General features: G+C 43.4%; 178 protein-coding genes, 1 tRNA gene and 2 pseudogenes (1 of these 181 cut by a window edge). 71 read left to right on the forward strand and 110 right to left on the reverse strand.

The window, feature by feature from the left end; translation table 11 throughout:
- Positions 1-153: 153 nt before the first annotated feature.
- From L1271_RS14055 to L1271_RS14060, 3 genes and pseudogenes are all read right to left on the reverse strand, one after another.
- Complete coding sequence (locus tag L1271_RS14055; RefSeq protein ID WP_206472969.1) at positions 154-888, reverse strand: hypothetical protein; 735 nt, start codon at positions 886-888, stop codon at positions 154-156.
- Positions 889-1,205: 317 nt separating this feature from the next.
- Positions 1,206-1,437, reverse strand: a pseudogene (locus L1271_RS24935) (IS91 family transposase); the annotation flags it as partial.
- Between the two features lie 262 nt (positions 1,438-1,699).
- Positions 1,700-2,134, reverse strand: coding sequence for an AAA family ATPase (locus L1271_RS14060; RefSeq protein ID WP_026000942.1), 435 nt, complete (start codon positions 2,132-2,134; stop codon positions 1,700-1,702).
- A gap of 228 nt (positions 2,135-2,362) precedes the next feature.
- Between L1271_RS14060 and asnS the strand changes: the two genes are divergently transcribed.
- From asnS to L1271_RS14085, 5 genes are all read left to right on the forward strand, one after another.
- Positions 2,363-3,760 (forward strand): asparagine--tRNA ligase, encoded by a 1,398-nt coding sequence (gene asnS / locus L1271_RS14065; RefSeq protein ID WP_235368091.1) that lies wholly within the window; start codon positions 2,363-2,365, stop codon positions 3,758-3,760.
- Positions 3,761-4,039: 279 nt separating this feature from the next.
- Positions 4,040-5,050: a heme-binding protein gene (locus tag L1271_RS14070; protein WP_010604792.1), complete on the forward strand. Its 1,011-nt coding sequence runs from the start codon at positions 4,040-4,042 to the stop codon at positions 5,048-5,050.
- 552 nt (positions 5,051-5,602) lie between these two features.
- A complete protein-coding gene (locus tag L1271_RS14075) occupies positions 5,603-5,968 on the forward strand; it encodes a hypothetical protein (RefSeq protein ID WP_235368092.1) in 366 nt (121 codons plus the stop codon).
- A gap of 70 nt (positions 5,969-6,038) precedes the next feature.
- Complete coding sequence (locus L1271_RS14080) at positions 6,039-8,432, forward strand: TOMM precursor leader peptide-binding protein (RefSeq protein WP_235368093.1); 2,394 nt, start codon at positions 6,039-6,041, stop codon at positions 8,430-8,432.
- A 10-nt stretch (positions 8,433-8,442) separates the two neighbouring features.
- Positions 8,443-9,405: a Gfo/Idh/MocA family oxidoreductase gene (locus L1271_RS14085; RefSeq protein WP_102056825.1), complete on the forward strand. Its 963-nt coding sequence runs from the start codon at positions 8,443-8,445 to the stop codon at positions 9,403-9,405.
- A gap of 198 nt (positions 9,406-9,603) precedes the next feature.
- Here L1271_RS14085 and L1271_RS14090 read toward each other — a convergent pair whose 3' ends face one another.
- The 9 genes from L1271_RS14090 to trhO form a co-directional block, all read right to left on the reverse strand.
- Positions 9,604-10,218, reverse strand: coding sequence for an FKBP-type peptidyl-prolyl cis-trans isomerase (locus L1271_RS14090; protein WP_010604796.1), 615 nt, complete (start codon positions 10,216-10,218; stop codon positions 9,604-9,606).
- Positions 10,219-10,337: 119 nt separating this feature from the next.
- Entirely contained in the window at positions 10,338-10,721 is a 384-nt protein-coding gene (locus tag L1271_RS14095; RefSeq protein WP_102056827.1) for a hypothetical protein, read from the reverse strand.
- Between the two features lie 53 nt (positions 10,722-10,774).
- Positions 10,775-10,865, reverse strand: a tRNA-Ser gene (locus L1271_RS14100).
- Between the two features lie 90 nt (positions 10,866-10,955).
- Positions 10,956-11,327, reverse strand: a complete 372-nt coding sequence (locus tag L1271_RS14105) for a hypothetical protein (protein ID WP_010379077.1) — start codon at positions 11,325-11,327, stop codon at positions 10,956-10,958.
- A gap of 234 nt (positions 11,328-11,561) precedes the next feature.
- Positions 11,562-14,612, reverse strand: coding sequence for an efflux RND transporter permease subunit (locus tag L1271_RS14110; protein WP_172439979.1), 3,051 nt, complete (start codon positions 14,610-14,612; stop codon positions 11,562-11,564).
- Positions 14,613-14,657: 45 nt separating this feature from the next.
- Positions 14,658-15,695, reverse strand: coding sequence for an efflux RND transporter periplasmic adaptor subunit (locus L1271_RS14115; RefSeq protein WP_235368094.1), 1,038 nt, complete (start codon positions 15,693-15,695; stop codon positions 14,658-14,660).
- 198 nt (positions 15,696-15,893) lie between these two features.
- A complete protein-coding gene (locus L1271_RS14120; RefSeq protein ID WP_235368095.1) occupies positions 15,894-16,904 on the reverse strand; it encodes an L-threonylcarbamoyladenylate synthase in 1,011 nt (336 codons plus the stop codon).
- Between the two features lie 101 nt (positions 16,905-17,005).
- Complete coding sequence (locus L1271_RS14125; protein ID WP_235368171.1) at positions 17,006-18,388, reverse strand: NAD-dependent succinate-semialdehyde dehydrogenase; 1,383 nt, start codon at positions 18,386-18,388, stop codon at positions 17,006-17,008.
- Positions 18,389-18,690: 302 nt separating this feature from the next.
- Positions 18,691-19,674: an oxygen-dependent tRNA uridine(34) hydroxylase TrhO gene (trhO, locus tag L1271_RS14130; RefSeq protein ID WP_095729392.1), complete on the reverse strand. Its 984-nt coding sequence runs from the start codon at positions 19,672-19,674 to the stop codon at positions 18,691-18,693.
- A gap of 208 nt (positions 19,675-19,882) precedes the next feature.
- On the opposite strand from trhO, the gene L1271_RS14135 reads away from it, so the two are divergent.
- Entirely contained in the window at positions 19,883-21,214 is a 1,332-nt protein-coding gene (locus tag L1271_RS14135) for a DEAD/DEAH box helicase (RefSeq protein ID WP_095729391.1), read from the forward strand.
- Positions 21,215-21,216: 2 nt separating this feature from the next.
- Positions 21,217-22,047, forward strand: coding sequence for a CvfB family protein (locus L1271_RS14140; RefSeq protein ID WP_010604803.1), 831 nt, complete (start codon positions 21,217-21,219; stop codon positions 22,045-22,047).
- A 288-nt stretch (positions 22,048-22,335) separates the two neighbouring features.
- On the opposite strand, the gene L1271_RS14145 is transcribed toward L1271_RS14140, so the two are convergent.
- The 32 genes from L1271_RS14145 to tssJ all read right to left on the reverse strand — a co-directional run bounded on the left by L1271_RS14145 (position 22,336) and on the right by tssJ (position 68,423).
- Positions 22,336-23,217, reverse strand: a complete 882-nt coding sequence (locus L1271_RS14145) for a patatin-like phospholipase family protein (protein WP_235368096.1) — start codon at positions 23,215-23,217, stop codon at positions 22,336-22,338.
- Positions 23,218-23,377: 160 nt separating this feature from the next.
- Complete coding sequence (locus L1271_RS14150; protein ID WP_235368097.1) at positions 23,378-26,494, reverse strand: efflux RND transporter permease subunit; 3,117 nt, start codon at positions 26,492-26,494, stop codon at positions 23,378-23,380.
- A 9-nt stretch (positions 26,495-26,503) separates the two neighbouring features.
- A complete protein-coding gene (locus tag L1271_RS14155; protein ID WP_235368098.1) occupies positions 26,504-27,544 on the reverse strand; it encodes an efflux RND transporter periplasmic adaptor subunit in 1,041 nt (346 codons plus the stop codon).
- A gap of 277 nt (positions 27,545-27,821) precedes the next feature.
- On the reverse strand, positions 27,822-29,990 hold the full coding sequence (locus L1271_RS14160) for a DUF6359 domain-containing protein (protein WP_235368099.1): 2,169 nt from the start codon (positions 29,988-29,990) through the stop codon (positions 27,822-27,824).
- A gap of 70 nt (positions 29,991-30,060) precedes the next feature.
- On the reverse strand, positions 30,061-32,100 hold the full coding sequence (locus L1271_RS14165; RefSeq protein WP_102056837.1) for a bifunctional 2',3'-cyclic-nucleotide 2'-phosphodiesterase/3'-nucleotidase: 2,040 nt from the start codon (positions 32,098-32,100) through the stop codon (positions 30,061-30,063).
- Between the two features lie 319 nt (positions 32,101-32,419).
- Positions 32,420-35,134 carry a DUF5666 domain-containing protein gene (locus L1271_RS14170; RefSeq protein ID WP_235368100.1) on the reverse strand — a complete coding sequence of 905 codons (2,715 nt, stop codon included), beginning with the start codon at positions 35,132-35,134 and terminating at the stop codon, positions 32,420-32,422.
- A gap of 136 nt (positions 35,135-35,270) precedes the next feature.
- Positions 35,271-36,227, reverse strand: coding sequence for a hypothetical protein (locus tag L1271_RS14175; RefSeq protein WP_235368101.1), 957 nt, complete (start codon positions 36,225-36,227; stop codon positions 35,271-35,273).
- Positions 36,228-36,278: 51 nt separating this feature from the next.
- Positions 36,279-37,235 carry a hypothetical protein gene (locus L1271_RS14180; RefSeq protein WP_235368102.1) on the reverse strand — a complete coding sequence of 319 codons (957 nt, stop codon included), beginning with the start codon at positions 37,233-37,235 and terminating at the stop codon, positions 36,279-36,281.
- A gap of 51 nt (positions 37,236-37,286) precedes the next feature.
- The gene (locus L1271_RS14185) at positions 37,287-38,243 is read right to left on the reverse strand and encodes a hypothetical protein (protein ID WP_235368103.1); all 957 of its coding nucleotides are present in this window, start codon (positions 38,241-38,243) and stop codon (positions 37,287-37,289) included.
- A 51-nt stretch (positions 38,244-38,294) separates the two neighbouring features.
- The gene (locus tag L1271_RS14190; protein WP_235368104.1) at positions 38,295-39,251 is read right to left on the reverse strand and encodes a hypothetical protein; all 957 of its coding nucleotides are present in this window, start codon (positions 39,249-39,251) and stop codon (positions 38,295-38,297) included.
- Positions 39,252-39,264: 13 nt separating this feature from the next.
- Positions 39,265-43,074: a toxin VasX gene (locus L1271_RS14195; protein ID WP_235368105.1), complete on the reverse strand. Its 3,810-nt coding sequence runs from the start codon at positions 43,072-43,074 to the stop codon at positions 39,265-39,267.
- Positions 43,071-44,093, reverse strand: coding sequence for a DUF4150 domain-containing protein (locus tag L1271_RS14200; RefSeq protein ID WP_235368106.1), 1,023 nt, complete (start codon positions 44,091-44,093; stop codon positions 43,071-43,073). Before L1271_RS14200 ends, L1271_RS14195 begins: the two co-directional genes overlap by 4 nt.
- Entirely contained in the window at positions 44,090-44,992 is a 903-nt protein-coding gene (locus L1271_RS14205) for a hypothetical protein (protein WP_235368107.1), read from the reverse strand. Before L1271_RS14205 ends, L1271_RS14200 begins: the two co-directional genes overlap by 4 nt.
- Complete coding sequence (locus L1271_RS14210; protein ID WP_010604816.1) at positions 44,982-46,022, reverse strand: DUF2169 domain-containing protein; 1,041 nt, start codon at positions 46,020-46,022, stop codon at positions 44,982-44,984. The genes L1271_RS14205 and L1271_RS14210 overlap by 11 nt, the downstream gene beginning before the upstream one ends.
- Positions 46,009-47,160, reverse strand: coding sequence for a hypothetical protein (locus L1271_RS14215; protein WP_235368108.1), 1,152 nt, complete (start codon positions 47,158-47,160; stop codon positions 46,009-46,011). The genes L1271_RS14210 and L1271_RS14215 overlap by 14 nt, the downstream gene beginning before the upstream one ends.
- 17 nt (positions 47,161-47,177) lie before the next feature.
- On the reverse strand, positions 47,178-47,600 hold the full coding sequence (locus L1271_RS14220; protein ID WP_045963381.1) for a hypothetical protein: 423 nt from the start codon (positions 47,598-47,600) through the stop codon (positions 47,178-47,180).
- Positions 47,601-47,616: 16 nt separating this feature from the next.
- Positions 47,617-49,656: a type VI secretion system Vgr family protein gene (locus tag L1271_RS14225; protein ID WP_235368109.1), complete on the reverse strand. Its 2,040-nt coding sequence runs from the start codon at positions 49,654-49,656 to the stop codon at positions 47,617-47,619.
- 26 nt (positions 49,657-49,682) lie between these two features.
- Positions 49,683-52,370, reverse strand: coding sequence for a type VI secretion system ATPase TssH (gene tssH, locus L1271_RS14230; protein WP_235368110.1), 2,688 nt, complete (start codon positions 52,368-52,370; stop codon positions 49,683-49,685).
- A 28-nt stretch (positions 52,371-52,398) separates the two neighbouring features.
- The gene (tssG, locus tag L1271_RS14235; protein WP_233525153.1) at positions 52,399-53,364 is read right to left on the reverse strand and encodes a type VI secretion system baseplate subunit TssG; all 966 of its coding nucleotides are present in this window, start codon (positions 53,362-53,364) and stop codon (positions 52,399-52,401) included.
- On the reverse strand, positions 53,365-55,089 hold the full coding sequence (tssF, locus tag L1271_RS14240; RefSeq protein ID WP_010604822.1) for a type VI secretion system baseplate subunit TssF: 1,725 nt from the start codon (positions 55,087-55,089) through the stop codon (positions 53,365-53,367). It abuts the gene before it with no gap.
- Complete coding sequence (gene tssE, locus L1271_RS14245; RefSeq protein WP_010604823.1) at positions 55,089-55,490, reverse strand: type VI secretion system baseplate subunit TssE; 402 nt, start codon at positions 55,488-55,490, stop codon at positions 55,089-55,091. Before tssE ends, tssF begins: the two co-directional genes overlap by 1 nt.
- A gap of 78 nt (positions 55,491-55,568) precedes the next feature.
- Complete coding sequence (locus L1271_RS14250) at positions 55,569-56,054, reverse strand: Hcp family type VI secretion system effector (RefSeq protein WP_010377064.1); 486 nt, start codon at positions 56,052-56,054, stop codon at positions 55,569-55,571.
- A 165-nt stretch (positions 56,055-56,219) separates the two neighbouring features.
- Positions 56,220-56,726 carry a hypothetical protein gene (locus L1271_RS14255; protein ID WP_235368111.1) on the reverse strand — a complete coding sequence of 169 codons (507 nt, stop codon included), beginning with the start codon at positions 56,724-56,726 and terminating at the stop codon, positions 56,220-56,222.
- A 91-nt stretch (positions 56,727-56,817) separates the two neighbouring features.
- On the reverse strand, positions 56,818-57,225 hold the full coding sequence (locus L1271_RS14260; RefSeq protein ID WP_235368112.1) for a hypothetical protein: 408 nt from the start codon (positions 57,223-57,225) through the stop codon (positions 56,818-56,820).
- 253 nt (positions 57,226-57,478) lie between these two features.
- On the reverse strand, positions 57,479-59,005 hold the full coding sequence (tssC, locus tag L1271_RS14265; protein WP_010604826.1) for a type VI secretion system contractile sheath large subunit: 1,527 nt from the start codon (positions 59,003-59,005) through the stop codon (positions 57,479-57,481).
- 11 nt (positions 59,006-59,016) lie between these two features.
- Positions 59,017-59,535 (reverse strand): type VI secretion system contractile sheath small subunit, encoded by a 519-nt coding sequence (gene tssB, locus L1271_RS14270; RefSeq protein ID WP_010604827.1) that lies wholly within the window; start codon positions 59,533-59,535, stop codon positions 59,017-59,019.
- 58 nt (positions 59,536-59,593) lie between these two features.
- On the reverse strand, positions 59,594-61,177 hold the full coding sequence (locus L1271_RS14275) for a TssA family type VI secretion system protein (RefSeq protein ID WP_235368113.1): 1,584 nt from the start codon (positions 61,175-61,177) through the stop codon (positions 59,594-59,596).
- Positions 61,174-62,166 carry a type VI secretion system-associated protein TagF gene (tagF, locus tag L1271_RS14280; protein WP_235368114.1) on the reverse strand — a complete coding sequence of 331 codons (993 nt, stop codon included), beginning with the start codon at positions 62,164-62,166 and terminating at the stop codon, positions 61,174-61,176. Before tagF ends, L1271_RS14275 begins: the two co-directional genes overlap by 4 nt.
- Before the next feature lie 7 nt (positions 62,167-62,173).
- Positions 62,174-65,884, reverse strand: a complete 3,711-nt coding sequence (tssM, locus tag L1271_RS14285; protein ID WP_235368115.1) for a type VI secretion system membrane subunit TssM — start codon at positions 65,882-65,884, stop codon at positions 62,174-62,176.
- 4 nt (positions 65,885-65,888) lie between these two features.
- The gene (gene icmH / locus L1271_RS14290; protein ID WP_010604831.1) at positions 65,889-66,611 is read right to left on the reverse strand and encodes a type IVB secretion system protein IcmH/DotU; all 723 of its coding nucleotides are present in this window, start codon (positions 66,609-66,611) and stop codon (positions 65,889-65,891) included.
- A 16-nt stretch (positions 66,612-66,627) separates the two neighbouring features.
- Positions 66,628-67,968, reverse strand: coding sequence for a type VI secretion system baseplate subunit TssK (gene tssK, locus L1271_RS14295; RefSeq protein WP_235368116.1), 1,341 nt, complete (start codon positions 67,966-67,968; stop codon positions 66,628-66,630).
- Positions 67,968-68,423, reverse strand: a complete 456-nt coding sequence (gene tssJ, locus L1271_RS14300; protein ID WP_096040868.1) for a type VI secretion system lipoprotein TssJ — start codon at positions 68,421-68,423, stop codon at positions 67,968-67,970. Before tssJ ends, tssK begins: the two co-directional genes overlap by 1 nt.
- Before the next feature lie 1,151 nt (positions 68,424-69,574).
- On the opposite strand from tssJ, the pseudogene L1271_RS14305 reads away from it, so the two are divergent.
- The 3 genes and pseudogenes from L1271_RS14305 (at position 69,575) to L1271_RS14315 (ending at position 71,516) form a co-directional block, all read left to right on the forward strand.
- Positions 69,575-70,601: pseudogene (locus L1271_RS14305) on the forward strand (IS3 family transposase).
- Between the two features lie 264 nt (positions 70,602-70,865).
- Complete coding sequence (locus tag L1271_RS14310; protein ID WP_010604837.1) at positions 70,866-71,153, forward strand: hypothetical protein; 288 nt, start codon at positions 70,866-70,868, stop codon at positions 71,151-71,153.
- Positions 71,154-71,195: 42 nt separating this feature from the next.
- The gene (locus L1271_RS14315; protein ID WP_010604838.1) at positions 71,196-71,516 is read left to right on the forward strand and encodes a hypothetical protein; all 321 of its coding nucleotides are present in this window, start codon (positions 71,196-71,198) and stop codon (positions 71,514-71,516) included.
- Between the two features lie 74 nt (positions 71,517-71,590).
- Here the strand turns inward: L1271_RS14315 and pyrF are convergent, their stop codons facing one another.
- From pyrF to gyrA, 9 genes are all read right to left on the reverse strand, one after another.
- Positions 71,591-72,301, reverse strand: coding sequence for an orotidine-5'-phosphate decarboxylase (pyrF, locus tag L1271_RS14320; RefSeq protein ID WP_010604839.1), 711 nt, complete (start codon positions 72,299-72,301; stop codon positions 71,591-71,593).
- Between the two features lie 28 nt (positions 72,302-72,329).
- The gene (locus tag L1271_RS14325; RefSeq protein ID WP_010604840.1) at positions 72,330-73,466 is read right to left on the reverse strand and encodes a lipopolysaccharide assembly protein LapB; all 1,137 of its coding nucleotides are present in this window, start codon (positions 73,464-73,466) and stop codon (positions 72,330-72,332) included.
- A gap of 2 nt (positions 73,467-73,468) precedes the next feature.
- On the reverse strand, positions 73,469-73,732 hold the full coding sequence (locus L1271_RS14330; protein WP_010377035.1) for a lipopolysaccharide assembly protein LapA domain-containing protein: 264 nt from the start codon (positions 73,730-73,732) through the stop codon (positions 73,469-73,471).
- 17 nt (positions 73,733-73,749) lie between these two features.
- Positions 73,750-74,040, reverse strand: a complete 291-nt coding sequence (gene ihfB / locus L1271_RS14335) for an integration host factor subunit beta (protein ID WP_010377033.1) — start codon at positions 74,038-74,040, stop codon at positions 73,750-73,752.
- Positions 74,041-74,101: 61 nt separating this feature from the next.
- Positions 74,102-75,769 (reverse strand): 30S ribosomal protein S1, encoded by a 1,668-nt coding sequence (rpsA, locus tag L1271_RS14340; RefSeq protein WP_010604841.1) that lies wholly within the window; start codon positions 75,767-75,769, stop codon positions 74,102-74,104.
- Positions 75,770-75,865: 96 nt separating this feature from the next.
- Positions 75,866-76,582 carry a (d)CMP kinase gene (cmk, locus tag L1271_RS14345; protein WP_235368117.1) on the reverse strand — a complete coding sequence of 239 codons (717 nt, stop codon included), beginning with the start codon at positions 76,580-76,582 and terminating at the stop codon, positions 75,866-75,868.
- A 254-nt stretch (positions 76,583-76,836) separates the two neighbouring features.
- Positions 76,837-78,117 carry a 3-phosphoshikimate 1-carboxyvinyltransferase gene (gene aroA / locus L1271_RS14350; RefSeq protein WP_235368118.1) on the reverse strand — a complete coding sequence of 427 codons (1,281 nt, stop codon included), beginning with the start codon at positions 78,115-78,117 and terminating at the stop codon, positions 76,837-76,839.
- Positions 78,117-79,199, reverse strand: coding sequence for a 3-phosphoserine/phosphohydroxythreonine transaminase (gene serC / locus L1271_RS14355; protein WP_039495791.1), 1,083 nt, complete (start codon positions 79,197-79,199; stop codon positions 78,117-78,119). The genes aroA and serC overlap by 1 nt, the downstream gene beginning before the upstream one ends.
- A 211-nt stretch (positions 79,200-79,410) precedes the next feature.
- The gene (gene gyrA / locus L1271_RS14360; RefSeq protein ID WP_235368119.1) at positions 79,411-82,083 is read right to left on the reverse strand and encodes a DNA gyrase subunit A; all 2,673 of its coding nucleotides are present in this window, start codon (positions 82,081-82,083) and stop codon (positions 79,411-79,413) included.
- A gap of 265 nt (positions 82,084-82,348) precedes the next feature.
- On the opposite strand from gyrA, the gene ubiG reads away from it, so the two are divergent.
- From ubiG to yfaE, 5 genes are all read left to right on the forward strand, one after another.
- The gene (gene ubiG / locus L1271_RS14365) at positions 82,349-83,059 is read left to right on the forward strand and encodes a bifunctional 2-polyprenyl-6-hydroxyphenol methylase/3-demethylubiquinol 3-O-methyltransferase UbiG (RefSeq protein WP_235368120.1); all 711 of its coding nucleotides are present in this window, start codon (positions 82,349-82,351) and stop codon (positions 83,057-83,059) included.
- Positions 83,056-83,703 carry an HAD family hydrolase gene (locus L1271_RS14370; protein ID WP_174168817.1) on the forward strand — a complete coding sequence of 216 codons (648 nt, stop codon included), beginning with the start codon at positions 83,056-83,058 and terminating at the stop codon, positions 83,701-83,703. The genes ubiG and L1271_RS14370 overlap by 4 nt, the downstream gene beginning before the upstream one ends.
- Positions 83,704-84,058: 355 nt before the next feature.
- On the forward strand, positions 84,059-86,344 hold the full coding sequence (gene nrdA, locus L1271_RS14375) for a class 1a ribonucleoside-diphosphate reductase subunit alpha (protein WP_174168816.1): 2,286 nt from the start codon (positions 84,059-84,061) through the stop codon (positions 86,342-86,344).
- Between the two features lie 53 nt (positions 86,345-86,397).
- Entirely contained in the window at positions 86,398-87,528 is a 1,131-nt protein-coding gene (nrdB, locus tag L1271_RS14380; RefSeq protein ID WP_102056861.1) for a class Ia ribonucleoside-diphosphate reductase subunit beta, read from the forward strand.
- Positions 87,528-87,800 (forward strand): class I ribonucleotide reductase maintenance protein YfaE, encoded by a 273-nt coding sequence (yfaE, locus tag L1271_RS14385; protein WP_010604851.1) that lies wholly within the window; start codon positions 87,528-87,530, stop codon positions 87,798-87,800. Before nrdB ends, yfaE begins: the two co-directional genes overlap by 1 nt.
- Before the next feature lie 59 nt (positions 87,801-87,859).
- On the opposite strand, the gene L1271_RS14390 is transcribed toward yfaE, so the two are convergent.
- Positions 87,860-88,384, reverse strand: coding sequence for a YaeQ family protein (locus L1271_RS14390; protein ID WP_235368121.1), 525 nt, complete (start codon positions 88,382-88,384; stop codon positions 87,860-87,862).
- A gap of 174 nt (positions 88,385-88,558) precedes the next feature.
- On the opposite strand from L1271_RS14390, the gene L1271_RS14395 reads away from it, so the two are divergent.
- Positions 88,559-91,012 (forward strand): TonB-dependent receptor, encoded by a 2,454-nt coding sequence (locus L1271_RS14395; protein WP_235368122.1) that lies wholly within the window; start codon positions 88,559-88,561, stop codon positions 91,010-91,012.
- A 68-nt stretch (positions 91,013-91,080) separates the two neighbouring features.
- Here the strand turns inward: L1271_RS14395 and L1271_RS14400 are convergent, their stop codons facing one another.
- From L1271_RS14400 to L1271_RS14420, 5 genes are all read right to left on the reverse strand, one after another.
- On the reverse strand, positions 91,081-92,508 hold the full coding sequence (locus L1271_RS14400) for a M1 family aminopeptidase (RefSeq protein WP_235368123.1): 1,428 nt from the start codon (positions 92,506-92,508) through the stop codon (positions 91,081-91,083).
- Positions 92,509-92,632: 124 nt separating this feature from the next.
- Entirely contained in the window at positions 92,633-93,265 is a 633-nt protein-coding gene (upp, locus tag L1271_RS14405; protein WP_235368124.1) for a uracil phosphoribosyltransferase, read from the reverse strand.
- Positions 93,266-93,277: 12 nt separating this feature from the next.
- Positions 93,278-93,826, reverse strand: a complete 549-nt coding sequence (locus L1271_RS14410; protein ID WP_010604857.1) for an NAD(P)H nitroreductase — start codon at positions 93,824-93,826, stop codon at positions 93,278-93,280.
- A 185-nt stretch (positions 93,827-94,011) separates the two neighbouring features.
- A complete protein-coding gene (locus L1271_RS14415) occupies positions 94,012-94,719 on the reverse strand; it encodes an HvfX family Cu-binding RiPP maturation protein (protein WP_102056865.1) in 708 nt (235 codons plus the stop codon).
- A 63-nt stretch (positions 94,720-94,782) separates the two neighbouring features.
- On the reverse strand, positions 94,783-96,744 hold the full coding sequence (locus L1271_RS14420) for an FAD-dependent oxidoreductase (RefSeq protein ID WP_235368125.1): 1,962 nt from the start codon (positions 96,742-96,744) through the stop codon (positions 94,783-94,785).
- Positions 96,745-96,956: 212 nt separating this feature from the next.
- Here L1271_RS14420 and sppA point away from each other — a divergent pair, with 212 nt between their 5' ends.
- Together sppA and ansA are read left to right on the forward strand one after the other, a co-directional pair.
- Positions 96,957-98,837 carry a signal peptide peptidase SppA gene (gene sppA, locus L1271_RS14425; RefSeq protein WP_235368126.1) on the forward strand — a complete coding sequence of 627 codons (1,881 nt, stop codon included), beginning with the start codon at positions 96,957-96,959 and terminating at the stop codon, positions 98,835-98,837.
- 71 nt (positions 98,838-98,908) lie between these two features.
- Entirely contained in the window at positions 98,909-99,919 is a 1,011-nt protein-coding gene (ansA, locus tag L1271_RS14430) for an asparaginase (protein ID WP_102056868.1), read from the forward strand.
- 98 nt (positions 99,920-100,017) lie between these two features.
- Here ansA and gndA read toward each other — a convergent pair whose 3' ends face one another.
- Positions 100,018-101,391: an NADP-dependent phosphogluconate dehydrogenase gene (gndA, locus tag L1271_RS14435; RefSeq protein ID WP_010604861.1), complete on the reverse strand. Its 1,374-nt coding sequence runs from the start codon at positions 101,389-101,391 to the stop codon at positions 100,018-100,020.
- Between the two features lie 442 nt (positions 101,392-101,833).
- Between gndA and pyk the strand changes: the two genes are divergently transcribed.
- Positions 101,834-103,267, forward strand: a complete 1,434-nt coding sequence (pyk, locus tag L1271_RS14440) for a pyruvate kinase (protein WP_102056869.1) — start codon at positions 101,834-101,836, stop codon at positions 103,265-103,267.
- A 131-nt stretch (positions 103,268-103,398) separates the two neighbouring features.
- Here the strand turns inward: pyk and L1271_RS14445 are convergent, their stop codons facing one another.
- The 6 genes from L1271_RS14445 to L1271_RS14470 all read right to left on the reverse strand — a co-directional run bounded on the left by L1271_RS14445 (position 103,399) and on the right by L1271_RS14470 (position 110,232).
- Complete coding sequence (locus tag L1271_RS14445) at positions 103,399-104,223, reverse strand: LytR/AlgR family response regulator transcription factor (RefSeq protein ID WP_010376983.1); 825 nt, start codon at positions 104,221-104,223, stop codon at positions 103,399-103,401.
- Entirely contained in the window at positions 104,223-105,293 is a 1,071-nt protein-coding gene (locus tag L1271_RS14450; RefSeq protein WP_010604863.1) for a sensor histidine kinase, read from the reverse strand. Before L1271_RS14450 ends, L1271_RS14445 begins: the two co-directional genes overlap by 1 nt.
- A gap of 173 nt (positions 105,294-105,466) precedes the next feature.
- Entirely contained in the window at positions 105,467-107,023 is a 1,557-nt protein-coding gene (locus tag L1271_RS14455; protein ID WP_102056870.1) for a SulP family inorganic anion transporter, read from the reverse strand.
- A gap of 204 nt (positions 107,024-107,227) precedes the next feature.
- A complete protein-coding gene (locus L1271_RS14460) occupies positions 107,228-107,686 on the reverse strand; it encodes an Lrp/AsnC family transcriptional regulator (protein WP_010376979.1) in 459 nt (152 codons plus the stop codon).
- Between the two features lie 111 nt (positions 107,687-107,797).
- Entirely contained in the window at positions 107,798-108,439 is a 642-nt protein-coding gene (locus L1271_RS14465; RefSeq protein WP_010604865.1) for an MBL fold metallo-hydrolase, read from the reverse strand.
- Between the two features lie 2 nt (positions 108,440-108,441).
- The gene (locus tag L1271_RS14470; protein ID WP_442960393.1) at positions 108,442-110,232 is read right to left on the reverse strand and encodes a M14 family metallopeptidase; all 1,791 of its coding nucleotides are present in this window, start codon (positions 110,230-110,232) and stop codon (positions 108,442-108,444) included.
- Between the two features lie 123 nt (positions 110,233-110,355).
- Between L1271_RS14470 and L1271_RS14475 the strand changes: the two genes are divergently transcribed.
- Positions 110,356-111,189 (forward strand): SDR family oxidoreductase, encoded by an 834-nt coding sequence (locus L1271_RS14475; RefSeq protein ID WP_235368127.1) that lies wholly within the window; start codon positions 110,356-110,358, stop codon positions 111,187-111,189.
- Between the two features lie 95 nt (positions 111,190-111,284).
- Here the strand turns inward: L1271_RS14475 and rplT are convergent, their stop codons facing one another.
- The 4 genes from rplT to thrS form a co-directional block, all read right to left on the reverse strand.
- Entirely contained in the window at positions 111,285-111,644 is a 360-nt protein-coding gene (gene rplT / locus L1271_RS14480; RefSeq protein ID WP_010376973.1) for a 50S ribosomal protein L20, read from the reverse strand.
- Positions 111,645-111,659: 15 nt separating this feature from the next.
- Positions 111,660-111,860, reverse strand: coding sequence for a 50S ribosomal protein L35 (gene rpmI, locus L1271_RS14485; RefSeq protein ID WP_010604868.1), 201 nt, complete (start codon positions 111,858-111,860; stop codon positions 111,660-111,662).
- A 181-nt stretch (positions 111,861-112,041) separates the two neighbouring features.
- Complete coding sequence (gene infC, locus L1271_RS14490; protein WP_095729294.1) at positions 112,042-112,605, reverse strand: translation initiation factor IF-3; 564 nt, start codon at positions 112,603-112,605, stop codon at positions 112,042-112,044.
- A 56-nt stretch (positions 112,606-112,661) separates the two neighbouring features.
- Positions 112,662-114,572 (reverse strand): threonine--tRNA ligase, encoded by a 1,911-nt coding sequence (gene thrS, locus L1271_RS14495; protein WP_095729293.1) that lies wholly within the window; start codon positions 114,570-114,572, stop codon positions 112,662-112,664.
- A 229-nt stretch (positions 114,573-114,801) separates the two neighbouring features.
- Here thrS and L1271_RS14500 point away from each other — a divergent pair, with 229 nt between their 5' ends.
- The 4 genes from L1271_RS14500 to L1271_RS14515 all read left to right on the forward strand — a co-directional run bounded on the left by L1271_RS14500 (position 114,802) and on the right by L1271_RS14515 (position 119,575).
- Positions 114,802-115,794 carry an endonuclease/exonuclease/phosphatase family protein gene (locus tag L1271_RS14500; protein WP_235368128.1) on the forward strand — a complete coding sequence of 331 codons (993 nt, stop codon included), beginning with the start codon at positions 114,802-114,804 and terminating at the stop codon, positions 115,792-115,794.
- 34 nt (positions 115,795-115,828) lie between these two features.
- Positions 115,829-116,275 carry a DUF3010 family protein gene (locus L1271_RS14505; protein ID WP_010604871.1) on the forward strand — a complete coding sequence of 149 codons (447 nt, stop codon included), beginning with the start codon at positions 115,829-115,831 and terminating at the stop codon, positions 116,273-116,275.
- Between the two features lie 178 nt (positions 116,276-116,453).
- Complete coding sequence (locus L1271_RS14510; RefSeq protein WP_235368129.1) at positions 116,454-117,641, forward strand: hypothetical protein; 1,188 nt, start codon at positions 116,454-116,456, stop codon at positions 117,639-117,641.
- Between the two features lie 89 nt (positions 117,642-117,730).
- On the forward strand, positions 117,731-119,575 hold the full coding sequence (locus L1271_RS14515; protein ID WP_235368130.1) for an ABC transporter ATP-binding protein: 1,845 nt from the start codon (positions 117,731-117,733) through the stop codon (positions 119,573-119,575).
- Here L1271_RS14515 and L1271_RS14520 read toward each other — a convergent pair.
- Positions 119,559-120,161, reverse strand: a complete 603-nt coding sequence (locus L1271_RS14520) for a TetR/AcrR family transcriptional regulator (protein WP_010604874.1) — start codon at positions 120,159-120,161, stop codon at positions 119,559-119,561. The genes L1271_RS14515 and L1271_RS14520 overlap by 17 nt on opposite strands.
- 418 nt (positions 120,162-120,579) lie before the next feature.
- Between L1271_RS14520 and L1271_RS14525 the strand changes: the two genes are divergently transcribed.
- The 4 genes from L1271_RS14525 (at position 120,580) to L1271_RS14540 (ending at position 128,515) form a co-directional block, all read left to right on the forward strand.
- The gene (locus L1271_RS14525) at positions 120,580-121,752 is read left to right on the forward strand and encodes an efflux RND transporter periplasmic adaptor subunit (protein ID WP_235368131.1); all 1,173 of its coding nucleotides are present in this window, start codon (positions 120,580-120,582) and stop codon (positions 121,750-121,752) included.
- Between the two features lie 4 nt (positions 121,753-121,756).
- A complete protein-coding gene (locus tag L1271_RS14530; protein WP_010604876.1) occupies positions 121,757-124,930 on the forward strand; it encodes an efflux RND transporter permease subunit in 3,174 nt (1,057 codons plus the stop codon).
- A gap of 227 nt (positions 124,931-125,157) precedes the next feature.
- Positions 125,158-126,876 carry an AMP-binding protein gene (locus L1271_RS14535; protein WP_235368132.1) on the forward strand — a complete coding sequence of 573 codons (1,719 nt, stop codon included), beginning with the start codon at positions 125,158-125,160 and terminating at the stop codon, positions 126,874-126,876.
- Positions 126,877-127,066: 190 nt separating this feature from the next.
- The gene (locus tag L1271_RS14540; protein WP_102056878.1) at positions 127,067-128,515 is read left to right on the forward strand and encodes a catalase; all 1,449 of its coding nucleotides are present in this window, start codon (positions 127,067-127,069) and stop codon (positions 128,513-128,515) included.
- A gap of 52 nt (positions 128,516-128,567) precedes the next feature.
- Here the strand turns inward: L1271_RS14540 and L1271_RS14545 are convergent, their stop codons facing one another.
- From L1271_RS14545 to L1271_RS14595, 11 genes are all read right to left on the reverse strand, one after another.
- Positions 128,568-129,014 (reverse strand): hypothetical protein, encoded by a 447-nt coding sequence (locus L1271_RS14545; RefSeq protein WP_235368173.1) that lies wholly within the window; start codon positions 129,012-129,014, stop codon positions 128,568-128,570.
- 346 nt (positions 129,015-129,360) lie between these two features.
- Positions 129,361-130,698 (reverse strand): sensor histidine kinase, encoded by a 1,338-nt coding sequence (locus tag L1271_RS14550; RefSeq protein ID WP_235368133.1) that lies wholly within the window; start codon positions 130,696-130,698, stop codon positions 129,361-129,363.
- Positions 130,695-132,014, reverse strand: a complete 1,320-nt coding sequence (locus L1271_RS14555) for a sigma-54-dependent transcriptional regulator (RefSeq protein WP_235368134.1) — start codon at positions 132,012-132,014, stop codon at positions 130,695-130,697. Before L1271_RS14555 ends, L1271_RS14550 begins: the two co-directional genes overlap by 4 nt.
- Before the next feature lie 60 nt (positions 132,015-132,074).
- Positions 132,075-133,295, reverse strand: a complete 1,221-nt coding sequence (locus L1271_RS14560) for an ABC transporter permease (RefSeq protein WP_174168802.1) — start codon at positions 133,293-133,295, stop codon at positions 132,075-132,077.
- 2 nt (positions 133,296-133,297) lie between these two features.
- Positions 133,298-134,659: an ABC transporter permease gene (locus tag L1271_RS14565; protein ID WP_235368135.1), complete on the reverse strand. Its 1,362-nt coding sequence runs from the start codon at positions 134,657-134,659 to the stop codon at positions 133,298-133,300.
- A 9-nt stretch (positions 134,660-134,668) separates the two neighbouring features.
- Positions 134,669-135,364: an ABC transporter ATP-binding protein gene (locus tag L1271_RS14570; RefSeq protein ID WP_010604884.1), complete on the reverse strand. Its 696-nt coding sequence runs from the start codon at positions 135,362-135,364 to the stop codon at positions 134,669-134,671.
- 40 nt (positions 135,365-135,404) lie between these two features.
- Positions 135,405-136,673: an efflux RND transporter periplasmic adaptor subunit gene (locus tag L1271_RS14575; protein WP_235368136.1), complete on the reverse strand. Its 1,269-nt coding sequence runs from the start codon at positions 136,671-136,673 to the stop codon at positions 135,405-135,407.
- A 569-nt stretch (positions 136,674-137,242) separates the two neighbouring features.
- Complete coding sequence (locus L1271_RS14580; protein WP_010604886.1) at positions 137,243-138,472, reverse strand: lipoprotein-releasing ABC transporter permease subunit; 1,230 nt, start codon at positions 138,470-138,472, stop codon at positions 137,243-137,245.
- Complete coding sequence (gene lolD, locus L1271_RS14585; RefSeq protein WP_045990679.1) at positions 138,465-139,154, reverse strand: lipoprotein-releasing ABC transporter ATP-binding protein LolD; 690 nt, start codon at positions 139,152-139,154, stop codon at positions 138,465-138,467. The genes L1271_RS14580 and lolD overlap by 8 nt, the downstream gene beginning before the upstream one ends.
- Positions 139,147-140,346: a lipoprotein-releasing ABC transporter permease subunit gene (locus L1271_RS14590; protein ID WP_010604888.1), complete on the reverse strand. Its 1,200-nt coding sequence runs from the start codon at positions 140,344-140,346 to the stop codon at positions 139,147-139,149. The genes lolD and L1271_RS14590 overlap by 8 nt, the downstream gene beginning before the upstream one ends.
- 158 nt (positions 140,347-140,504) lie before the next feature.
- Positions 140,505-140,984: an Lrp/AsnC family transcriptional regulator gene (locus L1271_RS14595; protein WP_235368137.1), complete on the reverse strand. Its 480-nt coding sequence runs from the start codon at positions 140,982-140,984 to the stop codon at positions 140,505-140,507.
- Positions 140,985-141,098: 114 nt separating this feature from the next.
- Here L1271_RS14595 and L1271_RS14600 point away from each other — a divergent pair, with 114 nt between their 5' ends.
- Positions 141,099-142,016 carry a DMT family transporter gene (locus L1271_RS14600; RefSeq protein ID WP_235368138.1) on the forward strand — a complete coding sequence of 306 codons (918 nt, stop codon included), beginning with the start codon at positions 141,099-141,101 and terminating at the stop codon, positions 142,014-142,016.
- Positions 142,017-142,355: 339 nt separating this feature from the next.
- Here L1271_RS14600 and L1271_RS14605 read toward each other — a convergent pair whose 3' ends face one another.
- Positions 142,356-142,670: a hypothetical protein gene (locus L1271_RS14605; RefSeq protein ID WP_235368139.1), complete on the reverse strand. Its 315-nt coding sequence runs from the start codon at positions 142,668-142,670 to the stop codon at positions 142,356-142,358.
- A gap of 727 nt (positions 142,671-143,397) precedes the next feature.
- Here L1271_RS14605 and dapE point away from each other — a divergent pair.
- From dapE to L1271_RS14645, 8 genes are all read left to right on the forward strand, one after another.
- The gene (gene dapE / locus L1271_RS14610; protein WP_102056891.1) at positions 143,398-144,702 is read left to right on the forward strand and encodes a succinyl-diaminopimelate desuccinylase; all 1,305 of its coding nucleotides are present in this window, start codon (positions 143,398-143,400) and stop codon (positions 144,700-144,702) included.
- A 34-nt stretch (positions 144,703-144,736) separates the two neighbouring features.
- Entirely contained in the window at positions 144,737-154,078 is a 9,342-nt protein-coding gene (locus L1271_RS14615) for a hybrid non-ribosomal peptide synthetase/type I polyketide synthase (RefSeq protein ID WP_235368140.1), read from the forward strand.
- Between the two features lie 56 nt (positions 154,079-154,134).
- Positions 154,135-155,790 carry a phytoene desaturase family protein gene (locus L1271_RS14620; RefSeq protein WP_235368141.1) on the forward strand — a complete coding sequence of 552 codons (1,656 nt, stop codon included), beginning with the start codon at positions 154,135-154,137 and terminating at the stop codon, positions 155,788-155,790.
- Positions 155,791-155,814: 24 nt separating this feature from the next.
- Entirely contained in the window at positions 155,815-156,351 is a 537-nt protein-coding gene (gene fldB, locus L1271_RS14625; RefSeq protein WP_102056894.1) for a flavodoxin FldB, read from the forward strand.
- A gap of 79 nt (positions 156,352-156,430) precedes the next feature.
- Entirely contained in the window at positions 156,431-158,095 is a 1,665-nt protein-coding gene (locus L1271_RS14630; RefSeq protein ID WP_235368142.1) for a phytoene desaturase family protein, read from the forward strand.
- Positions 158,088-159,053, forward strand: coding sequence for a sterol desaturase family protein (locus tag L1271_RS14635; RefSeq protein ID WP_235368143.1), 966 nt, complete (start codon positions 158,088-158,090; stop codon positions 159,051-159,053). The genes L1271_RS14630 and L1271_RS14635 overlap by 8 nt, the downstream gene beginning before the upstream one ends.
- A gap of 4 nt (positions 159,054-159,057) precedes the next feature.
- Complete coding sequence (locus tag L1271_RS14640; protein WP_235368144.1) at positions 159,058-160,437, forward strand: MATE family efflux transporter; 1,380 nt, start codon at positions 159,058-159,060, stop codon at positions 160,435-160,437.
- A 2-nt stretch (positions 160,438-160,439) separates the two neighbouring features.
- Positions 160,440-161,225 (forward strand): thioesterase II family protein, encoded by a 786-nt coding sequence (locus L1271_RS14645; RefSeq protein ID WP_235368145.1) that lies wholly within the window; start codon positions 160,440-160,442, stop codon positions 161,223-161,225.
- On the opposite strand, the gene L1271_RS14650 is transcribed toward L1271_RS14645, so the two are convergent.
- The 3 genes from L1271_RS14650 to msrA all read right to left on the reverse strand — a co-directional run bounded on the left by L1271_RS14650 (position 161,220) and on the right by msrA (position 165,231).
- Positions 161,220-162,524: a hemolysin family protein gene (locus L1271_RS14650; RefSeq protein WP_069022505.1), complete on the reverse strand. Its 1,305-nt coding sequence runs from the start codon at positions 162,522-162,524 to the stop codon at positions 161,220-161,222. The two genes, L1271_RS14645 and L1271_RS14650, sit on opposite strands and share 6 nt — an antisense overlap.
- Before the next feature lie 583 nt (positions 162,525-163,107).
- Entirely contained in the window at positions 163,108-163,599 is a 492-nt protein-coding gene (locus L1271_RS14655; protein ID WP_235368146.1) for a GNAT family N-acetyltransferase, read from the reverse strand.
- A gap of 339 nt (positions 163,600-163,938) precedes the next feature.
- Positions 163,939-165,231: a peptide-methionine (S)-S-oxide reductase MsrA gene (gene msrA / locus L1271_RS14660; RefSeq protein WP_416348715.1), complete on the reverse strand. Its 1,293-nt coding sequence runs from the start codon at positions 165,229-165,231 to the stop codon at positions 163,939-163,941.
- 180 nt (positions 165,232-165,411) lie between these two features.
- Between msrA and L1271_RS14665 the strand changes: the two genes are divergently transcribed.
- From L1271_RS14665 to asnB, 8 genes are all read left to right on the forward strand, one after another.
- Positions 165,412-166,722: an MFS transporter gene (locus L1271_RS14665; protein ID WP_235368147.1), complete on the forward strand. Its 1,311-nt coding sequence runs from the start codon at positions 165,412-165,414 to the stop codon at positions 166,720-166,722.
- Positions 166,723-166,808: 86 nt separating this feature from the next.
- Positions 166,809-168,323, forward strand: coding sequence for a leucyl aminopeptidase (locus L1271_RS14670; protein ID WP_235368148.1), 1,515 nt, complete (start codon positions 166,809-166,811; stop codon positions 168,321-168,323).
- A gap of 142 nt (positions 168,324-168,465) precedes the next feature.
- Entirely contained in the window at positions 168,466-169,116 is a 651-nt protein-coding gene (pxpB, locus tag L1271_RS14675) for a 5-oxoprolinase subunit PxpB (protein WP_266068018.1), read from the forward strand.
- On the forward strand, positions 169,110-170,048 hold the full coding sequence (locus tag L1271_RS14680; protein ID WP_235368150.1) for a biotin-dependent carboxyltransferase family protein: 939 nt from the start codon (positions 169,110-169,112) through the stop codon (positions 170,046-170,048). Before pxpB ends, L1271_RS14680 begins: the two co-directional genes overlap by 7 nt.
- Positions 170,041-170,799 carry a DUF969 domain-containing protein gene (locus tag L1271_RS14685; protein WP_010372454.1) on the forward strand — a complete coding sequence of 253 codons (759 nt, stop codon included), beginning with the start codon at positions 170,041-170,043 and terminating at the stop codon, positions 170,797-170,799. The genes L1271_RS14680 and L1271_RS14685 overlap by 8 nt, the downstream gene beginning before the upstream one ends.
- A complete protein-coding gene (locus L1271_RS14690) occupies positions 170,796-171,806 on the forward strand; it encodes a DUF979 domain-containing protein (protein WP_235368151.1) in 1,011 nt (336 codons plus the stop codon). Before L1271_RS14685 ends, L1271_RS14690 begins: the two co-directional genes overlap by 4 nt.
- Positions 171,806-172,468 carry a pyroglutamyl-peptidase I gene (gene pcp / locus L1271_RS14695; RefSeq protein ID WP_010604909.1) on the forward strand — a complete coding sequence of 221 codons (663 nt, stop codon included), beginning with the start codon at positions 171,806-171,808 and terminating at the stop codon, positions 172,466-172,468. Before L1271_RS14690 ends, pcp begins: the two co-directional genes overlap by 1 nt.
- Positions 172,469-172,656: 188 nt before the next feature.
- The gene (gene asnB, locus L1271_RS14700; RefSeq protein ID WP_235368152.1) at positions 172,657-174,327 is read left to right on the forward strand and encodes an asparagine synthase B; all 1,671 of its coding nucleotides are present in this window, start codon (positions 172,657-172,659) and stop codon (positions 174,325-174,327) included.
- Between the two features lie 52 nt (positions 174,328-174,379).
- Here the strand turns inward: asnB and pssA are convergent, their stop codons facing one another.
- Positions 174,380-175,705 (reverse strand): CDP-diacylglycerol--serine O-phosphatidyltransferase, encoded by a 1,326-nt coding sequence (pssA, locus tag L1271_RS14705; protein WP_235368153.1) that lies wholly within the window; start codon positions 175,703-175,705, stop codon positions 174,380-174,382.
- A gap of 286 nt (positions 175,706-175,991) precedes the next feature.
- On the opposite strand from pssA, the gene trxB reads away from it, so the two are divergent.
- The 4 genes from trxB (at position 175,992) to infA (ending at position 178,998) form a co-directional block, all read left to right on the forward strand.
- Positions 175,992-176,945, forward strand: a complete 954-nt coding sequence (gene trxB / locus L1271_RS14710; protein WP_174168783.1) for a thioredoxin-disulfide reductase — start codon at positions 175,992-175,994, stop codon at positions 176,943-176,945.
- A gap of 89 nt (positions 176,946-177,034) precedes the next feature.
- The gene (gene aat, locus L1271_RS14715) at positions 177,035-177,751 is read left to right on the forward strand and encodes a leucyl/phenylalanyl-tRNA--protein transferase (RefSeq protein ID WP_010604913.1); all 717 of its coding nucleotides are present in this window, start codon (positions 177,035-177,037) and stop codon (positions 177,749-177,751) included.
- Positions 177,744-178,475 carry an arginyltransferase gene (locus L1271_RS14720; protein WP_235368154.1) on the forward strand — a complete coding sequence of 244 codons (732 nt, stop codon included), beginning with the start codon at positions 177,744-177,746 and terminating at the stop codon, positions 178,473-178,475. Before aat ends, L1271_RS14720 begins: the two co-directional genes overlap by 8 nt.
- A gap of 304 nt (positions 178,476-178,779) precedes the next feature.
- Complete coding sequence (gene infA, locus L1271_RS14725) at positions 178,780-178,998, forward strand: translation initiation factor IF-1 (protein ID WP_002962494.1); 219 nt, start codon at positions 178,780-178,782, stop codon at positions 178,996-178,998.
- Between the two features lie 756 nt (positions 178,999-179,754).
- Here the strand turns inward: infA and clpA are convergent.
- On the reverse strand, positions 179,755-182,019 hold the full coding sequence (clpA, locus tag L1271_RS14730; RefSeq protein WP_010604915.1) for an ATP-dependent Clp protease ATP-binding subunit ClpA: 2,265 nt from the start codon (positions 182,017-182,019) through the stop codon (positions 179,755-179,757).
- 28 nt (positions 182,020-182,047) lie between these two features.
- Positions 182,048-182,365 (reverse strand): ATP-dependent Clp protease adapter ClpS, encoded by a 318-nt coding sequence (gene clpS / locus L1271_RS14735; protein ID WP_010379297.1) that lies wholly within the window; start codon positions 182,363-182,365, stop codon positions 182,048-182,050.
- Positions 182,366-182,564: 199 nt separating this feature from the next.
- On the opposite strand from clpS, the gene cspD reads away from it, so the two are divergent.
- The 8 genes from cspD (at position 182,565) to L1271_RS14775 (ending at position 191,604) form a co-directional block, all read left to right on the forward strand.
- On the forward strand, positions 182,565-182,783 hold the full coding sequence (gene cspD, locus L1271_RS14740) for a cold shock domain-containing protein CspD (RefSeq protein WP_010379294.1): 219 nt from the start codon (positions 182,565-182,567) through the stop codon (positions 182,781-182,783).
- 491 nt (positions 182,784-183,274) lie between these two features.
- Positions 183,275-185,494, forward strand: a complete 2,220-nt coding sequence (locus L1271_RS14745) for an NADP-dependent isocitrate dehydrogenase (RefSeq protein WP_211866193.1) — start codon at positions 183,275-183,277, stop codon at positions 185,492-185,494.
- 111 nt (positions 185,495-185,605) lie between these two features.
- A complete protein-coding gene (locus L1271_RS14750; RefSeq protein WP_010604917.1) occupies positions 185,606-186,274 on the forward strand; it encodes a pseudouridine synthase in 669 nt (222 codons plus the stop codon).
- 114 nt (positions 186,275-186,388) lie between these two features.
- Positions 186,389-187,489 (forward strand): tRNA 2-thiouridine(34) synthase MnmA, encoded by a 1,101-nt coding sequence (gene mnmA / locus L1271_RS14755; protein WP_010604918.1) that lies wholly within the window; start codon positions 186,389-186,391, stop codon positions 187,487-187,489.
- A complete protein-coding gene (hflD, locus tag L1271_RS14760; RefSeq protein WP_010604919.1) occupies positions 187,489-188,091 on the forward strand; it encodes a high frequency lysogenization protein HflD in 603 nt (200 codons plus the stop codon). The genes mnmA and hflD overlap by 1 nt, the downstream gene beginning before the upstream one ends.
- Positions 188,092-188,366: 275 nt before the next feature.
- Positions 188,367-189,737: an adenylosuccinate lyase gene (purB, locus tag L1271_RS14765; protein WP_102056909.1), complete on the forward strand. Its 1,371-nt coding sequence runs from the start codon at positions 188,367-188,369 to the stop codon at positions 189,735-189,737.
- 87 nt (positions 189,738-189,824) lie between these two features.
- Positions 189,825-191,012, forward strand: a complete 1,188-nt coding sequence (locus L1271_RS14770; protein ID WP_235368155.1) for a ribosomal protein uL16 3-hydroxylase — start codon at positions 189,825-189,827, stop codon at positions 191,010-191,012.
- Between the two features lie 133 nt (positions 191,013-191,145).
- The gene (locus L1271_RS14775; protein WP_029215775.1) at positions 191,146-191,604 is read left to right on the forward strand and encodes a GNAT family N-acetyltransferase; all 459 of its coding nucleotides are present in this window, start codon (positions 191,146-191,148) and stop codon (positions 191,602-191,604) included.
- Here the strand turns inward: L1271_RS14775 and L1271_RS14780 are convergent.
- From L1271_RS14780 to L1271_RS14850, 15 genes are all read right to left on the reverse strand, one after another.
- On the reverse strand, positions 191,588-192,037 hold the full coding sequence (locus L1271_RS14780) for a DUF4826 family protein (RefSeq protein ID WP_010604923.1): 450 nt from the start codon (positions 192,035-192,037) through the stop codon (positions 191,588-191,590). The two genes, L1271_RS14775 and L1271_RS14780, sit on opposite strands and share 17 nt — an antisense overlap.
- Before the next feature lie 400 nt (positions 192,038-192,437).
- Positions 192,438-192,953, reverse strand: a complete 516-nt coding sequence (locus tag L1271_RS14785) for a DUF7691 family protein (RefSeq protein ID WP_235368156.1) — start codon at positions 192,951-192,953, stop codon at positions 192,438-192,440.
- Positions 192,954-193,016: 63 nt separating this feature from the next.
- Positions 193,017-194,039 carry a biotin/lipoyl-containing protein gene (locus L1271_RS14790; RefSeq protein WP_235368157.1) on the reverse strand — a complete coding sequence of 341 codons (1,023 nt, stop codon included), beginning with the start codon at positions 194,037-194,039 and terminating at the stop codon, positions 193,017-193,019.
- Between the two features lie 125 nt (positions 194,040-194,164).
- Positions 194,165-195,115, reverse strand: a complete 951-nt coding sequence (locus tag L1271_RS14795; RefSeq protein ID WP_235368158.1) for a sensor histidine kinase — start codon at positions 195,113-195,115, stop codon at positions 194,165-194,167.
- A gap of 4 nt (positions 195,116-195,119) precedes the next feature.
- Positions 195,120-195,659, reverse strand: a complete 540-nt coding sequence (locus tag L1271_RS14800; RefSeq protein WP_039497675.1) for a heme NO-binding domain-containing protein — start codon at positions 195,657-195,659, stop codon at positions 195,120-195,122.
- A 130-nt stretch (positions 195,660-195,789) separates the two neighbouring features.
- Positions 195,790-197,187, reverse strand: coding sequence for a hypothetical protein (locus L1271_RS14805; protein WP_211857675.1), 1,398 nt, complete (start codon positions 197,185-197,187; stop codon positions 195,790-195,792).
- Positions 197,188-197,287: 100 nt separating this feature from the next.
- Positions 197,288-197,584 (reverse strand): DUF1330 domain-containing protein, encoded by a 297-nt coding sequence (locus L1271_RS14810; protein ID WP_235368159.1) that lies wholly within the window; start codon positions 197,582-197,584, stop codon positions 197,288-197,290.
- Between the two features lie 29 nt (positions 197,585-197,613).
- Complete coding sequence (gene gloA2, locus L1271_RS14815) at positions 197,614-198,003, reverse strand: SMU1112c/YaeR family gloxylase I-like metalloprotein (protein ID WP_235368160.1); 390 nt, start codon at positions 198,001-198,003, stop codon at positions 197,614-197,616.
- Between the two features lie 118 nt (positions 198,004-198,121).
- On the reverse strand, positions 198,122-198,883 hold the full coding sequence (locus L1271_RS14820; protein ID WP_010604931.1) for an SDR family oxidoreductase: 762 nt from the start codon (positions 198,881-198,883) through the stop codon (positions 198,122-198,124).
- Positions 198,884-198,889: 6 nt separating this feature from the next.
- The gene (gene mmsB / locus L1271_RS14825; RefSeq protein WP_235368161.1) at positions 198,890-199,777 is read right to left on the reverse strand and encodes a 3-hydroxyisobutyrate dehydrogenase; all 888 of its coding nucleotides are present in this window, start codon (positions 199,775-199,777) and stop codon (positions 198,890-198,892) included.
- Between the two features lie 12 nt (positions 199,778-199,789).
- Entirely contained in the window at positions 199,790-200,929 is a 1,140-nt protein-coding gene (locus L1271_RS14830; RefSeq protein WP_235368162.1) for an enoyl-CoA hydratase/isomerase family protein, read from the reverse strand.
- Positions 200,929-201,705, reverse strand: coding sequence for an enoyl-CoA hydratase (locus L1271_RS14835; protein WP_039497662.1), 777 nt, complete (start codon positions 201,703-201,705; stop codon positions 200,929-200,931). Before L1271_RS14835 ends, L1271_RS14830 begins: the two co-directional genes overlap by 1 nt.
- A gap of 10 nt (positions 201,706-201,715) precedes the next feature.
- Positions 201,716-202,873: an acyl-CoA dehydrogenase family protein gene (locus L1271_RS14840; protein ID WP_010604935.1), complete on the reverse strand. Its 1,158-nt coding sequence runs from the start codon at positions 202,871-202,873 to the stop codon at positions 201,716-201,718.
- 107 nt (positions 202,874-202,980) lie between these two features.
- Positions 202,981-204,471 carry a CoA-acylating methylmalonate-semialdehyde dehydrogenase gene (locus L1271_RS14845; RefSeq protein WP_045988107.1) on the reverse strand — a complete coding sequence of 497 codons (1,491 nt, stop codon included), beginning with the start codon at positions 204,469-204,471 and terminating at the stop codon, positions 202,981-202,983.
- 96 nt (positions 204,472-204,567) lie between these two features.
- Positions 204,568-205,746 carry a thiolase family protein gene (locus L1271_RS14850; protein ID WP_010378626.1) on the reverse strand — a complete coding sequence of 393 codons (1,179 nt, stop codon included), beginning with the start codon at positions 205,744-205,746 and terminating at the stop codon, positions 204,568-204,570.
- A gap of 314 nt (positions 205,747-206,060) precedes the next feature.
- On the opposite strand from L1271_RS14850, the gene L1271_RS14855 reads away from it, so the two are divergent.
- From L1271_RS14855 to L1271_RS14895, 9 genes are all read left to right on the forward strand, one after another.
- Entirely contained in the window at positions 206,061-206,453 is a 393-nt protein-coding gene (locus L1271_RS14855) for a MerR family transcriptional regulator (RefSeq protein WP_010378624.1), read from the forward strand.
- A 24-nt stretch (positions 206,454-206,477) separates the two neighbouring features.
- Positions 206,478-207,653 (forward strand): isovaleryl-CoA dehydrogenase, encoded by a 1,176-nt coding sequence (locus tag L1271_RS14860; protein WP_010378622.1) that lies wholly within the window; start codon positions 206,478-206,480, stop codon positions 207,651-207,653.
- 9 nt (positions 207,654-207,662) lie between these two features.
- Positions 207,663-209,270 carry a carboxyl transferase domain-containing protein gene (locus L1271_RS14865; protein WP_235368163.1) on the forward strand — a complete coding sequence of 536 codons (1,608 nt, stop codon included), beginning with the start codon at positions 207,663-207,665 and terminating at the stop codon, positions 209,268-209,270.
- A gap of 9 nt (positions 209,271-209,279) precedes the next feature.
- The gene (locus L1271_RS14870; protein WP_235368164.1) at positions 209,280-210,062 is read left to right on the forward strand and encodes an enoyl-CoA hydratase-related protein; all 783 of its coding nucleotides are present in this window, start codon (positions 209,280-209,282) and stop codon (positions 210,060-210,062) included.
- Between the two features lie 8 nt (positions 210,063-210,070).
- Entirely contained in the window at positions 210,071-212,014 is a 1,944-nt protein-coding gene (locus L1271_RS14875) for an acetyl/propionyl/methylcrotonyl-CoA carboxylase subunit alpha (protein WP_102056922.1), read from the forward strand.
- Entirely contained in the window at positions 212,014-212,922 is a 909-nt protein-coding gene (locus L1271_RS14880; RefSeq protein ID WP_102056923.1) for a hydroxymethylglutaryl-CoA lyase, read from the forward strand. Before L1271_RS14875 ends, L1271_RS14880 begins: the two co-directional genes overlap by 1 nt.
- 27 nt (positions 212,923-212,949) lie before the next feature.
- Complete coding sequence (locus L1271_RS14885; RefSeq protein ID WP_010378612.1) at positions 212,950-213,648, forward strand: CoA transferase subunit A; 699 nt, start codon at positions 212,950-212,952, stop codon at positions 213,646-213,648.
- 9 nt (positions 213,649-213,657) lie between these two features.
- Positions 213,658-214,323: a CoA transferase subunit B gene (locus tag L1271_RS14890; protein ID WP_010604942.1), complete on the forward strand. Its 666-nt coding sequence runs from the start codon at positions 213,658-213,660 to the stop codon at positions 214,321-214,323.
- A gap of 696 nt (positions 214,324-215,019) precedes the next feature.
- A complete protein-coding gene (locus tag L1271_RS14895) occupies positions 215,020-216,594 on the forward strand; it encodes a BCCT family transporter (RefSeq protein WP_010604943.1) in 1,575 nt (524 codons plus the stop codon).
- 61 nt (positions 216,595-216,655) lie between these two features.
- Here L1271_RS14895 and L1271_RS14900 read toward each other — a convergent pair whose 3' ends face one another.
- Complete coding sequence (locus L1271_RS14900) at positions 216,656-217,357, reverse strand: 3'-5' exonuclease (protein ID WP_010604944.1); 702 nt, start codon at positions 217,355-217,357, stop codon at positions 216,656-216,658.
- A 9-nt stretch (positions 217,358-217,366) separates the two neighbouring features.
- Positions 217,367-219,262, reverse strand: coding sequence for a DUF294 nucleotidyltransferase-like domain-containing protein (locus tag L1271_RS14905; protein ID WP_235368165.1), 1,896 nt, complete (start codon positions 219,260-219,262; stop codon positions 217,367-217,369).
- A gap of 344 nt (positions 219,263-219,606) precedes the next feature.
- Here L1271_RS14905 and astB point away from each other — a divergent pair, with 344 nt between their 5' ends.
- The gene (astB, locus tag L1271_RS14910) at positions 219,607-220,947 is read left to right on the forward strand and encodes an N-succinylarginine dihydrolase (protein WP_235368166.1); all 1,341 of its coding nucleotides are present in this window, start codon (positions 219,607-219,609) and stop codon (positions 220,945-220,947) included.
- A gap of 62 nt (positions 220,948-221,009) precedes the next feature.
- On the opposite strand, the gene L1271_RS14915 is transcribed toward astB, so the two are convergent.
- The gene (locus L1271_RS14915; protein ID WP_235368167.1) at positions 221,010-221,996 is read right to left on the reverse strand and encodes a WD40 repeat domain-containing protein; all 987 of its coding nucleotides are present in this window, start codon (positions 221,994-221,996) and stop codon (positions 221,010-221,012) included.
- Positions 221,997-222,112: 116 nt separating this feature from the next.
- Here L1271_RS14915 and L1271_RS14920 point away from each other — a divergent pair, with 116 nt between their 5' ends.
- Positions 222,113-222,562 carry a hypothetical protein gene (locus tag L1271_RS14920; RefSeq protein WP_039497631.1) on the forward strand — a complete coding sequence of 150 codons (450 nt, stop codon included), beginning with the start codon at positions 222,113-222,115 and terminating at the stop codon, positions 222,560-222,562.
- 75 nt (positions 222,563-222,637) lie between these two features.
- Here L1271_RS14920 and L1271_RS14925 read toward each other — a convergent pair whose 3' ends face one another.
- A complete protein-coding gene (locus tag L1271_RS14925; RefSeq protein WP_235368168.1) occupies positions 222,638-224,908 on the reverse strand; it encodes an acyl-CoA dehydrogenase in 2,271 nt (756 codons plus the stop codon).
- A gap of 349 nt (positions 224,909-225,257) precedes the next feature.
- On the opposite strand from L1271_RS14925, the gene L1271_RS14930 reads away from it, so the two are divergent.
- The 3 genes from L1271_RS14930 to L1271_RS14940 all read left to right on the forward strand — a co-directional run bounded on the left by L1271_RS14930 (position 225,258) and on the right by L1271_RS14940 (position 228,949).
- Positions 225,258-227,078, forward strand: a complete 1,821-nt coding sequence (locus tag L1271_RS14930) for a M2 family metallopeptidase (protein ID WP_102056927.1) — start codon at positions 225,258-225,260, stop codon at positions 227,076-227,078.
- Between the two features lie 174 nt (positions 227,079-227,252).
- Entirely contained in the window at positions 227,253-228,059 is an 807-nt protein-coding gene (locus tag L1271_RS14935; protein WP_102056928.1) for an ABC transporter permease subunit, read from the forward strand.
- A complete protein-coding gene (locus L1271_RS14940; RefSeq protein WP_102056929.1) occupies positions 228,056-228,949 on the forward strand; it encodes an ABC transporter ATP-binding protein in 894 nt (297 codons plus the stop codon). The genes L1271_RS14935 and L1271_RS14940 overlap by 4 nt, the downstream gene beginning before the upstream one ends.
- Before the next feature lie 58 nt (positions 228,950-229,007).
- On the opposite strand, the gene L1271_RS14945 is transcribed toward L1271_RS14940, so the two are convergent.
- Positions 229,008-230,621, reverse strand: a complete 1,614-nt coding sequence (locus tag L1271_RS14945; RefSeq protein ID WP_102056930.1) for a M56 family metallopeptidase — start codon at positions 230,619-230,621, stop codon at positions 229,008-229,010.
- A protein-coding gene (locus L1271_RS14950) for a BlaI/MecI/CopY family transcriptional regulator (protein ID WP_010604953.1) crosses the window boundary here: on the reverse strand, positions 230,621-230,686 show its 3' end. It continues 327 nt past the right edge of the window; the window shows 66 of its 393 coding nt (coding positions 328-393); its start codon lies beyond the right edge, outside the window; it ends in the stop codon at positions 230,621-230,623. Before L1271_RS14950 ends, L1271_RS14945 begins: the two co-directional genes overlap by 1 nt.

The following is a 230,686-nucleotide window of genomic DNA, read 5'->3' on the forward strand; positions in this document are numbered from 1 at the left end:
TCAAAGTGACTGTTTATCAATACATACAAATAGTAAATGAGAGATAAATAAAAGAAGCAACAAGGCTGTTAACACAACCTTGTTGGATGAGTATTACTTGACAGCAGCTGAGCGTCCATATATGTCATCAATGATAATCATCATCAATGATAATCAATCAGCAGATACGTTTGCGGTCTGCTGGGTTGATTTGTTATCTTCACGTTCTGCCTCTCCAATAAGTTTTCCCAACTCAATCATATTTCTCAAATAGGCCTGCATTTTTTCTTCAACGAATAACTTTCTGAATAATTCGTAATTAGGCTGCCGAGTCAAAGAATCACCACATCCAGCAGCAAGTAACCCTCCGAATGAACCAGATTGCCGCATATCCTCAATTAGTTGCACGACATCTCTAGAGATAATCTCGCTATTCTGAAGCGATGCCTTCTCCATAATACTCATTCCCTTCGATGTAAATTGGCAAGTAAGTGTGGCGAGGTTTTTATCCCCATATTGTGGGATTTTTGACAATTTAGAAAAGTCTACTTCAGCAAACTTTGAAAGTAGGCCGACATTTAATATTCTTTGTAACTCAACAACATTTCTTTGCCGTTTTTCACCACTGACCTCCCAATCTAGTAGCATGAATGGGGTTGCAACCATGCCCCAGCCTATCCTTACATCTTTCAATGCAATGGACTGGTAAACTTCTTTAGTCAAATGATCGTCAACGGATTTATATATATTGATAGATATACCCAGCGTTGCGACAGTTGCCGCGACCCACCCGACCTTAGTGATCTTCTTCAAGCCTTGTCGTTCACTATGATAGGTGTCTCCAAGAACAGCGGTAATCGCACCGATAAAGGTAAATACATGACCTAGTGTTGTGAGTAAAATATCCATCTTTAACTCCTTGGAGAAGATAACATTTTAGTATTTATGCGACACGCAGTTTGTGTTGCATAATCGCTTGTTGGACTGAGCAGCTCCCCGTTCGATGTGTCATAGGAATTTGCTTTCTATAGACATTAGCCAAATCATTTAGTTTGAACAGCTAATCTATTATTAATGAAGCTTTCCCTGCATTGCTCAGCGCTTATTATGTATTCATTACACCTAAATTTGCCTTAATAAGCAATTATATTTTTTACGCGTACAAAGGCCGCTAGCCTGAGCAATTAAGTAGGTTAACTAATTGATTTTAATTAGCTATCTAGCTGCTAACTCTTTCGGTCTACTTTGCTCGGTGTTGCATCTAACTTAATTACGCCAATTAGCCGCAAGATACCTGTTCGACAATGTAGACAAGGCCAATGCGGTATCAGTGTCACGTTTTCTGTCTTTGGCCTCTTTGCTCTGCGTGTGTACGATGCCAGCAACCTTATCAGCCTAACTTTCGCTTACGACATGCATTGGCTAAAAACCGTAATGCCGAATACGCATTCGGCCCTTTAGACAAAGTATCTACACTCATGTTTTACAGCAAGACGCAAAACGCTGTTATTAACCCTTTGAGCAAAATTTTCTAGCTTATTTTGGGCAGGAATGAGCTGACTAAACGGCCGCTATGTAGAATAAGGCTAACATTGACGACCGTCTCTTGTTTGCTCTAAGGTGAAGTCTAAACCCGCTCTTTTTAACTGTAAGATCGGATATGATACTACCCTGTTTAACATACACGAGCGTTGTTAGGGCTACTCTACCCTAAGCTTGATCACCATTCGAAAAGGTGGGCCATTTTTGAAATTGTTTTCAAGCCAATGCCATGGCTATTACGCTTGGCATATAAGTGCTGTAGGGATTTATCTTTAATTTCACCGACAATGACTTCTTTCACTTGATAACCCATTGCCACAGCAGCTGACGCATAAGCAACAAACTCCCATTTCTTGATATTGGTGTTATCAACAACGACCAAAGGGATACCTTCAGCTAAGGCGTTAATAAACCGGGCTAAGTTTAAGTTGTGATATTCTGAAAGGCGTTGTTTTTCAAAATGATACTCGCCGTTTTCATTAAGAAAATAATCATCGGTTGAACAGATAAAATACTGTGTTTCATCGCCGGAGACTAGGTCGTCGGCTAGCGTTTGCGCATAATGCGATTTTCCAGAGCCAGGTAGACCCCTCAAAATAAAAACTTGTTTCATCGAGTTTTGAACGTCACTGTTAGTATTAATAAAGCTATTTTTATCATCGAACATTCATAATGCCACAGTCCGACTGTTTTTTCATGGCTTTTACTCATTCTTTTCAGCCCAGTTTTTTGCATTTCAGTGTTTTTTTATTTGTCCATCGCAGGTAAGATACGGCTTACATGACGATAAGACACTCTGTCTTTTAATTTACAAATAAAAAATAAATCATTTGGAGTAAAGATGAGCCACACAGCGATAACGGAGCTACTAGCAGGCACCGTTGCGGTTGACAGCCAAGTAACAGTAAAGGGCTGGATCCGTACACGACGTGATTCAAAAGCAGGTATTTCATTTCTAGCCGTTCATGACGGTTCTTGTTTTGACCCTATTCAAGCCGTAGTCCCTAATTCGCTGAATAATTATGACGAAGTGACTCGTCTTACTGCTGGGTGTTCAGTAGCGGTGACTGGTGTGCTTGTACAATCACAAGGTCAAGGTCAATCTTTTGAGATCCAAGCGAACAGCGTTGAGGTATTAGGCTGGGTTGAGAATCCAGATTCATACCCAATGGCTGCAAAACGCCACAGTATTGAATACTTACGCGAACATGCGCACCTTCGCCCTCGCACTAATGTTATGGGCGCGGTTACGCGTGTACGTAACTGTCTTGCACAAGCTATTCACCGTTTTTATCATGAGCGTGGCTACCAGTGGATCAGCACGCCTATCATTACCGCAAGTGACTGTGAAGGCGCAGGCGAGATGTTCCGTGTATCTACACTTGATATGAACAACCTACCACGCACAGACAAAGGCGATGTAGACTATTCAGAAGACTTTTTTGGTAGAGAAGCATTTTTGACCGTATCTGGTCAGCTTAACGGTGAAACATACGCGAGTGCCCTTTCAAAAATCTATACTTTTGGTCCAACATTCCGTGCTGAAAACTCAAACACTTCTCGTCACTTAGCAGAATTTTGGATGGTTGAGCCTGAAGTGGCATTCGCCGACCTTAACGACATCGCAGCACTTGCAGAAGACATGTTGAAGTATGTGTTTAAAGCAGTACTTGATGAACGTCGTGATGATATGGAGTTTTTCGCACAGCGCATCGAAAAAGATGCCATTACTCGCCTAGAATCATTCATCGATAAAGACTTTGCTCAGGTAGATTACACAGATGCTATCGAAATTCTAAAAGCATGTGATAAAGAGTTTGAATTCGCTGTTGAGTGGGGTGTCGACTTACAATCAGAGCACGAACGTTACCTTGCTGAAGTACACTTTAACGCACCAGTAGTTATCAAAAACTACCCTCGTGATATCAAAGCATTCTACATGCGCCAAAACGAAGACGGTAAAACCGTTGCTGCTATGGACGTCGTTGCGCCTGGTATTGGTGAAATCATTGGTGGCTCACAGCGTGAAGAGCGTTTAGATGTGCTAGATGCGCGTCTTGAAGAGATGGGCTTAAACAAAGAAGATTACAGCTGGTACCGCGACCTACGTAAGTATGGAACAGTGCCTCACTCAGGCTTTGGTCTTGGCTTTGAGCGCTTGGTTGCTTATGTTACTGGCATGGGCAACGTACGTGACGTTATTGCCTTCCCTCGTACTAAAGGCAGCGCGACTTACTAAAACGTCACAAACTCAGCTTTGCTAAAAACGCTCCCTTTTATGGGAGCGTTTTGCATTGTGCGTTTAGAGAGCTCTCATGATAACGTCAGCACTTTACTATAGTTGTACCAACATAGCGCTCACCCGAGTTCAAAGAACCCTACCAATTCAAACGCCTAAGCATTCGAATGCACAACACAGCCCTTAATGTAATGTGATGTAATCGATTAATTTGCATAACCATACTTAAATTAAACACCGAAAACACTTTATTAACAAACCTTTTAAAGGGAGTTTTTTATGTTTAATACTGTCACCAATCAGCAAGCAAAAGCCACAGCAGATCACCTACAAGCTGCACTGCAACCTAACAAGCAAGGTTTTGTCCCAGATTACAATATACCTTTACTCGCAACAGGAGGAGGAAATAGCCAGCCAGAAACCCTCAGCGCACTTGGGCCATTGGCAGATCTCATCGGCACTTGGGCAAGCGCTCGTTTTGCGGGATTTAACGTCATGCCGCTGCCGCAAGAAACTGCTCCAGAAGGGGTTATACTATTTAATTTCCCTTACTACGAGGTGATCACCTTTAGCGCCACACAAGGAAAAGTAGTAAATCGAGGTGGCGATTATCAACAAAATAGTTATACGATCTTTTATGAGCAACGTGTATTTTTTGCCGACGGTGACAAGAAAGACCAACTTGTGCATGCTGAAAATGGCACTTGGCTCAATTTAGCCACCACCAATCAAGGTTCAGGTAAATACAACCGCCCTCCTTATATCCCCGCTCCTTCAGGTGGAGCAAACGTGCCAATACAAAATCCAGAGCATGCGATAGTCAAACAGGTTTCAATTCCACACGGTAACTCAATTTTAGCACTTGGAAATCATCACTTTGTCGATGGTCGTCCAGAAATTCCCATTGCCAACACGCTGCCGCAACCAGAAACTAAGGCAGGTACTGCCATTGCGGGTTTGTATGGAGAAAACTCACCGAGTAATCCAAATATCAATCCGAATATCGTGTTAGAACAACAATTGCTAGTTAACCAAGCATATAACCCTATCACTAAAACGGATATTTTGACCGTTAACAGTGACAATGATGGATTAGTTTCAAGTATCCCATTTTGTAAAAACCATGTAGACGTTCCAAACTTTTCTACCACTTACTGGATAGAAAGGTTATCCAGTGGCGCGTTGCAACTGCAATACACACAGAATATTTCGCTACAGTTTAACAACACCAAAAACAGCAAACTACTGTTTCCCCACATTACTGCAAACACCCTGTTTAAGGTGGGATAGCGATACTAGGATTTCGCTTAGGTTCAAAATATAAGTTGATATCTACAGTGTAGTTAGTCAGGTCTCAACCTTGTTGTTATTTGCCATGGCGAATTTAGCGGTGTCTATCGCCCGGCACCAAACATCAATCTAAAGCCATGACTTTGGTCATAAAGGATTTGAAAATGAGTAATGACGTTAAAGATCTTCAGGTTCAGCTCACAGAGCTAAGTTCAAAAGTTAAAGAATTAGAAAAGCAATATTCTGAGCAGCAAGCAGAGGGAGTACGTAAATGCGACGCTTGCGCCCTTACGTGCAGTCCTTGCTATTTATGTACTCCTTGCACTCCTTGCACTCCATGTACTCCATGCTCGCCTTGTACAAACTGCCTCCCTTGTGTTGTCAATTTCTGTAACTGCTGCTTTCACTGTCAGCCAACAGCTACGCCAGAATCTGCATCACTGCAATGTCTACAGTGTCAACCTTCAGGGGGCGCTAGCGCTCAATGCGCACAAAGCATACAGTGTGTTCCTTGCATCGTTTCGTTCTGTGTAACCTGTCAGCCTGCGCAGTGTGTTACTTGCCAGACAACACAATGTGTTTTATGTCAACCGCAGTGCGTTACTTGTCAACCGACACAATGTGTTTTATGTCAACCGCAGTGTGTTACTTGCCAGCCAACACAATGTGTTTTATGTCAACCGCAGTGCGTTCCTTGCCAACCAACACAATGTGTTTTATGTCAGCCGCAGTGTGTTACTTGCCAACCAACACAATGTGTTTTATGTCAACCGCAGTGTGTTACTTGCCAGCCGACACAGTGTGTGTTGTGTCAACCCTCAGTTAATCACTTTCAAGGTGCACAATTGTGTGCCGGAAGTAACCCAACATACCAATGTTATACCTGTACACCAGGTCCAATCTATTGCTGTATGTTGAGTGCAGTTCAAGGATAAAGACATTAGCGAAGCCTCTTTATCGGGGCTTCCATAACTTACAGAGGATGCATATGAATAAAGATAAAATAAGGCTATCACCTGCCGCAAGTATCTTACCTAACGATGAGGGAGTATTGTTACGCTCTGACCTTGGAGACTTTCAACTCCACGGAAAAGACATAAGTACTTTTGTTGACGACATTATTCCTTTATTAAATGGTGACTTTGGCCTCGATGAGATTGCATCACAAATAACGCAATACTCTAGCGCTAGTGTTGAGCAATTATTGCGCCTATTGGAGCAAAAAGGCCTCATTGAACGCGTTATTATCGACTCAACTTCAGCTCCTTGGCCTGAACAATACCGCTTTAATAACGCGTGGCAAAATGAGGCAAAGCGTGACCCTCGAACACTCAAAAATAACCGAATTCTGTGCATAGGGTTAACGCCTTGGGCAATGCCTATGCTAGAAGAGCTGTTGAATGCTGGCGTGGGGTATATTCATATTCTTGATAATAATAATTGTACTAACCAAAGTGGCTATTATCATCATGCAGTTAATCACCTACCAAGTAATACTACAACGATCGACGCATTCACAGACTACCTAAAGCAACGCTTTGTTCACTCAGAAGTTAGTGCACAAACTGCCGAACTGAACTCCTCATTAGATGAAGTTATTCTTCAAAACTGGGATCTGGTTGTTATTTCTCTACCATCGGACTCGCTCAGTGCGCATACCAACATCGCCACGCATTTAGCTACGCTTGCACTACCTACTTTTTACGTCTCCATTGATGGACTAACCGGGCATGTAGGTCCATATGTTACCAATCAAGGTGGTGGATGCTGGAACTGTTTACGGCTGCGAAAACTTGGCACCGCAATAAATCCGCAAACTGCACACAAGATTGATGAGATCACGAATAAAGCACATTCCGGCGCTCGAGCCCATTCAATTTTAAGTAGTATGTCAGCATCAATCGCAATGCAGGCTGCAACTGATATACAAACCATTTTGTTACAGTACACGCAATCTGTGCTGCAAAATACTACCAGAACAACCAATTTGGTTAGTGGAGAAAGCTCGCTCCACCCTATTATTTCAGTGCCTGAATGCCCAGTATGCTCTGGCCCTAGCGAACAAGATATCTCTGCTAGCAATAACACCTTACCAGCCATTTCTGAATTACAGACAGTTGAACAATTTAAAACAATGATGCGAGGTTGGGTTGACCCTGAATTTGGCGTGATAAAACAACTAACGGGCCATGCCCCCCACTTGCCTGAACTCCCTGTCACCGCATCTGCAAGCCTAAGTAGTTTTACAAGTGGTCAGTTTGATCCGAGAACACAAGGCCAAGTTGGTTCAGGCAAAGGATTAGACTCGCTTTCAGCTCATATTAGTGCCGTGGGTGAAGCGCTTGAACGTTATTCAGCAGCGAGATACGATATTCGTAACTGTCGTTATGCCACGGTAAATCAACTTCAAGGAGACTATGTAAACCCAGCAGATCTGGTCCTCTATTCTCCCGAGCAGTATGCAACACCTGAGTTTCCCTTTAGCAAATGGCGAAGCAAACAAAAAATTCATTGGGTTGAAGGCAATTGGATTGGCACAAGTCGCGCTACTTGGGTACCCGCATTAGTGAGCTACTTTAATTTTAGTTGCCCTTATGAAGAGCAATTCAGTCAAGTTTCTTCCAATGGCTTAGCGGCAGGTAAAGATAACGAAGATGCCGCTATCAGAGCTTGCTTCGAACTCATTGAAAGAGATGCGATGATGCTTACTTGGTACGCCCAACTCCCTTGCACTAGATTAGATGCCGACTCTTTGCTAACTGGTAAGTTGAAGCTCATGGTCGAATCGATAACGCAGCGAGGCATAGCACTAGAATTATACCTTCTTGACGTCGGCATCCATATCCCAACGGTGGTTTGCCTTGGTCTAGGCGATGGCATCACCACGCCTGCGGTATCAGTTTCATTAGCAACCCATGACAACATCAATGTGGCTGTCACCAAAGCATTATTAGAGCAAGGTCATGTTATGCCCTATCTTTGCAGCCTAATGCAGAGTGGGCATAAAGCTCCACAAACCGTAGAACAGGTCAGGACGTTAGAAGATCATGCCGCGTTTTATTTCTCTAACGCGCACTTATCCACCTTTAACTTTATGAGACAGCCTGCATCTGAATCTAAACCGCTATCATGTTGGCCTTATCCTACACTTGAGGGAGCCGCAGATCTAAGACAGCGCATTACCAAAGCAGGGGTTGATATTGCCATTGTTGATGTCACTGCCTCCGACGTTGCATTAAGTCCATTTAGAGTGGCTCGAGCCGTTGGCGTTAATATGCAGCCTATTCATTTTGGTGAACAATTCAAGCGCACTGACAACCCAAGATTGCATAAACTCTTGGCTGGCCGTGCGGTTAACTTGTATCCACACCCCATTGCATAAGGACTCAGCTATGAAAGTTTTAGTATGCGGAACAAATTACGGTGCTACTTATATTCGGGCATTACAATTTCAAAATACGGGATTGATGCTCAGTGGCATATTGTCAACAGGTAGCCTTCGCTCAACTCATTACGCTCAGTCCTTTGCGGTGCCACATTACACCGATGTAGAACAGATAACAAACCAACAAGTGGATATTGCTTGTGTGGCTATCGCTGGCGATGCCGGTATTGAGATTGCCACCGCCCTATTAAAAAAGCATATTCATGTAATTTGTGAGCACCCAATTGGGCAGGCCTCGATGACAGAGGTACTAGCAGTAGCCAAAGCTAATGGCGTTAGATTCTGGGTAAACGCCCATTTCGCCGATCTGTACCCTATTCGTTCTTTCTATGACAGCTACTTCAGTGCCGCAGCACAAGGCCAATGTATGCATCTAGACATCGCCGTTAACCTCAGGACACTGTATTCGGGACTGGATTTAATTTGTCGTCTGTTTACCGACGAAGTTGATGTGACAGTAGCCATTCAACCGAAGGCTACTTCGAGCGCGTTTGTTAGTATTTTGCTACAACGCGGGGAGATGTCCATTTCGCTGCTTTGTCAAAACTTTGCGTCTGAGTTTGATGATGGTTCAGCAACATTTATCAATCATAGAGTCTCAGCCATATTTAACCATGGCACATTACTGCTAAGCGATACTTATGGTCCGTTAACTTGGTTACCATCACCTATCACTATGTCTAGTAAAGAGTGGCGAAGCCACTACCTGCTGGAGCAACATGCGTTTACGGTGAATGAAATAATGACATTGCGCGATAAAGCCAACTTAGCCGTACTTGAACAACTTAAAGCCGTTATCTATGGCGACAGCGACTGTCCCCATTTTCAAACGCCTGACTACCTAATTGCATTATCAAAGCTTTGGGAGAATGTGTATTTAGTATTGAATGGAAGCAATGAGGCGGGTTAAAGAAAATATGTCGAAAAAGTAATAACAGCTAGCGTAGCTCAGTGACCCATTTTGAGGCGATAGCACAGCTGTGGGCAAGGTAGCGACGTCTGTGTCGGCAAGGTAAAAGTTTTTGTTATTTAGTCGCTCAATTTGAGGGAGTATTAACGCTAAATGGAATAATAGAGTGGATCGAACAGATCCACTCAAAGCATAGACTTAAAGTACGTCTAGTAGTTCAACGTCAAAGATCAACGTTGAGAAAGGTGCGATTGCAGCACCTGCACCACGCTCGCCGTATGCAAGCTCATGCGGCACGTATAGACGCCATTTAGAACCTGCTGGCATCATTTGAAGTGCTTCAGTCCAACCTTTGATCACGCCATTTACTGGGAATTCAGCTGGTTGACCGCGCTCGTAAGAGCTGTCAAATGTCGTACCGTTGATTAGAGTACCGTGGTAATGAACACGTACTTTTGAATCTTCAACAGGCTTATCACCTTCGCCAGTTTCAACTACTTCATACTGAAGACCAGACTCAGTTACTGTTACTTCAGCACGCTTTGCATTTTCTTCTAGAAATGCAACACCTTCAGCTGCTAATACTTTCGCTTCTTCTTCACGACGCTGTTGGATTTCAGCATTGATCTTCTCAAATGCTGCTTGAATTTCAGGGATCTCAACGCGGAAGCTGTCACCAGCATAAGCGTCTTTCATACCTTCGAATACAGAGTTAAGGTTTAGACCTTCAAAAGGGTTTGCTTTAAGTTGCTCACCCATTTGTAAACCAATACCGTAGCTCGCTTTATCTGCGTCTGTGTTGAATTGAGACATAGTCTTTCCATATTTTTTATTAACAAGAACCTTAGATTGTATCACAGCCAAAATAGGCAAGATACCGGAGCTGCTTGATTATCAAGCAGTCGAGCTATTCGTCGGACACAAAAAAACCGCTAGCTAGCGGCTTTCTCTTCGGCATATTGTTTGAGTTTTTTCATTACAAAGGTTGCAAATGGCAGCAATAATACAAGGCCTATATTAAGCTCATCACTGTACTCTCCCAAGCTACCAACAAAGTAGTGTCCAAATCCAACCACACCAAATAATGCAATAACCACACTGGCGATTTCTGGCCAGGATTTTTCATATTTAGTGATCAGATGACCAACGAGGCAATTGAATAAAAAAACATGCAGCAGCGTCATCGAAATATCAGGGTCTTGTTGCGAATCAATCGACAACGTTAGCGCCATGTTTAGGCCGCTAAGATAAAAATAACTAAATACAATCCAAATAGAACTATGTTTTATTATTGCCATGTTACTAGCCGCAGACATACACGCCTCCAAACGAAAAAAACCGCCATTTGGAGGCGGTTTTGGGAATGAGGTGGCGGAGAGATAGGGATTTGAACCCTAGATACGCTATTAACGTATGCCGGTTTTCAAGACCGGTGCTTTCAACCACTCAGCCATCTCTCCGTTGTTGGCGCGCATTTTATGGAGTTATCCATCGGTTGTAAAGCACTATTTCGATTTTTGCATTCAAAAGCGCAAATAATAGCCGAATAATCAATAATATTGCTTTGGCCTTTTGGCAATGTAAGCAAAAATACAACTGGCGATAACCATTGCAATCACGATGATCCCCGAATCAATCATACCGATGACTGCGTTTTTTGCAGGCAGCACTTTTTCAATGATAACCGGAATAGATGAAAACAACACAACGGTACTAAGCACTTTGAATGCTCTGGAAAAATCAAATCGCTTGGTGTAACTCATCCATGTTGTTAGTAATCCTAATACCAAAATAGGCGCTAATAGCCCCATCCATATCTCACTGGTATAACTCGATAATGCAACGGTTGCCGTGCATCCTATCAAGCTCCAAATAATCCAGGCGGTCCAATTTTCCCGTTCTTTTAAAAATAAATTACCCATGACACATCTTCTTTCAATTAGCTTGTTATTTTTATTATTGTTATAGAAAACAGGATTTACTGTCTTAGAGTAGCAAACATACTGGCTATAAAACAACCACATCGGTTGTGACAGTTTAAATAATGAAAAGTTCAACAAAAAGTATCAAAGAATGTGTTACCACAACATTAATCGCTGTATAAAAAAAGCGCAGCTATTGCTGCGCTCACCTTACTTTATTTTTACCCGTGGAATTTAACTTTCAGCTTTATCAAGTTCATCCACTAATAATTTGGTTTCATCCGCCCTCGGTTTTGTAAATCTCGCTAAACCGAGATAAACGACAGGTGTGAGGTAAAGCGTAAAGAATACTGCCAAGCCTAAACCGCCAAATACGACCCAGCCGATCGCATTTCTCGACTCAGCACCTGCGCCTACCGATAAAATCAACGGTAAAGCACCAAGCAATGTGGACACCAAAGTCATCATGATAGGACGCAAACGGATCACTGCCGCTTCTTCAACGGCTTGTCTTACTGACCGTCCTTTGTCACGTAACTGATCAGCGAACTCAACTAACAAGATGGCATTTTTAGCAATTAAACCAATCAACATCACTAAGCCGATTTGCGAATATATGTTTAGCGAAGTACCAGTAAGATACAGCGCCAATATGGCGGAAGTGATCCCAAACGGAACTGTGATCATAACTACAACGGCACTATTCACGCTTTCAAATTGTGCAGCAAGTACGAGCAATACAATTAAGAATGCCAGCACGTAGGTAAGTAACACTTCGTTGGCCGTTTCTTCAAACGTTAACGCTTCCCCTTTAAACGCCAGCGTCACGCTGTCGGGTAAACTCTGATCTGCTAGCGTTCGTAATTTTTCAACCACTTCTGCCATAGGCATGTCTTCTGGCTGTTTCATATCCAGCTCGATACTACGACGCTGCGCATGGCGTTCAAGCTCGGCAGCTACGCCCTCTTCTACAATAACGGCAAGGCTACTTAGCGGAACTAATGCACCAGAGCGGCTGCCAACATAAAGGTTAGCCAAATCACTTGGGTCTCTGATGGTATGGTTTTGAGCTTGCAGCATAATTGGTATGGATTGATCGCCAACATTCAAATCAGCAACATCATCGCCATTAATGGCCGCCCTAAGTGTCGTTGAGATATCACTCAAACTAACGCCAAGCTCTTCTGCTCTTCGACGGTCAATGTTTACGCGCAGCTGAGGTTGTGAGGGTTGATAAGAGATTTGCACTGGAGCCACGTCTGGCATTTCTTTTTCAACCAAAGCCGCAAATTGTTGCGCTGCTTTAAAAATCTCTAAATAGTCGTTACCAAGTAGCGCAAGCTCGATACCACCACCTTGGCCTCTTAGGTTTAAGCTATTTGCACCAAAGGCACGAGCAGGTGCACCTGGTATATTACCAAGCGGTCCTCTGATCTTATCGATAATTTCCTGTTGCGAGAAATGACGCTCATCCCAATGCTTTAATGGCACAGTGATAAATACAATATTTGGATCCCACTGACCAACAACCGTATAGATAGACTCTATTTCTCCACTTTCCACAAAAGGTAATAAAATGTCCTCCATTTGTTTGGCTTGTCGGTCCATAAAGTTAAGGCCAACACCGTCAGGCCCTCTTGCGAAAATCCGAATTTTACCTCTGTCTTCAGATGGCAAAAGCTCATTATCCAATTGCGAATAGAGCGCACCTGATAGGCTCGCAATAACCACAAATACACCAAAGGTTAGCCATGCATGGTCAAGTACCCAGTGGATCGTACCGCGATACATTTCTGCGAGTTTCACACCAATACTCGAAAACAGGTGCTTTTTGCTATCTTGCTTTACTTTTAACTTAGATGTTAATGCTGGCACCAATGACAGTGCCACAAATGAAGAAATAATCACGGCACCAGCTAACACGCCACCAAACTCCCTGAACAATCGGCCCGCAGTCGAGGGTAAAAAGGCAATCGGTACGAATACCGCAGCAAGTACTGCGGTTGTCGCGACTACAGCAAAGAAGACTTCTCTTGTCCCAAGTACCGCCGCGGCGCGACGACCTATCCCTTCGCCACGACGACGCTGAATATTCTCACTAACAACAATCGCATCATCGACGATAAGTCCAGTGGCCAACACCAGTGCTAGCAAGGTTAAAATATTAACAGAGAAGCCAAGCGCCCAGATCAGCGCCAAAGAGCCGATAAGCGCGACCGGGATTGCAAAAGCTGGAATAAGCGTCGCACGCCACGAGCCGATAAATACCCAAAGCGTGAATACCACCAGCAATATGGTTATCACTAACGAGCTCAAGACTTCGTCTACGGATGAGCGAATAAACTGTGCATCATCGGAGGTGACGAATAGCTCCAGATCTGGAAAGCGTACTTTTATCTTATCGACGAGCTGTAGTACTTCATCTGAGATTTCAATGGTATTAGACTGTGCTTGGCGAATGATCTCAAGCCCAATTACAGGCTCTCCGTCGAGTCTAACCATCGAGCGAGGATCAGCCGGTCCAAAATACACAGAGGCGATATCCCCCACCCGAGTCTCACCACGAATGATGATATCACTCACCTGCTCAGCGGTTACTGAAGTGGCATCAGCACGGACAATCAGCTGTTGATCGTCCGACTTTAAACTGCCTGCAGGTACATCAAACGGGGCTTGTCTAAGCGCCGCAGCAACATCCGGAACGGTTAAATTAAAGCTTGTCAGTTTTAACGGATCAAGTCTTACGCGCAGCACCCGCTCTCTATCGCCGTTCAGGCGCACATCGGCTACGCCAGGAATAGTTAAAAACTGCGGCGCTAAGTCTTTTTCTACTCGCTCGGTCAATCCTTCAAGTGTTAAAGAGGCACTACTTACAGTTAAAGACACCACGGCTTCTGCATCATTATCCGCTTTTATAATGGACACCCGTTCAACTTCTTCAGGTAACTCTCTTTGTACTCGAGAAACGGATTCGCGTGTTTCATTTGCCGCATCGTCTAGGTTAATGCCCGGACGAAATTCAACAACAATCCGTGCATTATTCTCTTCACTTTGTGCACGAATGCTTTTTACACCACTGACACGCGCGACTGCCCCCTCTAACTTACTCGTTACTTCGGTGTCGACGGTCTCAGGCGAGCCCCCAGGAAACGATGCGGACACCGTTAAACGCGGCCTATCTACATCAGGCAATTCACGAACTTCAACGCCGGCAAGAGCAGCAATACCTGCAATAATAATCAATAAATTTAATACAACGATTAACACCGGACGGCGAATGGCCATCGACGGTAAATCTTGTAACTGTGGTAACTCCGGTTTAGTCACGATTTATTCCTTCGCCAGTGCATTCGTCACCGCAATTTCTTGCTCAGGACGAAGACGTTGCACCCCTTCTACAACTAATAACTCTCTTGCAGCCAAATCGCCTGATACCAGCAATTTACCCGGCAGCCGCTGTTGTATTTTGACATCAATACGCTTAGCTTTGCCATCTACTTCTTTCCATACATAAGGACCTGTTGCGCCCCAAAGCAGTGCGGCTTCAGGAATAACGGCAAACTCTTCACCCAATACCGTTAGCGATACTCTAAAGCTCATTCCAGGCAAAAAACGGTCATTGCGGTTTTCAAAGATGGCTTTGATTTTTAGTGTGCGGGCTGTTGGGTCTATTCTAGAGTCCATTTGCGCTATCTTTGCGTCGATCCGTGTTGAATTATCATTCCAAGGTGTCAGCAGCACGCTATCGGTCGATTTAAGCATGCCATACGCCGATTCCGGTGCCGCAAATTGAACATACAACTTATCAAAGTTATCGATACTCGCAATCGCGGTTTGGGTGGTAATGCGATCTCCAACCTCAACGTCGGTGAGTCCCATTACGCCAGAAAAAGGGGCGATCACTTGGCGGTCTTCTAATTCATTCTTAGCTTGGATCAAGGCGACCTTTGCTAAGTCTCTGTCCGTTACCGCTTTATCTAATTCATTAATTGGAACAGCGCCGCGCTTTTGGCTATCGGTTAGACGGTCGACGGTGCGCTGCGCATCTGCAAGACGAATTTTAGCTTCTTCAAGCGCCGCTTTTTGGCGGCGTGAGTCTAGCTCCAATAGCAAAGTACCCGCTTTAACCTGATCGCCCGGTTTAAAATGTACCGCAGTCACCCTATCACCAATTGCGGGATATAAAATAACCGATTGAATAGCTTCAGCATTACCTACTGCTTGAATTTGCTGGCTACTGCTTTCGAATTGAATAGGCTCTGCAATCACTTGCGAAGGTTTGGCCAAAGCGGCATTAGTTATCAGCATAGTGGCCGTAAAAACCACCAAGCGCGTTACTTTACACATATTAACCTTAATAATTTCCATTGTTCTTAGCTATATTTGAGTGTAACAGTTAATCACTCACATCAAGATAAACTATTCGATAACACACAGGATAAGTGCGATAAGATGCAGTATGCCTTGCAGCGTTTCAAAGGCAAGATAAGCCCATGTAAAGTAAGGTAAAGTTATGTAAAGATTGAGGGAGAGTGAGGCGCAATAGACTACCGCGCCAAATCATGACTATTGTGCGGCCGCGCGCATCAGTCTATCGTTAACATCACGCCACTCGGGCGCCGTTGGTGGTGCTTCCAACAAAATCTCGGTTGCACTTGATTGGTCCAATTGATGTAACCCGTGATAAAGGCCCTGCGCATACTTGGCTTTGTCAGCACCAAGTTTCAGATCCACCAGCTCGTTGTTTGCTGAATTCTCAGAGATCATTCGCTCTATTTGTGATGAATAATACAACACACCGGTATTCACTTCGCACTGGCCGCTTAGGCGAGCAACTAACTCTTCCGTTGACAACAGGGTAAGCGGTTTGCTTGGTTGATAATGGGCTTTTACGTTACCAGGGACGGCTACAGTGTGCACATCAGGCTCATCCACTTCAATATTGAGCACCGCTTCAAGTGCAGCTTTAGTAATAGGGCCTGCTCGCAAAATCCTCGGTGTGTCTGAAGATACATCGAGGATCGTTGACTCAAGTCCTACTTCACATGAACCGCCGTCTAACACAGCCGCTATCTTGCCAGACAATCCAAACAACACTTGCTCGGCGGTGGTTGGACTAATTTTTTTGTAAGGATTGGCAGAGGGCGCAGCAAGTCCGGAGTTAATGTGCTGCAATAATGCTAGCAATGCAGGATGATTTGGCACACGTATACCCACGGTTGGGTGGCCGCCTGTGACTATATCGCTCACATGTGCTTGCTTTTTGGCAACGATCGTCAGTGGCCCTGGCCAAAACGCATCAGCTAAGGCATCAAAATAGTCTGGCAATGTTTCCACCCACTCAGTGACCAAAGACTTGTCAGCGAGGTGTACGATTAGCGGGTGATCAGCTGGGCGTCCTTTTGCTACAAAGATTTTTTTTACCGCATCGGGTTGCCTTGCATCTGCTGCTAAGCCATAAACGGTTTCTGTAGGAACCGCAACAAGATGACCGTCACCTGCAAGTTCAGCCGCTTGTGCTACTGCGCTTGGATCAGTTGCTAATAAATGTAAGGTTGTTAAGCTCGCTTCGCCCACGTGTCTTTCTCAGTGTAAAAAATGGACGCGAATTATAACCAATTTAAAATGCAAAGAGCCAGTATTACTGGCTCCAGCATAAAAACTAGGATCGGTTTGCGTTATTCAGCGCTTGCGACCATTACGGTTTTCACGTTAACAAACTCTTTTATCCCAAAACCACCATGCTCTCTACCATAGCCACTGTCTTTAACACCACCAAACGGCAAATTTGGTTGGGCCAGCGAATAGCCATTAATATTCACCATGCCAGTGTCAAACTCCTTAATAGCAAGTCCTGTGGCACGTTGGGTGTCTTCAGAAAAAATGCCGCCACCTAAACCATAGCGTGAATCATTGGCTACCATCATTGCCTCAGCCTCATCATTCACACGAATTAGCGACGCCACAGGGCCAAAGAGTTCATCATCATAAGCCGGCATACCGGGTTTGACGTCTTCCAAAATGGTGACAGGATAATAAAACCCCTGTTGCTTTGGAATTTCTCCACCAAGTGGACAAGTCGCTCCCGCCTTAACGGACGCTTCAACTTGTTGGTGTAATTCATCACGTAAATCTTTACGCGCCATAGGACCTAAGTCGGTGTCTGCTGCGGTTGGATCTCCCACCTTAAGCTGCTTAAACCCAGCCACAAAAGCCTCTCTAAATTGGTCATAAATTTCATCAACGATAATAAAGCGCTTCGCGGCAACGCAGGTTTCACCATTGTTGACAATACGACCTTGAATACACGCGGACACCGCTTTATTAATATCAGCATCTGCCAGCACCACAAAGGCATCGTTACTACCTAGCTCTAGGACGGTTTTTTTAGAAAGCTCAGCAGCTTGTTTGGCAACTTGTTTACCTACTTTATCGCTTCCGGTAAACGTAACACCACGAATATATGGATTCTTTATCAACTCGCTTGCTGTCTCACCATCAATTAACAGTGATTGATAGCAACCTTTTGGAAAACCGGCTTCTAAATACAGCTCTTCAATTAATTTAGCCATACCAAATACATTTGAGGCATGTTTCATTACCGTGGTATTACCCGCCATCACGTTCGAAACACTGTATCTGATAACCTGATAAAGCGGAAAGTTCCAAGGTTGTATTCCTAAGATCACGCCTATTGGTTGATAAGTGATAATGGCATGTCCCTGCTCAAATACCCGATGCTCGTCCTGTAATTCTTTTTCGCCATGCTCAGCGGTATATCGGCAAATTTCAGCACACAAGGAAACTTCCTGTTCACCCTGCTCCGTCACTTTGCCCATTTCCTCGGTCATCAGTGAGACTAACTTGGATTTATTTTGCTCAATTAAATCAGCAAGCCTGTTTAGCTTTTGTGCTCTTTGTGTAAATGTGGTTTTCTTCCAAAATGAATAACAGTCATTGGCTAAGTCCACCGACTTTTGCGCCTCGTCCAAGCTCATTAACGTATATTCATTAACGGGTTGCTCTGTCGCAGGATTAATTGTGGTTACCGTATTTGACATCATAAAGCTCCTTCAAAAATTTAACGGCGTAAATCAATTTTTAGATTTACAGCGATAGCCTTTGAATAAGCAAGGAAGGCACCAATCTGAGAACAATGAATATCCCATTGATTATTATGAATTAATTTAATTTCAGAATTAGATTTAAAAGAATTTGAATACGTGAATTAGAAAAGGCTACACACCTAATATGAAAAGTTTGCAGAGCGAATGGCGCTTGCGCAAATAGCTTGCAATGAAAGTTTAGCTGAGAAAAGGGACCATCCGGTCCCCTTGTTATGTATTCTTAATACAATGCACCTTTAGCGCTTTTGACGTTGCGCTTCTTTTTGCGCTAGCTTTTCTTCTTTACGCTTACGAATAGCATCCTGTGCTTCATGACCGATATGACCTTCGCCGCGTAGCTTCGCCAGTTCAATTTGCTTTTGGCGCTCAGCAAATCGTGCAACTTGCTCTTCTGTTAAGTCTTTGTGGCAGTGGTGACAAGACACCCCTTCCATATATTCTTCGAGTTGTTTCTCTGCTTCCGTGATTGGCATACGACAAGCATGACATTGATCATAAGACCCTTTGTTTAAATCATGATCGACAGCAACACGGTTATCAAACACAAAACACTCGCCTTCCCACATGGTTTCTTCTTTTGGCACGTCTTCTAAGTATTTTAGAATGCCGCCTTCCAAGTGATAAACCTCTTCGAAGCCTTGCTCTTTCATATACGCTGTCGATTTTTCACAGCGGATCCCGCCAGTACAGAACATCGCCACTTTTTTGTGTTTTTCTGGGTTTAAGTTATTTTGCGCCCACTCAGGGAATTCACGGAAAGTCTTGGTTTTAGGATCGATGGCATTTTTGAACGTACCGATCTCGATTTCATAGTCGTTACGCGTATCAACGAGTACAACGTCAGGGTCTGAAATCAATGCATTCCAATCTTGTGGTTTTACGTACGTACCAACCACTTCTTTTGGGTCTATACCTTGTACACCCATGGTCACGATTTCTTTCTTAAGCTTTACTTTAGTGCGGTAGAAAGGGCAAGTTTCATCGAACGACTCTTTATAAACGATGTTATCAAGGCCCGGTTGTTTGTCTAACCATGCAAGTAGCGCGTCAATGCCTTCACGTTTACCGGCAACGGTACCATTGATACCTTCTTCGGCAAGTAATAACGTACCGCGAACTTCATTCGCTTCCATCACATCGTGAAGTGGCTGTCTTATCTCTTGATAGTTAGGTAAAGAGACAAACTTGTACATAGCACAAACAACGTATTGTTCTGACATTGTATTTTCCTAGATTTAAGCTTTGATTAGCTTACACATTAAGCATGACAATGTGTAAAGCACGAAAACCGAGTCGCAAACCCGGCGCTGAGGCGCGTATTTTACGGATTTTTGATTAAAATGCAAAAAACACAAATTCTATATCCGATAGCGTCTATGCTTTGGTATAATCTCGTGTTTTTAAAATTCAAGACTTGGAGAAATTGACTTGAGATTCACTGAACTTGGGATAGATACGCGCCTAGAACAACAACTGGCTCACCAAGGGATCACGGAACCGACCGAGATCCAAGCGCATGCCATCCCAACGGCTCTAGCTGGCCACGATGTTTTTGCGCAGTCTAAAACAGGCTCTGGCAAAACCCTAGCCTTCTTGCTGCCTGCTGTACAGCGTGTAATGAAACAAAAAGCGCTGAGTAAACGCGATCCTCGCGTTGTTATCGTAGCTCCAACTCGTGAACTCGCGACTCAAGTATTCTCTGAGTGTCGTGCACTGTGTGCTGGCACTAATATTCAAGTCTGTAAGATTTTGGGTGGTGAAAACTACAATGATCAGGTAAAAGCGCTACGCCGCGACCCGCATTTTGTGGTGGGTACTCCTGGTCGTATTGCCGATCACGTTGAAAATCGTTCATTATTTTTAGGCGGTCTTGAACTGCTTATTTTTGATGAAGCAGATCGTATGTTTGACCTTGGCTTTGAAAAACAGTTGGACGTCATTAATGATTCTGCGGATCACCGCCAAAGACAAACGCTGTTATTTTCAGCCACACTAGACCATACTCAAGTTGAAGCATCGTCACGTCAATTACTTAAATCGCCAAAGCGCATTATGTTGAGCAATGCCCACCAGCAGCATGAAGACATTAAGCAAGCGCTCTACTTTGCCGATCATTTAGATCATAAAGAAGCGCTGCTTAAGCACTTCATCACACAAGATGACGTAGGACAGTGCATTATCTTTACCGCAACTCGTGGCGACACAGACCGATTAAGCAAACTGTTAAATGAGATGTCGATTAAAGCGGTATCGTTGTCGGGCGATATGCCGCAAAATAAGCGGTTAGACATTATGGAAAGCTTCAGCCGTGGGATTTATAAAGTGCTGGTTACCACAGACGTTGCCTCTCGTGGTCTCGATTTGCTCTCTGTTACCCATGTTATGAATTTTGACTTGCCTAAGCAGGCAGAAGAATATGTCCACCGTATCGGTCGTACAGGACGTGCCGGGTTTAAAGGCACTGCGATTTCATTTGTTGGTCCTAAAGATTGGGATAGCTATGTGGCAATCAAAAACTATCTTGATGAGCCACTACGTTTTGAAGAAGTCCCCGGTCTTGTTGGTAAATTCAAAGGACTTAAGCAAAAACCGCAGCAGAGTAAAAATCGCCCTGCAGAGTCTGCGCCAAAGCAAACGAATAAACCTAAGAAAAAGCCGGTGAAAAAGTCACAACCGAGAAAAGTGGTCCCGCCACCGATTGATATTGACGGTACTATGCCGATGCGTCGTAAACCAAAACCACAAACTGACGAGGAATAATCATGTTAGGTCAAATCAAAATGTTAACCATTGAAGAGCTTACCGCTGAAGGGGCTTATTTAAACGGTGGTGAGCTTGGCGATGTGTTTCTTCCTCGAGCAGAAGTGCCAAAGCACACCGAAGAAGGTGACTCTGTTGAAGTATTTATCTATTTAGATAACTTGGGACACGCAACGGCAACAACCAAAAAGCCACTTGCACAAGTCGGTGAGTTTGCTCTGCTTCGCGTAAAAGAGATCAATAAGGTTGGTGCTTTTATGGATTTGGGTATTGAAAAAGACGTGTTAGCGCCTTTCAATGAACAAAAACCGAAAATGCGCGACGGCTATAGCTATTTGGTTAGGCTTTACCTAGACAACGCGAGTAAGCGTATTTGTGCGTCTAGTGCGCTGGGTAAATTTTTGAGTAAATCAAAAGCCGAGTACGAAAAATTCGAAGAAGTAGACCTAATCGTCGCGGCAAAAACCGATCTTGGCTATAAAGTGATCGTCAATGAAAAACACTTTGGATTGGTCTTTTTCAATGATGTGTTTAAGCGCATGTATATTGGTCAGCGCATGAAGGGCTTTGTAAAAGCGGTTCATGACGAAGATAAGATTGATATCGTGTTAGAAAAGCCAGGTATAGGTAAGGTTAAAGACCTTGCGGAAATCATTTATAGCAAACTCGAAGAAAGCGGCGGCTATTTACCGCTAGGCGATAAATCAGATCCTGACGCCATCAAGCGTACTTTCTCTACCTCTAAAGCTAACTTTAAAAAAGCCATCGGTGGTTTATTCAAAGATGGCCGAATTGATATCGAAGCGAATTCTATTTCAATTCGCAAGTCTTAAACGCACATAATACTTAACCTGAGGTTTGGATAAGGAATGTTCCAACTCATTGTTTCTAAAGAACAACTTAGTTTTTCCTTTTCTAGCCAGAGAGTTTTAGGGAAAACACCGCTTCCGCGTCCTGCTCTCGCTAAGGTACCTACATCCTGTAGGCAAGGAGAATTTACGCACCAATAGCTGGCTATTGGAAGTGAATTCAACGCGGTTAGCGCTAAAACTGGCTGCTAGAAAGGCATTAATTATCCGCAGCTCAGGTTACTTAGCAAGTCTCAACCTGAGACTTGCTTGTTACATTACACTGACTTCAAGCATATCACGCCATTTATCTACCGCTTTTAATCCCAGCTCAAACCCCAATTTATAATCAGACTTTAAGGTCTCAGGGCTTGAGCCTAAAATCATAGATTCCAGTGGTCTATTGGGCGCTATTTGAATGATGTTAACATCTTCTGGTGGTGAATTCATAAAGTTCACCGCATCGGCATAGCGACTTTGATAGTGATGATACATTTCAAACATTCGAGGAGATTGATTAACGCGCCGCATGATTGGCTTTAAGCGCTCAAGCACTGGCATTTTGCCATCGTCATGTGCCTCAATGGTTCTGATCACCCAAATCGTCTTTGCCCCTTGACTGTGTGCCCAGCGCACGGGTAAAGGATCGGCCACGCCGCCATCCATCATTCCGTGACCCGCAACTTTAACGCCTGGACGATATAAAAAAGGGATCGCACTAGAAGCCTTTAAATGGGTAAACATGTTATCGTGCCACGTATGCAAATAATGTGGCTCAAGCGAGTCTAAGTGACTTGCAACCGCATAAAAGTTACTTTCCGGCGTGAGGTGGTTAGGCTCAGTTGGAAACCGTACTTTGCCGCAGTGCTCTACTTGTTGAAAATACCAATCCAAGTCAATGACATTACCACCGGTAAAAAATCGCGCGGGACGGAAAAACTGCTGCTCCGTCGTCAGAGATTCGATAGCAGTTTGCGCATATTGACTTGCGCGAGCACAATAGGCTGCGAGGTTTTGTGCACCCGCTGAGACACCCACTTTTAAATCAAAAGGCGTAAATTTTTTCTCAAGAAAAGCATCAAGCACGCCCGCTGTAAAAATGCCTTTTTGACCTCCACCCTCAGCGATAATTGCAGAGCGTATGTTAGTTGTCATGTTGTGCTCTTTTTATTATATAAACCTGTACGCATCTTATTTTACTGTGGGCAAAAACCCGAAATTCAAGCTTTCATACCACTTAGCAATAAAAATGCCCTGCAGAACAGCGTTGTTCAAGCAAGGCATTCATAATATCCACAGCGTGATTAATATGTGGTTAAAATTTGCTTACTGAGCTTTCTACTGGTCGTTTTAAAAAGCTGACTAATAGCGCGGGTAAAATGGTGAGTGTGACGATAGTTGCCATAGCAATACCACAAAGCACTATCATGCCAACGCCTCGATAAAGTTCAGATCCTTCTCCTGGAATGAACACTAATGGCGCAAGACCGCATAGGGTTGTCATCGTTGACATCACAATCGGTTTTAATCGCGTTTGTAGTGCTGAGATCACCGCCTCGTAAACACTCATCGCGGTACTCTCAAGGTTTCTGCGGCTTTGATCCACAATCAGAATAGGGTTATTAACCACGGTCCCTAACAAGATTAAAAAGCCAAGCATGGTGATCATGTCAAAAGGCTGGTGGAAAGTGCCTGTTATGCTACCAATGCCATTAATAGCAATTAGTCCAAGTAAGCCCCCTGCCATGCCAAGCGGCACTGTTGCCATGATAAATAGCGGGTAGCCCCAATGCTTGAAGATAGCGACAAGTAATAAGTAACACAGCGCTAATGCAACGATAAAATTACTGCCCAGCGCTTCTTTGGTTTTGTCTAGTTGATCGGCAGCACCACCTATACTCACATTGACACTAGGAAGCAGATCGCCCTGCATCTGAAGCTGCGGTAGTAATTCCGTTCTTACTAATTCCTGCGCTTCCTCTAGGGCAACATTTCTTGGAGGAATAATATATACAGTCACGGTTCTACGACCATCAACTCGGCGCAAACTATCACTGTCTGCTTTTTCTCGTAGATCGGCCAAAGCGCTCAACGGGATCAGTCCAGCTTTGGTTACAACTGGAGATTGCGCTAATTGCGAAAGACTTTGCTGATTACCCGACTCAGAAAATAAAAAGACGTCGACTTTGTCATCGTCTAAAATCAACTCATCAACATAAGCGCCGTCACTCAGGGCTGCGACCGTATAGCCGAGTTCGTCAGCACTCATACCCACTTCAGCCAGCCGTTGCCATCTTGGTTGAATCTCTATTAACGGTTGGTCGAGTGTCAGAGAAGATGGTGCAGAATCCACTTGTGGATTATCAAAGACCTCCCCCGCTAACCGGTACACTGCATCTGCCGCCCGGTAGAGCGCCGTTTGATCTGTACCGCTAATATCTAAAGCGACCGCTCTTGAACCGCCATCATTACTTGAGATAATCGAGCCTCGTGAAGAAAATGCACGCATTCCTGGGTAGCTTCTAAACTTGGTCGTGATTGCCTCCATCATTTCATCGATGTATTCACGGTTGTATGGTTCACTCAATAGCCAAATGCTACCAACACCAACAGACATCGAATAATACTTTAAAGGTGGCAACGACGTGTTACCCGATACAAAATCGCTGTCATCGTTTTCCAAATGCTTATTTAAATAAGGAAGTAGTTCATCACCAATTTTTCGCATATGGCTGAGGTTATAGCCCGGAGGCGCTATCATCATAGAGAACGCTTTTGGCTCCTCTCCCTCTGGCAAATATTCGGCTTTAGGCATAAATAACCACGCACCACCGAGTAACAACACACTACCGAATACAATACACACTATGCGAGCACGTGAACTTGATAACATCGCCGGAATAAACGTTGGCAGTTTAGGCGTAGACAACATGCCACTGGAGATCTCCTTACAGGCAAAATTTGCATTTGCCGCAGGCACCACAAACAAGGCTACCAACATAGAAGCGATGATTGCTCCAGAAATCGCAATTGCAACATCGGAATAAAGCTGTCCGGCTTCTTGCTGAATAAACAAAATGGGGGCGAATACCAACACTGTGGTCAGGGTTGAAGCGAGCACCGCAGGCCATACCTCTTGAACACCGGTAATAGCTGCTTGAAGTTTGTCGAGACCTCGGCGTCTTGCTTGCTCTATGTTTTCAAGTACAACAATGGTGTTATCAACCGTCATGCCAATGGCAAACGCGACACCGGCTAGGGAGATAACGTTGATCGTTCTGTCAAATAGCAACAGACCCAAAAATGCCGCGATGGTACAAATTGGAACGCCCATCACACCAATAAAGGTCGAGCGTGGGCTCTTTAAAAACCAAAACATCACCAGAGTCGCAAGCACCGCACCTAGCGCTAAATTAGTCCAAACATTTTCAACAGCTCCTTTAACGTAACGAACATCATCGCTCAATAGCGTCAGTTGTAGTCCATTGCTTGCAAGCATGTCACGGTTGATGCGAGCCACTACCTCCATCATTTCTTCTTTAATCGCCATCACGTTAGAGCCGCTTTCTCGTCTCACCGAGAGCATTAAAGCTCGCTCGCCATTGTTATAGGCAATATCGCGCACTTCATAATGATCAAGCTTTACCTGAGCGATGTCTTTAAGCTTAATTGTGGTGCCCGCACGGTGACTGACTACCAGCTCTTCTAGCGCTTTAGCTGACTCAAAGCGGCCGACCATACGCAGTAAATAACGACGTTTACCACTATCTATATCGCCCGCTGAGGCATCTTGGTTACGGCTGCGTATTGCATTTCTAACGTCAACTAAGCTAATTCCACGGCTCGCCAATTGTTCTTGATCTACCAAAATTTGTACTTGATAGAGTGCACCACCGCGCACACCAACCTGAGATACCCCACTGACTCTTTCCATTTCTGGACGAATAAAGTCTTCGGCATAATCACGAAGCATATCGATATCAAGATTGAGTGGATTTCCCGGTTGTGGCTTTAGATTAAAAAACATAAAGGCATTGCTCGAAAACGCGCTGCTGTATAACACCGGCTGGTCAACGTTTTCAGGATAATTTGGCACTTGAGATAACGCATTACTCACGTTTATGAGCGCTTCGTTGACGTCGACACCAAATGGAAACTCAAGCTCTATCTCTGCCTCACCGGTATTTGCATAACTGGACATGCGAGTTAGATTCGCAAGTGAGCGAAGATACCTTTCTTGCTCTATAAGTATTTCTTTTTCAACATCCTGTGGCGTGGCACCGGGCCAATTGGTCACCACAGTGATGGTTCTTACTTCAAGATCTGGGATCATTTGCACCGGAATTTTAAACGCCGCAACAATACCCAATATCGAACAGATCAATACCGTGACAGCAACTAAAATGGCGTGATTTACACTGGCTCTTAACATCACCCGCTCCTATAAACCAGGTACAATGTTTAATGCCTGGCCTTCTTGCAATAACTCATTGCCTTCAACCACCACTTGTTGCCCTATCTCTAAGCCAGATAGAACTTCAATATGACCATGAATTCGCTCACCAATTTGAACGTTTAACCGCTTTGCTTGACCGTCAACGGCCACAAAGACACTGAACCCACCGTCGGGATGACGCAAAATCGCATCGCTAGGAATAATCACGCTGTGGTCTTGTGCTCGAATTAGCGGCAGTTTTGCCGTAGCCGATGCGCCGACACGCAACTGCGCATCTTTTGGGATTGCCAATCTTAATAGAAACGAGCGACTGGTTTTGTCAACGACAGGAAGTTTTGCTAATACATGAGCTTGATGCTGCACGCTTGGTGTGCTTGCAACACTAAAATTTACGACACGGCCGAGATTAATAAGCTGAAAGTACTCTTGTGGTACTTGCAAATCGAGCCACAAAATATCACTACTTACTAGCTCAAACACCGTTTGTCCACGCGTCACCCACTCACCTAAATTAACCGTGCGCCTTGCTATCACCCCCGTAAAAGGCGCTTTTAATTGATGGCGGTTAACGAGCTCTCGCTGATAAGCTATCTTAGCTTGTGCTTCTAAAAGAGTGGCTTCTGATGCTTGTAACTTAGCCTCTCTGTCAGCAAGCTCAGTTTGCGCAAATAATTTTTGCTGCGACAGAGACTGTGCTTCTTTTACCAATCTTATCGCATTATTGCGATCGACCTTGGCGCGCTCAAGTGCTGCTTCTACGCTTTTCAGCTCAGCTTTTACTAAAGCGGCATCGAGACTCAGCAGTACAGCATTTTCTTCAACAATATCTCCGGCTTCAGCTGAGATCTTAGTGATTACACCATCGGTTAAACTTGACACTTGTGCGTGTTGTGCTGCACTAATTGAGCCCGTTAAAGACAGTGTTCGTTCAAGCTGTTGTTGCTTTACATCAGTGACCACAACGTTGACCGCTGCAGCATAAAGGTTAAAGGATAAAAGAGAGAATATTAAGCAAACGCATTTCATGTAGTTTGTTCCAAAGTTAAAAGCACTATTCCTTTTCGTAAGCACTTGGCAATAGCACCTACTGATCTCGACTAAGCATTGCAGCTGGCGAGTGTATGTCACTATAACGCGACACACTAACACAAATAAAAATCATTACCATCCAAACTGGATGAATGACCTCAAAAGTGTAGTTTGTGAAATAATGAATGAACAAAGAATATACAGGAATAACGCTTAGAATAAAGTAGACATAAACGTCGCTATGCCTACTTTAAGGAGGGTCAATTACAATGATTTAATTTAACAATACAAGTGAAGTAACATTGCGAACACCGGGATGACTCATATAGTCATTTTTAATCCCTTCAACTCTCAGTGATTTACCAATCAAACTCGGGTTAAGCTTGGGACTAAATGCATCACGCTGAGCTGCTTCCAACTTAATATATAGCTTGTTGCCAACAACTGTTGGGTCGCTTAATTCAAGCGCATAGATATCGTTTACAGCAGCTGTGATTTTGCCACTGACTACCACTGCTGAGCCATTATTTAGCGCTAATACGTCAGCAACACTCATATCACTAGATGGCTCTGTCGTTGTACCAACGGTTTGTATTTCACTGACTTCTCGTATCCCCGGTGCACTCATGTACGATGAGCGAACACCTTTGATAACTAAAGTAGAATCAAGAATGGATGGATTAAGCTGCGGACTAAATGCAGCACGCTGGTGACTTTCAAGTTTAACATTTATCGTATGAGTTGAATTTTGGCTGTCCTCAAGTACTAAAGCATAGATATCATTAAGTGCAGATTTAACACGCCCAACAAGCTCAATTTCATTGCCCTCGGCGGTTGCAAGCGCCTGCTCAACCGACAATGCCACTGGTGCAATCTGAATATCGCTTACATAACGAATACCAGCCTCACCCATATAACTGTCTCGAGTACCAGTCACTATGATTGATTGACCAAGGATCTCTGGATTGAGTTGCGGGTTAAAGTCACTGCGCTGAGCAGATTCAAGCTTTACGTTGATACTTAGCGATGCGTTGGCAGTATCTGTGAGTAATAGGCCATAGATACCGTTTACTTCGGCTGTCACTTTACCTAACACTGCAAATTTAGACCCAGCTGAAGCAGCAAGTGCCTGTGCTACAGAAATCGTGCCATCAGGAGTTGGCTCTGGATCGGGATTAGGATCTGGATTGGTTTGCCCTGAACCATAAGGCGCATTGAAAGAGTCATTTTTATAGCTATCTGTATTCCACGCATCAAAACCCGATGCAGGCGTCCCCCATGGCTGACCATTGTTTGGATCAGACATTTCTTGCAGCGCCATTGGCACAGGTGTTACTTCGCCGCTTGCATGACCGTTAGTACCATCAAAGTACTGATACGACTCGGGCGTTGCTAGCCAATTGATGATGTTGACCGAAAGTACAGCTGCATTACCTCTGTCCGTCCAGCCGGGGTACGTCTTTTTACTATTGCCATTATCCTGACGCTTGTATTTAGGTGTAGCGTCTTCAATTGGAGAAGAATCACCAATAAACGCAGCTTTACCTAATCCGGCTTTTGAGATAGCAACATACGGGCCTTCATTTCTACCACCAAAGTAAAGCCCATCATCTTTAGCATGACGCCACTTAGCTGGTGTATCTGAAGGTGAAAAATAAACCAAGCCCTTCGCTTTTTGTTCATCTACAATCGCAAGCGTCGCGCCCGCGGCCATCAATACAGGAGTAACTCCGAGTGTGATCCCTTCTGTTTTGCTCGCAGACTCAATACCACTTACGCCTTGCTTGTAGTCAGCGGCATTAAAGCGAAAGCGGATCCCAAAATTTTCTGCAAGCCATCCCATGTCTGCTGATTTTGGATTACGCCAGTCACCGTACTCACCACCTAGATTATACTTGGCCAGATCTGAGCGGTTGTAGCCGTTAAAGACTTCAGTGGCATCCCACGTATTTAGATTACGATCCGCGTCATAATGATCTGCGATAAAAAATATCCCTTTTCCATCCGCTACAAACTGCAATAACGCTGCTTGCTCTGATTGAGTGAAAGGACGGTTAGTTTCTGCCAATACAAAGACATCTGCATCTTTAATCGCATCGTAGCTGATAACCGCTTCATTTTGATTGCTTTGAGAGGTACGGTCGTCAAAGAATCTAATCTTGCCGTCATTGTTTAAATCAACACCGCGATATTCTTTTACGGTATATCCTTCATTAACCAATGCATCCGCAAAGTCTGAAAACGCACCGTCAATAACCCAATCGGCATTTCCCTCCACGCCGCCGTGTGACACATCAAATAATACTGTCTTACCATTGCTGTTTGTGGTTGGTGTTTTAACTGGAATATGGTTATTCCAGTCATACGGCTGTGCTGCAAACACAGATGTGGATATAGCCGCAGCCAAAACTACGCTGCTAAGCTTGAAGTTTACTTGTTTCATTCGTCAAATCCCGTTGAAAATTATAAAAAGAAGCGATAAAAAAGCCGCCAAAATATGGCGGCGTAGTGTATTAGTTCAGCGGTTGTGTTAAATCCAGCTGATAAAGTGCAAAACCTCGTTCGTCGGTTTTGCCAGTAGGTAGAATATGATTAAATTGCTGACTGTAGGTTTCAGCATCCGCACTAGTTGAACTAAAGAACTCAATATTAGCGCCAACTACAGGTGCAAATGACCAGTTCATATCTGCCGATGGATCAAGTCCTGCGGCACCATTTTGGTCGCTAACAAAAGTAATATAGTCAGCAACGACCTGACGGTTCTCATTTGGCGAGTCGACAACGATTTTATCTCCCTTAATATTTGGGAAATTACCGCCACCAGATGCACGATAGTTATTCGTTGCAACCAAGAATACTTGGTCGTCCTTCACCAACTCACCTTGATACTTCAATGCCTTAATGCGGTTACCGTTTGACACCTTTTCACCGTTTGCCGCGTAGCGTGCAGGCTCAGTGACATCAATTTGATACGTCACACCATCTAGCACATCATAGTTATATGAAGGAAAGTCTGGATTGATCAGCGCTTGAACGCCTTCAGTATTCGGTGTGATTTGATTGAACTGGCCTGCAGACATTTCAAGCCATTCGCGCACTTCGCTGCCCTTGAGCTTCAACACCTTAAGTACGTTAGGATAAATGTACATATCTGCAACGTTACGATAGGCGATATCACCTGCAGGAATTGCGGTAAAGTCATCTGGCCCGCCACGCCCAGCTCTAAAGGGTGCACCCGCAGACAGAATAGGTAATCCATCAAGCTCAGTACCTTGCACTATTTTTGCTGTATACCATGCTTGTGCGTCAGTCACGATTTGGATTGAGGGGTCGTCATTCACTAACGCAAAATAGCTGTTCACAGTGTTGGTGATTTTAGCAAAAGGCTCATTCACCCATGCGCGCGTTTCAGCATGCTCACTATGCACTACCGCTTCAATTGCTGCATCGCTTTCAACCAATGATATCGTGTTTCGATTTTCATCCGTTTCATAGATTGGTTTAAGCGTTGACTGTGAGTCAACCACCGTCCATTTACCTGACTTAAACTGGATATCTAAGTCAATTACACCAAGGTGATTTCCCCAAAAACCAGGCATTACAGCCGCAACGCCATTGATTGTGCCTTTATCGTTATCAACACCATGTGCCGCTAAGTCTGCATAGCCCGAACCTGGGAAGTTTGCATGCGCATGACCAAACATAATGGCGTCTATATCATCCACCTTAGATAAGGCATAAGATGCGTTTTCAGCCATTGGCTTATCGGCAGATACATCAAGACCTGAGTGCGGAATAGCAACGACAATATCCGCGCCTTCAGCTTTCATTTTAGGCACGTAGTGTTTTGCCATTTTTACGATGTCTTTGGCTATCACTTTGCCTTCAAGATTCGCCTTATCCCATTGCATGATTTGTGGTGGAACAAACCCGATAAAGCCAACTTTAATCACCTGAAGTTTGTCATTCTCGTCAAAGAATTGCTTTTCTTGAATTAGGTAAGGCTTAAATAACGGCACATCATTTGTTTCATCTTCGTCGCCATCAACCTTAAATACGTTTGCACTGATGTAGGGAAAATTCGCATCGTCGATTGCTTCGTCTAAAAACGCCAAGCCAAAGTTAAACTCATGATTACCAATATTTGCGACATCGTACTCTAGTGTGTTCATGGCCTTATAAACCGGGTGAACTTCTCCCTCTTTGAGGTTTTTGATTTTCGCCATATAGTCGCCAAGCGGACTACCTTGGATCAAGTCGCCGTTATCTACTAGCATGGAATTTTTAACTTGGCTTCTCGCTTGATGGATTAACGCCGCGGTTTTCACTAGACCCACTTTGTCGTCTTGCTTGTCTGAAAAGTAGTTGTAGTTCAATACATTTGCATGCAAATCTGTGGTTTCTAGTAAACGCAAAGACACCGCAGTGCCCTCTTTTGGAATATCAGGTCCTTTCGGCACGTTTATATCAACATTGTTATCTGAATCTGAGCAACCAGTAATAATGCTTGTGGCACCGCACAATAGTGCGATTGGAAGTAGTTTTGTTTTCATAAGTCCTTTCTTTACTTTGTTTGCATACCCGTGTGCATGCTTTTAGTTATTTCAGCAATACCAAGTCACGTCTCTTCTTACTCCACTTCATAGAAGCTGAACCTAGAAGCACAGCGAGTCAGTATAAACCGTTGCGTTTTGCGTGGCGGGTGTCACTATACGAGGGAAAAAAGTCAGGAAAGCTAAGCTTTTATGGCAGTTCAGTGGGATAAATATGACGTTACTAAGTCAGGAGAAGCGAATTAATTTTAAAGTGAAATATAAACAAAAAAGCCTCCACATTGGAGGCTTTAATTGTGACTTTTACATTTACCAATAGTTAATCTTCAAAATCGACTTCTAGCGCGATGATCGTGCCTTCGACCATTTGAGCGGTAACTTCAACCTTAACATCATTACTAAGGTCACTTTTTTGGCCATCTTTGAATACGGTGTCATTGGTTACATGAACCGTCATTCCAAATAATGTAAATTGGTCGCCAGACAAGTTTGCAACTTTACCTTCGAGCTCAAAATAGGCGTAGTCTTCGAACTCTACCTTTTCAGCTTGAATATAAGTTTCACCATTTTCAGTTACTAAATAGCCTTCAACTTCAACGTTTTTGCCTGTTGCAATATCAGATTGACTGCCACCTTTCAACTGAGTTTGCTCAGATACTTTGACTTTTTGGCCAAGGACGTAAAACGCCTCATCTGTCTCAACTTGTGTGATTGGACCTTCAACCTCCACATATTTTACGGCTTCAAATTTGAGCTCTTTAGCAATAACAGTGACACCGTCGGTTGTGTAACCTTCAACCTCAACTGCCAAGCCATTTGAAAGCTTTTCAAAATTACCATTCTTAAGCTTTGTATCTGCCGTAATTTGAACGCGCTGCGCACCAAGGTTGAACTCGTAATCAAACGCAGAGTTTTTGACTAGGTCCTCAATTAAGCCTGCAATTTCGACTTCGTCAACGTCATCTTCCTCAAACTCGACCTTTTTAGCCAACAATACATTGTCGTCAGTTAACACGCCTTCTACTTCAACCGTTACACCGTTTCCAAGGTTACTGCTACTGCCATCTTTAAATTCCGTGTTGCCATCAGTTGCAATAGAGACACCATTCACCATGAACTCAGACGCTGAGACAAAGTTTGTGATTTTGCCTTCGACTTCAAGTTCAATACCATCATCAGACTCGATTTCAATTTTGAGTGCCAAGATTGAACCATCAGCACGCTGAATAGCGGTAACTTCAACTTCATCGCCAATCACAAATAAGCCGTTTTTAAACTCAGTATTTCCATCAAAAAATACTGTCTTACCATCAACACTAAAAGTTGCGTCGACCGGATTAAAACTAACCACTTTACCTTCTAGCTCAAATCTACGGTCATCGAAGTCATCGTCTTTGTCATCAACTTCAACTTTAGTTGCGATCAATGAGTCTCCTTGGATCACATAATCAACTTCCGCGATATCACCTGCTGCCACTTGTTCAAAAAATGTCGTGAGGTTTACATCATCTTCAAGTTCCAGCTCTGTCGCACCATTGATGGCAAAGACAAGTTTGCCTACTGTGATTGTTTGCTCGCCAGCATTAACAGCCGTGATTTTACCCTCAACCTCATGTTCTTGTTGATCGTCAAAATCGCTTGCAGAGATACGCTCTAAATCTCTCACAACATAGGCACCTTCAAAACCAAATGCCTCAATTTCTACGACATCACCTACACTAAGCTTCTCAAGTTTAAGTTCGATGTCTTCTGCATCCGAGTCATCTTCAAACTGGGTATAGCTATCCACAAAATAGGTGCTACCAAATACTGTTAGTGTCTGTGCTTCAAGGTCAATATCTTCCACTACGCCAGTTAATTCGATTTCAGAGTGCTTATCAAAGCGTACTTTTTTTGCGATTAAACCTTCTTCGGTTGCAACTGCAAGCACAAATACGCGCATACCGATTTGCAGGTCATCATCATCCCCTTTTTTGAAATCAGTGTCGTCATTTAATGTGAAGCTGTGCCCGCCGATTGCGAAGGTGTCGTCACTGACTTGAGTTACAATACCTTCAAATTTGGCGACCGCACCTGTTGATACTGGCTCGTTGCTATCAACCTCTACACTGTCTGCAAGTAATACACCGTCAATAGGTAAACTTGATGCTTCCACCTCCACTATTGCATTGTTTTCAAGCGTCCCTTCAACTTCTGTTGCTTGGCTATAGTCTATAGTCAACATACCTAATTTGAATGTTTTCGCATCAAGATCTAGCTCAGCAACCTTACCTTCAATTTCAAATTCGCCATTTTGCTCTTCCACATCAATGCGGGTAGCAACATACTGACCCTGCCCTTGATGCAACGCACTGATCTCTACGAAATCACCTGTCGTTATTTCTGTGAAAGCTACCTCTAATTTCGTACGTTTATCAACACTAAATTCTTGACCCAAAACAGTGATTGTTTGTTTGGCGTAGTCGACTGCCGTCACCACACCTTTAGCAGTTGCGTCATAGATAATAGAGTCAGCTACTGCAAAATTGCCATCTGCGCCTTGCTTACCTTGCAGATTTATCAGCATGCCCACTTTAAGATTTGCTTGTTGATCTGGCGTCGTCTCATAACGCACACCGTTTACGTATACACTGCCAAACCCAGTTACCGTTCCCTGTGCACTTACTGATGTACGGTAGGTAATGGTGATTGTTTCTTCTTCATTACCACTCAAATCGACAGTAACCGAGTTTTCATTTGGCTGATAGAGTGCTTGATCCACAGAACGAGAAGTAGCCGTTAATTTATACTCCCCGTTTGCTAAGGCATTTAGAGTAGTCGTGCTTGTAATGTCTTCGCTATAGCTAGAAGGGCCTGTGAGCGTTAAGCCCGCATCTGCACCAGCAGGTAAGCCTTGTACAATGACTTTTATTGAACCTTTGGTTCCTGTGTTATCACCAGGTTGCGGATCGGTATCACTTCCACTTCCGCCCCCACAAGCAACCAAAAGGCTACTCGATGCCAATAACGATGGTAACAACCATTTTTTATCCATTATATAATCTCCTAAATTTTGGCTCATTTAGTACATGCAGCTGCTAGCCACAAAAACTTAACATGCACTCTAGACGGCCGAAAATGAATGCGCGCTTTACTAACGCCTGGCTTGTACCTACTTTGACTTTTCGTCGTTACCACACTTCCATGCGATTTACTTGGCAGTCGTCGGCATCAAAGTACTTTTTCATCACCTCTGGAAATGGGCTATTGCCGTGAGCATTCCTATTCTTCTTAAACGTATACTCCATAGCTTTATAATAATAGCGGTTGATTGGTTGAGTAGTATCCATAAATCTATTCATTTGTGACCAATCGTGAGCATCGCCACCTCCTGCAATACCTATACGATTTCCAAACCAATAGTGCTCGGGGTATTTTCTACAACTTAAGTAACCCGTTTGCATCGATGCGCTGCCTCGCATATTTTTTACTTCTGGACCGACAACATACTCTAGGTCTTCTATGGGGATATAAAATGGCTTTCTGAATAAGGTGTACGGCGTTCTTACCAATCCGGTATGCCGGTTAAACTCGATTGCATCCACAATACGAATTGCATTCCCTATTTTGTACATTATTAAAGGGAATGCAGTCAGTAAAAACAGCCCCAACCATGAATGCCAAGCTGGCATACTGTCGTCTGTCATACTTACCCCTAGCAGACAAATACCAATAATAGGGCCTAATACCAACCCATGCAGCCTAAGAGACCATAATCCCGGTGAGCGCGGTACGGAAACAACCCGACCATCGCATTGGCTAGGGTAACTTACGCCACTAAAGTCGTCTCTCGGTGCAAATGCGTCTTTACAAGGTTTTGCGTCTTTAAACTTACAACCATTTAGTTCTTCAGCCTTGGCTAGTCGTTCCTTATAGCTTTGATTATGGAGATGATCTTTTGATAATTCCTCAAAATAGATACCACTAATAAGGTATTTGCTTTCTCTATCAACATATTCACGTATTTCTTCTCTTACTTTTTTCTCTTCTTCTGTGGCTTCTTCTCGATAATACCGTTCTCTTTCCTTAGCTCTTTCCTTTAGATATTTATCTAACTCCTCTTGAGTCATATCTTCAATCTTTTTCATCAACAACTCCTTTTAGCTGACTACTAGAAAGCACTTGTAATGATTAACGCCCTACCACACTTCCATGCGATTTACTTGGCAGTCGTCGGCATCAAAGTACTTTTTCATCACCTCTGGAAATGGGCCATTGCCGTGAGCATTCCTATTCTTTTTAAACGTATACTCCATAGCACTGTGATAGTACTCGTCAATTGGTTGAGTAATATCCATAAACCTATTCATTTGTGACCAATCGTGAGCATCGCCACCTCCTGCAATACCTATACGATTTCCAAACCAATAGTGCTCGGGGTATTTTCTACAACTTAAGTAACCCGTTTGCATCGATGCGCTGCCTCGCATATTTTTTACTTCTGGACCGACAACATACTCTAGGTCTTCTATGGGGATATAAAATGGCCTTCTGAATAAGGTGTACGGCGTTCTTACCAGTCCGGTATGACGGTTAAACTCAATTGCATCCACAATACGAATTGCATTCCCTAATTTGTACATTATTAAAGGGAATGCAGTCAGTAAAAACAGCCCCAACCATGAATGCCAAGCTGGCATACTGTCGTCTGTCATACTTACCCCTAACAGACAAATCCCAATAATAGGGCCTAATACCAACCCATGCAGCCTAAGGGACCATAATCCCGGTGAGCGCGGTACGGAAACAACCCGACCATCGCATTGGCTAGGGTAACTTACGCCACTAAAGTCGTCTCTCGGTGCAAATGCGTCTTTACAGGGTTTTGCGTCTTTAAACTTACAGCCATTTAGTTCTTCAGCCTTGGCTAAGCGTTCCTTATAGCTTAAGTTATGAAGATGATCTTTTGGTAGTTCTTCATAAAAAACACCACTTCGGCGATAACCTGTTTCTCTATCTATATACGCATCAATTTTTGCGAAGTCTTCTTTTTCTTCTTCGGTAGCTTCTTCACGGTACTTTCTGTTTCTTTCTTTAGCCCTCTCAATTAAATAAATATTCCGCTCTTCCTGAGTCATCTCTTCAATCTTTTTCATCACCAATTCCTTTTAGCTGACTACTAGAAAGCACTTGTAATGATTAACGCCCTACCACACTTTCCAGCGGTTTACTTGGCAGTTATCTGCATCAAAGTACTTTTTCATCACCTCTGGAAATGGACCATTGCCGTGAGCATTCCTATTCTTTTTAAACGTATACTCCATAGCTTTATAATAATAGCGGTTGATTGGTTGAGTAGTATCCATAAACCTATTCATTTGTGACCAATCGTGAGTATCGCCACCTCCCGCAATACCTATACGATTTCCAAACCAATAGTGCTCGGGGTATTTTCTACAACTTAAGTAACCCGTTTGCATCGATGCGCTGCCTCGCATATTTTTTACTTCTGGACCAACGACATACTCTAGGTCTTCTATGGGGATATAAAATGGCTTTCTGAATAAGGTGTACGGCGTTCTTACCAATCCGGTATGGCGGTTAAACTCGATTGCATCCACAATACGAATTGCATTCCCTATTTTGTACATTATTAAAGGGAATGCAGTCAGTAAAAACAGCCCCAACCATGAATGCCAAGCTGGCATACTGTCGTCTGTCATACTTACCCCTAGCAGACAAATACCAATAATAGGGCCTAATACCAACCCATGTAGCCTAAGAGACCATAATCCCGGTGAACGCGGTACGGAAACAACCCGACCATCGCATTGGCTAGGGTAACTTACACCGCTAAAGTCGTCTCTCGGCGCAAATCTGTCTATACAGGGTTTTGCTTCTTTAAACTTACAGCCGTTTAGTTCTTCAGCCTTGGCTAGTCGTTCCTTATAGTTTAAGTTATGGAGGTAGTCTTTTGTTTGTTCTTCATAATAAATACCACTTCGACGATAACTTGTCTCTCTAGCCAAGTATGCATCTCTTTGTGCTTTCTTTTCTTTTTCTTCTTCAGTTGCTTCTTCTCGATAATATCGCTCTCTTTCCTTCGCTTTATTTGCCAAATAGCTATCTAGCTCCTCTTCAGTCATCTCTTCAATCTTTTTCATCACCAATTCCTTTTAGTCAACCACTAGAAAGCACTTGTAATGATTAACGCCCTACCACACTTCCATGCGATTAATTTGGCAGTCATCAGCATCAAAGTACTTTTTCATCACCTCTGGAAATGGGCCATTGCCGTGAGCATTCCTGTTATTCTTAAACTGGATCTCCATAGATTTGTGATAGTACTCGTCAATCGGTTGAGTAATATCCATAAACCTATTCATTTGTGACCAATCGTGAACATCACCTCCCCCTGCAATACCAATACGATTTCCCAACCAATAATGTTCTGGGTATTTTCTACAACTTAAGTAACCCGTTTGCATCGATGCGCTACCTCGTGCGTTCTTTACTTCTGGACCAACAACATACTCAAGATCTTCTATGGGGATATAAAATGGCTTTCTGAATAAGGTGTAAGGCGTTTTTACCAGACCGGTATGGCGATTAAACTCTATTGCATCAATAAAACGAATTGCATTCCCTAATTTGTACATTATTAAAGGGAATGCAGTCAGTAAAAACAGCCCCAACCATGAATGCCCAGCTGGCATACTGTCGTCTGTCATACTAACTACTAATAAACTTATTCCAGCCAAAGGACCCCATACCAATGAAAGCAATCTAAGTGACCATAGCCCTGGAGAGCGCGGTACAGAAACAATCTGGCCATCACATTTACTCGAGTAACTTACACCACTAAAGTCGTCTCTCGGCGCAAATCTGTCTTTACAGGGTTTTGCTTCTTTAAACTTACAACCGTTTAGTTCTTCAGCCTTGGCTAAGCGTTCCTCATAGCTTAAGTTATGAAGATGATCTTTTGGTAGTTCTTCATAAAAAATACCGCTAAGACGGTAACCTGTTTCTCTATCTATATATGCGTCAGTTTTTGCAAAGTCTTCTTTTTCTTCTTCGGTAGCTTCTTCACGGTATTTTCTGTTTCTTTCTTTAGCCCTTTCTATTAAATAAATATCCCGTTCTTCTTGAGTCATCTCTTCAATCTTTTTCATTCTTCGTTTCCTTCTATCTTATTGGCGGCCTTTCAGGAAATCTGAACTTTTGATTTAATCTTGAAAGTTCTTTAATGTATCTAACCCCTTTAGTGATCAAATAACCATCGTCTTTTTTAGTCACCACCGTCGGCAAGGAGTACAACTCTGTAGCGCTCTCGATCACTTTTTTACCTTTGCCATTGGGATAACTTTCTACTTCTATGATTAACTCAATAGAGCTACCAACTTCTAGGTTTAGCAGTTCACAGAGTTTTCCTTCAGTGAACTCAAAGTAATAACCGGTTCGATTAGGATATAGCTTCCAACCACTGCTAAGCTTGGCCAACTGATGATGATTTAGCTCCTGTATTTTATCATCACCTTCTTTTGACCAGTAGAAACGAGCAGAAAACCCTTCTAATTCATTGGTTAGTGGCGCGCTTACCTGCACTTTAAACACACTTAAAAATCTTTGAATATTTATCGCAGGCGAGTACAACATACTATAAAAATCGGTTAATGCATTTTCCATTTTATGTTGCCATGTTGACGCCCTTACAGCAGAAGACTTATTGCTATCGTCTATATATTTTTGTTGTTGCTTTTTACTCCAAGGACAGGCATTTAGCCAAGCCTCAATTTCAGACTCATGAAAAACAAGTAGTAAACCAGCACCAATTAAGATAATCAACAAACCCAATAACCCTAACGCACTTGCAATAGCGCCAAATGTTGCGACTGCGCCAACACTTAAGGCGGAAATTAAATGTGTTGCAGCGACTAAGCTTGCTGAAGCGGTTAGTGACAAAAAACCCACCATCATCGTCATATTGGCGTAATATAACGCAGTATCTCCGCTTTTCTTTTCTAACATCGCATCCTTAAACGCAACATAAGCACTAACGGCTGCAGCTATTAACGTTACCGCATTTGCTGTAAAAACCAGTACCCCTCTTAACATTCCCATTGGAGATATGTGTTCTGCTGAGTTCTTTAAAATAGCGTTAACTTGTTTCGCAGTGGGCAACCCAGCCTTTTTTTCTACCACATTTGCACCGATATTGATCATAATATCGGCAAAGTCGAATACTGCCGACACTTTCGCAAGACCACTTGCGTTAACATTTTTCATAGTGTCGAATAAATTAACTGCCTCTAATGCAGCAACAAAAGACAGTGCTCCGTTTAAGGCTATATTATAAACTTGAGGTTTTACACTAAACTTTGAGAGCCGCTTCAAGGAGTCAGCTTCTTTATTGAGGCTCTCAAGCTTCCAGTTATTTCTATTTATTCTTTTTGTATAATCTTGAACTTCTTTTCTTATATCCCCAACTTCGAAATTAAGTTTGGCAATCTTACTCGCATCCAACACCAATACTTTTTGCTGTAAGCGTTTTTGTGCAAATTCGGCTTTTATTTTTTGTCGCTGCAGTGTTTTTTCAATTTCACCTAACGTACCGTCTAGAGACAAAATATGACCTAACTGTTGCTGAACAATCTGTCCTCCACCCAACTCAGTTCTGACATAAGGGTGTGCTACAGGGGTCTTCTGATGACTATCAGCAAACGCCTCTGCCGCTTTTTCCAGCTCATTCAGGCGCTTAGATGCTCGTTCAGCTTTTGACTGAAAGTCCAGTGGTAAAAATCCATCAGGTAAATTGCCATCTAAATAGTCTGCAATTGATAGGTTAATCTCTTTTATCAAACCATTTGTCGAAACATCTACTAATTGCTTAAATCGACCAAAGAGATCCCCTCTGACACTGTTTTCAAATCTAGCTGATTTTGCATACTCTATAGAGCTTGACAATGCACTAAGCTCTCTCTTTGCATTCGTTAGTTGGTATTGCACATTGGAGGCAGTTTTTTTGATATCACGTAATGCTTGCTCTTGGCGTTTTATTTGTAAGTCTAGCTGTGCCACTACTGAGTCAGGATTCATGCCTCCTGCAACAGCCGCATTTAAAATTTGGTTACGCGCTTTAATGTAAGCATTAATTTCCGCTTGTTTAGCTTCAATAGAGCGCTCTAGTGCCACTTTTTCATCTTTTAGTGCATTTGTATCAAGCGCTAGCGTTTCTGCTTTGGCTTTACGGTCTCCGTATACCGATTTAATATCCTGCCCTTGCGCTGCATTTAATCCAGTTGGCACCTCGAGACCAATCACCAAGAATCCCCACATCGCCTGTGAGGCTCTTCGGAGTACTTGTATTACCGCATCTGTAAATGATGAGTCTTGGTCATGCATGGGCTGCAAGTTATCTTGCATAAGCGTAAGATCAAAGCGCGTGTCAAATTCGTCGTTTGAACCTTTAAGACGGCACTCATACGCTGTCATCTCATCCTTTATCTTTTTAGGATAGAGCAGCTCAATTAATCTTAGCCTTTCAGTCGGATGCGTCCCCATCACTTTTAGCCAACACTCTTGCCCTACGTCATTCGCATCCAATTCATCTAACTTTTTGAAATCATCGTCTGACACCGCAAAATGACTGATCAGGGTAATGGTTAAGTCCTTTATTGGGCCGAGTACATCGGAGCATACTGCGTATAGTAAGCACCGGCGTATATCATCGTAGTAGGCATAGTCTTCAATGGAGTAATAAAAAGAATTGTTTTTTTGCTCGTCGCTCATAATCTCAAAGAGCTTCGCTTTTGATTGATTAATTTGCAGACCGAGTTCAAAGGCGCGGTCAGTGTGAAGATATTTTCTAAATTCAGTGGTGCTGAAGCTATCTTCTATATATTCCCGATACTGCTGTGCAAGATCCTCAGCGTCTTCATCAACTTCCACTCCGAGCGCCTTCTTCTTTTCTATTCCTTTTGGATAGTGAAAGAATGTGCTCTGAATTGCAGTTGCTAACGAACGCTTTGCCAATTGGTTTGGACTAGGTTCGAAACGTTCAGTCTTAGACTCTGATTTAAATTCAGGATCTTGTTGTATTGACGTTACGGGAAGGCTTAACAACTCCTTGCGATATATCGCAACCCTGGCGCTGGTGTCACGGGCTAACCCTATACTGTCGGCTAGTACCGGTACATACACACCTGACATATCTGGAACAGGTAAAACTAGGTGATCGGGTAATGTCGAATTATCGTAACCCTGCTTAAAACTTGCCAGTTTATCAAGTTTTTGCATTCTGTTGGCACGTCTGTTGGTCGCTTGGTCTCCGTTAAGACCGGGCTTTACACTTGGTCCATAATTTAAACGCGGATCCGTTTCAGCCATACCGCCAAATGCTTCAATTTGCTTCCAGCTCCATTGAGTTTCTGAATAAGCAATTTCTACACTACACTGTTGACCATACAACTTGTTTGGGACGATGATGGTACTGAGCTCTTCTGTAGTGGCTTTTCGCTCACCTTTGTCAACCATCTCAAGTGCTAATTCCGTATTGTCTACACTACACTCTTTGCCATAGTTATCTTTTTTATAAGAATATTCAGCAACACGAATAACTCTATGACCCTTTTGAAAGGCTAAATTGACATCTTTAAACGCGACACCTTCACCATTTTCCCTTGGAAGTACTTCCAGCTCTCGCCATAAGTGTCCGTCAACGTAAATATAGATAAATCCTTCTCTTAGCTGATCTTCTCCGTCTATCCCCATTCTCAACGGATAAATATGGACCAACTCCACTTCTGCATCTTGTGCAGTGTCATTCGCCGAAGAAGTACCAAGTGGTATTTTGTAGTATCCCGAGGTGCCAAGATCTGGGTTAGTATCAGCAACCATCAAAGACACTTTCTCTTGGTCGTTTGCTAGCCCTTCAAAAACCAGCTCTCTGTGAGCGGTTTCAAGATTCGTTAAGTCTGGTACTGTAAAATCACTCATCCTAGTTTCACTCCATCCTTGTAATACTCTTTACCTGATACGCTTACTTTTAACTTTTTACTTCCTGATTTATCGGGGGTTGCATCTCTTTTTGCCACTGACAGTGAGCTAGGGGTTGCACCGCCAGGTTGGTTAAGAGGAGCAGGTGGCGTGTTTTTACTGTTAGAGATCATAAGATCTCCTTGGCGCACGGCGGGTTTTCCTTCGATATACACATCAAAAGAGCTAGTAATAAACTCTGCTTTGCCTTTGATAGTGCCGCTGGCAATGCCTTTCTTTTTACCGGGTTGGTCACCTGTGCTTTTTGAAAAGTTACTTTTTATATTGGCTGCAGGGTTGCCGTTAATTTTTACCGAGCTTGCGGTGCTCGCTGCATCACCTGATTTGGCGAGATTGCTATAAGGAATTGGCACAACAACCTTACCAATCTTAGTCCAGCACACATCTATGGTATTTAGCATGCCACCACTGTCTTTATGGACTGCGGTGCGACCATTAATTAATACGTTTTGGCCGCTCACGATGCCTACCTGCTGTGCTTCGCTATCTACATCTTTTTCAATTTGTTCCTCAGTGCCAGCTTGCCATCCTATTTTGCGTTCAACCAAACCTAAAAATGCCCGAGCGTTGTCAATGGGCTTATGCATATCCATGCCAGTTTCTGGTTCTTCATGAGGTAAAATCGGCTCGTTTTTTTCATCGTTCCACTTAGGCGGTGGGACAATATAGTCATTGGCAAATTCGGTTATCATTTCACCTAGCATCATATCGCCATATTTAGCGCGCGCAATCTCATCTATAAACGCGTTTTCACCGCTTGCTTTATCAGGAAATACGGCAATCCCATTTACACAGCCAATAGCACCATTATTTTTCGCTGCGATAGTAAGCTTTAGCAATGCGGGATTATTATGTCGCCACGACACACTCCCGCCTACTCGAAGCATTGCAGACATGGCATCTTGATCGTACTGAATTGAATCAGGCTCTTTTCCTTTTACTGCCGCGATAAAGCTCATAACACACTCCTTGTTACTGAGATTAATTGTGGTTTTTCTTGCTCTGTGATCAGCCACACTCTGTCAATATGGCGATTTAACGGGTTATGTAGATAACTACTAGCAACCGCAAGTCCTATTGCATTATGGCCAGCGCCAATATAACCAATGGTATTTGCCGTGTTGTTGAGTTCAATTAACGCGTCATGCTCTTGGTACAAGGCGCGGCTGGCATTAAGCCATTCTCTTTGCCACTGTTCACTGAGTAAGCGGGTTGAAATATAGGGCTCACTTACCTCTGCGTGCAGCTCTTTTAATAGCTCACCTAAGTCGCCCTGGTATGCTTTGGTTTGGCATGCATTTTTACTAGCGCTTGTACCAAGCAGTACGCAACCGCCTTCACTTAATACAACACCTTCGGGGCCGCCAACAACTTGTAGCTTGCCTACCCAGTTTGGTTTTGACGCTTCATCATAACCAACGCAACTATCTACAAATACATAGAGACTATTTGGCGAGAGCGAATCAATATCAAGCACTTGATACAACTGAATATAGTCAACGTTCAGATCAAGATGGTCACAAAGCGCCCTAACATCGGACAGTTCTATATATGGCTCTTCTGCTTTTGTGTTGGCAGTAACTAGATTAATGGTGCCATCCCACGCGTTGGCACTGCCATCAAACCGTTGCTTAGTCTGGCTTAATAAAGATTCTAGAATGGCTAAACAGCGGTCTTTACGCAGTGTGACCGAGATTTCTTCAATTTGTGCGCGCAAGTATGGTGCATCGAGGCTTCTATCGTATCTAACAATGGCTTTGCTTGGCGTGCAAAAGCGCATGTTGTTTGCGACCGCGGTATATAAAGCACTGGGGTGGTTACCGGCGGGGGTTTCTAGCGCGATTAATTCAAACTGCATGTGCCACTCCTTGCGCTTGCGCCTCTTCGACTAAGAACACACTGTTACTGCCTGTTTGGCTCTTTTTTACCCTTCCTCGCCAAATTAATGAAAACTGCTGTGTTTGCGAGTCAATTACCAGCGTATCACACTGCATATCAATAGGCGTGGCGTCTGGGCCATTAACTAAACGACAACGTGGCACAGCTCTTGGTAACGTCAGCTTCAGGCTTTGTCCATAAGGCAAATCTGGCGTCAAGCCCATCATATCAATCCACCAGCCATCACTAAATAGGTTTTGAGTTTGTTGGTCTTGCGGTGCGACTTGATAATGCGCAGCGGGGACTGCTGCTTTAAATGGAAACTTGCCCGCTAAAGCTTGGGCTTCGTCAACCTCAGGAAGTTTATCCATCCTTGGCGACCAAAATGGCGGGATCGCTGCAAAGCTTGCAACCGCAGTGTCGTGGCTCGGCTTTTTTAATACCTGATTAGCATACTCCACTTGTGGCAATGGCTGGCCTTTCGCTTCTTTATTTTTGAGCTTATAACCACGACCAAGGGGATTTTGGGTAGAAACTTGTTCTTCATCCGACGGACTTGTGCCGCCATAGGCAAGTTGGTAATTTAATACACAGGACGATAATACTTGTGGATCGCTCGCCACAGGCCCGAATAGCGATCGCTTCCACACACGCTCACCAGTAACTCGAAGTAATTTATCAACAAATACACTGTCGTTACAGCCGAGTTTTAGTCCAACTTCAATCACTCGCGCTTGCTTATCGGTTGGTGGAAAACAGGTCAATTCACCGTATACTTCAAAACCGGTTTTATAGGGCTGAACTTCGCTAACGGCGGTTAGGCAGGCTTCAAGCCCCTCACCGTCAAAGTCATCAGCAAGCACAACTGGCGCTCCAGTTGGATCGGGATACACATTACCCTTTACGTCGTATTCAAAGTTCTGCTTCACAGCGATGACTACGATGGGATCTTTTTCCTCATCCCAAGCCTCAACCGTGCTACTTTGCCACTCGGATTCATTCACTAGCATGGTTCAACTCCTGCTTTACTGATTGCCATTGAAGATAAGCCATCGGCATGTAAAAAAGCGCAGCGCCAAGTGCATACGAGGAAATTTTGGAAAGCTTGCGCTGTATAGCAAGGCCAGCCAATCCCTGTTGTAACCAAGCCGCTGGCTCAGAGACTTTACGCCCTGCGAGTTGATGTTGGATATTTGCTGTAATTAGGGCTTGGCGTTCGTATTCTGCTTGCTTAAAACTGGGTAATTTTTGCGATTTTTGAGACTTAACGCCAGTTTGTGCATCACTTATTGCAAATTCTTCAGGCAAGTCGAGAGCGGTGATTTGTTTCCACGCCTCGTAAGCTGGACGAGCGGTACTGGGGGCTTCGAGTAACTTAACTAGATTTTGTAACGAACGGGTATGAGAAAAGTACGGAAATACTTCTGCAATGTAGCTTGGATTATGCTGACAATAAAGTAAGCATGGTTCATCCCATTTTGGCTCATCGAGTAAACCTGCCAGCTGCAATAGTTTTGCTTTTAGCGCGGCATCATCGGTCATCGCAAACCGCTTAACTAAGTGCTCTGAAAGTTGCTCTGTATTACACAGCCACATATTCACCAATGCCGTGTAGGCAATTTCAGGGTTGCTATGTTCAAGTGCGGCCATGAGTTGGTGGCGCGACAAGTTAGCCGTACTAAATGCTAAATAGATAAGGCTCGTAGGCCAATTTTCATCTGTTGATAAAATTCGCTGCCTGAGTGCATCACCAAAATCAATGCGCCATGCTGACAAGTTATGAATGAGCAGCTCAGCAAGCGCAGGCTCGCTGTTAATCGCCGTGATGATCTCACTAGCTTGGGCTTCAAGCGCTCTTGTCCCAAAAAGATGGTTAATAAGTAACAACAGCTGTGGTGAATCAATCTCTTGGGTTAACGTAAATACATCGTCAATCGACCCATGCGCGATACAATCTAGTTGGGAGCGATTTATCCAGTGTTCTTCGTCCGTCGCAGCTAAGGTATACACATGATTTAATAGTTGTTTTTCAAGAGCATGTAAACGCCCAGTCTCAACTACTTGGCGTGCATTAAACTTTTGATAATGACGCCAAAGCGACTTGAGTTGCTGACGGTGAACGGCCAATTTGGTTGCAGCTAAAAACATAGTCACACCGTATCAGCTTAATTTAATCGAATTGGCCAGCCTTGGAGGCTGAGATCTTGCTCAATATCGGCGTTTAACAGTTTACCTTCAAGCTGTATCTCACCATTGCCGTTGATCGCAATGCTGCCATTTTTGGTTTTGACACAGACTTTTTGCTCGCCATTTAACACCACAGTGCCGTTGTTATTTGTCACCGACGCTGCCGGAAAGTCTTGCGGTGCAGCTAAGCGACCAATAACGATAGGCATTGCCACGCTATGTAGCAACACTTCGTCGTCAATACTTACGCGTGTCACACTGTCTAATTGACCTTTAACCTTCATTTCTACATTAGATTCGTCACACTTCACTCGTAACACTTTGCCTAATTTATCAATGGCAGATACACGCCATACGATGTTACTCAACGATGGTGGAAATTGTACGACATTAGTTTTCATAGACTTTGCTCCCTGCTTAGTTATGGCTAATTGCAGAGCCAGACACTGAAATGTTGCTGGCGCTTAAGTTCAAGTTGTTCGCATCAATGGTAATATTACCTGCCGCATCAATTTCTATTTTACCGCCGCCTTGAGAAAGCTGAATTGAGCCGCTACCTTGGCCAACGATAGAAATGTTTCTATCGGCATTGATGGTCAAGTTACCATTTTGCGCCGCAAGCTCGACGTTACCGTCAACACTGAAGTAACTGATGTCTTGCGCGGCCTCTAGATTAATGGATTGCTGCGCTTCGAATTGAATATTGCTATCAGCAGACTGAATTTTAATGTCGGTATCTGCGGTGAGTTGAATAGCCTCTTTGGCATTGATCTCAATATTGGACTCAATACTTTGGATATAAACAGCATCTTCTGCGCGAATGCTTATTTCTTTGTCGGCTTGTGCCACAATATTCGCTTGTGATTGCAGCGTCATCGCTTCTTTCGATTTAATATCGATGTAACCTTTTTTGGTTTCAAGCTTGATAAATTCGCTACCTTCGGTGGCATTAAATTCGAGTATATTTTCTTGCGATTTGGTGAACAATTGAATTTTCTCTTCGCCTTCTTTGTCATCCATCAACAAAGTGTTTGACGCTCTTGTCACCAATTTGTTTTCGCTGGAATTCTCAAAAGTTACAGGGCTTAGTGCCTCCTCGTTAAATAGCGCACCGAGAATAATTGGCCTGTCTAAATCACCATTTTCACCCGCCACCATGACCTCAGTTCCTTTGTTTAAAGGAAAATGCATGCCGTATCCACCCGGTCCACCATAGTGCTGCATAAGTCGAGTCGGTTTACTCTCTTCCCCTTCACCATCTTGGTTAAATGGCAACTTGACTTTATACCGTCCTTTGTTATCCACTTCTTGTTCGATCGTGGCGTTAAACGATGCAAAGACCTTTTTGCGTTTTATGACAGGCGCTTTAAACTGCACATCAATTGGGATGATCGTCGCTTGGTTTTTATAGGTTAAGCCTTTTACCTTGGAGCCATATTCAACGCTGCCACCTTGACAGCCTTTATGGGCAACGGACACCACTAAGTAACGACCGCTGTAATTAGGGTGATCGGTTATGGTTAAAGCTACACCTGGACGAAGAGCTCGACAGTCGGTATCAATAACAAAAAGATTTCGCTGACAATCAATGCTTTGCTGGTGTACTTTGGTAAGCGCGTCGCCATCTCCTTCAGTCATGAAGTTTTCAGCAAATATACTGTCTTCACCAAAGCCACCAACCTCTGTTTGATTGTTACTATTAACAGACAACGCACAGCATTTTTCATAGTCTTCGTCGTACAGCCTAAAGCCGCTATTTAGTAGGCTCGCTTTTTTAGAAAAGGCAAAGACAGACTCACTTGGCCTAACTTGTCCGGTAGGTGACGCATAAGGCAAGGTGATCTCTTCCATCTCTGCAGAAAAATCACTGCTGCGGCCAAACACTGACAGATTGGCTTGACTGCCCGCTGACTCTGTGCTGCCGTAAACAAAACCGTAGCGGCGCATTAGACGCGTTACAAAGTCAAAATCACTTTCATCGTACTGCACAGTCATAGCAAGGGATGGTGATGATGCCTTCAGTTGCAATTTTCCTGACGGGAACCCTGCCTTGTCTAACACACTTTTAACGATGGCATCCGCAGACATGTCGGTAAAAACGCGATTAGATCGTTGATGTTTGAGTAACACCAAAAGTGATTGAAAGGATAAGGTATACACGTAGCCTTGATGACTGCGACCATGGCAGACATATTCGGTAATAATCCCCGAAACCGTTCTGTCAGACATAGCCCATGTAATGGAAAATGTAACATCTTTACCAATCACCAAATCAGGCTCAATTAGTTCCTCACTTAACACCTCAATATCGAAGCGATAGTCACTGCATAAGCTGTCATTCTGTGATTCAAAACTCAATACTTTAAATAAACTCCCAGACAACCCCGCAATTTCGATTGCAAAGTGACTTTCGTTTGCCTTAGGCAGTTTATCGGCAAGTGATGCGAACATTTCCATTTTTGTCTCCTTACTCGTATCTACCGTTAACTTAAGTCGGCGAATACGGCTTCAATTTCACCATTTTCATCCAGTGTCAGCGTCAGCAAATCTGGCATATCTTCTTCGCTCATAAAGCCCAAAATTGAGCGAGCGATCCCAGGTAAAATTTGCTGTTCAATTGTTGCGTTAACCAATCGTGCGCCACTATCAGACATAGCGCACTTATCGGCTAGATAATCTAACGCCGTTTGATCTACGCGCAGTTGTATAGCGTGATTGTCACGAAGTCGCGCTGCGACCTTCTCAAGCTTAAGTGCCACGATATGTTTTAACACATCGGTATCAAGCGGGAAGAAAGGCACAACCTGCATACGTGCTAAAAGCGCAGGTGCAAAATGCGCGAGCAAGTTTGGCTTAATTAAGCTGACTAGCTGCTGAAAGCTCGGTCTCTCAAACGGTGTTTCTTCCTCGTTGTTGTCTTGTGCTTCTTCATCTTCAGGTACGCCTTGCTGAATGATCCCATCCACCATTTGTTGCATGGCCTGCTGCTCGGTTTCTGGTGTACAAGCATTGATGATTTGCTCAGCCCCTAAATTAGAAGTCATGATGATAACCGTGTTTCTAAAATCAATTTCACGCCCCTCACCATCACGCATTACGCCCATTTCAAACACTTGGTAGAACATATTCATGACATCTGCGTGGGCTTTTTCCACTTCGTCAAGTAACACCACAGAATATGGGCGTTGACGCACCGCTTCGGTTAACACCCCGCCTTCACCATAACCCACATACCCCGGTGGTGAGCCTTTGAGTTGTGATACCGTGTGTGCTTCTTGATATTCACTCATGTTTATCGTGGTTAAGAACTTTTCACCACCAAATAATAGCTCGGCTATGTGTTTTGCCGTTTCGGTTTTACCCACCCCTGAAGGACCTGCTAATAAAAATACGCCCAGTGGGCCAGACGACGCCGACACACCCGCTTTTGCAACCCGTAATGTTTGTGCAATCGCAGTCAATCCAGCATTTTGCCCCACTACACTTTGTGCCAGTGATTGCTCAAGCTTAAGTAAGTTCTCCAGCTCGTCTTTCACCATGTTACCTACAGGGATCCCAGTCCAACTTGCAATCACTTGCGCTACCGTATCACTAGTCACTTCAGAGAAAATAGCATTATCATCTTGATTTAACGCAGCAAGCGCTTGTCTAATCGCAGGTTTCTCTTCGTCACTTGCACCGTGTAAAGCATTATAAGTATCAATTTGCAGCTCACGGCTTTGCTCAAGCTCAGCAAGCTGCTCTTGGGCTTGTGTAAGCGCATCGGTGAGACTTTGAATGCAAGTTTGATCTGCAATCCCAAGCTTTGACTCGATTGCCAAGCGTTCAATTCTGCTTTGATAGTAACGGATCTGCTCTTTGGCTTTATCAATCACAACAGGCGATGTTGCCGGTCCCATTCTGACCATAGCAGCTGCGGTATCTAGTACATCAATGGCTTTGTCAGGTAATTGTCTACCTGTGATATATCGTGCAGACAAAGTAACCGCGGCTTCAATTGCACTGTCTGTGATTTGAATTTGGTGGTGCTTTTCGTATTTATCTTTAAGACCCGTGAGCATAAGCTTTGTGGCTTGCTCGGTTGGTTCATCGACTTTTATTAATTGAAAGCGGCGTTCAAGCGCAGCATCGCGCTCAAAATATTTTTTATATTCGCTCCAGGTCGTTGCAGCAAGTGTTCTTACTTCTCCACGTGCAAGCGCTGGCTTTAGTAAGTTTGCGGCATCACCCATGCCTGCGTCGCCACCAGCACCAATCAAGGTATGCGCTTCGTCAATAAATAAGATAACGGGGGTCGCTGAACGCTTTACTTCATCAATGACTTGTTTAAGACGACGCTCAAATTCACCTTTGACACCAGCTCCGGCTTGTAGTAGGCCCATATCCAGTACGCAGATCTTTACTTCTTTAAGTTCTGGCGGAACTTGCCCTTCAACAACGCGCTGAGCAAGTCCTTCTACCACTGCCGTTTTACCAACCCCAGGTTCACCGACAAAAATTGGATTATTTTTTCGGCGACGACACAGCACATCAATTGCGAGGCGGATCTCTTCGTTGCGCCCAAGGACAGGGTCAATTGCACCTGAACGTGCTTTTTCAGTGAGGTCTTCACAAAATGCTTCTAGTGCGCTTTCACCTTGTGAACGACTATTCGACACCGTGTTGTCAGCATTTGGCTTACTAAATACTTGGCGCTCAGTCGAGCCTTTACAAATCTTATTTAAATTCTGCTTTAAGAAGTGTGTATCAATCTTGTCGAACTCGCGTGCCAGCCCAAATGCAGGGCTGTATATCGCCATGTCTTTGAACGAGTCAATAAGCGCAGCTCCTGTGATCCAATCATTCTGATGGCGCATGTTTGCACTGAGCCACGCTTTTTCTAACCACTCATAGAGACGACGGGAAAAAACCGGCTTGCTCGGGTTGCCTGCATCTTGTTGATTGATAAATTCGAGTGCACTATTCCACAATGCGTCTTGATCAACTTCGAAGAAAGGTAAGATCTTCGCAACATCGCCGTCATTGTGCTCTTCCATTAACTTTAATAGGTAATGCTCTGGTAGCACTTCAAAATGCTTTCGACTCGCTGCGAATCCAGCCGCGGCTTCCAACGCTGTCGCGCTGTGATGATTGAGTTTGTCTATGAGATTCTTTATGCCTGTTGCGTCCATCTTTTAATCCTTGCTATTCCCGTTCGCATTAAAACTGTGATTGTGAATATATTTTCTTCTCTACGCGTGCGTTAACTTTACCTATCGCACAACTTATCCCAAGCTTGCCAGCTCCTAACCGAGTTCCCTCGCGTGCTTGGCGATTGATCTGCACAACCAGTTGCCAATTCATTTTGGTGGAGGTGTGCCAATTTAATAATTGTGATAAACGTTTGGCTTTTACACCACCGGGCTCATATAGCTGCGCCTCAGCCTCGTCCATTGGACCAAGCTCAATGCAAATACGATTGCCCGTCACCAATACACGTTTGCCCAATATGCCATTGCCGCCCAACGAAAAGCCGCTTTGTTTTGACCCTAACTTACCCGCTTCGGTAATTCCTTCCCACTCAACGATATTATCTTTAATCGTTAAGCTTTCGTCTTGTAGCGCTTGCTTTAATACTTGCTCAAGCCCAGCTGCGCTGGTTTGTTTGGCACTAATTAGGTTTAATTTGCTCTTATCTGACTGGTTATTTTCAAATACTGCAGCAACTATTTGATCAAATTGCTGCGCACCTATGCCCGCAAGGTTTATCTGAGATTTCTTCCAACTTTGAAATAACTGGCAATACAGCACATGATTAAAGAGATCTAAAAATGCACGTGTTCTTGCACCTATCTCCTCGTCTCCTACGGCTTGCTCTAACAAGTAGTGCGGCATCGCAGCATCAACGCCATACAAACCGAGGAATGAAGTTTCGAGCCTCAGCTTGCCTCGTTGCCTTACTTGTAATTCGCAGCGTCTAACATCCGATGCTGGAAACCCAAGTTCTTTATACGGTGCAATTTCAACGCGATGACTATGGCCACTTTGTAACTCGTTATTGCTAGCCCAGTGCTGTTCAATAAGCGTTAGCGCCTTGTACAAGCTAAAACGCCAAGGTGTGGCCATCAATTTAGCTATCGGCTCTGGCAATTTTGCCCAAATGGGTTGGTTTTGCTGCTCCATCATTTACACCTGATAACTGTCGCCTGCCGTCACATCCCATTCCCACTCGTGGTAACTTGGCAGCAGCGTCACCCGGGTTTTTAAACATTCGTTAATTGGCGCATATAATTTAAAGAACTGATGCAACACATCACAAAAATGATACGCATCAGCCGTACAAACAAAGCTCTTTTCGTTTAGAGTTAAATGGATCTCTATCCCTTTCACGAATACGCCCTTTTGTAGCAATGAGATAGGTTTAGATTCAGCGCCTTGGATACTCTCGATACGGTTTCGATTTTCAGAGCGCTCCGACCAATCAAACAGTGCCAATAGCTTTTTCAGCTGGGTCGGCTCCGCAAGCTGAGAAAAACGCATGTTCAACAAGCTAATGAGCTGCCAATGTAAAGCCAAATCAGGAGAATTAAGCAACTTGCTCGGTCTTACGACATTTTTAACGCTAAGTACCGACGGCACATCAGCGCTTTGTGCATTGATATCACCTTCTTGCAGTGTTTGCCTTGGCCACGCCGCGTTATGTGCCAAAAGGTCCGTCGATAAAGTGGTAATATCACCTACTTCTTGCATTGAAAGCTGAATGTAAGTCTGTGGCGATACCCCGCCAATGTCGCGGCTTATCAGTGAATATAAATGGGCGTTATCTTCATATACCGTGCTATACCGAGAAACAAAGTCGATGGCTTCCCCGGTGCTACTGCTTGCGCCTTGTACCGACTTCACGCTATAACAAAAACTCTCTCCAAGCTTATTTTGCACTGGATGTAGTTGGTATTCGGTTTGGTTTTCACTGACTCGGATAGGCTCGGCATCTACCGGGTAGATATTTACCGCAGGTACACAATTAAGCAGGATATTATCCGCATTTACTTTGTTACCGGGTGGTAATTTAATATCACTGGCTATTTTGATGCTGATGGTATTAGTATCTGGATCAATATTTAGTGTATTCAGTCCCGTTAGTTCAACAAAATAGAACTTTTCACGAGAGTTAAAGTAATCAAGCAGCAACGCATAAGCGGGATGACTCTGTTCGCTGTTCGGCAGCATTCCGGTGCTGTCTTTATGAAAAGCGGCATCTATTTTTGATTTGCTCAAGGTATATTGCGTCGTACTACCAAGCTTTCCTGTCTCAACCCCTATCGCTGCGTTTGGATTCTTCATCATTTGATAAAGGCTGGCACAAAGCGGCGTGTCACCACGTAAATACACCCGCAATTTAGAGAGATCGTAATCATCTAAACTGCCTTGGCCTAACCGCTTGAGGTGCAAGTTTAACGTCGCACCAGTGTGGATCTCATGATAGTCCACAGAGTAGATCTCAAACGGCAGCACTTTCGTTTCTGCGGTGGTAGTAAAGTGACAAGCCACAGGCGCGTTGTCACTTTTATGGGAAGATATTTTCGCGCCTTTTGGCACACTCACCAGTCCTTGCATGGTGAGTTTTGGCGCAAACTCTAGCACCGTCGTAGACGGATAGTAGTTTAATAATATTGGGCAAATCTGTCTGAGTACCTGCTCAGACACTTCAGGTAGCGTCTCGTCCAATCGCTTTTGCGTAAATGCTGTTAAGTAAGCGACTCCTTCGAGCAAGCGCTCAACATGAGGATCTCTATCCTTTAATGCGTCAATATTTAAAAAGCCGGCGTGTTCGGGATACTGCTGAGCAAATTGTTTACCTGCTTGTGTTAACAGCCTCATTTGCGCATCAAAATATTGCTGCATATCCATTAGTCTGCTCCTCCTGCATTTACGTTTGCTTTACCACCTGATGCAAACTTAGTATTCAATCTGATTATCTCGCCGGTTTTTAATTGCGCTCTTATCTCAAATCGAATCACACAGTTTTCCTCTTTTATGTCGATGGGTCGAACGATGAGGTTGGTAATTCTTGGTTCGTACTTTTCTATGGTTCTCTTTACTTCATTGGCAAGTGTTTGCTGTGAATAAGGTAGCCCTTCATATAAATCTTCCACATCCGGTAAACCATAATCGCTTAAGTGCTCAAGCACTCCCCTACGCGCATTCAACAGTTGCGTTAGGTGTTTACATACGCTGTCGCTTAGATGCGATAAATTGTTATCGCTATAGGCTTGGCGTGATGGCTGAGCTAGCAAATCAAATAAGGCCATAGAAAAATACGCTCTCTATTCATTGCGCGAACTAGTGTAAGCTTGAAAAGGAGGCCAATAGGCCTCCAACACTCGAAATTAACGACCTTCAGTCCATGAGTCAGAGAACTCAATGTTACCGTCTAGGTACGTCCAAGTGATGCGCTTGTAACGCATGTGCACTGTTTCAAGGTGAGGATAACGCTCTTTATCCAAATCTTTAACGTTGTGCATTGTTGGCGTGATTGAAGTGATTTTCACGTCTTCAAGCGTATGGCGGAAGTACTCACGCTCAGTACCAGTGTCATCAATACGGTACCATTTAAGCTCAAGTTGCTTTAATGTTTGACCGTTTGAACACGCTTTGTACATGTACGGAGTAGCAGCATCCACAGCTTTTGTGATAACAAAAGGCTCGTGCTTACGAGTACCTGTTAGCTCGCCCGTGTCGTTATCAGTTGGGATACGCAATTCGTGATCGAAATGCAAAATCTCAATTGAACCTTCACGCTCAGCTACAGTTACTGAACCTTTAACGTCGTTACCTTGGTCGTCCTTTAACCACATATACGCTGGAATTGCCATTTTTAATTTCTCCTTTTAAGATAAGATGTTTCCTAATTATTAAAGGCATTGATCAAACGCGTGTTTTTCACGTTTGATCCCCAAACAAAGCGCCACGCTTTATGCCAATTTGGGAACATGTCCCAAGTTGGTGGCAGCCAACTTGGGGCAATCTTTCACTACATGTTATAAGTCACCACGTAATTCCATCACTAACGTCGCCGCATCAAATGGCGTTTTTAGTATATCCAGCTGCAAAAAGTGCTGCTGAACTGCTTCGGGTAACTGTTTAAATTCGAATTCAGCTCTAAGCTCTTCATTCCATCTAAGCGTCACAAAACTGTCTACCGTGATCACTTCATCCTTTGGCGCCGTCTGATTGTAGTGCTCAACTGCTTTTAAAAAATTTACATCATGGTCTTGCATACAATCATTAAGCGCCACGTAATGCAGGTAATTTACTGCCTCTACGACTAATTCTATCTCTAGTTTGTCTGTCTCTAGCTCGCTTGGGCGAACGCGTGGAGTATGCTCAAAACACGTTTCCATCGCCTTGGTGTAAGAGATAGTTACTTCTTGTAATTTCTTTTTTGCAAAGAAGAGCTCTGGTGTCATCTCCTGGCTATATGACAAGTTAGTCACCAAGGCTGTACTTAGTACCATCAACCAGCTACATACTTTTCGTTTAAACATGACAATCCATTGCCTCATAATTTCTTTCTCTCAGATATTTCAGTCTTCTATCGCACAACACTTGTTTTGGAGTACAACGAGTAAGCATTTATTATTTTAAGTTTATGCATGGCTTAACTGGTTCTCCTATAAAGCTTCCGTACTTAATTACAGGAAAGGAAAATAAAATTAAAATCCAGATTATATTTCCAAAAAACAACATTTCAGAAGAGGTATAACCGCCCAAGTAAAACTCGTTTAACAACGAGTATATATTTGCAAACCACCATAGCCAAACTACCAACCCCCAAGTTCTTCGACTTAACACACGAACTTGTAATATGAGCAATAAATTTGCTACCAAAACCAAGCTATCTAAGACAAAGACAACAATGTCTACAAACGCAACGCTAATCTCAGACGAGGTAAAAAGCTGATTATCGTATATTAAAAACACAGTTAGAGAACACTGCACTAAAAATATAACTTTCCAAATAATATGGTCTGCTTTTATGTTCATAAATATACCATTTAATACCAGCAACCATATTAAAATTGGTCTTTTTATTAGCAACTATTTTCCATTATTGCGCTAATCAACCTAACCCGGTTTAACAACTTCTTCTTTTTGCACTTTTAGAGGCAAACTCAACTAATATCTCATAAGCGCTTGCCGATACTTCTGAACCTCTACAATTAAAGTTCAATGTCATGCTTAATAATGGGCAGCATTCACTGCCCTAAATACGCTTCATTGGTTCTTCAGGAGGCCTTCACTTTTCGCCAGGCATTTGACCAACGAGTGCGAGACGTACGTCGATACCTTCCACTTGGAAATGAGGAACCACATATGTATTCACACGGTAATAACCTGGGTTACCTGGGATCTCCGAAACCGTCACGTTGGCATCCTTTAACGGGTGCGTAGCAATTAGAGACTCGTCTGGATTATTCATCTTAGTAACTAATGCACCTAACCAATCATTAAGTTGCTGTTCTAGCTCGTGACGAGGTTTGCTGGAGCCGATATTTTCACGCTGGATCACCTTCATATAGTGCGCAATACGCGATACCAAATAGATGTAAGGTAATCTTGCATTGATCCGCGAGTTAGAGGTGGCTTCCGGTGTCTCAAAAATTTGTGGCTTTTGCGCACTGTTTGCAGAGAAAAAACACGCAAAGTCACTGTTTTTGTAATAGCTCAGAGGGATAAACCCTTGGTTTGCAAACTCAAGCTCTTTAGTTTCAGAGATCAGCACTTCCGTTGGGATCTTAGTTTCTTGACCACGACCAGCCTCAAAAGAATGCAGAGGTAGATTTTCAACGCGACCGCCAGACTGTGGACCACGAATATTTACCGCCCAACCATTTTGGTGGAAGCTACGGACGATATTTGCCGCGAACGCAAATGTCGCGTTACCCCATAGATAACGTTCGTGATGCTCACTGCTAACGTCTTCTTGATAGTTAAAATGGCGAATTGGGTTTAAGTCACCATATGGTAAACGCAGTAAGAAGCGTGGGAACGCTAAGCCAATATAACGTGCATCTTCTGATTCACGGAAGTTCTTCCAACGTAAAAACTCAGCACGCTCCATGTAAGAGCCCAAATCCTGAATTTTTGACACTTCTTCAAGCGAATCTTTTAAGAAGAACTTGGCACCAACACTACCCAAGAAAGGACAATGGGCTGCTGCAGAAACCCTTGAAATTTCTTGCAATAACGATATATCAGGCGCTGAACAATCAAATTCAAAGTTTGACACCATAGTCGAAATTGGCTCGCCCCCTGGCGTGTCATATTCAGCTGTATACACTTGCTTATAAAGCGCAGATTGCGTGGTATCTGGTGCTTCTTCAAAGTCATCACGTAGTGTTTCTTTATCAACATCAAGTAGCTCAAGCTTTACGTTTGAGTTATTTGGACAACGAGTTACCAAATAACGTAATGAACGCCACGCTGACTCTACTTTTTGAAACTGTGGATGATGTAAAATTTCATCCAGCTGTTCAGAAATAATTTTGTCGACTTTAGCGATGTAGTCATCAAGTAATAGCTTGTCGATACGCGACACTTCTTTGCTGTCATTAGTAGCCATGTCTAAAAAGACATTGATAGCAGCCGTTAAGCGCTCATTGGTGTCTGTTTCCGCAAGATTATTAGCATCACGGAAGTTATCAATGCTGATTTCGCTTGAAACCGGCTCAATAGACACAAGATTACAGATTGTTTCGTAAGCTGAAGCAGTCAAAGTCTCTTCTTTACGCGCTTCAACGTTTAACGTTTCTTGCATATTCATCGGTCGTGTCCTTACTCTTGCGGTTGTTTTTCTTGCTCAGATAAAAGCGGCGCCAGCTCATTAAGGCGTGCTTTTAACTCATCTAGCTCTGGTTTATTTTGTAAAATACGCTCCAGTTCTTTTCTCAGTGTTGAGTTATCAAGCAAGTTAGATTTTAGATCACGTAACAAGTTACGCATCGACATCATCTTGTTAAGCTCTGGTACTTGCGCTGCAACCTGCTCTGGGTCGAATGACTTAAAATCATCAAACGTCAGGTTGATACCAATATCACCGTCACCCGCAATCTTGTTCGATACTTGGAACTTTGCTTTTGGTGACATGTCTTTAAGCACTTGCTCTAAATTATTTTTGTTAATAGCAATGCGCTCACGCTCAGCGAGGTCACTGTCGTTTTGGCCGTTGGAATAGTCACCCACAACCAAAACTTTCATCGGTAGTTCGCTCTTTTGCGTTGCACCTTCGGTTTCCAGCTCAAGCGCTATATTAATCCGCGCTCTTGGGATCTCTTTTTGAAACGTATCAGACATAGTCTTTCCTTATTTAATCAGTCGTTGCGCCTGCCGTTACAAGCCCAGCGGTTAACAATCAAACCCAGTCAATCGCTGAGCTTACTTTGGTTACGAGCATCTGCTGCTTTATCGCGGTTGCTCGTAGGTCAAATTCATCTCCTTGCTCCGTAGATACTGCTTCATTGCATTGCTTAGCGTAACGCCAAGCCTCCAGAGCAAACGATTCGTGCCATAAATCCAGTCGATACTGTTCTATGTCTTTTAACAGCTGCTCAAACATCGGATAGGCAAGATCAGCGCGCTCACTACGCATCAATAAACGCGCTTGATATAATTTTTGCTTCGCAAAATCGAACTTGTCTTGGGCAAACCCTTCCATTAGCTGCAGTGCTTGCGCAAGCTTGTTTTGGTCAACAAGCGCCTGCGCTTCTTTAAATTTATCTAACCAAACCTTCTGATTATCGTCTGTGTTCGCACCGTCACCTTGGCTTAGTAATTTATGTTCGCCAATTCGTTCCCGATTTGCTGCTGAGCAAAACTCACTTCCGTCTTCATATTTAAGGCTGAGCAGCGTTGGGTATTGATCAGCGATTGCCGCTAACTCTAATTCTATCCACTGTGCTTCTTTAAATAACTTGAGCCCTTCAAGTGCAGCGATGGTTAGCCTTTGTAAATTCAGGTTAAAATGCATCGCCCCTTCCATGAATAAGGCTTCTGCCTTTTCTAACGCTTGGGCAAAGTTTTGTGCAGTTAAGGCGTTTTCAATAGGCACAAATGCCGCTTGCCTTGGGGCTGGTAAGCGCGTTTTCAACTCATTATCGTGTGGTGGTAATGCAAGCGCCCCCCACCTCACTGCACGTGCCAAGCGAATCGCTCGCATCCAATTTTGGCTTTCTTTGTCATACGCCAATAGTTTGCGAACTTGCTCTGTATAAGCCGAGTCTGAGTGCGGTGCTTCCACAGCAATAGCAAGTGTAGAAACTGGCTTTGAAGCAACAGCTGTAGGCTGTGAAGTCGCCGCTACAGAATGCTGTACTTGAGGCTGTTCAGCGGTTGCCACTTCAGGCTTTTCAACAGGCTCTTGTACCGTCGCAACAGTTTGTACAGGAACTGGTTGCGACACCAAACCTTGCTCACACCAGTGTTTTAAATCGGCAAGCGGCCCTGAGTCTGCATCAAGTATCGCCACCGAGTCTGTTGCATACTGTTCGAGTACACGCTTTAATTCTGGCCACTGCTCCGGCATTGTCGCGCTGTGCGCTGTAGCAACACCAAGTAAGCGCTGTTGTTGTTGTAAGAACCAAGTATGAACCGATGCTCTCGCACGTTCTTTCACAGGGTGGATCTGCGCCTGATACTGTTGCAAAAGCTGATTAAACAAATCTAACGAGTGGATCAAACCCTCTAGCCCAAACTCATTGGTAGCGGCCAACGCTAGATACGACGCAATGCGAATATCTTTGGTTTGTTTTTCTAACAGTTCTGATGCCAAAATAAAGTTGGCTTTGAAGTCTGGCTCGGCAACACCAGATGAAGAACCTTTTAGTAATTTAAATGACTCTTCGTATTTTAAATCGTCACCGCATGGCATACCGCCTAAAGGCGCCAATAAGTTTTCATGCCACTGCTGCCAGCTCTGATACTTATGTGGTTGACTCATAACTTACTCCAACTCCTTAACGCATCGAAAACACTCATATTTGATGCTTTTGCCAATTCATACATATGCGGTGTCACCGGATGTTGAGGCAAAGTCCCTGTTAGATTAATGGTCGTTGACAAGCTATTGTGCTCAAGCCAAACAGACGCAAAATACGAGGCTGGCATAGGTCTGCAATAGACCACCAGCGAAGCTTTCTGGCTCAATTGACCATAGTTGTAAAAACACCAAGGCTGCCAGTGATGATCGGCCACCATATTGGTAATTAGATGTAGCCAAAATGCACCTAACAGCTGAGTATCTTCACCCACTTGTGGCATCGGTAACTTCAACCCGAACTGACAACGCAAACAGCCTTGTGTTTTGATCATTTTGAGCGCAGACATCACTTGGCTTATTAATTGTGCTCGCTGGTCAAGATCTTCTAGTTCAAGTGCATCCCATACACGCTGTATCGGTGAAGCTCGTAATGAAGACATCGCCTTATCGAAATCAATCGGTTGCGAAACCAGCTCACTTACCTGCTTAAGCTCCTGCGCGCTATGACGCATTTGCTCGACACTACTGCAGTTTCTGATCAGCTCATGGCTTAAGCTTAATGATTTAAACGCACTACCACATTCACTAAATAAAAATGCAGGGTTTTGTTTGTAGTCCGCATTACTCGATAACACGAACGAACAAAATGGATATTGTCTTCCACTTTTATCTTCGCTTGGCTGTAATGTGCCTAATAAACAGTTTTCGTCTTGACCTGAGGCGATAAAGAATAGCGTTGACTGCTCTTTTTGAGAAGATACATCTTTTATCAACGCCTGTCGGCTCATGTCTGCATACCCTTCTTGAAGCCAGCGCTCAAGCGTAATCGCTTCTCTTGAATCAACGTTAAACTTAATGAAGTCTGCTTGGATTGGGTTCTTACCCATAAATCCAAATGGCTGAGTCGTTGGTACCTTGGCGACTTTCTTATTATTAAAAAAACCGAACATGCCTGTGTTACCTCAACGCCAAGTTTTCATTAGAGGCAACACTCACCTTGGTATCAAACAAAGACTCCGGCAGCGCAAATGACGTCATAAAATATTTACTGAATATGCCACTGTTTCTGCTCGACTTAAGTGCAACTTGAACTTGGATTGGCTCAACGCTTGCTTCCGCTTCTCGTTGTAATTGCCACGTTGCCAAAAACTCTGTACCACGGACCCACTGCACATTCGCTTCATTCAATACTTTTAGGAATGCCCAAGGTCCTGACTTTTCGATTTCGATTCTTCGGCCTTCACTATCTAAACCATATATCACTGCTTTTTCAGTTCCCGATCTTGCAGGCCAGTTAAAACGACGCCACTCTTCAGGTTCATTCCTATAACGGTAATTTTGGTCACTAAAACCGATATAAGTTTCTTTTAATCCTTTTTGCGCCACTGGCATCATTTGGAAGCTAATACCCACCTCAGAACCGTCTCGAGGAAATAGCGAACGCGTTACCTTTCTCGTCTTAGTTAACTTGTCTAGTACCCCGGGCTTAAAGCCAATGCCAATACCATTCCATGTTTTCTCTACCCACTCACCACGCTTTAAACGAAGGTAAGGAGATAGGTTCTCAGCCATAAATTGCCAAAAAACACCTGACTCTTGGTTCAGCACTTCGCTAATATCTTCAACCGCTGCATCTGGCCCGTCGATATTAAACGGATATTTACCACGGATATTTTCTTTGTATGTTAAGAATACTTGATTAGACCAGCGCTCATTAAGCTGCACTTTTGCTTCGTTCATTACTGTCTGCACACTAGCTAAAAGTGGTGCTTTTAGTAGTTTTTCAAGTGCTTGCTTAGTATCTGGGTCAAGCGCTCTGACTTGGCTTTCTACGACCACCCAAGCACTTTGCAGCGCATGGTTTTTGCTATCACCGTTTAACAGCGTTTGAGTAAAAGACATGGCCATATAGTCGTCATTGTTACTCGCAGCAATCGTTTTGATGTCTGAATGAAATGCACTCAAAGCACCGAGATATTGCTCTAAGTAATCAGAGCGTGCGTTCTCTTCTCCTTTTGCGGTATAGCGACGAAGATCGGCAAAACGGCTCGACAGTTCAGGGACACGCTTTCTCGCAGCGGTTTCTATCTTTGCACCTTTAACCTTTCTATTTTTAGACTTTGCTAGTAACGCATTTGCTTGCTCAGTTAATTTTTCTGTTTCCACCATTTTGTTTGGCGAATCAATTAGGTTCACGTTGTTGTCGATTGAAGCCATTAAATCAACCAATGGACCTTCAGGTGATGACAACTGAGCGAGCGTTAAACTTGCTGCATTGCTAGTATTAAATGGACTTATCTCTACTGAATTTAAGAACTCAAACCACACATTGGCATAGTCTCTGAAGTACAGCGCACGGATAGATTTAACCAAAGCGTTTGCTTTTGCTTCATCAACAGAACCTTGGCTTTCTGCGTTGTCTGTGCCCATCACCCAGTCGCCAGAGAATGCTTTGCTCGCAATGACCTTAATGGCGTCGTATACTTCATTTTCCCAAGCTTCTTTGGTGTAAACGTATGGAATACTGATCTTGGACTGCAAAAAGGTCTTGTTGTTTTGCTGCATCATTTGATCAAGCGTTAGTGCGGCTTTCGATACCGTTACTTTTGCTTTGATCTGCTCATATAACGCAGTCGGTTCTGGCGCACTCATTAAGTCTGAACGAGCCTGACTCACTAAGAAATCATTACTTTGCCAAATCGCAAGCTGCTGCGGTGCAGGCTCAACCGCTAATTGGGCTAAATAAAAATCAATCAGTCCTGACAGTTGTTCTGTTAATACTTGCGTGTCTTCGTTTAGCGTTAGCTCTAAGCGGTCCGCCGTGTAGTCTAATAGCTCAGACTTAGCATAGTCTTTGTTTAAACGCTCAAACTCATTACTCATCATGAGTTGCAGCTTAAGTGCTTGATAGTACTTATCACGTAGCTTTGGCTCGATACGTTTAGCAACCTGCTCTTCTGTACTTAGCAGTGCAATCCAGTTTTGATGGCTTTCAAACAGCGCTTGTTGCACAAGCTCCGAACTTGGTTCACCAATGAGCGATTGTACACGCTGACGTAATACCTGTTCTATTGGCTTTATGGTGTTGTCAGCACTGTAAACACCAAGTAAGAAATACCAAGGCAGCTTTTTCTCATAGCCTATTAGCTCTTGATAGTGTGCAAAAAGAGACAAGGTAGAGTTAAATTGCTCGGCCAACGGCTGGTTTTCAACTCGTGTATTAACAACAGCAGTCGTTAGTTTATCACTGGTTGTTAAAAGCTGCTGATTGTGGGTATAAGAGTTAACAAACAAGCCCGCTAGAGCAAATACCGACGTCACACATAAGCATACAGCAAAGCCTTTTAGCCATTTTTGTACGCGGCGCTTTTTCCGGTTACCCCGAGTGAGGTCTTGCAATTTAAACAACACATCTTTGAATACTTGGTTGATAAAAAATGCGGAGGTAATGCTTTCTTGGCGATACTCAAACAATACTGATCTAAACGTAGATAGTTTACTCGTTGCGCTACGCTCGATAGGCGTACCTTCTTGTGTACCAGAGGTAAAATACACACCAGCAAACCACGGTACTTCTTGGTATGGATTTTCTTTAAATAATGTGTCAATAAACTCTTCGACTTTAGCTGACGCCGCTTTAAACTGATTAGGAAAATCATAAATCAATTGTTTCCGTTGAGCGTTACGCTCACGCGTCATTTTAACTAGGCGCTGATCACACAGTCGCTCATACAGGCCAGTAAGGTGCTTTGAAAAGTTTTCGCTCGCCACTTCACCGGTATTGGTGCCATCTTCTTCAAGTAAATACGCGCCCCAGGGTTGCTTACGCTCATCTTCACTTAGTTCATTAAAGAAAGGCTCAAAGCCGCTGATCAAATCACACTTGGTAAATACCACATATACTGGAAAGATAAGTCCAAGTTGATTGATTAACTCATCAATACGAGCGCGGATCTGTTTAACGTGGTCACGGATCTGTTCGCTGTCTGAAGTCAAGATATCAGCAACGCTAATAGCAACCATCACTCCATTGATTGGTTGTTTAGAACGGTATTTACGTAACAGCTTTAAGAATGACAACCATTGATCGTTATCTGATTCTTCAGTGGTATAACGACCTGCGGTATCAATCAAAACGGCTTGATCTGAAAACCACCAGTCACAATTACGCGTACCACCAAAACCTTGGATATGCAGTTGATTAGATTTTGAATAAGGGAAATGCAGTCCTGAATTTGCAAATAATGTGCTCTTACCCGCAGCCGACGGACCAATGATCATATACCAAGGCAAGGCATACAGCGCAGCGTTACCACGATACCCAGCCCCCAAATGAGAAGCTTTTAATGCAGACAGCGCTTCTTCCATTTTGGCTTTGATTTCTTCAACTTCGGCTTCTGTTCCCGCATGATTGTTGGCAATTTCTTTCGCTAACTTGTCACCAGAGCGCTTCACCCATAACCATCGAACTAATAAAGTAAGACAAAACAGACCAAATACAGCACCCATCACCATTAAACGATGATTTTGATCTTCAAGACCAATAAACCGGCCTGCAAACCAAATTAGCGTCAAAATTGCGAATATGCCGACCCAATGAGCCGTCGCACGAGATGACAAAAATCCTAAGACTAGGTGCACTAGTCCACTACGATTCACTCCTGACATGATGTTACCTCGCTTTCCCTGTTTTCTCTAACTGCGTTAGTACTTCAATATGCTTATCAATTTGCACGACTTGCTGGTTCGCGCGATTCTCAATGAAATACGTTGAACCAACATACATACTGGCAAGTAAGGCGAGCGTTACTGACAAAATAACCCAGTACGGTAGATTTCTTCCCACCTTAGTAACCATACTTTCTTGTGGTTTTGCATTATCAGAAAGCTGTAATTTTGCAGGTCCAGCAAGCTCTTCTAATTGCGCTCTAACATCCAACATCAACGCTTTGAGTTGCTCGACCCCTTTTATCTTATAGATCCCTTCGAAACCCAGTTGTAAACAAACAAAATAGACTTCTAGTAATGTACGTTGCTGCGCCGCTGCACGGCGGATATTTTCAAGCTTTTCAAAAAAAGCTTCTCCCCCACGCATATTGCCAAATAATTCTAATTGTAAAGGTCGCGCCATCCATTCCATACTATACGGCTTCTGTGCCGTCATGATTTGCTCATCAACCAAAGCAGTTAGTGCAAATTTGGCTTCTTGCATGTCTGACGCACTGATCCGTGCGTCATAACAGCTCTTTTCATATTCATCAAAAGCATCCATGACTTTACTGCGTAGACCGTCAACTCCTTGATGATCAGACCCGCCCTGGCGAATTGAAGTAAGCACTTCAAGCACCGGTGAAATGCAGGCGACTAGTTCAGATTTATTTTTCGACGCTTCCATGACCTTTACCTACTAACTATTTACTCGCCACTGAAACCACTTCAAGTTTCACGCCTTGAAGGCTAAATGGCACAAAGATTCTTAACGCTAGTTCCTGTACAACTTGTTCCCAAGCAGCGCCATGTGGCTCCACTTTAAAATACTCATACCCACCTTTAACTGACACTCTATTCGGTGGGCGCTGGCAATGCGTTAGCTTCACACCGCCAAGTGCTGAAGCAATTAAGATTTCCAACTGACTTGGCGCAGCCAGCTTAACCTGTTCTGCGAACAACTCGATCCATTGCGTAGATTCGTTTTCATAGAAAGCCGCAATGTACAACTCGCCTCGAGTCAATGTACTGCTTTCTATGTCTTTAACCTCAAAAATAGACTGGGAGATTGCGCTGAGTACTAAATCAGACGAGCGTGCTGCGCTTATCGAACCAATAAGAGTGTGAATATGAGATTCGATTAAACCAAAGCTGCGCGTTAAGTCTTGATGGTCATAAACAGGTAACTCAAACTTAGTCGCTTCGGGTTCGAAATTTATCAGTTGGCAAACCAGCTTATTTAGCGCCATAAACAGTGCATCAGGACTAGTTTTAGCTGTAGTACTTAACTGCTTAATCTCAGGAAAAACAGAGCTAAATGTTTGTAATAGCAAAAAGTGTTTGAGTTCTGTTGGACCAAAATCTTCCACAATCCCCATACCTGCGCGGTTTGTAAACATCGCGGTGTACTTAGCTTCAACCATGTTGACTAGTTTATTTACACGCTCGGCTAAATAGCCATGGGCTTTGATGTTTAACAGTGGTGGAATATAGCTTGAATCAATTTCAAACTGCCCATGCTCACCACGTGTCACTTTTATACAAGGCAATTGCTCGATAAAACTGTTACTTGCGCTGAACTCAACCAGCATAAGTTTAGGCTTAGCAACCATCACTTCAGCTTTTCGGTTTGGATCATGTGCATCTTGAAGCTCAACAAAATCACAGTCATAAGCACTAAGTTGCCCTGTTTGGGGGTAACCTTGGATATTGCTTACCGAATGATTGTTCGCAAGCGCTACACTGATAATGTATTCGCTTTTGTTATCTTCAAGCTCAAACATAGGTGCTTCGTTATCAGCAAAAACATGATGTATATGACGACCACTTTTGAAGATTGCCGTAATACTTTGCAGTTTGACTACACCTTTGGCCAATGCTGATTCGTCAAATACAATGCGATCTAAACCATATGTATTGTCTCTAAGGCATTGCTGTACACCAGCTAGTTGCGATTGCAGATATTGATCGAACAGTTGTAAATGCTGCTGACTTAGCATTAAACCTTCAGCCCAAACTGGTTTGTATACGTTGTTGTGCTGCATTACTTATCCTCCTCAACTTCAGGTAGGCGAAGCGAGTTACTTGTAATTTCAATATCTAGAGAAGTAGATAAGGGCACCGGCCAATCATTTAAGTCATAAAATGCGCGCCAGTTACCGCCTGTTCTGTCTCTAAATAGAGCAACAAAAGCCACGTACTTTGCAGATTCAGCTTGTTCAAACTCAATTTTTATACGATCTGAGGGGTTTACGGTGCGTTCTTCCACCGTAACTAAGGTGTTAGCCAGAATTGATTTATCGGACTTCCAAAGCTGTTCAAATGTAGAATTTTTAAACGCTTGAATATCAGTAAGTTGATATACTTTTAATACCACAGGTAGTGGCTCGTTAAACTGGTTTAAATTTATGTTATCAGTAGCAGTTACATCTAACTTAACGTAAGTAGACATACAACCAGTCAAAAACAAAACCATTATAAATAAAGCATTCCTAGCCATATCCGCCTCAATTATAAGACATCCAAATTAGATTATTGGAAACAATTAATCTTTTTAATTTCCCGTACAATAGTGAAAATACATTTGATTTAACTATTTAACAAGAAATTACAGAGCACAAGTATGCAGTTTGTAACTGAATACTAAGTTAACATTCAGAAATCTTCTTAAAAAATATTTAACCAATTGTTTTTGTGGTGATTTTTGTTTTTATTCGGCATTCAGGTAGGAAGTCACGAGACTTAATGAGCAATTCAGTTTGCATTAAGCTTTCTTACAACTTGTTGAGATAGACACTTCCCTGAAAACAAAAACCACACTAAACATCTGGACTTTTGATGTACATTCTCGAACGGCGCATAAGATACACAAACGCTTTTTACAGATCAACCTTAATATCAAACTAATATTATCAACCACCAAAAAACACACTTGCACTCCACTAAAACCATGTAATAACCTCCATTATTATATTAAATTAATTTAATAACAGATAATTACACATAAAAACCATATTTACACCACATTAACCAAGCTTTATGGATTGTTGTGAGAGTTTTCAAATCAACCAAGGCTAAATATCATGCACACAAAGGTGGTCATTCACGACACAATCCAAAGTACTAAGGTCATTAGTTCTGAACTAACCACTTGTATAAATGAAAGTTTTGTTTTCCATAGTACTTTAGAACCAGGTTCCGATATTCATGACAAACTTTCGACTGGGAATGATGTAACTTTTGAAACAATCAAGCCAGATCAAATAATCACTTTTTCCACGGATACCTCTTTTTTAAATTCGTGCAAGGATGACTTCAGAGCGTACCTATTCTTATAAATTAACCTTAAAGCCAAGGATAGAACCACTTAAACAAACAGAAAAAAGCCAAGCTTTTGTAAAAATCAATGTACAATCTTTGAACAACCCTCTTATTTTAATAGCCGGCTATTTACAAAACCGTATAAAGTGGCGAGTCACTAAAGATCTACCCACGCTATCACAGTGTGTACAGCACTAGAAAACGACTCACTGATCTGATCCAAAACTTTTGGACACCTCATTAAGTGAGTAAACTAACTCGTAGAGGTGAAAAATAACGCCCCCAAAGAAAACCAGAAAAACTTATTCAGCCGAATTTAAATAAGAAGCCTTGAAGCTGGCGACCAAAATTGGAATTGCGCAGGCTGCACGAGACCTCACTGTTTATGAATCTCGGATCTATGCTTGGCGTAATGTCGCGAGCGCAGAGAGTGCCAAGTTAAGACGCCAGTTGGCTGAGCAAGCTAAGGAATTAGAAATCTTAAAAAAGGCGGCCACCTACTTCGCAAAAAACCAAAAGTAACTCGATTGGAGTTTATGAAAGACAACTGCGGGTCATTCTCAATACACAGGATGGCCTATATATTGTCCGTGTCGCCAAGTGGGTATTATTTATGGCTAAAATCGTGCCAGCAGCTGAGTAAGCGCAAGCAAGCCCGCGATACAAAAATTAAAGATGAGTTGAGCGGGACAGTGCTCGACGCATTCCAGCTGAGCTTGAAGAGCAAGGTGAGAAGTATGATATTAAAACCATTATGTGCAGCATGGAGCGCTAAGGGCTTGTAGCCAAAGCGGCCCGCAAGTTTAAAGCTACAAAGTACAGTAAACATTCATGGCCTGTTGCACCGAATTTGCTTGAGCAAGACTTTATCACTGATGGGCCAAATCAAAAATGGGCTGGCGACATCACCTATGTAATAACGAGCGAAGGTTGGCTCTATTTAATTTAGCTTTCATCACCGATTTATATTCACGGTCAGTAGTTGGTTGGTCGATGAGTAAGCGCATCACATCAATCTTGGTGTGATGCTCTAAAAATGGCGCTTTGGCGACGCGACAAGCCCAAGGAGTTATTGTTCACAGTGACCGTGGCAGCCAGTATTGCTCTCATGCTTATCGGAATATGATTGAGCAGTACGGATTAACTCATAGCATGAGCCGCAAAGGTAACTGCTGGGAGCGTCAACGCTTGTGTTGAGAGCCTCTTCCATTCACTGAAAGTTGAGGCGGTTCAATACGAACTAATTATGGATCGTTAAGCGATGTTTCAGCAAATACTTGAGTACCTAGAAATTGATTACAACAAAAAGAGAAGGCATAGTGTCATTGGCTATCTAAGCCCTGAAAGATTTGAATAACTGAAAGTAGCTTAATGAAGTGTCCTGTTTTACTGGATCAGATCATTTTTTTAGTTATGAGTTTAACGTTGCAGAGACAGACCAAATACTGAGGAAGAGCTAGGTACCACAGCCGTTTTCATATATGTGGCGAAAGATCTTACTGAACTTATCGCAAGCAAAATTAAGAGATTAAGAATCTGTTCTTACGGAAACATTCAGCGTTTCTTGAAAGCGACAGAAAATAAATAAAATAATTTACACATCAATTAATAAGAAAATACAATGATCACGATGGAACAATATTTTATTGGCTTTTTAGTTTCTTTGATCAGTTTTATCGTTGCTGTATCGATTAGCAAACAGGGACATAAGCTAGTTCAACCTTGGATAAAAGCCATCGTGTTACTAACATCAGTACTTTCGTTTTTTATCTGTATGTCTATACTATCAAACCTATTCTCAAATGCGGTTATGATAAGTAAAGCCGCGGATCAGGCGATCATATTTATACTATTCGGTTTTGGGATCTACAAATTTATAGCACATACTAAAGCCAAAAGTCGCCAGTAAAATCAGATCAACATTTATCGCTGAACATAACAAGGAGTTGGAATGCGTGAAGAAAACCGACAAGTCCCACAACAATTGGGTCAATATCTGTATCAACAAATTAAAGAGCCGTGGAGCGAAGCGCGACTCGTATTGGACTATCATGACGACAATATGCCGAGGTGTTCCGCTTTCTACTATGACACCAGCACTCCCAAACAAGCACATGTCATACCTGTAAGTGATGAAATTTCCGTCCTTTTTCTAAGCTTGTTCGAAAATGCGACAGCAAATCAAGAAGAGAACTGGCAAAAGGCTATTTTCTCAGTACAGCGCAGTGGTCAATTTAGTTTGAACTTTGAAACTACGGAAAATGAAGATTAAGTTAAAATCTAACGCTTCGATTAAACTGGTCTCGTAAATTGAAAGAGGCCAACAATAATGTTGGCCTCTCATGTTTAAAGCGAAGCAATACTTTGGTTAATTGCTTCCAGAGCTCCTGCTGGATTGTCAGCTTTAGTGATCGGACGCCCTATCACTAGATAATCACTACCCGCTTTCACTGCTTTTTCAGGGGTCATAATACGTTTTTGATCGCCAGCATCAGCACCTGCTGGTCGGATACCTGGTGTCACAAGCTTAAATTCCTCACCGAGTTGAGCTTTTAAAAGTTCGGCTTCTTGCGCAGAACAAACCACGCCATCTAGACCTGATTCTTTCGCTAATTTTGCAAGATATAGCACTTGCTCTTGAGGTGTCTTTTCAATTCCAAGCTTTAGTAGCTGACCTTGATCCATACTAGTTAATACGGTCACAGCAATAAGTAGCGGCGCTTTATCACCGTAAGCTGCCAACGCTTCTTTTGCTTTTGACATCATTTCATGGCCGCCGCTGGCGTGAACATTTACCATCCACACGCCAAGTTCAGCCGCAGCAGTTACCGCTTTTGCAACTGTGTTTGGAATATCGTGAAATTTTAGATCTAAAAATACATCAAAATTCATATCTACCAGTTTTTTTACAAACTGAGGGCCAAAATAGGTAAACATCTCTTTACCTACTTTCAATCGGCATTCGTCAGGTGAAAGCTGAGAAACAAATGATAATGCAGCTTCTTCATTATCATAATCAAGCGCAATCAAAACCTTTTTTAAATCTTGTGTCGACATAGTTACCCTATTTGGCCAAATTAAAAACCTAAAAACCGTCTAACCCACGGCTCGGAGCAAGTGACTCCCAATGTTTGCAGGAGGGACATAACCAGTACATTGTATGACTTGTAAACCCACAATGACCACATTGATAATTCGGCTTAGTTGCAATATAAGACTTTACCAACTTATCTATTTCTTGTAGTACGTGATCTATTTTAGCATCTTTGCCACTAATGAGTTGCAGCAAATAACTAAAGCCCCTAATTGATGGTTCACGCTTTAAACTATCAGTTAGAAACTCTATCGCCTCAGAAATATGACCTTTTTGGACTAATCCTTGGCAGAACTTAATTCTGATCAGCACTCCTCCTTTTTCTAATAGCTCGGAGACTAACTCAAAGAATTGCTCATGAATATTTAATTTAACATAACAAGATTCTAGGTCTTCTATTACTAGTGGCGCCATAAATACAAATTGGCTCACGAGCTTTCGCCAATAATATATACACTTCACGTAATCATCGTGTTTGTATGCATCTTTGCCCATTTCATACAAGGGTCTTACTGTTTCATGCGCGAGCGCTGTCGCTTTTTCGAATAAGCTTGGATTCTTTTCTTGATTTGCAGCTTCACAATAGAAGTTTGCAATAGTCGCGCAATGAGACGACTTTTTAAAAAGCTCAGGATGCGCTTCATACATATGAACGCCTTTTCGCCAATCTCTAGTTTGAGAGTATAGGTTTAAAATTGGATCGAGTGCATCCTTAAACCCAAGCTTTACAAGAATGACTAAGTGTTCTTCAGCGCTATCCAATAGACCGGCTAAGACGTAATCTTGAGCAAGCTCTAGACGACAGGACTTCACCACTTCTTCGTCTAGATTAGGTTGTTTAAGTAGTAGCTCATGAATTTTTATCGCTCTATCTAACTCTCCCCGCTTTCTAAAGAGCGATGCGAGTGTTAAATAATGGTCGACGGAGTCTGCTGAGACTTCAAGTAATTTGGTGAGGTGTTCAAGACCCTGATCTTCTTCCCTATCTAGTAGGAATTTTAGGCCTTTACTGTATTCAGAGGTAATTTGTCTACTTTGCTCTAGGGCTTGATTCTTAGCACTATTTTTACCCATAACATAACCGTAAGCGGCAGCTACAGGTAGTAATAAAAACAGTAGCTCGATCATAACTAGCGTTCGGCTGCTTGACTAAGCTTACTATTACTTTTTTTTAGGCGATGATTTTGCCATTTAAGCTTAGATAAAACCGACGCTGTTACAAGTAAACCAATAATTATCCCAAGAGCTAAGCAAATACTCATTAAGGTTGCGAGTGGTAACTCTGCACTTGCAATTACAAAATTGACATTAACAACTTGTGGATTTTGTGTTCCAACTAAAAATGCAATCAGTATGGCAACAACAGCTAATCCCTTTTTCAATACTGCAACCAAGTTTAGCTCCGTTAGACTTAATTATTTAAGCTTTCGTTTACTCTATCGCGCAGCTCTTTGCCTGGCTTAAAGTGTGGTACGTATTTACCATCCAATTCTACTGTCTCGCCCGTTTTAGGATTACGACCAGTGCGAGGGGAACGGAAGTGAAGCGAGAAACTACCAAAGCCACGGATTTCGATACGTTCCGAGTCTGATAATGAGCCAGCCATTTGTTCAAGGATTTCTTTTACCGCATTCTCTACATCTTTAACAGGAACGTGAGCGTGCTGCAGTGCAAGTTGTTCTATCAATTCAGACTTTGTCATAATGTTTCCTTTAGTGTAAAAGGAAGGGCTGAGCGCCCTTCCTAGTTTAAAGACTGATTAATTAGTCTTTTTGAGCATTTTTGAAAGCTGCAGCCATTGCGTTTTCGAACGCAGGCTCATCTTTCTTAAGCTTCTCTAGTACTTCTTTTTCTTCAGCTTCGTAGATAGCTTTAACTGATAGGCTGATAGTACGGTTCTTACGATCAACACCTACAAATTTAGCTTCGATTTCGTCGCCTTCAGAAACAGCAGCAGTCGCGTCTTCAACACGCTCTTGCGCGATGTCAGCTACACGGATGTAACCTTCAACGCCTTCGATTAGCTCAACAGTTGCGCCTTTAGCATCAACTTCAGTCACTTTACCTTTAACAATAGCACCTTTTTTGTTGGCGTCTAGGTAGTTAGTGAATGGATCAGCGTCGATTTGCTTAACGCCTAGAGAGATACGCTCACGCTCTGGGTCAACTTGTAGAACGATAGCTGTGATTTCGTCACCTTTCTTGTACTCACGTACAGCTTCTTCACCTGGAGTGTTCCAAGAGATGTCAGATAGGTGTACAAGACCATCGATACCGCCGTCAAGACCGATAAAGATACCGAAGTCAGTGATAGACTTGATCTTACCAGAAACTTGGTCGCCTTTGTTGTTAAGACGAGCAAATTCTTGCCAAGGGTTAGCTTTACACTGCTTAAGACCTAGAGAAATACGACGACGCTCTTCGTCGATTTCAAGAACCATAACTTCAACAGTATCACCTAGTGAAACTACTTTTGAAGGGTGGATGTTCTTGTTAGTCCAATCCATTTCTGAAACGTGTACTAGACCTTCAACGCCTTCTTCGATTTCAACGAAACAGCCGTAGTCAGTTAGGTTAGTTACACGACCAGTAAGCTTAGCACCTTCTGGGTAACGACCAGCGATAGCAGCCCATGGATCTTCGCCAAGTTGCTTAAGACCTAGAGAAACACGAGTCTTCTCTTTGTCGAACTTAAGTACTTTAACGTTGATTTCGTCACCTACGTTCACGATCTCTGAAGGGTGCTTAACACGCTTCCAAGCCATGTCAGTGATGTGTAGAAGACCGTCAACACCACCTAAGTCTACGAATGCACCGTAGTCAGTAAGGTTCTTAACGATACCCTTAACTTCTTGGCCTTCAACAAGGTTTTGAAGCAGCTCTTCACGCTCTTGTGAGTTCTCAGACTCGATAACAGCACGACGTGAAACAACAACGTTGTTGCGCTTCTGGTCTAGCTTGATTACTTTGAACTCTAACTCTTTACCTTCAAGGTGAGCTGTGTCGCGAACTGGACGTACATCAACAAGTGAACCAGGTAGGAATGCACGGATTGAATCAACTTCAACTGTGAAACCGCCTTTAACTTTACCGTTGATAACACCAGTAACAGTCTCTTGCTCTTCACAAGCTTTCTCAAGACGGATCCAAGCTTCGTGACGCTTAGCTTTTTCACGAGAAAGGATAGTCTCACCGAAACCGTCTTCGATTGCATCTAGTGCAACGTCTACTTCGTCGCCTACTGCAACTTCTAGTTCACCAGCAGCATTTTTGAATTGCTCTGCAGGGATTGCACTTTCAGACTTAAGGCCAGCATCAACAAGAACAACATTGTTCTCAATAGCGATTACTGTACCTTTAACGATTGAGCCTTGCTCAACTTCAAAACCCTGTAGGCTTTCTTCAAATAACTGCGCAAAATTTTCTGACATACTAAATACGTCTCTATAAAGTTAAATTACCAATTAGCAACCATGCTGCATGGGGTTATTAAATAAACACTAGCTTCCTGCCTGTGTCATTATAAATTACTTAGGTAAACAGCTTTTTGGAAGTTTACCGGCCACAATGGCGTCTTGAATAAAAGACATAACCTGTTTGAACACTTGCTCAGCATTATGCTCAGTTGTATCAACAACTACCGCATCGCTAGCAGGAACTAATGGGGCAACCTTGCGATTCATATCGCGATCATCGCGAGCTTTAATGTCTTCTAACAGACCACTTAGTGTAACATCATGGCCTTTCTCATTCAACTCAACAAATCGCCTGCGAGCACGTTCTTCTGCACTTGCAGTCAAATAAATTTTAAGTTCAGCATCAGGGAATACCACCGTTCCCATATCGCGTCCATCTGCAATTAAGCCAACTTCAGTTCTAAAAGCGCGCTGACGTCGTAATAATGCTTCTCTTACTCGAGGTAGCGCCGCAATTTTTGACGCAGCTGCGCCGACTTCTTCATTGCGAATGGTGTTAGTAACATCTTCACCTTCAAGTACAATTTTGCTTTTTTTAGTTTCTTTATCGATAGAAAACTGTACATCCAAATTGGCAGCGAGTGGGACTAAACCCTCTTCGTTATCAGTTGCAATTTGGTGGTGTAATGCCGCTAACGAAAGCACGCGATAAATCGCACCGCTATCCAACACTTCCCAATTTAATGTTTCAGCTAACAAGCGACAAACAGTTCCTTTGCCTGAACCACTTGGGCCGTCTACGGTGATAACTGGCATAGCTGCCTGCATTTAGACCTCCTAAAAATGCTCACCTGAATTTGACGGCGCATAGTATACGTCAATTTGCTGAATATATCCTTATTTACCTGTCATTTTTTGTTATATCTCAAATTATTAGTGCAACGCAAAATGCTATACGCCAGGTGCGAACTGGCTTTAATTGAAAGAAATTCAGTCAAACACCCGTGTATTTGACTTTGTTAAGATTGACTATTTTATAGAAGATTTTAAGGTGTTGAAGATCTTCAACACCTTGGATGAAATTAATACTGACTAATGCTTTCTAACACTGAAAAATAGGTTGGGAAAGTTTTTGCCGTACATTTAGGGTCGTTAATCGTGATAGCTTGACCACCCACAGCAACCATCGAGAAACACATCGCAATACGATGGTCATTATATGTGTCTACATCCGTGAAATTAAAATTAGCCGGTGGCGTAACTTCGATAAAGTCGTGCCCTTCTACCACTTCTGCGCCTACTTTTTTTAGCTCAGTCGCCATGGCAGCTAGCCTGTCGGTTTCTTTCACACGCCAATTGTAAATATTACGAATTGCCGTTTTACCTTTTGCAAATAGCGCTACGGTTGCAAGCGTCATCGCCGCATCAGGGATAGCATTGGCATCAATATCCACACCATTTAACTCACCTTTTCGGACAACGATACGCTCATCATGCCAATCAATGTTTGCACCGACTTGTTCCATCACTTTGGCAAAGCCAATATCACCTTGCACACTTTGTTTACCCACTCCCTTGATCTCAATTTCACCACCTGCAATTGCGGCTGCAGCAATGAAATAAGAAGCTGACGAGGCATCCCCTTCGACCATAAGTGTTCCAGGAGATTGATACTGCTGGCCTGCTTTTACCACAAAATGTTGGTAATCGTGGTTTTCGACATGAACCCCAAAATGCGCCATCACGCCAATAGTAATATCAATATAAGGCTTTGAAACCAGTTCACCTTTAATCGCAATATTCGTATCGCCACTAAAAAGCGGTGCCGCCATCAATAATGCAGTTAAGAATTGGCTTGAGATACTGCCGTCAATCTCAACTTCACCACCAGCAAGTTGCTTACCTGCAACTTTTAACGGCGGGTAGTCTTTGTTTTTGAGATATTGAATATCGGCACCAAGCGTTTGCATGGCATCGACAAGATGGCCAATTGGGCGCTCTTCCATTCGTGGCTCACCAATCAGTTCATAATCACCGGGTATAGCTGCAAGCACTGCTGTTAATGGGCGATATGCTGTACCAGCATTGCCTAAAAATAGGGGCTCAACGGGGGTGTTAAAGTTGCCACCATTTCCTTTGACCAGTGCCACCTTATTATCGTCTTCTAACGTTACTTCAACGCCTAACTGAGACAATGCGCCTAACATATGGCGGATGTCATCGCTATCCAATAAGTTCGTCACTTTTGTCGTGCCTTCGCACAATGCTGCAAGCAACAAAATACGATTTGATAAGCTTTTAGAGCCAGGTAGCGTCACACTGCCACTGACTTTAGTAATAGGCTTGAGAGTCAATTGTTCCATCAACTGTTCTCCCGTGCGAATTTATCCATAAATGCAACTAACGCTTTGATCCCTTCAATTGGCATGGCGTTGTATATACTAGCTCGCATACCGCCAACAAAACGGTGGCCTTCAAGTGCAATTAAACCGTTTTGTTCTGCCTCTGCCAAGAATTTAGCATTTAGGCTGTCATCATTTAACCAAAATGGTACGTTCATCAATGAGCGACAATGTTTTGCAACTTTGTTTGAATAGAAGTCAGAGCCATCGATGTAATCGTATAAAATGGCTGCTTTTTCTTGATTGTGCGCTTCCATAGCTTTAACACCACCAATGCTTTCAAGATACTTGAATACCTCAAACGCAAGATACCATGCAAATGTCGGTGGTGTGTTGTACATGCTTTGCTGATCAGCCTCAATGGCGTAATCAAGGATAGCAGGTCTTGGCAGCCCTTCACGCTTCAATAACGTCTTACGTACAATGGCGATACTGAGACCCGAAGGACCGATATTTTTTTGCGCACCAGCATAGATCAAATCAAAGTCATCGACGTTAATTTCACGAGATAAAATATTGGAAGACATGTCCGCTACAATTGGTGCGGTTGCATGCTTTGGAACGTCAAATATTTCAATACCATCGATGGTTTCGTTTGGACAATAGTGAATATATGAAGCGTTTTCTGGTAGCTTCCACTCAGAGACAGGTAAAATATCGAATTGACCATTTTCGTCAGTACGAATATTAATCGCATGCGTTTGCGTGAATTTTTCACCTTCTTTCGTCGCACCGGTAGACCAGATCCCGTTCTCGATATATACGCCAGGTACACCATCAACATGTAGATTTAGCGGTACAGCTGCAAAGTGACCTCGGCCACCACCATGCATAAACAGGACTTCAAATTCATCAGAGATGTTCATCAAACGACGTAAGCTGGCTTCACACTGCTTCGCCATCTCCAAGTAAGGCGCTGAACGATGGCTAACTTCCATCACCGACACGCCTAAATTTTGCCAATCTAAAAATTCTTTTTGCGCTTTTTTCATAACTTCAACAGGTAACATCGCAGGACCCGCGCAAAAATTATAAACCGTCATATTTTTCCTCATTCCAAATAATCTAGATCATCCAAAGAATAGCGTTATTCTCATGACTTTTTGGATGAACAGTGGGCTGCCCGACTAAAACGTCGGATTGTTGGTAGCCTTAATTTATCAGGCTTCAGGCTCTTGTCATAGAGGAACAGATTGAAAAAATTGACAGAAAGAAAAAAAGCGACCGAAGTCGCTTTTTTTTGGATAGGGTTTTTTATTCCTCTGCGTCAGGTTCCGCAGCCGGTGTTGCTTCACCTTCAAACTCTGCAACATCACCTTCAGGCAACGCTTCCACTTCAATTTCTTCGATGCGTTGAAGACCAACTACCTTTTCTTCTTCCATCGTACGGATCAGAATAACACCTTGGGTGTTACGGCCTACCGTAGAAACTTCGTTTACACGCGTTCTAACTAGCGTACCACGGTTTGAGATCAGCATGATTTCATCGTTGTCATCAACTTGAACCGCACCAACCACAGAACCATTTCTTTCAGTTACTTTGATTGACACAACACCTTGTGTTGCACGGCTCTTCGCTGGGTACTCTTCAAGCGGTGTACGCTTACCATAACCATTTTCAGTTACGGTCAAGATTGCACCATCGCCTTGTGGTACGATTAGTGATACCACTTTCACGTCATCTGGCATCTTGATACCACGAACACCTGTTGCTGTACGGCCCATCGGACGTAAAGCCAACATTTCTTCGCCAGTTTCAGGATCACGCTTCACTTCACCTGTTTCAGAATCTCGCTGCTTCTCGTTAAAGCGTACAACTTTACCATGCTCAGTAAATAGCATGATGTCATTTTCACCTGTGGTGATGTTAGCACCGATCAGGCTATCGCCTTCGTTCAAGTTGATAGCAATAATGCCACTTGCACGCTGACGGCTGTATGCAGTCAGCGGTGTTTTCTTAACGATACCACTTGCCGTCGCCATGACGATAAACTTATCTTCTTCGTATTCACGAACCGGTAAAATTGTCGTAATACGCTCATCAGCTTCGAGTGGTAACAAGTTAACAATTGGCTTTCCGCGCGCAGCACGTGATGCAAGCGGCAGCTGGTAAACTTTCAACCAATACAAGCGGCCAGAAGTGGAGAAACAAAGAATTGTATCGTGAGTATTTGCAACGAGTAGACGTTCGATAAAGTCTTCATCTTTCATCTTAGTTGCAGATCGCCCTTTACCACCACGACGCTGAGCTTCGTAATCGCTAAGAGGTTGATACTTCACATAGCCTTCGTGAGAAAGCGTAACTACAACGTCTTCTTCGTTGATCAAATCTTCTAAACTGATATCGTGCGCAGCAGCGGTGATCTCTGTGCGACGCTCATCACCATACGTTTCTTTGATTTCAACTAACTCATCGCGGATCACTTCCATTAAACGCTCTGGAGTAGAAAGGATGTACAGTAGCTCAGCAATAAGATCGAGTAGTTCTTTGTATTCTGCTAGAATTTTCTCGTGCTCAAGACCCGTTAATTTGTGTAGTCTTAAGTCTAGGATTGCTTGGGCTTGTTGCTCAGACAAGTAATACTGACCATCACGGATCCCTAATTCTTCCGCTAACCAATCTGGACGCGCAACATTTTCTTCGCCTGTGCGCTCAAGCATTGATTTAACGTTACCAAGATCCCAAGCTCGCGCAGTTAGCGCCGCTTTCGCTTCCGCTGGTGTTGGTGACTTACGAATAAGCTCAATGATTGGGTCAATGTTAGCTAGCGCAATTGCGAGGCCTTCAAGCGTGTGCGCTCGGTCTCTTGCCTTACGCAGGTCAAATACAGTACGACGCGTTACAACTTCACGACGGTGAATAATAAACGCATCAAGCATTTCTTTCAGGTTGAAACACTTAGGCTGGTTGTTGTCTAGTGCAACCATATTGATGCCAAACACAGTTTGTAGTTGTGTTTGAGCATATAGGTTGTTTAGTACAACCTCACCGACTTCACCGCGTTTGATTTCAATAACAATACGCATACCGTCTTTATCCGACTCGTCGCGCAGTGCACTGATCCCTTCAACCTTTTTGTCTTTAACAAGTTCAGCAATTTTTTCGATTAGTCTTGCTTTGTTAACTTGGTAAGGAATTTCATGAACGATGATGGTTTCTTTGTTTGTTTTCTCATCGACTTCGATTTCAGCTTTCGCGCGGATATAGATCTTACCACGGCCTGTTTTATAGGCTTGTTCGATGCCGTTTTTACCGCTAATGATGGCGGCAGTCGGGAAATCAGGACCCGGAATATAGTCGATTAACTCTTCAATGGTGATGTCTGGATTCTGGATCACAGCCAAACAGCCATTGATCACCTCAGTTAAGTTGTGAGGTGGAATATTGGTCGCCATACCAACCGCAATACCAGATGAACCATTCACCAATAAGTTAGGCACTTTAGTTGGTAACACATCTGGAATTTGCTCTGTACCATCGTAGTTTGGTACATAATCAACGGTTTCTTTTTCAAGGTCAGCAAGTAACTCGTGAGCGACTTTCGCCATACGTACTTCGGTATAACGCATCGCAGCTGCAGAGTCACCATCGACAGAACCAAAGTTACCTTGTCCATCTACGAGCATATAGCGTAGAGAGAAAGGCTGAGCCATACGTACAATAGTATCGTAAACCGCGCTATCACCATGCGGGTGATATTTACCGATTACGTCACCAACTACACGAGCTGACTTTTTATAAGGTTTGTTCCAGTCATTTTTAAGTTCATTCATCGCGAACAATACACGACGGTGAACAGGCTTTAGGCCGTCACGTACGTCAGGTAATGCACGACCTACGATTACACTCATTGCATAATCTAGGTATGAATTTTTTAATTCATCTTCGATATTGACTGGCAGGATTTCATTGGCGAGATCAGACATTTGACTCCACTTTCCTTCAGTGTCCACCCCTTTTGTGTCACACTACAACTTGTGTTGAGATGCTATCTGAATAGCAAATTGCTTTTTCTGCTGAAGCGCCAATTAAACGCACTTCAAAAAATAGCCGAATTGCCTCAGAGTATCAGCGGGGGCTTTGTTTATTATAAAATTCGTCAAGCATGCTAACACACTTTTTACCGTTTTACAGGTGCTATTTTTATCTAATCCCCTTTATAATGCGCTCAATTCGACGAGGAAGTTTTTTATGACCGAACATCAAAATATAGACCCTAATGAAATCGCTAAATTTGAAGAAATAGCAGAGCGCTGGTGGGACCGAGAGGGAGAATTTAAACCATTACACGACATTAACCCGTTGAGGTTGGACTTTATTAACGATAAGTGTGAAGGCCTATTCGCAAAAACAGTATTAGATGTCGGTTGTGGTGGCGGGATTTTAACAGAAAGCATGGCTAAGCTGGGTGCAAATGCAACCGGTATCGATATGGGGCAAGAGCCGCTTAACGTCGCAAAGCTCCACGCATTAGAGGTCGGCGTTAACGTAGACTATCAAAAAGTGCCAGCGGAAGAATTCGCAGCCATGCACCAAGGTGAGTTCGATGTAGTAACTTGCATGGAAATGCTAGAACACGTACCAGACCCAGAATCCATTATTCGTTCAGTCGCACAGCTAGTTAAGCCCGGCGGTCATGTATTTTTTTCTACCTTAAACAAAACTACAAAAGCGTATTTACTGGCTATCGTCGCCGCAGAAAAACTGCTTAAAATGGTTCCTGAAGGCACGCATGAGCATGATAAATTTATTCGCCCTTCGACTTTAATTGATTGGGCTGAAAAATACGACCTCAAAGTTAGGGCGGCGACAGGGATTAACTACAACCCTATCGGCAAAACATTTACCTTAACTAAAGACGTTTCAGTTAACTACATTCTACATTTTGAGAAGCTGGCATGATCCAGGCGGTACTATTTGATTTAGACGGCACCTTGCTGGATACCAGTGATGACTTGGGAGCCGCACTAAACCACGTTTTAGCTGCTAATAAAATGCCTACTGTCGGCAAACAGGTTTATAGCAGTGCGATTTCAAACGGCGTAGCAGCGATGTTGCAAGTAGGATTTGGTGAGTCATTAAAGCACTACGACATTCAAATATTACGGCAGGGTGTACTCGACTACTACCTGGCGAATTTATCAGTACATTCCCAATGCTTTGCGCAAATTGGTGAGTTATTAGCGGCACTTTTAGAAAAAGAGATTCAGGTTGGGATCATGACGAACAAACCTGAGTTTTTAACGCTTCCGCTACTAAAACAGATCCCTGAACTTGCAAAGATCGAGACAGTAGTATGCGGAGATACACTGGCGGTGGCCAAGCCTCATCCAGAACCTTTGCTATTAGTGGCGTCAAAATTGGGGATTTCGCCAGAGCAGTGTATTTATGTTGGCGATGCTGAGCGAGACATTATTGCTGCAAAATCCGCAAAAATGATTAGTGCAGCAGCAATGTGGGGATTCATTCCATCTGAATCCGAAGCTAAGTCTTGGCATGCGGATCTCTATCTTACTAACCCATTAGACACGTTATCGCATATTTAGTGTCGATAAAAAAATAAAACACCATATATTGTGTTTTTGCTATAATAGATACGAATTTGTGTAGAAAAAAATCAGTTAGAATTTTTTTTTATTTTTGCTGAAAAGCATCATCTTTTTGTTGATTTTTCTTTGTGGGCAGATAAGTGGATTGTCATAGGTTAGTGGATACTTACATAAATAAATTATCCCAAACTTATCCACAATTCTGCCCGAGTTGTTCTCTTGCAAATTCACGTCAACCCCACTATCTTGTGATCCCTAGCCACTAGGGCACCATATATAGTGGTGGTTTGCTAAACAATTTTATATTCGTGCGATATCTAAAGCGCGTTCCTAAGGAATACAGGCACATAACATGAACCAACAGCTATCTGTATGCAAAAGAAACGGTCGCAAAGAACCGTTAGATCTAGATAAGATCCATCGTGTCATTACATGGGCGGCAGAAGGCCTAGATAACGTCTCAGTTTCTCAGGTTGAATTAAAGTCACACATCCAGTTTTATGACGGTATTCGTACTGGTGATATCCACGAAACGATTATTAAAGCTGCAGCCGATCTGATCTCAAAAGAGTCTCCAGATTATCAGTATCTAGCCGCTCGTTTGGCTATTTTCCACTTGCGTAAGAAAGCCTATGGCTGTTTTGAGCCGCCGCACTTACACGACCATGTGGTAAAGCTGGTTGAAGACAAGCGCTATGATCAGCACCTTCTTACCGACTACACAAAAGCTGAGTTTGATGAGCTAAACAGCTACATCGACCATAGCCGAGATATGAACTTCAGCTATGCAGCCGTTAAGCAGTTGGAAGGTAAGTACCTTGTACAAAATCGCGTAACGGGTGAGATCTATGAAAGTGCGCAGTTCTTATATGTTCTAGTTGCTGCAAGCCTGTTTGCAAACTACCCGAAAGAAACGCGTCTAGATTACATTAAGCGATTCTACGATGCGGTTTCAACATTCAAGATTTCATTACCAACGCCAATAATGGCTGGTGTTCGTACGCCGACACGTCAGTTTAGCTCTTGCGTACTGATTGAATGTGCTGATAGCCTAGATTCAATCAACGCGACTTCTTCTGCGATTGTAAAATACGTCAGTCAGCGTGCCGGTATTGGTATTAACGCAGGCCGTATTCGTGCACTTGGTAGCCCAATCAGAAATGGGGAAGCGTACCACACTGGATGTATTCCGTTTTATAAGCACTTCCAAACGGCTGTTAAAAGCTGTTCTCAAGGCGGTGTACGTGGTGGCGCGGCGACCCTATTCTACCCGCTTTGGCATCTTGAAGTTGAAAACCTATTAGTACTAAAAAATAACCGTGGTGTTGAAGAAAACCGCGTACGTCATTTAGATTATGGCGTGCAGTTCAACAAAACCATGTATAGCCGCCTAATTAAAGACGACTATATTACGCTCTTTAGTCCATCAGATGTGCCAGGTCTTTACGACGCATTCTTTGAAGATCAAGATAAATTCGAAGAACTGTATGTTAAGTACGAGCAAGATGAGTCTATTCGTAAGAAACGCATTAAAGCGATTGAATTATTCTCAATGTTTGCGCAAGAACGTGCGAGCACCGGTCGTATTTATCTACAAAACGTTGACCACTGTAATACACACAGCCCGTTTGACTCTAAGGTTGCACCGATCCGCCAGTCAAACCTATGCCTTGAAATTGCACTACCAACGAAGCCGTTAAGCCATGTAAATGACCCTGAAGGTGAAATTGCACTTTGCACGCTTTCAGCGTTTAACTTAGGAGCCATCAAGTCTTTAGATGAGCTAGAAGAGTTAGCAGAGCTTGCGGTTCGCGCACTTGATAACCTATTAGACTATCAAGACTATCCTGTTCCTGCTGCGTACAATGCAACGATGGGACGCCGTACACTGGGTATCGGTGTGATTAACTTTGCTTATTATCTTGCAAAGAATGGTGTTAAGTACTCAGACGGTAGTGCTAACGGCCTAACACACAGAACATTTGAAGCGATCCAATACTATCTGATGAAAGCATCGAATGAACTGGCAAAAGAACGCGGCGCTTGTCCTAAGTTTAACGAGACGACCTACTCACAAGGTATCATGCCAATAGATACCTATAAGCGTGACCTTGATAAAGTCTGTGAAGAGCCATTACGCCTTGACTGGGATGCGTTAAGAGCAAGTATCCAAGAACACGGTATGCGTAACTCAACGTTGTCAGCCTTGATGCCATCGGAAACATCATCGCAAATTTCAAACGCGACAAACGGTATTGAACCACCTCGTGGTCATATCAGTGTTAAAGCAAGTAAAGATGGTATCTTGAAGCAAGTTGTACCTGAGTACGACCGCCTCAAGAACAACTATGAACTACTTTGGGATATTCCATCTAACGATGGTTACCTTGCGCTGGTTGGTATTATGCAGAAGTTCATCGATCAAACTATCTCTGCAAATACCAATTATGATCCAAGTAAGTTTGAAGCAGGTAAAGTTCCTATGAAGCTATTGCTAAAAGACTTACTCACCGCATACAAACTTGGTGTTAAAACACTTTATTACCATAACACCCGCGACGGTGCTTCTGATGCTCAAGATGAGATGAAACCAGAAGCAGAAGACGATGGTTGTGAAGGCGGCGCTTGTAAGATATAACTTTTTATGCGGGTGGTCATCACCCGCTTTTTTAGGTATTGAGTAACACATTTATGGCATATTCTACGTTTAGCAGAAATCATAACGACCAATTAAAAGAACCGATGTTTTTCGGACAAACTGTTAATGTATCTCGCTACGACCAACAGAAGTTCCCTATTTTCGAAAAGCTAATTGAAAAGCAATTATCGTTTTTCTGGCGTCCAGAAGAAGTAGACGTAAGTAAGGATAGATTGGACTTTCAGGCACTTCCTGAGCACGAAAGACATATCTTTTTGAGCAACCTAAAATATCAAACATTGCTAGACAGTGTGCAAGGTCGCTCTCCAAACGTTGCGCTTTTGCCGATCGTCTCCATCCCTGAGCTTGAAACTTGGATCGAAACTTGGGCTTTTAGTGAAACGATCCACAGTCGCTCTTACACTCACATTATTCGTAATGTGACGCAAAACCCTGAGTTAATCTTTGATGACATCGTGGGCAATGACAAAATTGTTGAACGTGCGGATGCAGTTACCAAGTATTACGATGAACTGATTGAAAAGGTAAGCCTTTATAATCAGTACGGTGAAGGCAAGCATGAAATTAATGGCACAACGGTCGTCATAAACTTGTTTGAGCTGAAAAAGCTCCTGTACCTTTGCATCATGTCGGTAAACATCTTAGAAGCAATCCGCTTCTACGTGAGCTTTGCCTGCTCATTTGCTTTTGCTGAGCGCGAGCTTATGGAAGGTAATGCAAAGATCATCAAGCTAATTGCTCGTGATGAGGCGCTTCATTTGTCTGGCACACAGCATATGCTGAATATCATGCAAGAAGGCAAAGATGACCCTGAAATGTCTATCGTGGCAGCACAATGCCGTGAAGAAGCAATTAAGATGTTTGTTGAAGCAGCTGAGCAAGAAAAAGAATGGGCTGAGTATCTGTTTAAAGACGGTTCAATGATTGGCCTGAACAAAGATATTTTGTGTCAATACGTTGAGTACATCACAAATATTCGTATGTCAGCGGTTGGTTTACCAACGCAATTTGAGACCAAATCGAATCCTATTCCGTGGATCAATGCTTGGCTTGTTTCTGACAATGTTCAGGTTGCACCACAGGAAGCTGAGATCAGCTCATATCTTGTTGGACAAATCGACTCTGAAGTCGATGCCTCTGACTTTGGCGATTTCGACTTGTAATGGTTGAAAAGCCATCCTTCCTAATTCAGGTTGAGAATATTGAGGAGCCACTGGAATATGTGGCTTCTTCGTCTTCGATACTCGAAACCCTTGAAGCAGCAAATATTGAAGTCCCCTATCAATGCCGCGAGGGTTTTTGCGGTGCTTGCCGCGCCAAGCTCATCGAAGGACAAACACAGTACGCGAACGAGCCACTTGCTTTTGTGAGAGATGGGGAAATTTTATTGTGCTGTAGCAGACCCACAAGCCACATTAAAATAGAGTTGCCGTAAATAACCAAAATCCGAGATAGCAATTTATTCTCTAGCAGCCATTATTCCTAACTAATGCCTTAAATCAGCTTGGTAATTCGAGTACGAATGTAGTGTTCGCTATCAGTAACACTCATCGCCCCATTTTCAAAAATCACATCCCAATGTAAACTTCGCGTCAGCATTTCACACAATTCAACCACAAAGTCCGTGGGAATACTAAACACAGAGAAAGATCCAATAAACTGTAATTGCGCTCGACGCTCTTCAAACCATTGCTCACCGTCAGCACACAACACCACAACCTTAGCATAAAGCTTTTCATACTTGAGTATCTCATCGACCTCTAAGGTACCAATAAACAAAGCGACTTCAACCTGGTCGTTGTCGTCTTCTAGCCATACGTCCGGCCAATGTTTTTTCTCCGCCTTGCTCCACTTTGCCGGCTTATCAAAAGACAGTGCGCATATCCCAAGTAATTTCATCGCAAAGTGCTCACTACTTTCTTTTGACAACATGGCGGTGGTAAATGCTTCTTCATGGTGGCTATGGTGAAATAAGTCAGCAACCTTAATCCTTGCCTTGAAGACAAATGGTTTGTTCATTACGTTGTGCTCACTTTGACTTGTTCCTTAACTATAGTTGTAATTCTAATTTCAACAATAACTAAGTTATAGTATAACGTTATTGATCCTCCAAATTTGTAGTGTTATATTATCACTCTATTAGCCGAATAGGCTCACTCGTTCAATACATAATCTAACTCGTGGTAATAAAATATGTTTAAGCAGTCTCTTATCGCCAGCGCATTAATTTCAATAATCGGGGCAGCGCCAGCTTATGCTGCACAACTAACAGGTAAAGTTGTTGACGCAAACAATCAACCACTTAGTAATGTAACCATCCATCTTCATGGCAAAAGCAAGTCAGTTAAATCAGATAAGAATGGCCAATTTACCATTACAATAGATGCTGATTCTCAATTACACGTTACTAAGCCTAATTATCTTGATAAACGTGTAGATGTAGATGAAGCCCAAGGATTTGTTCGAGTCGAACTAAAACCAACATCTGTTGAGAGCATTGTTGTTTACTCTTCTGCCCTACATAAAAATAGTATGGAAATGACCTCTCCGGTCAGTGTATTAAGTGGGGATGAGCTAAAAAACCGTGCCAAACCAACACTGGGTGAAACACTAAAAGGCCAACCAGGGATCAATGCTAGTTACTTTGGTCCGGTGAGTTCAAGCCCTATCATCCGTGGTTTAGATGGTCCTCGGGTTAAAATCACGCAAAACGGGTTAGACAGTAGCGATGCCTCGCGCGTTGGCCCAGATCACGCCAACACTAATGACTCGCTGGCTGCGCAGCAAATTGAAGTGCTAAGAGGTCCTGCAACCCTACTTTACGGCTCAGGTGCAATCGGTGGTGTGGTTAATGTTGTTGATAATCGTGTTCCGACAGACGTGATCGATAGCCTTCAGGGCGCTGCCGACTATAGCCATGATACCAACTCAAATACCAATACCTTTGCGGTATTATTAGAATCCGGCTTTGACGGATTTAACTTCCATTTCGATGGCGTTAAGCGCAAAGGTGGTGATTATGAAACCCCTAATTTCGCGCTTCCACACGACGAACATGAAGAACACGAGCATGAACATGAAGGCGAAGATCATGCCCACGAAGCAGAAGAGCATGAAACAGAGTACGCCAATCGCGTCGACAATACCTTTATCGATTCTGAGCAATTTAACTTAGGTACAAGTTACGTTGGCGATCATCTGACCGTTGGTTTCTCTTATGGCCGTGTTGATACGGACTATGGCATTCCTGCTCACTCTCATATTGGTCATGACCATGATCACGAGCATGAAGAGGAAGGGCATGACCACGAAGAAGAATCCGTATTTGCTCGAGTAAAACAAGACCGTTGGCAAGGGCTTGTAAATTATGCAGTACACAGTGACTGGCTTGAATCTGTTGGCCTACGTGTCGGCTACACCGATTACGAACACGCTGAAATTGAAGATGGAAACATAGGTACTGTATTTGAAAATGATACAACTGAGTTACGCTTAACGGCAGAGCACCGCTTAGGAGAGTGGCACGGCACTGTTGGTTATCATTTCTCCGACAGCGATTACGCCGCAAACGGTGCAGAAGCTTTCACGCCATCGACCAATACCAAAACGCACGCACTTTATATCCTTGAAGAACGTCGTTTTGGAGACTTCACACTTGAGTTAGGTGCTCGTATTGAAGACTACCAGTTATCAAGCAAAGGCAATCAACTGGAAGCGTACGAAGAAGATCATGACCATGAAGGTGAACACGACCATGATCACGACCACGGCCATGGTGGTAACTTAGATAATGGGTTTATTTCTTATGACCTGGAAATGACCAATCTAAGCTTGTCTATTGGTGGCGTGTACGACTTTGCTGAAGGCCAAAACGTCGCTGTTTCGCTGTCTCGCTCGGAGCGCGCACCATTAACCGCCGAATTGCTTTCAAATGGCATTCATATCGCAACCAGCACCTATGAACTAGGGCTTGGTTATGAGCTAGAAGGTGATCATTTACACTTTGAGCCGCAAGATATCGAACAAGAAACATCAAACAACCTAGACATTAGCTTTAGAAAGTTCTCAGGTAACTTTGGCTATACCGTTAATTTCTTCTATAACGACATCGAAAACTTCTACTATCAGGCATTAACAGACTATATCTATAGTCCAGAGCACGGTTTAGAAGTGGCGGATCATGCACATGAAGGCGCTGTTCCGGTGTTTAAGTTTGAAAGCAGTGATGCCAAGCTATACGGCCTTGAGTTTGATGCCCATTACAAACTAAGCAACTTTGCACGCGTCAAAGTGTTTGGTGACTCGCTGACAGCGAAGTTAGATAACGACGAATATTTACCACGTATTCCAAGCAACAAGCTAGGTCTCGATTACGAACACAGTTACGAGAACCTAACAGCTAACTTCACGGTGACACATTACTTCAAGCAAGACAACATCGCGAGCTATGAAAGTGAAACTAAGGGCTATACGTTAGTGGATATGTCGTTTAACTATGACTTTGAGTTTATGGGCAGTGACATGGTTGGTTATGTTAACCTTGATAACCTAACAGATGAGCTAGGCTTTGTGCATAGCTCGTTTATCAAAGAGCAAGCCCCTCTTCCAGGTCGTAATATCAAGCTTGGTATCAGAGGCTACTTTTAATACCGATTCCTTTCTTTTATAGAAGCCAAAAAGCTACCTCTTGTGGGTAGCTTTTTTATTTGGATTATTTATATTTTACTACTTCTTATACTCAACGTGATGAAGTTCTCAAAGTTGGTAGCGTCTAAAATATCAAGCGTGAACCTATGGCTATTCACCCAACGAGATAATATCCAATCAATGTTAGGATCTTTCAAATCACGCAGTGCAAGGATAAAGTCGCCTGTTGATGCTCCGCTTTTAACATGTGCTGCATAAAAAGTACGTAGTAAATGATTAAACCTTTCCTCTCCTAGCTCATGATGCAAAAGCGCAAAAAATAGCGCCCCTACCGAATAGGCATTAAGCCCAGCTTTTCCATACTCTTCAAACGCAGTCGTTAAATATTTAGGCTGTTTAACGAACTGGTTTTTTGCTCGTTTTAGTACGTTTGTCATATGCGAGCTTAAAGACACCCTTTTATTCAGCCGTGAATCCGTTAAATATTCTAAAAAGGTAGCCTTACCTTCATTCCAGCGTGGTGAGTAGCTTTCATTCGAACGTGGGTCCCATAGATGACTCAGTTCGTGATACAAACGAGTTACCTCCACAAACCCCTCGCTGTCTTGAATAATTGCGGTAACATCAGCTTGAGCACCAAACCCCTTTGGGATCTCTATAAAGCTAAACTCACCAGTGCTTTGACGTTGACCAAACCAACTTTCATACAATGTTATGGTTTGTTTTGCCTTTTCCATATAGTCAGTTGCATATTTATTTCCCGGTAACGTAAATAGCTTAAAGCCATGCCCTTTTGTCACGGTATATGGTGCGACCATGAAGTCCATTCTCCATGAGGGTTTCTGGTTTTTGTATGAATAAACCTTTCGTCCTTGATCGGTTTCTGTTACGCCTAGTAAAATTCCACCATTTGCTACTACTAAGCCGCTATCCACTTCGATGCTAGCGGTGTAGTTATACAGCTTCTGCCAAAAGCGTGACGCGCGATTGACCCTATCATCAGGCACTGTGATGAGCGGATAAGCATATGCGTCCATACGAATAATAGAAAACAAAGGGGTGATGTCATCTTTAATATAAGCCATCCCAGTTTCTACATACCCCTTTATATGGCCAGAATAATTAACAGTAAAAGTTGTTTGTTGATCGGGTTGGAGCGCCTCAGATAACGATAATTTAATATAATTAGACTGAAATAGTGAGTCATCTATATTACTTACTACTCCTTGTGTATAGTTGAGGGACTTACCCGCTTCCGAAGTGATATCGACAACACTAAGCAAGCGATAAAGTCTTAATGGGATTACTCTAGTTGGTGTTGTTCCTTGATTTTTAACCGTTATCGTTGCGCTGCCAGATAGATTGCTTGTTTGTGTATGTATGTTGAGATTGAGATGATAGTTGGTTGCAAATGTTTCTATTTTTTCAATGCTGGGGAGCTCGCTTGCTGAAGCAGAAATGCAGCTTAGCCACAAAAAAATACGTAGCAAATACATCGTCTATCCTTAATATTATTTTGTTGTTTTAACAAAAATAGAGCGGAAGGCATGTTTTTACTACCATATTTTTTTGTATCATTGTTTTAGATCAAAAAACAAAATCTGTTAATCACTAAACCTGCTAGGTTCTCGTACCAAAGATTTTGTCACCGGCATCACCAAGCCCAGGGACTATATATCCTTTCTCATTTAAGTGGATATCTAATGCTGCCGTGTATATTTCAACGTCAGGATGCGCTTCTTCCACCAACTTTACTCCCTCAGGCGCAGCTACCAGCACAATCGCTCTGATCTCTTTTGAACCTGCTTTTTTTAGCATGTCGATAGTAGCAATCAGCGAGCCACCCGTTGCCAGCATTGGATCAATAACCAAAGCAAGTCTAGCATCGATATTGCCCACCAACTTCTCAAAATAAGGCACTGGCTCAAGTGTTTCTTCGTTACGCTGTAAACCCACAACACTTACTTTAGCTGCTGGGATCAATTGCAGTATGCCATCTAGCATTCCCAAACCGGCTCTTAAAATTGGCACTAAGGTGATCTTTTTGCCTGTCAGCCTTTTAACTGTTAATTCGTTACCGTCCCAAGCAGAGATGACCTGATCGCTCAACGTCAAATCTTTTGTTGCTTCGTAAGTGAGTAAGTTGCCAACTTCTGAGACAATTTCGCGAAAGTTTTTGGTTGATATACCCTGCTCTCGCAAGAGTCCAAGTTTATGCTGAACTAATGGGTGATCAATTACATGTAATGCCATGGCTGCGTATCCTTATAAACTGCTAAAGAAATCTTCTGGTTTATGCCTTACTGGCTTTGTACACTGCACCGTAGGCGTACCTAAATAAAGATAGCCAACGATCTCATCTTTTTCATCGAGACCAAGTTGCTTTTTCACTTCTGGACTCTGGGCAAAGTAACCCGTTCGCCACACACCAGACAACCCCTGTGCAAAAGCGGCTTGCTGCATAGCAAGTACACTACAACCGGCACTTTGAATTTGCTCAATACGAGGCACTTTTGGATGTTCTTGATAAGGAGATACTGCGATGATCAACATAGGCGCGCGCTCTGGTAGCTCTCTCGCTCTATCTATCACCCGCTGCTCTTGCAGCTCTTTCACCGCCGCTTGATAATAGATTTCACCTAGCTTTTCGCGGCCTTTTTCTTCAACTGTAATAAATCTAAACGGTGTTAAGCCACCATGATCTGGCACTTTTAGTGCTGCTTTTTTAATGATTTCTAACTGAGCTGGATTAGGTCCAGGAAAAGACAGATTGCTATCTGACTGGCGTGTTAAGAGTAATTCTATGGCGTCCATTAACTCATCCCGTGTTGTGCCTTCAAAATGGCCGTGAATTATACCAATTTGACTTAATACGTGTCTCGAAATAGACCAAATACTTAAGCAAATTGGTATTACGTGGCTTGTAGTCTATCATTTTCCCTTAAATTCGACCACGTGACATCACGGATTTCTGGATAGCATCCTTGCAATATTTCGTTTTACTCTGGAAGTAAATTGCGTTGTTTCCTATCAATAAGTAGCCTCAACCAATAGTCAGCACTGACATAACGTCCACCACCGGTAAAAAATAGTGAAAGTAGTAATACAAAGTAAGTTGCCGCAAATTCAATTCCATTGTTTAAAATAACAATATTGCCTTTTTCATAGAGATAATTTGGTCTGCCATTTTCTTCGACTATCTCTTTAATTGAATCCAAACGTTGCTTCGCTGCTACGCTATTTTCTAAGCTCACTTTAGCTTCGTCAAAGCCAAGCCAGTCTAATACTTTAGCGGCGCTGGTGTCTGGGTTTGTTGGCGTTACCGAAAACCAGCCATGCTCCAAATGCACCGTCGTTGCAGCAACTACCATAGTCACCATGAGCGGTATAGACACTAAACGCGTAAGCAAGCCAAGCAAAATCAACCAACCACCTAAAAACTCTGTCCAAGCGGCAAGAAAGGCAAGTAAGTCAGGAAAAGGTAAACCTAAGCCCCATTCACTATTGCCAAACCATGCGACAATATCGGGATCGGCGAGGAGGCGTTGTAAAAATGTCGCGTCCGGATTAGCCAAATTTAATTTATTGTAACCTGCAATGATCATAACTGGCGCGAGAATAAGGCGCATGAGTAATGGCGCGATACCAGAAAAATGTTGAGATAAATGTTGTAGTTGCCGATACGGCTTTAGTAGGTTGGCAAGCATATGCGATCCATAGTTGATGTTTGAATTATCAGTATAGACCGCAGATTGGGTTGGGTTATTTCGTTAGATCTTTCTTGCTACCTGAAGGGCTTCTGCAATCGCTCGCTTAGCATCAATCGCTGCCGCTAGTTTAGCCCCACCGATAACGTGCTGATTTTCAGGTAGCACCTCTTTATCGAACAAGCTATCGTTAGAAACTTGTCCAATACAAGCAATGACCGTATCGACATCTAACAGTTGCTCTTCACCCGCAACTCTTACGGTCAAACCTTGATTATCAAAGCTGATATATTCGCATTCTGCAATTTGCTGAACATTGTGGTGTTTTGCAACGGCTCTGTGGATCCAACCGGTGGTCTTACCTAAGTCTTTACCAAAACGTCCTTCAGAGCGTTTTAACATATAAATCGGCCTTTGCTCTTGTGAAGGCTGCGCTTCGCATTCTATTCCCCATTGAGATTTAAAATCAGGGATCGTTTGTTCTCGCTGTTCAGTTAAAAACGCTACCATGTCAAAGCCAATACCACCGGCACCTAAAATAGCAATTTTATTACCTAATTCTACTTCACCTTTAATAACTTCGTCATAGGCAAACACACGTTTCCCATCTGCGCATTCTATTTTCGACATACGTGGGCTTACACCCGTTGCAAATACCACATCATCAAACGCGTTTGCCATTGTTTCTTCGTATGGTGTATTTAGGCAAAGCTCAACGCCTAAGCGATTTATTTCGCTGACATAGTATTTAAGCGTATGTTGGAAATCTTCTTTACCTGGTATTCGCATCGCTAAATTAAACTGACCACCAAGCTCGCTACCTTTATCAATCAACTTAACTTGGTGGCCTTTTTTAGCGAGATAGTAACTTACAGACAACCCAGCAGGTCCTGCCCCAACAACGAGTACTTGTTTTTTCCTTTGGGCACTCTGAAGTGGATAATCCAATTCAAATCCGGCTTGTGGATTTACCAAACATGTTGCTCGTTTACCTTTAAATACGTGGTCTAAACAACCCTGATTACAGCCGATGCAAATATTGATTTGTTCCGAGCGCTGCTCTTGATATTTGTTAAAGAATTCAGGATCAGCCAGCAATGGACGCGCCATAGAAATAAGGTCGGCATCACCTTTGGCTAAAATGTCATTAGCAAGATCTGGCGTGTTAATCCTATTTACTGCTACAACGGGTATATCGACAGCCTGTTTTAGCCTATGTGACGCTTCACGGTAGGCACCAGGAGGCACCATTGATGCAATTGTTGGAACGCGCGCCTCATGCCAACCAATACCGGTGTTAAGAATATCCACACCTGCCGCGACCAAAGCTTTGGCTTGAAGCACAACTTCTTCTGGAGTTGAGCCATTTGGGATTAAGTCCATGACCGACAGGCGAAAAACGATAATGAACTTATCGCTCACTTTCGCTCTAACCGCTTTTACAATATCTGTTGCCAATCGCATTCTGTTTTCTAAGCTACCACCATAGTCATCAGTGCGCTTATTGGTATGACCCGCCATAAACTCATTGATTAAATAGCCCTCTGAGCCCATGATCTCCACACCATCGTAGCCTGCTTTTTCGGCCAACTTAGCTGAGTGAGCAAAGTCTTTAATCGTACCTTTGATGGCACTTAAGCTCATTGCTTTTGGTTTATACGGATTAATCGGTGCTTTGATCGCACTAGGTGCAGTGTTGAATGGATGATAAGCATAGCGCCCAGCATGTAGTAACTGTAGACAAATTTTGCCGCCGTGTTTATGTACTACCTCGGTGTATGCTTTGTGTTTAATTACATCGTATAACGAGTTAAAAGAAGAAGAAATTGGTGTCAACTTACCACGTAGGTTTGGACTGTAACCACCAGTTACGATCAGGCCCACTCCACCTCTTGCTCGTTCTTCATAAAATGCAGTGAGCCGCTTTCGGTTGTGCCACCCTTCTTCAAGCCCGGTATGCATTGATCCCATTACCAAGCGATTTCGCAAACTGGTATGTTTAAGTTGTAGTTCTTGTTCTAACATTTGCCGCCCCACAAAACTGGTCTTACCTGTGAACATTAACGTTTTTTTATTATTTGGCAAGTCTTAAGAAGAAAGAAATTAACGAATTTGGCAGCATTGGCGATATTTCAATCATGAAAATACTTCGTTACGTTTTTCTATTATTCATGAAACTCGCTCTGATATATGATAAATGTATAGAGTTGTATTGAAGTTAAGCATAAGGGATCATTTTGAAACTGATAGCGAATATTTTTAAGGGCATTTGGGCCACACTGAACTTTTCTAGGCGATTAATTCTAAATCTGCTGTTTTTATTCATTCTTATCGCCATAGTGATAAGCATTGTATCTGGTGAGGATCAGGTTGAGGTCGAAAGTAAAAGCGTATTACGTTTAAACCTAAACGGTATCATAGTCGAACAATTGACCTATGTTGACCCAGTTGAGGCGGCCATGAGTGATGCTTTCGCCGATTCAGAAGAGCCAAGTGAAATTTTGTTAGATGATGTCATTGATGTTATCAATAAAGCAGCTCAAGATGACCGCATTACAGTGATGTATCTTGATTTACAACGTCTTCATAGCGCCCATCTCGACAAATTACGAGATATCAAAGACGCGCTCGCGCAATTCAAAGCTGCGGGCAAAAAAATCTATGCTCACGGCGCTTATTACACTCAAGCTCAATATTATCTCGCCTCAGTAGCCGATGAAATTTCTCTACATCCTTACGGTGGGGTTAACATCACCGGTTTTGGCATGTACCCGCTGTATTTCAAAGAGGCGCTTGATAAGCTTAAAGTTACGCAGCATATTTTCCGCGTTGGTACATACAAGTCGGCCGTTGAACCTTATATTCGCAGCGATATGTCACCAGAAGCAAAAGAATCAAATCTTGGATGGATCACCCCGCTTTGGACACAATATAAAACAGAAGTAGCCGAAAACCGCGGTTTTGATGTGGCTAATTTTGATGAAACCTTCGCAGCATTAACAGACAAAATGGAAGCTGCACAAGGCGATTCCGCCAAATATGCTATCGACAACCAATGGGTCGATGCATTAACCACCAATCAAGCATTTGCTCAGAAACTGATCGATGAAGTTGGTCTTGATGCAAAGGGAAAATCTTTTAAACAGGTCTCGTTCAGTCAATATCTATCGACGTTACCGCCTAAAGAGTTTGCAGAAAATCCATTTACCGAGAAAGTCGCTGTGGTTGTTGCTAAAGGTCAAATCTCTGATGGCAAGCGTAAAGCGGGAGCTATTGGTGGCGATTCAACAGCAGCACTACTTAAGAAGGCTCGCCTTAACGACAAAGTGAAAGCCGTCGTACTAAGAATTGACTCCGGCGGTGGTAGCATGTTTGCTTCTGAAACCATTCGTAATGAAGTTATTGCACTAAAAGCCGCTGGAAAACCTGTGATAGCATCAATGGGTTCAGTTGCAGCTTCCGGCGGTTATTGGATTGCGGCATCAGCTAATGAAATTTGGGCATCGCCAAGCACTATCACGGGTTCTATTGGTGTATTTGGCATGATAATGACCTTTGAAAATGCAGCAAACTCATTAGGAATATACTCTGATGGTGTTGCGACAACCGAATTAAAAGGCCAATCTCCATTCAGAGGGATAGATGGTGGCTATAAAAATCTTATCCAAATGGGTGTTGAAGATGCCTATGATAAGTTTATTTCCATGGTTGCGAATGAGCGAAACCTTGATAAGTCAGCGGTTAATGAGGTTGCGCAAGGACGTGTATGGCTAGCAACTCAGGCGCTTGATTTTGGCCTAGTCGATAAGTTAGGTAACAAAAATGATGCCATTGAAGCGGCTGCAAGTCTTGCTAATTTAGAGATGTATGATGTTATCACTATTGAACAAACACTCACCGAGCAAGAAAAGCTGATGCAGCAATTATTTGGTGCGTCTATGGTGCAAAGTGCCATTAGTGCCCTTGTACCTGAGCAATCAATATTCGCAAAAACTGCATTAAATGCCCTAGACAGCGTTAGCAATACAATAGCACTACAAACTCAAATGTTAGGCCAGCTTAACGATCCTAACCATGTCTATACGCTTTGCTTAGTGTGTAACGTTTCACCTGAGTAAAATCGATTAAGCACTGCAATTGTGGTGCTGTAATTGTTATACTGAGCCCAGATTTTATTCTGGGCTTTTTTATGAAAAGAAAAAAAATATATATCGCCTATACCGGTGGTACCATTGGTATGAAGCAATCCAGTCGTGGTTACGTTCCGGTTGCAGGATATCTAACAGATACGGTAAAGAATAACGCTGAGTTTACTCGCGATGAAATGCCGCTTTTTGATATTCATGAATATTGCCCGTTAATTGATTCGTCAGATATGTCACCGCATCACTGGCAGCTTATCGCGGATGACATTCAATCAAAATATCACGACTACGATGGTTTTGTGGTGCTCCATGGTACAGATACCATGGCCTATACTGCCTCTGCGCTATCCTTTATGTTTGAGAACTTAACTAAACCTGTGATAGTGACCGGCTCTCAAATTCCGTTGTCACAACTGCGCTCTGATGGTCAAGTAAATCTGTTAAACGCGATGTATTTGGCTGCTAACTACCCTATTGCCGAAGTGAGTTTGTTTTTCAACAATAAACTTTACCGCGGTAATAGAGCAATCAAAGCTCATGCTGATGGCTTCGATGCATTCGCCTCTCCAAACCTTTCGCCGCTGGCACAAGCTGGGATCAATATTCAGCTGATCGAAGGGAAGCTAAGCCCTTACGTTGAGCAAAGCTTGCAAGTCACCAAGATTTCACCTCAACCTATCGCAGTAATGCATTTGTATCCTGGGATCTCAACTGAAATCCTTAAGAACCTAACGCGTGGCGAGATGAAAGCGCTGATCTTATTGAGCTTCGGGGTTGGTAACGCGCCACAAGACGAGCACTTTTTAACTGAGCTTAAAGCAATCAGCGATCGCGGAGTGGTAATTATCAACCTCACCCAATGTATTCAAGGAAAAGTGAATATGGGCGGCTACGCGACAGGAAATGCGTTATTAAACTGTGGTGTGATCAGTGGCTACGATATGACACTAGAAGCGTGCTTAACAAAGCTACACTATTTATTTAGCCAGCAGCTTGAGCTTGAAACGATCCGCCATTTGATGCAAGACAATCTGCGCGGCGAGCTAACTCGATAGTAATCGATATCAATAAAGCGAAAAGTATCGCAACAAAAAAGCCGTGATATCTTCACCACGGCTTTTAAATCAGCTCGAACTACTCCGAACGTCGATTATTATCTAACTTTTGCTTCGATATCGACAAGATCAGTAAGGTGACAAGTTTCACCACTGTGTGTCTTTATACCGTGCTCACCAAAGTAATCACGCTGTGCTTGCACCAAGTGTCCGTTGCTTGGCGTGCTCAGTGTTGCAATATAAGTTTGCGTCGCAGCAAGCACTGGGAAAGACAAACCAGTCGCCACCGCTTTACCTGTAATGCTACGTAGTGCAAGTGCAGGTTTCTCAAGTGAATCGATAAATTCAACACCTTCAGCGATATCGTCTAAGTAATCAGCTCGGATAATACAGCCCGCACGCCAGGTTTGTAGCGTTTTATTGAGATCCACTTTCCATTGGTGTGCACGTGACGCGCCCTTAATCAGTGCAAGACCTTGGCGGTAGCATAGCAAACTGGCAAAATAAAACGCATCTTTTAACTCGTCTAAATCAACCTCAATTGTTTGCGTTGATTTATTCGCATACGTCATTTCTTTTGCAGCTGGAGTATCAATAGTATTGGTGAGATGGCGAGCTTGTACCGCAGCCACAAGCGAAGGTACGGCAATACCAAGCTCCAGTGCGTTTTGCGCCGTCCAAAGGCCAGTGCCCTTAGCTCCTACCTTATTGTCGATAAGGTCGACTAAAGACTCGCCCTGATCTGTTTCTAGACTTAAAATGTGGCTAGAAATTGCAAGTAGATAACTATTTAATTTACCTTCAGACCAAGATTCAAAAATCTCAGCAACTTCTTTAGGAGAGCGACCGGTCCCCAAGCGTAGCAATTGATAAAGCTCGGCAATAAGCTGCATCAACGCATACTCAATACCATTGTGCACCATTTTAACAAAGTGACCGCTGGCCGATTGCCCTACACGCGCGAAACATGATTCGTTGTTGTAGCTCGCAGCAACTTTTTCGAACCAAGGCTCGATACGCTCCCAGCCACCTTCTGAACCACTTGCCATCATTGCAGGACCATGGCGTGCACCTTCGGCACCGCCAGAAATCCCCATAGTGGCAAACTCAAATTTATTCTGATATTTCAATTTACGTGCGATACCATCTTTGTAATTACTGTTACCACAGTCAACGATGATATCGTCTTTCTCAACTCCAGCTTCAACCAAATCGCTACAAACTTTATCTACTAGTTCACCTGCTGGAACGAGTAATAAAATCGAGCGAGGAGTCTCTAATCTTCTGATCATATCACCGAGATCAGACACTATGTGTAAGCGCTCCGCCATACCTAACGACTGTGCGCAACTCAATAATTCCGCACCTACTTCGGGGTTCTTGTCATAAGCGACTAAGGTCATCCCCTTCTCAATTAGATTTAGCGCGAGGTTTTTACCCATCACACCCAAACCAACTAATGCAACCTGCATTTAGTTTCCTCCTCGGTAACATCAAAACTTTATGCGTTCGTGTATGTGCATTATACCTGAGCGACCATGATTGACCAGCGAGACACACAATTCACTGGTATCATATCAGTCCCCAAAATATGACAGCTAACACAATTCACTGTATAGCAATATAGTGACAGCAGCACGAATTCACCAATTTTGTGATAAATCTCAAATGGTCCCCTAAGCTGTAAGGTAAAATATTCGAGATTGACGGCCACTGACACCGGTGTCATAATGATGACATATAGATCATATAACTTAATTCGAGTGTTAAAAAGGGTTTTGCATAATTCTTTATGCTCTAATTAGTTAAATCGTGATTTTACAATGTGGCATGTGTAAAAAAACAGCAATTTTGATTTACTTTTAACACATTCATAAGTTTTTGCTTACCTTGATAAGCTAACAGGAGAATCTGATGCTTAGACGCACAAAAATCGTCGCAACACTGGGGCCAGCGACGGATAGAGATAACAACTTAGAAAAAATCATTCGTGCCGGCACCAACGTAGTCAGACTAAACTTTTCACACGGTGTAGCTCAAGATCACAAAAATAGAGCCGAAGCCGTTCGCGAAATTGCTAAACGCTTAGGTGTAAATGTAGCGATCCTTGCAGATTTGCAAGGTCCTAAAATCCGCGTTTCAACATTTAAAGAAGGCAAAGTATTCTTAGAAGTGGGTGTAAAATTCACGCTCGATGCAAAAATGGAGCCTGGCCAAGGTCACGTTGAAGCCGTGGGTATCGACTATAAAGAATTACCGAATGACGTAAAACAAGGTGATTTGCTGTTATTAAACGATGGACTTATTCAGCTTGTTGTTGAAGAAGTACAAGGTCACTTGGTTCACACTAGTGTTAAAGTTGGCGGCGTATTGTCGAACAATAAAGGGATCAACCGTTTAGGCGGCGGCTTAACAGCACCTGCATTTACTGACAAAGACAAAGAAGATTTGATCACAGCAGCTGAAATTGGTGTGGATTATATTGCGGTTTCGTTCCCTCGCAGTGGTGACGACATGCGTTACGTTAGAGGGTTGGCGGAGAAAGCAGGTTCTAATGCACAGTTACTTGCAAAAATCGAACGTGCAGAAGCGGTTGAAACCGTAGAAGCGATTGACGATATCGTATTGGCTTCTGATGCGGTGATGGTTGCCCGTGGTGATCTAGGTGTAGAAATTGGCGATGCTGCTCTTGTTGGTAAGCAGAAGCAAATTATCAGCCGTGCCCGCTCACTAAACCGTACTGTGATCACTGCCACCCAAATGATGGAGTCAATGATTGACAACCCAATGCCAACACGTGCTGAAGTTATGGATGTTGCAAACGCAGTGCTTGATGGCACAGATGCGGTAATGCTTTCAGCAGAAACCGCTGCTGGTGATTATCCTGAGCAAACGGTCGCGGCAATGGCACGTGTGTGTTTAGGTGCTGAATCTCAACCGCAGATCCATATCTCTAAACATCGTTTAGACAGCCGTTTTGCCGATACCTGTGAAACTATCGCGCTGTCGGCAATGTACGCTGCGAATCATTTAGATTCAGTAAAGGCGATTGTCGCACTAACTGAATCGGGTAATACCGCAAAATTAATGTCTCGTATCAGTTCTGGATTGCCTATTTACGCACTGTCTCGCCATCAATCAACACTTGGGCAGGCATCACTCTATCGTGGTGTATATCCGGTAAGATTTGACTCGACGCAATGCTCAGATGATTCAACTGTTCGCGAAGCGCTTGATACGCTAGTTGCTGCTGGCTCATTGGAAAAAGGCGACACAGTGATCATCACACACGGTGATAAGATGGAAACTATCGGCGCCAGTAACACGCTGAAAATCGTCACAGTGTAAAAGCGTTGAACTAGGTAGCCTTGCTGCCTAGTTCATCTTTCCTTAGAATACTCTAAAGTGTACAAGCACATAAAATACACTACGTCACCGTAGGCTAAACACGGTGCAAATCACTTTAGCTCGCGCTTTTATTAGCTCGCGAGTGCGGCCTTTACTTTGTCACGGTAACTACGGCTGACTTTAAGCTCTTGACCATTCTCAAGTACCAATAAATACTCGCCACTGCTTTGTGTGACTAGTTTACTAATCTGCTTAGTATTAACAATTGCAGAGCGATGTACGCGCACAAATAACGTTGGATCTAACTCTTGTTCTAGATCTTTCATTGTTTTACGTAAAATATGAGTCTGACCATCGCTACAGTGTAAGCACATATAGTCACCGGCTGCATCAATCCACTGAATTGACGATGTAGATACTCGAATGATTTCCCCTTGTTCTTTTACCGCGAGCGACTCCGGGAATTTTTTATCTTCAATTGTATCTCCTGTTGCAAGTTTTTTAAGGATTTCTTCACAGTTATTGCCAGTGATCCCTGCAACAAAGCTGGCTAGCTTTTTCTTATGCGCATTGTCTTGTTGTGTTTTTAAATAGCTTTGCACTTTCTCCACCGCCTGTTTTAATCTGTTGTCATCAACGGGTTTTAAGATGTAATCCAGCGCATGGATCTCAAATGCCTTTACAGCATATTGGTCGAACGCGGTTACAAATACGATAGCAGGCAATGGTTTAACACTTTCACTCAGCGCTCTCGCTACTTCAAAGCCATTCATGTTCGGCATTTGAATATCGAGAAAGACCAGATCTATGTCCTCAGATTTGCATAGATCGATTGCTTGTTGACCACTGCCACACAATTCTACAACTTCAATTTCAGAAAAATCTCTTAACCTTACCGCTAGCCCTTTTCTCGCTAACGGTTCATCATCTACGATTAGTGTTCTAATTTTGCTCATTACTTCTTCGCCCTTTCATATGGAACGCGAATGTTTACCTTCAAACCAGTTGGCTCATTATCCGAGAGCACAAATGAATAGTTGTTTTCGTACAAGGTTTTTAAACGGTCTTTGGTATTCGCTAAACCCACTCCCTGTGCACTTTTCAGTTGCCCATCTTCCAGTTCTGCGCCAGGACCATTGTCTCCTACTTCCAAGAGTAGTTCATTGGCAAACACCTGCGCTTTTATTTCAATTTTGCCGCCATGCTCCATATGGGCAATTGCGTATTTAATGCTGTTTTCAATGAGTGGTTGTAGGATCAAGCTAGGTACCAACGCCTGTTCAGCCTCTTCTGTCACATCAAGCTCAATAGATAAGCGCTCATCAAAACGGACCTTTTCAATTTCTAAGTACAGTCTCAACGCATGTAACTCTTGCTCAAGCGGTACCTTTTTTATCGGATCTGTATTTAATGTATGGCGCAAGAAATCACTGAGCCTTGAGACCATTTGATTCGCATCTTTATTTTCTTCAACCAATATAAGCGTCGAAATTGCATTAAGGGTATTGAATAGAAAATGCGGATTCAGTTGATAACGCAACATTTTCAATTGCGCTTCATGGGCCATAGTATTGGCTTTCAACGCCTTTTGACGCTCGCTTTGTAACAACTGGTAATACTTAATACCAAAATACAGTCCACTCCAACAGAGTATGATATAGACAGAGTCTAGTCCCTGCTGTAAGTAATAAAACCATTCATCAGGTCGATACCCGTGACGATAAATTTCCCAATGATTAAACTTCTGAACGACCGCCCATAGTGTTCCAGTTACATATGACGCCGTAAACACAACGAATATCAGCACCAACGGTGTTGCATTCCAAATTTTACGATAGAGGTATCGTAGCGGTACGGTCATCAAACAACCTGCGTAGGCATTTAAAGCGATGACAAATACATAAATATCCCGCATTTCAAAGACTTTTGAGCCAATATAGTTAACTAGCGCGTAGCCCAGCCAACCAGCTATTTGTAATACCCAGAAAAATCTCTGCCTGTTATCAACCAGTGATTGCCACTTCAAAATGATTATACCTCTTCTATCTTAACTGGATTATATCTCAGCATGTCGTCTCTATTCACTGCTGGTGGTCTCAGTTTTTACACGCCCTGCCGCAAATAAAAAAGGCACCTCAGTGCCTTTTTTTGAAATAAATTAACCAGTTAATTTATCTTCATCTATTCAAACTGTCGCTCTTAAGCAAGCTTGTCAGATGCCACTTTATAGGTAGGATCTGCTTGGCCGTCTAGCTCAACGAGATCTTTAGCCTTACTTAGCAGTACTTTACAGTCTTGGCTCAAGTGGCGAAGATGAAGCGTTTTACCAGCCTTTTTATAACGTTCAGCTAGCGTATCTATTGCTTCAATTGCACTATGATCGGCAACACGACTATGTTTAAATTCTACAATGATGTCGTCTGGATCATTATTAACGTCAAACAGCTCTGCAAAGTTTTTCACCGACCCAAAAAATAGAGGTCCGTGTAATTCGTACACTTTTGAGCCTTGCTCATCAATATAATTATTGGTGTAAATATGTTTCGCATGCTCCCACGCAAATACCAGTGCCGAAACAATGACACCAACGCAAACTGCGATGGCCAAATCTGTAATCACTGTAACCCCCGACACCAAGACGATTACAAATGCATCTGATTTAGGGATCTTTCTAATTAATCTAAAACTTGACCATTCAAAAGTCCCCAATACCACCATAAACATTACACCAACTAACGCCGCTAGCGGGATCATCTCAATAAGGCTTGCTGCAAACAGAATAAATACAAGTAGTAATAATGCTGCTGTGATACCTGACAAACGGCTACGGCCACCAGAATTAATATTGATCATTGATTGCCCAATCATCGCACAGCCACCCATCGCACCAAACACACCACAAGTAACATTAGCCGCACCTTGGCCGATACATTCGCGGTTACTGTGACCACGTGTTTCGGTGATTTCGTCGATTAGCGTGAGCGTTAATAAAGATTCAATCAAACCAATCGCCGCTAGGATAAGCGCGTATGGGAAGATAATTTTAAATGTTTCAAATGTCCAAGGAACTTCTGGAATATGGAAAGCAGGAAAACCACCGGCAATCGTTGCATCTACGTTACCTGACATATCTTTCAGATAATCAAGCACATTACGAGCGTCTAAATCTAAACCAATAACAATACCAGTTACCACTAAAATTGCCGCTAGGCTAGACGGAACTGCAGTTGTTAGCTTTGGTAGAAAGTGAATGATGGCCATAGTCAATGCTACCAAGCCCACCATCACATAAAGGGTTTCCCCTTGCATCCAAGTCAGCTCACCTTCACTATTAAGTACTTTGAACTGACCAAGTTGCGCAAGAAAGATAACGATGGCTAAACCATTCACAAAGCCTAGCATCACAGGGTGCGGTACCATACGTATAAACTTGCCAAGCTTAAATATACCTGCGAGTATTTGTAAGAGCCCCATGAGTAATACAGTTGCAAAAAGATACTCGACACCATGATCAATAACGAGACTCACCATTACCACGGCAAGAGCCCCTGTTGCACCCGAGATCATACCCGGCCTACCACCAAAGATTGAAGTCACAAGACCGACAATAAATGCTGCATATAAACCGACTAATGGGTCTACTTGTGCAACAAAAGCGAAAGCCACAGCCTCAGGCACAAGTGCCAAAGCGACCGTAAGCCCAGACAGTACATCGTTTTTAGCAGAGCTAGGCGCTTTGCTGATAAGATTAAACATCAATATCCTCTGGTGTGAATTGACTATGAACACAAAGGCGGCGGATTTTAGCAAAAAGCAGCGCCTTTAACAAATAAGATACAAGCCTGTATCACAAACTCGCTTGCAATACATAACTTAATAAAGCGGTCTGTATTGTAGTATAGAACAATGGTGAAAAGATGACGGGAAGCCCTACCCAACGAAGCAGGGCAACAAATTGCATTAAAGTGGTAAGGAAGTGCTGCGCTTAACGCAAGTCATTGTAACATTTGAATGTACTTCTTGGACGAACTCTAAATTAAGTAAGTTATCACGAACAAATTGCTCATAACCTTCAATGCCTTTCGAAATGATACGCAACATAAAGTCCATGGTGCCTGCCATAGAGTAGCACTCTGTCACTTCGTCATAACTTAAGATCAATTTTTCAAACTCGGCAAGGTTGTTGCGGCCATGGTTTGAAAGCCTAACATGCGCATAAACCAACATATCAAATCCGAGTTTCTTCTCATCCAGCAATGCAACTTTGCCTTTGATGTAGCCGTCTTGCTCTAATTTAGCGATGCGACGCCAACAAGGTGACTGAGATAGCCCTACTTTATCAGCGATTTCAGCGGTAGAAAGACTTGCGTCTTGCTGTAACAATGCCAGTATCTGGCGATCTACTTGGTTTAATGACATATCTATTCTAGTTTAATTAGCACACCAGTCTATTAACCGATGCTGATTGTTATTCCCTGAAGCATAGCAAATTAAAAAATGCACATCACTACTATGCCACTTCCACTATATCTAACCAAATCGGCCACTCATAAAAGGATTTGTCGCCTTTTCGAAGCCAATTGAGGTATTTTCACCATGGCCAGAATGCACCACGACCTCATCAGGCAAAGTAAACAGCTTATCTTGTATAGACTGTTTTAGTTGGGCTGCATCGCCTTTTGGAAAGTCAGTACGACCAACAGAGCCTTTAAACAACACATCTCCTACTAAGACCTGTTTTGAGCTTGGTTCATAAAAAACCACATGCCCCGGAGTATGCCCTGGACAATGTCTGACTTCGAGTGCGAGGTTCCCCACTTTAACCTTATCCCCATCATTTAACCACTTAGATGGTAAAAAAGCTTCATGATTAGGAAAACCAAACATCTGTGATTGCATTGGCAAGGCTTCCAGCCAAAATTGGTCGCTCTGATGAGGCCCGATAATCTCGATATTAAAATGCTCACTTAATACCGTACTTGCTCCCACATGATCAAGGTGCGCGTGGGTAAGCAAAATCATGCTTGGCGCTACCCCTTGTGTGTTCAACTGCGCAATAATTTTTTCCGCTTCACCACCTGGGTCTACAATTGCAGCGGCTTGTGTTTCTGGACACACAATGACACGACAATTTTGCATAAATGGTGTAACTGGAATGGTAAACACTTGCATGGTTAGTTTGCTCCAAACGACATCAAAACAGGATATTTAAGATACGCTTTATCATAAAACGGCGTTCTTGCATAAAGCCACTCCATCCGCGCTTTTGGATCGTTTGCAAACTGCTTGTCTTCACGTATTTTTTTATCAAAGGCTAATGCCATAGCTGGATTTTGTTTTAGCATTTTTCGTGCAAAAGGTTCAAGTGCATAATTTTCAACATATTCTGTACGTTGGAAGATAGTATTGAACTCCCCCCAAGCAAAAAATGAGTCAGGCGCTTCTGGATGTAGTAAGTGAGTCACCAGCTCTCCAGATTTTTGCGCCGTTGCCACTTTATACCACCCACTGAGATCGACCTTATCTGGGAGCTCCTTAATGTCGAAAGTCGCATTCACTCTAAAGCGCCCTTCAAAAGGAGCAGTATCGAACTTGTAGTCTTTTACTGTAGCTTGGCTTACTTTTTCCACTACCGTTCCATCTGGTAATGTAGAAACGGTTATTCCATGCAGTTTTAATTTTTCGACCACTTCAGGGTATGCGGGTGGAATGTAAAACTGCTCAGGTACATTCACCGCTGTTTTTACTTCCTTCTGCCAATAAATTGGCAGCTTCTCATAGTTTTGTGGCTCGCCTAAGTACTTAGCTTCCAAATGACCAGACAATGCACTTTCAAACTGCTTGTATTGGATGCCTTTAAATTGAATGTAGTCGGGCTCTTTCGCATAGCTGCGTTCAACTACCAATTGTTTAGGTGTGAATTCGGCCTCTTTTTGAACCGCTTCTCGTAATGCCTGAATATTGCTTGAGAGGCCCCTGATAACGCCATCCATAAACACATAGGTGCCCAGTACACGCTGCTTATAGGGTTTTAATGAGTGATTTTCTACCAGTATAGTCGGCAGTCCCTTTAAATCTCCCCAACCATTTGAAAATCGCGGCGTTGCCACCCATCCAGCCAGCCCTTTTTTAAAGTCTCGTTTATCCATCACAAACACAAGTGGACCAGGAATATGTCCTTGAGCAGCAAGCGCTGCATTAATTTGTGGCGAAATCTGATTCTCTAACACCTCAGCTATTGCCGGTGACTCACTTGCAAAAGTCGGGTTAAAACCATAAGTGACATCGTATTGGTAGTCTGCGCCATCCGTTACATGAACATCAATGTACAGATCCGGATTGTATTCGTTAATTACCTGCATGACCGCCTTGACTCCTGGCGTGTCCAATTTAGTGTAATCGCGATTCAGATTTAAGTTATTGGCATTGGTCCTAAAGCCCATAACAGTCGGACCGCGTTGATTTATACGGTTAAACTCACTGCGCCTTTCATGCCCATCGACGTTGAGAATAGGGATAAAGAGTAAATTCACTTTCGTCAAAATATCACGGCGCTTACCTGTTGCAACATCGCGAAGCAACATAAACATGGCATCTTTGCCGTCAATTTCTCCGGCATGAATACCAGCTTGTACTAAAATGGTTGGCTTACCATTATTAATAACATTTGATTTATCACCGCCCTGCTCCGTTGCAACAATCATCTTAATTGCGCGATTACTATTGCTAAACCCAATGGTCTCTAGCTTAAATTGGGTCGGATTGGCAGCCACTAGACGGTCAACAAATGCCATCGTATCTGCGTAATTAGGAGAATCTATCGCACCGCTTAGTTCAAAATCAGTCGTTAATGGGCCCTGTTGTTGTAATAGTTGTTCGCTTTTGCCCTGCCACTCCATCAAGGGTGGTAAATGACCGTTCATACCTAGCATTGCAGTAAGCATAATAATGCTGGAACTCATCATATTTCTCTATTCCTCTGCTTTTATCTGCCAATTATATCAATATTTTAGATATCGGCTTACAATGTGCGGTGATTCAACAAAAATTTGCAGTTAATCGCAGATAACCATAACTTTAGGGATCAAATGAGCGTACAAAAATCAATTTTAATCACAGGTTGTTCTAGCGGGATTGGTTATTACTGCGCTGTGCAATTGTCAAAAGCAGGATATCAAGTTATTGCTTCGGTTAGAAATGCAAAAGACTTGAATAAATTTGAAGGCACAAACATTCAATGTATTCTGCTAGATTTAGCATGTGAGCAAAGTATAAACGATGGCTTTAACCAAGCTTTGACAATCGCAAATGGTCAGCTAGACGCCTTATTCAATAACGGAGCCTACGGCCAACCTGGTGCGGTAGAAGACTTGCCTACAGACGTGTTACGGCAACAATTTGAAGTTAATTTTTTTGGCTGGCATACGCTCACCTGTCTCGCAGTTGAGCAAATGCGTAAGCAAGGCGCAGGCCGCATTGTTCATAACTCATCCGTGCTTGGATTAGTCGCACTGCCATATCGCGGCGCCTATAACGCGAGCAAATTTGCACTTGAAGGACTTACCGATACCCTACGCATGGAGCTTTCAGGTAGCAATATTCAAGTTAGCCTAATAGAGCCAGGTCCAATTTTGTCTAAATTTAGAGAAAACGCGAAACACGTCTTTTTAGCGAATATCGATCACGAAAATAGCGTACATCACGATGCATATCAGGCACAGCTTAACCGATTAAGCTCAGAAGAAGCTCCGCAAAAATTCACTTTGGGGCCAGAAGCTGTTTATAAAGTGCTGCAACACGCGCTGAGTGCTAAGACTGCAAAGCCAAGATATTACGTCACGTTTCCGACCTATTTGATGGGATACTTGAAACGAATATTGAGCAGTAAGGTGCTGGATAAAATCTTAATAAAAAACCGCTAACGTTAGAGTTTATAACGAATATAAAACTAAAAAAGGAGCCAAAGGCTCCTTTTCAATACCAGTTCTAGTCCTAAGACTAATTCTAGTTCCGCTTATTAAGCAGCTAGACCATCTTTTGCTTTAGCAACTAGTGCTGCGAAAGCTACTTGGTCGTATACTGCGATATCAGCTAGGATCTTACGATCAATTTCAATCGATGACTTTTTAAGGCCATTGATGAAACGGCTGTAAGAAAGACCATTTTGACGTGCAGCTGCGTTGATACGAGCAATCCATAGTTGACGGAAAGTACGTTTCTTAGCACGACGGTCACGGTAAGCATATTGACCAGCTTTAGTTACCGCTTGGAAAGCTACGCGGTAAACGCGTGAACGCGCTCCATAGTAACCTTTAGCTTGCTTTAATACTTTTTTGTGACGTGCACGTGCAACTACGCCGCGTTTAACTCTTGCCATTTCTGATATCCTCTATTAAGCGAATGGTAACATACGATCGATTAGGCCTAGGTCATTCTTATGAACCATAGACTTAGCACGAAGGTGTAATTTACGCTTTGAAGATTTCTTAGTCAGAATGTGACGAAGATGCGACTGTTTACGCTTGTAACCGCCAGAAGCAGTCTTTTTGAAGCGCTTAGCAGCACCTCTGTGTGATTTTAGCTTATAAGCCATTTGCAATAACTCCGAATGATATTGCTTTAACACAATGTAAGTAGGCGGAGATAAACTCACTTGTAGGCCTAGCTTACTACCTAAAACCGGTGAAGGATCAATACCTTACTTTAAAACCGGATAACGCAGGTGGCGTTAGCACTTGAGACCTGCGTTAAATTCGATGCGTATTATGCCGAGATTAAGACTTTTTAGCAATAGGCGCCATCATCATTATCATCTGACGACCTTCTACTTTTTTCGGGAAAGACTCAACTGATGCGATATCTTCCAACTCAGTCTTGATACGGTTTAACAGGTCGATACCAATTTCTTGGTGCGCCATTTCACGACCACGGAAGCGAATTGTGACTTTAGCTTTGTCACCACCCTCAAGAAACTTGCGAAGGCTACGTAGCTTAACTTGGTAATCACCAACATCAGTACCAGGACGGAATTTAACTTCCTTAACCTGAATTTGCTTTTGCTTTTTCTTTTGTTCTTTTTGGATTTTTGCTTTTTCAAAAAGGAACTTACCGTAGTCCATCACTTTACAAACTGGTGGTTCAGCGTTTGGACTGATCTCAACTAGATCTAGACCGGCTTCTTCCGCCATGTTTTGTGCGTCTCTTGTTGAGACAATGCCAGCTTGCTCGCCTTCAGCGTCAATTAAGCGAACTTCTTTCGCTGTAATCTCTTCGTTAATACGATTTTTCTGAGCGTTATTTTGCCCTTTTTTGCCGCCTCTAATGGTACGTTCCTCCAAAAAATTCAAAAGTAAATGCGTGCACCAGAAAAAGTAAAGTACACGCAAGTTTATATTTATAGTCGATTTTTAATCTCTTCGCTAACTTTCGCGATGAAATCGTCAACCGAGAATTTACCTAAATCTTCACCAGTACGGGTTCTTACTGCAACTTCTTGTTGCTCGACTTCTTTATCACCCACCACTAGTAAATAAGGTATACGTTTTAAAGTATGCTCGCGGATTTTAAAACCAATCTTCTCATTTCTCAAGTCGGCACAAGCTCTTATTCCAAGTTTATTCAACTTTTGTACAACTTCGTGGACATAATCGGCTTGTTTGTCCGTGATATTCATGATCACAACTTGCTTTGGTGCAAGCCAAGTTGGGAATTGACCAGCGTATTCTTCCGTTAGGATACCAATAAAGCGCTCTAGTGAGCCTAGAATTGCGCGATGGATCATAACAGGGGTTTTACGCTCGTTATTTTCCGCAACATATGTTGCCCCTAAACGGCCAGGTAGTGCAAAGTCTAATTGCACTGTACCACATTGCCATGCACGCTCTAAACAGTCATATAGCGTGAATTCAATCTTCGGTCCGTAAAACGCACCTTCCCCAGGTAAATATTCAAACTCGATGTCATTGGCTTTCAAAGCATCTGCAAGTGCAGCTTCTGCTTTGTCCCACATTTCATCTTCACCGATACGTTTTTCAGGGCGCGTCGATAATTTAACAACGATCTTTTCGAAGCCAAAAGTTGAATAGGTATCATACACCATTTTGATACATGCTGATACTTCGTCCATGATCTGTTCTTCTGTGCAGAATACGTGCGCATCATCTTGTGTAAATCCACGAACACGCATCAAACCATGTAGTGCACCAGATGGTTCATTACGGTGACAACAACCAAACTCAGCCATACGCAATGGTAAATCACGGTATGACTTTAGACCTTGGTTAAAGATCTGCACGTGACCTGGGCAGTTCATCGGCTTAATAGCATACTCACGTTTCTCTGACTCAGTCGTGAACATGGCATCTGAATACTTGTCCCAGTGGCCTGATTTTTCCCACAAACCACGGTCCATCATCAACGGACCTTTTACTTCTTCGTACTGATATTCGCGTAGTTTTTCGCGAACAAAATCTTCAAGCTCACGATAAATGCTCCAGCCATCATTGTGCCAAAATACCATGCCTGGCGCTTCTTCTTGCCAATGCCACAGATCGAGTGCTTTACCAATTTTACGGTGATCACGCTTCTCAGCTTCTTCTAGACGCTTAAGATACGCCTTTAGCTGCTTTTTGTCAGCCCAAGCTGTACCGTAGATACGCTGTAACATCTTGTTTTCTGAGTTGCCGCGCCAGTATGCGCCCGCCACTTTCATAATCTTGAAGTGGTGACAGAACTTCATATTTGGTACGTGCGGACCACGACACATATCAACATATTCTTCGTGGTGATATAAACCTGGGCGGTCATCTTTCGCGATATTCTCGTCTAGGATTTCCATCTTATAGGTTTCACCGCGTGCTGCAAATGCATCGCGCGCTTCTTGCCAGCTCACCTTTTTCTTTACTACGTCGTAGTCGGTTTTTGCCAACTCCAACATACGCTTTTCTATCGCTTCAAGGTCCTCTTGAGTAAGCGAATGCTCTAAGTCAACATCGTAATAGAAACCGTTGTCGATAGTAGGACCAATCGCCATTTTAGCTTCTGGGAACAATTGTTTTACAGCGTGACCAATCAAGTGCGCACACGAGTGACGAATAATTTCAAGACCGTCGTCGTCTTTTGCGGTGATGATTTCAAGTGCTGAATCATTTTCGATGAGGTCACAAGCGTCAACACGAACGCCATTTACACGGCCAGCAATCGTTGCTTTCGCAAGGCCTGGACCGATGTCTTGAGCGACTTCTAGAGTAGTGACAGGGTTTTCAAAAATACGCTGACTGCCGTCAGGGAGAGTAATAACTGGCATGATAAATCCTATTTACAGTGGTGACACCTACAATGCATCACATGTATTTAATTAATTTTAAAGTGTGCCTATCAACGCTTTTACGAATAAGCATTGTCTTGCGCGAATTATCGCGGCTCATCCGAGGACTTTCGAATAAGAATCACTATTCTCGCGTGTTACTTGGCTAAGTGCAAGCCTAGAGCTAAAATTAATCTATTAATTTACAAAAACTATTTTGGGATTCTTCGTGGCCAAAAAGCGTTATCGGTTTGCAACCTTTAATCTACTAAATTTTGCAGCGCCGCCTTATTCTTTTTATCAACTTCATGAGCACTATAATGAAACACAGTGGCAAACCAAAACTCAGTTCATCACGGGACTCATTCAGCATATAAACCCCGATGTCATTGTGTTTCAAGAGGTCTTCTCACCTGATAGCTTACAGATGCTGTGCGAAGACTTGGGTCTTGTCCACTTTGCCACTGTAGATGTGCCAAGTCCTGATCACGTCTACCCGTCGGTACTGTTTAAACCCGTGGTCGCTATCGCATCAAAACTACCATTTAAATCCTTTGCGCCGTTAGAGCCCTGCCCCGAATTACTCGAATACCTTAATAATCAACATCAATTTAAATTCAATCGCACCCCGATAAAATGTAAATTCGACATTCCAGGCTTCGGGTTACTGGCGTGTTATGCCGTCCACTTCAAGTCTCAACGCGTGCATTCAATGGCCCACATGCTGGGAGATTCCAATCAAGATGACCCGCTACTTACATTGCTTCACGAAACCGTTGGTACGATGCAGTCGCAGATCTCACGTTCACTCGAAGCTTCCATCATTTATTACGATGCATTAAAGACACAAAGGGAGAAACAGGCTGCAACGTTAGTGATGGGCGACTTCAATGATGCGTTAGACAGCCCGGCATTATCTTTTATGACGCAAGCCTTTCCACCCGTCCTTGCTAGTAATGGCTTTGATAGTGTCGGGTTGTTCGACAGTTTTCTTTACGCCGACAACAACCATAAAGAAAAACCAGCCAGTCATTACTATCAAGGTGAAGGTAACGTACTTGATTACATTCTTTGTTCAAAAGAATTCAATCCCAACCGAGAAACGCCCAAGGTGAAGTCGTTACATTACTACAGTTACGATGCTCACCTTGATCCGAAGCGTATAGACGAAGATATTTGCTATTCTGACCATGCAGCGATAGCAATAGAAATAACACTGTGAGATAATTCAATTTTTGCATAATCTGGACACGAAAATGAGAACACTTGGGGTTGAAATTTCAGGCAGCGAAGCTCTGCTTTGTATGCTAACGAAAGAAGATGATGTTTTTGATATCAGAGACATTCGTCAGCGACGCTTTACGTTAAGTAATCAAGGGACAGAACTTGATGAAATGCGCAAGTTCCAATTCGACTTTGCAAAACTAGTAGAAGATTACGGCGTAGATTCTATCGCCATTCGTCAACGCCCACACAAAGGCAAATTCGCAGGTAGTGCGGCTGGTTTTAAAATGGAAGCTGCAATCCAGTTAATTTCAGGTGTCGACGTGCAGTTACTTTCTGGCACTGAAGTAAAAGAACAATTAAAAAGAAACCCAATTCCTGTTGACTATGAAGACACTGGGTTGAAAAAGTTTCAAGAGCAAGCTTTCATCAATGCCTATGTTTATATTCTTCGTAAAACATACGGCAAAGAAGAATAATCATATCAAGGGCCAGCAGTTACTTAGCTACTGGCCTTTTTATTTGCTTCCACATTTATGTCCCCTGTAAATAATTCAAATATAAAATACTTGTAAAAAATTTGCTTTTATTTGATTCAGCCCTCCGCGCTTTTATGCTATTAATATAACCGTAATAAACCGCAAGGAGTGGATTTAGGTGTTACCTCAACAATATGGAAAAGCCGTTATTTTTTGCGCATGTTCGCTGATATCCGTAACAGCATTAGCAAATTCAAGCGCTAACCCTACTTCTTTAATCTTTGGTGTTAACTCAGATAAACGTGTGTTTGAAAACACACAGTCACTTGAAAGCCAAATTCCAGTCAAAGGGCATTTAGATAGCAGCTCAGCAAACATTCAATATGCAGCAACTTATCATTCTATTGTCGGCAATTATTTTGAAGCAGAAAAACTCACCTCTGGGGTGATCAACCCAGATATGTTGCTAAACGATTATCGGCTAGTTCCTGCGCTAGAAATCATAGCACAAAAGGCTGCTGACACGCGTATCACTATGGTAAACGAGGCGTATCATAATGCTAAACACCGAGCGCTAACGATTGCCCTGTTGAAGCCTTTATATAAACAAGGCTATCGCTATCTTGCATTAGAAGCGCTTACCCCACAGGTAAGCGTTGAGCAGCAAATCAATAAACACGGCTTTACAACATATGAGCATGGGATCTACACCATGGAGGCGACTTACGCTAGCTTGATATTTGAAGCCAAATCGCTTGGCTACGAGATTATTAGTTACGATCACGACTCACAACAAGGTAGAGCCAAAGCCGCGGCTAAACACATAAAAGAAAAGGTATTTGATAACAATCGCGATGCAAAATTACTCGTTCACCTCGGATTTTCTCAACTAGATGAACAAAACCAACTGGCGAGTGAACTCAAGCAAACATTGAAAATTAATCCACTCACCGTTGATCAGGTTCGCTTATCTGAGGTTCAATCAGTGAGTGGCAATACTCCTTTGCTCCTCGCACGAGTAGCAAGCCAATCTCAGCACTACTCTTCAGACCCGCAAAGGTTTGATCTTTCTGTAACTTGGCCCAAAACCACTAAAATCAATAATAGGCCAAGTTGGCTCTCTTCAACGTTTGACTTACAACAACAGTCACTCGGTGTATGTAAAAAGGTGTTTCCATGCTATTTAGAGCTGTCATTTTTTGTCGAGGAAGGTAATAAACTCGTCCCAATCGATAAAATTACAGTAGAAAAACCACATGATCAGGTCTATTTAAAGCACTATTCTACGCCACTGACTTTGAGTAGCTATAATGCTGTCACTGGTGAGCTCATTACACAAAAACTACTCAACCAAAAACAACTATAATCATTCGTGCAAATTGAGCACCAATCTGTGACTCGCGCATTTCATACTATCAAGGTAGACTAGCTTCTGAACAAATTTAGGGATCATCCATGTATCGAGTATTTGAACGCTTTACCAAACCCTTTCCCGAGCAAGAAGTTGGTCAGCCACCACAAGGTTTGTTGGCTTTCTGTCGCTTCTATACTAAGGGAATGGAATTACCCTTGTTATTTATGTCGCTAAGTGCTGCGCTCCTCGCAATTTTGGAAGTAACATTATTTGGCTTTATGGGTGATTTAGTTGACTGGCTCTCCACTTATACACCACAAACTCTATTTGAAGCCAAACAAACCGAGTTAATTCGAATGTCTGTCATCACGTTAGTGGCGCTGCCACTGTTAGTCTTTTTTCACAGCGCCATTTTACATCAGAGTTTATTGGGTAACTACCCAATGGCTATTCGCTGGCAGGCACACCGCTACTTGCTAAAGCAGTCTATGACATTCTATCAAGACGAGTTTGCAGGACGTATTGCAACTAAAGTGATGCAAACTGCCCTAGCCGTGCGCGAATCGGTCATGAAGCTACTCGATGTGCTGGTTTATATTTTAGTGTACTTCACCGCAATGCTCGCGCTTGTTGCAAGCAGTGATATACGTTTGATGATCCCGCTGGTTATTTGGCTTGGCTGCTATATCTGTTTCCAATTCTATTTTGTTCCTAAACTAAAACGCGTTTCTAGTGAGCAGGCTGACGCGCGCTCAGAAATGACGGGAAGGATAGTTGATAGCTACACCAATATTTCAACTGTAAAGCTTTTCTCTTATACCAAACGAGAAGAAGAATATGCCAAAGACAGCATGGATGTGTTTATTCAACCTGTATATAAGCAAATGCGCTTAGCAACTAGCTTAAACGTTAGTATTCAAGCCTTAAATTATCTTTTGGTATTTTCCGTCGCGGCACTTTCCATCTACTTATGGTCTTTTAATGCGATAACCGCTGGTGCAATCGCAATTACAGTTGGTTTAGCCTTACGACTAAATGGTATGGCGCAATGGATAATGTGGGAAATTAGCGGTCTATTCGAAAATATTGGTACCGTTGCAGACGGCATGAACACACTCTCAAGACCGCTTGATATTGTTGACCAACAAACAGCGCCACAGTTAGATTTTAAAGCTGGAAAAATCGACTTTTGTAACACTACCTTCGCTTATAAGCGTAAAGATGCAGCGAGACAACATAACGTCATCGACAACTTGAACCTACATATCAAACCCGGCGAGAAAATTGGTGTAGTTGGCCGCTCAGGTGCGGGGAAGTCTACCTTAGTGAACTTATTACTGAGGTTCTACGATACTGACGGCGGCAGCATCGAAATAGATGGCCAAAATATTGCTAAAGTAAAACAGGAAAGCTTACGACGTCATATCGCTATGGTGACGCAGGATACTTCTCTGCTTCATCGCAGCGTACGCGACAATATTCTTTATGGTCGCCCTGATGCATCGGAAAGTGAGCTAGTTGCCGCAACAAAAGAAGCACAGGCTTACAATTTTATCCAAGACTTAGAAGACAGTCACGGTAATACTGGCTTTGACGCACAAGTAGGTGAACGCGGTGTGAAACTATCAGGTGGCCAACGCCAACGTATCGCCATTGCCCGTGTATTACTAAAAAATGCGCCAATTTTAATTTTGGACGAAGCCACTTCGGCCTTGGATTCTGAGGTTGAGCAAGCTATCCAAGAGAGCTTAGATGCACTGATGGAAGGCAAAACCGTTATTGCAATTGCCCATAGACTATCTACGATTGCACAAATGGACAGACTAATCGTTATGGATGAAGGTCGGATAGTAGAAGAAGGAAGCCATCAATCCTTGCTAGCTTTAGGTGGTATTTACGCCAAACTGTGGTCGCATCAAACCGGTGGATTTATTGGCGTTGAGTAACGCCATTACAAAATAGCGAGACCGCCTTTTCAACTAATATATCAAGCTCTGCTTCTGGAAGCGGAGCTTGCCATTTTATCGCGCGTTCCCAATAGCCTAGCTTTTTCAGTGCGCCCCAAAAGTACGCTGCGGCAAAGTCCGCATCAAAACTACCAAGACACCCTGAATTCGCAGCATCTTCGAACCATTGGATCATCGCGGCTTCACAATGACTAAACTTTTCATTTAAATTCTGTGCTTGCTCAAAGCTACGCATCGATTCAATCATCACAATACGCGACAAACGCATATAATCCTCGTCATTCAACAAAGTCATTGCGCTTTTCGCAAGATGTTGCAGTTGCACTGAAAAGTCATAGTTTGGGATAAATTGTATCGCAGTTATCGGCTTAATTCGCTCAATTAACAGCTCAACAACGGCATCAAAGAGCTCGTCTTTGGTCGAGTAATGCTTGTATAACGTGCGCTTTGATACTTCCGCTGATTGACTGATCGACTCCATCGTCGTCGCCTGCAAGCCTTTTTGAGCGAACTCTTCTATCGCTGCACATAAAATTGACTGCTGTTTTGGTGAAAGTTGCGTCATTTACTTATTCTGTCTTTAATTAATAGTGGGAAAAGCGAGCCATTGATAGCTGCTACTCACATGGTCAGTTGTATACCGAGAATCACCTCTCTATACAGAGATAAGCCTTCTTCGTAATAAATCAACATTCCCTTTATTTTAATCAATAAAGTCGTTAATAAAAAGTACACATGATCGTATACCTAAATTGAAGAAAAGTACACGCAACCGTTTACCTTTTATTTCTTTAAGTATACACTACCGTTTACTTGTTTAATTGTCGAACAAATAGCCTTTACTTTGGTGTGGTTAAGGTATGAAATGAACTCACTTGACTGATTGCATCCAGTTGAGTGTGCGTTATTAAAGGCAAATTGCAAGGTAGTTCCCCGTCAAAGCCGGGGCAGCATAAAATGATAATATAGGAATTGGAGTGTTCATGTATCCAGTATCAATACGCAGTCGTGTTAAACACCTATCTTTTTTAATGCTCACGTTAGGCACTTTGTCAGCGTGTTCAGAAGCACCACAGCAAGGGGGCCATGCAATGCCACCTGCGCAAGTGAGTGTACAACAAGTTACTACTCAATCAGTGCCTTTCGATATCGAACTTCCGGCCACTCTCGCGGGTGATAAAGAAGTCGAAATTCGTTCTCGAGTTTCTGGGATCATCGAGTCTCGCAACTTTGAGGAAGGTCAATTTGTAAAAGCTGGTCATTCATTATTCACCATCGAGCTTAAACCTTTTGAATTAGCGGTAGAAAAAGCGCAGGCAGCACTTCAGGCAGCAAAAGCAAACGTTGACCAAACTAAGCGCGAGAGCGAAAGGCTTGAGCGTTTGAAGAACGAGCGTTCAGTATCAAAGCGCGACTTTGATAACTCAGTATCGGCCTACGATATTGCAGTTGCGAATTTAGAATCTGCAAAAGTCGCATTGAGTGAAGCCAAACTAGACCTTGAATACGCCAAAGTTGAAGCACCTGTTTCTGGTATTGTTGGTCGTGAACTGATGTCAGAAGGCAGTTATGTTTCTGGTCCGAGTGTACTATTAACTGAACTTACCGACATTAGCACCATTCGTGCTCGCTTCGGCTTTTCAGAGCGTGAGCAGCTAACAATGCGCCAAGATGTAGAAAATGGCTCATTGTCATTACCAGATCATAATGAATTTGATACCACGATTATTCTGCAAGACGGTTCACTATACGGACAAGCCGGTAAAGTAAACTTTAGCGACGTTCGGGTAAACCGCTTCACGGGTACCAGTGAGTTACAAGCTCGTATTCCTAATGAAAATGGCGAGTTAAGACCGGGTCAGTTTGTTCGAGTTAAACTCTCTGGTGCGGTACGCAATAACGCCATTGTACTTCCGCAAAGAGCGGTACTAGACAACGGCACGGGTAAATTTGTATACATTGCCACCAAAAATGAACAAGGCACAACCGTAGCCCTGCCTGCACCGGTCAAAGTTGGTGAGTGGGTCAAGCTTAATAATGAGAATATGTGGGTTATTCGCGAAGGCTTAAAAGAAGGTCAACCTGTCATCGTTGAAGGTATGGCGAGGATCTTCTTCCCTGGTATGCCAGTGTCTGTGAGCGAGCAAGGAGAATAATCTGATGTTCTCCAAATATTTCATAAACAGGCCTATTTTTGCCTTTGTTATCTCTATCGTAATAGTGCTTGCGGGGCTTGCTGCCATGCGCAGTTTGCCTGTTGCGCAGTATCCCGAAATCGCTCCACCTCAAGTTGAGGTACGTGCGGTATACCCTGGTGCATCAGCGGATGTATTAGAACAAACCGTTGCGACCCCTATCGAAAACGCGATTACGGGTGTTGAAGGCATGATGTACATGACATCAACCAGTACCAACTCCGGCGTAACAACTATTGCAGTAACTTTTGAGATTGGAACGGATGTTGATCAGGCTGCCGTAGATGTAAATAACCGGGTGAAGCAAGTTGAAGCTCGTCTCCCTGAAGAAACTAGACGCCAAGGCGTTGTGGTTCAAAAGACATCTTCTAACTTCTTGCAAGTACACGCGTTCTATTCGCCAGATGGAACTCGAGAAAGTCTCTGGACATCTAACTACGTCACCATGAATATCCTTGACCGCGTCAAACGCATTCCTGGTACGACGAACGTGCAGATCTTCGGTGCTAAAGACTATGCCATGCGTATTTGGCTGCGCCCGGATATTATGAGTCAACTGCAAGTCACAGCAGACGATATTGCGGGTGCAATTAGAGAGCAAAACTCTCAGTATGCAGCGGGTAGTATTGGTGCAACACCGACATCTCAAGACGCGCAATCGCTCGTTTATAGTGTCACCGCGAAAGGACGTTTATCGACGGCTGAAGAGTTCGAAAATATCATTGTTCGAGCAAACCCAGATGGCTCAACACTGCGCCTTAAGGATGTTGCTCGCGTAGAGCTTGGTTCTAAAGACTATAACTTCCAAGGTACTATTAACGGTAAAGAAGCGGTATTGCTCGGTGTATTCTTGCAACCGGGCGCGAATGCGCTTGACGTGGCTAAAGCAGTAGAGGCTGAAATTGAACAGATCAAACCTCAGTTCCCTACAGGCCTCGCCCACGTTAACTCTTACGACACCACACGCTTTGTAGAAGTCTCAATTCGCGAGGTGTTAAAAACGCTTGGTGAAGCAATGATTTTGGTATTCTTAGTGGTTTACCTGTTCTTGCAAAACTGGCGTGCAACGCTAATTCCAACGCTTGCAGTTCCGGTCTCGTTACTTGGTACATTTGCAGGTCTCTATATGCTCGGTTACTCGATTAACACGCTTACGCTGTTCGGCATGGTGTTATCGATTGGTATCGTGGTAGATGACGCCATTGTAGTACTTGAGAATGTCGAGCGTATTATGCATGAGCAAGGCTTGCAGGCTAGAGAAGCAGCAGTTAAAGCGATGCAGGAAGTAAGCGGCCCCGTAGTCGCGATTGTATTGGTATTGTGTTCGGTGTTTGTACCTATCGCTTTCCTGGGTGGGTTAACAGGCGAGCTATTCCGCCAATTTGCGATCACAATCTCCATCTCTGTAAGTTTATCCGGTGTGGTTGCACTGACAATGACGCCTGCACTTTGTGTATTGCTGCTTAAGCACGAGCACAAACAAGATGCCAAGTTTTTCTTGTGGTTCAATGACTGGTTCCATCGTGTGACCGGACGCTATGTTGGCGCGGTTAGCTTTATGGTTCGCCGTGGTTTTGTAGGCCTAACCTTAATGGTAGCGATGATTGGTGCAACGGTATTCCTGTGGCAAAAAACACCAAGCTCGTTAGTACCAGACGAAGACCAAGGTTACTATATGATAGCGGTGTTCTTGCCTGATGGCTCTTCGTTAGAGCGCACTGCTAAAGTGGCCGATGAAGTGATAGCGGCTGCAAAGTCAAACCCAGCTAACGAAAACGTCGTGGCGTTTACGGGGATGGACTTCATCGGTGGTGGCTTCAAAAATAGCGCGGCGACTATGTTCGTGACGCAAACACACTGGGATGAACGCGATGTGTCGGCGAAGGAACTTGTTGGTGAGTTATTTATGAAAACCGCGCATATTAACGAAGCACTAGTGCTGGCGTTTAACCCACCGCCAATTTTCGGCTTGGGTACAACAGGCGGATTTGAAGTCTTTTTGCAAAATAAAGGCGGCTCTGATCCCGCTAAATTGAAGCAAGGCATGCAGATGATTATGGCCGAGGCGCAGAAGAGCCCTATCCTTACAGGCATTCAAACGCTATGGCGTCCTGATGCACCGCAGCTAAAGGTACATATGGATCGTGAACAAGCGCGTGCCATGGGGGTTAATATCAATTCTGCGTTTAACGCACTTGCAGCCAATTTAGGTAATTACTACGTCAACGACTTCAATAAATTTGGTCGTGCATGGCAAGTGATTATGTCCGCTGAAGCCGAGTTTAGAATGACACCGGAAGATGTTGGCCGCATTTATGTGAAAAACAATCGTGGCGAAATGGTACCAATTTCTGCATTTACGGATGTTGAGTATAGTCGCGGCCCGGAAACCATGAATCGTTACAATAACTTATCTGCAGTTAAGTTAATGGGCGAAGCAGCACCTGGCTACAGCTCAGGTCAAGCTATCGCGGAGTTTGAGCGTATCGCCAACAAAGTGCTACCACCTGATATGACTTACGAGTGGACGGGTTCCGCGTTCCAAGAAAAGCAAAACTCTGGTACAACCGGTATTGCACTCGGTATGGCCGTGATCATGGTATTTTTGATCCTCGCAGCACTTTATGAGCGCTGGTCATTGCCATTCTCGGTTATGTTAGCGCTACCGTTTGGTACTTTTGGTGCATTGGTCTCAATCTGGATCGCTGGGCTAACCAACGACGTTTACTTCCAAATCGGTTTGGTTACCCTACTTGGCCTTGCCAGTAAAAATGCCATTCTTATTGTCGAGTACGCACTCATGAAGTATCAAGAAGGATGGAGTCCAGCAACTGCAGCCCTTGAAGCGGCAAGACTGCGTTTTAGACCTATTATCATGACTTCACTTGCTTTCATACTTGGTGTAGTTCCACTGGTGATGAGTTCTGGAGCTGGCGCAGGAGCAAGACACAGTGTGGGTACTGGCGTAATGGGTGGTATGCTCTCGGCTACCTTCCTCGCAGTATTCTTCTTGCCACTATTCTTCTATTGGCTAATGGCAAGACGGATGTCAGAGAAGCGTTCTAAGCAAGAACTTTCAGATGAAATCGCGAAGCATCATAAAGATGAGCATGTCGATACAGATGAAGGATTAGCTTAATAACATCCCTTAAGTGAAACCACAAAACGCCTGAATTTTCAGGCGTTTTTTATACCCCAAAAAAGCTACTCTTGACCTTTCCACTACCTCACCATCACACACTTTATCACTAGCCATTAGTCGTAATTTCATGCTTTTCGTCCAAATGCACTTGATTTTGTCGACAATTAGGTTATCACTGATAAAGCATAATGATAAAAACTAGAGATCAACAGCAAGGACAAGATATGACAACAGAGAGCCAATTAATAAATGCAAGTGCACTTACAAAGAGTTACTTCAAAGGCCCCCAAGTAGCACCGCTTACTCAACTCACCATAGGGCAATACCTAGAAGATATTGTCGACAATTATCCAGAAAGAGAAGCCATTGTTGTCTCTCATCAATCTGTTCGCTTAAATTATCGTGAGTATCTCGCCAAAATAAATCAACTTGCCGCAAGCCTTTTAGCTGTAGGCATACAACCAGGGGATAGAGTTGGGATTTGGTCTCCAAACAATCTTGAATGGAGTCTAGTGCAATTTGCAACCGCTAAAATTGGCGCGATCATGGTGTGCATTAACCCAGCTTATCGTCCAAGCGAGCTTGAATACGTGCTAAACAACGTTGAGTGTAAGATGTTAGTTATGGCGAAATCATTTAAACATAGCCATTACGTTGACATGATAAGAGAGCTGGCACCAGAATCTTATGACTGCATGTTTGGCGAATTGTCTTCACAGCGCCTTCCCTCTCTCAAACAGATTGTGCTGATTGACGAGGATATTGAACCAGGTCTAATGAATTTCAGCACCCTGTTATCTAAAGCTAATGATGCCCACTATCTTGAGGCAAATGCGATTGCAGCCAACCTCAGTGCCAGCGACGCAATCAATATTCAATTCACTTCAGGTACTACAGGCAACCCGAAAGGCGCCACCCTCACCCACAGTAATATCCTCAATAACGGATTACTCGTCGCCAATGCCATGAAGCTCACAGAGCAAGACAAGCTTTGTATTCCCGTGCCGCTTTATCATTGTTTTGGCATGGTGCTCGGTAATCTCGTTTGTATCAGTAAAGGGGCGTGCGCTGTATTCCCTAACGATAGCTTTGATCCGCTTGTCACCTTAGAAGTTGTGGAACGAGAAAAGTGCACTGGGCTTCACGGTGTACCAACAATGTTTATCGCACAATTAGAGCACTCAGACTTTACACAGTTTGATCTATCTTCGCTGCGCACTGGCGTGATGGCAGGCTCTACCTGCCCTGAAAAGGTCATGCGCCAAGTACAAACCCAAATGCATATGACCGATGTACTAATTGGTTACGGGCAAACCGAGTGCAGCCCAATCAATAATATTACCGAAATCGATTCGCCTGTTGAGAAACGCGTGCAGACTGTTGGTCGCGCTATGCCACATACCGAGGTCAAAATTATTGACGAGCTAGGACATATTGCCCCAATTGGTACGCCTGGTGAGGTATGTGCCCGAGGATATTGCGTAATGAAAGGCTATTGGCAAGACCCAGAAAAAACAGCAGCAACCATTGATAACGATGGCTGGCTACATTCTGGCGATTTAGGGGTAATGGATGACGAAGGGTTCGTTAGCATCGTCGGCCGCATAAAAGACATGATCATTCGCGGTGGCGAGAATATTTACCCCAGAGAAATTGAGGAAGTGCTTTATCATCATCATCATATTCAAGACGCCGCTGTATTTGGGATCAAAGACGAAAAATATGGTGAGGAAGTATGTGTTTGGGTTCAACTTAAGCCCGGACACTATATTTCGGAACAAGATATTCGTATATTTTTAAAAGATAAACTCGCCTATTTCAAAGTCCCAAAACATATCAAGCTCGTTGAAAATTATCCGATGACAGTCACAGGCAAGCTACAAAAGTTCAAAATGCGAGAGCAAATGGAAAGTGAGCTTGATGCATTTGCCGAATCTCAGTAACTAAGATGAGTAAGTGGTGAGCAATATCCTAGCTCACCACTTACGTAGCTCTTACAACGCGTTTGAAAACTTTGCTCTGTAAAAATCACAATCACCGCTAAGCTACTACTCAACTAATTGTTTAAATTGAATTTTTCTTTGGTTCATTTCTTGCTGTTAGTTTCTAAATTTTATATGAAGGAAACGAGCAATGACCAAGTGTCCATTAACCACCACAGCTGGTAATCCAATCGCCGATAATCAAAATAGTCTTACCGCAGGTCCTAGAGGCCCATTATTGGTTGAGGACTACCAATTAATCGAAAAACTGGCGCATCAAAATAGAGAACGTATTCCAGAGCGTACCGTGCATGCTAAGGGATGGGGTGCGTTTGGAACATTTACGGTAACAAACGATATAAGCCGATATACCAAGGCAAAGCTATTTGCTGAGGTTGATAAGCAAACCGACATTCTGATGCGCTTTTCAACAGTAGCCGGTGAAAAAGGGGCTGCCGATGCGGAGCGTGACGTAAGAGGTTTCTCGATAAAGTTTTACACTGATGAAGGAAATTGGGATTTAGTTGGTAATAATACCCCCGTATTTTTTGTCCGTGATCCGTATAAATTCCCAGATTTTATTCATACCCAAAAGCGCCACCCAAAAACCAACCTGCGTTCCAACACCGCGCAATGGGATTTTTGGTCACTGTCGCCAGAAAGCCTGCATCAAGTATTGATTTTAATGTCTGACCGTGGCTTGCCAACGGATGTGAGACATATGAATGGCTATGGCTCTCACACCTTTAGTTTGATTAACGAGGAAAACCAAAGAGTTTGGGTGAAGTTTCATATGAAAACCCAACAAGGCCACCAGCATCATACCGATGAAGAGTCAAAATCAGTAATTGGCGAAAGCAGAGAGAGTTTTCAAGAGGACTTGCTTGAGGCCATAGAGCGCGGAAATTATCCGAAATGGGATATGAAAATTCAGGTGATGACTGAAGCACAAGCAAAACAGTTCCAACACAATCCGTTTGATTTAACCAAAGTCTGGCCGCATGGCGACTTTCCACTCATCGATGTTGGCACACTCGAATTAAATCGCGTACCAGACAATTATTTTGCAGAGATAGAACAAGCTGCATTTAGTCCGTCTAACGTGGTGTCTGGAATTGGATTTTCTCCCGATAAAATGTTGCAAGCACGCATTTTCTCCTATGCTGATGCTCACCGCTACCGACTCGGCACGCATTATGAGGCATTACCTGTTAATCGCCCAAAGTGCCCAGTGCATCATTACCACAAAGACGGTGCAATGCGGTTCTTTAATAATGAGCCGGGTGGTAACGAAGATGCTTACTACGAGCCTAACTCGATGGGAGGCCCAAAAGAGAGCCCAGAGTATAAACGCCCTGCTCTTGAGCTTGAAGGAATGGCGGATAGATACGACCACCGCAAAGACAATGATGATTTTTCACAGCCTCGTGCCCTATATTGCCTATTTGATGATGCCCAAAAACAGCGCTTGTACGGCAACATAGCACGCGCTATGGAGGGTGTACCTGAATATATCATTGAACGCCAACTTGGGTTATTTAAATCTGTTCACGAAGAACTTGAAGCCGGTGTTAGAACGGCACTGAATGAAAAAGGTTAACTGCCTAATCTGAACAAAAAGCTAGCACCTGAAGTGCTAGCTTTTAAAGCTGCTAGATTTGTGACCATGCCTTTTGGGTTCCAAACGCATAAGCCCCACCTATAACCAAGCAAATTGATGAACTCACCAGCCAAAACGTCATGCTATTATCTGGGATCGTTGGCATGATAAAAACAAACCCAATTCCCCTTATTAAAAAGATTGCACTTATTACACACAGGGCGATTTTAAGCATAGGTAATTGTCGGATCCGTTTCGCCCCTGAAAACGCGTAGCATGACCAGAGCAGTAAAATCGTAGCGATAACGGCAGTGACAATGTGCGGATAAATAAGCCCCTGTTCGGCCATAGTAGCCATTTCCTCGCCCGCACCAAAAAAGCGATACCAAGGCGCGCCAAAGATAATGCAGCCAATGTGCGCCACTGCCGCAATGGCTGTACACACACCCGCGAAGAGTAAAAAGTGGTTGGTCGTTTGAGTTTTCGTGTTCAAGTTTATTTCCCTATATTGTCAACTTGCTTGAGTATCGCTGCTCTGCCGCTGCCTGTCGATAGATATGCGCTCAACAGGAATTATTTGTAGGTCGTGATTTATCTGGGCACAAATATTCCCGCGGCTTAAAGTGCGGCATTAGAGCCAAAAAGATCGCGGGGTGAACCCGCTCCTACCCAATATAGATTTAGCAAAAAATGAGGTCAATAAAATAAATTTGTGAAGCTTGTCATTTGTAGGTCGTGATTTATCTGGGCACAAAGACTTCCACCGCCTAAGGTACGGCATTAAAACCAAAAAGATCGCGGGGTGAACCCGCTCCTACCCGGTATGGGTTAGTGTCATTACAACGCTATGTTTTTGGTACGACGAGTGGTAAATCAAACTGCACCATTAAGCCACCTTTTTTACGATTAAATAGTTTAAGTTGTCCACCGTGGGCAATGGCGACTTCATTACAAATACTCAATCCTACCCCTGTGCCACTTGGTTTAGTAGAAAAGAATGGCAGTACTGCGTTTGCTAGCTTTTCTTCTTCCATTCCTACACCTCTATCAACAACCACGACTATCAGACGTTGATAATCAACCAGCAGCTTCACGCCTATTTCATCTATTTTAGATCCTGACTCATGGGCGTTTTTAACCAAATTTATCATCACCTGCTCTACCTGTATGGGATCAAAAAAAGCGCGCTCCAAAGGAAGTGCTGCCAGCAAAGTAAAGTCATAAAGCTTACTAACGGTATCAAGTAAGGGCTGCAAGGGTTGCTCTGTAATATTAGGCGCTGGTAATCTTGCAAATTCGCTATATTTAGCCACAAATTCACTGAGGTTTTCCGTGCGGCGGTTAATCGTCGAGAGCATTTCGGGCAATAGTTGAATAAGGGCGTGGTTTTGCTCTTTGGCGCTACGCTCTACAATTGTATTCGCCGAGTTGGTCAACGAAGAAATGGGCGCTAATGAATTATTGAGTTCATGACTGATAAGACGGATGGCATTTTTCCAAAGCCCTACCTCTTGGCGGCTCATTTCGCTTGATAGATTTTGACACATAAGCAACACGTGCGGCTGGTGGTTGAGTGTTATGCTCTGCCTTGAAAAGTAATAGCTTTGCTTTTCATCATTGGCTTGAAAGGTCACAAACCCGGATTCTTTTTGTAGCAAAATGGTTTGCAGTTTAGGATCTGCATTCGCGATGGCATGATGCAGTACTAGGCCGCTTAACGACTTGTTGTTATTAAGTAATTTTCCTGCTTTATCATTAGCGTATACCACTTGATCAAATTGGTTTAGTAATAAAATAGATACCGGTGACACCTGCAAAATGGTATCAAGTAGTAACTCCCTTTGGCTAGTAGCGTGGCGCTGCTTTTTTAGTGTTGTCGATAAACGATTATATTCCAAAATTAGATCAGACATTTCTATGCTTTCAAAATGTGTAATTTGAACTGAGAAGTCTTGATCTTTAAAACTGCGGATCCCGTCCGTTAAGCAATCTATGATCCGTTGTTGGCGAGAGAAAAAGTAACTGATACCGACAACGCCTACTACCGCCGCAACAAGTAGCCCCAGTGGAATTGCCAGAGTAAATGGTATTGCAAATAAAGCTGCCAGCCATAGAATAGCCGCAAACACCAATAGTGATACAAATAGGCATGCAGACACCGCTGCTTGAAGAGACACCGTCATTTTAAACCAAACTTCTCCATTCTCCGGTATAGTGCTTGCCGACTTAATCCAAGCTTTCTTGCGGCTTTACTGACTACGCCATCAGCGCTGTCTAATGCAGCTTCGATATCTGCTTGTGTATATTCAAGCGGCTCTTCATGTTGTGGTATTTGAATTGCTAAATGCTCACACTCAATTTCTTGCCTGGGGCTCAGCAACACAGCACGACCTATGGTGTTTTCAAGCTCCCTGACATTTCCAGGCCAAGTATGATGCTTTAACTGCTTCATTGCTGCGTTACTCAAACTCTTATTGCTAGGTAAAAAGTGATCCACTAACACGGCAATATCTTCTTTTCGCTCAGATAGTGGCGGCAATTTAAGCTCAATCATATTGATCCGATAATACAAGTCTTCTCTAAAAGTACCTGCGCGAATGGCCTCTGGTAAATTACTGTTGGTGGCACTGATCACCCTAACATTTACCCTTTTCGTGACCGTGCTGCCAACGCGTTCAAACTCACCACTTTGTAAAACCCTTAGCAATTTTTGTTGCCCTGTCAAAGACAAGTTGCCGATTTCATCCAAAAACAAGGTGCCACCATCGGCCGCTTCAAAGCGCCCAGCCCTCGATTTTTGTGCGCCTGTATAAGCACCACTTTCAACCCCAAATAACTCGGCCTCAATGAGGTCCGCCGGGATGGCCCCCGCATTCACTTTAATAAAGGGTTTATGTTTATAGCTGCTATTGGCTTGCACGATTTCTGCAATTTTCTCTTTACCAGCGCCGTTTGGTCCTGTGATCAGAATTGGCGCATCGGAGTGCGCAACCTGAGTCGCCATTTCAAGCAAGCTCAACATGGCCGGATCGGCAACCACCACACCACACAGGTCGTATTGCGCTTTTAGCTTTTGTAATCTGGCATTGCGCTGATTAGCAGCGCTACTTACTTGCTCTTGTAGTTCTCGCATTTCGAGCAAGTTTTTCACTGAGGTGACGAGTTTATGATCTTTCCAAGGTTTAGCTAAGTAGTCTGCAGCACCATCTTTAATTAGCTCTACTGCCATTTCAAGGTTTGTCCAAGCCGTCAGTAAGATGATGGGTAAGTCAGGCTCTAAATCTCGAATGGCTTTATACAGGGCTTTACCTTCCGCGCCGCTGGTAGTGTCTCGGGTAAAGTTCATATCTTGAATAACTAAGTCGAACTGTTTGCTACGAACCTTCTCTAGGCCCAGCTGCGGAGAGGTAACACCTTCACACGGAATATCATTGAGTAACAAAAGGACTTTAATGGCTTGAATTACATCCGGATTATCGTCAATTACCAATACACTCATGAACGCTTTTGATCCTAATTTGTAGATTTAGCCCCTTTCGGGGCTTTGTTGTTTTTATTATTAACTCGATTTAGTTACTTGTGCCGGCGACACTTTCGCAGCTTCTTTGGCAGGCAGGTACACCGCCAATGTACTCACAAGCCAAGTAAAAATAGCGACCCCAACCAATAACGGGATCTCTACCACACTTTGCACGCGAACATTATTCATCAAAAAATAGTAAAGCAAAATCGAGAGACCAAAGCCTAGCACTAAACCGATAAAGACTAAAATTGTATTTTCTTTAATTAAAGACCACATCACTTTGCCTTTAGATGCTCCTAACGCACGAAGTACACCATGATCTTTCTTTCTTAGGCTAACAGAAAAGCTGACAAGTGCGACAATACCAAGCGCGGTGACCACGCATGCTATGATGCTTATACCTGCCATGGTGAGTGCAAAGGTGCTACGGCCATCCCACAAACGTTTTTTTGCCCTAGCAACAAACTCTACTCGCTCAACCATTCGTCCGCTGGTGTGATACAGTGCCGTTTCAACTTCTTCTAGCACTCGCTCAGACACACCTTTTTCAACCCTGACTAAATAATTTGCCCGTTGACGGTTACCCCATATGACCTCAGGTACAACCCCTGAATTGTAGTGTTGTTGATTGTACGTTGCGCCTTCCCCAAGCATTTTACCTTTATAAACACCAATCACTTGATGTGGAATGCGTTGTCTTGAAATATACACCGTCTGCCCAAGGGCAGAGTCACCACCAAATAAAGACGTGGCAAGGTCGTCACTTATCATAATAACGCCTGCATTTTTTGTTGCCTCATCACCTTTTATAAATTCGCTGGCATAAAATCTCCGCCCCTCAACAAGTTCAAGCCCAAGTACATCTACCCCTTTTTCATCCAAGCCAAAGTAGCCAAACACGCTGTAATCCGTTTCTGGTTGGGTATCTTTAAAAATAGTCCATCCAGGGCCTAAGCTGTTTAATACCAGCTCTCTACCAGCATAAGATGCGGCAACGACCCCAGGCACATTTTCAATCGCTTGAATATCCTTTTCTATAAGTGACTGCACGTCTACCGAGGTATCAAACACACGCGTCGTTACATTGAGAATTTGTTGCTCTTCCAACTTTGAAGGAATTAGCCAGTTTTGCAGCGTTGCATAGCTGATAAACGCGGTATTGCTGACAATCATCACGGTGATCGCGATTTGTAGAATAATTAACAGCGCAATACTTTTTTGTTTTAAGATCAGTTTTAAAATATGTTTAATCGCCATACTTACCCCCTTAACTCTGCAGCTGGTGATACACGGCTACTACGGTATACCGGATATAATCCAGATATCCCAACCGCCAAGAAAATACCTATGGTGGTCAAAAGTGCCAGCTCACCATCAAACTGATAGATTTGACGAACCTGCTCGGCAAATGCCATATAATCCGTCTGATACATACGCAAATGGAACATAAACTCGAGTCCTGCAAATGCGAGTACAAAACCAAGCAACACAGATGCAACTGTGAGCATGAGAATTTCTAGAAAATGAATTTTCATGATCACCCCACGATTTGCACCGAGGGCTCGGTAAAGGGAAATAAGCTTACGATTGGCTTGGAATTTGGCCAGTAGGATCCCCACAGTGTTCACTAGACAAATGGCAAATAGTAAATATGAAAACGTTAGGTAAATGGCTTCCCATGCCATAAAACGCTGGATCAAAATATAGAGCTCACCCATGCTATAAAAATCGGTGAGATTGTTGTGTTGAAAACGGCCAACCACTTGCTGATTTGCAGTATAGTTATTCAACCAAGTTTTTAGCTCTGCAAGATGTGCCACCCCCATATCATTTTGGTACTGGAACCAAACCGTCAAATAACCACATTCAGCACTTTTCAGCATGTCGATACTGCCGCTGCGTGGGTTGGTTGCGGTGTATAAATCGTCGGTTCTACACGATACTTGCCCTGTTCTTGGAAAGTTTTGCGCATAGGCATAATTTAGCGGGATAAATGCATCGTGATTGTAATTATTACTAAAGCTCAAATCTTGGAAACGACGTTTATAATTGCTTAAATCAACCACGCCCACGACTTGTATTTGTTCGCCTTGAACTTGAATAAACTGCCCGACAGAATTCGCCCCACCAAAAAGATGGTCATTAGCGTTTTTACTGATCACAGCGACCGCTTCACCACTTTGCTGGCTTTGTTCACTCCAAGAAGCTCCGTGGATAAACGGCGCATCTAGTACACTAAACATTTCTCTATCTGTACCAGAAGCTTCTACACTAATAGGTCTAACTGAGTTATCCGCCAGCCCCACAATAAACTCTGTGGTGTAGTTAAATGATAGATGCTCGTATGGTAAATCCGCTTGCTTAAGCGCCTCTGCATCTTGATATGTCCAGCGTGGAAATTGGTTAAAATCGACAACGTCTTGGTCGCCATCAAAAAAATTCAGGCCTGCGGTGTACAAGTGATCTCCCTTATAACCAATCACCTCACTGCTGCTTTGTTTTACAATGGCTGACATCGTCAACATTAACGTGATCCCAACTGCAAGGTTGATCACCATCAGTGCGCTTAGCTTGGGTTTTTGCTTTAATCCCTGCCAAGCTAATAGTATTAGCTCTTTCATTGCTTACTCCTACACTGCCAGTTCAGTTAGCTGAGATTTGGTGATGTCGGTTAGCTCACCATCAAGAATTTGGATGTTACGACCCGCTCGTCGTGCCAGCTCATTGTCATGGGTTACCATAATCAATGTTGTACCCGCCTGATTCACTTCTTGTAATAAATCCATCACTTGCCTTGCCATTAAGCTGTCTAAGTTACCCGTTGGCTCATCCGCTAAAAGGAATCGCGGTTTCCCCGCCAAAGCTCTGGCAATAGCCACACGCTGCTGTTGCCCGCCACTTAGCTGTGCGGGATGATGTTTCATTCGGCTTGCAAGCCCAACGAGTTCAAGCGCTTCTTCAATGCGCTTTTTACGCTCACTGGCCTTAATCCCACGAAAAATGAGCGGCACTTCAACGTTGTCATATAAAGATAAGTCGCTGATAAGGTTAAAGCCTTGGAAGATAAAGCCAATTTTTTCGTTTCTTAGCTGAGACAACTTTTTATCGTTAAGATTGGCAACGTTTTCACCATCTAGAAAATAGTCACCGCGCTCAAAACGCTCTAACAAACCGGCAATGTTCAAAAAGGTCGTTTTGCCTGATCCTGACGGGCCTGTGACCGCAATAAACTCCCCTTCTTCAATGGTTAAATTAACATTGCTGAGCGCATGAGTCTCAATCAGATCTGTGCGATAAATTTTGCTTACTTCATTCATTTTTAACATTGTCTATTCCTTCTCATTCTTATTCGGTACGCGAGATGGGCTACTTCCCGAGTAACACTCGCGCTTTGTTATTGAACGGATCTAAACTTGAAATCACGATTTCTTGTCCTTCACTCAGGCCCTCGATAATTTCAACTTCAGAAATACTTTTTACACCGAGCTGAATGGGTGTTTGATCGACCTGCTCACCGACAACCGTATAGGTAAAACGCCCTGCGCCAGTTTCAACAAATGCACCACGCCTTACTTTGAGCACGTCTTGCTTTTGCGACAGGATAATTCTTGTAGATACCTTTTGGTTTTGGCGAAGACCACTTGGTTGTTCATCAAAGCGTACTCGCGCACTGACACGGCCAGCTTCGATTTCAGGGGAAATAGCGACCAGCTTTGCATGGTATTGGTATTGATTGATAATTACTTCAGCGGCCATGCCGACACCTAGATTGTCGGCATAAATTTCTGGTATTTGCGCTTCAACCTCAAGCTCTGAAAGGTCAACCAAGGATATTAGCGCCGCATCTCGCTGTACAAACTGCTTTTGCTGGACATGCACCGTACCAACAATACCCGACAACGGCGATATAATGTTAAGTGCCGCTACCTGACGCTGCACTTCTTCTAAAATATGCTGTTGTCTGGTTAGGCTCAGCTCGCTACTTTTTAGCTCAAACGCAAGTCGCTCTTGCTCAAGCTTTAGTGAATCGATGGCGTGACGCTCTTGTAGCTGCGCGCGCTTAAGTTCAACCATTGACTGTTCAAGCTCTAATTTTGAGATAATTTGCTTTTCGATGCTTTGTTTTGAGCGTGCCATTTCCCGCTCTGCCGCTTCTAAGTCTACTTTCGCCATTTCCATGCGTTGTTTAGTATCAAGTAGCTGCTGTTTAATCGAGATCCGTTGGCGCTCAACTTCCGTTTGTAAACGTTCAAATGTCGCCTCTTCTTGCAGTAAACGGTTGGTAAGCTCTGGACTGTCTATGCTAAGCAACGCTTGCCCTGCTTTGATGGCATCACCTGGTTTAACGTTTAGCGTCACTGTGCCCGATGCGATGGCATATAAGTCGGGATTATTCGCAGCCAGCGTACGCCCTTCAACACGAATATCTTCGCTGATATCACCTCTCACTACCGTGGCGAGACGTACTTGCTCCCGCGATACCGTCTGCTCTGCAGATAAAATTGTGTTAATGCTTGGCCAAGCACTGGTCAATCCACCTAAGGTGATGCCAACGGCCAACAACGCAAGCACAGGCTTTTTTATGGTTCGTTTCTTTGCGATTTGTTTATCTTGCGCACTTGTATCTTTAATCATGCTACCTCCTTGCGGACAAGAGGGTGTCCGCGATTATTATGAGTAACTAATAACAAGTAGCGTGCCATAATTTATCTTACTGTTTTATATGCCATTTATGTAATTTAACGGCTTTATTGAGAGGATTTGGACGGACACCGGACAGTTTGCGGACAAGGGAGCTTTATATCAATTTGCTTAATTAAGTGATCTATTCTGCAGCGAGAAAATTTTGTCGATAACACCGCTACTGCATCCTGCTACCGCCAAGGTGCCTACATCCATATCTGCAAGGCAAAGATTTTGCTATTGAGTTGTTCTAAATAAGAAATTTTTAACGCAGGTAGCGTCAGATTTACACCTTCAAATTGAGCTAGTATTAAGACAAATTGGTATTAAAAAATATGTTTAAGCTTGATGGTTAGGGCCTGTCCAGCCGTGCGAGTCACTTTGACATTTTAGTGATGTGAACACATGCAAACATCTTGATACTTGATCAAACGTTTCCTCTTCTATTGGGAATTTAATCTATCTGCAGCCAATATAAACTTGTTATAGCCGGTTTTACCGGCTATAAATTTTTGCCATCATCAGCCATTTCCCAGTACTTTGGCAGGATCCGTTTTGGTGGCTTGCCAAGCGGGATATAAGCTTGCGACGACAGCCATAACAAAAGTCGTGACTAAACTGATATAAATGTCTGTCCAAATAATTTTGCTCGGTAAGTACTCAATAAAGTAGACGCCTTCAAGCGGATTGGTATCACTCATATTGATCCAGGCTTTAAAAATATCGGGGATATTAATAGCAATAAAAATGCCGATCCCTGTGCCTAGCAGTGCACCTATCCCTGCATACGTCACACCTTGTAGCGCAAAAGTCGAAAAAATCGTACTGTCCTGTGCACCCATGGTTTTCAAAATGGCAATATCCGCCCGCTTTTCTTTTACTTCCATCACCATAGAAGAGACGATATTAAAGCTCGCTACAGCGATGATCAGAAATACCACGAGATAGACGATAGTGCGTACCATCTGAATATCTTGATACAGTCCGCCTTGCGTTCGAAACCAAGACGATACGTACACTAAATCGGGTAATGCCCTGCCCGCTGATGTCGCAATTTGCTGTGCCTGAAACACATCACTCACCTTGGCACGCAAGTCCGTTACTTGGTCTTCTCTAAAATCCATCGCTTCTTGCAGTGCGTTAAGTGGCACTAAGGATAATGTTTGGTCAAGTGGCCCGCCCATATCGATAAGCCCCACCACCGTCGCCGTTAATCGCTTTGGCGCAGCGAGTGGATTATCCGAATGTTTGTTAGCAACCAAGAGCTGGATATTATCGCCAGCCACGACGCCAAGCTTGTCAGCTATCCCTTTGCCGATGATCACTTCACCCGGTTTTAGTGCCTTTAGTTCTGCGCCTTTTATAAAATCACCTATGCTCGACACCGTATGATGCCTATTCGGTGCGATCCCTTTTAACTGCGCCGCTTTTAAGGTGCCTTTGTATTGCAGCATGGCTGTTAAGTTAATTTCAGCCGTCGCGCTTACGACGCCACGTTGACTCTCCAAGATCTCTACTTTTTGCTGCCACGCTTGAATAGGGTCGTAAGGTGCTTGATAACTAACTTGCGGTACCACCGACAACAGCCGCTGCTCTAATTGTTCTTCAAAACCGTTAATCACAGAAAGTGCGACTATCAATACTGCCATACCCAGCATTACACCAAGCGTAGAAGCACGGGTTAAAAAACCAATAAAGCCAAGCTGACGTTTAGACTCTCTAAAACGTTTGCTTAAAAAATAACTAAGCATGCTGATACACACCTACTTTGCCATCGTCCAGTTGCACTGCACGACCAAGCTTATCTGCCAACTCTAGGTCGTGTGTTACAACAACAAAGCTGGTTTTTAGTTGCTGATTGAGTTCAGCTAGGAGGTCATAGATCCTTAGCGCATTATGCTTATCAAGATTGCCGGTTGGTTCATCAGCTAGCACCAAATCAGGTTCTGTTACTAACGCTCTCGCTATCGCAACACGCTGTCTCTCCCCCCCAGAAAGCTCTGAAGGCTTATGATCAGCACGATGACTCAAGCCTACTTTATCAAGCATGAGTAATGCTTTTTCGCGGGCTTGTTTTGCTTTATTACCGGCAATTAGTAATGGCATCGCCACGTTTTCAACCGCGCTAAACTCCATCAACAAATGATGAAACTGATAGATAAAACCCAAATGCTTATTTCTAAATTCCGCCTGCTTTTTACGTGACAGCTTGCCAACTTCCACACCTTTGATTTTTACACTACCGGTGGATGCTTTATCCAAGGTACCGAGAATATGCAGTAAAGTACTTTTACCTGAACCCGAGCTACCTACAATGGCAAGCATCTCACCTTGGGTTACAGATAAATCAACGCCTTTTAGTACCGTTACTTCGGCTTTACCATCTTGGTAGCTTTTGACCAAATCTTGGCAGTCAATGACTAAATCACTCATATCTTAATACCTCTGCTGGCAGCACACTCGACGCGCGTTTAGCTGGATACAAGGTTGCTAAAAAGCTTAGCAATATGCTGCCCACTGCCATAATCGTTAAATCTGTTAGTTCTATTTTGACCGGAAGTTCAGCGCCACCAAGCAACTGAAGGCCTGCGAGGTGGAGCACCTCATTAATATTGTTCGAAAGCAATAATCCACCAGCAACACCAATGAGTGTGCCAAAAATGCCGTTATACATCCCTTGCGCCATAAACACTTTAGCTATCATTTGTGGTGTAAAGCCAAGCGTTTGCAAAATAGCCACTTCCCCTTGCTTTTCACTCACCATCATAGATAGCGCTGAAATGATATTAAATACAGCCACTATCACAATAAGGCCAAGTAATAGCGACATAATGCGCTTTTCCATTGCAACCGCCGCAAACAATGTGCCTTGCTGAGTTTGCCAATCCTGTATCTCGAGCCCTTGTAACAAGCTATCCGCTTGCTGATAAAAATCAGGCAGACTAAAGGCATCATATAAATGAATGTTAAGGTCGTATTGCTCTGGCTTCTTGCGCATTAACCGCTGTAAACTCTTCCCGTCGGCAAATGCCAAATAAGTGTCAGCTTCGCTTTGGCCATCATATATGGCAGCTACGGTGAATAAGCGCTGCGTCGGTGTGCGGCCAAGCGGTGTGTATGTGGTGAATTCAGGCATGATCACGCGAAGTTGTTGACCAACGCTTACGCCAAGTTTATTGGCTAAATAGCGACTCAGCGCCACTTGGTATTTTTGCTCATACAATCGAGTTAAGCTACCTGCGCGTACGGCGTCATCTAACGCTGTTTCATACCCTTGAAATAGTCCTTGAAGTTGCACACCCACCAAATCTTGATTGGTTTGTAGAATTACGTCACTTGCAACATATGGCGAAACTTGCTTAACCAAAGGATGATTTTCAATGGCTTGTAATTTATTTTGATCAAGTTGCTCATTTTCCTTAATTTGCACATGCGGGATCAAATCAAGCATGGCGGCTTTTAAGGTTTGCTCAAAGCCATTCATCACTGAGCTGACGGTGATCAAACTCATCAAGCCAAGGGCGATACCCGCAATTGAGAAAAATGAGATAAACGATATAAATGCATTGCCTTTCGCAGCACGGCTATATCTTAACCCAACAAAGAGGCTAACTGGTTGAAACATAATCTATCTCGTAAAAAACTGCTGCACGGATACTAACATACTCAAAACCAGATTGATGGCAGGATTGCTATAAAAAGTGTGACAAACTATAAATTTGTTGACGTTTAGCTGTGCATTGCTTATCCCGTCAAAACGTTACTACTCGTCATACTTAGCGATTACCTTTTGCGGATCTGATATGGCACGTTTCTGCGTTTGACTACTGTTGATTTCACCACCGATGTGTGGGTATCACCCAGCGTGGAGACTTTATCCAGAATTTCGTCTAGCTTAGGCATACTCTCAAAACACAACCTCACATAAAAACAATCCTCTCCCGTCACTTTGTCACATTCAATCACTTCAGGAATGTTTTGGATCATCGCTTCAAGTTGTTTTAGTTTACCAGGATGCTGACGAATACGCACAATCGCTGTCAGCGGGTAATCAAAGCTTTCTGGGTCTAATTCAATACTGTATTTACTAATTACCCCATACTCTTCCATACGTTTCATGCGCTCATTCACACTCGGTGAAGACATATTCACAGCACGAGCCATTTCAGCAACAGACACTCGGCTGTTGTTTTCTAACAGCGCTATAAGCTTGCTATCTATCGCATCAAGCGACCATTTTTCATTATTAATTAATTTTCGCATTTTTGCCTTTCATTTTTAGGAAAATAGAAAAATTAGCCTTTTATTGTCTATTAGCAATACGGCAAACCCTAAGTAATATGCAAGTATAGAATTGAATATGACAAGGTGTGAACAATGTTTGGCTCAGATAAAGAAAAAGGTTCGATAGAGATGATAATAGCTATGGTGCTATCTGGCACCATAGGATACTTTGTCGTCAGTGCACAACAATCCTATTGGAACGTGGTATTTTTACGTTGTGTTATTGGCGCGTTGTGCCTTCTTGGATACGTGCTCGTAACAAAGCAACTGACAAAAGAGGTGTTTAAAGGTCCCGTTTTTATAACCATCTTGCTCGGCGGTATCGCGCTGGTCGGAAACTGGGTGCTGTTATTCGCCTCATTTGACTATATTCCTTTTTCAATTTCAATCATCGCATACCATCTACAACCTCTGATGTTGGTATTATTAAGTGCGGTGCTTTATCGTCAGTATCCAAGTAAAGCAATCCTTTTATGGTTGACCATCGCCGTGGTGGGATTATGGTTGGTTGTGGGGATCCCCTATCAAGAAATAGTCGCAGTTATTTTTGCACAAGAGAGCAATCAAGCCGTTTTTGGTCTGCTACTGGCACTTGGAGCTGCATTTCTGTATACCATTACAACGCTGATGACAAAAAAGGTAAGCCAAGTGCCATCTGGTGTTGTTGCTGTGATCCAAATCTTTTTGGGCGGTTTATTTTTATTGCCTTGGGTTGACTTTGCACATTTCCCAGAGACTTCATCGAGCTGGGGCAATATCCTATTCTTAGGCGTCGTCAACACAGGGTTTATGTATGTGATCATGTATGATGCGTTTCAACGCTTAAGCACCACATTAATCGCTATTCTTTCTTTTATTTATCCGGTCGTGGCGCTGTTTGTAGATTTTATTGCATTCGAGCACACGATTTCGATGCTACAAACGCTTGGGATTGTTTTAATCTTAACGGCCGTCAGCGCTGTAAAGTTCGATTGGAAGTTAGGCAAGTTATTTAACCTGAGGTTTGGATAAGGAGTGTTCCAACTCATTGTTGCTAAAGCACAACTTAGTTTTTCCTTGTCTAGCCAGAGAGTTTTAGGGAAAACACCGCTTCCGCGTCCTGCTCTCGCTAAGGTACCTACATCCTGTAGGCAAGGCGAATTTACGCACCAATAGCTGGCTATTGGAAGTGAATTCAACGCAGTTAGCGCTAAAACTGGCTGCTAGAAAGGCATTAATTATCCGCAGCTCAGGTTATTTAGCACACCAAAGCAAAAAATCAGTTAATTTAGCTAATTTGAACTTAAAGGAAACACCAGTGATAAAAGCAGAGTAAAGTGCAAGTACTTTGCTCTGCTGCTGTTGACTAGCTTACTGCTCTAGGTAACAAATAACCGCTGCTTGCTTAGGGTTGCTTTGTGTATCTTCAATCAGATAGCTCACTTTTTTACTGTTTTGGCATAAACACATGTCATAATGACTGATCATGTAAGCATTACCTACAGCATCTTCATCCGTTTTTTGGATGCTACAGGTAGGCTCTCTCCAAATTGGATCCCAGCCGCTTTGGCCAATGGCAACAATTTTAATGTTTTGTTGAGTAACGAGTGCTTTCGCCTCTTCTACTTCTTGAGCAGATACAGACAATGCGGTGAATGCAACGAGTGCGGTGATTAGCTTTTTCATTTTTCATCCTTAATTTAAGTCAGCGCTATAGATAAAAACAGCAAAATACTGTAACAGTAATCAAAATATTGAATAAAAGCTCTATAGCGCTCGCTATTTTATTCATTAAATATGACAACTCAAGAATAAATTCATTAAATTTATAAAAACAATTTAAACCTTAAAACTTCATCATAAAAAATCTTGCCCACATACGTATGCCCACACCTTTTAGGCCTCTCACATTTAGAATAAATAGAAATATAAAACACAGTTAAAATAACAAAAATGAATAACGAAGTTTAATTCCATTTATCTTAATAGCGCAATTTACACAACAAACTCGCACACTTTAAAAAATAACAATTTCATTAACGTAAACACCATCATTTTTTTAATTCCGAATAACACAAGACATAACTCAAGAAACAAAAACCCGCCCCTGATTATTAAGATAAATTACTTTTCACACATTCAGAATATTAGTACATAGAGCATTTACACCAAAATTAATTCAATAAAACTCAAATATAAAAATTAGCCAAACAGCATTAAAAATAACAAATTTTATTACTTCATAAAAAACAACAATAAAATTATCTAGGTTAATTTAGTCAAAATAAAATCATTAGCATCTAAAGAATTTCAATGTTTGAATACGCAACTTGTGAACGCAGTGTAATTAAAATGTGTACAAGCGAGCTTTTAATTGCCTATTTATCATACTTCTGCATTAAGGTTTTTTGAGATGAATGACTTTTCTTCAAGCACTTGCTTTGAACTTGTCTCTGAAGCACTAGAGGATATCGAAGCTCTTCATGACGAGCTTCAAGGTATTGATGAGGATAAACATACCAGCCACCGCGTTGTTGACATCGCAAGGCAGTTAGTCGCATTTAAGTCGATCACACCAGATGACGTTGGTTGTCAACTGTGGTTAGCACAAGAGTTACGAGCTTTGGGCTTTTCAATCAAACACTTACCCGTTCGTGATGTAAGTAACTTAGTCGCAAGCATAGGTAACAACAGCGATGCTAGATTTGCTTTTCTTGGTCATACCGATGTAGTACCGGCCGGAAGTGCACAAGATTGGCAGTTTAACCCTTTTAAGCTGACAGAACACAATGGCTGCCTCTTCGCTAGAGGTATTGTTGATATGAAAGGCGCTATTGCCGCATTTTTCTGTGCAATTGAGGCTCTAGTGACAGAATTTGGAATACCGGAAAAAGAGCTTTGGTTGCTACTCACTAGCGACGAGGAAGGCGAAGCGGAACACGGAACCAAGCGGATCACTCAGTTTTTAAAACAGCAGCGTATCACATTTGATTTTACCTTGGTCGGAGAGCCAAGCTCAGAAGCGCAAGTAGCAGATACACTGAAAGTCGGCCGCCGTGGTGCTTTGTCTTTTACCATCAATTTACATGGTAAAAGTGGACATGTGGCTTACCCTCAAAAAGCGACCAATGCCATCCATCTAGCGCAAAATATTATGCAAGCATTATTGTCAATGGATTGGCCTAAGCACTGTGATAACTTTGACTCGACCACACTACAATTCACTCATGTAAATTCTGGCGATTTTGTTGACAACATCATTCCAAGCCAATGTCAGCTAAATTTTAATATCCGTTATACACCCGCATACAACGAATATGAATTGGTCCAGCTGGTCAGAGAAACCATCGAAAAACATACACTCAATTATGCATTAACGACCAATAACTCCTGTAAACCCTATTACTGCGTAAATAATGATGAGATCCCTTCTCCATCCCTCGCTATCGTCTGCGATGAAATCAACAACCAATGTCATTTCACACCAAAACTATCGACCGCAGGGGGAACATCGGATGGCCGCTTTATTGCTGAAATATCAACCTCAGTATTAGAACTTGGATTGGTGAACAAAACCATTCATCAAATAGATGAACACACAACAACATCCGACTTAATCCAGCTTCAACAACTTTACTACGGCATCTATAAACGCCTGCTCTACCCTACGCTTCATGTTCACTCAACCACTCAAGATGAACTGCTGCAACTTCGCTAATTAACAGAAAATAGATAACTTCAAGGAATGCATTATGGCAATCGAAAATGAACGCTCTGTTCGCCCCGCAAACGACACGCTACCGATAGCAATTATTGGCATGGGTTGTCGTTTCCCAGGTCACGCGAATAGTCCTGAATTGTTTTGGGAAAATATTAAACATGGTGTCGATTGCATCATAGAAACCCCAGAATCGAGATGGAATATCGATACTCATTATTCGTCTGTCAAAGCGAATAAAGGCAAGTTGAGCTCAAAATGGGGTGGCTATATCGATGATATCGATAAGTTTGATCCAGCATTTTTTGGGATCACGCCTCGTGAAGCCGAGTTTATGGACCCTCAACAACGTAAACTGCTGGAGGTAACTTGGGAAGCGTTGGAAGATGGTGGGCAAAAGCCATCTGAACTCGCAGGAGAGTCGGTCGGCGTTTTCATGGGTGGGTTTACGCTTGATTATAAAATCATGCAATTCACTAACCCAGATTTTGACAACATTGATGCTCACACTGCGACGGGTGTTATGATGACGATGCTTTCTAATCGCATCTCTCATACTTTTGACTTTAATGGCCCCAGCATGTCCATCGATACTGCTTGTAGCTCCTCTATTGTCGCATTAGATATGGCCTGTAAAAGCCTACAGACCGGGGCAAGTAATATGGCACTCGCAGGTGGTGTGCTATTACATTTGGCACCACAATACACAGTATCCGAGTCTAAAGGCGGTTTCTTATCTCCGACTGGTTTTTCTCATGCTTTTGACGACTCCGCAAACGGCTATGTCCGCGCTGAAGGCGCCGGCGTTGTTGTGCTCAAACGCTTAGATGATGCAATTAAGGATGGCGACCCAATTCATGCGGTGATCTTAGCCACTGGTGTAAACCAAGACGGTAAAACACAAGGGATCACGGTGCCGAATGGGGATGCCCAATTGCGCTTGATGAAGGAAACCTATGCCAAAGCGAATATTGACCCCGGTAAAGTGCAGTACATTGAAATGCACGGCACAGGCACGCCTGTTGGCGACCCAATTGAAGCAAAGTCAGTTGGAACACTCCTTGGGATCAACCGTAATCAAGACGATAAATGCTACATTGGCTCGGTAAAAACCAATATTGGCCATACCGAGGCAGCCGCTGGTATGGCTGGTTTGTTCAAGGCGGTCAAAGCCATTCAAAACAAACAGATCCCACCGCATTTACACTTAAAATCAATTAATCCTAAGATTGATTACGCCAACGCGCCGTATGAGATCCCCACTAAACTTACACCTTGGCCTAAGCATGAAGGTTTAGCCGTTGCGGGGGTAAACTCCTTTGGTTTCGGTGGAACCAATTCCCACGCGGTTATTCAAGAATTTGTTGCGCCAGAAGTACCATCAATACCTCCAGCAAATGAGAATGGCCTAAAACTTTATCCATTGAGTGCAAGAGATCAACACGGGATCCATCGCTTTGCCAAAGCGCATAATGAATTTTTGCAAGACAGCGATGCATCACTCAGTGATATTATCTACACACTGGGTGAGCGCCGTGAACATCACCAATATCGTCATGCAATTTGTTTCAGAAATGCAGAGGATCTGCAACAACAACTGCAAACACTAACTCATGATGCTGAATTTGCTGCGGCCAGTACGTTGCGCACGCTGAAAAAAGATGAGCAAAAACTCGTATGGGTCTTCACCGGCATGGGGCCACAATGGTGGGCAATGGGCCGTGAGCTGTACCAATCAGAGCCAACTTTTAAAGCGATGATCGATGAGTGTGATAGCTATATGTCAACACTTACAAATTGGTCATTGGCTGATGAAATGCTTGCCGATGAATCAGCGTCAAACATGCAATATACTTGGCTCGCTCAAACGGCAAACTTTGCCGTGCAAGTTGCACTTGCAGCAATGTGGCGTCAACACGGCATTTCACCTGATGTCATTGTTGGCCACAGTACTGGTGAAGCAGCAGCATTTTATGAAGCCGGGGTCTACTCATTAAAAGATGCTTGCACCATCGTAGTCCATCGTAGCCGTTTACAACATCAATGCCGCAACACAGGTAAAATGATGGCGGTAGGACTCTCTGACAGTGATGTCACGCCTTATCTCAACGACCAAGTTGAAATTGCAGCAGTAAACAGTCCAAACTCTGTCACCCTAGCTGGTGAAGAAAATGCGTTACACAGTATCGAAACACAACTGAGCGAAGCTGGTGTGTTTTGCAAGTTTCTCCGCGTTGAAGTGCCCTATCACAGCCAGTTTATGGAACCGATTAAGACCGAATTGCTCGAGTGTTTAGCTGGTATTCAAGCTAACACCGCACATACTCCATTGTATTCAACGGTAACAGGCACACTTGCAGAGGGACCTGAGCTTGATGCTAACTACTGGTGGCTCAACGTCCGCCAAGCCGTGCGTTTTGTTGATGCCACCCGCGCAATATTACAACAAGGTTATCAAGCATTTTTGGAACTAGGTCCACACCCTGTGCTTGGCGCATCTATTGCCGAAACCGCAGAAGAACAAAGTTGCTCAAGCGTTGTCGTCTCGAGTATGCGCCGTAAATCCGACGAACAACACACCTATTACCACGCCGTAGCTCAACTGTTTGGTTTAGGCTTTGAATTAAATTGGTCAGCCATAAATGGTCGAGGTAAGTTCACTACGTTGCCAACTTACCCGTTCTTGCAAGAACGCTTTTGGACCGAGCCTGAGTACTTTAATCAAGTGCGTTTAGGGCAAAGTAACCATGCTTTCTTGGGCCGTAAACGCAGTGAAGCTGAACATGTTTGGAACGCGGTAACCGACACAAATCGCGATAGTTTTTTAAGCTGTCACCAAATCCAAGGCAATACCCTCTTCCCCGCTGCTGGCTTTATTGAAATGGCGTATGCTGCAGCCAAAGAGACTTGGGGCAATGGCAGCTATGCACTCGACCACTTTGTCATCGATAAAGCGTTATTTTTGAATAATGAACACGCTCCCAATGTGCAATTCATTTTGCACCATGATGAACCGAATTTTAAAGTGGTAAGCCTTGAAGATGGTAAAACGACCCGCCATGTTCAAGGGACAATCCGCCGAGTACAAAGCGCCAACCTTGCTGAGCCTATTGATCTCAATGCTATTCGTAGTGCCGCTACCAGCGCGCAGCAGCACGATGAGTTTTATGCACACCTAAAAGAGTTTGGTTACGAATATGGTCCATGTTTTAGAGCCATTGAACAGATCTGGGCAACAGACAACGGCGTGCTTGCCAAAATCTCTTGGCCTACTCAACTTGAGCGAACAACACAATTTACCCTACACCCAAGTCTACTAGATGCGTGCTTCCAGACGTTAGTATTTACAGAGCTTGCAAGTGCTAATGCTCAGCAATTCTCTATCCGCTTACCAGTGATGCTAGAGCAGATCCTGCTTTGCGGGCAGAACAATACTGACTTTTGGTGTTATACCCAAATCACTCATCGTGACGACGAAAAAACGGTCGGTGATTTATACCTCTGTGATGAGTCTGGTCAAGTCTTTGGTGTTATCAAAAACTTTATTGCACAAAGCGTTGACTCCGCTGCAAGTGGGATCACCACCAGAACCATAGATAGCTGGCTTTACCAAGTCAATTGGCTTGCAGAGCCTGATCAGGAAATACAAGAAACTGACACATCGGGGCGTTGGGTGCTCCTCGCAGATCAATCAGGAACAGCCGAACAGGTAGCCGAACGTTTAGCAAAGCTTGGCCACTCTAGCTGTATCGTTAAATCTGGAGAATACTTTGATATCGACAGAGACCATTGTCATGCATGGCTAGTTCCCGATTCACGGGATCACCTGTCACAACTTATCGAGACTTTGGGCAAACAAGAAATTCGTGGCGTTGTGCATTGCTTTAGTCTAGATAACAGCGCGATAGGATCACTGACCCTTGCTCAGCTGCAAAGAGAAAAACGTCAGTCGCTACATTCATTGCTAAATCTAGCCAAAACCGTAATTGAACAAGACTGTAAATTCCCGCTTTACGTGGTAACACGCAACGCCAGCCTCGTTAATAGTGAGCAACTTACCGCGGTGATGTCCGCTTCGTTAACTGGGTTTAGCCGAGTGCTCGCACAGCAAGAACTGGTTGATAATTGGGGTGGCCTCATCGATGTTGATGGCCAAAATGATGCCGAACATATCACAGCTAGATTATTAAGTGACCGCCAAGAAGGGGAAGTTGCTTTTAGGGAAAATCAGGCTTATGTTGCTCGTTTAGAGCAGGCAACGTCACTTCAACCCGCCTTCCCAACTCGCGTGCAAAGCCATAAAGCACAGTTGATCACTGGTGCATTTGGTTCAATCGGTCAGTTAGTTTGTCAGCTACTCGTCGATAGAGGTGCACGAAACCTCATTTTGCTTGGTAGGAGTCAATTACCTGAGCGTAAGAGTTGGTCAGAACTTACCTCAAGCGACCGTAACTATGATCGCGTTCGGTTTATTCAACACCTTGAGGATCAGGGCGTTAATGTCTCGTTATGGCAGACAGACTTAACTCGAGAGCGTGAACTTCACGCGGCCCTTGAGTCTTATCATCTAAGTGCACAAGCACCGATCAACGGATTATTTTTCTGTGCTGGTATCGTCAATGACACCTTACTTGGCAATATGGATACCAGAGCATTTGACGGTGTGTTTGACACCAAAGCGATTGGTGCGTTGATGCTTCACAAAGCACTCAGTAAAGTTGACCTCGAACATTTTGTACTCTTCTCCTCTGTCGCGGCTCAAGTCACTACCGCAGGACAAACAAACTATGCTTCTGGCAATGCTTTCTTAGATGCCCTCGCCCACTACCGTCGCAATCAGGGTCTTCCGGCGCTGAGTATCAACTGGGGTCCTTGGGCTATTGGTATGATTGAAGAGTTGGGTCTCGCCGAACATTACAAGAACCAAAGGGGCATGAACTGCATCTCACCAAGTGCGGGGATGGCTGTGCTTGAACGTATTCTAGACCAAGATCAACCTCAACTCTTAGTGTGTGACGCCGATTGGTCCAAAGTAACCAATTGGTATGCAGGAAAGCCGAGTTTATTTAGTCACTTGGCTACCCAAGAAAACGACAAGCAAAGCCACCAAGAGCAAGAGTTTGCTCCTTTATACCAGCAAACAGACAGCGCGCTTCGGTTACCGCTTGTTGCCGATCATCTCGCTAATGCTGTCAGCCAAGTATTACGCTGTAAACGAGAGCAAGTGGAATTAGATCTATCGCTCGGTAATCTCGGTATTGACTCTATTATGGCGACAGAACTGAGAAATAAGATCACCACCCATTTTGGTGAAACCCTAACGATTGTACGCCTTCTAAGTGGTGCATCTATCAACGAATTAAGTATAGAGCTTAATGACAAACTCGTTGAGTCGCTTGGCTTTGAAGTCATAACCACAGAAACATCGCAGGTTCAGCCGGTTTCCGAGACCAAGGTTAACTCTATTATCGTATCTGATGCCAATGTGGAAGCCGAATTCCCACTTTCCTATGGACAAAAAGCGATTTGGTTTATCAATCAACTCAACCCAAGTAGCGCTTCCTACAATATCGGCGGCGCGATGCACATTCCTAGTGCCCTGAATATCGACGCGCTGAAAAAAGCCCTTAGTGCTGTAGTTGCTCGCCACCCAATGTTAAGAACAAACTTCTTCTTTAAAGATGGCGAACCCTATCAAAGAGTCTGGACTCATCGCGAGGATGCACTGCAAGTCATTGATGTACATGGTAAGTCTTGGGAAGATATTCAACCTATGATGATTGCAGACAATGAACAGCCTTTCGACCTTGAGCACGACCCGCTGTTTAGACTGTATCTGTATAAGCAAAATGATCAAAGCTACTACTTTGCAGTGACGATTTATCACATCATCTCAGATGCATGGTCAAATTACATGTTTATCGATGAAATGCAGTCACTGTATGCGCATTTTGCAAAAAGTGAACCGTTAGCACTCAGCGAGATAACGTCAAGCTATGAAAAATTTGTCGATTGGGAAACACGCTTTGTTCACTCTCCACGCGGCGCGGCAAACTATAAGTTTTGGCAGAATCACTTACCTGCTGAGATCCCCGTATTAGACCTTGCAACCGACAAACCTAGACCTGCGGTACTTACCAACGTTGGTGATTCATATCATTTTGAGTTGGATAAAGCCCTCACGTCTTCATTGAATACCCTTGCAAAGGCACAAGGGTCCACCATGTTCATGGCGTTGCTTAGCATCTATTACGCAGTCATGCATAAATATACTCAGCAGGATGAGATCATTATTGGCAGTCCCGTGGCCGGTCGTACAAATCCAGAGTTTTCAAACGTCTATGGTTACTTTGTGAATCCCCTACCGCTATGCGCAAGGTTTGATCCTGAAACGCACTTTACTTCGCTTTTAGCGCAGGTGAAAGACATTACCCTCAACGCACTAGATCACCAAGAATATCCGTTTGCGCTGTTAGTGGATAAGCTTGGTATTGAACATGATGCCAGCCGCTCTACGGTATTTCAGGTCATGTTTGTAATGCTCAATCACCGCGTTGAGCAATCGCATATGGATGAAAATAATGTCGCGTACTATAAGGGCTTTCCTATGCAATTTATGGAACTGCCTGAAGAAGAAGGTCAATTTGACATTACGCTTTCGACCTATGAAGAAAATGGCGTGTTCAAAGGCACATTAAAATATAATACCGATCTATTCGAAACCGAAACGATAGCGCAGCTGGCTCGGGACTATATCGCACTGACGCGAATGGTCGTTGATAGTCCAAATCGGCCACTTTCGGAGCTTGCCTTAACAAGTCCAGACGCAATAGATGCCTTGGCGACATTTGCTGAAAGTCAACAAAAGGCACCTGCATTACCGACTTTGGTCAGCCAAATAGAAAATGCGGCGCAACATAGTCCTGAGCTTCCTGCCCTCAGCATTGCCTGTGGAACAAATGCCGGAGAACTGGCTGCTACTTTGAGCTATTGCGAACTGAACGGTCAGGCAAATCAGTTGGCGCGACTAATTAATTCGCAGCTAGATAACCAACCTAGTCAAACGATTGCCTTACATTTTGAAAAATCTATCGCATTAGTTGTTGCTTGTATCGCTACGTTAAAAGCAGGTCATCATTTTGTGGTAATTGACCCGCAGCAACCCAATGAACGCAAGCAACTGTTGCTTGAGCAAAGTCGCTGCACGTTACTACTTTGCGAAGAAGCGCTAACATCAGATCACCCTACACTACTTTGGGAAAGCTTCCAAAGCCAACGAGATGAAATCAGCGAGCACAATTTGGCGTTAAATCATCAGCCAAATGACATCGCGTATATTGTCTTTACTTCTGGCTCTACGGGTACGCCAAAAGCTGTCCAGGTCAGCCATCAAAACTGGGCTACGATCGCTGTGGACTGGTTAGCCCAATTTGATTTAGCACCCACCTCTCATCATTTACAATTGGCCAGCCCAACCTTTGATGTGTTTTGTGGCGATCTCGCGCGCGCATTTTACAATGCGAAGCACTTAGTATTGTGTCCTAAAAATATGATGCTGAACATGCCGGTGTTGTATGACCTCATTGAGACACAGCAGATTGATACGGTTGAGTTTGTGCCCTCTGTGGTTCGTAATCTCATCTTATTCGCAAAGCAAAGTCAGGTTGGATTCACCAGCTTACGTAGAGTGATTGTTGGCTCTGAGCAATGGCAAATCGCTGAATACCGCGCACTCAAAGGATTGCTACAAGAAGATGCTCGACTATTTAGCTCCTACGGCACATCTGAAGCAACCATAGACAGTAGTTTCTTTGAGGAATCAGAGCAGTACTTAGAAACCAGTGCAACGGTGCCTATCGGCAAGCCTTTCAATGCAACGCAACTTATCTTGCTCGATAAGCAAAACCAATTAGTATCCAGTAACGCAGTCGGCGAAATTGCAATTGCGGGGCAAGGCATAAGTCTTGGCTATCTCAATAATCCAGAGAAAAATGCCAGCCAATTTATCCAACTTCCCGTGTCAGAAAATAGCACCCTACGGGTATATAAAACAGGTGATTTAGGTAAGTGGGACAAACACGGCAACCTACATATTCTGCAACGTATCGACAACCAAGTAAAAATACGAGGTCACCGCGTTGAGCTTGGAGAAATTGAGTCTAGCATCAACCAGATCCCAGGGATTAAGCGAAGCTATGTAAAAGGGATAGAAGTACACGGGCAAACCCAATTAATTGCCTACTTTGAGTCGGAGCTTGCGGTCGGTATTGAGTTTGTCCTCGAGCAGTTAGAGAACCAGCTACCAAGCTATATGGTACCTAGTAAGCTGGTTGCTATTGAGCAATTTCCATTACTGAGTAACGGTAAAATCGATGCAGCGGCATTACCACAGGTTGAACTCGCCGAGTTGGTAAGAGCATTCGTAGCGCCTGCCACATTATTTGAGCAGCAGCTCGCTGAGATTTGGTCCAATATGCTAGGGCAAAAATCCATTAGTCTTCATGATGATTTTTTTGCCCTTGGCGGTAACTCTTTATATTTGATTGAGCTAATGGTCAGGATCCAATCAGCCTTCAGCATCAAAATGGAAGTTAATCAGCTATTTAGATTTACAACCTTACATGGCATGGCGAGTGCAATTGAAGATGTAGTAACAGGAAAAGAAACGGGCGCGTCCCCTTATCTTATCTTCAATGCAGGCCAATCTACTCGTTTATTTGCCCTACCACCAGCGGGTGGTTACAGCATCGTTTACAAGGCATTTGCCGACGCATTGCCTAACACTGAAGTGATCTCTTTTAATTACCTCGAAAGTGACACTAAGGTTAGCGACTATGCCGACCAAATTATGCAAATTCAACCTCATGGCCCCTATACCCTATTTGGATACTCCCTTGGCGGTAATTTAGCCTTTGAGATTGCTAAGGAGCTGGAAAACCGAGGTCAACGTGTCGGGGATGTGGTGATCTTAGACTCATTCAGGATCACCGAAACAGTCAAAATGCGGGAGCAAGACTTCGCGCACTTTGAGCAAGAGTTAAAAGCACATTTCGCCCGCCACACCGGCTCAAATACGGTACACGAGCATACACTGGCACAAGCGAGAGACTATATCGATTGGTGTTATGAAGTGAAAAACCTAGGTCAGGTTCACGCAAAACTGCACTTTATCGTCGAGCAAAATGCACATGCAGAAGCTGCTCGTCTAACCAGTTGGGTTGCAGCATCAGACGCCGAAGTCATTACCTATCAGGGAGTTGGTAAACATGAGGAAATGTTGATGCCAGATATGATGCAGGCAGGCAACGGCGCAATTATGCAAAGTATTCTACAGGATACCCAAAGCCAAGCGGTAATAGCAACAAACGTGGAGTAACAGCTTGCCCCAAAGCCATCGCTTTGGGGTTTTCTAACGACTTTAAGGACAGAATTATGACCACACAAAGACAATCTATGATCATCATAGGTGCCGGCATGGGTGGACTCTCAACCGGTAGCTATGCACAAATGAACGGCTACAAGAGCGTGATCTTAGAACTGCACGATATTCCCGGCGGCTGCTGCACATCGTGGGAACGCAGAGATTATATTTTTGATTGGTGTATTAGCTGGCTACTGGGTAGTGGCACAGGCAACGGCATGAATCAAATCTGGCAAGAGTTAGGTGCGCTGGATGATAAAGAAATTAGAGACTTTGAAATCTTCAATTCAGTTATTGATGAAGAATTAGGAGAAGTGCATTTCTATGCAGATCCAGATAAACTCGAAGCCCACCTCTTAAGTATTTCTCCCGCTGACAAGAAACTCATCACACAATTTTGCGATGGCATTCGTGAATTCGTCAAAATGATAGACGCTTATCCCTTTCTGGTGCCAGTTGGCATTATGTCACGCTGGCAGAAGCTAAAAATGATGTGGCCATTTATCAAAAAATTCAATTTAATCCGCAAATCCATGGCGACATTGATGTCGGACTTTGCTGCTAAGTTTTCACATCCGCTGCTGCAAAAAGCATTTAACGTTATCTTTTATGAGCAACATCCCAGTTTCCCACTGCTACCTTTCTACTTTAATTTGGCCTGCGCGGCGAAAAAAAATGCAGGTGTACCCGAAGGTGGCTCGTTAGGTCTCGCACAATCGATGGAAGCAAGATATAAAAAGTTGGGGGGTGACATCATATACAACACCCGAGTACACAAGATCTTGGTCGAAGACAACAAAGCCATCGGTGTCGAGCTCAGCGACGGTCAAAAAATGTATGCCGATATCGTGATCTCAGCATGTGACGGTACGGATGTGGTAAAAAACATGCTTGATGGCCAGTATTCCAGTCCTGTGTTAGACAAGCTATACGACGAGTTAAGAGAGACCGATGGTCAAATGTTCCCAGGATACGTCTCTGTATTTTTGGGGGTAAACAAAGACTACACCCATCATCCCCATTGCCGCACCCACTTGTTAGACCAACAAGATCTTGTCCACTGCCCTGGTATGACGCACCCGGGGATCAATGTGCAGGTGCGCAATGTACACTACCCTCATATCGCCCCAGAGGGCAAATCCGTGCTTTATATCACTTACTTCTCAACTTATGAGCCATGGGCTGAATTAAATAATTTCCAAGAAACAACGGCGACTAAACGCCATCACACTAGAGTCAAGCGTAGCGTTCAATATCGCCTCGCTAAAAAGACCTTAGGTGAATTTATAATCGATAAGCTCTCCACTCATTTTGAGGGACTAAAAGAGCATATCGAATATATCGACATCGCAACCCCGTTGACTCAAGTTCGCTATACCCGCAACAGCAAAGGAACGGTATTGGCGTGGCAGCCATTTTTGGAAAGTGGTGAAAGTTTAGAAGACGAAATAAATGCCAACGGGACAACGGGACTGCCAGGCCTTAGCAACTTTTATATGGCTGGTCACTGGGTGACAACCGGCGGGTTGATCCGTGCAGCAGCTACAGGCAGACATGTTCTGCACTTTGTATGCCGTGATGATGACAAGCCGTTTCAGGCTTGGATCGGTGAAAACCCACTACACCAACCTCAATCTTATAGAGAACAAAAGCAGCATGTTGCTTAACCAAGAGAATTAAAAGGAAATATTATGAGTACTCGTATTGGCCTATTTTATGGCAGCACAACAGGTAACACAGAGGCCGCAGCAGAATTAATAAAAGCAAGCTTAAACCAGTTTACCATCGACCTCTTTGATATAGCAGATACTGAATTAACCTTAACCGAGAACTATGAATTTTTGATTTTTGGTATTTCAACGTGGGAATACGGTGGTTTACAGGATGATTGGGAGTCACGTTGGGAAAGCCTAGCACAACAGGATTTCAGCGGAAAAATCGTGGCTATCTTCGGTCAAGGCGATCAAGTTGGTTATGATGAGTGGTTTCAAGACGGTATCGGCATCTTACACGATAAACTAACCGAACAAGGCGCCACAGCAATTGGTTACTGGCCAAATTCAGGTTATCACTTCACCAAGTCTAAAGGGTTAAGTGAAGACGGCAGTGAGTTTCTCGGCTTGTCGCTTGATGATGATAACCAACCAGAACTCACCGAGCAGCGCATCAACGACTGGTGCCAAGAGATTGCCGCAGTGCTTCAAGAACTTACCTGCGAAACAGCTTAAGGCGCACTTTGTGTTTTCGCTCGGCGGGCTAACTCGATATTTAAAATGGCTAGTCGAGCATCATTAAAAGAACGAAACTATGTCCGAACAACAAAAGTCTGTGATTATCATTGGTGCTGGTATGTCTGGTCTTGGTACCGCTGCTTATAGCCAAATGAATGGTTATCAATGCACCGTCTTCGAACTGCATGAAACACCGGGAGGGTGTTGCACCTCTTGGCAACGAAAAGAATACACTTTTGATTGGTGTATCAGCTGGTTAAACGGCACAGGAACCAACAACGAAATGGCAACCATCTGGGATGAGCTAGGCTGCCTTGAAAACGTGCCTATATACAACACTGAGATATTTAACTCAGTCGTCACGGCTAACGGCGAAAAGATCCGCTTTTATGTCGATCCAGACAAGTTAGAGTCCACTCTAATTGAGCGCTTTCCTGAAGATAGCAAACTAATCATTGAATTGTGTGGACACATCCGAAAACTACGCAAGTGTATGCCGTATTTCCCTTTTCTTAAAAGTAGTGGCTTGATGACATGGTGGGAAAAAAGCAAAATGATGTGGCAATTGCTGCCCTATATGCGCACCTTTATGAAAACGCTTGCTGTCACGATGGAAGACTTTTCTAAGCGCTTTTCAAACCCCACGCTTGCGGAAGCACTCAACTGGATTATTTTTGACCGCCATAGCGAGCTACGATTAATGCCCTTTGTCTTTAATTTAGCTTGTGCTGCAAACCAAAATGCAGGAGTGCCTAGTATTGGTTCATTAGGTCTTGCGAAGCGATTGGCAAATCGGGCAAAAGAGCTAGGGGCAAACATTCATTATAAAAGTAAAGTCGAGCACATTCTCACCGACAATAACCGCGCGGTTGGTGTGCAATTAGCCGATGGCTCTCTCTATTACGCTGATTATGTTGTCGCCAGTTGTGATAGTTACAAACTCACTCGTAAGATGTTGCAAAATCGCTACCCTCACCCTGTGCTGGATAAGCTTTTCACAAAGCTAGAAGAAGATGCAAACAGCGTGGTATTTCCGGGCTGTGTTGCGGTATTTATTGCAGTAAATGCAGACTATTCCGACCATGACCCTTATACCTCATACTTGTTACCCGAATCGATTTCGCGCCAATTGGTCGGTAATTATCATAGTGGGATCGGTGTGCAAATCCGCAATACGCTATATCCAGATCATGCACCAAGTGGCAAGTCAGTTCTTTACGTCACTTATTTATCAAAAAGTGACGCATGGCAAGCGATGGAGCAAAGCGTCGTGCAATCTACCTCTTCAGGGCAAAGTCGTAATCCTTATACACGCAAACGCCGTTCACCCGAATATAAGCAAGCAAAGAAAAAAGTGGGTCAGGCGATAATCGAGTTCCTTAACCAATATTTTGAAGGCCTTACAGACAAAGTTGAGTTTATAGATGTTGTAACGCCATTAACCAGTGAACGTTATACCGAAAACCACAATGGAACAGTTTTAGCTTGGCACCCTTTTGCGCCACTGACAGAAGAATTAGAAAATTACCAAATCAAGCATGGTCCTACTTTCCCGAATCTAGGCAACTTTTATTATACGGGGCAATGGAGTACATTTAGCGGCGTAACACACTCAACGGCAAGTGGCCGCTATGTTGCACAATACCTTTGTCGACAAGATAAAAAACCATTTAGGGTTTGTTATCCAGAACAGCAAAACACAAAGCAGCACATCACCAATGAGGCAGACAATTATGCCTAGTCCACTCAAAAACCAACTTCGTAGGTTTTGTGCTATTACTTGCTACCCTTTGATCGTTTTGATCCTTATTGGTTACAGTATCTTTGTCTTACAACAAGGCATTGACCTTGGATTAGCAGCATTCTCTAGTGTGCTTATCATCATTGCCTATTTTATTATCATGGAAAGACTAAACCCGTTTAAAACACAATGGCATCCCAGTAAAAAGGAATGGAGCAGAGATGGCTTGTGCTTTATTCTCGTCATCGTATACGGGGCGTTTAGCGAGACACTAGTGCGAGTAATTGCACTCCAGCTCGCCCCTATCGAAAATACTTTGAGCTTGGCACAAAATGCCATTCTAGCCATTCTCGTCGGCTCGTTTATCGGGTACTGGCTACATAGATTAGAACATCGGCATCTGTTTCTTTGGAGCTTTCATGGGATCCATCATCGGCCTAACAAAGTTACGGTAAGTAATAACTCTGTCGTTCACTTTCTGGAAGTATTGTTAAGCGCGCTAGTTATACAGACTACATTTCTATTGCTTGGTTTCTCAGCTGAAGGAATGTTCATTGCCGGTCAATTTACTGCTCTGCACGGATATTTCATTCATGCCAATGTAAACGTTCGTATGGGATGGCTAAACTACATCGTGGCAACACCAGAGCTCCATCGTTTCCATCATAGCGTAGAATTGAAAGAGGCTGGAAATTTTGGTTCTGATTTGAGTATTTGGGATCAGTTATTCGGAAGTTTCTTTTACCGCCCAGATAGTAGTCCAATTCAAGTTGGAGTTACTAAGCCATATTTATTTCCAAGTGCCTTTGAGGTTGCTAAAGGTATTCTTCATCCATTTCGATGGTTCATCAGTAAACGTGGAAATAGACCAAGATACACCAAATCAACTCCGCTACCTCAAGAATATGACATCGAGTCACGTTCCACTCCCTCAACAGTAGATATTCGGAAAAGGTAGCTGCATGAAAGATCTAACTCAAGGTTCCTTACCTAAGCATCTAGTAGCTATGGCGCTACCCATGTCAATTGGGATGTTTGTGCAAACACTTTATGTGCTTACCGATCTCTATTTTGTTTCAGACTTGGGCAGTGCTCCAGTCGCAGCGCTCAGTTTAATTGGCAATATCATGTTTTTGATTTTCGCCGTCAGCCAGATTTTGAATGTCGGAACCGCAACATTAGTTGCACATGCGGTAGGAGAAAAGGATCAGTCCAGCGCCAATCTTGTATTTAACCAAGCACTATTCGCTTCCGTGGTACTTGGTACCATCTTGCTACTAACTGGTATCTATGGCATCAAATCTTATCTGCACATCACCAGCGAAGATCCCGCCACCACAGAGGCAGCATTAAGCTACTCATACTGGTTTTTACCCTGTTTAGTGCTGCAGTTTATTATGACTACAATCGGTGCTGCACTGAGAGGAACTGGTGTTGTAAAGCCAATGATGATCGCGCAAATCGGCTCTCTTATTATTAATATTATTCTGTCGCCCATCTTAATCTCGGGATGGCTATTCGGAATAGAAATGGGCATTGCAGGTGCGGGGCTGGCCAGTTCCATTTCTGTTGTGATAGCCATGCTTTCACTTTGGTTTTATCTCAATTACGACAGGCGTTATTTGGTGCTAGATAGCCAATTGTTTCTAACGTTTCATCGTCACACCATAAAAAGGCTATTTTCAGTGGGTTTTCCAGCAGGTGCAGAACTTATTCTGATGTTTGTTTATATGTCGACAACATTTTGGGTATTAAAAGATTTTGGCACCAATGTACAAGCTGGATTTGGAATTGGCTCGAAAGTGATCCAAGCTCTGTTTTTGCCCGTGATGGCCGTCGCATTTTCACTGCCTGCAATAGCAGGACAAAATTACGGCGCAGGGAACTTCAAACGATTTAGACAGGCATTCTATTGGTCTCTGGTCGCGACGTGTAGCTTGATGTTGGGAGTTTCCTTACTCGCAGCACACTTAGGTGCTCAACTCGCCATGCCATTTTCAGAAGACCCACAAGTCATCGAACACACCCGTTACTTTCTATATGTCGTCGCTTGGAGCTTTATCGCAACGGGGGTTATTTTCACTTGTTCGGGATTGTTTCAAGCCTCAGGTAATACGTGGCCACCACTTTACAGTAACACCACAAGGTTATTTACCTTTGTTCTGCCAATCATTTGGTTAGTAAAACAACAGCAACTTACGATTACGGAACTGTGGTATATCACGGTGTTAAGTGTGGTAGTTCAAGCCCTCGTGAGCCTTACGTTTGTGGCTTTCTCGCTACGCGCGACCTACAAACTGCCAGCCACTTTCACAGCAACTAAAAAGAACCTATTGAGTTAACAATGAGCCAAGTCGCATTACAAACATGTAGAGATAGCATAGATTCAAAATGGCTAGTTTTATTAAATAAGCCTAACACCATTCGCAAACAACTCATTTGCTTTCCTTTTGCTGGCGCAGATGCAGCTGTTTATCAAAACTGGGCAGAAAAACTACCAAAAGATGTCGCTTTATATGCTCTCCAAGCACCCGGACGAAAGGAGCGAAGTCATGAAGCTGCCATTGATAATATTCATACCTTGGTCGCAGCAATAGCATCTATTTTGAGCGAAGCAACGCCATTACCCACCATTTTTTACGGTCATAGCAATGGCGCTTATATTGCGTATGAGCTTGCCCTAGCACTTCAACATAGCAGCTGCAATATAGTTAAACACCTGTTTATTGCTGCAAGGAAGGCACCGCAATATGCGATAAGAAAATCCCCCTACCATACTCTTGACGATAAGAAGTTCATTGCGGCGGTAAATTTAATGGGCGGTTTACCACCGGCTTTGCTCAATGATATCGAACTGCAACAACTGATGCTGCCAACGTTAAAAGCGGATTTTAAGCTGGGAGAGACCTATCAATACGACTCGGCTTGTAAACTCGACGTGCCTGCAACCGTGTTATATGGTACTCGGGATAAAGCAGCAACAGGGACGGATATGCACCATTGGGAAAGTTGCTTTAAACAAGGTATCACGCCTAAAGCGATACCTGGACGGCACTTTTTTATGCTGGATTCCTCGGCTTTGGTGCTAAAAGAAATCAACGCGGTGTTAGAAACACTGAGCCCCTTATAGTTGGGGCTCTTTGGTTACTTCAATTTGCCTAATGGCCAATCCTTGAATTTCTATTACTTTAAACTTAAAGCCATCAACTTCTAACGCCTCTCCTTCGACAGGAAAATGCTTTAGCCTGTGGATCACAAAACCGGCTAAGGTTTCTATGGCTTCAATCGGTTCAAACTCGTACTCAATCACCGAAGCTTGAAAGTCCTTAATCGACATATCACCCTGCACTAGCCATCGGGTGTTATCCTTTTGTCTAAATTGGGCTTCTATTGCTTGGTCGTCTTTCAGTGCAATTAAATTCAAGATACTGGATAACGTTACCATCCCAACCACTGTCGAGAATTCATTGATCACCACCGCACAGTTGCTTTCATGACTTTTCAGCCCATCTAGCGCATCGGAAAGGCTTAGAGTATCAAGTAAAATGACCGGCTTATGGAATTCTTGTTGTTGACCATCCAGTAACGGCTTTTTAGCCAAAATATTACTAAGCAGTTGTTTGGCTTCAGGTGCAGCTATCACTTTGTCGAGCGAGCCGTCACACAGCAAATATTGTTGAAAACTGTGCGCTTGAATTAACGTGCTCAGGTTTTCTTCTGATTCTTGAATGTCTAACCACACGATTGCATCGCGATTGATCATCGCTTGGGTAATATTAGTCTGGTTAAGGTCGAGCACATTGCCAATGATATTGTACTCATGCTCGCACAGCTCACCCTGCTCAGCACTTTGATCAACCACCGCATAAATATCATCACGGGTTACCTGTTCGTCACGTTCATTTGGTAAATTGAATAGCTTTATTATCCAATCAGCGAACACGTTAAATAGCCAGATAATAGGCTTAAAAATCCATACACTGGCGAGCATTAGATGGATAAATCGCATCGCGATAGTTTCAGGGATAACCATGGCTATTCGTTTTGGCAATAGATCAGCAAACAATACAAATAACGATGTGATCAGTAAAAACGACACCACAGTGGATATTTGCAATAACATCGAGGCATGTGCCGCAACATCGGCAAACATAAAACTTGCAACCCAGTTTAGTAGTTGCAATACATAAGGGGTAAACACCGACTCGCCTATCATACCCGCGACAATCGCCAAAGCATTGAGTACCACCTGTACCGCAGCAAAAAACTGATGCGCATTGGCCTGCAAATACAATACTTTCTTGGCTCTAACGTCACCAAGATCAAATAAGGTTTGTAATTTAACTTTGCGTGCCGCTGCCAATGATATTTCACACAGCGCGAAAACTGCACTCAAGCTAATGAGTAACAACACCCAAAAAAAGTCCACAGATACACCTAAAAAAGAAAGCGAGAATTCGACGCGATGTATACGCCTATTTTATGACTTTAGCAATGTAATTCGCGTCAAATAATTAAATTTTTGTCGCCTATCTCGTACTGTTCGCGACGAATAAAAAAGTACGTCAAGGAAGGAAAATGACAAAATTGATACACTCTCTCAAATTAGCGCTATGATATGCTTGTCAACGGCATGTTCAACCTATCATGAGATCACTACGAGGCGTGTAAAGCACAATTGCTATTAAGTTAAGTCCAAGAGCACCAAGCGAGATAAGAGCCAAATCGCAAGTTTATGGTTTTAAATCCGGCCGCGCTTCTGCAAAGCTTGTTGGTGACAAATACGACAATGGCGAGCTCAACTTTACGCACTTCGGAAAATTGAGTTATCTACTCGCAATTAATTTCGATGTTAAGAGGAGCCTCTTTGAAAAAGCATCTAAAGCGGTTACAACACCTTTAAAAAAACAGCCAAAGGTGCTTTTTCCTCCTTGCCATCTCTGTTATCGCCACTATATTTCTTGGTAAATATAGGTGCTTCAAGCACTAAATGATAAAGAAATAGTACAACGTCATAATGCACTACTGTGCTTTTTTATCAGAGACGCTTTCATAATATGTTGAGGGCCAGCAGGACCACCGAGGTATTTTTCATTTGTGTCTTCAAATCCACCTTTTAGGTAACAGGTAATCGCCGCTGGGTTTCTACAATTTACGGTTAAATATATTGACTCAAACTCTGGATAACTTGCCTGCGCATAAGGGACCAATGTACTCGCGGCTAATGTCCCTAGACCCTGACCTTGTCGCTGGCTATCTATGACAAATGCTCTTAAACCTAAACCGCTTTTTGGGCAAAACGAATATGTGTTCGAATATGCAATATCAAGCTTAAAATATCCGATAATTTCATCAGCCACCTTTATGACATGCAAATGGGTGGTCTCACTTTGATCTTCTAAAAATGATTCAGCGGTACCGGCAAATTGAATTTGCTCCTCCGCAAGGTGTACTCGTTTCACTGCCTCTACATGAGTTGCGGTGAATGGCGCTAAGGTCAGCATGACTAAATCCTTCGTTGTCTAAGAGTTATACCATAACATAATACCCTCATTCGTTCCCAATAAGTTTACGGGCAATAAAACCTGTCTTTACTCCCTTATTTAAACTAAAGCTGTCGGTACCGAAATGAGCCACCACAAACAAAACAGACATAGAATATGTATACAGTGCATGAGAATTACTTTTACGTATTTTAAATGGCAGATCAAATTTGAGGAGAAAATAACCAAAGTACCACTTTGAAAAGTTAACAAGTAAACACGCTCTCTTAATGCACAAAAGTAACTTCGACTTAAATTTATCTCTGGCTCCGGAGCAAAAGGTAACTTTAGGCGTAATGCCTAAAGCGCCTCTCTCGCTTTAAACTCAAGTACTTGGGCATTGATACAATAGCGGTCTTGACCCTTTGGCCCTTCATTTTTAAATACATGGCCTAAATGAATGCCGCTGCTTTTTGAGCGTATTTCGGTTCTTACCATTCCGTGGCTTAAATCTTTGTGATAGGTCACGCTGTCTTTTACTGGGTGAGTAAACGACAGCCACCCAGTGCCTGAGTTAAATCTATCTCGGGTGTCAAAAAGAATCTTGCCGCTTAATTTATCGATAAATACGCCATCTGGTGTGTTTTTAAAGATATCATACTGCTTGCAAAATGGTCTTTCTGTGCCTTTTTGAAAAGCAATGTCAAAAGCTTCTGAACGACCCAGCTTAAAAGCACCAAGTGCCTTATAAAACTCTTCTCTCGCCATAAAACCTTGAAAGCCAAGGGACTCAACACCATTTTCAATAAATAAGATCGTTGGCGTCGCCCAAGTCGCGGTTTTTATCATTAGTCCCTCGAGTTGATCTGCATAGCGAAAATGAAGTGGGATATCACCTTGATAGTCGTTTAACACCTCTTTTTTTAGCTTTTCACAATAAGGGCAATAGCTTTTAGCATCAACAATCACAATATGCTTACCTTGGGCTAGCATAGTGTTATCAGCTTTATCTTTCGCTACCTTTTCAAAGGTCACTCCCGTGCTGTGATCTGGGCAGTATCCCTTAGGGTTCTTGGTTAAGTAGTTTTGATGATACTCTTCCGCTGGATAGAATTTTCTAAGTGGCTTGATCTTGGTTTGAATGTCGCCATAGCCTTGCTCAGATAATAAATGTTGATACTGCGCTTTTAATGTGTGGGCCTTGTCACTTTGCTGCTCATCTGTGTATAGAATGATCGAGCGATACTGCGTTCCAACGTCATTACCCTGACGGTTTTTCTGGGTTGGATCGTGACTTTCAAAGTAGTACTTTAGCAGCGCATCGGTGGTGATAAGATTTGCGTTGTAAGTTACCTTTACCACTTCCGCATAGTTGTCTTCATCAAAGCGTCGGCTCGATTTAATAATTTCTCTATAACTTGGCTTAAACCCTTTACCGTCGGCATAGCCAGACTCAGCATCTATCACGCCCGTCATTTTCTCGTAGCGTTTTTCGGGACCCCAGAAACAACCGGAGCCCAACACTAACGTTTTAATATGGTTACTTGCGCCATCAACTTTAGGCTTGGGCATATCTGTCCCCGCGAGCGCCGAAACACCTACACCTAACATCATGATAAATCCTATCGATGCGGCTACCTGTAATGTTCTCATCACTACCCTCTCAATACTGTATGTCACAACTAAGTATGATTATCACTTCATACTTATTGAACTTAATATGATTTACTGCGTATTAAATGAGACCGTCTAAGGTTAATTATCATTTCATCTAAAGTCGTTCATGATAGTGAAGTAGTGCTGTCTGCAAAACCGCAAAATAAAGGAATAGGTGTGAGTAAAATAAGTGAGAATCTCTATCAAAAGCTAACCAATGATGACGAAGCGCGTGCCTGTAAGGCAATTGATGATAAGGCGTGTAAAGAAGTTCCAGGTAACTACGTGCTTATTTTATTGAGTCAACTATTTAGCAAATTGGGAGATGCCCTACTCAACCCAAAGATCACGCTACCTTGGCTGATGCAATCACTCGGTGCTCCTGCTTATTTGATATCGGCTCTAGTCCCCATTCGCGAGTCTGGTTCACTGATCCCACAATTGTTTATTGGCCAGTGGGTGCGTAAGCACGCTAAACGAAAGCACCTTTGGTCTCTCGGCGCACTTACTCAAGCTATTTGTGTACTACTTATGGCACTGCTTGCATGGCAGCAAACTGAAAATCAATTATACGCTTGGTTGGTACTTGGATTACTGGCGATTTTTAGCATCGCCCGCAGCTTAAGTTCCGTGTCGTCAAAAGATGTCATCGGTAAAACTATCCCTAAACAAAAGCGCGGCCAGCTTAGCGGCCAAGCCGCCTCTGTCAGTGGACTTATAACCGTTACATTTGGTGTTGGGCTTTTTATCGCTGCCACTCAAGTAAACAACGTCAACTTTGTGATCACACTGGTACTAGCTGCAATCTTTTGGCTGATTGGTGCGTTAACGTTCTCAAAAATCAAAGAATATGAAGGGGCAACCGAAGGTGGTGAAAGCGGATTAGATAAAATAAAGCAAGATTTAGCACTGTTGAACACCGATCCAATACTTAAAAAGTTCATTTTAGCCCGTGGATTGCTATTAAGTTCTGCGCTTATTCCGCCCTATTTCACCGTGCTGGCGCAGCAGAATATTGGCAACGGTGCATGGGTGTTGGCAGCTTTGTTAGCGGTGTCTGGACTTGCTAGTTTAGTCAGTGGTGCATTTTGGGGTCGCCTTGCCGATCAATCCAGTAAACACGTAATGATTTATGGTGCTACAATCACCGTTGCTATCACTGCTGTACTACTGGCAACTTCTTTATTTTATTCTTCACTGCTAGAAAAAATCTGGTTTATTCCACTTTGCTATTTTGTCATTGCCATCGCTCACCAAGGCGTGCGCGTGGGCCGCAAAACCTACGTGGTCGATATGGCCGAAGGAAACAAACGCACCAGTTACGTCACGCTCAGTAACACAATTATCGGTATTGTACTTTTATTAACAAGTGCACTTGGTGTCGTTGCCTCGGTATTTTCAATTAATGTGTTACTTGCACTCTACATTATGGTCACGATATTAGGCATCGTGCTGACAAGCCGCTTACCTAATGTCACTGAACGGTAAAAGCTGTTACTTCACCGACAAACTGTGTCTAAATTTCTCCAAATGAGGTAAAAACGCCGCAATTTTAGTTATCTGAGGATAAAATTATGTCATTGACTACGCGTTTTTCTGCTTTAGCGCTGGCGGTTGCCAGTATGACTTCTGCAAATGCCGCTGACTTTGAGTTCAATACCAAGCTTGCAGACGCTGATGCACTGGTAATTTTTCAAGCTGGTGAAAACCAAAGTAACCTAAAGTTCCTAGATAAAGACACTCGTAAACAATTGGAGCGCGCAATTGCTGCTGAAGATTTTAAAGGCGCGTATGGCAAAACAGTTGAAGTATTAGCACCTGTAGACTCTGATTATAAGCGTATCTTCATTGTTGGTTTAGGTGACGCAGGCGAACTCAACGCCAGCAAAATGACCAAACTTGGTGGTAACCTACACGCTAAATTCGAAGGTAAAAAGCTGGAGAATGTTGCGGTTGCATTCGAAGACGTTGAGGGAGCGCTTTCAAATGCAGAACTAGCAGCACAATTTGCACACGGTGCAAACCTTCGTGACCACACCTTCGAAGTATACAAAAAAGAGCCAAACACTTTTAACGTAAGCTATCACTTCGACGTTGCCGATAAACAAGCAACACAGGCTCAGTATAAAGCACTACAACACATTCAAGCTGGCGTGTTTTTAGCGCGCGACTTAACCTCTGAAGTCGCAACAGAAATGACTCCAGTAGACTTTGCAAAAGCGGCAAAGGAACTTGAACAATATGGCGTTGAAGTAAAAGTACTAGTACCAGCTGAACTTAAAGAACTTGGCATGGGTGCGCTTGAGGGCGTTGGCCGTGGTAGTGAGCACGGCTCTCGCTTAGTTGTTGCACATTATAAAGGTAACAGCGAGACACCAATTGCCCTGATCGGTAAAGGTATTACTTTCGATTCTGGTGGTTATAGCATCAAAACCGGCGCTTCGATCGCACGCATGAAATCTGACATGGCGGGCGCAGCTGCCGTGCTTGGTACAGTAAAAGCAATGGCGCTAAGCAAAGCAGACGTAAACGTGGTAGCAGTCATGGGTATGGCGGCAAATATGGTGTCTCAGTATGCAATTGCACCGGGTGATGTACTGCGCACTGCAGAAGGTATTAGCGTAGAAGTGGTCAACACAGATGCTGAAGGCCGTTTGGTGCTGTCTGATGCGATGTGGTATGCACGTAAACATTACAGCCCTGAGATCATGATTGACGTCGCGACATTAACGGGCTCTAAAATTCGTGCTGTTGGTAATGAATATTCAGCAATTTTCTCTGAAGATGATAGCTTAATTACAGAATTTACCAACGCAGGTAAGGTTGTGAACGAAAACGTATGGCGTCTACCGCTTGGCTATAAGGACAAACTAAAATCTGACATCGCCGATTTCCAAAACGTAGGTTCAGGTGGTCCAGGTGCAACAACTGCTGCGACTTTCCTACAACAATTTGCAGGTGACACCCGTTGGGTTCATATCGATATTGCCGGTAATGCACTTTCAAGCTCAGCCAAAGACGAAGTACCAACTGGTGGTACAGGCTATGGCGTTCGCCTCTTAAGCGAGTGGCTATTAACTGCTAAATAAATCCTCAGATTTTAAGCCGTGTTTAAACACGGCTTTTTTGTGACTGCAACAAAATGGCAACTGATAGCAATAACTTCGTTTCAATTGCGAGGTGTGTTATAAGAAATATAACGTTTACCAAAGCAACCAATTGTTATTGTCTATGTCCGATGTGAGTTGTTATCTATTAGGTGAGCAAGCAATTGTTATAAATGCAATATGTTTGCCTGATAGCAAGAATCCAATTAACCAACGATTATTCGCCCTCAAGAAATGGCTTGATAGTAGCGGTGATTTTATTGATGTGGTGCCTGCCAAATCTTCCGTTACTGCCTATTTAAAAGACCCCCGTAAAGCCGATCCGTGGCAACACAAAATCCAAGCACATTGGCAAGACCTAGAAGTGGCAGAGGTAAAGCCAACACACCATCATATTGAGGTGTTTTATGGCAAAGAATTCGGACAGGATTTTGAACGCATAGCGGACGAATTACAACTGACACCAAAACAGCTTATCGAGCTACACTCAAGCGTTGATTATCAAGTACAATTTATTGGCTTCTTACCCGGTTTTGCTTACTTATCAGGGTTACCAACCGCACTTCAATTACCCAGAAAATCCACACCAATTACCAAGGTCCCCAAAGGCAGTATTGCCATCGCAGACAGCTACAGTGCAATTTACCCGAGCCAATCTCCCGGTGGTTGGCATTTACTTGGACAAACCAATACTACGCTATTTGACCCAAATTCTGCATCAGCAAGCTTGCTGCAACCAGGAGATATCGTGCGTTTTGTGGAGAAATCATGCTAGAAGTTATTAAACCTGGGCCACTTTCAACTATTCAAGACATTGGCCGTCAAGGACTTCGCCACTTAGGAGTAAGTCAAGCAGGTGTCATCGACCCTGTTGCGCTTAAACTTGCAAATACACTCTTGTCAAATGACGACGATAATGCAGCTATTGAAGTGACCATTGGCTTATGTGAATTTCACTTCCACGCCCCCACTAACTTTGTTATCACAGGGGCAGATCTCAATGCTGCTTTAAACGATGAAGTGATATACCCTTGCTGGCGCTACAGTGCTAAAGCTGGAGATAAGCTAACATTTAAACAAAACCGCGATAGTTTACGCGCTTATTTGGTGGTCGAAGGTGGATTTACCAACATAGACAAGCTGCTTGGGAGTTATTCAACCGATCTCATGACAGGCTTTGGGGGTATAAGCGGCCGAGCTCTTAAACAAGGGGACAAGCTGAGCTACACGCCAAGCACTGCCAAGGACGCCGTTGGTGGCCTGCAGCCCAGCTACGAAAAGCTCATTCATTTTATCCCAGGCCCACATCTTGAGTTAATTTCCAAACAGACACTGAGTGTATTAAACGACACCATTTGGAAAGTAAATCCCAGCAGTAATCGTATGGGTATTCGCCTAAGTGGCCATAGTAGCCTAGTGCATGCACATAATATTGCAACCCAAGCTGTCCACCCAGGCGTTATTCAGCTCCCCCCTAGTGGCGAGCCCATTATCCTATTGAATGACTGCCAAACCACAGGCGGTTATCCAATTATTGGTACCATCATTCAAGCCGATATGCGCCACTTGAGCCAATTGGGCGCGGGCGATTGTATCCATTTAAAATCAACATCCCTTATAGATGCAGCAAAGGAATCTCACCGAGTACAGGCGCATCTCAATCAGCTAAGGCTAGCGCTTAAAAATAAAGAACAACAAAATGACTGAGCTAAATCTCCTTCCTCTTTCGGGCATTGCTGTGATTGTTATTGGCTTTGCTCTGAGGTTTAATCCCTTGTTGGTTGTCACCTCGGCAGGTCTAGTTACTGGTTTTGCCGTTGGGATAGACTTTGTCGACTTAATTGCCACCTTTGGCGAAAAGTTTATGAACTCTCGCCAGCTTGCAAGCTTTCTACTTATCTTACCCGTGATTGCGATTTTAGAGCGTTACGGTTTACAGCAACGCGCTAAAGCTTGGGTTGCGGGCATAAAAGGGGCAACCACTTCTCGAATTTTAAGTATGTATTTTGTGGTCCGTGAGTGCTCCGCTGCGCTGGGGTTAATCAATTTAGCGGGCCAAGCGCAAACCGTTAGACCACTGCTTGCTCCGATGGCGATCGGCGCTGCGGCAAACCAATACGGCGACCTGCCACAAGATGTAAAAGACATGATAGGCGCACATGCTGCCGCCTGCGATAACATTGCCGTGTTCTTTGGCGAGGATATTTTTATCGCCTTTGGTGCTGTACTACTGATGGATGCATTTCTAAAAGAAAACGGCATTGCCGGGATTGAACCGCTACATATCGGACTTTGGGCAATACCAACTGCAATTGCCGCGCTCATTGTTCATCTCTTCCGTTTAGCGCGATTTGAAGCAAAAATCCGGGCAGAAATTGCGCGCTGTCAGCAGCAACAAAGCGAAGAAGAGCAAACACCTAGCAATACAAATTCAGCGCTTAAGGAGGAGTCATTATGAGCTTAATGAACACTCCTGACGCGCAATCTAGCTTACTTTCAATTGACAACATCTATTTATTAATTGGCTTTATTGTGATGTTTTTAGTGGTGAAAACGCTACAAGATAAGGCCCATCCTAAGCGTTTCACTACGGCACTATTTTGGTTTTTATTTGGCTCTGTCTTTATCTTTGGTGATGCTTCTATCGCGTTGATTGGTGAGCGAAATACTTATTTATGGATTGGCATCAACGTGGTGATCATCGCACTACTTGCAGGTATGAATATGGTTTCCATGGGAAATTACGAAATGCCGTGCGAACGAGCCAAAACAGAAGATGCAAATCGGTTTGGTAATAAATTGTTTGTTCCTGCTGTACTTATTCCAATAGTTACCGTTATCTGCACTATCATCTTAAGTGAGATCCAGCTCGGCGATTTTTATCTATTCGATCAGGAACATGTGACGCTTTCAGCACTGACACTCGCTTGCACCATCGCATTGCTGGTGAGCTGGAAAATAACCAAAGGCAGTCCACTACAAGCACTTTCTGAGTCTCGTCGCTTGGTCGACTCAATAGGCTGGGCAGCAATATTGCCACAGATGCTTGCAATGCTTGGCGGCGTATTTATCGTCGCCAACACAGGCACTGCAATCCAAGACTTAGTGACATTATTTATTTCGCCAGATAACCGTTTTATGCTCGTTGTACTGTATTGTGTGGGCATGGCACTCTTTACCATGATTATGGGCAATGCTTTTGCCGCATTTCCGGTAATGACGGCGGGTATTGCGCTGCCATTTTTGATCCAGGGACATGGCGCTGATCCTGCGCCGCTCGTCGCAATTGGCATGTATTCGGGTTATTGCGGAACACTGATGACACCGATGGCCGCTAACTTCAACATAGTGCCAGCAGCACTGTTAGATTTAAAAGATAAATACCAAGTCATTAAAGTGCAAATACCAACCGCTATAACGTTATTGGTGATTAATATTTTTCTTATGTACGGAGTCGTTTTTTAATGTCCAGTTACAGTAAACCTTGTGTCCTCGTTACTGGGTTCACCCCATTTGGTGGTGAGTCCATCAACCCTTCATGGCAATTAGCTCAGCTATTAGAAGGTGAGACCATTGAAGGCCACCTGATCCACACAAAAGAGTTACCTTGTGAATTTGACAAAAGTATTGAGTCTTTAACACAAGCGATAGATAAGTATCACCCAAGCATCGTGATCTGTTTAGGCCAGGCTGGTGGACGCTGTGATATCTCCATCGAACGTATCGCGATTAACGTTAACGATGCCAGAATAGCCGACAACGCAGGAAACCAGCCGATAGATACACCAGTCGTTACACACGGACCCGATGCTTACTTTGCCTCTTTACCAATAAAAAGTATGCTAAGTAGTGCGATTCAGGCGGGAGTTCCTGCAAGTATTTCTAATACTGCGGGCACTTACGTGTGCAACCATGTGATGTATGGATTACTGCACTATCTTAGTACACATGACTTAGCGTGCCGTGGTGGCTTTGTGCATATTCCATACTTGCCCTCCCAAGCGGCGCACCACCCTGGTGCACCCAGTATGGACATTGACACCCTAGTTAAAGGAATAAAAATCCTATTAACCAGTGCCATTACACAAAAGCAAGATATTAAGCTTGTCGCTGGAACGACACACTAATAAGAATCGCCCTACAATGGTGCAAGATTGCACCATTGCACATCACAAAAAATTCACATTTTCTCTATTTCATTGTGTGACTTATCAAATTATTTTTGGTAGAACTTAAACTATCTCATGGTAACTATGCTTCCGTGAGCAATAATAATTTGTTGATATTATCAACACATAAATAGGAATGAGGAAATATGTGTTCAATTTTCGGCGTACTTGACATCAAGACCGACCCCCTTGCTCTTCGTGAGCAAGCGATCGAAATGTCAAAAAAATTAAGACACCGTGGCCCCGACTGGTCAGGGGTATATTCAAGTGAAAAAGCCATCCTAGTTCATGAACGTTTGGCAATTGTCGGCGTTTCTAGCGGCGCACAACCATTATTTAACCCTGAAAAAACACATATTTTGGCGGTAAATGGTGAAATTTATAATCATAAAGAGCTTGCAAAAGCACTGACCGTTCCATTTGAATTTCAAACAGAGTCAGACTGTGAAGTGATCTTGGCGCTATACAAGCAAAAAGGCCCTGAGTTTTTAGATGATCTCAATGGAATTTTTGCATTTTGTTTGTACGATGAAACGGAAGATGCCTTTTTAATTGGTCGTGACCATATCGGTATCATTCCACTTTACACTGGCCGTGATCAAAGCGGTAACCTCTATGTCGCCAGCGAAATGAAAGCGCTCACACCTATTTGTACACAAATTGAAGAGTTTCCTCCTGGCCATTATTGGTATTCAAAAGAAGGGGGTCCAAGAGAGTATTACCAACGCGACTGGCAAGCGTTTAGTGCTGTAAAAGACAATGAGGCCAGCCCCGAAGCGGTTAAAAATGGGCTAGAAGCCGCAGTAAAACGCCAATTGATGTGCGATGTGCCATATGGCGTGTTGTTGTCTGGTGGTCTCGATTCTTCTGTGATTTCCGCTATCACACAAAAGTTCGCAGCAAAGCGTATCGAAGATGATGATGCTTCCGATGCTTGGTGGCCAAAACTTCACTCATTTTCCATTGGCTTGGAAGGCTCACCCGATCTCGCTGCGGCACAAAAGGTAGCGGATAAAATCGGCACAGTTCACCATCCCATTCACTTTACCGTCCAACAAGGGCTCGATGCCCTTAAAGAGGTGGTCTATCACCTAGAGACCTACGATGTCACAACCATTCGCGCTTCTACTCCTATGTACCTCATGGCACGCTACATTAAAGCTATGGGCATTAAAATGGTGTTATCGGGTGAAGGGGCTGATGAACTATTTGGCGGCTATTTGTATTTCCACAAAGCACCAAATGCAGAGGAGTTTCACAACGAGCTAAACCGAAAGGTCTCGAAACTGCATATGTTTGATTGCTTACGTGCAAATAAGTCGATGGCAGCTTGGGGGGTTGAAGCACGTGTTCCCTTCTTAGATAAAGAATTTATCGATATTGCCATGCGTACCAACCCAGACTATAAAATGTGTAAAGATGGCCGTATCGAAAAACACATTATCCGTGAGGCGTTTGATGGCTATTTACCCGATGACGTTTTGTGGCGCCAAAAAGAACAATTTTCTGATGGCGTAGGCTATAGCTGGATCGATTCGCTAAAAGAGTATGTCAATCAGCAAGTGAGCGATTCGGATCTTGAAAACGCCCACTACCGCTATCCAATCAATACACCGGATAGCAAAGAAGCCTATTATTATCGCACCATTTTTGAGTCGCATTTCCCAGGAGAAGCGGCAGCTAAGTGTGTTCCTCACGGCAAGTCTGTGGCGTGTTCAACGCCCGAAGCGCTTGCTTGGGACGAGTCTTTCCAGCGCAATGCCGATCCATCAGGTCGCGCAGCAAGCTCACACAACGAAGCGTATAATCAAAAATAAGAAAGTAAAAAAGGGACGCTCGTCCCTTTTTAAAAAACTGACAGTGTTTGAATTAAATAAAACGCTTGATAATAAAGTCGACTTTCACACGCTTAGCCTGGCCAAGGAGTTTTTTCACAGGTGCAGGATAATCCGCCAATGTCTCGAGATCATCGTGGCTTTCGATGCGACGGCAATGTTTTAAGATCTCTTGCTTTTCTAACTCGATTTGAGGCAACAATGCTTTATCGAGATCTTCTATTAGAATGCCATTTTCAATATCTAACCCCCATGCCCTTGGGTTGAGGTTATGACCACTCATTAAATGCGTATCGCCATCTTTGCTCACTCCCTTCAAGTGAAACGAGTTGTTGCCATCTTGCCACAGATACACATCCAGCAATCCGGCAGTTATGAAGCGGCGTTGCGACTTGATAAATTTATACAAAATGGTTTCGTACAAATACGGAAGCGCTCCAATTCGGCTAAATGGCTGCTCTGGACTGATATAGAAATCATTTGCCGTTTTATCCCCCACCACTATTGTCACCTTTTTACCTGTTTTCAGTAAACGACGTAATGAGCGAAGTAAAGGAGCCGGAAAATTGAAGTAAGGGGTGTAAAGCACTAACTCTTGTTCTGTGGTATCGAAAAGCGCCTTAATAAGACGGTTTAGCTTATTAGTTCTACGACCAAAACCTAAAAATGGACGAACCGTAAGACCTTCTCGACTGTTCGCCTTTGAAATATCATAACTGGCCTTTTTCAACTGTTTCATCAGCTGTTTTTGCTCAGTACGAATGTCGAGTAAAGTAGGTAATGGACGGATGTCGAGTCTAGGTACTGCGTCAGACGCTATCAGCACTTGATCGGTAAAGTGGCAAAAGCTATCCGCGAGCTGTGCTTGTTTAATCACAAAATAGCGGTCTAGACGGTATTTTTCATCATGATGCAAATAGACATTATTTAAACTAGCACCGCTATAAAGCAGGATATCGTCAATAACAAAGCCTTTTAAATGCAACACGCCAAAAAGTTCTTTTGCTTTTACCGGCACACCATACACTTCAACTTGAGTGTCCAGTTGCTCTTTTAAATCACAATATAGCTTGGCGTTGCCTTCTGACTTTTCAGCGCCAATGAGGCCGCGTTGCGCACGGTGAAAATCAACCAACACTTTTACCGTTAAGTCTGGATTTTGCTGTGCAGCCTCGTGCAATGCGTGCAATATCTCACGACCCGCCTCATCATCTTGTAAATAAAGTGCGGTGATATAAATACGCGTTTTTGCCTGTGAGATCAGTTGTAAAAGTGTCTGATGATATTGCTTAGCATCAGTTAACACCTCACAATCTTGTGCACTTAACCCGAAGCCTGGGGTATTCTGCCAAAATGCCATATGTACCTTTTCAATTAGGCTATCAACTCTTGATAGCAAAACAAAATTCTCTAAAACATATCAAAAAAAAAACCTGAGGTCATGAAATACTGCTGTTTTTTGCTAGTCCCGAACAAGATTGCTCAATCTGTAGTCGATTTAAAACAAAACAGTACAAATTTTTTGACAACTTGCCAATTTATACCAAATCAGATTACGGTTTTTTATTTACTTCCCTATTGAATTACATAGAATCGAACAAACTTTTGCTTAATAGCATTTTTTAGAATTTAGTTAGGAAAATTACATGAGCGATGCAAAACACTGCAAACTGTTGATTTTAGGTTCGGGTCCTGCGGGTTACACTGCCGCGGTATACGCAGCACGGGCAAATTTAAACCCAGTACTAATCACAGGTATGCAGCAAGGTGGTCAGCTGACTACAACTACTGAAGTCGAGAACTGGCCTGGTGATGCACATGGTTTAACGGGTCCAGCTCTTATGGACCGTATGAAAGAGCATGCAGAGCGCTTTGAAACTGAAATCATTTTCGATCACATCAACAAAGTTGACGTGACGAAGCGCCCTTTCACACTCACTGGCGATCAAGGCACTTATACTTGTGATGCGTTAATCATCGCAACAGGTGCATCTGCTAAATACCTTGGTCTTGAGTCTGAAACAGCGTTCCAAGGCCGTGGCGTATCTGCTTGTGCAACTTGTGATGGATTCTTCTATCGTGGTCAAAAGGTTGCGGTTGTTGGTGGTGGTAATACCGCGGTTGAAGAAGCACTTTACCTATCAAATATCGCTGAAGAAGTACATGTTATTCACCGCCGCGATTCTTTCCGTAGTGAGAAAATTCTTGCCGATCGCTTAATGGATAAAGCGGCGAACGGTAACGTAGTATTACACCTAAATCGCACACTAGATGAAGTGCTAGGTGATGAGATGGGTGTTACTGGTATTCGTATCAAAGATGCTGATTCAGAAGCGACAGAGCAGCTTGATCTTGCTGGTGTTTTCATCGCGATTGGTCACAAACCAAACACAGATATGTTTGAGGGCCAGCTAGAGATGAAAGATGGTTATTTGGTAGTGCAATCAGGCCTCAATGGTAATGCAACACAGACTAGTGTTGAAGGTGTATTTGCAGCAGGTGATGTGTCTGACCACATTTACCGTCAAGCAATTACCTCAGCTGGTACAGGCTGTATGGCAGCACTAGATGCAGAGCGCTTCTTAGACAGCCAAAAATAATAGATAAATGGGTCGGTCTAGACTGGCCCTCTTCCCTCCTTGCCTTAATTTGCTATATTGAAATAAATAACAATCTTGTAGTTTGTTCAATGATCCAACAACTGTTCCATCTCGCCCGCGATGACTTTCGCTTTCCGCCAAATCACTATGCCTTGTCTGAACCAGATGGACTGCTTGCCATTGGCGGGTGTTTACAGGTAAAACGACTGAAAAACGCTTATGCCAATGGGATCTTTCCTTGGTTTAATGAAGGTGAGCCAATCATGTGGTGGAGCCCAAGCGAACGCGGGATCTTGGAGCTTCAAGATTTTCATTGTGGTAAAACGCTAAGAAAAGCCCAACGCAAACTCAGTCCGACCGTCACAATCAATACCGCCTTTTCACAAGTGATTCAAGCTTGTAGAAATCAACGAATGGCCGCTGAAGGAACTTGGATCACGAATGCGATGTTGGCTGCGTATCAGCAAGCGCACATTCAGGGATTAGCACATAGTGTGGAGGTATGGGATAAAGGCAACCTCGTTGGCGGGCTCTATGGCATCATGCAGTCCGGTGTATTTTGTGGTGAATCTATGTTCCACACCTTACCTAATACGTCCAAAATGGCGATGTGGGCACTGGTTAATTGGCTCAAAGCCCATCAAGCACATTTTATTGATTGCCAACTCGAAAATCCTTATTTAACAAGTTTGGGATTAAAAGTTGTACCAAGGAGCGAGTTTTTGACTAGACTTAGATTGGCGGATCGATTTGAGATCCCATCATCAATGTGGCAGCCTCAGGAGTTGAAAGCTATCTATGAATGAACACTTTCCTTCTAAAATCGGACTGAGCCAACAATTTAGTTGTAGTTATTTACCTGAGCAGAAGGAACAGTTACTGGTTATTCTAGACCCAAATTGTTACAGCCCAGATAGATTTGAACAATTGTTAGCATTAGGGTTTCGCCGCAGTGGAGACCAGATTTATCGTCCGCACTGTCCCGCATGCTCTGCTTGTCAATCAGTAAGAGTATTAACTCAAGAATTTAAACCGAGTAAATCTCAAAAACGCAAACGTAATAAATTAAAACAAGATTATCAGCTTATTATTAGCCATCAGGAGCGGCCTGAATACTATCCGTTATACGAGAAATATATCAGTCTACGCCACAGCGATGGCTCTATGTACCCACCTAACCGTCTCCAGTACGAAAGCTTCTTATTTTGTCGTTGGATGAACATCGTCTTTATCGAGCTATGGCACAAAGATAAATTAATTGCAGTGGCGGTCACAGATTCAATGCCTTATTCATTATCTGCTATTTACACCTTTTTCGATCCTGAGTATGAATCACTAAGTATCGGTACTATCATGATCATGGCTCAATTAGAACAGGCGGCGAAACAGAATAAACCGTACTTGTACTTAGGTTATCAAATCGACGAGTGCAAGAAAATGCGTTACAAAACCCAATTTATTCCAGCACAAAAGTTAGTTAAAGATATTTGGCAAGATATTGATCCCGCTCCCCCGCAATCTTGTGATTAGTGCTTAGTATTCCTGCATGCTTAAGCTCAAATGCAGGAATACTTCTCCTTTTACACCCTTATTATCCCGTTGCATGGACAAAAAACATGCGTTACTAGCAGACTTTCCTATGCTAGAATAGCGCCCTTGCCTAGTAATATGGCTCCAGATTTTGAGATGCGTTAGGAATAGAAGCGAAAAACTTTAGTAAAACTGGCTGAATAAACGACCAAATTAACAAAAAATCAGCTTGTAACTTTACTTATTCCCCGCTTTTGGGCAAAATCTGCATCGTTTAATTTAACCAAGAGGTGATACGCTACACATGGCGAAAGAAGACGTAATTGAAATGCAAGGCACGGTCCTTGACACGCTACCAAACACAATGTTCCGTGTTGAACTAGAAAATGGTCACGTGGTTGTTGCACATATTTCTGGAAAAATGCGCAAAAACTACATCCGTATTTTGACTGGTGACAAAGTTACTGTTGAAATGACGCCTTACGACCTATCAAAGGGACGTATTGTCTTCCGTGCTCGTTAATCTGCGTGTGTAGATTTATACTAAGTTGATGCCGTAAACTCGTTGATACCCAAGCGACTTCAACATACTGATGTTACTTAGGTATACCAAGTTCATTCAAGCAATTAGTATACACGAACGACTAACACTGAGTTTGAGAGACGGTAATGCCGCATCAAACTCAGTGATAACAAAAAGCCCAGCTATTCTGGGCTTTTTGTCGTTTGAATTTATTATCTAGCCCTAACCTCAGCGTTCAAAGGGAGCACCATGGTCTTCCGTGCTCGTTAATCTGCGTGTGTAGATTTATACTAAGTTGATGCCGTAAACTCGTTGATACCCAAGCGACTTCAACATACTGATGTTACTTAGGTATACCAAGTTCATTCAAGCAATTAGTATACACGAACGACTAACGCTGAGTTTAAAAGACGGTAATGCCGCATCAAACTCAGTGATAACAAAAAGCCCAGCTATTCTGGGCTTTTTGTCGTTTGGGTTTATTATCTAGCCCTAACCTCAGCGTTCAAAGGGAGCACCATGGTCTTCCGTGCTCGTTAATCTGCGTGTGTAGATTTATACTAGGTTGATGCCGTAAACTCGTTGATACCCAAGCGATTTCAACATACTGATGTTACTTAGGTATACCAAGTTCATTCAAGCAATTAGTATACACGAACGACTAACACTGAGTTTGAGAGACGGTAATGCCGCATCAAACTGAGTGATAACAAAAAGCCCAGCAGTACTGGGCTTTTATCCTATAGTTCAAAGGTCTTATGCTGACACCGCTTCCGTTTGGTAATCAAAGGACAACTTGTTGTCTTTCACTGTGACTTTTACCGTCCCACCATCAGACAAATGACCAAACAAGATTTCATTGGCAAGAGGCTTTTTCAAGTTGTCCTGAATAACCCTCGCCATTGGACGAGCCCCCATTGCCTTGTCGTAACCAAGATCTGCCAGCCAATCTCGTGCTTGCGCCGTAAGTTCCAGATTAACAGACTTCTTATCAAGCTGCGCTTGCAATTCAACAATGAATTTATCAACAACTTGCAAGATAACTTCTTTCTCTAGGTGGTTGAACCAAATGATGTTATCCAAGCGGTTTCTAAACTCTGGTGTGAACACCTTATTGATTTCTACCATGGCATCATGAGAGTAGTCTTGCTGCTGGAATCCAATCGATTGACGAACAGTCTCTTGCACACCCGCATTTGTTGTCATCACCAAAACAATGTTTCTAAAGTCTGCCTTACGACCATTGTTGTCTGTTAGCGTACCATGATCCATAACCTGCAATAGAATGTTGTAGATGTCTGGGTGTGCTTTCTCTATTTCATCGAGCAACACCACTGCATGAGGATGCTTGATTGCAGCCTCGGTCAACAGTCCACCCTGCTCAAAGCCAACATATCCCGGAGGCGCACCAATTAGGCGGCTAACGGCATGGCGCTCAGAGTACTCAGACATATCGAAGCGAATAAACTCTATGCCCATACACTTAGCAAGTTGCTTGGTTACTTCGGTTTTACCAACCCCAGTAGGACCTGCAAACAAGAATGAACCAACAGGCTTGTCTTCATTAGCAAGACCTGAGCGTGATAAGCGAATAGCTGATGTTAACGCGTCAATCGACTCATCTTGGCCAAACACCAACATCTTTAAGTTACGATCAAGATTCTTAAGCGTTTCTTTATCACTAGATGATACGCTTTGCTGTGGAATACGCGCCATTTTAGACACAATAGCTTCAATGTCCGACACATTAATCGTTTTCTTCCGTCTTGAAGTTGGCTGTAGCCTTTGACTTGCACCCGCTTCATCAATGACATCGATTGCTTTGTCAGGCAAATGACGCTCATTAATATATTTAGCGCTCAGCTCAGCTGCCGCTTTTAACGCTTTTTGCGTGTAACGAATACCGTGGTGCTCTTCATAACGCTCTTTCAAGCCATGTAAGATCTTCGTGGTATCTTCAACACTTGGTTCAACCACGTCGATTTTCTGGAAGCGGCGCACTAATGCTCTGTCTTTCTCAAAGATATTCTTGAATTCAGAATATGTTGTCGAACCCATACAGCGAAGCTGTCCACTCGATAACAGTGGCTTAATTAGATTAGATGCATCCATCACACCACCTGAAGCAGCGCCAGCGCCGATAATGGTATGGATTTCGTCAATAAATAATATCGCATGAGGCTTTGACTGAAGTTCTTTCAGTAGCGCTTTAAAACGTTTCTCAAAGTCACCGCGATATTTTGTACCCGCAAGTAATGCTCCCATATCCAGTGAGTAAACCACAGCGTCAGCGATTACATCAGGTACCTGATTATTGACGATCCGATAAGCTAAACCTTCAGCAATCGCGGTTTTACCAACCCCCGCTTCACCAACGAGTAACGGGTTATTTTTCTTACGACGGCACAGCACCTGAACCGTACGCTCAACTTCCTCATCACGACCAACCAACGGATCAATACGTCCAGATTCCGCTTGAATATTTAGATTAGAAGTGAAATTTTCCAGCTTGGTTTTCTCTTCCTGTTGCATTTCACCGCTATCGTCTTGCATCTCTTCATGATCGTCTCGCTCGTGATCATCTTCAATTTTAGAGATACCGTGACTAATGAAATTAACAATATCTAGACGACTAACGTCGGCTTTCTTAAGTAAATAAACAGCTTGGCTTTCTTGCTCAGAAAAAATCGCGACAAGCACGTTTACCCCTGTTACTTCTGAGCGACCAGATGATTGAACATGGAATACAGCGCGTTGTAATACACGCTGAAAACCAAGTGTTGGTTGTGTTTCTCTGTCTTCCTCTAAATCAGGAATAACAGGCGTTGTTTCATCAATAAACTCTGATAACTCGCGCTTCAAGGTATCCATATCGACACCACAGGCATCAAGCGCCTCACTAGCAGAGGGGTTATCGATCAATGCAAGTAATAAATGCTCAACCGTCATAAATTCATGACGGCGAGAACGGGCCTCGCGAAACGCGGCGTTAAGAGTAAGTTCTAAGTCTTTGTTTAGCATTGGCAACCCCCAACAAGAAATTTATAGGTTATTCCTGCTCACAACTACAGAGCAGCGGGTGCTCGTTGTCACGAGCATATCGGTTTACCTGCTCAGCCTTGGTATGGGCTATGTCAGCAGGGTATACTCCACATACCGCTTTTCCCTTGTGATGCACTTCAAGCATCACCTCAGTTGCTCTCTCGCTATCCATATTGAAGAATGTCGTCAATACCTCGACAACAAAATCCATGGGCGTGTAATCATCATTGTTTAAAATCACTTTATATTTTCGCGGCGGTTGAAGCTGCTGCTTCTGTTCCTCGCGAACGGCGTCCAATACACCCGAATCTTTTGTCCCACTCATAATAAATATAGTCTTGTCTTATATACTCAAGCAAATAGATTTGAGAAATAAATAAAATGTTAAAAAAAAGAGCAAAAAACTTGACTGCTTGCTCATATAAACTACAGTCTTACATGACTGTCTAATCTATGGGCAGTTTAGCAAAATTAAAAGAGTAGATTAACATTAATTTAGTCAACTTATAGAAGGATGTAGAAGTATGGCTTGCGGAAAAGTCAAATGGTTCAATAACGCCAAAGGGTTTGGTTTCATCGTAGAAGACGGCAGTGACGAAGATATCTTTGCTCATTACTCAACGATTGTAATGGATGGATACAAGACGCTTAAAGCTGGTCAGGATGTATCATTCGAGCTACAACAAGGACCTAAGGGTCTACACGCAACCAACATCGCTCCAATTACGGAAGATGTTGTTTAAGTGTTAACGTAGTTTTTGGCTAAAGCGGGTTACATGAGTGCTCGCTTATTCCTCTTTTTTGAATATCTGCACAATAACTAAAAGAAATCTTCAATCTCTCCTTATCACGTTTGTTATAACTTTTCACTTTTACACTTTAAATTTAATAATTAGCCCCCATATGCAAACACTGTTAGACTAAAGCACGCTTGCAAAGTCAATTTCAGGTTGATTAGATATTGCTACTTGATGCATTTCAATGCTGAATGAATACCAGTTATTGTAATAAGCCAAAAGTATAAATACCTAACAAACTTGCTAATGCTGCGCTACCTAGGCATCGATTCTAACGAGGATTGTCGAGGTTTTTTGCACCTTTCATTAATCGCTTAGTGAACTGGTCCCGTTTTAACCAGCGACAACGACACGTTGTTGAGTGTGAAAATTGCGTTGCTTAGTCCTATTAGCAATTGTTGAACGGCGTAAAAGCCCACAACTATCTAGGAATGATGATGACATCGAAAATTATCTATACCAAAACAGATGAAGCCCCGGCTCTCGCAACTTACTCGCTATTGCCAATCATCCAAGCATTCACTAAGCCTGCAAATATCGAAGTTGAAACTCGCGATATTTCACTTGCAGGACGTATTATTGCGACTTTCCCTGAGTACTTAAAAGAAGAACAACGTATTGGTGATGCACTCGCTGAGCTAGGTGCACTTGCTAAAACGCCTGAAGCTAACATCATCAAGTTACCTAATATCAGTGCTTCAATTCCACAACTTCGTGCAGCAATTAAAGAATTGCAAGCTAAAGGTTACGCGCTTCCAGAGTATCCTTCTGAAGCAAAAACAGACGAAGAAGCCGATGTTAAAGCGCGTTATGACAAAATCAAAGGTAGTGCAGTAAACCCTGTACTTCGTGAAGGTAACTCAGACCGCCGTGCTCCAACTTCAGTCAAAGGCTATGCTCGTAAAAACCCGCATTCAATGGGTGCTTGGTCTAAAGACTCACAGTCTTATGTTGCATCAATGGCTGACGGTGACTTCTTCGGTTCTGAACAGTCGGTAACGGTTGCTGAAGCGACTGATGTTCGTATTGAGCACGTAGCGAACAATGGTGACATCACCGTACTAAAACAAAGCACGCCACTACTTGCGGGTGAAATCATTGACGCCTCTCGTATGAGTGTACAGGCACTACGTGAATTCTTAGCAGTACAAGTACAAGAAGCAAAAGATAAAGGCGTTTTATTCTCGCTACACATGAAAGCAACCATGATGAAGGTGTCAGATCCAATCATCTTTGGTCATGCTGTAAAAGTATTCTACAAAGACGTATTCGAAAAGCATGCGGCGACATTTGCTGAAATCGGTGTTGACGCAAGCAACGGTGTTGGCGACGTGTACTCAAAAATTGAGTCGTTGGACGACGCGAAGCGCAAAGAAATCGAAGCAGACCTTGCAGCCGTTTACGAGACAGCACCTGATATCGCGATGGTAGACTCAGACCGTGGTATTACAAACCTGCATGTACCTAGTGACGTGATCATTGATGCATCAATGCCTGCTGCAATTCGTTCAAGCGGTCAGATGTGGAATGCTGAAGGTAAACAACAAGATACGGCTTTTGTGATCCCAGATCGTTGTTACTCAGGTGTGTACGGCGCAACGATTGATTTCTGTAAAGAAAACGGTGCATTTGACCCACGTACTATGGGTACGATCCCTAACGTCGGTCTAATGGCACAAAAAGCGGAAGAGTACGGTTCACACGACAAAACGTTTGAAGCGCCATCAGCTGGCACAATCCGCGTTGTAAATGCGGCGGGCAACACTTTACTTGAGCACACTGTTGCAGAAGGCGACATCTGGCGTATGTGTCAGGTGAAAGATGCACCGATCAAAGACTGGGTAAAACTAGCGGTTAACCGTGCTCGCGCAACGAATACACCTGCCGTTTTCTGGTTAGACGAAGCCCGTGCTCACGACGCTGAACTTATCAAAAAGGTAAACGCATATCTGCCAGAGCATGACACTGATGGCCTTGAAATCTTAATCAAAGCACCAGTGGATGCAACACTATACTCTCTAGAGCGCATGAAAAAGGGCGAAGATACTATTTCAGTAACGGGTAACGTGTTACGTGATTACCTAACTGACCTATTCCCAATTTTAGAGCTTGGTACGAGTGCAAAAATGCTATCTATCGTTCCACTAATGAATGGCGGTGGCTTATTTGAAACTGGTGCGGGTGGTTCTGCGCCTAAACACGTTCAACAGTTCGAAAAAGAAAACCACTTGCGTTGGGACTCGCTAGGTGAGTTCCTTGCACTTGCTGCTTCTTTTGAGCATTTGAGCCAAACAACGGGTAATGCTAAGGCACAAGTACTTGCAGACACACTAGACGCAGCAACGGCTAAATTCTTAGATGAAAACAAGTCACCTTCACGTAAAGTGAAAGAGCTTGATAACCGCGGTAGCCATTTTTACCTTGCAATGTACTGGGCTCAAGAGCTGGCTGCACAAGACAAAGATGCAGAGCTTAAAGCTAAGTTTGAAAATGTTGCTGCGGAACTAACAGCAAAAGAAGCTGATATTGTTGCAGCACTAAATGAAGCACAAGGTCAAGCAATGGATGTTGGTGGTTATTACCAGCCTGAAGATGACAAAGCGTTCGCAGCTATGCGTCCTTCTGCGGTATTTAACGACGTACTAGCGTCACTGTAATCTTCGGATAACAGTCAAAAAGCGGCCTGAGGGTCGCTTTTTTGCTTGCAGGCGACACTCAGGAGCAATTGCGCTAAAATGCCATTTTTCGTGAACCTTAGGAATGTGGCGATGAACACAAGTAGTAGAGCCAATACAAATAACAAAAGAAAATCACATGCTAATAAGCCCGCATTCTCTAGACACAACACAGCACGGAAAAAGCCAATAACTAATCGGCTGTCAAAACCCGCCCTACCGCCAGAGCAAGTAAAAGTCGTTCTATTTAATAAGCCTTTTGATGTTTTGTGTCAGTTTACTGATGATCAAAATCGTCAAACATTGGCTGATTTTATTGATATCAAAGATGTCTATGCTGCAGGTCGCTTGGATAGAGATAGTGAGGGGCTATTGCTACTTACCAACTGCGGTAAATTACAAAACACCCTGACTTCTCCTAAAAAATCGACATATAAAACCTACTGGGTTCAGGTCGAAGGAGAGCCAAGTAGCGAATGCCTAAACGCGCTAAGAAACGGTGTAGAACTAAAAGATGGTCCAACTTTACCTGCCAAAGTGGAAGTAATAACTGAGCCCAATGTTTGGCCGCGTAACCCGCCGATAAGAGAACGCAAAAATATCCCAACAACCTGGCTTTCTATCTCCATCAAAGAAGGGCGTAATAGACAAGTTCGTCGTATGACGGCGCATATTGGTCATCCCACGCTTAGACTTATTCGCGCACAAATAGGTAAATATAGTCTGGGCGATCTTAAAAACGGTGAATATCGAGTGCTTTAGCATTTCCTACTAGGACTTTTCTCCTGCGCTTGAACGCCTCACGGACGTGCAATTTAAAGAGATTTGAGTATAATAAGCGCTTTCTATCTGAGCATTAAGATTAATAGCGAAATTATGAGCGATAATAGTCACATTAAAGTCATTGTCGGAATGTCCGGCGGTGTAGATTCTTCTGTATCTGCCTACCTTTTAAAACAACAAGGCTACCAAGTAGAAGGCCTGTTTATGAAGAACTGGGAAGAAGATGACAATGATGAGTATTGTGCAGCAGCTGATGATCTAAAAGATGCCCAGGCAGTGTGTGATAAGCTAGGTATTGAGCTACACACCGTAAACTTTGCTGCTGAATACTGGGATAATGTGTTTGAACACTTCCTTGAAGAATACAAGGCTGGCCGTACACCAAACCCAGACATCATGTGCAACAAAGAAATCAAATTTAAAGCCTTTTTACAGTTTGCAGCAGAAGCGTTGGGGGCAGACTATATCGCAACTGGCCACTATGTTCGTCGCGCAGAGCGTGACGGTAAATTCGTTATGCTTCGTGGAGATGACGAGAACAAAGATCAAAGCTATTTCCTTTACACATTAAGCCATGAACATATTGCGCAAACACTCTTCCCTGTGGGTGAAATTGAAAAGCCAGAAGTGCGTAAAATTGCAGAAGACCAAGGCTTAATCACACACGATAAAAAAGATTCAACCGGGATCTGCTTTATCGGTGAGCGCAAATTTAAAGACTTCCTTGCCAAATTTTTGCCCGCGCAGCCTGGTGTGATTGAAGATTGCGAAGGTAATCATGTTGGTGAACATGAAGGCTTGATGTACCACACGCTAGGTCAACGTAAGGGTCTATTAATTGGTGGTTCTAAAGAAGGCAACGGCGAACCTTGGTATGTGGTAGATAAAGATATCGAACGTAATGTACTGGTTGTTGGTCAAGGTAAAAACCACCCTCGCCTGTTCAGCAATGGTCTAAACGCAAATCAACTACATTGGGTCGACCGCGTAGGTCCGCAAGGTACAACTCGCTGCACGGTAAAAACACGTTATCGCCAAACCGACATCCCTTGTACGTTATTAGTTGGCCAAGATGGTATGGCACGTGTGCTATTCGATGAGCCACAAAAAGCCGTAACTCCCGGACAATCTGCGGTATTCTACGCAAATGACGTGTGCCTTGGCGGCGGTATTATTGAGTCGGTGATTAAATAATGCAAAACCAATACGTAATGCCTCTGGCGGCAATGTGTCAGATCAGTAAACTGGTACAAAAATGTGCGCGTTACGGCACCTTCAATGAAAATGAAGTTGAGGGCTTTTTAAAAAGCATTATTAATACTTCTCCTGAACGCCCAGAGGACGTTTACCCAGACAAATTTGCCATCAAAACAGGCTGTCGAACGCTAATTGAGCAGCTTTCGGCTGGCGGCGAAAAAGACGTTGAAATGGTTAAATATGTTGGCGCGATGATGCAATTAGAGCGAGTGCTAAGTAACGATAGCAAATCTCTTGATTTGTTAGCACAAAAAATTCAGCAAGTTGAGCGCCAGTTATTACACTTTGATATCTGTGAAAGCCAAGTTGTTGCCGCACTTGCCGACATTTACGGTCAAGTAATAAGCCCTCTTGGCCCTAAGATCCAAGTATTCGGTAAGCCTGAGCTATTAAAACAAACAGCAACACAACAAAAAATTCGGGCGCTATTACTTGCGGGGATCCGTAGTGCAGTATTGTGGCGCCAGCTCGGCGGTAAACGTCGTCATTTCTTTTTTGCGAAAAAGAAAATCATTACTGCTGCAAAAAGTTATATGTAATACCAATTTGTCTTAATACTTGCTCAATTTGAAGGAGCAAATCTGACGCTAACAGGGCTAAGAATTTCTTATTTAGAACAACTAAATAGCAAAATTTTCGCCTTGCCTATATGGATGTAGGTACCTTAGCGTGAGCAGGATGCGGAAGCGGTGTTATCGACTAGATTTTATCGCCTCAAAGTAGACCACTTAATTAATCAAGTTGGTATAAAATTCGTAGTGGTTCTAATACCACTATCTAAGTATCGTTCAAAAACAAATAGTTAGGAGTTATTATGGAGCTTTCAGCGTTAACCGCTATCTCTCCTGTGGATGGTCGCTATGGTAGCAAGACCAAAGAACTGAGAAGCATCTTCAGTGAATTTGGCTTGATCAAATACCGCGTCATCGTAGAAGTTCGTTGGCTACAAGCGCTAGCGAGCAGCGACGCCATTAAAGAAGTACCTGCTTTCAGCGATGAAGCCAACGCACTTCTTGATAGCATCGTTGAAAACTTCAGCGAAGCAGACGCAGCACGCGTAAAAGAGATTGAGCGCACCACTAACCACGACGTTAAAGCTGTAGAATACCTTCTTAAAGAAAAAGTAGCTGACAATGCCGAGCTAAATGCCGTCAATGAATTTATTCATTTTGCATGTACCTCTGAGGACATCAACAACCTTTCTCATGGCCTAATGCTAACTGAAGCGCGTGACACGGTATTACTGCCATACTGTGATGAGCTACTGAGCGCAATCAAAGACAAAGCGGTTGAGTATAAGTCAATTCCAATGATGACTCGTACACACGGCCAACCTGCTTCACCATCAACCATGGGTAAAGAGTTTGCAAACGTGTATGTTCGTCTGCAACGCCAACGCCAGCAAATCGCTAACGTACAAATGCTTGGTAAAATCAATGGTGCCGTTGGCAACTATAATGCTCACCTAAGCGCTTACCCAGATTACGATTGGCATGCACACAGTGAACGTTTTGTATCAAGCCTAGGTTTGACTTGGAACCCATTCACAACGCAAATCGAACCGCATGACTATATCGCTGAGCTATTCGATGCGATTGCACGCTTCAATACTATCTTAATTGACTTTGACCGTGACGTTTGGGGTTATATCGCGCTAAACCACTTCAAGCAAAAAACCATTGCTGGTGAGATTGGTTCTTCAACAATGCCTCACAAAGTTAACCCTATCGACTTTGAAAACTCTGAAGGTAACCTTGGCATTGCTAACGCTATCTTTGCGCATCTTGCACAAAAACTACCTGTTTCACGCTGGCAACGTGACCTAACCGACTCAACGGTTTTACGTAACTTAGGTGTTGGTATGGGTTATGCGCTTATCGCGTATCAAGCAACGCTAAAAGGCGTTAGCAAGTTAGAAGTCAATGCTGATCGTTTGCTTGCTGAGCTTGATGATAACTGGGAACTACTTGCAGAGCCAATCCAAACGGTAATGCGTAAGTACGGTATCGAAAAGCCATATGAAAAGCTAAAAGATCTTACTCGTGGTAAACGCGTAAACAAAGAAATCATGGCTGACTTCATCGATAACCTAGACTTGCCAAATGAAGTAAAAGCACAAATGAAAGAAATGACGCCAGCAAACTATATCGGTCGTGCTGAAGCGTTCATTGACGAACTAAACTAAGTATAAAGCGACACCAGCTTTTTACTACTTGGTATAGAATAAGCGAAAGAGTGCACTCTTTCGCTTTTTTATTACTGGAATTTCCCTATGTATCAACTGCAAATTAATGACCTTACCTTCGAACAATTTCTTGCCCAGTATTGGCAAAAGAAGCCATTACTCATCAAACAAGGATTCCGAGACTTTGAAGACCCAATTGAGCCAGAAGAACTTGCCGGCCTTGCAACTGAAGAATGCATAGAATCTCGAATTGTCACTAATCACAATAATAACTGGGAAGCCCATCACGGCCCTTTTGAACAATTTGATTTACTCACCGATAGCAACAGCACCCTATTGGTCCAAGCCGTTGATCACTGGCACCCACAAGCCGCACAATTAATAGAAGCGTTTAGATTTATACCAAATTGGCGCATAGACGATTTGATGATTAGCTTTTCGACTCCTAGTGGTGGCGTTGGTCCGCACTTAGATCAATATGATGTTTTTATAATTCAAGGACAAGGTAAACGTCATTGGCGAGTTGGCGAACGGGACAACAGCCTAAAGCAATTTGCGCGCAACAAGAGTCTATTACAAGTAGAGCAATTCGAAGCGGTCATTGATGCAGTTCTTGAACCGGGTGATATCTTATATATTCCGCCAGCTTGTCCTCACGAAGGTTATGCAGTTGAGAATGCTTTAAACTACTCAGTTGGCTTTCGAGCGCCTGATCAAAAAGACTTACTTTCAAGCTTTGCTGATCACGTAATTGATATGGAAGCTGGCAAACGCCGTTTTAGCGATCCAGAATTACAACTCAGAGCGTCTATTGGCGAAGTCACCTGCAGCGACCAACAACAGATAAAGTCTCTGCTCAATGCTTTACTTGAAGATAAGGCACTATACAGTCAATGGCTTGGAAAGACACTCAGCGAACCAAAACATGAGATGGATCTCGCGCCATTAGAACCCATAATTGATCCTCAGGAGCTTCTCGAGATCGCCAAAGATCACCCATTGGTTTATCGCGCTGGTGGAGTACGTGCTATTTACCAAATCTGTGACGATCATATTTTGTTCAGTGTTAATGGTGAAAACTATGAATTAGACCATCATTGTTTAGATGCCGTAAAGCAGCTAAGCGATCATGTTGTGTTTGAGTTTAATGCAATAATTCCTGCATTAAATAGTTTGGAATTTAAACAAACGTTAACTAAACTGATTAATGATGGGACCTACTTCGTTGAAGACAGCGATCCAGCCGATGCTGACTTCGATGAGGGCTGGGAGTAGAGCCTGTTAGAACAAGATAGCCGCGTTCACAAAAATAACAATATGCCGCGAAATCCTTTATCTTCAAGGTTTTCGCAAGCTCTAGCTTGTCGCTAAACAGGGAATGCAGGTGCAATCTGTAGATGGGGGCAGTATGAGTTATAGGATCAGTAGAGTAACTTGGCAAACCAAAAAATTGGAGCTAAAAGCGATACGTGAACGCGTATTTGTGTATGAACTTCATATTCCTAAAGAAGTCGAATTTGATCAGCAGGATATCACTGCTGAGCACTTAATCATTATTGACGAATTCGATGGGCCAGTTGGCACAGGGAGACTATGCGAAGACGGGTTATTAAGCCGCATTGCCATATTCAAATCTCACCGTAATCGAGATGCTTATGCTTCGTTGATCGGGGGACTTGTTGACTTGGCAAAAGACAAAGGCTTTGAAGATGTTTTTATCCAATGCATTTTGGATGAAGTGCCCGAATTTTTACAGTCGGGGTTTTCCACGCATGGGCACGTATTTATGGAAGCTGGCATTCCAAGACAGCGCTTGAAATGCCCTATTCAATCACTCAAGATGGAACCGTTTACGATGCTTCATTAGCCCAAAGTTCATCTTTAGCGAAAAGGTCATATAGACCGTGAGCTCGGTTTACTAGTAGATTAGCAAACTGGGCTTGTGTTTTTTCTACTGGCTTTGCAGACATAATTTCTTCTGCTTTCATTTGCCAATGGAATGAAAAATAGCGTAGTGCTTCACGTGCTGTCGCTGCAGCGGAAGCCTCAATATGATCCGTCGGTAGATTACCTGTGATCACCCAATACTTTTTGCCGTTTTGACCTTTGATTTTCCAAAGCGCAACCAATGGCTCAATATAACGACATTCTTTTTCAATTATACTTTGCGGTAGCACTCCTTTATCCGCGAGGTGTTTTTGTGCAGCTTGTACGCAGCTACGCTGCCATTGTATTGATCTTTGCTGCTGTTGTTCTGGTGTCAACGTCTCTTGCTGCGGTTGGTTTTGTTCTTCACTCATTGTTCACCCTTTTATTCTTTTTAGATTACCGAATAGCATTTTACTTTATCGTTATTTACGCGGTGTGTTTCAAAGCAAATTATTCAGCAAATCGGTTTTGATTCTTATACACCAAGCACTCAAACGCTTGCGAAGTTACCTGATACTAAGCTTTTGCAGTCATAACGGCAATACGAACGAAGGAATTTTGAGTTTATATGATTAATTACTGAACTGTAAGTTTCGAGAAAGTTTCTTTCTCTATTCTAGCCATATCAACATGATTACTTAAACTCAAGGAATACTGACTATGGCTAGATTATTGTTACTTATCGTCTTTTCATGTAGAGGCAATTAACGCTGCACCAAACAGCGCCGTATTTATTGTCAAAAATTTTAATCGGTAGATTGAAACCTCAAATCAATAACCAAAGAAAACCAAAGCTTTGTGGTTTTGAACTGCTGTATCGAAAATGAAGTTCACCGTTTCTATATAGGAAGTTTCGTTAGTATATGGCTCGTCACTACCAAGAAAAACCTGTCGACCCGACTCTAATTCTTCAAGAGGGACACTGTAGAATTCAGGCCAATCATCATTTTTGGGGATAGGAATAAATGCTTTATGATTAGATGGCGTCACATCTTCCATTATGTCTAGAAAGTCATCATGGCGAACCATCTCACCAAATTCTTGGCACAGCATTTCATATAGATAACCGTAAATAAAGTTGTCTTCGTCGTCCTCATCTGTACTCGTTCCATTTATAATATTCGCCATGCAAGCGGCATATCCCTTAACATCCAGCTCTTCTTCTTGCTCTGCAATTTCATCTCGATATTTGGATAAAAACCTATCCAAAAATTGCTGATCTTTACTTCCCCACACCGCTTTTACTTTTTCTGCATCAACTTGATATGCAATGACATTATAACTCATTAAAAATCTCCTTTTTGAGTAAAATAGCTGGTTAACTTCTTTGCAGCTGCTACAAGCGCGAATCTATACCAGCAAAAAATAACCTGCCAGCGCAATAACGATTACACTGGCGGCAAACGTAAACACTTTGCCAGAGCTAGCACCTCCTTCTTGACTGTCTTTGCTACAATCTTCTCTTACATGGGCAATCACTGCAGACTCTGATCGTAAAACCGTTGAAGCTGGACTAACATGGTCATTTGTTAAATCAACATAGCTATCGCCAGTTTGAGTACTAAGAGAGGGAGATTCATTTTTAAGCTGTGTGTCAATAACCGTGCTATCGGTTGCTTCGACTGTAGCTATGTCTTTATGCGCTTCTAAACTATCACATGTAGCCTGATGAGAAGGCCTATTAAGCTCGACCAGCGTAGAAGGTTCATTATCCAAAGCTGGATCTAACAATACTTGAGCTATTAAGGTATCAGTATTATCTTCTTTCGATTCAGGAAGTGTAGTCTCAGGCGCAATATACTCGGGGTGATACAAAGTGACGATCGTTTCACCTGCAACGACTGCTTGCTCAAGCTTTTTGATAAAATCGCACACTACGCCATCATTGGGAGCACAAACTTCAAGGATGGCCTTGTCAGTATAAACATCACAAAGCCTATCGCCACAAGCAACCATATCTCCTTCTTTAACATAGATTTCAATAACCGTTGCACTCTCGACAAAATCGGGTAATACATCGATCTGCACGTCAATATTGCCTTTTCCTTTCAACTCGTGGTCAGTAGTGATGTCTTCATTACTGAGCAGCTGATGAACTCTCTTCGATTCAAGTGCAACTAAGTGGTTTAATTCTGGATCCGGAGTGATTGACATAATAAGCGCATCAGTTTTCAAAACATCGCCTTCGCTCACCACTATTTTACCGATACGGCTGGCTTCTGGCGCTCGTAGCTCCAATACGACCTTACTCGTTTCGATATCACATAAGACTTGATCTTTTGCAACTTGATGTCCTTCAGCTACATAGAGTGTTGCAATTTTTGCAGTATCTATTAACTCAGGCAACACGGGTACTTTCATTTCAATCGTCATAATTTCCCTATTACGTTTAAGTATCCAATTAAAAGATGAGGCTCAAAACCTCAGATGAAAATCACTGATAATATGTCTAATTTAGTCGATTAACGTATTACAAAGTGGGGACAGGTGCAAGCTTCTCACTGCTCCAAAGGAAAGGAAATAGTAAACTGACTACCCACTCCTTCTTGACTCTGAACATCTATTTTCCCTTTGTGCTCTTTTACAATCGCATGAGTAACGGCAAGTCCCATGCCTGTACCTTCGCCGACAGGCTTAGTCGTAAAGAAAGGATCGAACAATCTAGGAAGCACATCAGCATCAATTCCAATTCCGTTGTCGCTAACGCTTAAGATAATATCTTGATCGTTACCCGGTGCGAGTAGCACTTCTATTGATTTATGCGATTTATGGCTCATGTCTACCGCATATTTAGCATTCACCAAAAGATTGATGATAGCTTGTTTTAGCGCTCCCTCCTTGCAAAAGATAGTTGGCACATCTTCGACCGCGACGGTTAGCTCGTATCCCTTAAGTTGCCCATGAAGTAAACGAAGTGTGTCTTCAACAATAGACTTTAGAGACGCCCTACCGAAACTATCGTTATTGGAGCGGGAGAAATTCATTAAATCGTTTACTATGGTTTTAATTCGCTCGCAGCCATGCAGCGTGTCATGAACGAGATCCGGCAAATCATTCGTAATTTCGTCAATACGTTGCCTTAAATATATATCAATAAGGCGAGCTTCCAATTGTTCTCCTCTCAATTCATTTCGCTCAAGTAATTTTACTGTCTCAAGCAACTGCAAGATTGGCGAGATATAGTAATTAAGTGACTCAAGGTTCCCCGCCACATATGCCAGCGGGTTATTTAATTCATGTGCAACGCCTGCAGATAGTGTCCCTAACGTCGCCATACGTTCGTTGTTTATTAATACAGCTTGTTGATTCTTAAGCTGCGCTAATTGACGTTCAAGTGTTTGGTTAGCCAAATATAACGCACGCGTTTTCTCTTCAAGTAATGACTCGACTTCATCACGTGCACGACGCTCTCTTAGATACGCCTTTTTATAGTCGTTATATTCAGACATCGAATTAATCCAAATGCAGAATGAGTACGCAATGTTTAGCGCCGCTGTGCATGCACTGTGGATGTTCAATTTTTAGTTTGCGACTGTAAAATTGGGCGGCACCATAAAGTAGCCCTTCCGCACAAAAACACAATTTACGATTCGAGCAATACTCTAATACGATAGTTTTGTCATCTTTCACTATCGCCGCAATAGAGGGGAGATTCGGCTCATCGTAGAGCTTTTTTACCTCCATGTGTATCACGCTATCGATAGATAAAACCAACTCTTCAAACGACGCAAATTTTGACGAGATACCTTTGTGCTTTTCCGCCAAAAATCCAAATAACGACTGTCCGAAAATGGCCAATACATCTGTCAATGGCTTATTCAATTTGTCAGCAACGCCTTGTGCTAACGCAAATAGCTCTGCATCTGGGTAGGATGTAGGGGAAACATAGACCCTTCCCTCGGGTGCATGTGCTTCGAGTAACTCATCCCAAGCTTGCATGCCAATCGCTTCTACAACTAATTCTTCTAAACCTCTAAATATCACGCCGCGCATTAAACTCTCCCTTAACAAAGTTGCTGCGTTATATAGTCAAGACTCACCTCGAAACAAGCCTTTGAATTAACAAGCTTGTTTCGTTCTTAATTAAGTGTAGAACAATATTTGGGATGTAATAGATCTTTCTCTATTCAGCTGTAGAAGTTTGTTCGTCAAGTTTAATTGTATCGAGTTCAATTCTTTCAAGCATAGACATATTGAGAAAGTTATCTAGTTCCTCATTATGCGCAAATACCTTTTCTTTTATGCCTTGATAGTAGTCATTTACAATTCCAGATAAATTGCGCTCCATCCAAGTTTCAACAGAGTCTGAGCGTTTAAACGCATCGGGGTTTTCTTCAACATCTTCTAAAATAGATAGCCACATATTGAGCTCAGCTCGCACAGGCATACCCTCTGACTGCTCCATTACGTCATTCATCCAACCGAGTCCCTGATTTTCATAGGCTTTTATCAGCTGATTGTATAACCTACTTTTTTCGTTATCGTCAGCTGGTGCACCTTTAAATTTAACGTATTCTCGATTGTCAGTTCTAAAGTATTCTGTATTCTCATTTTCGTAATTGAGTTTGCTCAATCTTGCGAACAGGTTATTCGGCTCCCGCGTATCCACTTCGTTTAACATTTCTATAAAAGTAGTTCGGTCATTTGCCTTAACCAAAGTTGCCATATCTAATATGCCACGACTCGTATCAAAATCAGAATTTGCTAAATGCGCGTTCAGATCTAAAAGATCACCGTCTGAGAATTTGTTATCAATGACAAATTTTGCATAGTCATTTAATAATTGGTTGTTCATGTCACCATACGCGTTTACATCTTCAAAAAAGCCTAAACCTCTTACATTTAAATCGAAATCAGCATGGCCGTCTTTATCAAGCAGATAAGCTGGTAAATTTGGTTCAGCGAAGACTTTATTGTCAGCTTGCTCCATCAGCTTAGACATGGTCTTCACCGTATCTTGTAATACCTCATCTGACATATTGCTAAGCTTATTTATTAGCTTGGTAGAATAATCATCCTTTTTTTGATCCAGTAAGTTGATAGTCAACGACTCGACAATAAAATCGGTGAGCTGTCCAAGCTCTTCATCAGTTAATCTGTTAGCAACATCAAGAAGTGCTTCAGTTGGTTTAAAGTGGGAAAACTTTATTTTTTGTTCTTCGTCCAAACGATCGAAAATAGCTAGAAATTCGTCAATTTTCTCTCTTCCTTCAAAATCACCATAGGTATCTTTATAAATATGGCCATTTTCATCCGTTCCCATATGCTCTCGATGAATCCCATAGCGCTTAAGCCCAATCATGCTGAGGTCTAGGTTGAGAAAAAATTCTTTACTGTATGTGACTGGTGATTGTGTGTAAGAAAAATCAATAGTTAATTCATTGTCTGAACTAGGTAATTGATTGGGCTCATCGTCGGCCCTATTTGTCGCAACTTCTCTGACCTTTTCATGTAGTTTTTCTGACGATGTTGAGTTTACAACATTGCCGTTATTCATTTGATATGGTGGTCTTATATTCATAACCTATATCCTTGTTACAAATTCAATTTACCGCGGAGTTATTAAACGTTATCGACCCACATAGAATAAACTTTACCCAATTTTGCTCCTTGTTTTAGCCTTACCTAATGTAGCTCGCCAAAATATCAAACCCACTGACGCTATCTTCAAAGTATCGCGCCTTTATCTCTACATATTCAGCATCACTGAAGAAGGACTCCATTGAAGCTTGATCAGGAAAATATATGGTAAAAAGTCGATTAGCTTGGCACCGTCCCTCTGTTAGCAAGGTTTCTGCAATATGAAAATCGTTACTAAATCCACCACCATATTGTCTTAAGATTGGCTTCATCACCTCACGATATTTGGCATATCGCTCGCTGTTATGAATTTCCATCGCCACTAACATCTCATACATAATTTAGCCCTTTTAAAGTAGTTATCATCTTAACATTGCTCATAAAGCTCCAGCGGCAAACCATCAGGGTCGCTGAAAAAGGTAAACCGTTTGCCTGTATATTCATCTATTCGAACAGGCTCTACAGCAACTTGATTCTGCACAAGGTGTGCAATACAAGCATCAATATCTGATACACTAAATGCTAAATGCCTCAGCCCTTGCGCCTCTGGATGTGATGGTCGCTTGGGAGGATTTGGAAACGAAAACAACTCAACCTGGCTCCCATCAGGCAGCGCAAGATCTAATTTATAGGACGCTCTATCTTTTCGATAGTTCTCCCTGAGTACGTGCAAACCAAGTACTTCGGTATAAAACACTTTTGATCTTTGGTAGTCAGAACAAATAACAGCGACGTGATGTATTCCAGATAACTTCAAGCACTTCTCCTAACTAATTTAATGTCTTTCAAATAAAAAAGCGGCAATTTGCATTGCCGCTTCACACACTCAAGTAGGAACTTGGACTACAAGTTGTAAAACCAAGCCTATTTTTTCATTACAAGCGAATGCCGCCGTCAATCTCAACGACACGTCCCGTAAAGAAATCGTTTTCAATGATATATTTTGCAGTATGGGCAATTTCTTGCGCTTCGCCAAGACGCCCTACTGGCTTCATTTTCACTAGGCGCTCTTTGGCTTCAGGCTTCATTGCATCGGTCATTTTTGTACGGATCACACCAGGTGCAATTGCGCCCACGCGAATACCAAAACGACCTAATTCTTTAGCCCAACTGGTAGTCATCGCAACGACACCAGACTTTGCCGCTGAATAATTGGTTTGCCCCATATTACCAGCGCGCGCAACGCTCGACATATTAATGATCACGCCACCGTTACCCGCTTCTACCATTTTGACAGCAGCTTCGCGGCCGCACAGGAAAACACCTGTGAGATTGACATCAATAACGGATTGAAATTGCGAAAGCGACATTTTATCGATGACTTGCCCGTCTTTTGCTTTGAGTAGCAAACCGTCACGCAAAATACCCGCATTATTAATTAATACCGAAATATCGCCGAAGTCATTTACGATCGCATTAAACACATTTTCGACGTCTGATTCTTGACTAACATTAGCGACATACGTGTTAACTTGGGTGCCGAATTGAGCTAGTTCGTGCTTCGCTTCTGCTAAAACGTCTTCTTGCATATCAATCAGGGCAAGTTTTGCCCCATGCTTTGCCATTTCAGTCGCCATGGCAAGACCTAAGCCTTGCGCACCACCGGTGATCACAACTGTTTTATTGTTAATATCCATAGTGTCCTATTTCTCTGAATAAAGCTTAAAAATCGCACTAAAGTCTTCACTGCCTTTGCCTTGATTTTGCATCAAGTTATACAAATTCTTCGCCAGAGCCCCCATGGGCGTCGCAGAATTCGTTTGCTGCGCAGATTGCATCGCAAGACCAAGATCTTTAGCCATTAAATCAACCATAAAGCCCGGCTTATAACCGTTCGAAGAAGGCACATTTTCTAATACGTCAGGACATGGGTTGTATAGCTCTAGCGTCCAGTTACGACCAGAGCTGTTTAGCATGATTTCGCTCAATACTTTAGGATCTAAGCCATGATCTACACCCATCTGCAGCGCTTCACTTGTGCCCGCCATTAGTATTGATAACAGCATATTGTTACATATCTTAGCGACTTGTCCGGCACCAATATCTCCAGCATGGAAGATATTCTTACCCATATTGGTCAGTACCACATGCGTACGTTCAAAGTCCGCTTTATTACCACCGACAATAAAAGTTAAGGTACCGGCCGCTGCACCTGCCACACCGCCAGACACTGGCGCATCGACAAATGAAATACCCGATTCTGCCAACTTGTTGCCAACAAACTGAGCAGATCCAGCATCAATGGTCGAGCAATCAATTACTTGTGTGTTTTTGCTAAGGTAATTAATTAATCCGTCATCACCGGTATACACTGCTCGAACATGTTTGCCTGCAGGCAGCATACTGATCACATAATCAGCTTCGCGACATACATCGCTCACAACCGTCGCCTTCGTCGCGCCACTTGCTTCAAGCGTCGCAACGGCCTCTGGGTTCAAATCGAATACACATACTTGGTGGCCAGCCTTTAATAGGTTAATGGCCATTGGACCACCCATATTACCTAAGCCGATAAATCCTACTTGTGCCATTTAAGTCACTCCTTATAAGTCACGCAATGGGTGATCGTTTTCATCCCAGCGAGGTGCAAAAAAGCGTTCTATTGCATCGTCTGTAACCTCGGCGACAGATTTAAATCGCCAATTGGGCTTGCCATCTTTATCGATAAGCAACGCACGTACACCCTCTTGAAACTCACCAAACTCGCCAGCCGTTACCGACATTCCTAATTCCTGCTTAAAACAGTCTCTTAGTGTTTTGCCTGCACTTCTAGTGAGCTGCGCTTTAACCAATGCAGCACTTAATGGTGAACCATGCTTTAATGCAGCCTGTGCCTTGCTTAGCCATTTGTTGTCAGTGCTATCCAACGCCAAAATAAACTCAACCTGCTCTGATAAAGTATCTTTCTCATCGAGCGCTTCGAATACCTTGATAAGCGGTTTAATTTCGCTTTTTGGCGGCGCATGAGACGCTTCATCTAGTGACAACAGCAACTGAGTAAGCTTTTCATGATTTAATACATTGGTTTTGCCCCAGTTCACTTCAACTAGGTTTTGTAACAGTAAGCTCAGTTTTTCTGAGTCCATAAAATGATCGGCGAGCCCAACCAGCTTGGCATCCGCAGCGTTAATGTTTGCAGCGGTGAGACCCAAGAATAGTCCAACGCCCTTTGGCATCTTATTGAGGAAATAGCTCCCTCCCACATCAGGGTATAAGCCAATGGTGATTTCCGGCATCGCGATGCGCGACGTTTCGGTCATCACTTTATGGCTTGCGCCAGCCGTTAAGCCCAGTCCGCCCCCCATGATGATGCCATTACCCCATAGTAGGATTGGCTTATCATAGTTATGGATTTGATAATCTAACCGGTACTCTTCACTGAAAAAGGTTTCGATCAATGCGTTACTCGTATCAGACGACATTTCGCGATATAAACTCACGACATCGCCGCCGGCACAAAACGCCTTCTCTCCAGCACCTTTTAGCATAACCATTGCTATTTGCGGGTCGTTTGCCCAAGCGTCTAGTTGTGGCGCGAGCAAACGGATCATATCGAGGTTTAAGGCATTTAACGCTTTTGGCGCATTTAATGTCGCCAGCGCTATTTTCATCCCGTTATGGCACGTTGCCTGTTCAAATATAACCGGCGCCTCTTCGTGATTTATTAGCTCAAATTCAATCATTAGCCATTTACCCAATTCGCTTTACGCTTCTCTAAAAACGCGTTTACGCCTTCTTTTTGATCTTGCGTATCGAATAGTGTTACGAACAGTTCGCGTTCAAGCGGCAATGCGCTATTGATTGTGCCAGTGCGGCCTTTTTGAATGAGAGCCTTACAAGCCGTCACCGCAACTGGGCTTTGATCTTCTACTTTCTTAGCAAGTTCGAGCGCAGCTTCCAGTGCTTTACCCTGCTCGACCACTTCTTCAACTAAGCCAATTTGCTGTGCTTTATCAGCTTTTAAGCGCTCACCGCATAAAATCATACGTTTTGCCCAGCCTTCACCCACAAGCCAAGACAAGTTTTGTGTGCCGCCAGCACAAGGTAACAACCCTACTTTCGCCTCAGGGAGTGCCATTTGTGCTTGAGCTTCGGCGATGCGGATATCGCATGCTAGTGCTACTTCTAAACCGCCACCCATTGCAAAACCATTGATAGCAGCAATAGATACGCCTCTAAAGTCGCTTAATGTTTCAAATGCCTCACCAAATACTCGAGACATATCCGCAGCGACTCCTTTGTCACCGTCGGCAAATACGTTTAGATCTGCACCTGCTGAAAAGAACTTTTCACCTTCGCCAGTGATCACTAACGAATAGATTTCTTTATCTGCGTTCAATTCGATTACTAGATTTTTAAGTGCAGTTAATGTGTCTTTTGTCCATGTATTCGCCGGTGGATTTGACATAGTAACAACGGCAGTATGGCCTTGTTTTTCGAGTTTTAATTGTGCAGTCATGATACTCTCCTTATAGGACGCTTGCCGCGCCTTCAGCTAAGATCCGACGTGCAATAATTACACGCATGATTTCGTTTGTACCTTCAAGGATTTGATGAACACGTACGTCACGTAAATGACGTTCAAGTGGATATTCTTTGATATACCCGTAACCACCATGAATTTGCAGTGCATCATCACACACCTTAGTGCCTACATCAGTGGCAAAACGCTTCGCCATTGCGCAATAAGTGGTCTTTTCTGGATCGTTGCTATCCAGCTTAAATGCTGCAAGTCGAACCATTTGGCGTGCAGCCACAAGTTCTGTATTCATATCTGCAATTTTAAATTGCAGTGCTTGGAACGCCGCTAACGGTTTACCAAACTGAGAACGCTCTTGCATATACTGCTTGGCGGTATTGAGCGCCTGCTGGGCTGTACCAATCGAGCAAGTTGCAATATTAATACGACCACCATCAAGGCCTTGCATCGCAAATTTGAAGCCTTCGCCTTCTTGGCCTAGTAGGTTGGCAGCTGGGATACGGACATTTTCAAGCGTGATAAGGCGCGTAGGTTGAGCGTTCCACCCCATTTTTTCTTCTGCTTTGCCATAAATAACGCCATCAGCATCGGCAGGTACAACAAAGGCCGAAATACCTTTTGGACCTGCTTCACCAGTTCTTGCCATTACTACCAATACGTCAGTTTCACCCGCGCCTGAGATAAACATCTTAGAGCCAGACAAAACGTACTCGTCGCCTTCTTTTATTGCTTTTGTTTTCAGCGATGCAGCATCAGAGCCAGAACCAGGCTCTGTTAGACAGTAAGAAGCCAGTAGCTCACCTGTTACTAACTGATCCATATATTTTGCTTTGGTTTCTTCCGTTGCAAAGCTCGCTATCATCCACGTTGCCATGTTATGGATAGTCAACATGGCGGTTGTCGCTGTACAACCCATTGAAAGTTGTTCAAAAATAATACTTGAGTCAAGGCGAGATAAACCCAGACCACCTGCCTCTTCAGGCGTATATAGACCGCAAAAACCAAGCTCACCTGCTTTTTGAATTACGTCTTTTGGAAAAATGTGCTCTTGATCCCATTTTGCTGCATGTGGAGCAAGCTCGCTCATTGCAAATTGGTGCGCCATATCGGCAAATGCTTGTTGATCTTCGTTTAGGTTAAAGTCCACGCTAGACCTCTCTTGCTGTTCTGACACCCTGAATGTGTGTCGGTAATTCTTATCGTTTTGGTAAAAAATAGCGTGCTCCCCCTGCAGAGCACGCTATGCAATATGAGTTATCTAAGGTTGATACTCATATTTGGACCACTGACAGCCTCATCGTCAAACCAACGTGAGGTAATCGTTTTGGTTTCTGTATAGAAACGCACGCCTTGCTTACCATAGGTGTGTTGGTCGCCGTAGAATGAGTTCTTCCAACCAGTAAATGAGAAGAACGGCAATGGCACAGGAATAGGAATATTAATGCCTACCTGACCCACTTCGATTTCACGCTGGAACTTACGTGCTGCGCCACCGCTTGCAGTGAATAATGAGGTACCGTTACCGTATGGGTTGTTATTAATAAGCGTAATTGCTTCATCTAAACTATCGACAAATACACAGCAAAGGACTGGGCCAAAGATTTCTTCTTTGTAGATATCCATTTCAGTTGTGACATTTGAAAACAGGGTTGGACCTACCCAATTACCATTTTCATAACCCTCAACTGTAAAATCAGAACCGTCTAGCAAACACGTTGCGCCTTGCTGCTTACCACTGTCAATCAGCGATAGAATGCGCGCTTTGGCCTGCGGCGTCGTTTGCGGACCATAAGCAGCTTCAGGATCATCCCAAACGCCAGGACGAACCTTCGCCATTGCGTCTCTTAGTTCCTCTACCCACTGTTGTGATTGCCCAACAAACACGGCAACTGAGATCCCCATACAGCGCTGACCACCCGCGCCGACCGAAGAGCCAACCAGGTTATTGATCACTTGTTCTTTTTTCGCATCTGGCATGATAACCATGTGGTTTTTCGCACCGACACACGCTTGAACGCGTTTGAGATTTTGCGTACCTTTGCTGTAAATGTACTGACCAACACCACAAGAACCTACGAAAGAAATCGCACGAATTTCCGGCGCTTCAAGGATCTGGTCAACCTGATCCTTACTACCGTGTACTACCTGTAGTACGCCTTTTGGCGCACCGGCTTCTTCAAACAATTCAACCAAGCGCATTGGCGTTAGTGGATCTTGCTCTGATGGCTTAAGTACAAAGGTGTTACCGCATACAATTGCCATTGGGAACATCCACAGCGGGATCATCGCTGGGAAGTTAAATGGCGTAATACCCGCACAAACGCCTAGCGGTTGGGTATATGAATAGGTGTCGATATTTCGGGCAACGTTTTCTACCGTCTCGCCCATCATCATTGAAGGGGCATTACATGCTTGCTCAACCACTTCAATACCACGCCATACATCACCTTTCGCATCTTCAAAAGTTTTGCCTAGTTCATGGCAAATGATGGTTGCGATTTCTTCTTGATGCTCTTTAAGAAGCGCTGCATAACGCATCATAATTCGCGCACGCTCAGTTACCGGAACATTACGCCACGTTTTAAATGCCTCTTGAGCTGAATGAATTGCAGCTTGTACTTCTTCGTTAGTAGCACAAGGTACTTTTGCTAACACTTCTTGATTAGCCGGATTAACAACGTCTAACCATTTGTCAGACTGAGACTGTGAAAATTCACCGTTGATGTATAAAGGTACTTGGTGCATGAAGCACTCCTCCCCATAAAACGAGTTTATGCGCTGCGTGAATGATTAGAATTATGGAAAACGCAGCGCCCCTTGAACGAAATAAATTGCAGTAACTTACACTTCTACCGCGAGCGCTACAGCTTCACCACCACCGATACATAGTGACGCTACGCCTTTTGATAAGCCGCGGTTTTTTAGTGCATGGATAAGTGTAACTAAGATGCGTGCACCGCTTGCACCGATTGGGTGACCTAGTGCACAAGCACCACCGTTGACGTTGACTTTGTTGCTATCTAACTGCATTTCGTTGATAGCTAACATAGTCACCATGGCAAACGCTTCGTTGATTTCCCAAAGGTCAACGTCTGCTGTCGACCAACCTGCTTTTTCAAGCAGCTTATTCATCGCACCGACTGGTGCCACGGTAAATTCAGCAGGCGCTTGTGAGTGAGTTGCATGGGCAACAATCTTACAAAGTGGTGTCAAACCGTGCTTTTTCGCTTCTGATTCACTCATTAAAATCAGCGCTGCTGCACCATCAGAAATAGACGAAGAGTTAGCAGCAGTGATAGTGCCGTCTTTTTTAAATGCTGGGCGAAGTGATGGAATTTTGTCTGGACGCGCGTTACCAGGTTGCTCGTCAGTATTAACCTCAACATCCCCCTTACGCGTACTCATTACATGAGGGGCAATTTCATTGCCAAAGCTGCCATTTTCGATTGCGGCGTTTGCTTTACTTAGTGAGCCAAGTGCAAATTCATCCATGTGCTCACGGGTAATGCCATATTCATCAGCAGTAGCTTGTGCGAAACAACCCATCGCTTTATTGTCATAAGCATCTTCTAAGCCATCAGCCATCATATGGTCTTTGATTTCGCCATGACCCATGCGCATTCCGCCACGGGCTTTTGGAATAAAGTAAGGTGAGTTAGTCATGCTTTCCATGCCACCAGCGATAGCAGAATTAATGCTACCTGAGCGGATGAGATCATGCGCGAACATCGCCGCTTTTAGACCCGAGCCGCACACCTTGTTAATAGTGGTTGCTCCCGTCGAGCGTGCAAGCCCCGCATGTAGCATCGCTTGACGCGCTGGCGCTTGACCTAGGCCTGCGGGTAGTACGCAACCCATGATAACTTCGTCTATACTCGCGTCACTAAGGCCTGTTTCATTCATTACTGCTTTAATTGCAGTCGCACCTAAGTCTGTCGCGGTTGCGTCAGATAGGCTTCCCATAAAGCCACCCATTGGTGTACGCTTAGCAGCGACGATGACAACAGCTTCGTTACTCATTGCAAAACTCCTGTTTACAAGCCAATCTTGGCTTGTTAAAAATTAACTCTGTATTCGAGCATACATAATATTTACGTTTACGCCAACGTAAATCTAAAATCAAGCCAAACGAGATCAGTGAAAGTGTAAAGCTAACTTGCACAAATTTGTTTCCAAGGCTTATTTTCTCTAGCTGTAATGAAGATTTGATGACAATTCGAACGGACAGATTATTCCTTTTATAAGACTAAAGAAGGATCTGCTATTCTTACTTTACCTTTACGTAAACTTCACTTATATTGGTCTAATCAGTGACGTTGTAAGTGTAAATAAAAATGCAAGAAATTAATGAACCTACCTATTCAATCAGCGAGTTAGCTAAAGAATTTGATATTACTACTCGCAGTATTCGTTTTTACGAAGACCAAGGACTCCTTTCTCCTAGGCGCCAAGGACAAACGCGTATTTACTCAAAACGTGACAAAGTTCGATTAAAACTGATCCTTCGCGGCAAACGTCTTGGTTTTACACTTGCTGAAACTGGCCGACTATTTGAGCTTTACGACGCCGACAAATCGAGCGAAAAGCAACTTAAAACCATGTTGCAACTCATTGAAGAGAAAAAAGCCGATTTAAGCCAACAGATGGACGACATTAAAGTTGTCTTAATGGAACTGGTGACGGCTGAGCGCCGTTGTCGCGACACCCTACACGAGCTCGAAAAATAAACTCTCACAACAGGATGAAGACCTATGAGCACAGTATCTTTATATAAAGAATTAAACTTTGGACTAGGCGAAACAGCAGACATGATCCGTGATCATGTCAATAGCTTTGCGACCAGTGAAATTGCCCCACTTGCTGAAAAAACAGATCAAGAAAATGCATTTCCAAATGAAATGTGGCCAAAGTTTGGCGAAATGGGCCTACTTGGGATCACCGTCGCTGAAGAATTTGGCGGCTCAAACATGGGTTATCTTGAACACGTTATCGCAATGGAAGAGATAAGCCGTGCGAGTGCATCAATTGGCTTAAGCTACGGCGCACACTCAAACCTATGTGTAAACCAAATTAACCGTAACGGTAACCAAGCCCAAAAAGAAAAATATCTACCAAAACTTATCAGCGGTGAACACATCGGTGCACTAGCAATGAGTGAGCCCAATGCTGGCTCTGACGTCGTGTCAATGAAACTGCGTGCTGAAAAGCAAGGTGACAAGTTCATCCTTAACGGTAATAAAATGTGGATCACCAATGGTCCAGATGCCGACGTTTTTGTGATTTACGCAAAAACGGATACCAATGCAGGCCCTCGCGGGATCACAGCCTTTATCGTCGAAAAAAGCTTCCCTGGTTTTTCAACGGCACAAAAGTTAGACAAACTTGGAATGCGTGGTTCAAACACCTGTGAGCTGGTATTCGAAAACTGCGAAGTACCTGCAGAAAACATCCTTGGCGAATACAACGAAGGCGTTAAGGTACTCATGAGTGGCCTTGACTACGAGCGTGTGGTGTTAGCAGGCGGTCCGCTTGGTATTATGCAGGCTTGTATGGATGTGGTAGTACCTTATATTCACGAGCGTAAACAATTTAACCAATCCATCGGTGAATTCCAGCTGGTGCAGGGCAAAGTTGCTGACATGTACACGCAAATGAACGCAGCACGCTCATACGTTTATACCGTGGCAAAAGCCTGTGACCGTGGCGAAACCACTCGTAAAGATGCTGCTGGTGCGATTTTATATGCCGCAGAACTTGCAACCAAACTTGCACTTGATGCCATTCAGCTACTAGGCGGAAACGGTTATATCAATGAATATCCTACAGGTCGACTACTTCGCGATGCCAAGCTGTATGAAATTGGCGCTGGTACGTCTGAGATCCGCCGTATGCTTATCGGACGTGAGCTATTCAACGAAAGTCGCTAGGAGTGCTACATGACGGTACTAAATTCTGCGGTTAATCCGCATGATCCCCAGTTCAAGGCAAACAACGATGCGATGGCATCGCTAGTTGCTGATCTTAAAGAGAAAGTCGCCACACTGAGCCAAGGTGGTGGTGAAGCGCTTATTGCCCGTCACCAAAGTCGTGGTAAATTATTTGTACGTGACCGAATTGAAACCTTGCTCGACGAGGGCTCGCCGTTTTTAGAAATTGGCCAATTCGCCGCGTTTGGCGTTTACGAGCAAGATATTCCTTGTGCTGGTGTGGTCGCCGGGATCGGACGCGTTAAAGGCGTTGAATGCATGATTGTGGCAAATGATGCGACGGTAAAAGGGGGAACCTATTTCCCTATTACCGTAAAAAAGCACCTACGAGCACAAGAAATCGCCGAGCGCTGCCATCTTCCTTGTATTTATTTAGTAGATTCTGGCGGTGCAAACTTGCCAGAACAAGATGAGGTGTTCCCAGACAAATTGCATTTTGGTCGGATTTTCTACAATCAAGCCCGTATGTCTGCAAAGGGGATCCCACAAATCGCAGTGGTCATGGGGTTATGTACCGCCGGCGGCGCGTATGTACCAGCAATGGCCGATGAAAGTATTATCGTCAAAGAACAAGGCACCATTTTCTTGGCAGGGCCACCACTTGTTAAAGCGGCCACGGGTGAAGAAGTGAGTGCTGAAGACTTAGGCGGCGCAGATGTTCACTGTAAAGTCTCAGGTGTAGCCGATCACTATGCAGAAAATGACGAGCATGCGCTTTCTATCGCAAGACAGTGCGTGTCACGCCTTAACCATCAGCGCCCTACTCGCCCGTTCCTGCAAGATGCCAAACCACCACGTTATGACATCAGTGAGGTGTATGGCATTGTCGGTACGGATCTGAAAAAACCGTTCGATGTACGCGAAGTCATTGCCCGTATCGTGGACGATTCCCAGTTTGATGAATTTAAACGCTACTTCGGCGAAACGCTCGTGACTGGTTTTGCTGAAATTTACGGTCACCCTGTAGGGATCGTAGCAAACAACGGTATTCTCTTTTCTGAATCCGCGCAAAAAGGCGCACACTTTATTCAACTCTGTGCACAGCGCAATATTCCGCTGCTATTTTTGCAGAACATTACTGGATTTATGGTTGGTCAAAAATACGAAGCGGAAGGTATCGCCAAGCACGGTGCGAAAATGGTAACTGCCGTTTCCTGTGCTGATGTGCCGAAGTTTACAGTATTGATTGGCGGCTCATATGGTGCTGGTAACTATGGCATGTGTGGTAGAGCGTACGAGCCAACCATGATGTGGATGTGGCCAAACGCACGGATCTCCGTAATGGGTGGTGAACAAGCTGCAGGCGTATTAACGCAGGTTAAACAAGATGGTTTAGCGCGTAAAGGCCTTAGCATGAGCGATGCCGAAGTGAGCGAATTTAAAAAGCCAATTATCGAGCAGTACGAAAAGCAAGGACACCCATACTATGCCAGCGCAAGGCTTTGGGACGATGGCGTTATCGACCCTGCGGATACGCGCACAGTACTTGGTCTTGCCTTAGAGGCTGCGAGCAATGCGCCGCAAAAAGAGTCTAAATTTGGCGTCTTCAGAATGTAAGGAGCACTTATGCCTGTCACTTTAAATATAACAAAAAGCAAAGTGGCGATTTTAGAGCTAAGTCGCCCAGAAAAACATAATGCCTTCAATGCGGAGGCGATTGCCGAACTCATTAAGAATATCGAATATGCCAGCGGCCTCGATGTCAGAGCGCTGGTATTAAAAACCGAAGGTAAACACTTTTCAGCGGGGGCTGATCTGGCGTGGATGAAATCCATGGCAGACAACGACTATGACGAAAACGTCGCTGATTCTTTAGAACTTGCTAAATTAATGCAAGTGCTGGCCACTTGCCCTCACCCAACGCTGTGTTTGGTGCAAGGTGCAGCTTTTGGCGGTGCACTCGGATTAATCGCCTGTTGCGATATCGCCATTGCAGAGCACAACTCTAAATTCTGTTTAAGCGAAGTCAAGCTTGGTCTTATTCCGGCAGTAATTAGTCCTTATGTCATTAAAGCCATTGGGGAACGCCAAGCGCGACGCTATTTTTTAACAGCCGAAGTATTCGATGGTGAAAAGGCGCTAGAAATGGGTTTAATTCACGAATTGAGCGATGATTTAGCAAAAAGCGAAGCGGATTTTCTCGAGACCTTGCTTAACAATGGCCCTGCTGCTGTGAAAAGTGCCAAAGCACTGATCAGCGAAGTTGCTGGTAAAGAAATAAATGAAGCGTTGATCGCCCATACCGCAAAGCGTATCGCTGAAATTAGAGTAAGTGACGAAGGCCAAGAAGGGCTTAGCGCCTTTTTCGATAAACGAGCACCACGCTGGCAAACCGCCGCAAGCGAATAGGAGTCAACATGCTAACTAAAATTCTAGTCGCGAACCGTGGTGAAATTGCCTGCCGCGTGATGCGCACCGCAAAGAAATTGGGCCTAACCACAGTGGCAGTTTATTCTGATGCAGATGCCAATGCGATGCATGTGAAAACAGCTGACGAAGCCTATCATATCGGTCCGGCACCAAGTAAAGAGTCTTATTTGGTCGCAGACCGAATTCTTGAAGTCGCCAAAGCGGCGGGCGTCGATTGCATCCACCCAGGTTATGGTTTTTTGTCTGAAAATGAAGTATTCGCAAAAGCGTGCGAAGCGGCAAACATTGCGTTTATCGGTCCGCTGGCAAGCTCTATTGAAGCGATGGGCTCTAAAACACGTGCCAAGGAAATCATGCATGACGCTAATGTGCCTTTAGTCCCTGGGTATTATGGCGACAAACAAGAAGATGATTTCTTACAGGCAGAAGCTGAAAAAATCGGCTTTCCGGTACTTATCAAAGCCGCTTACGGCGGTGGTGGTAAAGGGATGCGCGTGGTACGAGAAAGCAGCGAGTTTTTATCGGCGCTGCATGGCGCTAAACGTGAAGCTGCAGCGAGTTTTGGCAATAACTTAGTACTGCTTGAGCGGTTTGTTGATAAGCCTCGTCACGTTGAAGTACAAGTTTTTGCCGATAGTCACGGTAACTGTGTTTACCTTGGTGATAGAGACTGTTCACTACAGCGTCGTCACCAAAAGGTGATTGAAGAAGCGCCCGCGCCAGGTTTAAGTGATGCTATGCGCAAAGCTATGGGTGAAGCGGCAGTACGCTGTGCGCAAGCGATTAACTATCGTGGCGCAGGTACAGTAGAGTTCTTACTATGTGGCGATGAGTTCTTCTTTATGGAGATGAATACTCGCCTGCAAGTAGAGCACCCAGTGACAGAAATGGTAACTGATCTCGATTTAGTCGAGTGGCAACTGATGGTTGCTGCGGGTGAACAGCTACCGCTGACTCAGGAGCAGGTTTCGTTATCTGGTCATAGCTTTGAAGCGCGTATTTACGCAGAAGACCCTGAAGAAAACTTCATGCCGTTTTCAGGTGTACTTTCACATCTTAGCTTTCCTGAAGCCAAAGATGGCGTAAGAATTGACACCGGCGTGCAACAAGGCGATGAGATCAGTCCATTTTACGATCCTATGATCGCCAAGCTTATTGTTCATGGCAAAAATCGTGAACAAGCCTTATTGAAGTTAAAATCGAGTTTAGAGCAAGTACATCTGTGTGGTTTAAAATCCAATATTGCATTTTTGCATCACTTAGCAGGCCACCCTACTTTTACAGCAGGTGCACCTGATACCCACTTTATCGACACGCAAACTGAGGTACTAACTCAATCGAATACGCCGCTGGATAAAATGGTGTTATTAGCAAGTGCGGCCTATCTTAGCCACCAACAACCATGTAAAAACACGGTATGGGGAAACTTAGGCTTTAGGCTTAACCAAACCGCGAAAGTGGATTTACCATTTGCAGATCATGTCGCCTGTGCCTATCAATCTCAAGGTGGTTGGAAGGTTTCGTTTAACGAGCAAATCCACCAAATTGAATGTGCATTAAATGGACACCAGTTAACAGTGGTGATTGATGGTGCAAGGTTACACGCCAGTGCCATTGTGACCGAAACCGCGATCACTATTATGTATGGCCCGTATCAACATACCGTTGAACTCAAGTCAAAGCATTACATTAGCGATCATGAGCACGAAGCTGCACCGCTGGCAGCGCCATTGAACGGCACCGTGGTTAAGCATTTGTTAGCCGTCGGTACCCAAGTTAATAAAGGCGATGCCGTGGTGATAATCGAAGCCATGAAGATGGAATATACGCTCAATGCACCATTTGATGGCACGCTCACTTCATACTGCTTTGCAGAAGGCGAACTGGTTAGTCATGGTGATATGCTGGCGATTGTTGAGGAGCAAGACTAATGTCTCAGTATCCGGCTAACGTCAAAATTGTAGAAGTTGGCGCACGTGACGGCTTACAAAATGAGGTCAGTGTTGCTACAGAAGCTAAAATCTCGCTGGTTAACGCATTAAAAGACGCTGGTCTCAAGCACATAGAAGCAGGCGCGTTTGTGTCGCCCAAGTGGGTGCCACAAATGGCCGATTCTGCTGCGGTGATCCAAGGCTTTGAGCGTAGTGAAGGCGTTGAAATAAGCGCCCTAACGCCAAACCTTAAAGGCGCAGAGCTTGCACTAGAAAATCAAGTCGACGAATTTGCCATTTTTACTGCCGCCAGTGAGGCATTTACGCAAAAAAACATCAACTGCACGATTGAACAAAGTATTGAACGCTTTCATCCTGTTGTTGAACTTGCACAAAAAAACAACATAAAAGTAAGAGGTTATGTTAGCTGCGTGGTTGGTTGCCCATATCAAGGTGAAGTACAACCAGAGCAAGTTTTAGCGGTATGTAAACAATTGTTGTCACTTGGTTGTTATGAAATCAGCCTAGGCGACACTATAGGTGTTGGTACGCCTAAAAAAGTCCAGCAGCTGCTCACCTTGTTACTGCAACATATCCCTGCTAACAAGCTTGCGGTGCATTTCCATGATACCTACGGACAAGCATTAACGAATATTCACACGGCCCTGCAAATGGGGATCGCAACTGTTGATAGCGCCGTTGCAGGTCTCGGTGGTTGCCCTTACGCCAAAGGCGCGTCAGGAAATGTTGCCACTGAGGATGTAGTTTACTTGCTGCAAGGACTTGGCATTGAGTGTGGAATTGATTTAGAAAGGCTAGCAAAAGCAGGATGGACAATTTGTGATGCGCTAGGCAAGACACCAAGCAGTAAAGTGTCGTTAGCACTCAAACAAACTTGTCAATCTTAAAACAATAACATTATTAGGAGTGGGCTTATGGCCGGTTTCGATAAAGTCGTATCAAGCTACAGCGAAGCGATGGCGGGTCTTAAAGACGGCGATACCATCATCGCAGGTGGCTTTGGTTTGTGTGGTATTCCAGAAGGCTTAATTGCAGAAATTAAGCGCCTGCAAACAAAAGAACTTACCGTGGTTTCAAACAACTGTGGGGTCGACGACTTTGGTTTAGGTATTTTGCTTAAAGATCGTCAAATTAAGAAGATCATCGCCTCTTATGTTGGCGAAAATGCGCTGTTTGAACAACAACTTCTCGATGGCATTATTGACGTTGAATTAACACCACAAGGTACGCTTGCAGAGAAGATGCGCGCTGGTGGCGCTGGGATCCCAGCTTTTTACACGGCAACAGGATACGGTACTCCCGTTGCTGAAGGTAAAGAAGTAAAAGAATTTGATGGCCGACCATATATTTTGGAAGAATCAATTACCGGTGAGTTTGCTATTGTTAAGGCTTGGAAAGCAGATCGCTATGGCAACTTGGTGTTCCGCCACACAGCAATGAACTTTAACCCAATGGCAGCGACAGCCGGAAAAATCACCGTAGCGGAAGTTGAAGAAATCGTAGAACCGGGTGAACTTGAGCCGAGTCAAATCCACACCCCAGGTATTTATGTCAATCGCGTGATCAAAGGTGACTTTGAAAAACGTATTGAACGTGTCACAACGCGCAAATAGGAGGCAATCATGGGTTTAAATCGTGAACAAATTGCGATGCGCGTGGCGCAAGAGCTTGAAGACGGTTACTACGTTAACTTAGGCATAGGTATTCCAACCTTAGTGGCTAACTACGTACCACAAGGCATCGAAGTGATGCTGCAATCGGAAAATGGCTTGTTAGGTATGGGTCCCTACCCAACCGAAGACCAGGTTGATGCCGATATGATCAACGCGGGTAAAGAAACCGTGACAGCAGCGACAGGTGCAGCAATTTTTAATAGTGCGGAAAGCTTTGCCATGATCCGTGGTGGTCATGTAGACTTGACGGTACTAGGTGCATTTGAAGTTGATCAACAAGGCAATATCGCGTCTTGGATGATCCCGAAAAAATTAATCAAAGGCATGGGTGGTGCAATGGACTTAGTTGCTGGTGCACGCAACATCATAGTGACCATGACCCATGCTAGCAAACACGGCGATTCTAAATTGCTTGAATCATGCACATTGCCGCTAACTGGCGTAAATTGTGTTAAGAAAATCGTAACAGATTTAGCTGTGTTAGAAGTAAAAGACGGCGCATTCCATTTGCTAGAACGCGCACCGGGTGTTAGTGTTGATGAAATAATCAGCAAAACTGCAGGCAAGCTTATCGTCGACGGTGAGATCCCTGAAATGCAGTTTGAGGCGTCGTAAAACACACCCTAACTTACAAATGTACCGACCTCATTCCCAGTGCCAAAGGCGCTGAGTTACCCAAAACCCCTCGCAAGAGGGGTTTTTTTCACATGCCATCAAAGAAAAACTCCTTAGTCTACATCACTCTTCATGTCTAGTTGATGAATGTGATGATTTTTAAATAAAAAATTCAGTAGCCATTTACTTTTCAATCTCACCCCCTAAACTAGTAGAGATAGTTTTGGTTGGCATTGAATATTCACCTGCCAGTACAACTTAAAACTAAAAAGTTGCTGCTTTGAAGCATCGACTGAATATCAAGTTGACACAATATATTGATACCATAGCTTAGTAGCATAACGGTTCGGTTGGTTTATCTTAATTACAAGTATTGAGGCAGTATACTGTCGCTGTAACTAACATAAACCCATCATATATTTAGATAGTCATTCGGCTGATGTGATTGAAATGCATAAATCGAATGAATACGCTAAATAATCTAAACTAGACTAAGTAATTTTTGTGGCTTATGGCTAGCATATTTTACGACTGATAAAGTCATTCTAAGCCGCTAATGATTAGCATTAATAGCCAGATTACATTTTGCTTTGTTGCATAGTTAGTTTATGTCGAATTGTTATCACCCATTGTCTAGCGATTAATTCAGTATATCAGCTTGGTGTCGTATCACGATGAGAACAACAAGAGGATATCATGGGCAATCACCACGATAAGTACAGCATCGATAATACAGACTACACAGTTGGACAAGACAATGTTCAAAAGTGGGGATTTGACGTACATAACCCTGTATTTGGTGTAAGTGCTGGATTAATACTGGCGTTTTTAGTCGCCGTATTATTAGTTGATGCAAACACAGCTAAAACCACTTTAGACGGCATAAAGTGGGATATCATAGGTAACTTTGATGCCCTATTTATGTGGTCTGGTAATTTCTTTGTGCTATTTTGTTTGGTGCTCGTTTTATCGCCTTACGGTAAAATTCGTTTAGGTGGTGAAAACGCCAAACCAAGCTATACTCGGGCGTCATGGTTGGCGATGCTATTTGCAGCAGGTATGGGTATTGGTCTGATGTTTTGGGGTGTAGCGGAGCCTGTCGCCTATTACACTGGCTGGTACAAAACACCATTAAATGTTGCTGCAAACACACCTGAAGCGGCTGAACTTGCAATGGGCGCGACCATGTACCATTGGGGTTTACATCCTTGGGCTATTTACGCCGTTGTCGCGCTTTCTTTAGCATTCTTTGCCTACAATAAAGGCTTACCACTGTCGATCCGCTCAATCTTTTATCCTATTTTAGGAGACAGAGCTTGGGGTTGGCCGGGCCATATCATCGATATTCTCGCCGTTCTTGCTACCTTGTTTGGCCTTGCGACATCACTCGGTCTGGGCGCACAGCAAGCTGGTGCTGGGATCCAACATGTATTTGGCATAGAAGCAGGTCTCGGTCTAGAAATTGCCGTGATTGTGGGCGTTACTGCCCTTGCGATTATTTCGGTTGTTCGCGGTATTGATGGCGGTGTAAAGATACTTAGTAACGTTAATATGTTAATTGCATTTGTGTTATTAGTATTCGTTGGTATTGCAGGTTTTGCGATTGCCATGGGTAATATTCCGACGACTTTAATGGCCTATGTTGAAAACATCATTCCACTGAGTAACCCGCATGGTCGTGAAGATGAAGCATGGTTCCAAGGTTGGACCGTATTTTACTGGGCATGGTGGATTTCTTGGTCACCGTTTGTCGGTATGTTTATCGCACGCGTTTCTGAGGGGCGTACCATACGCGAGTTTATTACCGCAGTTTTATTAATCCCGACATTGGTAACCGTGATCTGGATGTCAATTTATGGTGGCCTTGCTATCGATCAGGTAAAAAATGGCATTGGCGCTCTAGGTACTGATGGCTTGACTGAAGTGCCACTGGCGATGTTCCAAATGTTTGAAAACCTACCGATGAGCGATTTACTCTCGTTCACGGCGATTGTACTTGTACTGGTTTTCTTCATCACCTCGTCGGATTCTGGTTCTTTGGTTATCGATAGTATTACCGCTGGTGGTAAAATAGATGCCCCAGTACCACAACGTATATTCTGGGCGAGTATTGAGGGTGCAATTGCTGCAGCGCTATTGTGGATCGGCGGTAAAGAGGCAATTGAAGCACTGCAAGCGGGTGCTATTTCAACAGGTTTACCGTTTACTTTTGTACTACTACTGATGTGTGTAAGTTTGATCCTCGGGCTTCGAACTGAGCCTAAAAGCTAACGGTCGTTAATCTCATTACAGGCGGAGCTTGGTGTATGCTCCGCCTTTTTGTTATTTGGGGTTAGCTCCACCAGCGTTTCACCATGTCTGATGGGTCTAAACAATATTGAGCTTGAGCTTGAAATAGCTCCGCCGTTGCTAACGCATCGGACAAGGCATGATGTGGCTGATAATAGGGAAGCCCATAGCGCTTTCTGCAGTCAGCTAAACGTACCGAAGGAATTGGTTTACGTTTGAGCTTATCAAGCCAGCCTCTGGCGTTGTTTATCGCTGACTTTTCAATTTCCATCGTATCAATCACTGGAAACTCAATACCCTCACCCAATCTCGCTTTTAGCGCAGAATCGAAAAATGACTTTTCGACAAACTGATAGTGCACCACTATGACTTTACCATGCAGCGAAGCAAACACTTCCTCAAGAATATCTTGCAGATCTGGCGCGCTTTCAACTTGTGAGTGTGTGATCCGGTGCAGTACCACAGACTCCTCAGCCAGCGGACTGGTTGGCTTCACTAACCAATGCTTCGCTTGAGCCAAGCGGATCCGTCGTAAGTCAAATGGTACGACGCCAACGCTCACAATATCATCGGTGTTTGGGTCGAGCCCTGTAGTTTCAAAATCAAGGGCAACAAACTCGCACTGGCTCAATTGCTGGTAAGGATCTACCACGCCTTGCTGATAAAATGCTTGAATTCTCGGGTCTTTCGACGTTTCTACCAAATGCTGAAAGCGATTTGGCCATGACATAATCTCGCCTTGCATATTACACCGCTACTTCATCATGGATTTGTTTTGATAGCGAAACTTTAAAAAGCTCTGTGCTTTGTCTAACACGCCAAAAGCTTCTTTAAGATTACGCTGTTCAAAATCAGAGAGTGTTTCAGGCGGCAAGCTGTTATCAGGCTTTTCGCCCTGCTCAATTTGCCATGCTTGGTGACGAATACGCATGATGGCAATATATTCAAGCGCAGCTTGCAAATCTAGCACCTTACCCTTTGGCAGTATATTTGCCTCATCAATATCTTCTAATCGCTCGAAGGAGTTTTGTTTTTTAGAACCAACGCCAAGGGCATGCACTCGAACCAAATCTGAAAGCGGTGCTGTGCCACGGCGCTTAATATTCATCGAACGCCTGTGCTCACCGTCTTGCTCAAGGACAAATCCATTAAAAAAGCCTAAAGGTGGCGTTCTTCTTAGCGCATTATGTGCCATCGCAGCCAAAAATTTAGGGGTGTTTTTGGCCTTTTTACTGATAAAAGCAGTAAGTTTTTCAGCCCATTTTGTTTCACCCCATACGCCTTCCAAATCAAAGAAAATTGAACTATTGAGTAATGCCTCAGGACTTGGGTTCTCTATCCAGTCTTCAAATTGTGCTAACCATTGGCTATAAGTTAGACGCCAAGCTGGGTTGCTTGCCATGATCCCACCATCGCAATATTTGTAGCCACAATTGGCTAGACCATCACACACAAACTTAGCCAACTTTTCGAAGTAAGCGCCATGCTCAGCGGGTTGATAACTGTCATCCAAGATCAGTGCATTATCTTGATCGGTCACAATTAACTGTTCGTCTCGAGCCATTGAACCAAGGGCAATAAAGCAGTAAGGAACTGGTGGCGGACCTAATTTTGCTTCCGCGAGTTCGAGTAACTTGTGTTTAAACGTTTTACCTATAATCGACATCGCAGAACCAATCATGTGTGAATTGGCGTCTTCATTCACCATCCGAGTAAAAATTGCAGGAAGCTGTTTGGCGTAACTACTCAAGTCTTCAACACTTTGCTGGTCCATTAGCCCTCTAACAAACAACAGGCTGCTTTGAGACTCATAGCGCAAAATATCGGATAGCGCGACCACTCCTATCGGTTTACGCTTATGAACAACGGGCAAATGATGCACATTGTCTCTTAGCATCAGCATCATGGCTTCGAAGACGTAGGCATTGGAGTCAACAATAATAAGATCGGTCGACATAATCTCAGAGACCGGAGTTTGATAATTCAGCCCCTCAGCGACTACTTTTGTGCGAAGATCTCTGTCACTGATAAGGCCAACCACCTGACCATCATCTTCATCTGGATCTTCGACAACTGGTTTCTCGGGGTCATAGATAAGTAGTGATGATACATGCTCTTTTGCCATCACTTGAGCTGCCTGCTGTACCGTGGTGTTGCGTTCAACGTATACCACATCGCGTAGCAATAGTTTACGCACTTTGGCCGTGGTCAAATCGTTGCTGTCAGCTTGCTCAGAAACCGTGATTTTTAGTCTAGCATTATCGTCTGCTTCAAAATAATCAGCAAACGCTTCATAAACGTCGCAATACTCATCAAAAATGCCTACAGGAATACAGTACACCAGCGTATCTTCAAGGCTTTGAGCGCCAAAACGAACTTTGCGATTCATCAATAAACCACGCTGGCCAAAGATCCCACCTGTGGAAATACGATTGTATAACTCACCTGAGCGCCGATAGAGCTCGACAGCACCAGATCGGATCACATACAGGTAAGTGATCTGCTCTCCATATTCCAAAATGCCGCTGCCCGCTCGGTAGTAACCTACTTCGACTTGACTTGCGAGTTTATGTAGTGCCTCTTGAGGCAAATCCGAAAACGGCGGGTAAGCTACTAAAAAATTGGCAATTTCCTGATGTTCAACTTCCATGGTTTGCCTTGATATAAAAAGGAATTTAACCCTATTGTGGGCAACGAGGGATAAATTTGCAATGAAAGCTGGTTTAACTAGGGTAATAAACTAAGGCTGCAGTCATAGTTTTTCAGCTGTTCACCACTACGCGCAGAAGACTCACTAGGATGCAATCGAATTTAGTAAAACTGAGGAATTGCGTTGTAATAGGTTAATTCCAATCCCTAATTAGTTTATTTTACTATGACTGCGTGCTAAAGCTAAATAAGTACAAACGCCAAATTTGACCTAAGTCACTTTAAAAACCAGCAAAACCGCCTCATACTAGTTATCTATAACTATTCGCAACAGGAACCGCACTCATGACTTATGAAGTCAATTTCGACGGCTTAGTAGGGCCAACACATAATTATGCCGGATTATCTTATGGTAATGTCGCGTCACTTTCTAACGCTACCAGCGTCTCTAATCCAAAAGAAGCGGCATTGCAAGGTCTTGAAAAGATGAAAGCAATGCATGATATTGGTCTAAAACAAGGGGTATTCGCACCTCATGCACGCCCGAGTTTAACCCCACTACGCCGCGTTGGCTTTTCAGGCACCGATGCACAGGTACTTGAAAAAGCGTATAAACACGACCCTATTTTGCTTCGAGCTTGTTACTCTGCCTCTGCAATGTGGACGGCTAATGCGGCGACTGTATCGCCTTCTATTGATTCCAGCGATGGTAAAGTACATTTCACAAGTGCTAATTTAAACTGCAAATTCCACCGTTCAATAGAGCCCGAAACCACCACGAATTTACTTCGTGCTATGTTCGCCAATGCGCAATATTTTGCACATCACCAGCATTTGCCTGAGCAGCCTTTTTTTGGCGATGAAGGTGCGGCAAACCACACTCGCCTCGCCGATAGTCATGGCAGTAAAGGTCTACAATTATTTGTGTACGGTTCAAGTGGCTTTAACAGCGATATAAAGGGTCCTACTAAATATCCTGCTCGGCAAACATTAGAAGCAAGCCAAGCGATTGCAAGACTACATCAATTAGATGATAGGCAAGCAATTTTTATCCAGCAAAACCCAAATGTGATTGATCAAGGCGTGTTCCATAATGACGTCATTGCAGTGGGCAATGAGAATGTGCTGTTTTGCCATGATCAAGCCTTCATCGATCAGACCACCAGTCTAACTAAAATTAGACAAGCGTATATCGGCGAAAAACCTTTACATATTGTAGAAGTTCCGACGCATGCAGTGAGTGTTGAAGACGCAGTAAAAAGCTACCTATTTAACTCACAATTGATCACCTTGCCATCAGGCGAGATGATGCTGGTTGCACCGGAGGAATGTGCGAAGAATGATAACGTTGCCGCGTATATCGAATATATGCTCGGTGCAAAAAATCCGATTTCGCAAGTACGCTTTTTTGACTTACGCCAAAGTATGCAAAATGGTGGTGGACCTGCATGTTTGCGATTACGTGTAGCACTCAATGAAGATGAGCTAAAAGCGGTAAATCCAGAAGTGATGATGAGTGAAGACAAATTTATTCAACTAAGCGCGTGGGTCAATAAACACTATCGCGATAAAGTCACAGAGCAGGATTTAGCTGATCCGAGCCTACTGCAAGAGTCCTATGCTGCACTAGATGAACTCACCCAACTACTTAATCTTGGTAGCGTTTATGACTTCCAACGCGCCTAATTTCAAGTTTTGCTTGTCAAACTGCAATTAATCTGAGGTTTAAAGGGAGTGATTTCACTCCCTTACTTTTTAGCAAGTACGTTAACCGCCCACGTCTCAAGCATACCGTCGCTATTTAGCGTTACTAAGGTGTCTGGGTTTGGGACATACATATCGACTACCGTTGCCCCCTCATTCTCAGTATGAATAGACCAAGTACCTAATTCTTCCCCGCTCTCATAGCGCCAGATGGAGAGGTGAGACTTTGACGATGATGTCGCAAGTAAGCCTGAGTCAGAAATAAATTTGGCCTTTCTAAACATCTTAAAACGCGCCATATACTTTAGCTCACTGAGCTGTTTTCCAGACTCAAAGTCTAGTATATGTTGCGCATTCAACCCATCTGAGACGAATAAGTGCTTGCCATCATGACTCACTGTTAAACTGGTAACACGATGACTAAATTGATGCTCATATAAAGGTTCTGGTGAGGCAAATTGCCAAAGGGCAACCAACCCATCTTGCGCGCCTGTAACAAAATAGTCGCCACTATTGTCAAACGCCAAATGCTCTATCGGTCGAGTATGTGGCATAAAACGATTGTTTAACTTAGTGAATAGATCCGCCATATTGAGTGAGCCATCATCCATCGCAACAAGCAAACGCTGATTGTTATGGGAAAGCGTTAAAGCAGAGATTGAAGCTAGTGGACTCACCCCTGCAAAAGGTACGTTCGTTATCAACTTTTGCTTTGGAACAGACCAAATTGAGATAAGGTTTTCACCTGCCACGATGAGCATTTCCTTATCATCTGACAGCAAAACTTCTTTAACTGGTGTTTTTATTTTGTCTTTGGGTACTGAGAATATGACAGACTGATTGGCATTGTCATAAATATGGATTTCAGCATTACTGTCTAATGTTACGCTCCACTTTCCATCTTTAGAAAAATGCCCGAGTATTATGCCATTTTGCGTCAACTGGCTTGTTACCCCTTTACTAATTTCAGGCTGCGATCCACACCCTACTAAAAATAAAGCGAACCAAGCTAGTGATATTAAACGAGACATCTTAAACCCTTAGCACATAATACATTTATTTCATTTACTGGCTTTACATATCGGCCGTTAGCAGACAAACTTAACTTATTGTGAATAATTTTAGACTGCATATGATGTATTTTAGCATGACAAAGTCACTTATTAAGCAAACTTTCGTTGTCTTAGCCGCAATGATTTTACTCTCAGCGTGCGGCTCAGAGGATAATGTCAGTGGTGACAAGGACACTCCTGGATATGCCGCAACAATGTATTTTGACGCACTCTATAATCAAAAAGATTTAGATGCTGCAATGAAAATCGCCACTCCCCGTCACGCGCGTATCATGCGCTCTTACGGTACTGCGTCGCAATTCGCCAGAAATTTAGTGAATATGCAATACGATGAAGTCACCATAGAAGTTGATATGACCAATCAAAGTCTGCGCGAACAGTATGGCGACAGCGCAAAAATTAATTTAATTTTTACAGGTCAGCTCCACGGTGAGCAAGTAGACGACATGCGTAGTGTCAGTATGGTGCGCAAAAAAGGCAAATGGTACGTAGACAAGGTACTAGCCGACCCCTTTGCACGTTAACTCAAGAATAAGAAAGGAAAGCCCCGTTGTCGGGGCTTTTTTAACAAATTAGCCAAAATCCTCCGTCACAACAAACTAGTTGGGCGCTTTTGCATCAACAGCAATCGCTTTTGCAACTAGCGTTTCAATACAAAAGATGGTTTCAGAACTCTTATCATCAATCACCTTGTCGTCCATTGCGATACTGAGTTTTTCATTCAATGTCTTACCCACCAGTTTCACGCTATTTTGTTTACACCACTTACGATATTTTGCCATTAGTGGAGCGTGCGCCTTTTCCAGTAAATAAGCATGCTCAACCGTATCTATCGCAGAGTGTTTTACCACGGCGCACAGATGCGAGATACGTTCACGGGTCGAGTTATGATCAGAAACATTGCTACATACCTGCACCGCCAATTTGTCGCTTGGCGCTTTGAGCCACTTACCAACAGGAAACGCCATACGCTTTAGCAAAAATGCCAGAGGTGCTGCGGTAAAGTTATCGCAAAATGCATAAATAGCCTTACTTGCTTCGTTAAGACAGTGATCTAAGGCAAACTTTACCAGCGGTAAGTCCCCTTGCTGACGGCCATCATCTTCGTATTTTTTTAATACGCACGAGGCGATATAAAGAAAGCTCAGGACATCTCCTAATTTTGCAGAGAGCATTTCTCTACGTTTTAGTGACCCGCCTAGCTTTAACATAGCGATATCGCTATACACAGAAAGCGCTTGGCTCAACCATGTTAGCCGTCGGTAATACGCCGCCACATCACCACCAACTGGCGCACGTTCGAAACGTGCAAGTGTGAAGCCATTAAAAAATGCCTTAAGCCCATTCATAGAGGTATGCTGCAAGTGTTTGCAAAGCACTTCATCAAACTCTTTCAATGCGATTAATTGATCTTCTTGCTGTACGATACTCATTTCTTTGAGTATGAAAGGATGGCAACGCGTTGCACCTTGACCAAAAATCATCAAGCTTCGCGTTAAAATATTGGCGCCCTCAACGGTAATAGAAATCGGCATCCCCATATAATTGTGGGCAAGATAATTCATTTCCCCCATTTGAATGGCTTTGCCGCCATGAATATCCATCGCATCATTCAATGCCACCCTTGCATGCTCTGTGAGATGATACTTGGCAATCGCAGTGACTACCGAAGGGCTTTGCTTTAAATCAATTGCCAACGCAGTGGTTTGTCTCACCGCTTCAATAAGATAGCTATAGCCGTAAATTCTGGCTAACGCGCTTTGCACTCCTTCAAAGGCAGAGATAGGTACACCAAATTGACGACGGACACCAGCGTAAGCCGAAGTCGTTCTGGCACTTAATTGAGCGGTTCCCGCGCTCAGTGCAGGCAAAGATATCCCCCGCCCAGCACTTAAACACGACACCAACATGCGCCACCCTTTGCCGATACCTGACTGTTCGCCTATCACCCAAGCCATTGGAATAAAAACATCTTCACCACTGGTTGTACCATTCATAAAAGCTTGCCCCAGCGGATTATGTCGATCTCCAGTTTTTACGCCTTCATGTGCCGTAGGAATAAGTGCACAAGTGATCCCAAGCTCTACTTTATTTGAAAGCAATTGATCCGGGTCGTAAGCCTTAAACGCAAGTCCTAATACATCAGCGACGGGCGCCAGCGTGATGTATCGTTTTTGCCAAGTTACCGCAAGTCCAATTTGCTTTTCTCCCTCAAATTCTCGCTCACACACAATCGCAAAGTCTTGAATGCTACCAGCATCCGATCCCGCCTCTTGAGAGGTCAATGCAAAACAAGGTAGCGCCTCACCCGAGGCAAGCTTTGGCAGCCAAGTATTCTGCTGATCATTGGTCCCGTAATGAAGCAGCAGCTCCGCAGGACCTAAACTATTTGGCACCATCACGGTCACTGCCGTAGACAAGCTACGGCTGGCTATTTTTGCAACGATGGTGGAGTTCGCCTGAGCACTAAATTCCCGACCACCAAAAGCCTTTGGAATAATAAAAGCAAAAAAACCCTTTTCTTTTAAAAATTGCCAAACTTCTTCAGGCAGGTCTTGAGCCTCAGATATTTTTTCTTCATCAAGCATTTTTAGCAGCGTGTGTAATTCGTTATCTATAAATGCCTGTTCTTCATCGCTCAGCTTTGGTTTATCATTACTTAACCACTTTCGCCAATTCGGCTTACCCGAAAACAACGCGCCATCCCACCAGATACTCCCTGCTTCCATCGCTTCTCGCTCGGTTTGGGAGAGTTCAGGTAATGATGTTTTGAAATAATTAAAGAGCGGTTTAGTGATCAACTTAACCCTGATATCACGGACACAAAATACCACCACTATGGCCAATATCACCAATAAAACTAAAGTCATATGCACTCCTTTTTGCAGGCTTCAAATACGGCCTTTTGATACAATTGACTGCCTTAATTATGGTTAATAATCACACTAACTCAACTTTTATCTGCGCTCGCATCTCTTTGTTTGTCCATCGCAAAATTGTCGTTTTAAAGTCGTCCTGCTATTATTCTTGCCACCACAGCAAAAAATGATGCTTTGCTGCGCGTAAAAGCCGCGCTCACTACGATTAGTTGTTCATACGACTAATACTAATTGGATTAATTTTAGCAGTTAACCCAATTAGCGTAGCTGGCTATAGATACTGAAATGCCGTCTAGCGTTAAGTCGGCTCGTGTATTCATTAAAACAACAAGTGAACCCTATGAAACCAAGATTTAAGTTAAGTGTTGGCGCACTCATTGTTGCCAGTACTTTTGCACTCTCTGCCTGCAAATCCACTGAAACTACAAATAAAGCGTTATCAGAAGCCGATGCAGTAGCATTTTTAGATAAGGCGTCAGAACAGTTGGTTGACCTTAACTTCCGCTCTAGCCGCTCAGCTTGGATTTACGCGAACTTTATTACTCACGATACCGCTTCATTTGCTGCGGACGTTAATGAGGAATACACCGCTGCGCTCGTGGAGCTTGCTAACCAAGCTGCACAATTTGATGGCTCGACGTTAAACGAAGATACTCGCCGCAAGCTTGACAAATTGAAGCTAAACCTGACATTACCTGCACCAAAAGATGCTGACAAAACAGCGGAACTTGCAAAGCTCACTGCAGAGCTTGATGGTATGTACGGCAAGGGCAAATACTGTAAAGATGATGGCACTTGCCTAAGCCTTGGCGACATGACGGCTAAGATGGCGAATAGTCGCGACTATGAAGAGCTTTTAGACATCTGGCAAGGTTGGCGAGAAGTGTCAAAGCCGATGCGTCCACTCTATGAAAAGCAAGTGGTACTTACCAATGAAGGTGCTAATGAGCTTGGCTACGCAGACACAGGCGCCATGTGGCGCAGTAAGTACGACATGCCAGCGGACGACTTTGCAAAAGAACTTGACCGTACTTGGAACCAAGTAAAGCCGCTATATGATTCGCTGCACTGTCATGTTAGAGCCAAGCTTGGCGAGAAATACGGCGAAGATAAAGTGCCTCAAGACCAGCCTATTCCTGCACACTTGCTTGGCAATATGTGGGCACAAAGCTGGGGCAATATCTATGACTTAGTCGCGCCAGAAAACGCAGATCCGGGTTATGATGTAACGGCGCTACTGGCTAAACACAATTACGACGAAATCAAAATGGTAAAAGGTGCAGAAAAGTTCTTCACCTCTATGGGTTTTGCCCCATTACCTGAGACTTTCTACGAACGTTCTTTATTTATTAAACCACAAGACCGCGACGTACAATGTCATGCATCAGCATGGAACTTAGATGCCAAAGACGACCTACGCATCAAAATGTGTATCCAACGCACCGGTGAAGAGTTCTCAGTTATCCACCATGAACTAGGCCATAACTTCTATCAGCGCGCTTACAATCAACAGCCTGTGTATTACCAAGAAAGTGCCAACGATGGCTTCCACGAAGCTATCGGCGACACCATCGCGCTATCTGTAACACCTGGCTACTTAAAGCAAATTGGTTTGTTGGATAACGTACCGGATGAGTCAAAAGATATCGGTCTATTGATGAAGATGGCACTCGACAAAGTTGCATTTATTCCATTCGGTCTACTTGTCGACCAATGGCGCTGGAAAGTATTCTCTGGTGAGATTTCTCCAGCAGAGTACAACCAAGCGTGGTGGGAATTAAGAGAGAAATATCAAGGTGTTAAAGCACCAATTTCACGTACAGAAAATGACTTTGACCCAGGTGCAAAATACCACGTACCTGGTAATGTGCCTTACACTCGTTACTTCCTAGCGCATATTTTGCAGTTCCAATTCCACAAATCACTTTGTGAAATTGCTGGAAGCAAAGAAGCCATTCACCGCTGTTCTGTTTACAACTCGAAAGCAGCTGGTGAGCGTTTAAATGCCATGCTTGAAATGGGCAGCAGCAAACCTTGGCAACAAGCACTTAAAACGCTAACAGGTAAAGATGAAATGGATGCAACAGCAGTACTTGACTACTTTGCACCATTGCAAAAATACCTAGATGAGCAAAATAAAGGCCGTAATTGCGGCTGGTAATTGCTAGCAAATAGAGATTCAGAAACGGGCACACTCAATCGTGCCCGTTTTATATTGGTTTAATTTTGTTACAGTTCAGTAACTTCCTTTTTTAGCGCCAATCATATACGCTCAAATCAAAATCAGCCTACCGCTCTGGCGGTGAGGTCTGTGTTGTCACATGCAAGGATCCTTATGAATATAAAAAGAATTGGCCTAATAGCCATCTTTGAATTGCAACGCTTGTTTGCAACGAAACGCGGATGGATAGCCATCGCCGCATTTGTTTTGGTTTGGTATGCTATTTTGCGCTACGCCATTGCAGAAGCGGTATCCATTGTCAGCGACCCCAACTTCAAAAATATGATCCAGAGTTTTTCCGGCGTCGTTGGTATGCATCGTATTGCCCAGTGGCCTGAAATGGAACTTGCACTGTACTTAGTTTGGTCAATCTTTTTATTTCCTCTTTTTGTGATCTTTTCAAGCGCAGATCAAACTGTAGAAGATAGAACCCGCGGCACACTGAGATTTCTAACCCTGCGCACATCTCGCGCGGAAATTGTTGTTGGCCGCTTTGTTGGGCAGGTATTCAATACGTTGCTGCTCATAGCGATTTCTGCTGTAGGTGCTTGGATATTAATGGTGGTGCGCGACCCAAGCTTGTGGCTCACAGGGCTAAGTCGAGCGACATTAATTGTTTTAGAGCTAACGCTTATTACTGCGCCATTTATTGCCCTGATGTCTGTTGCTAATCACTTTGCTAACTCAAGCAAAATGAGTATGATTTACGCAATTTTAACCTACTTAACGCTCGCTACTTTGGTCGCTTTTGCACTTGAGTACAGCGCTTACGCGGAGTATCTGTTTTATCTTTTTCCTGGATTCCAAGGCACAGAAACCATCGCACAAAATATCAACCTCTCTCGCTTTGCCACACCGGTGCTGCATAGCCTCGTGTTAATTGCAATTAGTTGTGAACTATTAAGAAGGCGCACGCTATGAGTAGCATTATTGAAGTTAATAATTTAGTGAAAGAGTATGGACGAAAGCGCGCACTAGATAACGTATCTTTTACCCTAAACGCAGGTTCACCCATTGCGCTTGTTGGCCCAAATGGTGCGGGTAAAACCACCCTTTTTAGCACACTTTGTGGGTATCTAAATGCAGATGCAGGCAATGTTCAGATTTTAGGTCACAAACCTGGCAGCGCTGCACTTTTTGGTCGCCTTGCCGCACTTCCACAGGATGCTCAGCTTGATCCAAGGTTTTCTGTCAGTAATCAGCTACGTTTATACGGACAACTTCAAGGTTTAGATGCGAAAGCGGCCGAGAGTGAAACGCACAGAGTGCTTGCGCTTGTAGACCTCAAAGACTGTTATCACGCCAAACCTCATGAGTTATCTCATGGCATGCGAAAACGTATCTGTATTGCCCAAACGCTACTTTCAAAGCCTGAAATTGTACTACTTGACGAAGCCACGGCTGGATTAGATCCCGTGAATGCTCGTGAGATCAGAAACCTAGTAAAAAGGCTTCAATCTGAAACGACTTTTATTTTGAGTTCACACGATTTAGTAGAACTCGATGATTTGTGCGATCAGGTATTACATTTACAGCATGGTAAATTAACCGCAGTTGACCGCATCCAAGAAGCGGAACTTGCCACGCTGACAGTAAAACTTAAAGAGTCTGGCACCGGTAGTCACATAGCGCTTTTGAAAACCTTACAAGGCGTTGAAGAGGTGACAGTAAATGCCAGTGGCGCCCTGCTTATTGAGTACCGTAGCGGCCAACAGGTTGATATTGACGTACTCCAACTTTGCCGTGAACAGGGTTGGCGTTACAAGTCCTTAGTTAATGGTAAAACACTAGAAGATGAACTGTTCGGCTAGCGCACGGTTAGTTTAGTAAATTAAAAAAGCCTGCATCTTACAGGCTTTCTTAAATGATTTATAACTTCGCCAGTAACAAAGAGCCGGGTCGAGGTAAGCGAGGTAATATTGCCGGCGTTTTCGCATAATCCGCAGGTAAACGCTCTTTCAACTCGTTCACCTTTGTTTGGTTATTCAGTTTTTCGTATGCATAGTATCTTAGGATATCTTGATATGTTTGATTTTCAGCGCTGGTTACAACATCACTGTTTAATACAGCTAATGCTTTATCGTAGTCTGCCATTTCAATGTAAGCGCGTGCCAAATCAGTAGCGCTACCGATTTGAAAGCGACTTTGCATTTTTTCAGATAAACTCTCTAGTTGCTCTGCTGCCTGCTGATGTTGCCCAAGGTGCATATAAGCTGATGCCAATCTGTTTTTTAAAAATGGCGGTTGAGTAGAGCCTTCAGGAAACCAATTAGTGTAAGCGGTCAAGATTGCTTCGTGTTGACCTAGCTTATGATAGGTTTGGTCGAGCAAGGTAAAGCTTTTAACTTTGATATCCAGCTCTTCAAAACCATTCAACGAACGGCGGTTACTATGCCAATTTAAAATGTGTGAAACCGCTGCTGTTAGCTGTGCTTCATCATCCGATTTCGCACCTTTCGCCCCAGCGAGTAGTTCCTTTAATTGCTGTTGATATCGCGCAGAATTTTCACTCTTTTGTTTACTCGCTTCTTGTGTTACCTGCTTTTCAGAGACGATTTGGTTAGCAGCTAAGGCACCACAAGATAGTGCTGCCGTGATAATCATTAAATGGGATAATTTCATTTTCTTTTCCTTGTTTAGTGTTTTAACTCTTTGAATATTGAAACTTTTCGAGTGAGATACGGCTAATACTGAATGACCTAATGACGCATGTTCATACCGGTATTGATGTTCGGACAACAGTAAACTGGCCAAATCGTATCTATATTTATCACTCAGTTTTTCCATACAGCTTTCATCGCAGCTGAGTTCGATTTGTTGTCGCGCCAAATTTGCTAACAACAAACAGAATGGATTCCAAAAGAAGACGCTTTCAGTCGCACATATTAGCCATAACCAATATGTGTCCTTATGCTTGATATGCGTTAACTCATGCTCAATCACGGAATCGAGTTCTGGTCGACCTTTCATCTTAAAATCTAACCAAATGGTGTGCTGTAATGGGCCTGTCGTAATTGCTGGGGTACTCAATTCTGTAAATTTTACGGTGCAAGACGTGTGTAGATATTGATGCTCTTCACTGGTGTAGGCGCCCTTTTCGATGCCTCTTAGTAATCTTTTATACGACAACACTCTCGCTAGAAATAGTCCTCCACCTACCACTGTCAGAAATACAAACAAATTTGAAAACACTTGGTTTATGGTATAGCCAGAAAGCCAGTTTGATTCGGTTTGCAAAGTGGTTTGCTTGATGCTGTTCGGTGGAGTTGACCCTGAATCTGAAATAGAACTTACCTCAATAGTGTAAAGCTCCAGATCTATTAAAAAAGGGGGTGGGGAAAGTTGCTGCCATGGAATTAGCCAACTCAATAACCCTACTACCAACACATAAAAGCGCGTTCGTGCAGGCGCAGTTTTCAGAAAATAGCAGCTAGTCAAACTAAACATGCTGAGCAAGCTTGCGGTGAGTAAGTAATCAAACATTAGTCGCTCTCTTTCTTCTGTTTTTTGCTCTTAAGTAGGTTTTGTAAATACTCAATATCATCATC

Origin of the sequence: Pseudoalteromonas sp. OF5H-5 (genome assembly GCF_021530695.1) — a bacterium.
Lineage (GTDB): Bacteria > Pseudomonadota > Gammaproteobacteria > Enterobacterales > Alteromonadaceae > Pseudoalteromonas.

What these genes read in the sequence shown, in the direction of transcription:
- L1271_RS14830 (WP_235368162.1), bottom strand. Translation starts at nt 200,929, where the DNA reads ATGATTGAATTTGAGCTAATAAATCACGAAGAGGCGCCGGTTATATTT.
- L1271_RS14255 (WP_235368111.1), bottom strand. Translation starts at nt 56,726, where the DNA reads ATGTTTAAACGAAAAGTATGTAGCTGGTTGATGGTACTAAGTACAGCC.
- L1271_RS14875 (WP_102056922.1), top strand. Translation starts at nt 210,071, where the DNA reads ATGCTAACTAAAATTCTAGTCGCGAACCGTGGTGAAATTGCCTGCCGC.
- L1271_RS14540 (WP_102056878.1), top strand. Translation starts at nt 127,067, where the DNA reads ATGACCAAGTGTCCATTAACCACCACAGCTGGTAATCCAATCGCCGAT.
- L1271_RS14520 (WP_010604874.1), bottom strand. Translation starts at nt 120,161, where the DNA reads ATGACGCAACTTTCACCAAAACAGCAGTCAATTTTATGTGCAGCGATA.
- pssA (WP_235368153.1), bottom strand. Translation starts at nt 175,705, where the DNA reads ATGGCATTTTGGCAGAATACCCCAGGCTTCGGGTTAAGTGCACAAGAT.
- L1271_RS14630 (WP_235368142.1), top strand. Translation starts at nt 156,431, where the DNA reads ATGTCCGAACAACAAAAGTCTGTGATTATCATTGGTGCTGGTATGTCT.
- L1271_RS14400 (WP_235368123.1), bottom strand. Translation starts at nt 92,508, where the DNA reads ATGTATTTGCTACGTATTTTTTTGTGGCTAAGCTGCATTTCTGCTTCA.
- L1271_RS14085 (WP_102056825.1), top strand. Translation starts at nt 8,443, where the DNA reads ATGAAAGTTTTAGTATGCGGAACAAATTACGGTGCTACTTATATTCGG.
- infA (WP_002962494.1), top strand. Translation starts at nt 178,780, where the DNA reads ATGGCGAAAGAAGACGTAATTGAAATGCAAGGCACGGTCCTTGACACG.
- asnS (WP_235368091.1), top strand. Translation starts at nt 2,363, where the DNA reads ATGAGCCACACAGCGATAACGGAGCTACTAGCAGGCACCGTTGCGGTT.
- asnB (WP_235368152.1), top strand. Translation starts at nt 172,657, where the DNA reads ATGTGTTCAATTTTCGGCGTACTTGACATCAAGACCGACCCCCTTGCT.
- L1271_RS14525 (WP_235368131.1), top strand. Translation starts at nt 120,580, where the DNA reads ATGTATCCAGTATCAATACGCAGTCGTGTTAAACACCTATCTTTTTTA.
- nrdB (WP_102056861.1), top strand. Translation starts at nt 86,398, where the DNA reads ATGGCATATTCTACGTTTAGCAGAAATCATAACGACCAATTAAAAGAA.
- hflD (WP_010604919.1), top strand. Translation starts at nt 187,489, where the DNA reads ATGCAAAACCAATACGTAATGCCTCTGGCGGCAATGTGTCAGATCAGT.
- ihfB (WP_010377033.1), bottom strand. Translation starts at nt 74,040, where the DNA reads ATGACAAAGTCTGAATTGATAGAACAACTTGCACTGCAGCACGCTCAC.
- fldB (WP_102056894.1), top strand. Translation starts at nt 155,815, where the DNA reads ATGAGTACTCGTATTGGCCTATTTTATGGCAGCACAACAGGTAACACA.
- L1271_RS14925 (WP_235368168.1), bottom strand. Translation starts at nt 224,908, where the DNA reads ATGACTTTAGTTTTATTGGTGATATTGGCCATAGTGGTGGTATTTTGT.
- L1271_RS14410 (WP_010604857.1), bottom strand. Translation starts at nt 93,826, where the DNA reads ATGGACGCCATAGAATTACTCTTAACACGCCAGTCAGATAGCAATCTG.
- ubiG (WP_235368120.1), top strand. Translation starts at nt 82,349, where the DNA reads ATGACCGAACATCAAAATATAGACCCTAATGAAATCGCTAAATTTGAA.
- L1271_RS14275 (WP_235368113.1), bottom strand. Translation starts at nt 61,177, where the DNA reads ATGAGTCAACCACATAAGTATCAGAGCTGGCAGCAGTGGCATGAAAAC.
- L1271_RS14315 (WP_010604838.1), top strand. Translation starts at nt 71,196, where the DNA reads ATGCGTGAAGAAAACCGACAAGTCCCACAACAATTGGGTCAATATCTG.
- L1271_RS14260 (WP_235368112.1), bottom strand. Translation starts at nt 57,225, where the DNA reads ATGAACATAAAAGCAGACCATATTATTTGGAAAGTTATATTTTTAGTG.
- L1271_RS14160 (WP_235368099.1), bottom strand. Translation starts at nt 29,990, where the DNA reads ATGAAACAAGTAAACTTCAAGCTTAGCAGCGTAGTTTTGGCTGCGGCT.
- L1271_RS14680 (WP_235368150.1), top strand. Translation starts at nt 169,110, where the DNA reads ATGCTAGAAGTTATTAAACCTGGGCCACTTTCAACTATTCAAGACATT.
- L1271_RS14905 (WP_235368165.1), bottom strand. Translation starts at nt 219,262, where the DNA reads ATGGAAGTTGAACATCAGGAAATTGCCAATTTTTTAGTAGCTTACCCG.
- serC (WP_039495791.1), bottom strand. Translation starts at nt 79,199, where the DNA reads ATGACGGTTTATAATTTTTGCGCGGGTCCTGCGATGTTACCTGTTGAA.
- L1271_RS14645 (WP_235368145.1), top strand. Translation starts at nt 160,440, where the DNA reads ATGAGCCAAGTCGCATTACAAACATGTAGAGATAGCATAGATTCAAAA.
- L1271_RS14930 (WP_102056927.1), top strand. Translation starts at nt 225,258, where the DNA reads ATGAAACCAAGATTTAAGTTAAGTGTTGGCGCACTCATTGTTGCCAGT.
- nrdA (WP_174168816.1), top strand. Translation starts at nt 84,059, where the DNA reads ATGAACCAACAGCTATCTGTATGCAAAAGAAACGGTCGCAAAGAACCG.
- L1271_RS14775 (WP_029215775.1), top strand. Translation starts at nt 191,146, where the DNA reads ATGAGTTATAGGATCAGTAGAGTAACTTGGCAAACCAAAAAATTGGAG.
- L1271_RS14080 (WP_235368093.1), top strand. Translation starts at nt 6,039, where the DNA reads ATGAATAAAGATAAAATAAGGCTATCACCTGCCGCAAGTATCTTACCT.
- L1271_RS14060 (WP_026000942.1), bottom strand. Translation starts at nt 2,134, where the DNA reads ATGAAACAAGTTTTTATTTTGAGGGGTCTACCTGGCTCTGGAAAATCG.
- L1271_RS14190 (WP_235368104.1), bottom strand. Translation starts at nt 39,251, where the DNA reads ATGAAAAAGATTGAAGAGATGACTCAAGAAGAACGGGATATTTATTTA.
- L1271_RS14935 (WP_102056928.1), top strand. Translation starts at nt 227,253, where the DNA reads ATGAATATAAAAAGAATTGGCCTAATAGCCATCTTTGAATTGCAACGC.
- tssB (WP_010604827.1), bottom strand. Translation starts at nt 59,535, where the DNA reads ATGTCTGATACGTTTCAAAAAGAGATCCCAAGAGCGCGGATTAATATA.
- L1271_RS14890 (WP_010604942.1), top strand. Translation starts at nt 213,658, where the DNA reads ATGGGTTTAAATCGTGAACAAATTGCGATGCGCGTGGCGCAAGAGCTT.
- L1271_RS14150 (WP_235368097.1), bottom strand. Translation starts at nt 26,494, where the DNA reads ATGTTAAGAGCCAGTGTAAATCACGCCATTTTAGTTGCTGTCACGGTA.
- L1271_RS14125 (WP_235368171.1), bottom strand. Translation starts at nt 18,388, where the DNA reads ATGTCAAATACGGTAACCACAATTAATCCTGCGACAGAGCAACCCGTT.
- L1271_RS14940 (WP_102056929.1), top strand. Translation starts at nt 228,056, where the DNA reads ATGAGTAGCATTATTGAAGTTAATAATTTAGTGAAAGAGTATGGACGA.
- clpS (WP_010379297.1), bottom strand. Translation starts at nt 182,365, where the DNA reads ATGAGTGGGACAAAAGATTCGGGTGTATTGGACGCCGTTCGCGAGGAA.
- L1271_RS14390 (WP_235368121.1), bottom strand. Translation starts at nt 88,384, where the DNA reads ATGAACAAACCATTTGTCTTCAAGGCAAGGATTAAGGTTGCTGACTTA.
- L1271_RS14145 (WP_235368096.1), bottom strand. Translation starts at nt 23,217, where the DNA reads ATGACAACTAACATACGCTCTGCAATTATCGCTGAGGGTGGAGGTCAA.
- tssJ (WP_096040868.1), bottom strand. Translation starts at nt 68,423, where the DNA reads ATGGCTAGGAATGCTTTATTTATAATGGTTTTGTTTTTGACTGGTTGT.
- lolD (WP_045990679.1), bottom strand. Translation starts at nt 139,154, where the DNA reads ATGAGTGATTTAGTCATTGACTGCCAAGATTTGGTCAAAAGCTACCAA.
- L1271_RS14790 (WP_235368157.1), bottom strand. Translation starts at nt 194,039, where the DNA reads ATGACGATTGAAATGAAAGTACCCGTGTTGCCTGAGTTAATAGATACT.
- L1271_RS14140 (WP_010604803.1), top strand. Translation starts at nt 21,217, where the DNA reads ATGTTAGGTCAAATCAAAATGTTAACCATTGAAGAGCTTACCGCTGAA.
- aat (WP_010604913.1), top strand. Translation starts at nt 177,035, where the DNA reads ATGATCCAACAACTGTTCCATCTCGCCCGCGATGACTTTCGCTTTCCG.
- gndA (WP_010604861.1), bottom strand. Translation starts at nt 101,391, where the DNA reads ATGCAGGTTGCATTAGTTGGTTTGGGTGTGATGGGTAAAAACCTCGCG.
- L1271_RS14745 (WP_211866193.1), top strand. Translation starts at nt 183,275, where the DNA reads ATGACATCGAAAATTATCTATACCAAAACAGATGAAGCCCCGGCTCTC.
- upp (WP_235368124.1), bottom strand. Translation starts at nt 93,265, where the DNA reads ATGGCATTACATGTAATTGATCACCCATTAGTTCAGCATAAACTTGGA.
- L1271_RS14880 (WP_102056923.1), top strand. Translation starts at nt 212,014, where the DNA reads ATGTCTCAGTATCCGGCTAACGTCAAAATTGTAGAAGTTGGCGCACGT.
- L1271_RS14535 (WP_235368132.1), top strand. Translation starts at nt 125,158, where the DNA reads ATGACAACAGAGAGCCAATTAATAAATGCAAGTGCACTTACAAAGAGT.
- L1271_RS14895 (WP_010604943.1), top strand. Translation starts at nt 215,020, where the DNA reads ATGGGCAATCACCACGATAAGTACAGCATCGATAATACAGACTACACA.
- L1271_RS14835 (WP_039497662.1), bottom strand. Translation starts at nt 201,705, where the DNA reads ATGACTGCACAATTAAAACTCGAAAAACAAGGCCATACTGCCGTTGTT.
- trhO (WP_095729392.1), bottom strand. Translation starts at nt 19,674, where the DNA reads ATGTCAGAACAATACGTTGTTTGTGCTATGTACAAGTTTGTCTCTTTA.
- mnmA (WP_010604918.1), top strand. Translation starts at nt 186,389, where the DNA reads ATGAGCGATAATAGTCACATTAAAGTCATTGTCGGAATGTCCGGCGGT.
- L1271_RS14580 (WP_010604886.1), bottom strand. Translation starts at nt 138,472, where the DNA reads ATGCTTAGTTATTTTTTAAGCAAACGTTTTAGAGAGTCTAAACGTCAG.
- L1271_RS14460 (WP_010376979.1), bottom strand. Translation starts at nt 107,686, where the DNA reads ATGTCATTAAACCAAGTAGATCGCCAGATACTGGCATTGTTACAGCAA.
- tssF (WP_010604822.1), bottom strand. Translation starts at nt 55,089, where the DNA reads ATGGATATGCAGCAATATTTTGATGCGCAAATGAGGCTGTTAACACAA.
- L1271_RS14115 (WP_235368094.1), bottom strand. Translation starts at nt 15,695, where the DNA reads ATGGAAATTATTAAGGTTAATATGTGTAAAGTAACGCGCTTGGTGGTT.
- L1271_RS14915 (WP_235368167.1), bottom strand. Translation starts at nt 221,996, where the DNA reads ATGTCTCGTTTAATATCACTAGCTTGGTTCGCTTTATTTTTAGTAGGG.
- tagF (WP_235368114.1), bottom strand. Translation starts at nt 62,166, where the DNA reads ATGTTCGGTTTTTTTAATAATAAGAAAGTCGCCAAGGTACCAACGACT.
- L1271_RS14220 (WP_045963381.1), bottom strand. Translation starts at nt 47,600, where the DNA reads ATGAAAACTAATGTCGTACAATTTCCACCATCGTTGAGTAACATCGTA.
- L1271_RS14090 (WP_010604796.1), bottom strand. Translation starts at nt 10,218, where the DNA reads ATGTCTCAATTCAACACAGACGCAGATAAAGCGAGCTACGGTATTGGT.
- icmH (WP_010604831.1), bottom strand. Translation starts at nt 66,611, where the DNA reads ATGGAAGCGTCGAAAAATAAATCTGAACTAGTCGCCTGCATTTCACCG.
- L1271_RS14175 (WP_235368101.1), bottom strand. Translation starts at nt 36,227, where the DNA reads ATGAAAAAGATTGAAGATATGACTCAAGAGGAGTTAGATAAATATCTA.
- ansA (WP_102056868.1), top strand. Translation starts at nt 98,909, where the DNA reads ATGAAAAGAAAAAAAATATATATCGCCTATACCGGTGGTACCATTGGT.
- L1271_RS14550 (WP_235368133.1), bottom strand. Translation starts at nt 130,698, where the DNA reads ATGACGGTGTCTCTTCAAGCAGCGGTGTCTGCATGCCTATTTGTATCA.
- cspD (WP_010379294.1), top strand. Translation starts at nt 182,565, where the DNA reads ATGGCTTGCGGAAAAGTCAAATGGTTCAATAACGCCAAAGGGTTTGGT.
- L1271_RS14635 (WP_235368143.1), top strand. Translation starts at nt 158,088, where the DNA reads ATGCCTAGTCCACTCAAAAACCAACTTCGTAGGTTTTGTGCTATTACT.
- astB (WP_235368166.1), top strand. Translation starts at nt 219,607, where the DNA reads ATGACTTATGAAGTCAATTTCGACGGCTTAGTAGGGCCAACACATAAT.
- L1271_RS14555 (WP_235368134.1), bottom strand. Translation starts at nt 132,014, where the DNA reads ATGAGTGTATTGGTAATTGACGATAATCCGGATGTAATTCAAGCCATT.
- L1271_RS14810 (WP_235368159.1), bottom strand. Translation starts at nt 197,584, where the DNA reads ATGTATGAGATGTTAGTGGCGATGGAAATTCATAACAGCGAGCGATAT.
- tssE (WP_010604823.1), bottom strand. Translation starts at nt 55,490, where the DNA reads ATGGCCTTATTTGATTTGCTAGCTCAGCCATCACGCCAAGCCTATAGC.
- L1271_RS14685 (WP_010372454.1), top strand. Translation starts at nt 170,041, where the DNA reads ATGACTGAGCTAAATCTCCTTCCTCTTTCGGGCATTGCTGTGATTGTT.
- aroA (WP_235368118.1), bottom strand. Translation starts at nt 78,117, where the DNA reads ATGGAACAATTGACTCTCAAGCCTATTACTAAAGTCAGTGGCAGTGTG.
- L1271_RS14560 (WP_174168802.1), bottom strand. Translation starts at nt 133,295, where the DNA reads ATGGCGATTAAACATATTTTAAAACTGATCTTAAAACAAAAAAGTATT.
- L1271_RS14470 (WP_442960393.1), bottom strand. Translation starts at nt 110,232, where the DNA reads ATGATGAGTTCCAGCATTATTATGCTTACTGCAATGCTAGGTATGAAC.
- L1271_RS14215 (WP_235368108.1), bottom strand. Translation starts at nt 47,160, where the DNA reads ATGTTTTTAGCTGCAACCAAATTGGCCGTTCACCGTCAGCAACTCAAG.
- tssK (WP_235368116.1), bottom strand. Translation starts at nt 67,968, where the DNA reads ATGCAGCACAACAACGTATACAAACCAGTTTGGGCTGAAGGTTTAATG.
- yfaE (WP_010604851.1), top strand. Translation starts at nt 87,528, where the DNA reads ATGGTTGAAAAGCCATCCTTCCTAATTCAGGTTGAGAATATTGAGGAG.
- mmsB (WP_235368161.1), bottom strand. Translation starts at nt 199,777, where the DNA reads ATGGCACAAGTAGGATTTATCGGCTTAGGTAATATGGGTGGTCCAATG.
- L1271_RS14885 (WP_010378612.1), top strand. Translation starts at nt 212,950, where the DNA reads ATGGCCGGTTTCGATAAAGTCGTATCAAGCTACAGCGAAGCGATGGCG.
- L1271_RS14105 (WP_010379077.1), bottom strand. Translation starts at nt 11,327, where the DNA reads ATGGGTAATTTATTTTTAAAAGAACGGGAAAATTGGACCGCCTGGATT.
- L1271_RS14250 (WP_010377064.1), bottom strand. Translation starts at nt 56,054, where the DNA reads ATGGCAATTCCAGCGTATATGTGGTTAAAGGACGACCAAGGTAACGAC.
- L1271_RS14420 (WP_235368125.1), bottom strand. Translation starts at nt 96,744, where the DNA reads ATGTTAGAACAAGAACTACAACTTAAACATACCAGTTTGCGAAATCGC.
- L1271_RS14505 (WP_010604871.1), top strand. Translation starts at nt 115,829, where the DNA reads ATGAGAACACTTGGGGTTGAAATTTCAGGCAGCGAAGCTCTGCTTTGT.
- L1271_RS14770 (WP_235368155.1), top strand. Translation starts at nt 189,825, where the DNA reads ATGTATCAACTGCAAATTAATGACCTTACCTTCGAACAATTTCTTGCC.
- tssG (WP_233525153.1), bottom strand. Translation starts at nt 53,364, where the DNA reads ATGATGGAGCAGCAAAACCAACCCATTTGGGCAAAATTGCCAGAGCCG.
- rplT (WP_010376973.1), bottom strand. Translation starts at nt 111,644, where the DNA reads ATGGCAAGAGTTAAACGCGGCGTAGTTGCACGTGCACGTCACAAAAAA.
- rpmI (WP_010604868.1), bottom strand. Translation starts at nt 111,860, where the DNA reads ATGGCTTATAAGCTAAAATCACACAGAGGTGCTGCTAAGCGCTTCAAA.
- L1271_RS14690 (WP_235368151.1), top strand. Translation starts at nt 170,796, where the DNA reads ATGAGCTTAATGAACACTCCTGACGCGCAATCTAGCTTACTTTCAATT.
- cmk (WP_235368117.1), bottom strand. Translation starts at nt 76,582, where the DNA reads ATGCAGGCAGCTATGCCAGTTATCACCGTAGACGGCCCAAGTGGTTCA.
- L1271_RS14200 (WP_235368106.1), bottom strand. Translation starts at nt 44,093, where the DNA reads ATGAGCTTTATCGCGGCAGTAAAAGGAAAAGAGCCTGATTCAATTCAG.
- L1271_RS14445 (WP_010376983.1), bottom strand. Translation starts at nt 104,223, where the DNA reads ATGAGCAAAATTAGAACACTAATCGTAGATGATGAACCGTTAGCGAGA.
- tssM (WP_235368115.1), bottom strand. Translation starts at nt 65,884, where the DNA reads ATGTCAGGAGTGAATCGTAGTGGACTAGTGCACCTAGTCTTAGGATTT.
- tssH (WP_235368110.1), bottom strand. Translation starts at nt 52,370, where the DNA reads ATGGACGCAACAGGCATAAAGAATCTCATAGACAAACTCAATCATCAC.
- L1271_RS14055 (WP_206472969.1), bottom strand. Translation starts at nt 888, where the DNA reads ATGGATATTTTACTCACAACACTAGGTCATGTATTTACCTTTATCGGT.
- L1271_RS14750 (WP_010604917.1), top strand. Translation starts at nt 185,606, where the DNA reads ATGAACACAAGTAGTAGAGCCAATACAAATAACAAAAGAAAATCACAT.
- L1271_RS14325 (WP_010604840.1), bottom strand. Translation starts at nt 73,466, where the DNA reads ATGATCGAGCTACTGTTTTTATTACTACCTGTAGCTGCCGCTTACGGT.
- L1271_RS14850 (WP_010378626.1), bottom strand. Translation starts at nt 205,746, where the DNA reads ATGAGTAACGAAGCTGTTGTCATCGTCGCTGCTAAGCGTACACCAATG.
- L1271_RS14945 (WP_102056930.1), bottom strand. Translation starts at nt 230,621, where the DNA reads ATGTTTGATTACTTACTCACCGCAAGCTTGCTCAGCATGTTTAGTTTG.
- L1271_RS14455 (WP_102056870.1), bottom strand. Translation starts at nt 107,023, where the DNA reads ATGTTTAATCTTATCAGCAAAGCGCCTAGCTCTGCTAAAAACGATGTA.
- L1271_RS14565 (WP_235368135.1), bottom strand. Translation starts at nt 134,659, where the DNA reads ATGAAAGAGCTAATACTATTAGCTTGGCAGGGATTAAAGCAAAAACCC.
- L1271_RS14110 (WP_172439979.1), bottom strand. Translation starts at nt 14,612, where the DNA reads ATGGCCATTCGCCGTCCGGTGTTAATCGTTGTATTAAATTTATTGATT.
- L1271_RS14465 (WP_010604865.1), bottom strand. Translation starts at nt 108,439, where the DNA reads ATGCAAGTGTTTACCATTCCAGTTACACCATTTATGCAAAATTGTCGT.
- thrS (WP_095729293.1), bottom strand. Translation starts at nt 114,572, where the DNA reads ATGCCAGTTATTACTCTCCCTGACGGCAGTCAGCGTATTTTTGAAAAC.
- L1271_RS14225 (WP_235368109.1), bottom strand. Translation starts at nt 49,656, where the DNA reads ATGGAAATGTTCGCATCACTTGCCGATAAACTGCCTAAGGCAAACGAA.
- L1271_RS14180 (WP_235368102.1), bottom strand. Translation starts at nt 37,235, where the DNA reads ATGAAAAAGATTGAAGAGATGACTCAGGAAGAGCGGAATATTTATTTA.
- L1271_RS14170 (WP_235368100.1), bottom strand. Translation starts at nt 35,134, where the DNA reads ATGGATAAAAAATGGTTGTTACCATCGTTATTGGCATCGAGTAGCCTT.
- L1271_RS14780 (WP_010604923.1), bottom strand. Translation starts at nt 192,037, where the DNA reads ATGAGTGAAGAACAAAACCAACCGCAGCAAGAGACGTTGACACCAGAA.
- L1271_RS14475 (WP_235368127.1), top strand. Translation starts at nt 110,356, where the DNA reads ATGAGCGTACAAAAATCAATTTTAATCACAGGTTGTTCTAGCGGGATT.
- L1271_RS14860 (WP_010378622.1), top strand. Translation starts at nt 206,478, where the DNA reads ATGAGCACAGTATCTTTATATAAAGAATTAAACTTTGGACTAGGCGAA.
- L1271_RS14515 (WP_235368130.1), top strand. Translation starts at nt 117,731, where the DNA reads ATGTATCGAGTATTTGAACGCTTTACCAAACCCTTTCCCGAGCAAGAA.
- trxB (WP_174168783.1), top strand. Translation starts at nt 175,992, where the DNA reads ATGAGCGATGCAAAACACTGCAAACTGTTGATTTTAGGTTCGGGTCCT.
- L1271_RS14720 (WP_235368154.1), top strand. Translation starts at nt 177,744, where the DNA reads ATGAATGAACACTTTCCTTCTAAAATCGGACTGAGCCAACAATTTAGT.
- L1271_RS14670 (WP_235368148.1), top strand. Translation starts at nt 166,809, where the DNA reads ATGTCATTGACTACGCGTTTTTCTGCTTTAGCGCTGGCGGTTGCCAGT.
- tssC (WP_010604826.1), bottom strand. Translation starts at nt 59,005, where the DNA reads ATGAATATGCAAGAAACGTTAAACGTTGAAGCGCGTAAAGAAGAGACT.
- L1271_RS14070 (WP_010604792.1), top strand. Translation starts at nt 4,040, where the DNA reads ATGTTTAATACTGTCACCAATCAGCAAGCAAAAGCCACAGCAGATCAC.
- L1271_RS14640 (WP_235368144.1), top strand. Translation starts at nt 159,058, where the DNA reads ATGAAAGATCTAACTCAAGGTTCCTTACCTAAGCATCTAGTAGCTATG.
- L1271_RS14210 (WP_010604816.1), bottom strand. Translation starts at nt 46,022, where the DNA reads ATGCTAGTGAATGAATCCGAGTGGCAAAGTAGCACGGTTGAGGCTTGG.
- L1271_RS14165 (WP_102056837.1), bottom strand. Translation starts at nt 32,100, where the DNA reads ATGAAAACAAAACTACTTCCAATCGCACTATTGTGCGGTGCCACAAGC.
- dapE (WP_102056891.1), top strand. Translation starts at nt 143,398, where the DNA reads ATGAATGACTTTTCTTCAAGCACTTGCTTTGAACTTGTCTCTGAAGCA.
- pyrF (WP_010604839.1), bottom strand. Translation starts at nt 72,301, where the DNA reads ATGTCGACACAAGATTTAAAAAAGGTTTTGATTGCGCTTGATTATGAT.
- pyk (WP_102056869.1), top strand. Translation starts at nt 101,834, where the DNA reads ATGCTTAGACGCACAAAAATCGTCGCAACACTGGGGCCAGCGACGGAT.
- rpsA (WP_010604841.1), bottom strand. Translation starts at nt 75,769, where the DNA reads ATGTCAGAAAATTTTGCGCAGTTATTTGAAGAAAGCCTACAGGGTTTT.
- L1271_RS14185 (WP_235368103.1), bottom strand. Translation starts at nt 38,243, where the DNA reads ATGAAAAAGATTGAAGAGATGACTGAAGAGGAGCTAGATAGCTATTTG.
- L1271_RS14900 (WP_010604944.1), bottom strand. Translation starts at nt 217,357, where the DNA reads ATGCAAGGCGAGATTATGTCATGGCCAAATCGCTTTCAGCATTTGGTA.
- L1271_RS14820 (WP_010604931.1), bottom strand. Translation starts at nt 198,883, where the DNA reads ATGGATATTAACAATAAAACAGTTGTGATCACCGGTGGTGCGCAAGGC.
- L1271_RS14095 (WP_102056827.1), bottom strand. Translation starts at nt 10,721, where the DNA reads ATGTCTGCGGCTAGTAACATGGCAATAATAAAACATAGTTCTATTTGG.
- L1271_RS14155 (WP_235368098.1), bottom strand. Translation starts at nt 27,544, where the DNA reads ATGAAATGCGTTTGCTTAATATTCTCTCTTTTATCCTTTAACCTTTAT.
- L1271_RS14865 (WP_235368163.1), top strand. Translation starts at nt 207,663, where the DNA reads ATGACGGTACTAAATTCTGCGGTTAATCCGCATGATCCCCAGTTCAAG.
- L1271_RS14590 (WP_010604888.1), bottom strand. Translation starts at nt 140,346, where the DNA reads ATGTTTCAACCAGTTAGCCTCTTTGTTGGGTTAAGATATAGCCGTGCT.
- L1271_RS14530 (WP_010604876.1), top strand. Translation starts at nt 121,757, where the DNA reads ATGTTCTCCAAATATTTCATAAACAGGCCTATTTTTGCCTTTGTTATC.
- L1271_RS14310 (WP_010604837.1), top strand. Translation starts at nt 70,866, where the DNA reads ATGATCACGATGGAACAATATTTTATTGGCTTTTTAGTTTCTTTGATC.
- pxpB (WP_266068018.1), top strand. Translation starts at nt 168,466, where the DNA reads ATGTCCGATGTGAGTTGTTATCTATTAGGTGAGCAAGCAATTGTTATA.
- L1271_RS14595 (WP_235368137.1), bottom strand. Translation starts at nt 140,984, where the DNA reads ATGCGAAAATTAATTAATAATGAAAAATGGTCGCTTGATGCGATAGAT.
- L1271_RS14395 (WP_235368122.1), top strand. Translation starts at nt 88,559, where the DNA reads ATGTTTAAGCAGTCTCTTATCGCCAGCGCATTAATTTCAATAATCGGG.
- L1271_RS14195 (WP_235368105.1), bottom strand. Translation starts at nt 43,074, where the DNA reads ATGAGTGATTTTACAGTACCAGACTTAACGAATCTTGAAACCGCTCAC.
- L1271_RS14615 (WP_235368140.1), top strand. Translation starts at nt 144,737, where the DNA reads ATGGCAATCGAAAATGAACGCTCTGTTCGCCCCGCAAACGACACGCTA.
- L1271_RS14570 (WP_010604884.1), bottom strand. Translation starts at nt 135,364, where the DNA reads ATGTTAAAAATGAATGAAGTAAGCAAAATTTATCGCACAGATCTGATT.
- L1271_RS14605 (WP_235368139.1), bottom strand. Translation starts at nt 142,670, where the DNA reads ATGAAAAAGCTAATCACCGCACTCGTTGCATTCACCGCATTGTCTGTA.
- L1271_RS14655 (WP_235368146.1), bottom strand. Translation starts at nt 163,599, where the DNA reads ATGCTGACCTTAGCGCCATTCACCGCAACTCATGTAGAGGCAGTGAAA.
- L1271_RS14785 (WP_235368156.1), bottom strand. Translation starts at nt 192,953, where the DNA reads ATGAGTTATAATGTCATTGCATATCAAGTTGATGCAGAAAAAGTAAAA.
- pcp (WP_010604909.1), top strand. Translation starts at nt 171,806, where the DNA reads ATGTCCAGTTACAGTAAACCTTGTGTCCTCGTTACTGGGTTCACCCCA.
- L1271_RS14920 (WP_039497631.1), top strand. Translation starts at nt 222,113, where the DNA reads ATGACAAAGTCACTTATTAAGCAAACTTTCGTTGTCTTAGCCGCAATG.
- L1271_RS14800 (WP_039497675.1), bottom strand. Translation starts at nt 195,659, where the DNA reads ATGCGCGGCGTGATATTTAGAGGTTTAGAAGAATTAGTTGTAGAAGCG.
- purB (WP_102056909.1), top strand. Translation starts at nt 188,367, where the DNA reads ATGGAGCTTTCAGCGTTAACCGCTATCTCTCCTGTGGATGGTCGCTAT.
- L1271_RS14795 (WP_235368158.1), bottom strand. Translation starts at nt 195,115, where the DNA reads ATGTCTGAATATAACGACTATAAAAAGGCGTATCTAAGAGAGCGTCGT.
- L1271_RS14845 (WP_045988107.1), bottom strand. Translation starts at nt 204,471, where the DNA reads ATGCACCAAGTACCTTTATACATCAACGGTGAATTTTCACAGTCTCAG.
- L1271_RS14370 (WP_174168817.1), top strand. Translation starts at nt 83,056, where the DNA reads ATGATCCAGGCGGTACTATTTGATTTAGACGGCACCTTGCTGGATACC.
- L1271_RS14805 (WP_211857675.1), bottom strand. Translation starts at nt 197,187, where the DNA reads ATGAATATAAGACCACCATATCAAATGAATAACGGCAATGTTGTAAAC.
- L1271_RS14620 (WP_235368141.1), top strand. Translation starts at nt 154,135, where the DNA reads ATGACCACACAAAGACAATCTATGATCATCATAGGTGCCGGCATGGGT.
- gyrA (WP_235368119.1), bottom strand. Translation starts at nt 82,083, where the DNA reads ATGTCTGATCTCGCCAATGAAATCCTGCCAGTCAATATCGAAGATGAA.
- L1271_RS14855 (WP_010378624.1), top strand. Translation starts at nt 206,061, where the DNA reads ATGCAAGAAATTAATGAACCTACCTATTCAATCAGCGAGTTAGCTAAA.
- clpA (WP_010604915.1), bottom strand. Translation starts at nt 182,019, where the DNA reads ATGCTAAACAAAGACTTAGAACTTACTCTTAACGCCGCGTTTCGCGAG.
- L1271_RS14415 (WP_102056865.1), bottom strand. Translation starts at nt 94,719, where the DNA reads ATGCTTGCCAACCTACTAAAGCCGTATCGGCAACTACAACATTTATCT.
- msrA (WP_416348715.1), bottom strand. Translation starts at nt 165,231, where the DNA reads ATGAGAACATTACAGGTAGCCGCATCGATAGGATTTATCATGATGTTA.
- L1271_RS14600 (WP_235368138.1), top strand. Translation starts at nt 141,099, where the DNA reads ATGTTTGGCTCAGATAAAGAAAAAGGTTCGATAGAGATGATAATAGCT.
- L1271_RS14205 (WP_235368107.1), bottom strand. Translation starts at nt 44,992, where the DNA reads ATGCAGTTTGAATTAATCGCGCTAGAAACCCCCGCCGGTAACCACCCC.
- L1271_RS14575 (WP_235368136.1), bottom strand. Translation starts at nt 136,673, where the DNA reads ATGATTAAAGATACAAGTGCGCAAGATAAACAAATCGCAAAGAAACGA.
- L1271_RS14870 (WP_235368164.1), top strand. Translation starts at nt 209,280, where the DNA reads ATGCCTGTCACTTTAAATATAACAAAAAGCAAAGTGGCGATTTTAGAG.